This is a genomic window from Enterobacter sp. A103, assembly GCF_034427535.1.
GTDB classification, from domain to species: domain Bacteria; phylum Pseudomonadota; class Gammaproteobacteria; order Enterobacterales; family Enterobacteriaceae; genus Enterobacter; species Enterobacter asburiae_B.
The window spans coordinates 1-230686 of the sequence record NZ_JAXQPQ010000004.1 but is presented as its reverse complement, the minus strand read 5'-3'; the positions used below and the strand labels follow the sequence as shown (position 1 = coordinate 230686).

Here is a 230686-nt window from a genome sequence, read left to right as displayed (position 1 = left end):
GTTTGAATCCGGTGAAATTTTGCTCTACCTGGCGGAGAAAACCGGCAAACTGCTGAGCGGCGAACTGCGCGAGCGTCACCATACCCTGCAATGGCTCTTCTGGCAGGCGAGCGGACTGGGGCCCATGCTGGGGCAAAATCATCATTTTACCGCTTACGCCCCGCAGCCCATTCCTTATGCAATAGAACGCTATCAGGTTGAGACTCAACGGCTCTATGACGTTCTGAACCGTCGGCTGGAGAAAACGCCGTGGCTCGGGGGCGATCATTACAGTATTGCCGACATCGCCTGCTGGCCGTGGGTGAATACGCATGAAAAACACCGAATTGACCTGGCCGCTTACCCGGCGGTGAACAACTGGTTTGAGCGCATCCGAACCCGCCCGGCCACCGAGCGAGCGATGCAAAAAATCCAGCAGATTTAACCCGCTATGAGGCTGGGTGCCTGCGAGCCTCTCATGTATGATGAGCAGGAAATACTGACACGGAGAAGACCTGCAATGTCACAGCCAGACGCTATTATTCGCATAAAAAATTTACGCTTGCGCACCTTCATCGGCATCAAAGAGGAAGAGATCGCCAACCGTCAGGATATTGTCATTAACGTGGTAATTCACTATCCCGCAGACAAAGCGCGGGCCAGCGAAGACATCAACGACGCGCTGAACTACCGCACAATAACCAAAAACATCATTCAGTACGTGGAGAATAACCGCTTCTCTCTGCTGGAAAAATTAACTCAGGATGTGCTCGATATCGCACGCGAACATCACTGGGTCACTTATGCTGAAGTTGAGATCGATAAACTTCACGCCCTGCGCTACGCCGATTCCGTCTCCATGACGCTAAGCTGGCGACGCCAGGCGTAATCCTGGAGGTTGTATGAAGATTTTGCTGACCGGCGGCACGGGCCTTATTGGTCGTCACCTCATTGCGCGTCTGCAGGCCTTGCATCACGACATTACCGTGGTCACGCGCAGCCCGGAGAAAGCGCGCCAGGTGCTCGGGGCGGGTATCGATATCTGGAAAAATCTGGCCGAGCAGCAAAATCTGGACGGCTTCGACGCCGTCATTAACCTCGCGGGGGAACCCATCGCCGATAAGCGCTGGACGGAAGAGCAAAAACAGCTGTTATGCAGCAGCCGGTGGAACATCACCGAAAAGCTGGTCGAGCTGATCCGCAATAGCCACACGCCGCCTTCGGTGCTGATTTCAGGTTCAGCAGTGGGCTATTACGGCGATCTCGGCGAGGTGGTGGTGACCGAGGAAGAGCCGCCGCATAACGAGTTTACCCATAAGCTCTGCGCCCAGTGGGAGCGTATCGCCTGCGCGGCGCAGAGCGATCGTACCCGCGTCTGCCTGCTGCGGACCGGCGTCGTGCTTGCGCCGAAGGGCGGCATTCTGGCGAAGATGCTTCCCCCTTTCCGGCTTGGACTCGGTGGGCCGATCGGCAATGGTCGTCAGTATCTGGCCTGGATCCATATCGACGATATGGTCAACGGTATTCTCTGGCTGCTGGATAACGATCTGCGCGGGCCGTTTAACATGGTTGCGCCGTATCCGGTGCGTAACGAACAGTTTGCCCACGCGCTGGGGCATGCCCTGCACCGCCCGGCGATATTGCGCGTGCCTGCCACGGTGATTCGCCTGATAATGGGTGAAGCGTCTGTGCTTGTACTAGGCGGACAGCGGGCGTTGCCAAAACGGCTGGAAGCGGCCGGCTTTGCGTTCCGCTGGTATGAATTAGAAGAGGCGCTGGGGGATGTGGTGCGGTGAATATGTTACAGTGACAGGCCATGTTCCGAAGAAATGGCGTAACAATGGCAACCATCACCACACCCCGGCTTCACCTCACTCCTTTCGAACCCACTGACTGGGCCTTCTTCCGTTCGCTGCGTGAAGATCGCAGCATCATGCGCTACATGGCCGCCATCGCGCCGGAAAAAGAGACCCGCCGCGTGTTTGCCGCGCGCCTGATGGCGGAGCATGTCTTTGTGATCCGCTCTCTGGAGGACGATACGCCGCTGGGCGATATCGGCCTGCAAATCAGCCCTGAGAATCGTGAAGAGGCCGATATTGGCTATACGGTTGTGCCTGCCGCGCAGGGAAAAGGGATTGCCAGCGAGGCGCTGCGCGCGGTGTGTGATTACGCGTTTAACCAGACCAGCGTGAAAGCGATTAACGCGTACGTGCTGGCAGATAACGGCGGTTCGGTGCGGGTGCTGGAGAAAGCCGGGTTTGTGCGCACGCAGATGCTGGAAAAGGCGTATGAAATTGACGGCGTGCGCTATGACGACTGGGTGTATCGGCTGGAGTGCAGTGCGGTTTGATGCCCTCTCCCACAGGGAGAGGGGGAAAGGCAAAACCTACTTCAACGACCCTTTCAGGAACTGCTGCAGGCGCGGGCTTTGCGGGTTCGCCAGCACCTCGTCCGGGTGGCCCTGCTCTTCAATTTTCCCCTGATGCAGGAAGATAACGTGGTTCGAGACGTTACGGGCGAAGCCCATCTCGTGCGTCACCACCACCATCGTTTTGCCCTCTTCGGCCAGCTTCTGCATGATGCGCAGCACTTCGCCAACGAGTTCAGGGTCCAGCGCGGAAGTCGGTTCGTCGAACAGCAGCACTTCGGGCTCCATCGCCAGCGCGCGCGCGATAGAGACACGCTGCTGCTGACCGCCGGAGAGATGCACCGGGTATTTCATCTGCTGGCGCTCGTCGATACCCACTTTCGCCAGGTATTTCACCGCGCGCTCGCGGGCTTCCTGCTTGCTCAGGCCCAGCACCTGAATCGGTGCTTCCATCACGTTCTCCAGCACCGTCATGTGGCTCCAGAGGTTGAAGTGCTGGAACACCATCGTCAGGCGCGTACGCAGCAGGCGCAGCTGGTGTTTATCCGCGACCTTCAGCTGGCCGTCTTTATCACGGACCAGGTTAATATTCTGCCCGCTCACCACAATCGAGCCTTCGCTCGGTTTTTCGAGGAAGTTAATGCAGCGCAGGAAGGTACTTTTACCCGAGCCGGATGAGCCGATAATACTGATCACGTCGCCCGCATTCGCCTGCAGCGACACCCCTTTCAGCACTTCATGTTCGCCGTAGCGTTTGTGCAAATCAATAACGTTTAATTTGTTCTCAGCCATCATCTTTCTCAGTGCGTCGAAGAAGGTTTTATATGCTGCAACCAGCGTTTTTCAGCCTTACGGAACAGGCTAATCAGAACATAAGAGATAATTAAATAGAGCACCGCCGCAATGCCAAACGCGGTAAACGGCTGATAGGTCGCGGAGTTAATATCGCGCGCAATTTTGAGCAGATCCGGCACCGTCGCGGTAAAGGCGAGCGCGGTGGAGTGCAGCATCAAAATCACTTCGTTACTGTAAGCCGGTAACGCGATACGCAGCGCCGACGGCAGAATAATGCAGCGATAAAGTTTCACTGAGGAAAAGCCGTACGCGCGCGCCGCTTCAATCTCACCGTAAGGGACAGAGCGAATTGCCCCGGCGAAAATCTCGGTGGTGTAGGCGCAGGTGTTGAGCGTCAACGCCAGCACCGTACAGTTCAGGCCGCTGCGGAAGAACGCATTCAGCATCTCAGTGCCTTTTACGATCTCAAGCGTATACATCCCCGAATAGAACACCAGCAGCTGAACGTACAGCGGCGTACCGCGAAACACGTAGGTAAACAGCCAGATCGGGAACTGGATAAATTTATTATTCGACACGCGGCCAATGGCAAGAAACACCGCCAGAATGCCGCCCATCACCACGGAGGAGATCAGCAGCCAGAGCGTAATCGCCACGCCGGTAAAGCGGTAGCCATCCGTCCACAGCAGCGATTTCCAGTATTCCTGAATAATCTCAATCACAGGTCAGCCCTCTTCACACCCACGGAGTAGCGACGCTCGAGCAGAAGCAGCACACCATTGGAGGCGGTCGTAAAGACCAGATAAATCACGCCACAGACCACCGCAAAGTAGAACGGCTCCCAGGTGCTCTTGCCCGCCAGCTGAGTCGCTTTCACGACGTCTTCCAGACCGAGCAGCGAGACCAGCGCTGTCGCTTTGAGGATAACCTGCCAGTTGTTGCCGATACCCGGCAGCGCATAGCGCATCATGGCCGGGAACATAATCCGACGAAACGTTTGTGAAGAGGTAAAACCAAATGCGGTTGCCGCCTCAATGTGGCCTTTCGGCACGGCCATGTAAGCACCGCGGAAGGTTTCGGTGAAGTAGGCACCGTAGATAAAACCGAGGGTAATAATACCGGCCACCATCGGGTCGATATCAATTTGTCCCATACCCATCGCGTCCGTTACGCTGTTAAGCGCAATCTGCAGACCGTAAAAGATAAGCAGCATCAGCACCAGATCGGGAACGCCGCGAATAAGCGTGGTGTAGCCTTCAAATATGAGCGCCAGCGGTTTGTTAGCCGAAAGCTTCGCCCCTGCGCCTGCCAGACCTATCAGCACCGCCAGCACCACGGAGCTGATAGCCAGCTCAAGGGTGACAAGCGCGCCCTGTAAAATAACGTCAGAAAATCCGTACAGCATACCGCGAGCCCTGTCGTATCGTGAGTGGTGGAACCGTGTCTTTTCCCCTCCCGCATCGGGAGGGGCCGCACGTTATTTGACGGGGCGATTAGCCGCCGTAAACATTAAAATCAAAGTACTTTTTCGCCAGCTTGTCATAGGTGCCGTCAGCGCGCATTTCAGCAAACGCTTTGTTCAGCGCCTCACGCAGCTCGTTGTCTTCTTTGCGCAGGCCCATACCGGTACCCACACCAAACAACTTCACGTCCTTAATGGACGGGCCGCCAAACTTGTAATCTTTACCCACCGGCGTTTTCAGGAAGCCTTCGCTTGCCGCGACTTCATCCTGGAATGCCGCATCAATTCGGCCTGCCGTCAGGTCAGCGTAGATATTTTCCTGGCCCTGATAGGAGACGATTTCAATCCCCTTCGGCGCCCAGTGTTCGTTGCCGTAGGTTTCCTGCGTGGTGCCCTGCAGCACGCCGACGCGTTTGCCTTTCAGGGACTCCAGCGTTGGCTGAATGTCAGAAGCTTTAGCCACCACCAGACGAGAATCGGCCGCGTAGAGTTTGTCGGTGAAGGCAATCTCCTGCTGGCGTTTTTCGGTGATGGAGAGCGAGGACATAATCACGTCGATTTTTTTCGCTTTCAGGGACGGGATCAGCGCATCCAGCGGGTTCTCAACGTAGGTACACTGTGCTTTGATGCGTTTGCACAGCTCATTGGCCAGATCGATGTCAAAACCGACCAGTTCACCCTTTGAATTCTTCGATTCGAACGGCGCATAGGTTGGATCGGTACCAATCCGAATTTTCTGCGGAATGGCTGCGAATGCCGCGGTGGCGCTGGAAAAGGCCAGCACCAGAGATAGTGACAACACGAGTTTTTTCATATTTGTCCTCAACAAACTGTCTTCATACGGGATTTTTACGACGACGGGGTGGTGCTAATGTGCCATTAATCCCCTCTTTCAGGCAAAGACTAATGCCCTTCAGGCGGGAATTTTTGCATTATAAATGCGTAAGTATGCACAAAGCGATCCAATACGGTGCAACAAATGCACCGCATTGGGTCAACCGCTCCCGCAACGCACCTTTGCGGTGCGTTAGCGTCAGGCATTATTCACCGTATACGTTGAAGTCGAAGTATTTCTTCGCCAGTTTGTCGTAAGTACCGTCTTTACGCAGCTCTGCAAAGGCTTTGTCGAAGGCGGCTTTCAGCTCGGTATCATCCTTACGCAGGCCAATACCGGTGCCGTCACCAAAGTATTTTTTGTCTTTTACCGACGCGCCCGCAAACGCATAGTCTTTACCCGCAGGCTGTTTCAGGAAGCCTTCGCTCGCGGCGACTTCATCCTGGAATGCCGCATCCAGACGGCCTGCGGCCAGGTCAGAGTAAATCAGATCCTGGTTCTGGTAAGCCACCACGTCTACGCCCTTCTCACGCCAGGTCGCGTTGGCATAACCTTCCTGCGTCGACCCCTGAAGCACGCCAACATGCTTGCCTTTCAGCGAGTCGATGGTTGGCTTAATCGGGGAGCCTTTCGGCGCAATCAGGCGAGAATCCGCGGCGTAGAGCTTGTCAGAGAAGGCAATCTCCTGCTGGCGTTTTTCGGTGATGGAAAGAGAAGAGATAATGGCGTCGATTTTCTTGGCTTTCAGCGACGGGATTAACGCGTCAAAGTCGCTGCCCACCCATGTGCATTTCACCGCAATGCGTTTGCACATTTCATTTCCCAGATCGATATCAAACCCCACGAAATCGCCTTTCGCATCCTTGGAAGAGAATGGCGCGTAGGTTGCGTCTGTACCGATACGAACCGTCTGTGGAAGCGCTGCGTAGCTACCTGCTGCCGCACTTAACCCCACGAGCAAAGACAGAGCCAGAACCGTCTTCTTCATACATTTACCCTCAAGTACCGTGATTTTATTATGTATTGTGTTGTGTGTTGTGTTGCAGGCTTCATCTTGCAGGTCTTATGCCACATTGCCGTCTGGTCAAAACTTCGACGTTAAATATGTTAATAAAACGTTGCAATATTGCCTTAATGGTGAAAGATAGCAGGTCTGCCGAACGAACCGGAAAGAGAAAAAGGGAAAAAACGAATTAAATGTCGAGGATATGATCGCCGTTGCATAATTGCCCTGAAACAGGGCAACGTCTCTTTTCATGCACTCTGTTTGTGCACAGAATCAGGCCCCTTGCCAGCGGGTGAAGAGATCTTCGGGCAGGTCGATGTCAAACTGATCCAGCACGCGGTTAACGGTCTGATTAATCACGTCGTCCAGCGAGGTCGGGCGATGATAAAACGCCGGTACCGGCGGCATGATGATGGCCCCAAGCTCGGCGGCCTGGGTCATTAAACGCAGATGGCCGAGATGCAGCGGCGTTTCCCGCACGCAGAGCACCAGAGGACGACGCTCCTTCAGCACCACATCCGCCGCGCGCGTCACCAGGGTGTCGGTATAGCTGTTCACAATGCCGGAGAGCGTTTTAATTGAACAGGGCAGGATAACCATGCCGGCTGTTTTAAACGAGCCTGAGGAGATGCTGGCGGCGATATCACGGGCATCGTGAACCACGTCCGCCAGTGCCTGAACATCGCGCAGGGAGAGATCGGTTTCAAGAGAGAGGGTCTGCCGCGCCGCCTGGCTCATCACCAGATGGGTCTCGACTTCCGCCACGTTACGCAGAACCTGTAACAGACGTACGCCGTAAATCGCGCCGCTGGCACCGCTGAGCCCAACAATGAGTCGTTTCATGATTTTCGCCCTTACTGATTTCAGGGCAGACTGTGCAGGATTTTGCGGGGAGTTGCAAGTGAGGGCATTCGCCCTCACCTGCCGGAGCATCAACCTTCGTTGTGCATCTCTAAGCTTTCAAGATCGTTCTGCATCTGAACGGCTTTCGCATCGTCGTTGCGCAGCGAATCAAGATAGTCGAGATACTGCTGGTCAACGTCTTTGGTCACGTAAATACCGTTGAACACGGAACATTCAAACTGCTGGATTTCCGGGTTCTCGGCGCGCACCGCGTCGATGAGATCGTTTAGATCCTGGAAAATCAGGCCGTCGGCACCGATGATCTGGCGAATTTCATCCACTTCACGCCCGTGAGCGATCAGCTCGTTGGCGGTTGGCATATCGATGCCGTACACGTTCGGGAAGCGAATCTCCGGCGCAGCAGAGGCCAGGTAGACTTTCTTCGCACCCGCTTCGCGCGCCATCTCGATAATCTGCTCAGAGGTGGTGCCGCGAACGATGGAGTCATCCACCAGCAGAACGTTCTTGTCGCGGAATTCCGCGCGGTTGGCGTTCAGCTTGCGGCGCACGGACTTACGGCGCAGGTGCTGGCCCGGCATGATAAAGGTGCGGCCAACGTAGCGGTTCTTCACGAAGCCCTGACGGTATGGCTTGTCCAGAATGCGGGCAATCTCCAGCGCGATATCGCAGGAGGTTTCCGGAATAGGAATAACCACGTCGATGTCGAGATCGTCCCACTCGCGGGCAATCTTCTCGCCCAGCTTGGTGCCCATGTTGACGCGCGCGCTGTAGACGGAAATCTTGTCGATGAAGGAATCCGGGCGGGCGAAGTAAACGTATTCAAACAGGCACGGGTTGCTGACCGGGTTATCGGCACACTGGCGGGTAAACAGCTGGCCCTTCTCGGTGATATAGACCGCTTCGCCCGGCGCAACGTCACGCAGGAATTCAAAGCCCAGGGTATCCAGCGCCACGCTCTCAGAGGCAACCATATATTCGGTACGGCCATCGCCAAGGTCGCGCTTGCCGAGTACCAGGGGACGAATGCCGTTTGGATCGCGGAAGGCCACCATGCCGTGACCGATGATCATCGCTACGCAGGCGTACGCGCCGCGGATCTGGCGGTTGGTCGCGGCAATCGCAGCAAAGATGTTGTCTGCTTCCAGCGGGTAGTGACGGAAGTTATCCAGCTCGCTGGCGAACACATTGAGCAGGATTTCAGAATCAGAGGTGGTGTTAATGTGGCGACGTTTCTCTTCGAACAGCTTTTTACGCAGCTCATGCGCGTTGGTCAGGTTGCCGTTATGAGCAAGGGTGATGCCATACGGTGAGTTGACGTAGAAAGGCTGTGCCTCAGAGGCGCTGGAACTGCCAGCAGTAGGATAACGAACGTGACCGATCCCCATATTACCTTGCAGACGCTGCATATGGCGGGCTTCAAACACATCGTTTACCAGGCCATTCGCCTTGCGTAAACGGAAGCAGTTGTTTGCATCAATGGTGATGATACCCGCAGCATCCTGCCCACGGTGCTGAAGCACCGTTAACGCGTCATAAATCGACTGGTTTACCGGCATGAAACCGGCGATACCGACAATACCGCACATTCGTCTTTTCCTCGTTAAGCCACATCTCAGGGTTTATGCCCTGGGCAAAAAACTCGACGAGCTTTGCAGATAGTCAAAGAACCATCTGATGATGAAGCTGAACTCTGGAATGAGCTGCGATTTCTGCCAGTCTTCGCTTTTGGAGAACCCGGTGAAGGTATCCAGGAAGAACAGGATCGCGGCTACAATCAGCACGCCTCGTAACGCCCCGAAACAGATCCCGAGCACCCTGTCCGTTCCTGACAGACCGGTTTTCTCGACCAGCTGACCTATCACGTAATTCACGATAGCGCCGACAATCAGCGTTGCGATAAACAGCACCGCGATGGCAATTCCGTTTCGGACCAGTTCATCTTCAAAGCCCGTGAACCAGACAGACAGGTAAGTGTAGTAATGACTGGCAACAAAGAAAGCACAACCCCAGGTTACCAGCGATAACGCTTCACGAACAAAGCCACGGATCAGGCTAACCAGACAGGAAAAACCAATCACCGCAATGATGGCGTAATCAATCCAGACCATATGTGTCCCACGATTTAACGCCCTGTCATCCAGTTCGGGGCGAATTCTAACAGAAAAAGAAAACGTTTGCGTAGGGATTTCCTTCCCGCGCGTAAATAAAAAAGGCGCTGAAAAAATGTTCAACGCCACGGTCCATTTGACGTCTCTGTGGACGTCTGCTCCCCCTCACCCCGGCCCTCTCCCTCAAGGGAGAGGGAGCAAACCACTCCGAGGTTGGGTAAGATCTTATCAGTTCGCGCTGTAGCCCATCACCACGCCGCTCAGGCCGGAGATCTGCTTCAGCTCGCCGAGCGAACCTTTAAGCTTATCTTTGGACGCTTCTGGCCCCACGAGGATACGGGTAATTTTACCCTGCACCGGTGTGGAAGGTGAAGTGTAAACACGATATCCCGCACTGCGCAGTTTGCTCACGACCTCGTTAACTTTGTCGGCGTTTTTCAGCGCGCCGAGCTGCACAACATACGCTTTTCCGGTCGGTGCCGCGTCTTGTTTTGCCGGCGGTGGGGTTTCTGATGCGGCAGCCAGCTGCTCTGCGGCTTTATCCCGCTGCGGTTTCGGCTGCGGCTTCTCAACCGGCTTCGGTTTTTCAACGGGTTTAGGCTGCTCTACCGGCACCGGATCGATATCGCTGCTGCTCGCTGCCGCCAGACGAGACGGATCGAGCGACGGTGCGGCGGCATCGCCTGCACGCACCTCTTCCGCCGCGCCTTCCGGCGGCTGAGCAGGCAGCGCCTGCGTCGCCGCTGGCAGCATATCCGGCTCATCGCGGTCACCCGGTTTCGGCACCAGCGGAATAGCGGCAAACTCGTCCTGATAATGCTTTTTCTGCCCGTCGAGCAGACCCGGGAGAATAATCACCCCGAGCGCGACCAGCACAATGGTTCCTGTTAAACGGTTCTGAAACTTACTCGCCACCGGTTCTCCCCGCGTCCATCACTTCCATGACATGTGCCACCGTGTGGAATGAACCACACACCAGCACGGTATCTTCTGGTTTAGCATCCGCCATCGCGGCATGCCAGGCCTGCGCCACGCTACTATAGATTGCGCCTTTGCCGAGATGTTCCATCAACTGCTCAGCCGTCGCGCCGCGCGGCCCCTCCAAAGGAGCACAATACCAGCTATCGACCACAGTCTCCATGCAGGCCAGCGTCCCGCCGATATCTTTATCATGAAGCATACCGATAACCGCCAGCACGCGCCCGGTTTTTGGTAACGATTTGAGACGTCCCGCGAGATACGCCGCCGCATGCGGGTTATGCGCCACGTCCAGAATCAGGCGCGGTGACTCGCTGACAATCTGGAAGCGCCCGGGCAGAATTGCGCTCTGAATGCCGTCGCGAATTGCCTGCTCGCTGACCGCTAATCCGCTGGCGCGCAGTGCCGCCAGCGCGGTGGCCGCGTTCGGCTGCGGCACCTGCGGCAGCGGCAGGTTATCCAGCGCGCCCTGGGCATCGCTGAAGCGCCAGCCGTTATCCTGAACCTCATACTGCCAGTCAACGCCGCGGCGCAGCAGACGCGCGCCCTTCTCATTTGCCACGTCAGCAATGGTGTGCGGCATGTCCGGCTCGCCGACCACGGCGGGTTTATTCGCCCGGAAAATACCGGCCTTCTCGCGGCCAATGCTTTCACGATCAGGTCCCAGCCAGTCGATATGGTCCAGCGCGATGCTGGTGACCACCGCCACGTCCGCACTCACCATATTGGTGGCATCAAGACGTCCGCCGAGGCCGACCTCAAGGATCACGACATCCAGCTGCGCCTGTTTGAACAGCCACAGCGCCGACAGGGTACCGTATTCAAAATAGGTTAATGAGATCTCACCGCGTGCGGCTTCAATTTCCGCGAACGACGCCGTATGCGCCGATTCCGGCAGCTCGCTGTTCTGCACGCGAACGCGCTCGGTGTAGCGGACCAGGTGTGGAGAGCTGTACACGCCAACTTTGTAACCTGCGGCCATCAGGACAGATTCCAGCGTGCGGCAGGTAGTGCCTTTACCGTTGGTGCCCGCGACGGTGAACACGAAAGGTGCCGGTTTGAGCACATCAAGACGCGCGGCGACCTGGCTTACGCGCTCAAGCCCCATATCGATGGTTTTACTGTGCAGGTTTTCCAGATAAGAAAGCCACGCGGCCAGGGGCGACGTGGCTTGGGGAATGCTTTTATTTTCCATAATGCCCGGTTGTCATTAACAGATTAGAAAGCAAAAGGGCAGCGCCAACCGGCCCTGCCCTTTTCAGTTATCAGGCCTCGGGTTCCTGATCCGGTACCACCACGCCTTCGCGCGGCTCATCCGGGTTCGGCGCTGGCAGATTCATCAGCTTCGCCAGAATGCTCGCCAGCTTCAGGCGCATTTCCGGACGGCGGACGATCATATCGATAGCGCCTTTCTCAATGAGGAACTCACTGCGCTGGAAGCCCGGCGGCAGTTTTTCACGAACGGTTTGCTCGATAACGCGAGGACCCGCAAAGCCGATCAGCGCTTTTGGCTCAGCGATGTTCAGGTCGCCCAGCATCGCGAAGCTCGCAGAGACGCCGCCCATGGTTGGGTCGGTCAGCACGGAGATGTACGGAAGACCGCGCTCCTGCATTTTCGCCAGCGCAGCAGAGGTTTTCGCCATCTGCATCAGCGACATCAGCGCTTCCTGCATACGTGCACCGCCGGAGGCAGAGAAGCAGATCAGCGGACAGTTGTCTTCCAGCGCCTGCTCAACGGCACGCACGAAGCGCGCACCGACCACGGAGCCCATTGAGCCGCCCATAAAGGAGAACTCAAAGGCAGCGGCGACAACCGGCATCTCATGCAGGGTGCCTTTCATGACGATCAGCGCGTCTTTCTCGCCGGTCTCTTTCTGTGCAGAGGCCAGACGATCTTTGTATTTTTTGGAATCGCGGAACTTCAGCACGTCTTTTGGCTCGAGTTCGCTACCCAGCTCTACCAGAGAGCCTTCGTCCAGCAGGCTATGCAGGCGGTTGCGCGCCGACATACGCATATGGTGGTCACACTTCGGACACACCTCAAGGTTGCGCTCCAGCTCTGCGCGATACAGAACCTGACCGCAGCTATCACACTTCGTCCATACCCCTTCAGGAATGCTCGCTTTGCGCGTTGGGGTAATGTTGCTTTTAATTCGTTCAATCCAGCTCATTGATAACCTTTCTGCCTGAACCTGGTCGTATGCCAGTTTTGCTATAAGAGGCGAATAATGCCATTTTTGCCTCCAACAGACCATGAATGTTGCACATTAAAACATAACAGCCCGAAACTTTGGATAAAAAAGTGGTCGAACCGCCAGCGTGCCTTTATTTCGCTTGTTTTGCCGACGCACGTTTGTGGCGAATGATTTCGATAACGCCAGGCAGTACGGAAAGCACAATAATCGCTACAATCAGTAACTTAAGGTTTTCCTGCACCACCGGGAGATCGCCAAACAGATAGCCTGCGTAGGTAAACAGCAGTACCCACAGCAGCGCGCCAACCACGTTGTATGCCGCAAAATGACGATAGGACATATGCCCCATTCCCGCCACAAACGGTGCAAATGTGCGCACAATAGGCACAAAACGCGCAAGGATAATGGTTTTCCCGCCATGGCGTTCATAAAACGCATGGGTTTTATCTAAATAGCTGCGACGGAAAATTTTCGAATCAGGATTGCTGAAAAGCCGCTCACCGAACACCCGTCCAATCGTATAGTTGACCGCATCACCGACAATGGCGGCAATCACCATCAGCACAACCATAAGATGCACGTTCAGATCGTTAGTGGGTAACGCCGATAGCGCCCCGGCAACGAACAGCAGTGAATCCCCTGGCAGGAATGGGGTAACGACCAGACCGGTTTCACAAAACAGAATGAGGAACAGAATGGCGTAAACCCAGACGCCATACTGCGCGACCAGCTCTGCCAGGTGAACATCAATATGCAGAATGAAATCAATCAGAAAACGTATTACGTCCATATTGTCTAAGCCCTAATTGCACCTTTGTTTAGTCCGCTAAAAACAGCGGGCCCATTGGCGGTTTCGGCAGGTCAAATCGATCCGGATAGTCTACTGAGACCAGATACAATCCTTCCGCTTTCGCCGTGGCTGCCGCAAGCGTTCTGTCCTTCGCTGCCAGCAGGTCTGCAATCCAGCTCTCCGGCTGGTGTCCGGCACCCACTTCCATCAGGCTGCCCACAATATTCCTAACCATATGATGTACAAAGGCATTGGCTTTAATATCCACCACCACATACGCGCCAAAACGGCTGACGTTTATGTGCATGACGTTGCGCCACGGCGTGCGGGACTGACACTGCACCGCACGAAACGACGTAAAGTCATTTTCACCAATCAGACACTGCGCCGCGCGATGCATACGTTCCGCATCAAGCGGTTCATAAAAATGCGTCACGCCCTGGCTTAACACCGCCGGACGCAGGCGCTGGTTGTAGATGACATAACGGTAGCGACGCGCCGTGGCGCTGAAGCGCGCGTGAAAATCATCCGGCACAGCTTTTACCCAACGCACCGCAATGTCACCAGGCAAATTCGCATTTACACCCAGCGTCCAGGCGGCATCCTTACGCACGGCGGTGGTTTCAAAGTGCACCACCTGCCCCGTGCCGTGAACTCCCGCGTCCGTACGTCCCGCGCACAGGACGTTAATCGGCTCGTTTGCCACCTGAGAGAGCGCTTTCTCCAGCTTCTCCTGGACGCTGCGCACCTCGTTCTGACGCTGCCAGCCATAATATTTACTGCCGTCGTACTCAATTCCGAGCGCAATTCTATGGACCGGCTTTTGTTCCACGTCTGACATCAGTACAGGTACTCCTGCACCAGTTTTTCAGCGATTTTGACCGCCATCAGCGCGCCGCCGAAGCGAACGTTATCGGCAACGGACCAGAACTGAACCTGTTCCGGCATGCCGTAATCGTTACGCACGCAGCCAACGGAAAGATGCGCGCTGCCGGTGGCATCGCCAACCTGGGTCGGGAACTCGCTCTCTTCGGAGAGCACGATGTCTTCACCGCGGCCAAACGCGTCGCGCGCCTCTTCTGCCGCCAGCGGACGCAGGGCTTCAAAGCCAACCATCTGCGCGTGGCCGTAGAAGACCGGAGACTGCACGACGTTCGCGGAAATCATCAGGCCATCGTCCTGCAGAATTTTACGCACTTCATCGACGATACGGCGCTCTTCGCGCACGGAGCCCTCGCGGTCCGGCAGCAGCGGCAGCATGTTGAACGCCAGCTGGCGCCCAAAGAAATCGTCTTCGTCAATCGGGATACCGTTCAGCAGCTTCGCGCTCTGCCCGGCCAGCGCGTCAACGGCCTTTTTGCCGTTCGCGGACGCGGACAGCAGGCTGGTGACGGTAATGCGCGACAGGCCACCGTCGTCGATCAGCGGTTTCAGGGCGGTCAGCAGCTGGCTGGTGAGGCTGTTCGGGACCGCAATGACGTTACGGTTGCGGTAGTCAGCCAGCACAAACGGGTTCACGTCCGGCACCACCAGCGGCACATCCGGCTCCATTGAGAACAGACCGCTCAGGTCGATCACCAGGCAGCCTGCGTTAGTCGCCTCTTCAACGTACGCAGCCGTCGCTTCAGCGCCCGCGGCGAAAAACGCCAGCTGCGCCTGCGTCCAGTCGAACGCGGCCGCGTCCTGGACCATGACGGATTTACCGTTAAAACGCAGATGCTCACCTGCGCTGTCGGTACGGGCCAGCGCATAGATATCGCCCACCGGGAACTGACGCTCAGCAAGGGTTTCGAGCAGGGCTTCGCCCACGGCACCCGTGGCACCTAAAATGGCAATGTTCCAGCCTTCAGACATGGTGGTTTACTCCAGAAATAAAAAAGCGTCCCTGTCGGAGTATCCGACAGGGAGCATTAAGAAGACATTAATGCGCCGGGTGATGAACGGCGTTAAATCCCAGCTTATGCAGCAGCGTCGCCGACGGGGCGTCGTCGCATATTACATACAGGGAAGACCACTCGCGGCGCTCAACGTAGTTCTTGCGCAGCTTATCAAATTCACCCGGGATCCCCGCCACTTTACGCAGCAGCGCATCATCGCGGCGCACATCATACACCAAATGCACCAGCCTTTTCAGCGTTGCCTGATCGAGCGGACCGTGCAGGGTAATGCGGCCAAATTCAGGCGCGGGGAGTAAGGTATCCAGCGCCACCTGCTGCGGATGGCCGATAAAAGCGCTGTAGGCTTCGAAGACCTGCGTCGTGCCGCGCGCTTTCCCCTCGAGGGTATAACCGGCGATATGCGCCGTGCCCACGTCTACCTTGTTAAGCAGCTCAACGTTGAGATCCGGCTCCGGCTCCCAGACGTCCAGCACCACGCTGAGGTCTTGTCCTTCGTTCAGGCATGTCAGCAGCGCGGCGTTATCTACCACCGGACCACGGCAGGCATTTATCAGAATAGTGCCAGCCTTCAGACGACGGATCAGCGCCTCGTCAGCAAGATGCAGCGACTTATACGGCCCCTCTTTAAACAGCGGCGTGTGGAACGTCAGCACGTCACACTGTTCAACCAGCTCATCCAGCGAGCGGAAATCCTCGTCATCGCCGTTATCTTTACGCGGCGGATCGCACAGCAGCGTGCGGATCCCTAACGCTTCAAGGCGCTTTTGCAGGCGCCCGCCGACGTTACCCACGCCGACAATCCCCACGGTGCGGTCCTTCAGCGCAAACCCGTCGCGCTCGGCCAGCATCAGCAGGGAGGAGAAAACGTATTCCACAACGGCAATGGCGTTACAGCCCGGCGCGGCGGAAAAACCGATTCCGGCCTGCTTCAGCCATTTATCATCCACATGATCGGTCCCTGCCGTTGCGGTTCCGACAAACTTAATCGCTTTACCGGCGAGCAACGCCTCATTTACTTTAGTCACCGAGCGCACCATCAGCGCGTCTGCGTCATCCAGTTCGTTGACCGGGATCGGGCGACCAGGGACAGCCTTAACGTTACCCAGGCGGCTAAACAGCTCACGGGCGTAAGGCATATTTTCATCAACGAGGATTTTCACGTCTGAGTACCTGTTTGAGAGGAAGAAAACCTGCCAAGTGTGCCATAATCTCGCCGCCAGGCATATATGTATGCCTGGTTTACGCTGAGTTTTGACTTTAAGGATTTTTGACGATGCAGCCCATTTCAGGTACGCCGCCACGCCCTCCGGGTGAAGGCCCCGTCACGCCAAACGTTGCCGGTGAACAACCGCTATCCACGCAACAGCGCACCGTGCTGGAGCGACTGATCACGCGCCTGATTGCGCTGACTTCACAGCAAAACGCGGAAGTCTGGGCCGGGGTAAAGCATGATTTAGGCGTGAGGAACGACGCACCGCTGCAGTCGCGCCATTTCCCTGCTGCCGAGCAAAACCTGAACCAGCGTATCAATACCGCGCAGCAGAACCACACCACGCGCCAGATTGTTGCTCAGCTGACGGAGCTGCTGGGTCAGGGCAATAACCGGCAGGCGGTGAGCGATTTTATTCGCCAGCAGTATGGTCAGACCGCGCTGGGCCAGCTGACGCCCGACCAGCTCAAAACCGTGCTGACCCTGCTGCAGAACAACGAGCTGTCTATTCCGCAGCCTCAGGTGCGCCCGGCGACCGAGCGTCCGCTGCTGCCAGCCGAGCACAACACGCTCAAGCAGATGGTGACGAAGCTGGCTGCGGCCACCGGCGAACCGACGAAGCTTATCTGGCAATCCATGCTGGAGCTGTCCGGCGTGAAGGCGGGTGAGTTAATACCGGCCAAACAGTTTACGCATCTGGTGACCTGGCTCCAGGCGCGCCAGACGCTCAGCACCCAGAATGCCCCTACCCTGCATACCGTCCAGGCGGCACTGAAGCAGCCGCTTGAGCCGCACGAGTTTGAAGTCATCCGGGATTACGCCCAGCAAAACTGGCAGGCCACGCCGCAAACGGTTCTGACCACCGCGCAGGTGCAGGATCTGCTCAATCAAATCTTCGTTCGCCGCGCCGAGCGCGAAGGCGGCGTGCCGGAGGTGAGAAACATTCAGCCGATCTACAGCCCGCTGTTTGCGCCGGTCGTCGAGACGTTCAGAACGCTCTCTGCGCGTCCGGGGTTGATGTTTATTGCGCTACTGATTGCGCTGGCGATTTTCTGGCTGGTTGCTTAACACTGCCGGGTGGCGGCTTCACCTTACCCGGCCTACGGCTAGTGCGATTGTAGGCCCGGTAAGCGAAGCGCCACCGGGCAAAAACTACGATCTGCGAAACGCCACCAGCGTCACCACGATCCCCACCACTGCGGAAACCGCACCGGCCAGAAAGACGGACGGATAACCGAACGAGGTGGCTAACACCCCGGCCAGCGGCCCGGTTACCCCGTATGAGATATCCTGAAAGGCCGCATAGCCGCCCAGCGCCGTACCGCGCACCTGCGGGGCCACGCGCTTCACCACTTCAACGCCCAGCGCCGGGAAGATCAGTGAACAGCCGCAGCCGGTTAGCGCCGCGCCAAGCAGCGCAACGGAGGCCACGGGTGCATTCCACAGCAGCAGCAGACCGATGGTTTCAATCACCAGCGACGCCACCGCCACCTTCACGCCGCCAAAGCGATCCGGCATCCAGCCGAAGAAAACGCGCATCAACACAAACGCGCCGCCAAACGCGGTGAGCGTAAAACCGGCCATCGCCCAGCCGCGGCTCATAAAATAGAGCGAGACGAAGGTACCGATCACCGCAAAACCCACGCCCTGCAGCGCCAGGCCAAGACCCGGCTGCCAGATTTGGCCGACCACGCTCCACAGGGAAGGACGCTCGCCTTTGTGCGCGGGCACCTTACGCACCGAGCCGTTAAACGCCCACGCCAGCAGGGGTAAAACCATGGTGGTGGCAGCCAGCGCCGCAAATCCAAACTGGCTATTGATCAGCAGCCCAAGCGGTGCGCCTGCGGCCAGCGCGCCATAGATGGCCATACCGTTCCAGGACATCACCTTGCCGGAGCGTGCCGGCCCCACCAGACCCATTCCCCAGGTCAGGGTGCCGGTCAGCAGCTGGCTTTCACCAAAGCCCAGGATTAAGCGGCCCAGCACCAGCAGCGCAAATTTATACGCCGCTTCTACGGGCAAGAGAGCAGCCAGCAGCCATGCGCCGCCCGCCAGCCCACAGGCAAACATCCCCTGTAGCGCCGAGCGTTTTGCACCGTGCTGATCCGCCAGCCGTCCGGCGTAACCGCGGGTCAATACCGTGGCTAAAAACTGAATGCCCACGGCAATGCCGACCATGGTGTTGCCATAGCCCAGCTCCTGATGAACGAACAGCGGGATCACCGGCAGCGGCAGGCCGACGGTCATATAGGTCAGAAATACCGCAAAAGCGATACGGAACAGCGAGACGTTCGCTGAAGGGGTTGTTTCTGTTTGAGTTACTGCAGTCATGCTTTACTCCGAAATGAAGAGTAAGGCGGGGAAATGCCACGCCCCCTCTACCTGATTATCAGGATTAAGGTGCGTTGGTTGACGTTAAACGCTTACGCATTATCGTGAGGATAATGTTGAGGGGTGAAGTTTGCCTGTGAGATCAGCCGCTTGTCAATGCATAAAAAAAGGGAGCCTTATGGCTCCCTTCCGGAATCAAACGTAAAACTTATGCTTTCAGCTTACGCATAACCAGCGTGGCGTTGGTGCCACCGAAGCCGAAGCTGTTTGACATGACGGTGGTCAGCGTCGCTTCCGTTGGTTTGGTCACGATGTTCAGGCCAGCAGCCTGCTCGTCCATCTCATCGATGTTGATGCTTGGCGCGATAAAGCCGTTTTCCAGCATCAGCAGAGAGTAGATCGCTTCCTGCACGCCAGCCGCCCCCAGAGAGTGACCGGTCATGGCTTTGGTCGCGGAGATTGCCGGGCTGTTGTCGCCGAAGACTTCACGGATCGCACCCAGCTCTTTCACGTCGCCTACCGGAGTAGAGGTACCGTGGGAGTTCAGGTAGTCGATTGGGGTGTCAACGCCGTGCATCGCCATCTTCATGCAGCGCACAGCGCCTTCGCCGGATGGCGCAACCATGTCGGCGCCGTCAGACGTTGCACCGTAGCCCACGATTTCAGCGTAGATGTGCGCGCCACGTGCCAGGGCATGCTCCAGCTCTTCAACCACAACCATACCGCCGCCGCCAGCGATAACGAAACCGTCACGGTGCGCATCATAGGTACGGGAGGCTTTATCCGGGGTTTCATTGTATTTGGTGGACAGTGCGCCCATCGCGTCGAATTCACAGGCCATTTCCCAGCCCAGCTCTTCGCCGCCGCCAGCAAATACGATGTCCTGTTTACCCAGCTGGATCTGCTCAACAGCATTACCGATGCAGTGCGCAGAAGTCGCACACGCGGAGCTGATGGAGTAGTTCACACCGTGGATTTTGAATGGGGTCGCCAGGCACGCGGAAACCGCAGAACCCATAGCTTTGGTGACCACGTACGGACCTACAGCTTTCAGACCACGCGGGCTACGCATTGCGTCAGCGCCGAATACCTGCGCTTTTGATGAGCCGCCGGAACCGGCGATCAGACCCACGCGCGGGTTGTTCTGATAAACCTCTTCACTCAGGCCGGAATCTTTGATCGCTTCCTGCATGGAGAGATAAGCATAAATAGAGGCATCGTTCATGAAACGAACCACTTTGCGGTCAATCAAACCGGTGGTGTCCAGTTTGACGTTACCCCATACGTGGCTACGCATACCTGAATCTTTAAACTCTTCAGAGAAAGTGATCCCGGAGCGTCCTTCACGCAGAGATGCCAGGACTTCCTGCTGGTTATTACCGATGCTGGAAACAATGCCCAGGCCAGTAATCACTGCACGTTTCATTCAATACCTCTGTAAGTCGCACTATAGTAAGTTTCGAGTCGCACAATAGCGTACACTTGTACGCCGAACAAGTCCGATCAGACATTTTCTGCGGAAATTTGCACCGATGGACTCACATCGTTAAGATCGTGCCACTGCCTGTCAGACGAGTAACTTACGTGAAACAAAACGCTATACAACCCGCCAACCTCGAATTCAACGCTGAGGGTACACCTGTTTCCCGAGATTTTGATGACGTCTATTTTTCTAATGATAACGGACTCGAAGAAACTCGCTATGTTTTCCTCGACGGAAACCAGCTCAGCACCCGCTTCCCGGAGCATCCGCGGAGCCAGTTTGTTGTAGCGGAAAGCGGATTCGGTACCGGGCTCAATTTTCTGACCCTCTGGCAGGCGTTTGACCAGTTTCACGCTGCCCACCCTGAGGCTACGCTACAAAGATTACATTTCATCAGTTTCGAAAAATTCCCGCTCACCGCGCACGATCTGCGGCTCGCTCATCAGCGCTGGCCAGAGCTTGCAGCCTGGGCGGAGCAGCTTCAGGCGCAGTGGCCACCCCACATTGGCGGCTGTCACCGTCTGATTCTGGACGGCGGACGCGTGACGCTGGATTTATGGCTTGGCGACATCAATGACCTGACCGATACGCTCGATGACTCGATGAATCAGACGGTGGACGCGTGGTTCCTTGACGGCTTTGCCCCCGCCAAAAACCCGGACATGTGGAGCCAGCATCTGTTTAGCGCGATGGCGCGGCTGGCGCGCCCGGGCGCAACGCTTGCCACCTTCACCTCGGCAGGCTTTGTCCGCCGCGGGCTGCAGGAGGCGGGCTTTACCATGCAGAAAACCAAAGGTTTTGGCCGCAAGCGCGACATGCTGGTCGGCAGAATGGAGCAGACGCTGGACATCCCCGCAAGTGCCCCCTGGTTTGCACGCAGCGCCAGCGCATCCCGTGAGGTGGCGATAGTCGGCGGGGGGATCGCCAGCGCTCTGCTGTCTCTCGCGCTTCTCCACCGCGGCTGGCAGGTCACGCTCTACTGTGCCGACGACGCGCCAGCAAGCGGCGCATCCGGCAACCGTCAGGGTGCGCTCTATCCGCTTTTAAGCGCGCACGACCCGGCCCTGTTCCGGTTTTTCCCGGCGGCGTTTACCTTCGCTCGTCGCCTGTACGACGCCCTGCCGGTGGCGTTCGAGCATGACTGGTGCGGCGTGACGCAGCTCGGCTGGGATGAAAAGAGCCAGCAAAAAATCACGCAGATGCTGTCGCTGGGTCTGCCTGACGAGATTGCCCGTGCGGTAAGTGCGCAAGAGGTGGCAGACACCGCTGGCGTGGAAACCGGGTGTGGGGGCATTCAGTATCCGCTCGGCGGCTGGCTGTGCCCGGCTGAACTGACCTCGGCGGTCATTGCGCTGGCGCAGTCGCGCGGGCTGACGGCGCATTATGCTCACAAGGTTGAATCGTTGAGCCGGACAGAACGCTGGAATCTGCGTTTTGCTGATGGCAAAGAGGCAAGCCATGCCAGCGTTGTGCTGGCAAACGGACATAACATCAGCCAGTTTATCCAGACAGAGTCATTGCCGGTTTATCCGGTCGGCGGCCAGGTAAGCCATATTCCTTCCGCGCCCGAACTGAACAAACTGCGTCAGGTGCTGTGCTATGACGGCTATCTGACGCCACAAAATCCGTCTAACGGCCACCACTGCATCGGGGCCAGCTATCATCGTGGCGAAACGGATATGCGCTACAGCGACGCGGATCAGGCCCAGAACCGCCAGCGCCTGATTGACTGTTTCCCTGATGCAGCGTGGGCGAAAGAGGTTGACGTCAGCGAGGGTGACGCGCGCTGCGGCGTGCGCTGCGCCACCCGCGATCATCTGCCGATGGCGGGAAATGTGCCGGACTACGATGCGACGCTTGAGGCCTATCAGGATCTTGCTGATAACCGGGATAACGCGGTAAGCGCGCCGGTTTATCCGGAGCTGTTTATGCTGGGTGGATTAGGATCTCGCGGGCTCTGTTCCGCACCGCTACTGGCAGAAGTGTTAGCCGCACAAATGAGCGGCGAGCCGATGCCGCTGGACAGGGTTACGCTTGCAGGGCTGAATCCGAATCGATTGTGGGTACGGAAACTGCTGAAGGGGAAGAAGGTCAAGTAGGGTGCGGTCTGGTGCCCTCACCCTAACCCTCTCCCACAGGGAGAGGGGATATTCACAGGCCCGGTAAGCGCAGCGCCACCGGGTGAAATACGATGACTTAGCGTTTAGCCTGCTGGAACAAAGTGCCCCACATGCCTAACACCAGAGACTGGTCGCGCGGCGAGAGCTCCCCGGCCAGAATGGCTTTTTCCAGGCTGCGAGTGACTTCAGCGTGAACGGCGTCGGCAGAGTGATCGTCCCCCGCTTCCAGCTCGGCTACCGCGAGCGTCAGGTGACCACGCAGATAACCGCTGGCGAACAGCTCATCATCACTGGCGTGTTCCACCATGTCATCAATTAACGCCAGAATGCGTGATTCAAATTCTGCGATCATCTTCTTTCCTCTGTTAAAGATCTTCCGGCCAAGGGAAGCATTCCGCCGTGATAACCGGCGTGTGGTAATAATTCTGTAAGGCCTCGATCAGGCGTGCCGGACGTTCCGGGATGCCTTTCTCAAGATATTCCATCACCTGCGCGTGAACGCGGCGCTGGAAGACGATACGGTCTGGCTCGAAGTCGCCTTCGAGGTTGTCACAGCTGACGTTGAACGGGAAACCCGCCGCGACGCAGAATAGCCATTCCAGCGCCTGCGGCTTCACTTCCACATCTTCAAACTGGCCCTGAGTGGCGGCATCACGTCCGTCCGGGCAGTACCAGTAACCGAAGTCCACCAGCTCGCGCCGTGCTTTACCCGCAATGCACCAGTGCGAAATCTCGTGCAAGCCGCTGGCATAAAAGCCGTGGGCAAAGACGATGCGGTTATACGGAACCTCCGCATCAGCAGGAAGATAGATCGGTTCGTCGTCGCCTTTAATCAGACGGGTATTAAAATCGTCGGCAAAACAGCCGTCGAAAATCTCAATCAGCTGTTCGTATTTATGCGTACTGTTCATTAGTGCATCCCCAACCAGGTGAGGATCTCCTGTCCATGGCTGTCATAAAGAAGTTTGGCGCTCATTACGGCCGAGACGATGACGATCATCGGGCGAATAAGTTTTTGCCCTTTGCTTAATACCAGACGCGAGCCCGCGCGCGCGCCCAGGAACTGCCCTGCCATCATCACAAATCCGGTTGCCCAGATAACCTTACCGCCGATGATAAACAGCAGCAGGCCGCCGACGTTTGAGGTCGCGTTGAGCACTTTGGCATGGGCGGTGGATTTGGCGAGGTTAAACCCGGCCAGCGTCACGAACGCCAGCGCATAAAATGAACCCGCCCCCGGCCCGAAGAAACCGTCGTAAAAACCCACGCTGCCCCCGGCAATCAGGGCAAACGGCAGGCCGTACAGGCGACGCTGGCGATCTTCTTCACCGAGCTTTGGCATTAGCAGGAAGTAAAGCCCGATGCAGATGACCAGAATCGGCAGGATCTGGCGCAAAATATCGGACTGCACGTGCTGAACCAGCAGCGCGCCCGACGTGGAGCCGATAAAGGTCATCAGGATATTGAGCTTCTGATCGGCAAGGCTCACCACCTTGCGGCGGATAAAATAGAGCGACGCCGAGAGCGAACCGCCGCATGCCTGAAGCTTATTGGTGGCAAGCGCCTGCGCCGGGCTCATGCCCGCCGCCAGCAGCGCGGGCACGGTTAACAACCCGCCGCCGCCCGCGAGCGCGTCGATAAAACCGGCCAGCATGGCCACAAAGAACAACACCACCAGCAGCAGCGGCGACACCATAAACAGATCGACGAAATTATCCATTAAAGTACATGCTCATCCAGTAGCGCCTGGCAGGAAGGCGGCAACGGAGGCGGTGTCTTCTTCTCAGGCTTAGAGGTTCCAGGTTTTGCCGGCTCAAACCAGCTTTGCAGTTCCGCACCGCAGCCATCGCCTGGCGGTGGTAGCGGCTGATCTTCACATTCCAGGCTATTCGCCGGGCAGCGCAGACGAACGTGCATGTGCGCACGATGCTGGAACCACGGGCGCACTTTGCGCAGCCAGTCGCGATCGGTTCCTGCATCCAGGCAGAGCTGCTGCTTGATGGCCGGGTTGACGAAAATACGCGTGACGTCGTTATCTTCCGCGGCCAGCTTGATCATGCTGGATACGTCCCGCGTCCACAGGGACGGCACCACGCGCTTACCGTCGCTCGCCACCAGATCCAGCGCCTGCGGTTTCAGCAGTTGGGCGGAGGTCCAGCGCGTTTTCGGCAGCTGCAGGAAGATATCGACATCCAGTCCGGTCTGGTGGCTGGCGTGTCCGCCGTTAAAGCGACCGCCGGCAGGCATCCCCATATCGCCAATCAGCATCGTGCCCAGCCCAAGGTTATGCACCTGGTTTCCCAGACGCTGGATGAACAGCACCAGATCCGGGTGGCCGAAATAACGTCGCTGATCGGTGCGCATCACCTGATAGGTATCAGACTGGAGAGGAAGCTCCTGGGCACCGACGATACAGCCGTTGGAAAAGGCGCCAATGGACTGCGCGCTCCCCGCCACCGGGTGGGTGATTTTTTGCCATGGCGTCGCGGCCAGACTGGCTCCACTGGCAAGCAGCGCCAGCAGAGCAATTGCGGTTTTTTTCATGTTTACCAGCGTGGAATGGTGGTCGTCACATCCGCATTCTGCGCGCGCTGGCGCAGGAAGTGATCCATCAGCACGATCGCCAGCATCGCTTCTGCGATCGGCACCGCGCGGATCCCCACGCACGGATCGTGACGTCCTTTGGTGATCATCTCAACTTCTTCGCCATCGCGGTTAATCGTGTGGCCCGGCACGGTGATGCTGGAAGTTGGCTTCAGCGCGATGTTGGCAACAATCTGTTGCCCGCTGCTGATACCGCCCAGGATGCCGCCCGCATGGTTGCTCTGGAAGCCCGCTTTCGTAATCTCATCGCGGTTTTGGCTGCCGCGAAGCTGAACCACGTCAAAGCCGTCGCCAATCTCTACGCCCTTCACCGCGTTGATGCTCATCAGCGCGTGGGCAATGTCGGCGTCGAGACGGTCGAATACCGGCTCGCCCCAGCCAGCCGGGACGCCGTCGGCCACCACGGTCACTTTCGCGCCAATGGAGTCGCCCTCTTTTTTCAGGCCACGCATCAGTTCGTCCAGCGCCTCAAGCTTGTCGGCATCGGCGCAGAAGAACGGGTTTTGTTCAACCTGATCCCAGTCTTTGATCGCCAGCGGAATGTCGCCCATCTGGGTCAGACAGCCGCGGATAACGATGCCAAATTTCTGCTGCAGGTATTTCTTAGCAATCGCCCCTGCCGCCACGCGCATCGCGGTTTCACGCGCGGAAGAACGTCCGCCGCCGCGATAGTCGCGGAAGCCGTACTTTTGTTCGTAGGTGTAGTCGGCGTGGCCCGGACGGAAGACGTCTTTGATGGCGCCGTAGTCCTGGGAGCGCTGATCGGTGTTTTCAATCAGCAGGCCAATGCTGGTCCCGGTAGTGCGCCCTTCAAAGACGCCGGAGAGAATTTTGACCTGGTCCGGCTCGCGACGCTGCGTGGTGTAGCGAGAGGTGCCCGGGCGACGACGGTCGAGGTCGTGCTGTAAATCGGCTTCGGTCAGTTCGATGCCTGGCGGTACGCCATCAACGATACAGCCCAGCGCCAGCCCGTGCGACTCGCCAAAGGTGGTCACGCGGAATAACTGTCCAATACTGTTTCCTGCCATCACGGCTCCGATGTTGTAGTTTGTGTTTGAGCGTTGTGAAACGGGCCGAAGCCCGCTGGATTAATCTTTATAGATGCTGAAGTGTTCGCGCGCGTCGAGCAGCTGCGCTTTAGTCAGCATAAAGACGCCGTCACCGCCGTTGTCGAACTCAAGCCAGGTGAACGGCACATCCGGGTACTGCTCTATCAGATGTACCATGCTGTTGCCCACTTCACAAATCAGAACGCCGTCGTCGGTCAGGTAATCCGGCGCGCAGGCCAGAATGCGGCGTGTCAGCTTCAGGCCATCAGAGCCTGACGCCAGACCCAGCTCCGGCTCGTGACGGTATTCGTTCGGCAGATCGGACATGTCTTCCGCATCAACGTACGGCGGGTTGGTGACGATAAGATCGTACTGCAGCGTCGGCAGATCGCGGAACAGGTCGGAGCGAATTGGCGTAACGTGATGGATGAGCCCATGCTCTTCAATGTTGTGCTCGGTCACGGCCAGCGCGTCGGTAGAGATATCGACGGCGTCCACTTCCGCTTCCGGGAAGGCGTACGCGCAGGCGATGGCGATGCAGCCGCTGCCGGTACACATATCCAGAATGTGCTGCGGCTGATGGCCAATCAGACCGTCAAAGTGGTTGTTGATCAGCTCGCCAATCGGCGAGCGCGGCACCAGCACGCGTTCATCGACATAGAACTCGTGGCCGCAGAACCAGGCTTTGTTGGTCAGATAGGCGACCGGAATGCGCTCGTTCACGCGGCGGATCACGCGCTCAACGATGCGGTGTTTTTCGCTGGAAGTCAGGCGCGCGGTGCGCATGTCTTCCGGAATATCCAGCGGCAGGTAGAGAGACGGCAGCACCAGCTGCACGGCTTCATCCCACGGGTTATCGGTACCGTGACCGTACCAGATATTAGCGGCGCTGAAGCGGCTAACCGACCAGCGCAACATGTCCTGTATGGTATGCAGCTCGTTTACTGCTTCATCGACAAATATTTTATCCACTCTTTCCTCCAGGGCATGCTCGCATAATTTTCGGCGGCTAGTTTGCCATGAAGACGGCGATAAATCAGCAATGACGCGTCGCGCTTGAGGTTAAAAAATGCGTTTAGTCGGGTACACTGTCGGAAATACGAGATGAGAATGACGAATGAAAAAGAAAACATCGCTCAGCGAGGAGGATCAGGCGCTCTTCCGTCAGCTGATGACCGGGACGCGTAAAATCACGCAGGACACCATCGTCCATCGCCCGCTGCGTAAAAAAATCAGCGAAGTACCGGTCAAGCGTCTTCTGCAGGAGCAGGCCGATAACAGCCACTATTTTTCAGATGAATTTCAGCCGCTGCTCAACACGCAAGGGGCTGTGAAGTACGTACGCGAAGACGTCAGCCATTTTGAGCTGAAAAAATTACGCCGCGGGGATTATTCACCGGAGCTGTTTCTCGATCTGCACGGTTTAACGCAGATGCAGGCGAAACAGGAGCTGGGGGCGTTGATCGCAGCCTGTCGTCGCGAGCATGTTTTTTGCGCCTGCGTGATGCACGGCCACGGTAAACATATCCTCAAGCAACAAACGCCGCTGTGGCTGGCTCAGCACCCACACGTAATGGCTTTTCATCAGGCACCGAAAGAGTACGGCGGAGATGCCGCGTTACTGGTGTTGATTGAAGTGGAAGAGTGGCAGCCGCCAGAGTTGCCCTGACAGAATGGCGGGAAGCACATTGCACCCCGCCATATCGCACGTCACGTCAGATCGCTTTTGCCATCTTCAGGTTGCACGGACTCATTTGCCAGTTGAAGACACCTTTGCCCGTTTCGTCGAGAGAAACATTGGCAATGGCGGATGTCGTGAACATCGGCGGGGTCTCGCCCGGGCACAGCTCAGATACCAGATAGCCAACCAGTGGCAGGTGGGAAATGACCAGCGCGGAGGCGACACCTTCATTGCACAGCGCCTGAAGATAAGCGCTGACAAGGCCTACATCGCCACACGGGGTGAGTTCAGGCAGAACATCCACACTGGTCGGCAGGTTCATACACTCCCCTACCACATCCAGCGTCTGTTCTGCACGCAGGAACGGACTCACCAGAACGCGTTCGATGTCCACTTTTTGACCGTTAAGCCAGGTCGCCATCAGACGAGATTCGTCGCAGCCACAGACGGTCAAAGGACGTACTGAGTCACTGGCGGCATCGAGTGCCGCGTCGCCGTGACGCATGATAAAAACTTGCATATTGCACCGCTTTTGTTAACCAGAATCACCGGCGTTAACTACCCGCGATAAATGCTAAGAGGTAGAAAACCCGATGGCCGGGCATTGTGCCTGATCCATTCGGTGAATGAAACGCTGTTTTTTACCTCAATGGCGTAAGTATAGTCAATCTCTGTTTACAAAATCGCCAGAACAGGTCCATTCACTTCAGGATTTACCCTTCTTTGACCTCAGCTTACGAGGACAGTTTCCCTTGCAGGCCAAAATGTCTGGCCGCGTTCCGCCATCTGCAATAATTCGTCACACGGTGTAAACCGTGGACCATATTGCGAAGCCAGACGTTGCAGGATAGCAACCACTTCACCCGCGCCGAGCGTATCCATGTAACGGAACGGGCCGCCAAGGAACGGCGGGAAACCAATGCCAAATACCGCGCCGATGTCACCATCGCGTGCACTCTTAATCACCTGCTCATCAAAGCAGCGCGCCGCTTCATTGAGCATCATCATCACGCAGCGCTCAGCGCACTGAACGGCGGACAGTTTTCCCTGACCTGTGGTCGAAATGAGTCCATATACCGAAGGGTCGACCTGTTTCCTGCTTTTACGCCCTTTCGCGTCGTAAAGATAGAAACCGCGTTCATTTTTTCTGCCTTTGCGATCGTCCTTCAAAATCGCAGAAACAATGGTTGCAGGTGGGCTAAAACGATCGCCATATGCAGCTTCCAGCACTGGTATAATTTTAGTGCCGGTGTCTATTCCCACCTCATCCAAAAGTTGGATTGGGCCAACGGGGAAACCAAACTTTACCAGCGCCTCGTCGACGTGCTCAATCTTCTCCCCTTCCGTCAGCAACCGCATTGCTTCATTAATGTAGGGAGCCAGAATGCGGTTGACGTAGAAGCCAGCTTTGTCCGCTACCACAATCGGGGTTTTGCCCTGTTTTTTCGCCAGCTTCACCACGGTGGCAACAGTTTGCGGGCTGGTAGTCGCGTGCGGAATAACTTCCACCAGCGGCATTTTTTCAACCGGGCTAAAGAAGTGCAGACCAATCACCTGCTCCGGACGCGCGGCTTTCGCCGCGATATCGCCAATCGGCAATGACGACGTATTGGAGGCAAAAATGGTATGCGGGGCGCAATGTTGCTCAACGTCTGCCACCATCTGCTGCTTAAGCGCCAGATCTTCAAACACGGCTTCAATCACCAGATCGCGGTGCGCAAAACCGCTGTAATCCGTCGTACCGGATATCATCGCCAGGGTTTTATCGCGCTCGCTTGCCTTGATATGGCGGCGCTTGACCTTTTGATCAAGGTTCTGCCAGCTGTACTGCAGCGCGTGGTTGATCCCCTTAGGATTAATGTCTTTGATTCGTACAGGCAATTTGCCTTTGCTGGCGGTAACAAAAGAGATTCCGCCACCCATGAGCCCCCCACCCAGTACGCCAATCGCACGCAGCGGCGCAGGCTGCGCCTCGCTGCCCGGATCTTTTTTCACGTCCGTGCTGGCGAAGAAGATGCTGCGCAGCGCCTGCGACTGCGGCGTCATCGCCAGTTCGCCAAAGGCTTTGGCCTCCGCGGCATAGCCGCTGCTGCTTCCCTGCGACAGCCCGGTCTCGATCACTTCGAGGATCCGCTTTGCCGCCGGGTAATTGCCTTTGGTTTTTTGTTCGGTCTTTTTGCCCACCATGTTGAACAGGAGCGTTCTTCCCAGCGGGCCGGCCAGCACGCGCTCACGTACCGGCAGAGGACGTTTTGCCTGACGCCCTTTCAGCGCAAGCTCAACGGCGGCCTCCAGCAAAATGGACTGCGGCACGACGTCATCGACCAGACCGGCTTTCAGCGCCTGACGGGCGCGCAGCTGTTTACCGGTTAAAATCATCTCCAGCGCCGTGCTGACGCCGACCAGGCGCGGCAGCCGTTGCGTTCCGCCGGAGCCAGGCAGCAGGCCCAGCTGCACTTCCGGCAGACCCAGAATCGTTTTCGCATCGTCGGTGCAAATCCGGCTGTGACAGGCCAGCGCCAGCTCAAGCCCGCCGCCCAGACAGGCACCGTGGATCGCGGCAATAACCGGGATCGGCAGACCGTTGATCTCCGCCATCACCTGCTGGCCCTGACGCGCCAGCTCTTCGGCTTCCAGAGCGCTTTGCGCCCGGGCGATCATGTTGATATCCGCGCCGGCGATAAAGTTATCCGGCTTGGCAGAGATAAACACCAGACCACGAATGGCTTTGTTGTCGCGGATCTGCTTTAGCATCGCGCGCACCTGAACACCAAATTCGGCCTTCAGGGTATTCATCTTTTCATCAGGCACATCGATCGTGATAACGGCCACGTTATCGAGGCGAACCGTCAGATTAAATGCAGATGGCATATCCATTATTCAGCCTCCAGAACCATTGCTGCGCCAAGGCCACCCGCCGCACAGGCGGTAACGAGGCCAAACCCGCCGCCACGGCGACGGAGTTCATGTAAAGTTTGCGTGATCATCCTCGCCCCTGTGGCGGCAAATGGATGACCGTAGGCGATAGAGCCGCCCAGCACGTTGAATTTACTCTGATCCACTTCGCCCGTGGCATGGGCGCGGCCCAGCACATCGCGCGCGAAACGCTCGCTTGCCAGCAGCTGTACGTTTGCCAGGGTTTGCGCGGCAAACGCTTCGTGCATATCGATCAGGGTTAAATCAGCCAGCGTCAGCCCCGCGCGCTCCAGCGCCAGCGGCGTGGACCACGCCGGACCTAACAGCATGTCCTGCCAGACATCAATTGCGGTGAAGGCATAGCTGCGTAGATAGCCGAGGGGAGTGATGCCCAGCTCCTTCGCGCGGGATTCGGTCATCAGGATCACGGCGGCGGCACCATCCGTCAGCGGCGTACTGTTCGCCGCCGTCACCGTGCCGTGTTTGCGGTCAAACGCCGGGCGCAGTTTGGCGTAATCCGCCAGCGTTGAGGTGCCGCGAATATTGTTATCTTCCGCAAGCGGTTCACGGTAGGGGGGAATATAGGCGGTCATGACCTCGTCGGCCAGCTTGCCTTCCGACCAGGCTTTTGCCGCAAGCTGATGTGAACGATGCGCCAGGGCATCCTGCTGTTCACGCGTAATGCCGTACGTTTTTGCCATCTGCTCGGCGGTATCGCCCATGCGCAGGCCAGTGGAGTATTCCGCGACGGCAGGTGGTACAGGCATAAGGTCGCGCAGGCGTAAACGCGAGAAGAGTTTGAGTTTCTGCCCCGTCGTGCGGGCTTTATTGGCATCCACCAGGATGCGAGCCAGCTTTTTACTGACCCCAATTGGCAGCACCGAAGAGGAGTCCGCTCCACCCGCAATCCCGGCGCGAATAGTGCCCGCCATCAGGCTTTCAGCGACGTTAGCCACAGCCTGGAAGCTGGTTGCGCAGGCGCGGCTGACGCTGTAGGCATCGGTATGCACGTTCATCCCGGTACCGAGGACGATTTCACGCGCAATATTGGGGGCTTCAGGCATCTGCACGACCTGACCGAATACCAGCTGTTCGATGACCTCAGGCGGAATTTCGCTGCGAGCCAGCATCTCCCCCACTACCATTTTCCCCAGGTCGACGGCCGGTATGCCATGAAACGCCGTTGCCTGACGCGCAAATGGCGTGCGCAATCCACTGACTATGGCAATGCGATCGCCCTGACGGGTAATAAGCGGTAATGCCTGACTCATAACACTCCCCTGTAAAAAATTTTCGCAAACATAAAGTGGTCTGACCTGATAATAGTCTTAACCATTTTTTTACATTCAGCCAATCGGGGAAACGAAAAAGTGCGAGCTAAAACACAGAGAAGAAAAAGAAAATGCCCCCAAGGAAAAAGCAAAACGGTAACCCATAGGTTACCGTTTTTAGTGTTTGCACCCTCTCCCGTGGGAGAGGGCTGGGGGGAAGGGCATCAGGCCGCAGAGATTAACGCAGGCCCAGCTGGAAAATCAGCGTTTCTGCTTCGCAGGCGAAGACAAAGTCGATGTCCAGCTTCACGCCGCCTTCCACTTCGGTAAAGGTAGACTTGATTTCACACGGATCGGATTCAACGTCACGCGCACGCTTGCTCAGCGCAGTCAGGGTCTCTTCCGCTTCGGCACGGTTGGTGAATACACGGCTGTAAGAGGCGGTGCAATCGGTGTTGTCCATGATGGTCCCAACATCCATACAGCAGCAAACCGGGGTTTCATCAGCACTGCATTTACTCATAGCTCAATTTCCTCTGTATTCGCGCAGCGCGCGAGATAGACACGATGCTGATATTTTACGCCCCGGAGCGGGCGCTCTCCAGCCGTTAATGGCGCAAAATCGGATAAGTGACCAATATCACACTAAAAAATGATCTAAAACAAAAACCACCCTTTTGGGTGAGTCGTGATGGTCACAATTTTGCCAACCAGATCTCGTTTCACGAAACATGTTTGAAAATATTAATAAACAAACTTGCAACATTCCGGCTGGTCAGACCTATACTCTGGCCACTGGTCTGATTTGTCTGTCATACCTCAGACCCTACACTTCGCGCTCCTGTTACGGTATGTAACAATTATTGAATAAAAATAACTCAATGAGGTTATGGTCATGAGCCAGAAAACCCTGTTCAACAAGACTGCGCTGGCAGTCGCAGTGGCACTCGTCTCCACTTCCGCCTGGTCAGCGGGCTTTCAGTTAAACGAATTTTCTTCCTCTGGCCTTGGCCGTGCGTATTCCGGGGAAGGCGCTATCGCTGATGATGCGGGTAACGCGAGTCGTAACCCCGCGTTGATCATGATGTTCGATCGTCCGACTTTCTCTGCAGGTGCGGTTTATATCGATCCTGATGTCAACGTTTCTGGTAAGTCGCCTTACACGGGTGCGAGCCTTAAAGCGGACAATATTGCCCCAACAGCATGGATCCCAAACCTGCACTTCGTTGCGCCTATCAACGAACAGTTTGGCTGGGGTGCATCGGTAACGTCTAACTACGGTCTGGCTACCGAGTTCAATAACAACTACCCGGCTGGTGAATACGGCGGTAAAACAGACCTTACTACGCTGAACCTCAACCTGAGCGGTGCGTATCGCCTGAACGATAACTGGAGTTTTGGCCTGGGCTTTGATGCCGTCTACGCCGACGCCAAGATTGAACGTTATTCCGGGGAACAGACTGCTCGCCTGCCTAAAAACAGCAATAAAATTGCCAGTCTTGAAGGTGATGAGTGGGGCTATGGCTGGAACGCCGGTATCCTGTACGAGCTGGACAAAAACAACCGTTGGGGCCTGACCTATCGTTCCGAAGTGAAAATTGACTTCGACGGCGATTACAAGAGCGGCATCCTGAAGCCTGTGAACAATCTGGTTCCAGGTGCGGGCACTACCATTCCTTGGGGAACGTCCAACCAGACCGTTCCGGGTTCACTGTCGCTGCATTTGCCAGAAATGTGGGAAGTCTCCGGTTACAACCGCGTTGCACCACAATGGGCTATTCACTATAGCCTGGCCTATACCAGCTGGAGCCAGTTCCAGGAGCTGAAAGCGACCGGAACCAATGGTCAAACGCTGTTCTATAAGGACGAAAGCTTCCACGATGCCTATCGTATAGCGTTGGGTACCACCTACTACTACGATAAAAACTGGACTTTCCGCTCCGGTATCGCATTTGACGACAGCCCGGTTCCGGCAGACAAACGTTCCATTTCCATTCCGGATCAGGACCGCTTCTGGTTAAGTGCTGGTGCGACCTATGCGTTGAACGAGAATGCATCCATCGATGCGGGCGTATCTTATATGCACGGTCAGAAAGTAACGTTCAAGGAAGGTCCGTACGAGTTTACCTCTGAAGGTAAAGCCTGGCTGTTCGGTACGAACTTCAACTACGCGTTCTAATCGCGCTGGAATCAAAAAAGGTGAGCATTGCTCACCTTTTTTATTTACTCCGAATCGATATCTTTTAGTTCGTTTTCGATCGCCTTCGCGTTTGGATTCTCTTCCGGCTTCAGCTTGCCGCCGTTGGCAATAAAGTCATGATTCTGGAAGTACGCTTCACGCACCATAATGTACGGGTCAGAAGACTGGCGCAGCAGACCATCAGAGTCGAGCAGTTGCGCGCGTGTTTCAATCCCTTCCACCGTCCATTTACCCACCGACAGCGGCCAGGTCAGCCACGAAAGGACCGGATACAGCGTATCCACCATATCGCCGCCATCATCACGGAGGGTGAAGCTACCGTAGAACGGTAAATGCACGTACGGACCATACCCGACGCCATAGTGTCCCATCGTGCTGCCGAAACGGTGCGGCTGTTCACGCTGCAGTTTCTGGTTAGCCATACCTGCAACATCAATAAAGCCACCCATACCCAGAATGGAGTTCAGGAAGAAGCGGGTAAAGTGGACCATCCCCTGATACGGGTCGCCCTGCAGGAAGTAGTTCACCATTACCGCAGGCTCTTCGAGGTTGCTGGTAAAGTTACTTAACCCGTTACGCGCAGGTTGTGGAACATAATCGCGCCATGCTACTGCCACCGGACGAACCACATACGGGTCCAGTACGTTGTAGTTGAAGCTATACATTGAGCGGTTAAATCCTTCGAGAGGATCGGAGCGTCCCGTTTGCTCACCGGAGCTGGCGCAGCCCACAAGCATCGTCGCGCCAAGCGCAAGCGCCGACAGCCGAAGTTTCATAAATATCTCCCTGTTCAGTATGGCTATCGTTGATTGCCATCCGTAACGGAGCCGTTGACGCTCCGTCTGTAAACGTGCAAGCGATTGTAACAGCACGTTTACCGATGTCTATGAGCACAATTACGGGCAGTAACCACCGTGACTCTGATCTCAGCATAGCCTGGCTTTTGGAATTCGTTTCGCTGGCAATTTTATAATGACTTTGAAAGAGATGTATCACCTTTGTTGTCATTGCCGCCAATTTAAGAGCATCCCCACAGGCATCCCGATAAAAGCCGCTACGCTTAACAGAAAGATCAACCTCCGGGAGCAGATATGAAAGATGTAGGCGAAGAAAAAATTGGCGAGAGCACTGAGGAGCTTGAAATTGAAAGCGAGGAGAAAGCGCGCGGCGAGAAGATAGAAATTGATGAAGATCGCCTCCCCTCCCGCGCAATGGCCATCCACGAGCATATACGCCAGGATGGTGAAAAAGAGATGGAGCGCGACGCGATGGCCCTCTTCTGGTCAGCCATCGCTGCCGGGCTATCAATGGGCGCATCTCTGCTTGCAAAAGGGATATTTCATGTGCAGCTGGAAGGCGTACCCGGTGGATTTTTACTGGAAAACCTCGGCTATACCTTCGGCTTTATTATTGTCATCATGGCCCGCCAGCAGCTGTTTACCGAAAACACGGTGACCGCCGTTCTGCCGGTGATGCAAAACCCCACACTTGGTAATTTCGGTTTATTGATGCGGCTCTGGAGCGTGGTTCTGCTGGGTAATATCATCGGCACGGGCATCGCGGCATGGGCGTTTGAATATATGCCGATCTTTGATGAACCCACCCGGGATGCGTTTGTGAAAATCGGCATGGACGTAATGAAAAACACGCCGGTCGAGATGTTCTCAAACGCCATCATCTCAGGCTGGATTATCGCCACGATGGTCTGGATGTTTCCTTCAGCGGGAAGCGCCAAAATTGTGGTGATCATATTGATGACCTGGCTGATTGCGCTGGCGGACACCACGCATATTGTGGTCGGTACCGTTGAAATCCTCTATCTGGTCTTTAACGGTACGCTTCACTGGAGCGATTTCTTCTGGCCGTTTGCCCTTCCGACGCTGGCGGGAAACATTTGCGGCGGAACGTTTATCTTCGCGCTGTTAAGCCATGCCCAAATTCGTAACGACATGTCGAACAAACGCAAAGCTGAGCTCAAGGCACGGGAAAATGATGATAAATCGACAAAAAAATCGACCTGAATGGTGACTCTTTGAGCAGTCAGGCGGCGATGCGCTTAACGCAAAGTGTAAATAAGGCTATACTCGTGCCGCCTCGTCCCCTTAGTTAAATGGATATAACGAGCCCCTCCTAAGGGCTAGTTGCAGGTTCGATTCCTGCAGGGGACACCATATTTATCTCTCTTAAAGTCTGCCGAAATTGAATCGCCACGGGTTTAACAGATACCTCAAAGTCATTTAATATGGCTTAAAGAGAGGTGCTCATGGGCGGTCAGCGTTATCCTGAAGAGTTCAAAATTGATGCAGTCAAACAGGTTGTAGATCGTAGTCATTCTGTTTACAGCGTTTTAACACGTCTCGATATCGCCACCCATAGCCTTTACGCCTGGAGAAAGAAGTACGGTCCGGATTCTTCCACTAATAAAGAGAAGATAGATGCTCAGGCCAAGATCCGCCGTCTCCAGAAAGACCTGAAGTGGGCTACCGACGAACGGGACATATTAAAAAAGCCGCTTCGTACTTCGCAAAGCTGTCCGACTGAGATACGCCTTTATCCGTGATAACCCCCATTGCTGTTCTGTCCGTCTGCAACGGTGCACTTTTCTTTTTTCGACATCTGAGCTTGTCAGTTTTTAGCCTCAATGCACCAGGAGTCCGTCCTAATCGCAAAGCAATCTCCGCGACAAATGTCGAGGAATATTTTTTCCCTGAAAGGTTAAATCCCCGACTCTCCACAGGGCACGGTTATTATGGTAACAGACTGAATCACACATACTCTTAGCACCATTTTACTCTGATGCATTCTGTTTTATTTCAGCATATCGGGCAGTCAGTTGTTTCAGATGCATCTCCAGTTGAGATCTCGCAGCGGCAGGTAAAGGTACTCCAGCAGGATTTTCTGACAATACACGCAGTTGTTCTTCAGCCGGTATGGACTGGTTAAAAGACTGTCGGATGGAAAATACAACGGATTTCAGTTCGCTGACCGTTATGTATTTTCCCTTTTGCTCATCAAGCCCATTAAGGCGATCACTCAGTTTTTGTAACGTTGTCATCCCCTGATACCAGCCATTCAGGCGTTCTGCCGGCAATGCTGCAGCATTGAGTTGTTGCTGCCAGTGTAATGCCATGGGTTCAGCTTGCTCTGACCACAGTACCCTGGCCTGCTCAATCAACTGACGACTGTAAGCAATATTCCAGTCAGGAGGTAATTTATCCAGCCGGGCTAGCTGCTGCTGTGTCTGGCTGATAAGGTCCTTCGGTAGCCGCATCTGCCCCGCCCGCCTGATTACCGGCACCGATAATGGTGTGCGCTTCATCAATAAACAGCAGCACCGGCACCGGGGAGTGCTGGACGGCGTCGATGATATTTTTCAGACGCTGTTCGAACTCCCCCTTTACACCGGCACCCGCCTGAAGCAAACCCAGATCCAGTGTTCTGACGATGACGGGCTTAAGACTTTCGGGCACATTCCCCTCAGCAATACGTAGCGCCAGGCCTTCAACCAGGGCCGTTTTGCCAACGCCGGGTTCACCCACGAGGATCGGGTTGTTCTTCCTGCGTCTGGAGAGAATATCCACCATCTGACGGATTTCGTTATCGCGTCCAAAGACCGGGTCAATTTTTCCTTCCCGGGCACGGGCAGTCACATCAACTGTAAAACGATTGAGAACGGACTCTTCCTGTGAAACGGCAGGCTGCGCACTTCCGCCTTCAGCCTGATTTTGTGCTTCATGCTGTAACGGTGCAGCCCGGCCAATAATGCTGACATTGCCAGACTGCTCACTGAGCGCAACGTCATGCCGCTCATCCGACTGGGCTTCCAGCAGGGGACGTAACCTTTCCAGCTGGCTGGTGGTCAGCGTCATTAAAGGCCAGAGGCCATCACAGCGTGTCAACCCTGACGTTTCAACCATGGCCGTAAGCAAATGTATGCTGCGTATCTGCTCATCTCCCGCGAGCGTGGCGGCAAGCCAGGCCTGTTTCAGAAGGGTCTGGAGGGAAGCAGAAAGCTCCGGGCGTGTGCGAACTGAACGAGGCTGTGCATCCATCCAGCTCAGAAGTGACTGCCAGACGGCATCCATATCCCATTCATAGCGTCGGGCAAGAACGGTCAGGTCACCTTCCCCCTGCTCCAGCAGTTTCAGGAGCCAGTGCTCAGGCGTGATTTCTGCATGTGCACGGGTCTGACATAAAGAAGCCGCGCCCTCCAGTGCTCTGGCGCAATAAGGGTTAAGTCGTCGTAACAGGACTGCTGAATGATGTTCCATGTCGTTCCCTCTTGTTCAGGCACGCTACCGCCCCTGGCCGTCACCTGCTCTGGCGTGAAATCTTTCATGCTCTGGAAAGTCAGCTGAACATTTTCCTCACCACCATCATCAGAGAGCGTATTTTTAACGGTTAGATTAAGTTTTGGGGAGTATTCAGAAAGAACACTGTCGAAATTATTTTTCGTGATGTTAACTTTCTCACGCTCAGATATTTGAGCAGACTCTTGTCCATTACTGAAATCACCCGCAACCAGTAATTTAAGCGGTAATTCCATTTTCTTGCTTGCCCCGCCAGTATGCAGGTCAAGCTTCAGGTTAATACGTGCCTTAGGCACCTCATTCTGAAAACTGTCAGCCATCTCATCATCCCTCTTTGTTTTTGCTACGCCAACTTCACGGTATCGTTCTTGATGCGCAATATTAGAATAATGATCGATGCAAAATCAAATACACAGATCATTTATCCGCAATGAGAAATTTCTTAAGAATTTTCCACTAAGATATTATTACGGATTATCCATTCAGCTCAGGGAAAGACACTGCTTTTTTCACGCAAAGCGAATATTTGTACCGTAAGAAGGATCGCAGCCAGAGAGATGCTAATAAAACCATCTTGTTTTGATTTGCATCACAACATGATATTAAAAAAAGACGAAGGAACGCCAACAGGTTATTGCAAGCAGATAAATGACAGAGGTTAATGAATTAAGAAGAGTGATGAATTGATTGATGACATGAATAATAAATAAGAATTTTCACAAAGAAAATTCTTATTTATTATTCGAAGGAAAATAAAATCTAGATGCGGGTCCGAAAATAAACACTGCTGCTCTTTTGTCGGCCCAGTCCTCCTTGCGCAAAGACTTCAGTTCTCCTCTCAGGCATGAGAACTGCTCTCCCTTCTGGAGTTTATACAGTGTAAAATCAAACACCTCCCGGATCGCCGCTTTTTTAATCAAAAACGAGTAATAGCACATATCGTATAACGGTGCTACATTACGCCGCCCGCCCAAATCAGCAGTGGCCAGGCAACGCCGCCGTAAAGTTCGGTAAAGCCTGCAACCATCACCTTGAAGAACGGTCTTATCGGCACGTCGTATCGCAAACTCTGCGCTACCTTTACAGGCTTCACATAGGTTCTACTATTTTGTCTCAATCCAAATTTCAACGTGCGTTTTTACACCCGCGTTACTGGTTTACATGGTTTGGCCTTGGCGTACTCTGGTTGCTGGTTCAACTTCCGTACCCTGTCCTGCGCTTGCTGGGGTCAAAACTGGGCAGCGCTTCCCGCGTTTTCCTGAAACGTCGCGAATCCATCGCGCGTAAAAATATTGAGCTTTGTTTTCCGCAGTACAATGCAGAGGAGCGTGAGAAACTCATCGCTGAAAACTTCAAGTCTATCGGCATGGCGCTGCTTGAAACCGGCATGGCATGGTTTTGGCCAGATGAACGTGTCCGCAAATGGTTTGACGTGGAAGGCCTGGATAACCTTAAACGCGCGCAGATGCAAAAACGCGGCGTGATGGTCGTCGGCGTTCACTTTATGTCGCTGGAGCTGGGCGGCCGCGTGATGGGGCTTTGCCAGCCAATGATGGCAACCTACAGACCGCACAACAGTGCGCTTATGGAATGGGTGCAGACGCGAGGCCGTATGCGTTCCAATAAGGCGATGATCAGCCGTAATAACCTGCGCGGTATGGTCGGTGCTCTCAAGAAAGGAGAAGCCGTCTGGTTTGCACCCGATCAGGATTATGGACGTAAAGGCAGCAGCTTTGCGCCTTTCTTTGCGGTGAAAGACGTTGCTACGACTAACGGCACCTTTGTCATTTCGCGTCTGTCTGGTGCCTCTATGCTGACCGTGACGATGGTGAGAAAAGCAGATAAGTCAGGCTACCGCCTGCACATCTCCCCTGAAATGGCTAACTATCCGGAAAACGAGTGCGAAGCGGCAGCGTTTATCAATAAAGTCATCGAAACTGAAATCATGCGCGCGCCAGAGCAGTATCTGTGGATGCATCGTCGTTTCAAAACCCGCCCTCTTGGCGAAGCCTCGCTCTATATTTAGCCCTTCATGAAGGTTAGTTTCGCTAAGAAACTAACCTTTTCAATCACCTGTCTTCCCGCTGAGTAACTATCTTTTAATGCGTCGCCCAAAGTGAATTTATTGCGAAGTGAAATCAAACTGTCGCCGTTCCACGACACTCGTAAGTGACGGAAATTATTTAAAAAAATCCCTCTTGTCACCCCTCATTTTTAAGCGTACATTAGCGCCGTCTGGCAACAGGAAAGCACAGAATTCTGAGCTGGAGTTAACGGCATAACGGGAAAATTCTCATTTCCGTTTTGACCGGATTTCAGTTCTCTATAATCAGGTGGACTCTGTTTTTAAATGCGTACCACAAGATACGCGGAGCGATGAAACGTGAAATATTTCTTTATGGGCATTTCGGTGATTGTTTTAGTCTGGGCCGGAACCTTTGCCCTGATGATCTAGTGAAGAACATGCAGTCAAAAAAACAGGAGCCAACGGCTCCTGTTTTTTTATGTCATGACGACGCGGGATGTTCAGCGACGCTCTTTGAGGTCAGAAGACCGTCGGCCCGGAACATACTCTTGATGCCCCTAACCGCCTGACGAATACGGTCGCTGTTTTCAATCAGGGCAAATCGCACATGGGTGTCGCCATAATCACCGAATCCAATGCCAGGCGAGACACACACCTTTGCATCCTGAAGCAGCTTTTTAGCAAACTCCAGCGATCCCATCGCCGCATAGGGCTCCGGAATTTTTGCCCAGACGTACATAGACGCCTTCGGCATTTCCACCATCCAGCCCGCTTCATGCAACCCTTTTACCAGCACGTCGCGGCGGCGCTTATACTGGGCGGCAATCTCGTGGACGCACTGCTGGTCGCCTTCCAGGGCAGCGATAGCCGCGACCTGCAGCGGCGTGAAGGTACCGTAGTCGTGGTAACTCTTAATGCGCGCCAGGGCACTCACCAGCGTTTTGTTACCCACCATAAAGCCAATACGCCAGCCCGCCATGTTGTAGCTTTTCGACAGGGTGAAGAACTCTACCGCCACATCACGCGCGCCCGGGATCTGCATAATCGACGGGGCTTTCCAGCCGTCATAGACGATATCTGCATAGGCTAAATCGTGAACCACCAGCACGTCATAACGCTTGGCCAGCGCGACAACTTTCTCGAAGAAATCAAGCTCCACGCACTGCGCCGTTGGGTTCGACGGGAAACCGAGGATCATCATCTTAGGTTTCGGATAGCTTTCACGAATCGCACGTTCCAGTTCGTTAAAGAAATCGACACCTTCCACCAGGGGCACAGAACGGACCTGCGCACCGGCAATCACCGCGCCGTAGATATGGATCGGGTAGCTTGGATTAGGCACCAGCACCGTATCGCCATGATCCAGCGTGGCCAGCATCAGGTGTGCCAGCCCCTCTTTCGAGCCGATGGTGACAATCGCTTCACTTTCCGGATCGATATCAACCTGATAGCGATCCTGATACCAGCGCGAGATCGCGCGACGTAACCTGGGAATACCGCGAGAGGTCGAGTAGCCGTGCGTATCCGGGCGCTGGGCAACCGTGCAGAGCTTTTCAACGATATGCGGTGGCGTTGGGCCGTCAGGGTTACCCATGCTGAAATCGATAATATCTTCGCCGCGCCGACGCGCAGCCATTTTCAGTTCAGCAGTGATATTGAAAACATAAGGGGGGAGACGATCGATACGCGTAAAACGGCGTTCAGGACTGAATTCAGCCATAGATTCCTCAGATTAACGTTAGCGCCCGGACCGTCCGAGCGACGCTGCCACCGATGTGGCATGTTTAGAAAATAACCTGAAAAAAATCATGCTGTCGAGAGGGAAATGAAAAAAAAGCGCTCGACTAAAAACCGGAACCCGGCTGCGCCTAAAAGCGGAAGCCCCTGTTTCGGGATCGGCTGTCTGATAGCTGTTATTTAACAGGATGATATCAAACCAGTAACCTGACGATGCGCCGTTCGGAAAAAAACAGGACGCATCGGTCATCGCCAGATAATCCCCTTTGTAAATTATGGTTTTTCCTCATTTGATAAACCTGACGGATAGCTGGTCAATACGCGCCAGGTTTTTTATCATGGTTCTTTCCCGTTTTCCCAGGTCTACTCGTGCACGAAATATTCACTATGCTGCTGGCGGTTTTTGACCGTGCGGCATTAATGCTGATTTGCCTGTTCTTCCTCATTCGCATTCGCCTGTTTCGCGAGCTGTTGCACAAATCAGCCCACTCGCCAAAGGAGCTGCTGGCCGTTACCGCCATCTTTTCGCTGTTCGCCCTGTTCAGCACCTGGTCCGGCGTGCCGGTAGAGGGTTCGCTGGTTAACGTGCGCATTATCGCCGTCATGTCCGGCGGAATTTTGTTTGGTCCGTGGGTGGGCGTCATCACCGGCCTGATTGCCGGGACGCACCGCTACCTGATTGATATCGGTGGCGTAACGGCGGTGCCGTGCTTTATCACCAGCATTATCGCCGGGGTGCTTTCCGGCTGGATCAGCTGCAAAATCCCGAAAAAACAGCGCTGGCGCGCCGGGATCGTCGCAGGCATGGTGTGCGAAACGCTGACCATGATCCTGGTCGTCGTCTGGGCCCCCACCACCGCGCTGGGGCTGGATATCGTCTCGAAAATCGGTATTCCGATGATCCTGGGCAGCGTGTGCATCGGCTTTATCGTGCTGCTGGTGCAAAGCGTTGAAGGGGAAAAAGAGGCCAGCGCCGCCCGTCAGGCCAAGCTAGCGCTGGATATCGCCAACAAAACGCTGCCGCTTTTCCGCCACGTGAACGCGGAATCGTTGCGTCAGGTCTGCGAGATCATTCGCCACGACATCCACGCTGACGCCGTCGCCATCACCAATATTGATCACGTGCTGGCCTACGTTGGCGTCGGGGAGCACAACTATCGCGACAACGATGACACCATAAGCCCGACCACCAGACAGGCGATTAACTACGGTAAAATCATTATTAAAAACAATGATGAAGCCCACCGAACGCCGGAAATCCACTCGATGCTGGTGATCCCGCTGTGGGAGAAAGGCGTCGTGACGGGCACGCTGAAAATTTATTACTGCCACGCGCATCAGATCACCTCGACGCTGCAGGAGATGGCCATCGGCCTGTCGCAGATAATCTCCACCCAGCTTGAGGTTTCGCGGGCGGAACAGCTGCGCGAGATGGCAAATAAGGCGGAACTGCGCGCGCTGCAGAGTAAAATCAATCCCCATTTCCTGTTTAACGCGCTGAACGCTATCTCCTCGTCCATTCGCCTTAATCCGGACACCGCGCGCCAGCTGATTTTTAACCTGTCGCGCTATCTGCGCTACAACATCGAGCTGAAAGATGACGAGCAGATCGACATCAAAAAAGAGCTGTATCAGATCAAGGACTACATCGCGATTGAGCAGGCCCGCTTTGGCGACAAGCTCACGGTCATTTACGATATTGATGAAGAGGTCAACTGCGTGATCCCGAGCCTGCTTATCCAGCCGCTGGTCGAAAACGCAATTGTTCACGGTATTCAGCCCTGTAAAGGCAAAGGCGTCGTCACCATCAGCGTAACCGAAAGCGGCAACCGGGTGCGGATTGCCGTGCGCGATACCGGCCACGGGATTGATCCAAAAGTCATTGAGCGCGTGGAGTCTAACGAGATGCCGGGGAATAAAATCGGTCTGCTGAACGTGCACCACCGGGTCAAGCTGCTTTACGGCGACGGGCTGCATATTCAACGTCTTGAGCCGGGCACCGAAATTGCTTTTTACGTCCCGAATGAGCGCTCGCGCGCGCATACGACGACATCACTGTTGCCCCAGGTGGAGTAACCCATGAAAGTTATCATCGTAGAAGATGAATTCCTGGCTCAGCAGGAGCTCACCTGGCTTATCAAAACCCACAGCCAGATGGAGATTGTAGGCACGTTTGATGATGGTCTGGACGTACTGAAATTTTTGCAGCATAACCGGGTCGATGCGATTTTCCTGGATATCAATATCCCGTCGCTGGATGGCGTATTGCTGGCGCAAAACATCAATCAGTTTGCCCATAAGCCGTTTATTGTGTTCGTTACCGCCTGGAAAGAGCACGCCGTAGAGGCCTTCGAGCTGGAGGCCTTTGACTATATTCTTAAGCCTTATCAGGAGTCGCGGATTGTCAGCATGCTGCAAAAGCTGGAGGCCGCATGGCAGCAGCAGACCGCTCCCGCTAGCGCCACCCCAATGGTACGCGAAAACGACACCATTAATCTGGTCAAAGACGAGCGCATCATCGTGACGCCGGTCAACGATATCTATTACGCCGAAGCGCACGAAAAGATGACATTTGTCTATACGCGGCGGGAATCGTACGTGATGGCGATGAACATTACCGAATTCTGCAGCAAGCTGCCGACAGCACACTTTTTCCGCTGCCACCGGTCGTTTTGCGTGAATTTAAATAAGATCCGCGAGATCGAACCGTGGTTTAACAACACCTACATTTTGCGTCTGAAGGATCTGGATTTTCAAGTGCCGGTAAGCCGCAGCAAGGTGAAAGAGTTTCGTCAGCTGATGCACCTGTAAAGAAAAGGCCCTCTCCTGCGGGAGAGGGCTCTGCATCAGAGGATTTGACCGAGAACCTGACGCAGATGGGCCCCGGAACCCAGCAGTCCTGGATTGTCATGCACGATCAGATAAACCGGAATGTCCTGCACGTAGCTTCTGAAACGCCCTTTATCTTCAAACCCGCCGCGGAAGCCCGAGGCTTTAAAGAAGTCGAGGAAGCGCGGTACGATCCCGCCCGCAATATAGACCCCACCGAAGGTGCCCAGCGTCAGCGCCAGGTTGCCGCCGAAACGTCCCATGATCACGCAAAACAAGGACAGGGCACGACGGCAGTCAATGCAGCTGTCCGCCAGCGCGCGTTCGGTGACGTCTTTCGGCTGCAGGTTTTCCGGCAGACGGCCGTCTGATTTCACAATCGCCCGATACAGATTCACTAGCCCCGGACCTGAAAGGACGCGCTCGGCGGAGACATGGCCGATCTCAGCGCGTAACTCTTCGAGGATAATCCCCTCTTCTTCGCTGTTTGGCGCAAAGTCTACGTGGCCGCCTTCACCCGGCAGGCTCACCCAGCGCTGAGCAACATGCACCAGATGCGACACGCCGAGGCCGGTACCGGCCCCATACACCGCAATCGGCTTGCCTTCGACCGGTTCAGCGCCGCCAAACTGGATCAGATGCTCTGGCTTCAGCATTGGGATCGCCATGGACACCGCGGTGAAGTCATTGATGATTTCAAGATGTGAAAAACCGAGGTTTTTTTTCATCTCGGCGATAGAGAATGCCCAGGTATGGTTGGTCATTGCGACCCAGTCGCCGGTTATCGGGCAGGCTATCGCGATGCAGCCGTCTTCAACGCTCACCTGATGCTCTTCCAGATAGACGCGGACAACGGCTTCAAGGCTTGGATAATCCAGCCCGGAATAGGTTTTCGCCCGGGAAATCTCACCGCTACTAACATCGCACAATGCGAGGCGCGCGTTCGTGCCGCCCACATCACCTACCAAAGCATACTTTGTCATTCTTCTACTGCTCCGCTAAAGTCAGAATAAATCTTTGGGACACTGTAAATTCAAGGCGTGATAACAACAACGGCCATAAGGTGAATGCCCATGGATTATCGATCTTCGTCACAGAATAACTTTACCGTTTCAGCACCTTTTGCACTATTGCCATAAAGCTTAATGTGCAAAGTAACGTAATGCCGTTTTGTACAAGGAAATCATCATGCTCCACCCGCGAGCCAGAACCATGCTGTTGCTGGCAATTCCGGCGCTAATTATTGGCGTGGCCTCAAGTCTGGTGCTCATTGTCGTGATGAAAGTCGCGTCGGTGCTGCAAGCCATGTTATGGACAGCGCTTCCGACAAAACTGGGCGTCAATGCTGATTCTCCTGCCTGGATCGTTGTGATGCTGACGTTAACCGGTATTGCGGTAGGCCTGGTGATCCGTTTCAGTCCCGGCCATGCCGGCCCCGATCCGGCGCAGGAACCGCTGATTGGCGCCCCGGTTCCCCCTTCGGCACTGCCCGGACTGCTCATTGCGTTGATTATCGGTCTGGCCGGCGGCGTCAGCCTGGGGCCGGAGCATCCGATTATGGCAGTGAATATTGGCCTGGCGGTTTTCCTCGGTTCACGCATTTTGCCCCGCGTCGGCGCGCTGGACTGGACCATCCTCGCCTCCGCAGGCACCATAGGGGCGCTTTTCGGCACGCCCGTCGCTGCCGCACTGATCTTTTCTCAGACGCTCAGCAGCAATAACGACGTCCCGCTGTGGGATAAGCTGTTTGCCCCGCTGATGGCCGCAGCCGCTGGCGCGCTGACGACCAGCCTGTTTTTCCATCCCCACTTCTCACTCTCCCTCCCCCACTATGGGCAAATGCAGATAGCCGATATTTTCAGCGGCGCCATCGTCGTTGCGATCGCCATCGCGCTGGGAATGGTGGCGGTATGGTGTCTTCCTCGCCTGCACCGGCTGATGCATAAACTCAAACACCCGGTGTTAGTTCTGGGGGCTGGAGGTTTGATCCTCGGTATTTTAGGGGCAATCGGCGGGACGGTGACGTTGTTCAAAGGTCTGGACGAGATGCAGCAGCTGGCCTTCAGCCAGGTGTTTAGCGTCTCCGACTATTTGCTGTTTGCCGTGATTAAGCTGGCCGCGCTGGTGGTGGCTGCAGCCTGCGGTTTTCGCGGTGGACGCATCTTCCCGGTGGTCTTTGTCGGCGTAGCGCTGGGGCTGATGTTGCACGAACACGTCGATGCGGTGCCTGCGGCCATTACCGTCTCCTGCTCTATTCTGGGGCTGGTTCTGGTGGTCACGCGTGACGCCTGGCTCAGCCTGTTTATGGCGGCGGTGGTGGTACCCGATTCGACGCTTTTCCCCCTGCTCTGTATCGTGATGTTGCCCGCCTGGCTCCTGCTGGCGGGCAAACCGATGATGATGGCCTGGCGAAACGACAAGTAATCAGGCGCTATTGCGCGCTTCCAGCGCTTTAGTAATCGCCCCCAGCAGCGGCGGGATATCGGCCTTCGGCAGCATCACCTCAATCAGCGAGAGCCGCTCGTGGTGCGCCACTTTCTCAAGGATATCCGCCAGCTGCTCCGCTTCGCTGACCCGCCAGCACTGGGCCTGAGGATCAAGGCTCAGGGCCTGCGGGATTTGCGTCCAGTTCCATAGCGCAATGTCGTTATATCGCTGTTCCGGCCCGTGGATCGCTCTTTCCACCGTGTACCCTTCGTTGTTAAGGACCAGAATAATCGGGTGTTGTTTATCCCGCAGCATCGAGCCAAGCTCCTGGATGGTGAGCTGCGCTGCGCCATCCCCAGTCAGCACAATCACGCGCCGGTTTGGGCAGGCGGTTTGCGCGCCAAACGCTGCGGCCAGGGTGTAGCCGATCGATCCCCACAGAGGCTGGACGATAAAATTCACATCAGCCGGCAGACGAAGGTCGATCGCGCCGAAGGCCGAGGTGCCCTGATCCGCAAGGATGATGTCTCCAGGGCTGATAAACGTCTGCAACGTTTTCCAGAAATTCTCCTGCGTCAGCGAGCCATCCGGCTGCGGATATTCAATCGTGCTTTGAGACGACGGTGCCGGCGCATCGTGCACGTGCTGTTTACACAGCTCTACCAGCGTTTCGATTGCCTGAAGCATGGGGATGCCGGTAAACCAGACGTCACCGACGCGTGACGCATGAGGCTGAACTTCAATTGTTTGTGACGGGGTTAGCTGATGCGTGAAGCCGGCGGTCAGGGTATCGGTAAATCGCGTCCCGATGCACAGCACCGTGTCTGCCCCTTCAATCGCCTCTTTTACCGCACCGGCGCTCGCCGAACCGCTGTAGGTGCCGTAAAAACCGGCGTGACGCTCGTCAAATATGCCTTTACCCATCAGCATGGTGGCGTGTGCCATCGGCACGTCCTTGACCCATTTCTGTAGGGCATGCTTCAGGCCATGGCGCAGGACAAGGAAATCGGCCAGCAGCGCAGTACGCTTGCTCATGGCCAGCCTGTTCTCAGCGGCATCCCGGAGCGCCTTCAGGCAGGCGCTATCGGCATGCGCGTGTTTGAGAGTGAGAGCGTTTACAGGAGGCGTGGCGGCTTTTTTTGCCACATCCGCAGGCAGCATCAGATAGCCGGGGCGACGCTCCCGGAGCATGGTAGTCAATACCCGGTCAATCTCATAACAGGCGTTTTGTTCGGTCAGGATCGCCTGTGCAACGGTGATCGGTTCGCTCATATGGTAAAAATGACGAAACTCACCGTCGCCCAGCGTATGGTGCAGCAGCTCCCCTCTTTGCTGTGACGCCGTACCCGGCGCGCCCACAATATGCAGTACCGGAACGTGCTCAGCGTAGCTGCCCGCAATGCCGTTCATCGCACTTAACTCTCCTACGCCAAATGTCGTCAGCAGCGCGGCAAAGCCCTTACATCGGGCGTATCCGTCCGCGGCATAGGAGGCGTTTAACTCGTTGGCACAGCCCACCCAACAGATATCCGGGCTGTCTATCACATGGTCGAGAAACTGCAGGTTATAGTCGCCCGGCACGCCAAACAGATGATCGGCTCCACAATCCGTAAGACGGTCCAGCAGGTAATCGGCGACGCAGTATGGGGTACGCATGAACAGGTATCCTTCTAATGTTGACCTCACCTTGAGTATTAAATAAGCGTGATGACTGTCCAGAATTGGCGATAAGAAGAGCATGGAAAGAATGCTTTACAAAAAAGGCTGCGCTATGCTGCTTTTTTTCGCGTTAATGTAAACGCATACACTGATTTTTTCTTCAGCGCCAGAGGTCATTAGAATGGGTTATCAGCCGGACAAAAATCGTTATCGGACAATGGAGTATCGTCGCTGCGGGCAAAGCGGACTCAGGTTGCCCGCCATCTCGCTTGGGCTGTGGCATAACTTTGGCGACACCACGCTCATCGAAAACAGCCGTCAACTTTTACAGCGCGCGTTCGATCTGGGCATTACGCATTTCGACCTTGCCAACAACTATGGCCCGCCGCCGGGATCGGCCGAACGTAATTTCGGCCGTATTTTGCAGGAGGATTTCCTGCCCTGGCGCGACGAGCTGATCGTCTCTACCAAAGCAGGTTATACCATGTGGGATGGCCCTTACGGCGACTGGGGGTCACGCAAATATCTGCTGGCAAGCCTCGATCAAAGCCTGAAGCGCATGGGGCTGGAGTATGTGGATATCTTCTATCATCACCGTCCTGACCCACAAACGCCGCTGCTGGAAACCATGAAAGCGCTTGACCATGCGGTGCGCCAGGGAAAAGCCCTGTATGTCGGGTTATCCAACTACCCTGCAGAACTGGCCCGCAAGGCGATTGATATCCTTGACGATCTCGGTACGCCCTGCCTGATCCACCAGCCGAAATACTCTCTTTTTGAACGTGCGCCGGAAGAGGGACTGCTAAACGTGCTGCAGGAAAAAGGGGTCGGCTGCATTCCCTTCTCGCCGCTGGCCGGTGGACAATTGACAAACCGCTATCTCAACGGCATTCCGGCAGACTCACGCGCGGCAAGCGGCAGTCAGTTCCTGAACCCTGACCAGATCACCGAAGAGAAGCTGGAGAAGGTAAGAAAGCTGAACGCCATGGCGGAAGAGCGCGGTCAGAAGCTGTCCCAGATGGCGCTGGCCTGGGTATTACGCCATGAGAACGTGACGTCAGTGCTGATTGGGGCAAGTAAAACGGCCCAGATTGATGATGCCGTGGGGATGCTGGAAAACCGCCATTTCTCTGCGGAGGAACTTGTCCGTATTGACACGATTCTGAACAGCTCAAAATAGAATCACCTTTAGCAAAAAGTGCTCTCGCTCAGGAATTCGGAGTTGAGGCGATGAAACGAGGCTTTACCAACTCGTAATATTGCGTTAACAGGCCCCGCAAGGGCCCCGATCGTGAAGGAGAAAGAGTATGTTCAGGTCACTGATTCTTGCAGCGGTATTACTGGCTTCAGCCCCGCTGATCGCCAATGCGGGCGAAATCACCCTGTTGCCATCAGTAAAATTACAAATTGGCGATCGTGACGACTACGGCAGATACTGGGACGGTGGCTACTGGCGCGACCGTGACTACTGGAACCGTCACTATGAGTGGCGCGGAGACCGCTGGTGGAAACATGATAACGGCAGACACCGCGGCTGGTATAAAGACAACGCGTATGAGCGCGGCTACCGTGAAGGCTGGAACGATCGTGACGACCGTCGCGGCGGCTGGGATCGCGGCGGGAAAGGACGCGGCCACGGTCATGGCCACGGTCACCATTAATGCAAAAAGGAGCCTCCCGGCTCCTTTTTCTTTTAGAGCCCCAATGCGGTGCCAATAAGCAGCCACAGGTTCAGTGCCACTACCACCACCACGATTGCCCACCCGGTCCGTTTCACCAGCGTTGAGTTAACCAGTTCGCCCATCAGGGTTTTGTTGCTGGTAAAGATCAGCAGCGGCACCAGCGCCAGCGCGATACCAAAGCTCAGCAGCACCTGGCTCATGACCAGAATTCTCGTAGGATCAAGCCCCATCAGGATCACGATAAATGACGGGAGCATGGTGACGGAGCGACGAACCCATAGCGGAATATGGAAGCGGACAAACCCCTGCATCACCACCTGGCCTGCCAGCGTGCCCACTACCGTAGAAGAGAGACCGGCAGCCACCAGGCTGAGACCAAATATCGTGGCGGCAGCATGGCTCAGTAAGGGCTCAAGCGTGAGATAGGCCTGGTCGAGATCGGCAATACCGGTGTGGCCGTTAAAGTGGAAAGCGGCGGCTGCGGTAGCCATCATCGCCAGATTGACAAACCCCGCGATGGTCATGGCAATTGCCACGTCCCATTTGGTGGCGGAGTAACGCTCTTTGCGCGTCCCACCGTGGAGATGCTGAGTCAGCGAGGAGTGCAGGTAAATCACATGCGGCATGATAGTCGCCCCCAATACCCCGGCGGCCAGGAACACCGCTTCCGAGGTTGGCAGGCTTGGTATTGCCATACCTTTACCGAGCTGCACCAGATTCGGCTGTGAGAAAATCAGCTCGACGATATAGGCCGCCGCGACAAACAGCAGCAGACCGCCGATAACCTTCTCCAGCGGCTTTTGACCCCGACGCTGCAGCATCAGGATCAGGAAAGTGGCAATCCCGGTCAGTACCGCCCCCTGCAACAGCGACACGCCCAGAATCAGCTTAAAGCCGATCGCTGCACCGATAAATTCAGCGAGGTCAGTGGCCATGGCGATAATTTCCGCCTGGACCCAATAGAGCCAGACGGCCGGACGCGGATAATGGTCGCGAATTTGCTCCGCCAGGTTTTTACCTGTGGCAATCCCCAGCTTTGCGGAGAGCATCTGAATCAGCATCGCCATCAGGTTAGCCCAGACGACCACCCACAGCAGCTTATAGCCGAAGCTGGCCCCGGCCTGAATATTGGTCGCAAAGTTACCTGGATCGATATAGCCAATGGCAGCGATGAACGCAGGTCCCATTAATGCGAACCGCAACTTGCGCGCGGCTCTGCCACTGCTACCCTCTACGCGACTGTTTGTCATTTCTGCCTCTGAAATATAGCCTTTGCTATGTTTAATGCTATCAAAATGAGAATGATTATCAAGATCATTTGTGATGTTTACAGTGATTTCTCTGATAGCTTTGAACGATAGACGGGCGGGTAAGTGGGGCGATCTAACAGAAACTAAAATCGCGCGCGCTTTTGTGAAGACTAGCACACAAACTTAACTTTTCACTCATTTACCTAACATAACAAAAATGTATTGTGGATCACTATTTTTGAGACTCGTCACAGGATGTAACTATAGTGTGTCCTCGATCTCGTTTTCTTTTCGCTTGTTACATAGAATGTGCACGAAAATTAAACCTGCCTCATATTTGGAGCAAATATGGACCGCGTCCTTCATTTTGTCCTGGCACTTGTTGTCGTTACTGCACTTGCATTGCTGGTCAGCACAGACCGCAAAAAAATTCGTATCCGTTATGTTGTCCAGCTGCTGGTCATTGAAGTTTTACTTGCGTGGTTCTTCCTGAACTCCAACGTAGGCCTCGGCTTCGTGAAAGGCTTCTCCGAAATGTTCGAAAAACTGCTCGGATTCGCCAATGAAGGGACCAACTTTGTCTTCGGTAAAATGAACGACGAAGGTCTGGCGTTCTTCTTCCTGAAGGTTCTCTGCCCTATCGTCTTCATCTCCGCGCTGATCGGTATCCTGCAGCACATCCGCGTTCTGCCGTTCGTTATTCGTGGAATTGGTTTCCTGTTATCCAAAGTGAACGGCATGGGCAAGCTGGAATCCTTCAACGCCGTCAGTTCCCTGATCCTCGGTCAGTCTGAGAACTTCATCGCGTATAAAGATATTCTCGGCAAAATGTCCCGCAACCGCATGTACACCATGGCGGCAACCGCAATGTCTACCGTTTCCATGTCTATTGTGGGCGCGTATATGACCATGCTGGAGCCAAAGTATGTTGTTGCGGCGCTGGTTCTGAACATGTTCAGCACCTTTATCGTTCTGTCGCTGATCAACCCGTACCGCGTTGACGCAAGCGAAGAGAACATTCAGATGTCAAACCTGCACGAAGGCCAGAGCTTCTTCGAAATGCTGGGTGAGTACATTCTGGCGGGCTTCAAAGTAGCGATTATCGTTGCCGCCATGCTGATCGGCTTCATTGCGCTGATTTCTGCACTGAACGCCCTGTTCGCCGCGGTGCTGGGTATCTCCTTCCAGGGTATTCTGGGCTACATCTTCTACCCGGTTGCATGGGTGATGGGTGTGCCGGCTCACGAAGCGCTGCAGGTGGGCAGTATCATGGCAACCAAACTGGTTTCTAACGAATTCGTTGCGATGATGGATCTGCAGAAAATTGCCAGCACGCTTTCTCCGCGCGCGGAAGGCATTCTGTCCGTGTTCCTGGTCTCCTTCGCGAACTTCTCGTCCATCGGGATTATCGCGGGCGCGATTAAAGGTCTGAACGAAGAACAGGGCAACGTGGTTTCTCGCTTTGGCCTGAAGCTGGTTTACGGCTCTACGCTGGTGAGCGTCCTGTCTGCTTCTATCGCGGCACTGGTACTCTAACGTTTAGCGTTAAACAAAAACCGGGAGCCTGGCTCCCGGTTTTTTTATGCCCGCAATTCTTCCAGCGGTTTGGGTTTGCCTATCAGGTAGCCCTGCAGGTAATCCACGCCGAAGCGAAGCAGCATCTCGCGCTGCGCCGGTGTTTCGACGTATTCCGCTACGACGCACAGCGATTTCGTCTTCGCCAGATTACACATCGACTGCACGATCATCGCATCCATATCATCGGTACAAATGTCTTTAATAAAGCAGCCGTCAATTTTAATGATGTCTGCCTGCAGGCGTCTGAGGCGCTCGTAGTTGGCGTAGCCGGTACCAAAATCATCTATGGCAATCCGGAAACCGTAATCCCGCAGTTGCTGAATATTGTGGATGCTGCTGCCTGAATTTGAGAAGGCCTGCTCTTCGGTAATCTCAATCACGACGGACTGAGGCGCAACGCCGTAGCGTTCAAAGAGCGCACAAATCTCGGACGCCACCTCTTTTTGCATCAGCGTAAGCGGCATCAGATTAACGGAGAAACGAGCGCCAGCCTGCGTTGAAGGGTGATCGCGCAGCCACAGCAGTAATTTCTCCATGACGCACATATCAAACCGGTGGCTAAGGTTGAACTGGGCAATCAACGGAATAAAGCGGTCAGGAGTGAAGATCTCGCCCTCGCTCTCCATACGCGCCAGAATTTCGTAGTAGCCGCTCCCGTCCGCCTTCTGGATCGGTTGCGCGTATAAATGGAACTGGCCCGCCTCCAGGGCATGCTTAATCCGCGCCAGCATCAGGACTCGCTCTGTCGTTTGCCCTGATGCCGCCTCGAGGCTATTCGTGAGCGCAAGCACGTTGTTTGCTGCTCCGCAGGATTGCTCGGCCAGCCAGCTCAGCTGCCCCAGCGTGTGGTGCAGTTTTTCGCCGTTTTCGACCATTCCCCAGGACGCACCGAATTCAATATCCAGCCCGGTGTTGTTCCAAAAAATCTTACGGCTGTTCAGTCGATCAACCATATGCTGGAGGCGCTCAGCGGTTCCCGGGCCCAGTAATACCAGCACAAGCTCGCTTCCGGGAAGCTGGAAGAGCGTCTCATCTTTTTGCAGGAGAGGCTGCAGCGACGTGGCGATCGTACGTTTGCAATGGACCCGCATCAGGATCCCATAATGGCGGCTCAAAAATTCCAGGTTATCCATACGCAGAATGCTCACTTTTGCATCCGGGTGAATCTCAAGATAATCCTCCAGCGCACGAATATTGGGCAATCCGGTCAGCGGATCGGTGAGCGCCCTCCCCTGCCAGCCCCGCTTAAGCCACTCGCTGCGCTGGTAAATGCGCGACATGTAAAGCAGACAGATCGCGAATGAGATAAGCACGGACAGAATAAAAGAGAGCGAATGGCCCGATTCCACCCCGTTAAGGAAATTGTAGTTGTAGGTCAACAGCAGGAGCGCACATACAGCCCACAGCAGAGAAATCAACGCATAGGTCAGTCGGCTTATCGCTAAGGTAAAAAGAATAAAAATCAGCGGCATCAAATAGCCCGCAATGACGGGAGATTCAAAAGGACCACATAAAATGACGAGAATGAAACTTAATAGCACCAGCCAGGCAAAAATATATAATGAATTCTTGTGAAAAAACACGGGCTTCACGCTTCGTCGCCAGAAACTTATTGCATAACGAGGATTAATTATCATTCTTAACGGGTAATAGAACATCATGGTAAAAATCAATGCCGCACATATCAGGCTTTGTATATCCACAACGTTATAAATTACCGTCCCTTCGCCGAAAAAGGTCGAAATTGTCACCGGAAAATCAAACAAATAGCCCGCCAAATACATCGACAGCTTAATCCCTATTGGCACCATAAAACCGAGCCAGAATATCCGCAATCCGATGTGCTTGTTAGGGATGGAGTAGCGCCAACGCTTACCCAGCATGATGCGCAGAAGGCCGCACGCCGCGAACAACGCAAAGGTCTGACAGAACAGTAATACTGAATATTGTAGCGGTGCTAAATTTACATAGAATAAATTAGTGACAGTAAAACCTAACAAAATGGGAAGAATAGCCCTGCGCCCAAATAGCAGAATTACCGCCAGCATTACGCTTAAAGGTAACCATGCTAAATAAACGTCGTGACCATTAACAATTGCGCGGGGAGAGAGATAACGGGAGACAGGTACCGCAATCAGGCATAAAGCCAGAGCAATCATAAATATCTTTACATTATTGTAAGTTTTTCTATTCATTAACCTGGGCGTTATTTTCCGAGAGAATTATTGACCGGATGGATAATAGGTTTATTAATTGCGCGAATCAAGTTCAAGTCTATTTTTAGACTGGTTTATTGATGTCGATTGAGGTGAGGTACGGGAATACCTTCTTTTTGATAACAAAATACGGTGGCGGGTGTTACAAACACATAAAAAAAACCCTCGTCTTTTGACGAGGGTTTACAATTTTGGTGGAGCTAAGCGGGATCGAACCGCTGACCTCTTGCATGCCATGCAAGCGCTCTCCCAGCTGAGCTATAGCCCCACATGTGACTTTACTGACCGCACTCTGTTGGGTTCAGAGTTTGGTGGAGCTAAGCGGGATCGAACCGCTGACCTCTTGCATGCCATGCAAGCGCTCTCCCAGCTGAGCTATAGCCCCACATGTGACTTTACTGACCGCACTCTGTTGGGTTCAGAGTTTGGTGGAGCTAAGCGGGATCGAACCGCTGACCTCTTGCATGCCATGCAAGCGCTCTCCCAGCTGAGCTATAGCCCCATCGTAAAGCTGTCATGTTGACGGGCGGCATAATATGAATTCCACCGCGGAGTGTCAACGGCAAAATCAATCCCAGCCATTCAATCGCCGAAAATTCATGCAAATGAATCACTTTGCGAGCCTGCTCGCAGTCAGGAGTTAAGCCTGTCACGTTTTCACGTAAAACGGTGCTATAAAATGAGCCGTTAATTAACCCCACTGATATCCAGGAAATTGCATGATCAAGGAACGAATGACGCCAGAAGAGTTAGCCCTCCTCACTGGCTATAGCCGCCAGACCATCAATAAATGGGTACGCAAAGAGGGTTGGATTACATCACCAAAACCAGGCGTCCAGGGCGGGAAAGCTCGCCTGGTACATGTGAACGAAAAAGTCCGTGACTTTATCCGCAGCGCACGTCGGGCAACTGAAACGTCCGAACTGCCAGAAGGCGTCAGTCATGATAGTTCGCTTCACACGCTGCTCCTGACGCTGGCCAATGAAATGACGCCGGAAGAGCAGAAGCAGATGACATCGCTGTTAATGCGGGAAGGGATTACCGGATTGTTGCAACGTTTAGGAATTCGCGATCAGAACTGATATGAAAAAATTACGCAGCAAAATGACCACGGAAGAGCTGGCGGAGAGTTTGGGCGTTGCCAGACAAACGGTTAATCGCTGGATACGCCAGCAGGGATGGAAAACCGAAGGCCTCAACGGCGTGAAGGGTGGTCGCGCGCGGCTCATTCATATTGATGCGCGCGTGAAGGAACATATTATGAGCCTTCCGGCGATCCGTAACCGTCAGGCGGTTTACCATCTCGCTGAGGTCACCGCTTCATACAGTGAACCCTCTTCAAACCTGTCTCCGGGCATTATTGAGACGCTGGAGAGTATGACTCAGCCAGAGCAGAGGCGTCTGGACGCCTTATTGAAACGCGAAGGCATACACGGCTTTCTGACGCGGCTCGGTCTCACGGAATAAAAGGCATAAAAAAAACGGCAGGGTAACCTGCCGTTTTTTATCTGAGGCCTAATTACTGCTGATTTTCACGTTCAGCGATAAAGTCCAGCGCCTTGTTAATACGCGCTACGCTGCGTGACTTGCCGATGGCGTGAACCGTCACATCCAGTGCCGGAGACTGACCCGCCCCGGTCACCGCAACGCGCAATGGCATGCCGACTTTACCCATACCGACTTCCAGCTCGTCTGCCGTCGCCTGAATGGCGTGATGCACATTCTCAGCGGTCCACTCGGTAAGGGCCGCCAGCTTGTCGCGCACCACTTCCAGCGGCTGACGCGCAACCGGACGGAGGTGTTTCTTCGCGGCGTCCGCGTCGAACTCTTCAAACTCTTCATAGAAGTAGCGGCAGCTTTCGGCAATCTCTTTCAGCGTTTTGCAGCGCTCGCCGAGGAGTTTCACCAGGTCCGCCAGCTCAGGGCCAGTGCGGGTATCAATATTTGCCTGCTCAATATGCCACTGCAGATACGTCGCCACATATTCTGGCTGCATGGTGTTGATGTAGTGATGGTTCAGCCACAGGAGCTTGTCGGTATTAAAGGCGCTCGCTGATTTGCTTACAGAACTCAGAGAGAACAGCTCGATCATCTCTTCGCGACTGAAGATCTCCTGGTCACCGTGGGCCCAGCCCAGACGCACCAGATAGTTCAGCAGTGCTTCCGGCAGATAACCGTCGTCGCGATACTGCATAACGCTTACCGCACCGTGACGTTTAGACAGTTTTTTCCCGTCATCGCCGTTGATCATGGAGACGTGCGCATAAACTGGGACAGGGGCGTTCAGCGCCTTCAGGATGTTGATCTGACGTGGCGTATTGTTGATATGGTCTTCACCACGGACAACGTGAGTAATTTCCATATCCCAGTCGTCAACCACAACGCAGAAGTTGTAGGTTGGAGAACCGTCGGTACGACGGATGATCAGATCGTCCAGCTCCTGGTTGCTGAATTCAATTGGGCCACGGATCTGGTCGTCAAAGATCACCGAGCCCTCTTGCGGGTTAGCAAAACGCACCACGCAAGGCTCATCTGCAGCATGCTCGCTATGGTCGTGGCGGCAGCGGCCGTCATAACGCGGCTTTTCACCGTTCGCCATCTGCGCTTCACGCAGTTCATCCAGACGCTCTTTAGAGCAGTAGCACTTATACGCCGTGCCCGCGACCAGCATCTCATCAATGACGGCGTTATAGCGGTCAAAGCGTTTGGTCTGGAAGTAAGGACCTTCATCCCATTCCAGATTCAGCCAGTTCATCCCATCCATAATGGCTTCAATTGCTTCTGGCGTGGAGCGCTCAAGATCGGTGTCTTCAATACGCAGCACGAACTCACCTTTGTTGTGGCGTGCGAAAAGCCAGGAATAGAGAGCGGTACGTGCACCACCGACGTGCAGATAGCCTGTCGGGCTCGGCGCGAAGCGAGTTTTGATTTTCATGAAATGGCCTTACGTTATAAAGATGCCGGCAATCGGCAAATCCTGGGGAAAAAACGATGGGCAATATTCTATCACTGTGGGGGGATTCCTCAATGTTGATCCCTTTATCGTGACCGAGTTTGCGATTTTTGTTTAGAAATCATGCGTCATTGCCCGTTTCGCGATCGTTTTGTTTAATTTTACGACGAACGAATAAAAACTTTAGAAAATGCGTTGACTCATTTTCAACTCTCCCTATAATGCGACTCCACACAGCGGGGGTGATTAGCTCAGTTGGTAGAGCATCTCCTTTACACGGAGGGGGTCGGCGGTTCGAGCCCGTCATCGCCCACCATTCTCACCTTATCGCAGCAGTTCCGAAATGGGCGATTAGCTCAGTTGGTAGAGCATCTCCTTTACACGGAGGGGGTCGGCGGTTCGAGCCCGTCATCGCCCACCATTTCGGGTCGTTAGCTCAGTTGGTAGAGCAGTTGACTTTTAATCAATTGGTCGCAGGTTCGAATCCTGCACGACCCACCAATGTAGAAAGGCGCCCTAAAGGCGCCTTTTTGCTATCTGCAGTTTGTCTACTTCCGCCTTCCAGTACACTTTCACCGCATCATCAATACTGATTGTGTATCGATGTAACTCCCTGCCAGATATGGCAGTTTTGCTCAAGCTAATCCCGTTAGTGCCGATACCTCTGTTTTATAACGCGAGGAAAAAGTATGACGACCATTCAGGCTTCAACCCAACAGATTCAAACCAGCGGCGCGAGTGGAACTTCGAGCAGTAACGATATCGCTACGCAAATCACCCGCATTCTCGACAAGATCAAAAAGCTGACTCAGCAGTTAAAAGAGCTGGCGAACAGCCCCATCAGCACCGATGAGAAGAAAAAGCAGCAGGAACTTATTCAGACCCAGCTCAAAGTGCTGCAGGCACAGCTCGCCGCGCTGCAGCGCCAGCAGGCCGAAGAAGCCCAGAAGAAGCAGGATCAAAAGCTGGGCAAAGTGGAAGGTGTGAATACCCCTTCAGACAATAATCAGATTGATATCTACATCTAATCTTCTGATGCGTTAAACAGTGGGTCGCGTATGCGGGCTTCGGTTAATCGTTGTGCCTGGATACGCACCACTTCCCAGATAGCCTGCGCCGCGCCCGAGAGTGAACGATTTTTTCGCCGCACCAGCATCAGCTTTCGCTCAACAACGGGCGTTAATCGCTTGACGGCCAGCCGGCTTCCCTGCGGCAGGGGAAGCGCCAGGGCGGGCAACACGCTGATGCCAATGCCGGCTTCTACCATGGGAAACAGCGTCGCCGGGTGACCAATCTCCTGCACGATCGTTGCCTTTACGCCCTGATTCACCAGCGCGGAATCAATCAGCGGACGGCTGCCCGAGGCATAATCCTGTAAAACCAGGTTCGCGCCCGTCAGGGACTGCCAGCTGACTTCCGGCAACGTAGCCAGCGGGTCGTCGTCACGGCAGAGCAGCAAGAATGGCTCGGAAAGTACGCTTTCACACGCCAGATCGCTCGCCTGGCCGGGATCGATAACAATACCAAAATCCACATCTCCCTGGCGGATGCTCTCCAGCACCCACTGCTGCGGCCTGTCATGCAGGACAAAATCAATGTCCGGGTAGCGATGACTTCCCTCGGCAATACATTGCGGGATAAGGTGTGCAGAGATCGTCTGACTGGCCGCGACGCGCACGGTCCCCGAAAGCTGCTGCCCCAGCCTCCCCACGTCTCTGAGCGTGCTGTTCAGCTCATCCAGCAATCGTTCAAGACGCAGGGCGAGCTGCTGCCCCGCTTCGGTCAGCACCACTTCACGGGTTGTGCGGTCAAGCAACTTCACCCCGGTCTGATTCTCAAGCTCTTTCACGCTGTGGCTGACCGCCGACTGGCTCAGACCAATCATCTCCCCTGCCCGGCTAAAGCTGCGGGCGTGAGCGACGGTGACGAAAATACGAAGCTGGCGTAAGGAGTAATTCATCTGTTTCATTCATGAATGGATGTAATAAATCAATTTTATTTCTCAAATGGAAAAAAGCACAATAGCGACATCTGTTTTCAGGAGTCATTATGAAACTATTTCGTATTGTTGATCCGTTTACGCTCACTCTGGTTGTTACCGTTTTACTGGCCTCGTTTTTCCCCGCCCGCGGGGGCTTCGTCCCGTTTTTTGAGTGGCTGACGACGGCCGCCATCGCGCTGCTGTTCTTTATGCACGGCGCAAAGCTCTCGCGCGAAGCGATTATTGCCGGCGGTAGCCACTGGCGGCTGCATCTCTGGGTGATGTGCAGCACCTTCATTCTGTTCCCAATCCTCGGAGTGCTGTTTGCCTGGTGGGCGCCGGTTAACGTCGACCCGGCTCTCTACACCGGTTTCCTGTATCTCTGTATTCTGCCGGCTACCGTGCAGTCCGCCATTGCCTTTACCTCTCTCGCCGGAGGGAACGTTGCGGCCGCGGTCTGCTCGGCATCAGCATCCAGCCTGTTAGGGATTTTCGTTTCCCCGCTGCTGGTGGGCCTGCTGATGAACATGCACGGCGCGGAAGGCAATCTCGAGCAGGTTGGAAAAATCTGCCTGCAGCTGCTGCTGCCGTTTGTCCTGGGGCATCTATCCCGTCCATGGACCGGGGCGTTCGTGGCTAAGCACAAGAAATGGATCTCAAAAACCGACCAGTCGTCGATTCTGCTGGTGGTCTATTCCGCCTTCAGTGAAGCGGTTGTGAACGGGATCTGGCATAAGGTGGGCGCAGGTTCGCTGCTGTTTATCGTGGTGGTCAGCATCGTCCTGCTGGCGATTGTGATTGCGGTAAACGTCTTTGTGGCACGCAGGTGCGGCTTCAGCAAAGCGGATGAAATCACCATTGTGTTCTGCGGTTCGAAAAAGAGCCTGGCTAACGGTATCCCGATGGCCAATATTCTATTCCCGACCTCGGTGATTGGGATGATGGTGCTGCCGCTGATGATTTTCCACCAGATCCAGCTGATGGTCTGCGCGGTGCTGGCGCGTCGCTACAAGCGTCAGACCGAAAAGCTGGCGCAGGAAGAGACCCGCGCCGCGAAGGCTTAAGGACGTTTCAGGGGCTGAACCAGCTGGGTCAGCCCCTCGGTTTTGATCAGTAACGTGATAGCCATCAGCTCGCCCAGTCGCCCTGCCGGGAATTCATCCTTACGGGCAAACCACAGCAGATACTCCTCCGGCAAATCAATCAGCCTGCGGCCCTTGTATTTACCGAACGGCATCTCCGTATTGGCTATTTCAACGAGCTGTTCTTTCTCCACGTTACTCTCCTAACAGACGCATCATTTCCGCTTCGTCGATAACCTCAATGCCGAGCTCCTGGGCTTTCGCCAGCTTTGAACCCGCCGCTTCCCCGGCGATCACCAGGTCGGTTTTCTTCGACACGCTGCCCGCCACTTTGGCCCCCAGCGCCACCAGGCGCGCTTTCGCATCGTCGCGTGAAAGCTGGCTCAGGCTGCCGGTCAGGACTACCGTTTTACCGGCGAACGGGCTGTCGATCTCTTCGGCGTTAACCACCACCGGCGCGGGCCACCTGATCCCCTCTTCCAGCAGCTTGCCGATGACTTCACGGTTGCTCTCTTCGGCGAAGAAGTTAAAGACGTGCGTGGCGACCACAATGCCAACGTCAGGGACTTTCTGCAGCTCGTCGATGCTTGCCTTTTCCAGCGCCTCCAGCGTACCAAAGTACGCCGCCAGGCCCGCTGCCGTCGCCTCACCCACTTCACGAATGCCCAGCGCGTACAGGAAGCGGGCAAAGGTCGTCTCTTTGGCGGCTTCCAGCGCGTTAACCACATTCTGGGCTGACTTTGGCCCCATGCGATCCAGACCGGTCAGTTTACCTGCCGTCAGCCTGAAGAGATCCGCTGGCGTATGGACATACTCTTTCTCAACCAGCTGATCGATAATCTTGTCGCCCATGCCGTCGACATCCATCGCCCGACGGGAGACGAAGTGCTTCAGCGATTCTTTACGCTGCGCACCACAGATTAAGCCCCCAGTACAGCGCGCCACCGCTTCACCTTCCACACGCTCAACGTCGGAGCCGCACACCGGGCAGTGGGTCGGAAAGACGATCTCGCGCGTATCGGCAGGACGTTCCGACTCCACGACGTTAACCACCTGCGGGATAACGTCGCCCGCGCGGCGAATCACCACTTTGTCACCAATGCGCAGGCCGAGGCGTTCGATTTCATCGGCGTTATGCAGCGTGGCATTACTCACCAGCACGCCCGCAACCTGCACGGGCTCCAGACGGGCGACCGGGGTAATCGCCCCCGTACGGCCAACCTGGAACTCCACATCGCGAACGACGGTCATCTGCTCCTGAGCAGGGAACTTAAACGCCACCGCCCAGCGCGGCGCGCGCGCCACAAAGCCTAGCTGCTCCTGCAGCGCCAGAGAATTCACCTTGATGACGACGCCATCAATATCAAAACCGAGCGTCGGACGGTCCTCTTCCACCTTGTGGTAGAACGCCAGCACCGCTTCCGGCGAGTCGCAGAGCTGAACGCGGTTGCTCACCGGCAGGCCCCACGCTTTAAACTGCAGCAGGCGTCCGAGGTGCGTATCCGGCAGCTCGCCGCCCTCCAGAATACCGACGCCGTAGCAGAAGAAAGTAAGCGGTCGCTTCGCGGTAATACGCGGGTCAAGCTGGCGCAGAGAGCCTGCCGCCGCATTACGCGGGTTAGCAAACACCTTCCCGCCGGTGCGACGCGCCTCGTCGTTAATTTTCTCGAAGCCCGCCTGGGGCAGGAACACCTCGCCGCGCACTTCCAGACGCGCGGGAATGTTGTCACCCTGCAGCTTCAGCGGGATCGCGCGGATGGTACGCACGTTGGTGGTGATGTCTTCGCCCGTCGTACCGTCGCCACGCGTTGCGGCACGCACCAGCACACCGTTTTCATAGAGAAGACTGACCGCCAGGCCATCCAGCTTGAGCTCGCAGCACCAGGTGAGGGAGTCGCTGCTTTTCAGGCGATCCTGCACGCGCTTGTTAAACGCGAGGAAGCTCTCTTCATCGAAGACGTTATCCAGCGACAGCATCGGCACCTCATGGCGCACCTGGCTGAAAGCGCCCAGCGGCTCAGCGCCGACGCGCTGGGTAGGGGAATCCGGCGTGATAAGCTCCGGATGCTGCGCCTCTAATTCGCGCAGCTCGCGCATCAGGCGGTCATATTCGGCATCCGGGACTTCCGGCGCGTCCATAACATGATAGAGGTATTCATGATGGCGAAGCGTGGTTCGCAGTTCAGTGAGTTGTTGTTCGATTGAGTCCATATCGCACCATCAATGAGAAAAAACCCCCGACAGGCGGGGGTTGAGGAGGAGTTGAAGTAAACGCGACGATTACGCGTTAGCTTCCTTAACTTCGCGGATGCGGTCCTGATACTCGCGCAGCTTCTGCGGGGTCATCATTCGACGCTGATCGTCGAGCACCACGCCGCCGACTTCGTCAGCGATGTGCTGAGCGGACTGCAGCATCAGCTTAAAGTTTTGCAGTTCGTCGCCGTAAGAAGGCACCTGCATAAAGATAGTGACGCCCGGGGTCACGAAATCACCGGTCATTTCCGGATCAAAGGTGCCAGGGTTAACCATGTTGGCCAGGCTGAACAGCGCCGGACCGCTACCGTCAGGGCTCAGATGGCGATGGAAAATGTTCATATCGCCAAACTTGAATCCTGCCTGTTGAATACTGTTGAGCAGCACGTCACCGTTAAGATGGCTGCCGTGATGCGCGGCCACGTTCATGATGATCACCGCTTCTTTACGCTGCGGTTTTTCAACAACCGGCTCTGGTTCTACAACGGGCTCAGGCTCAACGTGTGGAGCCGGAGCAGGCTGAGGCGCAGGCTGTACGTGAACAGGCTGCTGCGGTTGTTGTACCGGCTGAGCAGGCTGTTGCTGCACGGGCTGCTGCACCGGCTGCTGCACCGGCTGCTGTTGAACCGGCTGTGGCGCAGCAGGCTGCTGATAGACAGGCTGTTGCGGCGGCTGGCGCACCGGTTCTTCCACAGGCTGCGGCGCTGGCTGGCGCGGCTGTGCAGAAGCATACGGCGGTTGATACTGGTGCTGCGAAGGACGAGGCGCTTCATGCTCCCCATGGCCTGCGCCGGGCGCAGTATTGACCCGATGAACACGAACTTCACCCACGCCGTCGTCATCGCTGCCGTCGATGTCATCTTCACTGTCATCGTCGTCACGACTGGACTTCATGCGCTTCAGTGGGCGATCGCGAAACATCGAGGAACGCTCTTTACGGCTGGTCCAGAAACCATGTACCAGTAAAGCGATTATGGCGATCGCGCCAACAATGATTAATATCAGACGCAAATCCTGCATCATTATATTCTCTGTTGTTCTAACACCTTGCCACCACGGCAAACATTTACTCACTAAGAGTATTTGCCGTTTACGTCAAGTGCAAGTGTGTGCAGAGCATTCACAGCATAAAGATGAAGGAAATCGTGCTTTTTGCTGGTTTTTCGAACATTTCCGAACTGGTCATTGCTCCGTAAGTGGATAATATAGGCGGGCAATTCCACTGGTTGTGTAAAAAGGAGTAGAGCCTGGCTATGGTTTCAACATCTTCTTCTCCCCCGCGCAGCGGCGTATGGTATTTTTCTCAGGGCTGGAAACTGGTCTCCCTGCCGGGGATTCGACGCTTCGTGATTCTGCCGCTGTTGATCAACATTATTCTGATGGGCGGCGCGTTCTGGTGGCTATTCACAAAGCTGGAGAGCTGGATCCCGTCGCTGATGAGTTACGTGCCGGACTGGCTGCAGTGGCTTAACTACCTGCTCTGGCCGGTGGCGGTGATCTCCGTGCTGCTGGTGTTTGGGTACTTCTTTTCGACGATTGCCAACTGGATAGCCGCACCGTTCAACGGTCTGCTGGCGGAACAGCTGGAAGCGCGGCTTACCGGTGTGACGCCACCGGACACGGGCGTGCTGGGGATCATGAAAGACCTGCCACGCATCATGAAGCGCGAGTGGCAGAAGTTTGCCTGGTACCTGCCCCGCGCGGTCGTGCTGCTTATCCTCTATTTTGTGCCAGGCATTGGCCAGACGGTGGCGCCGGTGCTGTGGTTCCTGTTCAGCGCCTGGATGCTGGCCATCCAGTACTGCGACTATCCGTTCGATAACCACAAGGTGCCGTTTAAAGAGATGCGCACCGCCCTGCGCAGCCAGAAGGTCGCCAATATGCAGTTTGGCGCGCTGACCAGCCTGTTCACCATGATTCCCTTCCTGAATCTGTTCATCATGCCCGTCGCCGTCTGCGGCGCGACGGCGATGTGGGTCGACTGCTACCGTGCTAAGCACGCGTTATGGAAATAATGCAAAAATGTGTAAAGCAGGGGTGGCTTATGCCGCCCCTTATTCCATACTGATCCCCATTATTTCCTTGCAGTATATAGATATGCGAATTCCTTACTTCCCCCTACCTGCTCAACAGGTATGCTGGGTCGGTATCCCAATTTCATACAGTTAAGGACAGGCCATGAGTAAGATTTATGAAGACAACTCGCTGACTATCGGTCATACGCCCCTGGTTCGACTGAACCGTATCGGTAATGGACGCATTCTGGCGAAGGTCGAATCACGTAACCCGAGCTTCAGCGTAAAATGCCGTATCGGTGCAAACATGATTTGGGATGCTGAAAAACGTGGCGTACTGAAGCCTGGCGTTGAGCTGGTGGAACCGACCAGCGGCAATACCGGTATCGCTCTGGCCTATGTTGCCGCCGCGCGTGGCTACAAGCTGACGCTGACCATGCCAGAAACCATGAGCATTGAGCGTCGTAAGCTGCTCAAAGCGCTGGGCGCGAACCTGGTGCTGACCGAAGGCGCGAAGGGCATGAAGGGCGCCATTCAGAAAGCTGAAGAGATTGTGGCCAGCGATCCGGCGAAATATCTGCTGCTGCAGCAGTTCAGCAACCCGGCTAACCCGGAAATTCACGAGAAAACCACCGGTCCGGAAATCTGGGAAGATACCGACGGCCAGGTTGACGTCTTTATCTCCGGCGTAGGTACCGGCGGTACGCTGACCGGCGTGTCACGCTATATTAAAGGCACAAAGGGTAAAAAAGACCTGATCACCGTTGCCGTTGAGCCAACTGACTCACCGGTTATCACCCAGGCACTGGCGGGTGAAGAGCTTAAGCCAGGCCCGCATAAAATTCAGGGTATTGGCGCAGGCTTCATTCCGGGCAACCTGGATCTGAAGCTGATCGATAAAGTGGTGACTATCACTAACGAAGAAGCCATTTCTACCGCGCGTCGCCTGATGGATGAAGAAGGCATTCTGGCGGGTATCTCTTCCGGTGCAGCCGTTGCGGCAGCGCTCAAGCTTCAGGAAGATGAAGCCTTTACCAACAAGAATATTGTGGTTATCCTTCCTTCTTCGGGCGAGCGTTACTTGAGCACCGCACTGTTTGCCGATCTGTTTACCGAAAAAGAGCTGCAACAGTAGTGCCAGCATGTTAATAACGCGTAAAAAAGCACCTTTTCAGGTGCTTTTTTGTGGCCTGCTTCAAACTTTTGCCCCTCCTGGCATTGCTTCACCCCGTTGGGTCTGGTATTTAAACCAGCAATTATTTTGATGCGTGAAATTAATCGGTGAATGAAATAGCCTTGCTGAATCGATTTTATGATTTGGTTCAAGTCTTGCTTTCGCTGCATAATGTTTAATGACGATCGAAACGTCAGCGCTAACAATACAGGCTAAAGTTCAGTCGCCAGGCTAGACTTTAGTTCCACAACACTAAACCTATAAGTTGGGGAAATACAATGTTCCAGCAAGAAGTTACCATTACCGCTCCGAACGGTCTGCACACCCGCCCTGCTGCTCAGTTTGTTAAAGAAGCAAAAGGCTTCACTTCTGAAATCACTGTGACTTCCAACGGCAAAAGCGCGAGCGCAAAAAGCCTGTTCAAACTGCAGACTCTGGGCCTGACTCAGGGCACCGTTGTCACCATCTCTGCAGAAGGTGAAGACGAGCAGAAAGCAGTTGAGCATCTGGTAAAACTGATGGCTGAGCTCGAGTAAGTTTCCGGGTTCTTTTAAATATCAGTCACAAGTAAGGTAGGGTTATGATTTCAGGCATTTTAGCATCCCCGGGTATCGCTTTCGGCAAAGCACTGCTGCTGAAAGAAGACGAGATCGTCATCGACCGGAAAAAAATTTCTGCCGACAAGGTTGATCAGGAAGTTGAACGTTTTCTGAGCGGTCGTGCCAAGGCATCTGCGCAACTGGAAGCAATCAAAACTAAAGCTGGCGAAACTTTCGGTGAAGAAAAAGAAGCCATCTTCGAAGGGCACATCATGCTGCTCGAAGATGAGGAGCTGGAGCAGGAAATCATAGCCCTGATTAAAGATAAAGGCATGACGGCCGACGCGGCTGCGCATGAAGTTATCGAAGGTCAGGCAACTGCCCTGGAAGAACTGGATGATGAATACCTGAAAGAGCGTGCGGCTGACGTACGTGACATCGGTAAGCGCCTGCTGCGCAACATTCTGGGTCTGGCCATTATCGACCTGAGCGCGATTCAGGATGAAGTTATCCTGGTTGCCGCTGACCTCACCCCGTCTGAAACCGCACAGCTGAACCTGAAAAAGGTCCTCGGTTTCATCACCGACGCGGGTGGCCGTACCTCGCACACCTCTATCATGGCGCGCTCTCTGGAACTGCCTGCCATCGTGGGTACCGGTAGCGTCACCTCTCAGGTGAAAAACGGCGACTATCTGATTCTGGATGCCGTAAACAATCTGGTTTACGTCAACCCAACCAATGAAGAGATCGATAAACTGCGCGCGGTTCAGGAGCAGGTTGCGACTGAAAAAGCCGAACTCGCTAAGCTGAAAGACCTGCCAGCCATCACCCTGGACGGCCATCAGGTAGAAGTGTGCGCAAACATCGGTACCGTCCGCGACGTTGATGGCGCTGAGCGCAACGGTGCGGAAGGCGTAGGTCTCTATCGTACAGAATTCCTGTTCATGGACCGCGACGCGCTGCCAACGGAAGAAGAGCAGTTTGCTGCCTATAAAGCCGTGGCTGAAGCGTGTGGTTCTCAGGCGGTTATCGTCCGTACCATGGACATCGGCGGCGACAAAGAGCTGCCGTACATGAACTTCCCGAAAGAAGAGAACCCGTTCCTGGGCTGGCGTGCAATCCGTATCGCGATGGATCGTAAAGAGATCCTGCGTGACCAGGTTCGCGCGATCCTGCGTGCCTCTGCTTTCGGTAAACTGCGCATCATGTTCCCGATGATCATCTCTGTTGAAGAAGTGCGTGCACTGAAGAAAGAGATCGAAATCTACAAACAGGAACTGCGCGACGAAGGTAAAGCGTTTGACGAGTCAATCGAGATCGGCGTAATGGTGGAAACACCTGCGGCGGCGACCATTGCGCGTCATTTAGCCAAAGAAGTTGATTTCTTTAGTATCGGCACCAATGATTTAACGCAGTACACCCTGGCAGTTGACCGTGGTAATGATATGATTTCACATCTCTACCAGCCAATGTCACCGTCCGTACTGAACTTGATCAAGCAAGTTATTGATGCTTCTCATGCAGAAGGTAAATGGACTGGCATGTGTGGTGAGCTTGCAGGCGACGAACGTGCTACACTTCTGTTGCTGGGTATGGGTCTGGACGAATTCTCTATGAGCGCCATTTCCATCCCGCGCATTAAGAAGATTATCCGTAACACGAACTTCGAAGATGCGAAGGTGTTAGCAGAGCAGGCTCTTGCTCAACCGACAACGGACGAGTTAATGACGCTGGTTAACAAGTTCATTGAAGAAAAAACAATCTGCTAATCCACGAGATGCGGCCCAAATTACTGCTTAGGAGAAGATCATGGGTTTGTTCGATAAACTGAAATCTCTGGTTTCTGATGATAAGAAAGACTCCGGAACTATTGAGATTGTTGCTCCGCTCTCCGGCGAGATCGTCAACATCGAAGACGTGCCGGATGTAGTGTTTGCTGAGAAAATCGTTGGTGATGGCATTGCTATCAAACCAACTGGCAACAAAATGGTTGCTCCAGTTGACGGCACCATCGGTAAAATTTTTGAAACCAACCATGCGTTCTCTATCGAATCTGATAGCGGTATCGAACTGTTCGTTCACTTCGGTATCGACACCGTTGAACTGAAAGGCGAAGGCTTCAAACGTATCGCGGAAGAAGGCCAGCGTGTTAAAGTTGGCGACCCGGTAATTGAATTCGATCTGCCACTGCTGGAAGAAAAAGCCAAGTCTACCCTGACGCCGGTTGTTATCTCCAACATGGACGAAATCAAAGAACTGATCAAACTGTCTGGCAGCGTCACCGTGGGTGAAACCCCGGTTATCCGCATCAAGAAGTAATTCTTGCCGCACAGAAAAATGGCGCCTTCGGGCGCCATTTTTGTTTATGCCGGTAGGATAAGCTCGTCGTAGCCCTTCGACTGGGTATAGAGCATCACGTCAGTCACCCGATCGCCGGCCATGCGAATGGCATCGGCAACGGTTTTCCCCTCAACAATTCCGCTCACCAGTTCTGAACAGAACAGGTCGCCCGTCCCTTTCAGATCGGTTTCTACGCGCGGATGCGCGCTGACGGTCACGCCTTCATTCGTCACCAGCACCACGTGGATGTTTTCCGGGTCATCGGCCACCGGCGCGCTGGTGATCGCCACCCATTTCAGGCTATCGGAGAGCAGTCCCTGCGCCGCCGCGATGGCGCTTTCCGGCGTACGGCACGGTTTGCCGCTTAACACTTCCAGCTCATAGACGTTTGGTGTGATCCCCTGCGCCAGCGGCAGCAGGTGTTCCCGATATGCCTGCGGGATCTCGGGCTTGACGTACATTCCGCTGTCGATATCGCCGATAACCGGGTCGACCAGCACCAGCAGGTCTGGATGCTGCGCTTTGACCGCCTTCAGCCATTGAGCCAGCAGGACGATCTGGCTGGCGCTGCCCATATAGCCGGTGGTGACCGCTTTAAGCTCGCGCAGGATCTCGCGCTCTTCCAGTGCCCTAAGATAGCCGCTGAACCACTCGTCGGGGATCACCCCACCATAAAACGTGTCGTAATGCGGCGTGTTGCTAAACAGTACCGTCGGCACGGCGGTGACGTTCAGCCTGTGGGTACGAATATTCGGTACCGCAATGCTGTTCCCCACGCTGCCGTAAACCACCTGCGACTGCACGGCGACAATGTCGGTTTGCTGCGCCCGGGTGTTATCCCGGAATAGAATCATCTCCATGACGCTTAAATCCCCGCCCCCTGCGAATAACTCTCTTCACCAAAGACGCCGGTAGACAGATAGCGATCGCCGCGATCGCAAATAATCGCCACCACTACCGCCCCCGGGTTTGCCTGCGCTACCCGAATCGCACCCGCTACCGCGCCGCCCGAGCTGACGCCGCAGAAGATACCTTCGCGCACGGCCAGCTCACGCATGGTATTTTCCGCCTCGCGCTGGTGAAGATCCAGCACCTGATCCACCAGCTGCGCATTAAAAATGCCGGGCATATACTCCGCCGGCCAGCGGCGAATCCCCGGAATGCTGCTCCCCTCTTCCGGCTGGAGGCCAACGATGGTGACGGTTTTTTCCTGCTCGCGCAGAAAACGCGATACCCCGGTAATGGTGCCTGTGGTGCCCATGCTGGAGACAAAATGGGTGATACGCCCGTCGGTTTGCTGCCAGATTTCCGGGCCGGTGGTGGTGTAGTGCGCGTACGGGTTGTCCGGATTGTTGAACTGATCCAGCAGTTTACCTTCACCGCGCCCGGCCATCTCCAGCGCTAAGTCGCGCGCGCCTTCCATTCCCTGCTCTTTGCTCACCAGAATCAGCTCGGCCCCGTAGGCACGCATCGCGGCGCGGCGTTCCTGGCTCATGTTGTCCGGCATCAGCAGCTTCATGCGGTAGCCTTTCAGCGCAGCAATCATCGCCAGGGCGATACCGGTGTTGCCGCTGGTGGCCTCAATCAGCACGTCGCCTGGCTTAATTTCTCCGCGTTTTTCGGCCTGGACAATCATCGACAGCGCCGCACGGTCTTTCACCGACCCCGCCGGGTTATTGCCTTCGAGTTTGACCCAGATTTCGCTGCCGTTGTCCGGCCCCGTGCGCTGAAGCTTGACCAAAGGAGTGTTGCCGATGGTGTTTTCTAATGTATTCATGATCGCTGTCCAATAAAAAGCCCGGTGGCGCTTAGCTTACCGGGCCTACAGACGTCATATTGTAGGCCGGGTAAGCGCAGCGCCACCCGGCAAAACTACGTAATCCTAACCTATCAGGCTGACTCCGCCAGAGCAATATCCTCGCGCGTCTCGATGCGCTCCTTCCCGTGATAAATACGGGCGTGCTGCAAACCAACAAACAGGCGCTCACCCCGGTGCGGCGGCACGTCGTCGCGCATGACCACGGTCAGCGGCTCGGTATACCAGCCCAGCGGCTGTACCACCAATTGGGTGTAGTGACCTTTAGGGCTAGCTTCCAGCACCTGCACCGGCAGCGGTGAATCCAGGCTGGTTCGGCGGCTCACGTCCACTTCCCACGGACGCAGGAACAGATCGACCGGCCCCTGATGCGCGGAGGTATAGCCCAGCGGCCAGCGATGCGCGCCAACGTGGAACTGTCCGCCGCGAATAGTGCCCTGCAGACGGTTTACCTCGCCCATAAACTCCAGCACGAAGCGGGTCGCCGGTTCACGCCAGAGCTGCTCCGGCTCGTCAACCTGCTCAATGTTGCCCTGGCTCATGACCACCACGCGATCCGCAACTTCCATCGCCTCTTCCTGATCGTGGGTCACGAAGACGCTGGTGAATTTCAGCTCTTCATGCAGCTGACGCAGCCAGCGGCGCAGCTCTTTACGCACCTGCGCATCCAGCGCGCCGAAGGGTTCATCCAGCAGCAGAATTTGCGGCTCAACGGCCAGCGCGCGCGCCAGCGCCACGCGCTGTTTCTGTCCGCCGGACAGCTGGGCCGGGAAACGATCCGCCAGGTGAGCCAGCTGCACCATCTCCAGCAGTTTGGTCACTTTCGCCTTAATGGTTGCCGCATCCGGACGTTCGCGACGCGGCAGCACGGTCAGGCCAAACGCGATGTTGTCGAACACGGTCATGTGGCGGAACAGCGCGTAGTGCTGGAACACAAAGCCTACTTTACGATCGCGGGCGTGCAGACGGCTCACGTCGGTGCCGTGGAAGCGGATGTGCCCGCTGGTCTGATGCTCAAGCCCGGCGATAATACGCAGCAGCGTGGTTTTACCCGAGCCGGACGGCCCCAGCAGCGCCACCATTTGTCCGGAAGGGATATCCAGCGAGATATCATTCAGCACCTGGGTGCGACCAAAAGACTTCTTAATATTGGCAATCTCAATGCTCATGATTTCCCTCCTGATGCTGACGTTTTTCCTGATTTTCTAAACGCCACTGCACCACACTCTTCAAAAACAGGGTCAAGATGGCCATCAGCGTCAGCAACGCTGCGGCAGTAAACGAGCCGATGGTGTTGTAGTCCTGCTGCAGCAGCTCAATCTGGAGCGGCAGCGACAGGGTTTCACCCCGGATGGAGCCGGAGACGACGGAAACGGCACCGAACTCGCCAATCGCGCGGGCGTTGGTCAGCACCACGCCGTAAAGCAGCGCCCAGCGGATATTCGGCAGCGTCACGCGACGGAACATCTGCCAGCCGGAAGCGCCCAGCAGCACCGCCGCTTCGTCTTCGTTGCTCCCCTGGCTTAACATCACCGGCACCAGCTCACGCACCACAAACGGACAGGTCACGAAGATGGTGACCAGCACCATGCCCGGCCAGGCGAACATGATCTGCAGGTTATGCTCGTCCAGCCAGCCGCCCAACGGGCCGTTGGAGCCGTAAAAGAGCAGGTACACCAGACCCGCCACCACCGGCGATACGGCGAAAGGAATGTCCAGCAGGGTCAGCAGCAGCTGACGTCCCGGGAAGTTAAAGCGGGTTACCAGCCAGGCCAGCAGGGTCCCGAACACGAGGTTCACCGGCACGGTGATCAGCGCAATCAGCACGGTCAGCCAGATGGCATGCAGCATATCCGGGTTCGCCAGGTTTTCCAGCGCGGGCATCAGGCCCTTGCTGAATGCCTGAACGAAGATATAAACCGTCGGCACGACGAGAATGAGGGCGGAAACCAGCACGCCCGCCCCAATCAGAAACCATTTACCCCAATTAATGCGGGGTGCATCGTATCGCTTCAATTGCGTAACTTCCGCCATCAGTGACCTACCACACGTCGACCAAAGCGACTTTGCAGAGTGTTAATCGAGTACAGCAGCAGCAGCGAGGCCGCCAGGATCACCGAGGCAATCGCGCTCGCCGCCGGATAATCAAACTCCTGCAAACGGATAAAAATCATCAGCGAGGTGACTTCTGTTTTCCAGGCGATGTTCCCGGCGATAAAAATCACCGCGCCGAACTCACCGAGGCTGCGGGTAAACGACAGCGCGACGCCCGCCATCAGCGCCGGAGAGAGCTCCGGCAAAACCACCTTGCGGAAGCTCTGCCAGCGCGTGGCGCCCAGCGTTTCCGCCGCTTCTTCGTATTCCGGACCCAACTCTTCCAGCACCGGCTGCACGGTACGGACCACAAACGGGATGCTTGTAAAGGCCATCGCCACCGCGATACCGAGCCAGGTGTAGGTCACTTTGATGTCGAATTTCGCCAGCCACTCGCCGTACAGCCCGTTCACGGAGAAGAGCGACGCGAGGGTTAAGCCCGCCACCGCCGTCGGCAGCGCAAACGGCAGATCCATCAGGGCGTCAAGCAGCGTGCGGCCCGGGAAGCGATAGCGGGTTAAGATCCACGCCATCAGCAGGCCAAACACGCCGTTAAAAATGGAGGCGACAAACGCCGACAGCAGCGTCACCTTATAGGCCGCCACCACCTGCGGGTTGGTGACCACGTCCCAGTACTGCGCCCAGCTCATCTGAGCAAGCTGCATCACCAGCGCGCTGAGCGGCAACAGCAGGATCAGGCAGACGAACAGCAGGCTGGTCCCGAGGCTTAAGGTAAAGCCCGGCAGCACGCGTTTTGTCGAAACTGCAAACATTACTTATGCCCCGCCGCCAGCAGTTTGTCTAACTCACCGCCGCTGGCAAAATGCGTTTTCATCACATCAGGCCAGGAGCCGAAATGATCTTCCACGCGGAACAAATCGGTCTGCGGGAACTTATCTTTCAGCTTGTTCATTACGTCCGGGTTATTCACGCGGTAGTAGTAATCGGTAATGATGGTCTGCGCCTGCGGGCTGTACAGGTAGTTGAGATAGGCTTTTGCCGCTTTCTCGGTACCGTTCGCCTGCACGTTTTTATCCACCCACGCCACCGGGAACTCGGCCAGGATGTTGGTTTTCGGGATAACGACCTCGAAGCCCTGCGCTTCGTACTGTTTGCGGATGTTATTCACTTCCGATTCAAAGCTGATCAGCACGTCGCCGAGACCGCGTTCCGCGAAGGTCGTGGTCGCCCCGCGGCCGCCGGTATCAAACACTTCGACGTTTTTCAGGAACTGGGTCATGAACTGCTCGGTTTTGGCTTTATCGTTACCGTCAGCCTTGTCCGCCGCGCCCCACGCGGCTAAATAGGTATAACGCGCGTTACCGGAAGTTTTTGGATTAGGGAAAATCAGCTTCACGTCGGAACGCACCAGGTCGCTCCAGTCGTGGATATTCTTCGGGTTGCCCTTACGCACCAGGAAGCCCATGGTGGAATAGAACGGGGAGCTGTTGTTCGGCAGTCGGCTCTGCCAGTCGGCCGGGATCAGCTTGCCTTTGTCGTGTAGGATCTGCACGTCAGTCACCTGGTTGTAGGTCACCACATCCGCTTTCAGGCCCTGCAAAATCGCCAGCGCCTGCTTGGACGACCCGGCGTGGGACTGCTTGATAGTCAGCTTGTCGCCGTTATTGTCTTTCGCCCACTGCTGTTCAAACGGTGGATTAAGGGCGGCAAACAGCTCGCGGGAGACGTCATACGAACTGTTTAACAGTTCAGTCGCCTGCGCCTGTGCCACCAGCAGTAAACCTGCCAGCGCCAGAGTTCCTTTTTTCAGTACAGTAACGGCCATTGCGCACCCTTATAAATGTGATGACTATCTTATAGTCATAATATTTATAACGGGGATGAAAGGAGTAACGGTTTTATATACCGTTTGGTGATTTAGAAGCAGAAAAGGGAATAAGGGGGAGGCCTGATGCCCTCACCCCGGCCCTCTCCCACAGGGAGAGGGAGAAAGGACATTACAGCGCCAGCAGACGCTCAACGGACGGCGCAAAGTAGTAGCCGCCGGTCACCGGTTTGGTGAAGCGCAGCATGGCGTCGCGCTTGCCGTCGGTATCGCCGAACATGCTCAGCAGCTGCTGCTCAATGTTATGCAGCCGCGCGCAGTACGCGCAGAAGTAGAGGCCGTGCGTGCCGCTTGCCGTGCCGTACGGCAGGCTCTGGCGGACAATCTTCAGCCCTTTGCCGTCTTCTTTCAGGTCAACGCGGGTCAGGTGAGAAGTTACAGGACGGTCGTCGCCGTCGATCTCTTCGTTGGCTTCTTTAGTGCGGCCAATCATCATCTCCTGGTCGTGCACGCTCATGCGGTTAAGCTGCTTGAGGTTGTGCTCCCAGCGCTGAACGAACACGTAGCTGCCGCCCGCGTCCACGCCGTCTTTGATTACCGCGACTTCACGACGCGTCTCTTCGCCCGCCGGGTTTTCGGTGCCGTCGACGAAGCCGCTCAGATCGCGCTCTTCCACCCAGCGGAAGCCGTGAACCTCTTCCTGCACCTCAACGCTGTCGCCAAAGGCCGCTACTGCCGCCTGGGCAACGGAGAAATTCACGTCGTGACGCAGGGAGAGAATATGGATCAGCACGTCGTACTGGGTTGCCGGAGCCAGACCTTTGCCGTAAGGGATGAAGTCTTTCAGCTCTTCCGCCCCTTCGCCACCGCTCAGCTGACGCCAGACGTTATTGCCAAAGGCAACAACGGCGCCGAGGTGGGCTTCCGGGAATTTGGCCTGGAAGGTGGCCAGCTTATCAACAAACGCTTTACCGGCCGCACGCAGGGCATCCACGTCCCCTTTAACATTGGCTTCAATCCAAATCGCCGCGCGGCAATGTTCTGGCAAAATGCCACTCTGAACCTGAGACATCGCTCCTCCTGAAATAAAGATGCCACGTCAGCGTGGCATTGATGGCGGCTATTATACCCGGATTTCAGCGAGGCGGTTTGTTCAGGCGCAAATTACTGCTTCCAGAGTATTTTGCTCACTTTCCAGCTCTTAAGCGTGTCGTCGGACGGCATCAGTCCTTCCGGGCCGCTCCAGGTTCCGGTGAAGACATAGCTGATGTGCTGGCTGCCTTCGGCCTTACATTCCACCGCGACCTTGTCGTCAGACGGCAGGCTGGTGCAGTTGCCAAAGGCCTGCTTATAAAGGTCGCTGAACGGCGTACCCACCTTCACGCCGCTCGCCGTCGGAATATCTTCATCCATCACAGCAATTCGGTTTACGGTGCCTTTGTCACCGTTAATCACCAGCGCCAGCTTGTCGCCCTTCAGCGCTTCGTAATAGCGAACAATATTGCCATTATCCGTTTTCATGCCGCTGCGCAGGCGGTAATCGCTGCTGAGCGCATCCTGAATAGCGTCCTGATCCAGCGCCGTCGCGGCGGTAATTTTCCCCACGCCCTGCTCGGTGACTTCCGTTGATGAGCCAAACCAGTTCCACGGATACGCGGCGGACCAGTTAATGGAGGAGAGCGTCGAACAGCCGGTCAACGCCAGCGGGAGAGCGCATAAAAGTAAACGCAGCGATTTCATTGAAACGTCCTTTCTTGTTAAATCAACGCTTGTTGGAGTGCGACATCGGCAAAAAGTGCCGGATTAATCATCCTGATGGGCAAAACAGGCGCGAAGACGCGGGTTGGTCAACAGCCACAGCAGCGCCACAATATCGGCAACCACCAGCGCAACGCCGGTACCCGTCAGCGGTTCACCGTACCACCAGAGTACCGGCTGCCAGAAGAGCAGCGCAACCTGGGCGAGGATCAGCAGCCAGCGAAGCGCGCGCCAGAAACGTGGGATCGCATGCCGTCGTCCGCTGCACAAAAAAGCGATCACCGCCGGTACGCCCGGCAGCAAGCCGAGCCAGAAGGCGTCATGATCGGGATAAAAGAGATTCAGCAGCGTGTCGCCCTGCCCGCGCGACGCGGCGGCCATCACAAACAGCACCCAGGTTCGGGCCTGGAGCAGCAGAACGCACCAGAATAAAAAGGGCAGCCTGACGCGGCCCTGCGCGTCATAGTCAGCCGGATGGATCTCAGTACTCTTCATCTTCAATCAAACGCTTGCCCAGAGTCAGCACGTCAGCGTGTTCATAACCCAGACGCTCATACATGCCCAGCACCACGTCGTTATCTTCCCGCACCATGATCTGGATTTTCGGGCAGCCGCGGGCGATCAGCTTCTTCTCGAGCCGGTTCAGCAGCGCATTGGCAATGCCGCGGCCACGGTATTCCGGGTGGACGCCCAGATAATAGGCCGAGCCGCGGTGGCCGTCGTAACCGCCCATGACCGTTCCCACAACCTCGCCATTGACTTCCGCGACCAGAAACAGACTGACGTCGTGATTCACCTTACGTTCGATATCCATTTCCGGATCGTTCCACGGACGCAGCAGATCGCAGCGCTCCCAAAGGGTGATCACCTCTTCGAAATCTTCCTGGCGAAAAACGCGTATCTCCATGGTATTAACCGCCTTTTCGGGTTTAAAAACAGTGATTATGGCGCGAAGCTCGCCTTTCGCCAATAACCGGGGAAAATCTCGCCAAAATTTGGCATAATGTCACTTTGTCACGTATTGAAATGAAAAGTAAAACAATTCTCAACATGGACTGTCGTAACGGGAAACACGATACGATATAACACCAGGACCCCATTTTTTAGTATTCAGGCCGAATGAGCACATTCAAACCATTAAAAGCACTCACATCGCGTCGTCAGGTTCTCAAAGCGGGGCTGGCGGCCTTAACGTTAACGGGCATCGCAAAGCAGGCTCAGGCGAAAGACGAGAGCACGCTCAAAACCAGTAACGGACACAGCAAACCGAAAACTAAAAAGCCGGGCGCGAAGCGTCTGGTGATGCTCGATCCGGGCCACGGCGGTATTGATACCGGCGCCATCGGTAAAAACGGGTCGAAAGAAAAACACGTCGTGCTGGCAATTGCAAAAAACGTGCGCGCAATTTTACGCAGCAACGGCATTGACGCCCGTCTGACGCGCTCTGGCGACACCTTTATTCCGCTGTATGACCGCGTTGAGATCGCCCACCAGCACGGTGCGGATCTGTTTATGTCGATTCACGCCGACGGCTTTACCAACCCTTCCGCGGCCGGCGCCTCGGTGTTTGCACTCTCTAACCGTGGCGCCAGTAGCGCCATGGCAAAATACCTCTCCGACCGCGAAAACCGCGCGGATGAAGTCGCTGGGAAGAAAGCCACCGACAAAGACCACCTGCTACAGCAGGTGCTGTTCGACCTCGTGCAGACGGATACGATCAAAAACAGCCTGACGCTCGGCTCGCATATTCTGAAGAAAATTAAGCCGGTGCATCGTCTGCACAGCAAAGGAACCGAGCAGGCGGCGTTCGTGGTCCTGAAATCACCGTCCATTCCGTCCGTGCTGGTGGAAACATCCTTCATTACCAACCCTGAAGAAGAGCGGCTCCTCGGCACCACGGCGTTTCGTCAGAAGATCGCCAACGCTATCGCCTCCGGCATTATCAGTTACTTCAACTGGTTCGATAACCAAAAAGCGCACTCCAGGAAACGTTGATGAAACCCGATGCTCAACTGGTCAAAACCTTCCTGCTGCAGCTGCAGGATGAGATCTGCCAGAAACTGGCTGCCGCAGACGGCGGTGAATTTCAGGAAGATAACTGGCAGCGCGAGGCCGGGGGCGGCGGGCGCAGCCGGGTGTTGCGTAACGGCGGCATCTTCGAACAGGCAGGCGTGAATTTTTCCCACGTTCACGGCGACGCCATGCCCGCATCTGCGACGGCGCATCGTCCTGAACTGGCGGGCCGTAGCTTCGAGGCGATGGGCGTTTCGCTGGTAGTGCACCCGCACAACCCGTTCGTGCCGACGAGCCACGCCAACGTGCGCTTTTTCATTGCGGAAAAACCGGGCGCCGACCCGGTCTGGTGGTTCGGCGGCGGTTTCGATTTAACGCCATACTACGGCTTCGAAGAAGATGCCGTGCACTGGCACACCACCGCGCGGGATCTTTGCCTACCGTTTGGCGAAGACGTCTACCCGAAATTTAAAAAGTGGTGCGATGACTACTTTTACCTGAAGCACCGCGACGAGCAGCGCGGCATCGGCGGGCTGTTCTTTGACGATCTCAACGCGCCTGATTTTGATACCGCGTTCAGCTTTATGCGCGCGGTAGGCGAAGGCTATACCGACGCTTATCTGCCGATTGTCGAGCGCCGTAAAAATACCGACTACGGCGTGCGCGAGCGCGAGTTCCAGCTTTACCGCCGCGGGCGCTACGTGGAGTTCAACCTGGTGTGGGATCGCGGGACGCTGTTCGGCCTGCAGACCGGCGGGCGCACGGAGTCGATTCTGATGTCGATGCCGCCGCTGGTGCGCTGGGAGTACTGCTACGAGCCAAAAGAAGGCAGCCCGGAGGCTGCCTTGCGTGAGTTTATTCAGGTTCGGGACTGGGTGTAGCTGCCGGATGGCGCTGCGCTTATCCGGCCTACTCAACCCGTAGGTCGGGTAAGCGAACGCGCCACCCGACACCACGCGCTTACAGAGGCTGCGTCTGCGCCTCAACCACCGCCAGCGCCACCATGTTCACGATACGACGCACAGAGGCAATCGGCGTTAACACGTGCACCGGTTTCGCCACGCCCATCAGTACCGGCCCTACGGTCACCCCTTCAGAGCTGGAGACGCGCAGCAGGTTGTAGCTGATACGCGCCGCTTCCACGTTCGGCATAATCAGTATGTTGGCCGATCCCTTCAGCGGGCTGTCCGGCATACGTTCGTTACGGATGCTCTCCACCAGCGCGGCATCGCCGTGCATTTCCCCGTCAATCATCAGCTCCGGCGCACGCTCGCGCACCAGCTCCAGCGTCTGACGCATTTTGCACGCCGCCGCGGATTTAGACGAACCAAAGTTAGAGTGCGACAGCAGCGCCACCTTCGGCTCGATGCCAAAGCGACGGACGGTCTCGGCGGCCATCACGGTGATCTCCGCCAGCTCGTCCGGGGTCGGATCGTCGTTAACGTAGGTATCGGCAATAAAGGTGTTGCCGCTCGGCAGCAGCAGCGCGTTCATCGCCCCGGCGGTATGGACGCCGTCGCGATAGCCGAAGATCTCCTGCACCACGCTAAAGTGCTCGTGGTAGTCGCCGATGGTGCCGCAGATCAGCGCGTCCGCCTCGCCGCGATGCACCATGATCGCGCCGATCACCGTCGTGTTGCTGATGACCGCTTTCTGAGCCTGCTCCTGGGTGATCCCCCGGCGCTTCATGATCGCGTAGTATTCGCTCCAGTACTCTTTGAAGCGCGGATCGGATTCGTTGTTAACGATCTCGAAGTCGACGCCCGGCTTAATCTGCAGGCCCAGCTTCTGGATACGCATTTCAATCACGCTCGGACGACCAATCAGGATCGGTTTCGCCAGGCCTAAGGTGATCAGCTCCTGGGTGGCGTGCAGCACGCGCGCCTCTTCCCCTTCCGCCAGCACCACGCGCTTCGCATCGGCGCGCGCCTGGGAGAAGATCGGCTTCATGAAGAGGTTCGTTTTATAGACGAACTCGGTGAGCTTATCGACGTACGCGTCGAAATCATGAATCGGACGCGTCGCCACGCCGGAGTCCATCGCCGCTTTGGCAACGGCTGGCGCAATTTTAACAATCAGACGCGGGTCGAACGGTTTGGGAATGATGTAGTCCGGGCCGAAGCTCAGATCCTGATCGCCATACGCGGACGCAACCACTTCGCTCTGCTCGGCGTGCGCCAGCTCCGCGATGGCGTGAACGGCGGCAAGCTTCATCTCTTCGTTGATCGCCGTTGCGCCGACGTCCAGCGCGCCGCGGAAGATGAACGGGAAGCAGAGCACGTTGTTGACCTGGTTCGGGTAGTCCGAACGGCCGGTACAGATGATGGCGTCTTCACGCACCGCTTTCGCCAGCGGCGGCAGGATTTCCGGTTCCGGGTTCGCCAGGGCCAGGATCATTGGCGCACGCGCCATCTTCTTCACCATCTCCTGGGTCAGCACTTTCGGACCCGAGCAGCCGAGGAAGATATCCGCGCCGTCAATCACGTCGTCCAGGGTGCGCTTACCGTCGTCGTCGACCGCGTACGCCGCTTTGGTTTCCGCCATGTTCGGCTCGCGGTCTTTATAGATAACGCCTTTGGAGTCGCAGACCACAATGTTGTGTTTCTGCATACCCAGCGCCACCAGCAGGTTCATACAGGCGATGGCCGCGGCGCCTGCGCCAGAGACCACCATGCGCACGTCGGAGAGATTTTTCTCTACCACGCGCAGGCCGTTGAGGATCGCGGCGGTGCTGATAATCGCGGTTCCGTGCTGGTCATCATGGAACACGGGAATGTTCATACGCTCGCGCAGCTTCTGCTCGATATAGAAACATTCCGGCGCTTTGATGTCTTCCAGGTTAATCCCGCCGAAGGTCGGCTCCAGCGCGGCCACCACGTTGATGAATTTGTCAGGATCGAGTTCGTCCACCTCGATATCGAACACGTCGATACCGGCGAATTTCTTGAACAGTACCCCCTTCCCTTCCATCACCGGCTTACCGGCCAGCGCGCCAATGTTGCCCAGCCCCAGCACCGCCGTGCCGTTAGAGATCACGGCGACAAGGTTGCCGCGCGCGGTGTATTTGTAGGCCGCCAGCGGGTCTTTTTCGATTTCCAGACACGGGGCTGCGACGCCCGGCGAATAGGCCAGCGCCAGATCGCGCTGGGTTGCCAGCGGCTTGGTTGGGGAGACCTGGATTTTGCCCGGGACAGGGAACTCGTGAAAATCGAGGGCACTCTGTTTCAACTGCTCATCCATCTTATTTTTCCTTTCACGTATCGGTCAAAAGGGTGACGTAAGCGATCCTGATGCACACCCTGGTGTGCCGCCTAGTATCGCCTCAGGCCGCCTCCTAAACTTTGAAGGCAGCCAAACTCTCACCATCACACATTAAAAATTGTTATCAATTTATAACAGCCATGTTACCCGTCTCAAAAGCAATGCCTCCCCCGTCTGCTATGCTTTTTTGTTAAGTCCATCATGATTTTTCCAGAAGTGTGAACTAACGCACTCATCTAACTCTTTTATTTCCAAGGAGTAATCATTTATGAACCAGCTAGACGGCATCAAAAAATTCACCACCGTTGTTGCAGACAGCGGCGATATCGAGTCGATTCGCCACTATCAGCCGGAAGACGCGACCACCAACCCTTCGCTGCTGCTCAAAGCGGCCGGGCTTGCCCATTTTAGCCATCTGATTGATGACGCCATTGCCTACGGTAAACAGCGCGGGAAAACGCAGGAGCAGCAGGTCGCCGAAGCCAGCGATAAGCTGGCGGTTAATTTTGGTGCGGAAATTCTTAAAAGCATCCCGGGCCGCGTCTCGACCGAAGTCGACGCCCGCCTCTCGTTCGATAAAGAAAAGAGCATTAATAAGGCGCGTCGCCTGGTGGAACTGTACGAGGAGCAGGGGATCGATAAATCACGCATTCTGATCAAGCTGGCCTCCACCTGGGAAGGCATCCGTGCGGCAGAGGTGCTGGAAAAAGAAGGCATCCACTGCAACCTGACCCTGCTGTTCTCGTTTGCCCAGGCGCGCGCCTGCGCTGAAGCGGGCGTGTTCCTCGTCTCGCCGTTTGTCGGGCGCATCTACGACTGGTATCAGGCGAAACAGCCGATGGATCCGTACGTGGTGGATGAGGATCCGGGCGTGAAATCGGTCCGTAATATCTACGACTACTACAAACAGCACCGCTATGAAACCATCGTGATGGGGGCCAGCTTCCGCCGTACCGAGCAGATCCTCGCCCTGGCAGGCTGCGACCGTCTGACCATCTCCCCTAACCTGCTCCAGGAGCTCCAGGACAAAGAAGAAACGGTGATCCGCAAGCTGGTGCCGACCTCCACCGTTCTGCCAAAACCGAAAGCCATGACCGAAGCGGAATTCCGCTGGGAGCACAATCAGGACGCCATGGCCGTGGAAAAACTGGCGGACGGCATCCGCCAGTTCGCCGTCGACCAGCGCAAACTTGAAGATCTTCTCGCCGCCAAACTTTAACCTTGCCACGGAGTGAACTATGTCCCGTAAAGAGCTAGCCAATGCCATTCGCGCCCTCAGCATGGATGCCGTGCAAAAAGCCAATTCCGGCCACCCCGGCGCGCCGATGGGCATGGCTGATATTGCCGAAGTGCTGTGGAACGACTTTCTGAAGCACAACCCCAATGACCCGACCTGGTACGATCGCGACCGCTTTATTCTCTCCAACGGTCACGCCTCAATGCTGCTCTACAGCCTGCTGCACCTTTCCGGCTACGATCTGCCGCTTGAGGAGTTGAAAAACTTCCGCCAGCTGCACTCCAAAACGCCGGGGCACCCGGAAATTGGCTATACCCCGGGGGTGGAAACGACGACCGGACCACTCGGTCAGGGGCTGGCCAATGCGGTCGGGCTGGCGATTGCTGAACGCACGCTGGCGGCACAGTTTAACCAGCCGGACCACGAGATTGTCGACCACTACACCTACGTGTTTATGGGCGACGGCTGTCTGATGGAGGGGATCTCCCATGAGGTCTGCTCCCTGGCGGGCACGCTGGGGCTCGGCAAGCTGATTGGCTTCTACGATCACAACGGCATCTCCATCGACGGGGAGACCGAAGGCTGGTTTACCGACGACACGGCAAAACGCTTTGAAGCCTACCACTGGCACGTGGTGCACGAGATCGACGGTCACGATCCTGAGGCGGTGAAAAAAGCGATTCAGGAAGCGCAGAGCGTGAAGGATAAACCGTCCCTGATTATCTGCCGCACGGTCATCGGCTTCGGCTCGCCGAATAAGGCGGGCAAAGAGGAGGCGCACGGCGCGGCGCTGGGCGAGGAGGAAGTCGCGCTGACCCGGCAAAAGCTGGGGTGGAAACATCCACCGTTTGAGATCCCGAAAGAGATCTACAGAGCCTGGGATGCCCGTGAGGCGGGTGAAAAGGCCCAGCAGTCCTGGAACGAGAAGTTTGCCGCCTACAAAAAAGCGCACCCGGATCTCGCCGCCGAGTTTTCCCGCCGCATGAGCGGTGGCCTGCCGGAGGACTGGGACGATAGAACCCAGGCGCTGATTGAAAACCTGCAGTCCAACCCGGCGAAAATCGCCACCCGCAAGGCGTCGCAAAATACCCTGAACGCAATCGGCCCTCTTCTGCCCGAACTGCTCGGCGGCTCGGCGGATCTGGCGCCCAGCAACCTGACCATCTGGTCGGGCTCGAAATCGCTGAAAGAGGACATTGCCGGGAACTACATCCACTACGGCGTGCGCGAGTTTGGGATGACCGCGATTGCCAACGGCATCGCCCATCACGGCGGGTTTGTGCCGTACACCGCCACCTTCCTGATGTTCGTCGAGTACGCCCGTAACGCGGCGCGCATGGCGGCCTTAATGAAGGCGCGGCAGATTATGGTCTACACCCACGACTCCATCGGGCTGGGGGAAGACGGGCCTACGCACCAGGCGGTTGAACAGCTGGCGAGCCTGCGCCTGACGCCCAACTTCAGCACCTGGCGTCCGTGCGATCAGGTCGAAGCGGCGGTGGGCTGGAAGCTGGCGGTAGAACGCCACAATGGCCCAACGGCACTGATCCTGTCACGCCAGAACCTGGCGCAGATTGAGCGAACCCCGGAGCAGGTGAAAAACATCGCCCGCGGCGGCTACATCCTGAAGGACAGCGGCGGCAAGCCGGACGTGATCCTGATTGCGACCGGGTCCGAGGTGGAAATCACGGTGAAAGCGGCGGAGAAACTGACTGCCGAAGGACACGCGGTGCGCGTGGTGTCCCTGCCCTCAACGGATATTTTTGACGCCCAGGACGAGGCGTACCGGGAATCGGTCCTGCCGTCCAGCGTCGCGGCTCGCGTAGCGGTGGAAGCCGGTATTGCCGACTACTGGTACAAATATGTCGGGCTCAAAGGGGCGATTGTCGGCATGCGGGGCTACGGCGAGTCCGCCCCTGCCGATAAGCTGTTCCCGTACTTCGGCTTTACCGTTGAGAACGTGGTGGAGAAGGCGCTGAGCGTACTGTAGTGTTTTACCGCGTGATCCACAGCGTGGGCCAGGCATCTGGCCCGTTCCAGTTGTCGCAGCTGGGCTCCTCGGCGTAGCGCACCAGGCGGAAGCGCTGGCCGTCAAAACGCCAGCGCGTCTGGATCCCGCAATCGCCCAAACCGCGCCCCAGCGCGAGCGTTGTCAGCTCGCGCGTCTTTTCATCGAAGCTGGCGTTCATCAACTCCATTTCGCTCCCGTCGCCTGACGGCGTAAACGGCAGACGCAGCCTGACGCTGCGCGCGGTGAACGGTTTTTTACGCGATACCAGCCACGCCAGATCGACCGTGTTATAGGCCCCCGCCTCGCAGCTGACGATCAGCAGCGCTTTGTCATCGGTTAACGCGGTGACGCGTACTTCCCGGCGGTTAGGATCCAGCGAGCACTGGCTGGTGTTCATCCGCCCGGTACCATAGTCCAGCAGGTCGTTCAGTTCGGCGTGGGAGAGCGGCGTCGGGGTCGGGTTGACGACCGCCACCTTTTTAAGGGCAGGAGCAGGCGGAACGCTTAACGGCGGATCGTCACCTTTCTTGATCCACGCGGTTTCACTGCCGACGCGCTTTTGCTGCGCATCAATGAACAGCAGCGCGGCCTTAAGCCCGGTCAGTGAAATAACCTGCTTACCGTCGCGCAGGGTCAGGGCCTTCCCTTCCTGGATGTTTTTCAGAAAGGCGGTGATGGTGGCCGCATCGTCCGTTTTAAGATGCCAGGGCGTGAGCTGCCAGCGCTGTTTGTCCAGCTTCAGGGGAACGTTATCCAGCAGCAGCCGGGGGGCAATCTCTGGCTCTTTTACCGAGGGCGTATCAAGGCCGCCGAGATCGATACGCAGCGTGGCGTCCGTTTTCGCCCCGGCGCTACGGGTGAGCGTCATGACCAGACCACGGTGTTCACCCGTGTTGCGTGCGAGGCAAAAATTCTGGTTATTGCAGGTTACCTGCCAGTCGGAGAAGGCTTGCTGGGCAGGTGCAGCCCGCACCTGCGGCGCGAGGAGCACACAAAACAGGTAAAACAAAAAGACGCTGTAGCGCATGAATGACACAATCCCGGAACGAAAACGCTTAACTGGGCAGTATCTTCGTGTTCCCGCCGGGGTTGCTCAATCGGATTTATCAGATATACCCGAAAAACAGGCTATATCCGTTCGAAAGTGGTGTTCATCAGCCCGGTTGTCTGTAAATACTGCAGTAATATCACCGCTTTACCATCCCTGATTTCGCCTGAACGCATCATCTCCAGCGCCCGGGTAAAGGGAAGCTCCAGCACTTCGATATCTTCATCCTCCACGCCACCGCCGCGGTGAGTGCGCTGCGCGTCGCTGTATTCCGCAATGAAGAAATGCACAATTTCCGTTACGCCGCCCGGCGACATAAACAGTTCGAAGACCTTTTTGACCTCGCCCACTTCGAAGCCGGTCTCTTCCACGGCCTCTTTGCGGATACAAACTTCCGGCTCATCATCATCGAGCAGGCCCGCGCAGGTTTCAATCAGACGTCCGTCAGGGTTGCCATTAACCCATGTCGCCACCCTGAACTGACGGATCAGCACCACGCTCTGCTTTTCACGGTTATAGAGCAGAATGGTTGCCCCATTGCCGCGGTCGTAGACCTCGCGTTTGTGGCGGATCACCTCACCGTTGTTACGCGTAAGGTCATAGGTGATGTTACGCAGGACAAAGTAGTTTTCAGAGAGAATTTTGTCTTTGATAACGTCAATTTTCAGGGTCATACGGGCTCCACAACACAATGAGTCGTCCTATACTACGCCGTGAATCCCGCTTTGTCGCCCGCCGGTTTAATGATGTTTTGGGGCGTTAACTCCAAGCCAGTCGAGTATCCCCTGCGCCGCATGACGTCCTTCCGCCATTGCGGTCACCACAAGATCCGCACCGCGGACCGCATCGCCTCCGGCGAAGATCTGTGGGTTAGTCGTCTGATAACGGTAGCGGCTCTCAACCGAAGCAACGATCCGCCCCCGGTCATCCGTTTCGACACCCTGCGCCTGCAGCCACGGCATCGCGTGCGGGTTAAAACCAAACGCCATGATGACCGCATCAGCGGCCATCACGAACTCGCTGCCCGCTACCGGAACGGGCCGACGCCGTCCCTGCGCGTCCGGTTCACCGAGCTCGGTACGCAGCATCCGGATACCGTTGACCTTTCCGTCAGGATCCAGCGTCAGCTCAACCGGCTGGACGTTAAATTCAAACGCCGCGCCCTCTTCTCGGGCGTTCTTCACCTCTTTCTTCGAGCCAGGCATATTGGCCTCATCCCGACGATAGGCGCAGGTCACCTTTGCCGCGCCGTGGCGTAACGCGGTGCGGACGCAGTCCATCGCGGTATCGCCCCCGCCAAGCACCACCACGTTTAAGCCCTGGGTATCGATAAACGGTTCGCTGGCCGTCGACTCCAGCCCCATAACATGGCGCGTGTTACCTACAAGGAAAGGCAGCGCGTCATAGACCCCAGGCGCGTCTTCATGCGGGATACCCGCCTTCATCGAGCGGTAGGTTCCCACGCCAATAAACAGGGCGTCGTACTCGTGCTTTAACTGCGACATCGACACGTCCTGGCCCACCTCGCAGTTCAGCTCGAAGCGGATCCCCATCGCGGTAAATATCTCTCTGCGCCGCGCGAGCAGCGATTTGTCCAGCTTGAATGCCGGGATGCCAAAGGTCAGCAATCCGCCAATTTCCGGATGCCGGTCATAGACCGTCACACTCGCGCCGCTGCGCGCCAGCACGTCGGCGCACGCCAGCCCGGCGGGCCCCGCGCCGACGATCGCGACACGTTTACCTGTCGGCGTGACGGCGGACATATCCGGCCGCCAGCCCATCGCCAGCGCCCGATCGGAGATATAGCGCTCAATGTTACCGATGGTCACGGATCCCGCCTCTTCACGTATTGTGCAGGCACCCTCGCATAATCGGTCCTGCGGACAGACGCGGCCGGTAATTTCAGGTAAACAGTTGGTCTGATGTGAAAGCTCGACCGCGCCGGCGATATCCCCCGCGTTGAGGCGCTCGATCCACTGCGGGATGTGGTTATGCAGCGGGCAGGTCCATTCGCAAATGCTGTGCTCTCCGCATTTCAGGCAGCGCGACGCCTCGCGGGCGGCCTGCTCGTCCCGGAACGGCAGGTAAATTTCGTTAAAATGGCTCACGCGTTCTGCGGCAGCCAGCTTGTCGGGCTCGCCGCGTGGCGGGGTTGTTTGCATCTGATGCAGTTTGGTGCGCGAAGCGTCTTCTCTGACGGCTTCCGCGTGCCAGGGCTGCGCCTCCAGGCAGGCCGTGCGCTGGCGGCGCGATTTCGCCAGAGTATCAAGGACAGCAGGCGTCGCCAGTGAGAGGACATCTGCCGGGCAATTTTCGATACAGGCCGGGCCGCGTGGCCGCGTCAGACAGAGATCGCATTTATTCGCCGAGGCCTTCACGCCGCCGCTGTCGAGCGGGGTGACGATAATCTCCATCGTGCCAAACGGGCAGGCCACCACGCAGGCCTTACAGCCGATGCATTTTTGTTGATTCACCTGTACGTTGTCATCGCATTTGCTGATGGCGCCGTTCGGACAGCTTTGCGCGCAGGGCGCATTTTCACAGTGATGGCAGGTGACGGGGCTACTCTTCTCGCCGGACCTCAGGACCGTAATGCGGGGATGAAAATGGCGCTCGCTCAGGACGTGCTGCTCATCGTTGTGCGCCATCACGCAGGCCACTTCGCAGGCACGACACCCGATGCACTGCTGGCTGTTAGCCATAATAAAACGATTCATAACCACACCTGTTTTTGGTTCAATAACCTTATTCTTTGTATGAATAAGGTATTTACGCATCACGGCGCGATCGGGCAATGTTCAAATGCCCGGAATGCCGAATTATTTACAGTGAACCTGTAGCAGATCAATTTTATTCAGAGAGCCGTTCTGTGACCGTTAAACGACCCGTTTCCGGAAGCCTTGCCTGGGCTTTCTTTTCGATAATTGCCTTATCGGTGCTGACCAGTACCGTCGCGCTGCTGACGCTAGCCAGCAGCCAGCGTGACGCCGAAGCCATTAATATCGCGGGTTCGCTGCGCATGCAGAGCTATCGTCTGGGCTACGAGATGCAGCGCAACAGCCATGCCCTTGCCGCGCATCGCGACAGCTGGCAACGGACGCTGAGCGCGCCTGCCCTGCAGAAGCTGAACCGCTGGTACGTCCCGGACAATGTTAAAGCGCGCTACCAGCAGCTGCACGTGGCCTGGCTGGAGATGGATGCGCGCATCGCCCGCGGCGACAGCGCGTGGTATCAAACCCACATTGAGGATTTTGTCGGCCGTATTGATGCCTTTGTGCTCGCCCTTCAGCACTACACCGAACATAAAATCCAGACGGTGACCCTGCTCTCGCTGGCGGGCGCTCTCGGGATCCTGCTGCTGACGCTGTTTACGCTGCGACGCATCCGTCGCCAGGTGGTGTTGCCGCTTAACAATCTGGTGGCGGCCAGCGAACGGGTTGAGCGAGGGGAATTTGCAACCCCGGCGCCCGATACCGCCCTGCCGAACGAGCTGGGCCAACTCTCCCGCGCCTTCAACCACATGTCCGCCGAGCTGGCTACGCTCTACCGTTCGCTCGAAGCCTCGGTCGCGGAAAAGACTCGGCATCTGCGTGAAGCCCACCAGCAGCTCGACATGCTGTTCAAGTGCTCTCAGGCGCTGAATACCGGTCAGATAGACAGCCACTGCTTCCGGCATATCCTGCAGATTGTCCATGACTATACGCAGATGAATTATCTCGAACTGCGCACCAGCGACGACTGGCGGCTGTCTGAAGGGACGGAGTCACATGGCATTCCTCTGCAGCACCTGCCGGTACTGATGCAGGACACCCTTTACGGCGAGCTGCGCTGGCAAAGCGAGACGGACAGCGTCCCCCTTCCGCTGATGAGAAGCGTGGCGACCATGCTCGGGCGCGGGCTGTACTTTAACCAGGCGCAAAAACATTACCAGCAGCTGCTGCTGATGGAAGAGCGCGCCACCATTGCACGCGAGCTGCACGATTCGCTGGCGCAGGTGCTGTCGTATCTGCGCATTCAGCTTGCGCTGCTCAAACGCGCCGTGCCCGAGGAAAATACCCCGGCGCAGACCATCATCACCGACTTCTCCCGCGAGCTGAACAATGCCTGGCAGCAGCTGCGCGAGCTGCTTACCACCTTCCGCCTGACGCTGAACCACGCGAACTTACCCGCGGCGCTGCAGGAGTCCCTCGACGTCCTGCAGAGCCAGACGCAGGCGAAGCTGCATCTCGACTGCCGCCTCTCCTCGCTGGCGCTGGACGCGCAAAAGCAGGTGCATTTGCTGCAGATCGTGCGTGAGGCCGTGCTGAACGCCATTAAGCACGCGCAGGCCAGCGAGATCACCGTCAGCTGCGTGACCGCCGTGGACGGTACGCACAGCGTCAGCATTCGCGATAACGGCATCGGGATTGGCGAAGCCAGCGAGCCGCCGGGACACTACGGCCTGAACATTATGCGCGAACGCGCGCAACGGCTCGGCGGAATGCTGCACTTCTCGCAGCCGCAAAACGGCGGCACGCTGGTCAGCGTGACGTTCCCGGCGCCCGCGCCGTTAACGGGTAAATAACGGTAAAGGAGGACGCGCGGGAAAAAGCGCATGATAATTTACATTATCTCCTTTATTTCTCCACGTTTGGCCTGGGCCTTACCGCTAAAGTTATGCGGGCAATAAACAATAATGACGTGCAGCAAAACGAGGTCACTCTTTCATGGCGAATTTTTTCATCGATCGCCCCATTTTTGCCTGGGTGCTTGCCATCCTGTTGTGTCTGACAGGTGTCCTGGCGATTACTTCACTTCCTGTTGAGCAATACCCCGATCTGGCACCGCCTAACGTGCGCGTAACGGCAAACTACCCCGGCGCTTCCGCACAAACGCTGGAAAACACCGTGACACAGGTTATCGAGCAGAACATGACGGGTCTGGATAACCTGATGTACATGTCCTCACAAAGTAGCGCCACGGGCCAGGCGACGGTGACCCTGAGCTTTAAGGCGGGCACGGACCCGGACGAAGCGGTGCAGCAGGTGCAAAACCAGCTGCAGTCGGCCATGCGCAAGCTGCCCCAGGCGGTGCAGAATCAGGGCGTGACCGTGCGTAAAACCGGTGACACCAACATTTTGACCATCGCGTTTGTCTCGACAGATGGCTCGATGGATAAACAGGACATTGCGGACTACGTCGCCAGTAATATTCAGGATCCCATCAGCCGTATCAACGGCGTCGGGGATATCGACGCCTATGGCTCACAATACTCTATGCGCATCTGGCTCGACCCCAACAAGCTGAACAGCGTCCAGATGACGGCAACCGACGTGACGAATGCCATCAAGGCCCAGAACGCCCAGATTGCGGTGGGGCAGCTGGGGGGAACGCCGTCCGTCGATAAGCAGGCCCTGAACGCCACCATCAATTCGCAATCCCTGCTGCAGACGCCGGACCAGTTCCGCAACATCACCCTGCGCGTGAATCAGGATGGGTCGGAAGTGCGTCTGGGCGATGTCGCCACGGTGGAAATGGGGGCGGAAAAATATGACTACCTGAGCCGCTTTAACGGCAATCAGGCCTCCGGTCTGGGGATAAAGCTTGCCTCGGGCGCAAACGAAATGGCCACGGCGAAACTGGTGCTGGACCGTCTGGACGAGCTTTCACAGTATTTCCCGCACGGGCTGGAGTACAAAGTCGCCTACGAAACCACCTCCTTCGTTAAAGCGTCGATCGAGGACGTGGTGAAGACCCTGCTGGAAGCCATCGCACTGGTGTTCCTGGTGATGTACCTGTTCCTGCAAAACTTCCGCGCGACGCTGATCCCTACCATTGCCGTTCCCGTGGTGCTGCTGGGGACCTTTGCGGTGCTTTACGCCTTCGGGTACAGCATTAATACCCTGACGATGTTTGCGATGGTGCTGGCGATTGGCCTTCTGGTGGATGATGCCATCGTGGTGGTTGAAAACGTCGAGCGCATCATGAGCGAAGAAGGACTCTCCCCGCGCCAGGCGACGCGAAAATCCATGGGGCAAATTCAGGGGGCGTTAGTCGGTATTGCGATGGTGCTGTCGGCCGTCTTTATCCCGATGGCCTTCTTTGGCGGCACAACCGGGGCGATTTACCGTCAGTTCTCAATAACCATCGTCTCGGCGATGGTGCTCTCCGTGCTGGTGGCGCTGATCCTCACCCCCGCGCTGTGCGCCACCATTCTAAAACCGCTGCACAAAGGGGAGCAGCACGGGCAAAAAGGGTTCTTCGGCTGGTTTAACCGGATGTTCAACCGCAATGCCGCGCGGTATGAATCTGCCGTCGGTGGCGTGCTCCATCGCAGCCTGCGCTGGATGATGATTTACGTTATGCTGCTGGGCGGCATGGTCTGGCTGTTTATGCATCTCCCCACCTCGTTCCTGCCGATGGAAGACCGGGGCATGTTCACCACCTCGGTGCAGCTCCCGAGCGGCGCAACGCAGCAGCAGACGCTGAAAGTGGTCCAGAAAGTGGAGCAGTACTTCTTCACCAAAGAGAAAGATAACGTTGTGTCGGTCTTCTCCACCGTGGGCTCTGGCCCGGGCGGAAACGGGCAGAACGTCGCCCGCATGTTCGTCCGCCTGAAGGACTGGGACGAGCGCGATACCAAAACCGGAACGTCATTTGCCATTATTGAACGCGCAACCAAAGCCTTTGCGCATATTAAAGAGGCGCGCGTCTTCGCCAGCAGCCCGCCGGCGATAAGCGGTCTGGGCAGTTCCGCCGGGTTTGATATGGAGCTGCAGGATCACGCCGGCGCGGGCCACACGGCGCTGATGGCGGCACGCGATAAGCTGTTAGCGCTGGCGGGCAACGATCCTGGCCTGACCCGCGTTCGCCATAACGGTCTTGACGACAGCCCGCAGCTCCAGGTGGATATCGATCAGCGTAAGGCGCAGGCGCTAGGCGTGTCGATCAACGATATCAACGACACCCTGCAGACGGCGTGGGGCTCAAGCTATGTGAATGACTTTATGGATCGCGGCCGCGTGAAAAAAGTGTATGTCCAGTCCGCCGCGCCGTTCCGCATGCTGCCGGATGATATAAACCGCTGGTTTGTCCGGAATAACGCTGGCGGCATGGTGCCGTTCTCCGCGTTTGCCACCTCGCGCTGGGAGAGCGGTTCGCCGCGTCTGGAGCGCTATAACGGCTACTCTGCGGTTGAAATCGTCGGGGAAGCTGCGCCGGGCGTCAGTACCGGTACCGCTATGGATACCATGGAAAAACTGGTCCAGCAGCTGCCCGCCGGTTTTGGTCTGGAGTGGACGGCCATGTCCTACCAGGAGCGTCTCTCCGGGGCACAGGCTCCCGCACTTTACGCGCTCTCTCTGCTGGTGGTCTTCCTCTGCCTAGCCGCACTGTATGAAAGCTGGTCGGTACCGTTCTCGGTCATGCTGGTCGTGCCCCTTGGGGTTATCGGTGCGCTGCTGGCGACCTGGATGCGCGGCCTCGAGAACGATGTTTACTTCCAGGTGGGTCTGCTCACCGTGATTGGGCTATCGGCGAAAAACGCCATTCTGATCGTTGAATTTGCCAACGAGATGAATGCCAAAGGCCACGAGCTGATGGCCGCCACGCTGCACGCCTGCCGTCAGCGCTTACGCCCGATCCTGATGACGTCGCTGGCGTTTGTCTTTGGCGTACTGCCGATGGCAACCAGTACGGGCGCAGGCTCCAGCAGCCAGCATGCCGTCGGGACGGGAGTGATGGGCGGCATGATTTCGGCAACCATCCTGGCCATTTACTTCGTGCCGTTGTTCTTTGTGCTGGTCCGTCGTCGCTTCCCGCTAAAGGAACGCGCTGAGTAAGTGATTGAAATAAAAAAAGGCGGCTTTATCGGCCGCCTTTTTATTGTGTGATTAATTCACACTATGGTTATTTTACTTATTTTAGTGCTCTTGCAATTCTTACTGAATGTCATTTACGAAGCATGCCTTCGATAAAATCTTTCCAGTTCCCCAGTTCACGTTCAATCATAACAACCTCTCTTATTATTATGCGCATTCTACAAAAACGGACCATCATTGTGAAGACTATTTAACCAATTGCTGTGATTGTACCCCACGTCCTGCGGGGATTTATGATAAATATGAACGGAGAGGCCTCAATTTTTTGTGACGGCTGGCAATATTTTGAAATAACCCTCCGAACGGGTGAGTTTTATTTTACCCGCTGAGTTTATTCGAAATTTAAACTTTATGGACATCTATGCTTAAAGGGTGAAAGAATATTCAGCGTACAGATGTGAGTTGAATTAAGAAGAAGCGTAAATCCAGACGATTCCTGAATGTGTTATATTCCACTTAAGGATATATCTTCGAATTTACTGAACATTTAATCATCATTAGGTCAAAAGGATTCACCATGGTTGTGATGTACGGCATTAAAAATTGCGACACCATCAAAAAAGCCCGCCGCTGGCTGGAAGCAAACGGCGTGGAGTACCGTTTCCACGATTACCGAGCCGATGGGCTTGATGCAGAATTTCTGCATAGCGCGATCGGCGAGCTGGGGTGGGAAGCCCTGCTGAACACCCGCGGCACCACCTGGCGTAAGCTGGACGAATCTCTGCGCGCCAGCATCAACAACGCCGACAGCGCGGCAAAACTGATGCTCGACATGCCGGCAATTATCAAACGCCCATTGCTCTGCGCGCCAGGGCAGCCTATGCTGCTGGGTTTCAGTGAAACCCTTTATTCCGACTTTTTTCGTTGAGGTGTAGTTTATGTCATGCCCGGTCATTGAGCTGACTCAGCAGCTTATTCGCCGTCCTTCCCTTAGCCCGGACGACGCAGGTTGTCAGGCACTTATGATTGAGCGCCTGCGTGCCATCGGTTTTACCGTTGAACGCATGGATTTTGGCGATACCCAGAACTTCTGGGCGTGGCGCGGACAGGGCGAAACGCTGGCCTTTGCCGGGCATACTGACGTCGTTCCCGCCGGTGACGCGGATCGCTGGATCAACCCGCCGTTTGAACCGACCATCCGCGACGGCATGCTGTTTGGTCGCGGCGCGGCAGACATGAAAGGCTCCCTGGCGGCGATGGTCGTGGCGGCAGAGCGCTTTGTGGCTCAGCATCCAAACCACAAAAACCGTCTGGCGTTTTTAATCACCTCCGACGAAGAAGCCAGCGCCCATAACGGCACCGTGAAGGTTGTTGAAGCGCTGATGGCGCGTAACGAGCGTCTCGACTACTGCCTGGTCGGTGAGCCGTCCAGTACCGAAGTGGTGGGTGATGTTGTCAAAAATGGGCGCCGCGGCTCGCTGACCTGTAACCTGACCATTCACGGCGTTCAGGGGCACGTGGCTTACCCGCATCTGGCCGATAACCCGGTCCATCGCGCTGCGCCGATGCTGAGCGAGCTGGTGGGCATCGAGTGGGATAAAGGCAACGAATTCTTCCCGCCAACCAGCATGCAGATCGCGAACGTCAAGGCCGGGACCGGCAGCAACAACGTGATCCCGGGTGATTACTTCGTCCAGTTTAACTTCCGCTTCAGCACCGAACTGACCGATGAGATGATCAAGGCGCGCGTCGTCGCCCTGCTGGAAAAATATCACCTGCGCTACACCGTGGAGTGGTGGCTTTCCGGCCAGCCGTTCCTGACGCAGCGCGGCAAACTGGTGGATGCGGTGGTGAACGCCATCGAGCACTATAATGAAATTAAGCCACAGCTGCTGACAACGGGTGGCACCTCAGACGGACGCTTTATCGCCCGTATGGGTGCCCAGGTTGTCGAACTGGGTCCAGTGAACGCAACCATTCATAAAATCAATGAGTGTGTCAATGCGGCAGATTTGCAACTGCTGGCCCGTATGTATCAACGTATTATGGAGCAACTCGTCGCCTGACGAACGCTCTGAGAGGAATAGCGAATGGATTGGCTTTCAAAGTACTGGTGGATTCTGGTGTTGGTTTTTCTGGTCGGCGTACTGCTGAACGTGATTAAAGATCTTAAGCGCGTTGACCATAAAAAATTTCTCGCCAACAAACCGGATCTTCCCCCGCACCGTGATTTTAACGACAAGTGGGACGATGACGACGACTGGCCGAAGAAGGACCAGAAGAAGTAATCGTTAAGTTTCCCCTCTCCCCGGGAGAGGGGGAAACCTCACATAAACTCTATAATATCATCGTTATCCGGCTTACCGCCGCTGAGCGCTTCATCAAAGTAGTGCTTTGGTACGGTATAGCGCAACCGATCGAGCGCGAACTGCATGCTACGGTCGTCAATCGCGTGGCCCAGCTCGTCCACGATATCCAGCGTCACGTCTCCACCTTCGCGAATCAGCGCTTCCTGGGCGGCAACCGCATGCGAGAGCTCAATCACCCGGTCTTCGCCACCGTGGATCAGGTGGATCGTGGTCTGCATGGTCGCGCTTGTCGGTAACGTCGCAAAACGGCCGTTAAACGCAATGACGCGTGACGCCAGACCCGGCTGCGCTTTAACGCTTTCCAGCGACATGATTGACCCCTGCGAGAAGCCAATCAGCGCGGTCGCGTCGGCTCCCACGCCGCTCTGCTGCTGCCAGTAGCGGACGATATCGATAAAGGTGGGCATGATGGCGTCGATGCGAGCCTGACGATTCTCTTCCGTCACGCCCTGAACAGAGAACCACTGGCGTCCGTTCGGACCACATGGCTCTACGCCACCGATGCTGACAATCAATGCCTCCGGAAAAACGGGCGCAAACCAGCTGCCAATCTGACCCATATTGACGGCATTATCGCCAACGCCATGAAACAGAAGCAATAACTGTTTAGCCGGTTTGTCAGGGCTTTGAACAACAAAATGGTCGTGTTTCATGGTGGTCTCCTTAATAGATGACCTGGATTCTACGCCTCCCGACGTGAATGACCATGCCACTTTACTGAAGAAGTCATTGAAAAAATTGCCATTGCAAAATGTCTTCTTTCAACTGCTGGCTACGGAGATAATCAAGACTTTCAATCGCTTGCGCGGTTTCATTTCGCAACGTTGCCAGCAACGCTTTTCGCCCGACGCCTTCCGTTTTTCCGTCCATTTTCCCGCGCAGGGCCGGAAGCGGCATATCCACGGTTAACAACAGCCGCGTCAGTGCGGCAACCGAGGTTGAAAACGCCCGATGAGCAAAAGCAAACCCCGCCAGCTCCAGCCAGTCGTCATTATTAAGGGTAGCTTCCCAGCCGTCTTCCACGGGGATCTTTTCACCGTTCCAGGCCGATAGCACCCACGCATCGCGCTTCAGACGACGCTGCGCCTGTTCACACAGCTGACGCCCGGCCTCGCTCTGGGGCAGCAAGGCCATCGCGGTGTAGCAGCCGCTGCTGGCTTCACGATGGCTGCCCATCCGCACCAGCACAAACCCACATTGCTGCCAGAAATGCCACAGCCCATCGGTATAGCCAAAGCTCACCGACAGATAATCTTCGCCGCCGGCGCCGCGAACAAGCGCCTGGCCAATCCCTTCCCGCTGACGGTGAGGATGTACGGCAATGCGGGTCACCCGTCGTCCTCTGAGCGTCGCCGCCAGCGGAGAGCCGCCGTGCGCCGCAAGAGACTGCGCCACCAGGTTACCGCGCGGACGCCGGTATCCTGCCCACACGGCGCGGCTAAGCTCGGGGGAGAGCCCGCCCTCCTCCACCAGCCAGAGCGCCCCGGCGATATCCGGGTCCGTTTCGGCAACGGCAAACTGCTGCCCGGGCGCGTCCATCATGCGGCGTAAATCGAGCGGCGAGGTACGATAATGCGCCGCGCAGAGAAGCTCGTATATGCTCGCTGCAAGCGCCGGGCGGCTTTCCCATGCCGTCGACGTCAGAGACGTTAAACGCACCTCCCCTTCCGGGCGTCGGTCAATCAGCGTATCGTCAAACAGCAGCGCGCTGGCAACAACCCGCTCAAGCGGGCAGCCCGCCGCCCAGCGTACCGGTGTAGATAAGCTGTAGCGCTGCAGCCCGGCAAACCGACCGCAGAATTTAAGCAAGAATCCCCGGCCCGTCCCCTCATATCCCTGCACCGTGGTGGTCAACAGCACGCGAGGGAAACGGGCAACTAGCTTTTCAAGCAGAGGTCCGGGGATCGCAGCGGCTTCATCGACAATGAGCCAGTCAGCCTGGCGTGAAGAGGCAAGCAGCGCGTCCGGGGCCATAAAATGAAAACGCTCTCCGGCAAAGCGGGCGATGATATCCGTCGCCCCCTTCGACGGCGCGGTAACCACGGCGCTGCCCGCAATGCGGTTCAGCAACATGCCCGCCAGGGCTGATTTTCCGCGCCCGCGCGCGGCGGTGACGGCCACGATGCCACCCGACATCCCCTGCAGCACATCCAGGATCTCAGCCTGCTCGCGCTGCGGGGCGCCGCTGGCAGGCTGCCAGTCTGGCACGTCGGGTAAAGGCGGAAGGGATAACCCGCAGCCCTGAAGCCAGACAATCACGTCGGGATCGGCGGCAATCGTCCGGCAGAAATGGTGGACAAAATGCGGCGTGGCTATCGCTTCGGCGCTGTCACTCCAGCGCAGTGAATCGCTGTCAGGCAACCCGGGCCACGCGTCGAGCGGCGGAACCCGCAGCACCAGAAGGCTTCCGGCACTCAGCGTTCCGCTCAGGGCGGCAAACGTGGCGACATCAAACCCGGCGCTGGCGTCAAAAACAGCGTGCCGGAACTCGCGTCCCAGCACGCCGCCGATGGCTTTTGAAGGGTGTTCGTCAAGCCTTACCCAGTCTCCGGGCAAGGCGTCACGCAGGGTCAGCGCCTGGGTTAACGTCCACTGCGCCTCACCGCTGAGCACCACCAGCCGACGATGGCCGGTGCGCTCAAGCTCGCTTATCAGCTGTTCAAACTCCAGCATTACATCGCTTTGCCGAAGGTATTACACTGCGCCGGATCGCCGCTGTCGAAGCCGCGTTTGAACCAGCTATAGCGCTGCTGTGAAGTACCGTGAGTGAAGCTGTCCGGCACGACGCGCCCCTGGCTCTGCTGCTGAAGGCGGTCATCACCAATAGCCTGAGCGGCATTTAACGCCTCCTCAAGATCGCCGGATTCCAGCACGCCCTGCTGCTGCATGCTGTGGCCCCAGACGCCCGCGAAGCAGTCCGCCTGCAGCTCCATTTTAACGGAAAGGCGGTTCACGTCAGCCTGAGACGCATTTTGCTGGAGCTGGCGCACTTTGGGCTCAATTCCCAGCAGTTTTTGCACGTGATGGCCGACTTCATGCGCAATCACGTAGCCCTGGGCAAAATCACCGTCAGCGCCAAGCTTGCGTTTCATGTCATCGTAAAAAGAGAGATCGATATAGACGGTGCCGTCTGCCGGGCAGTAGAACGGCCCCATCACAGATTGCCCGGTACCGCATCCGGTGCGGGTTGCCCCCCGGTACATCACCAGCTTCGGCTGCTGGTAGGTACGCCCCATCTTCTCAAACAGCTGACCCCAGGTGTCTTCTGTTGTGGCGAGAATAACGGAGGTAAATTTGGCCGCTTCATCTTCATTCGGGCTGATGGAGCGCTGAGAATGCTCCTGCTGCTGCAGCGGCTGACCGGTCATCAACCCGGTGAGGTCAACGCCGTAATACCCCGCAACCAGCACGACAATCAGCAGGATGATACCGCCCTTGCCGCTGGGTAACCGGAAGCCGGGCCCTCCCATTGACGGACCGCCGCCGCCATCACTGCGTCTGTCTTCTACATTGTCACTTTCACGACGCCCTTGCCAGCGCATAACCACCTCGAACTATTCCATTTATAATAGCTATGATCGTAGGCGGTTAACGGCAAGATTACCATAGGAAACAAGGGTAAGACGCCAAAGGATGGGAACATCCTTTGGCAAGTGAGGGAGTTAGTCGAGCTTAACGCCTAAACGGTGAGCAACCGCTTCGTACGCTTCAATCAGGCCACCCAGGCTCTGACGGAAACGGTCTTTGTCCATTTTATCCAGGGTTTCTTTATCCCACAGGCGGCTACCGTCCGGTGAGAACTCATCGCCCAGCACCACTTCGCCTTTGAACAGACCAAACTCCAGCTTGAAGTCGACGAGGATCAGGCCCGCGTCATCAAACAGTTTTTTCAGCACGTCGTTGGCTTTGTAGGTCAGCTCCTGCATACGCGCCAGGTTCTCTTTGCTCACCCAGCCGAAGGTTTCGCAGTAGGATTCGTTGACCATCGGGTCGTGCATCGCATCGTTTTTCAGGAACAGGTCGAACAGCGGTGGATTCAGTTCGATACCTTCTTCAATGCCCAGACGCTTCACCAGGGAGCCCGCCGCACGGTTACGAATAACGCACTCAACCGGAACCATATCCAGTTTTTTCACCAGACATTCCGTATCGGACAGCAACGCTTCCATCTGGGTCGGGATGCCCGCTTCGGCCAGTTTGGTCATAATGAAGTGGTTGAACTTGTTGTTCACCATGCCTTTACGATCGAACTGCTCAATGCGTGCGCCATCCCCTGCTGACGTATCATTGCGGAACTCGAGCACCAACAGATCCGGGTTTTCCGTGCTGTATACGGTCTTCGCTTTGCCACGATACAACTCAGCTTGCTTCTGCATCTTCATTACTCCTGGTGTGATGATTTGTGTTCAAAACTGGGGATATTATGCCACGCACACGTTTGCGTAGCACTAAAATAAAAAGGGCTGGATTCACCAGCCCTCGTATTTATTTGCTGAATGCTGCCTGGAAGACAGCGACCAGCGCATCGTTCTGCGACTGGGTCAGCGTATGACCTTTTGGATCGATAAACTGCAGACTGCTGCGGTTATCAAGGTCGCCTACCTGAATCTTGTAGTCACCGGAGGCAAGCTGAGGATCTTTCGCGCCCAGTTCCTGCCATGCGCTGTCGGAGAGCGGCTTATACGTTGCCGTCATGCTGCCGGTTGAACGCGTGCTGTCGGTCACTTTCATGCCCACTTTTTCAAGCGTCGCTGGCAGACGCTGCCAGGTCTGGTTAAACGGTGCACGCACCACCAGCATTGGCAGGCCGGTATCATCCGCACCGCTTTGCACATCGAAGGTCGCGCCGTTGCGGCTCTGCGCGGCGTTGGCGGCATCGGTAGCGGTCTTATCCAGACCTGCGGCAATCACGTTCAGCATTTCGGTGCTGTAACGCTGCAGGGACGCGGCATCCGCAACCGGTTTACCCGCCTGCTCCAGGTTCAACAACTTAACGTTAACCGCCTGCTGGTAACCCTGTGGTTTAACGGAGACTTGATAACGACCGCGGTACTGCTGGTCTTCATCCAGGCGGTTCCATTCGATCCAGTCGGTGGTTAACGTCTGGCTGGCGTCATCGCGTTTATCGATGGTGTAGTTCTTCGACTGAATGACGCTGACAACCTGCGGCCACAGCGTGCTACCGCGCGCGCTCTCAACCATCAGAGACGCCGTATCACCGGTGAACTGGGTACGCGCCCCGCTGACCAGCGCCAGAGGCTGTGCTGGCGGACGAATATCAAGCGCTTTACCGACCAGGCCGCTGCCGTTGGTCACGGGAATATTATAATCGCCGTTCTGAATCGGCAGGATCATACCAGCCGGTGCGTGAAGTTCAGCAAGCGGGGTCGCATCCAGATAGGATTCATCACCGCTCACCTGGCGCTTGTAGCGCGAATCTGAACTACAGGCAGCGAGCAGCATAACAAGCGAAACACTCGCAACCTTCGCCAGGCGCGACTTCTGTACTGAATAAGCCATCAAATCTCCCTAAACTCTACAGCAAACCGGCATGCTTCAGCGCCGCCCTGACGATGTCACGACCGTGGTCGGTAATCGGTGTCATTGGCAGACGCAGCGTATCGGTTGCTACAAGCCCCAACTCCTTACATGCCCATTTCACTGGGATCGGATTGGGTTCGACAAATAATTTATTGTGCAGCGGCATCAGACGCTGATTAATGACGCGCGCTTCATCAAAGTGACCGGCTGCGGCCAGTTTGCACATTTCAGCCATATCGCGCGCCGCAACGTTTGACGTTACGGAGATCACGCCATGACCACCGAGCTGCATAAAGTCCAGCGCGGTCGCATCATCACCACTCAACAGGATAAAGTCGTCTGAAACCAGCTCTTTGATCTGATGAACGCGGCTTAAGTTCCCTGTCGCCTCTTTAATACCGATAATATTTTTTACTTCCGAGAGACGACCAACGGTTTCCGGCAGCATATCGCAACCGGTACGGGACGGCACATTATACAGAATTTGTGGCAAGTCAGTATGTTCAGCGATGGCTTTGAAGTGCTGGAACAAACCTTCCTGAGTAGGACGGTTGTAATAAGGGGTCACCGTCAGACAGCCCACGATGCCGCTGTCGTTAAAACGTTTGGTCAGGCTGATAGCTTCTGCGGTTGCATTAGCCCCTGTCCCCGCGATGACCGGAATACGTCCGTCCGCCAGTTCCAGGGTTAGCATCACCACATCGCCGTGCTCGTCGTGGCTCAGCGTTGCGGATTCACCGGTAGTCCCTACCGAAACGATCGCCGAGGTTCCGTTGGCGACATGGTAATCAATGAGCTTCTTCATGCTTGACCGGCAGACATTACCTTTTTCATCCATCGGTGTAACAAGCGCGACAATACTTCCCGTGAACATGAGCCATCCTCTGTGCGAACAAGAGCCTCAATGTTACGTTTGGAACTGTAATAAAAGCAAGCGACCTGAGGCTCGCAGGCGGTTGTATGCATGTTTTTTTTATGCTTTCCTTAGGAAGACTTAACCATGCAAAGGAAGAACAGGTTTGACAACCTCATCACAACATTACCTGGTTATCACTGCGCTGGGTGCCGACAGGCCGGGTATCGTGAACACCATCACCCGTCACGTAAGCAGCTGCGGCTGTAATATCGAAGACAGCCGTCTGGCGATGCTTGGCGAAGAGTTCACATTTATTATGTTGCTTTCCGGGACATGGAACGCCATTACGTTGATTGAATCGACCCTGCCGCTGAAGGGGGCCGAACTGGATTTGCTGATTGTCATGAAGCGCACCACCGCGCGTCCGCGTCCGGCACTGCCTTCTACCGTCTGGGTGCAGGTTGAAGTGCCTGATTCACCGCATCTGATTGAGCGTTTCACCGCGCTTTTTGACAATCATCAGATGAATATTGCCGAACTGGTTTCCCGTACGCAGACAAGCGGTGACCAGGGTCTTCCGGTGCTGTTTATTCAAATCACCGCGCACAGCCCTGCCTCACAGGATGCGTCAAATATCGAGCAAGCGTTCAAAGCCCTCTGTACAGAATTAAACGCGCAGGGCAGTATAAGCGTCGTCAATTATTCGCAGCACGAACAGGATGGAGTTGAGTAATGAACCCACTGAAAGCCGGTGACATCGCACCGAAATTTAGCTTACCGGATCAAGACGGCGAGCAAGTAAATTTGACCGACTTCCAGGGACAGCGTGTTCTGGTCTATTTCTACCCGAAAGCCATGACCCCCGGCTGCACCGTACAGGCCTGCGGCTTACGCGACAACATGGACGAGTTGAAAAAAGTCGGTGTGGAAGTGCTGGGTATCAGCACGGATAAACCAGAAAAGCTGTCACGATTTGCTGAAAAAGAGCTGCTGAACTTCACGCTGCTTTCTGATGAAGATCATCAGGTGTGCGAGCAGTTCGGCGTCTGGGGCGAGAAGACGTTTATGGGTAAAACCTACGACGGCATTCACCGCATCAGCTTCCTGATTGACGCTGACGGTAAAGTTGAACATGTGTTTGACGACTTCAAAACCAGCAACCACCACGACGTGGTGTTGAACTGGCTGAAAGCAAGCGCCTGATAAACAGCAAAACGGCAACCCAGGTTGCCGTTTTTAATGTTTTCCCCCTCTCCCCGTGGGAGAGGGTCGGAGTGAGGGCATCAGGCCGCACAAAAACTACTTCTCTTCCACCGCCGGCACATCCGGCCACGCGTGGACCACGGCCTTAATCAGCGTCGCCAGCGGAATCGCAAAGAACACGCCCCAGAATCCCCACAGCCCGCCGAAAATCACCACGGATAAGATAATCACCAGCGGATGCAGGTTCACCGCTTCGGAGAACAGCACCGGTACCAGCAGGTTACCGTCCAGGCCCTGAATAATCAGGTACACCGCAAAGCAGCTCCAGAACTCTGTCCCCAGCCCAAACTGGAACAGCGCGACCCCAACAACCGGAATGGTCACCACAAACGCGCCGATATACGGAATCAGGACCGACAGCCCCACCAGCACCGCCAGCAGCAGCGAGTAGTTCAGGCCGAAAATCAGGAAGCCAATCCAGGTGGCCACCCCCACGACAATCATCTCCAGCACCTTGCCGCGAATGTAGTTGGTGATCTGCTGGTTCATCTCTTCCCAGACCTGCCCTGCCAGCCCGCGGTTGCGCGGCAGAATACGGCGCACGGCGTTGAGCATCTGATCTTTATCTTTCACCAGGAAGAAAACCATCAGCGGCACGAGCACAAGGTAAACCGCCAGCGTCAGCAGCCCGACCAGCGAGGCCAGAGAGTACTTCACCACCGAATCGCCCATCGTCATGATGCGGGCGCGCATATTTTCGGCCATCGCGTCGATAATTCCGGCATCCATCAGGGCCGGGTAACGGCGCGGCAGCGTGGCGGCAAAATCAGACAGCTTGTTCAACATGCCGGGCATGTCGCGGATCAGGTTAATTCCCTGCTGCCAGGCGACCGGCATCACCACAAAGGCCATTAGCAGCAGGATGCCGACAAACAGCACCAGCACGATGCTGGTCGCCCAGCGGCGGGAACAGCCGATGTGTTCCAGGCGCGCCGTCGGCCACTCCAGCAGATACGCCAGCACAATCGCCACCAGCAGTGGCGCGAGCAGGCCGCTGAAGAAGAACAGAATACCGAACCCGGCAACCAGAATAACCAACAAAGCAATGGCTTCCGGGTCGCTGAACCGACGCCGGTACCACTGCATTAACATTTCGAGCATACAACCCTTCCCTGAATCGAATGGCGGGAGTGAGACGGTGAATTGTATCTAACTGTCACAAAAAAGACTTTCGCTTTTTGTATCCCGATCGCAATCCGCAAAAGCCTGATGAATGGGATTTTCTTCATGCTGTAACACGGCTACACTCGCAGAGCAGCAGAGATGAACGTTATGCCGCTTCATCGGTCAAATTAGCACATCCAACATACAGGACAGTGGTTATGTTCAGGCAGTTGAGAAAAACACTGGTTGCAACACTGATTGCCGCGGTGACGGTCGGTCAGGTGTTGCCCGCTTTTGCTGACTCGTCCGATTCATTGCCGGACATGGGCACCACAGCAGGAAGCACGCTCTCTATTGGGCAAGAGATGCAAATGGGGGATTACTATGTTCGCCAGCTGCGCGGCAGCGCCCCGCTGATCAACGATCCTTTGCTGGTACAGTACATTAACGGGCTGGGGATGCGTCTGGTTTCGCACGCCGACTCGGTAAAAACCCCCTTCCATTTCTATTTAATTAATAATGACGAAATCAACGCCTTCGCCTTCTTTGGCGGAAACGTGGTGCTGCATTCGGCGTTATTCCGTTATTCCGACAACGAAAGCCAGCTGGCCTCGGTAATGGCGCACGAAATTTCGCACGTCACCCAGCGTCACCTGGCGCGCGCCATGGAAGACCAGAAACGTAACGCCCCCCTCACCTGGGTGGGCGCGCTGGGCTCCATTCTGCTGGCGATGGCCAGCCCGCAGGCCGGGATGGCAGCCCTGACCGGTACGCTGGCGGGAACGCGCCAGGGGATGATCAGCTTTACCCAGCAAAACGAACAGGAAGCGGACCGCATCGGGATTCAGGTGCTGCAGCGTTCGGGCTTTGACCCGCAGGCCATGCCGAGCTTCCTCGAAAAACTGCTCGATCAGGCGCGTTACTCTTCCCGTCCGCCGGAAATCCTGCTGACGCACCCATTACCCGAAAGCCGCCTGTCGGACGCGCGTAACCGTGCTAACCAGATGCGTCCGGTGGTGGTCCAGTCTTCGCAGGATTTCTACATGGCGAAGGTGAGAACCCTGGGGATGTACAATTCCGGGCGTAACCAGCTCACCAGCGACCTGCTGGATACCCTGGCGAAAGGCAACGTGCGTGAGAAAAACGCCGCACAGTATGGTCAGGCGCTCCAGGCGATGGAAGCCAGCAAATACGACGAGGCGCGCAAAGCGCTGCAACCGCTTCTGGCTGCAGACCCGAACAACCCGTGGTACCTCGATCTGTCGACGGATATCGATCTGGGCCAGAAGAAAACGGCCGATGCGATTAACCGTCTGAAGGGGGCGAAAGACGTCCGTACCAACCCGGTGCTGCAGCTTAACCTGGCGAACGCTTACTTACAGGGCGGTCAGCCTGGCGAAGCGGCGACCATTCTGAACCGCTATACCTTTAACAATAAAGACGATCAAAACGGCTGGGATCTGCTCGCTCAGGCGGAAGCCCAGCTCGGCAACCGCGATCAGGAGCTGGCGGCGCGTGCCGAAGGTTTTGCCCTGGTGGGCCGCCTCGATCAGGCGATTTCCACGCTCAGCAGCGCCAGCGCGCAGGTCAAGCTCGGCAGCCTCCAGCAGGCCCGTTACGACGCGCGTATCGATCAGCTGCGCGGCCTGCAGCAGCGCTTTAAGCCATACGAAAAGATGTAATAAAGGAGAATTCACGTCATGACAGACGCCGTAAAAATTTATCACAACCCTCGCTGCTCCAAGAGCCGCGATACCCTTAGCCTGCTGAAGTCTAACGGCGTTGAGCCGGAAGTGGTGCTGTACCTCGACACCCCACCTGACGCGCAAACCCTCCGCCAGCTGCTGCACATGCTGAGAATGGGCAGTGCAAGAGAGCTGATGCGTCAGAAAGAAGATTTGTATAAGTCGCTTAACCTGGATGACAGCCGTCTCACCGAGGCTGAGCTGATCCAGGCGATGGTTGAAAATCCAAAGCTGATTGAGCGCCCGATAGTGGTGGCGAACGGCCAGGCGCGGATTGGACGCCCGCCGGAAGACGTGCTCGAGATCCTCTAGTCCTTATGCCGCAGCGCTTCCAGAAAGGCCTGCGGCGTACTCTCTCCCAGCTTTTTCTGCGCTTTTCCCCGGTTGTAAAATTCGCACAGCTGGATCAACAGCTCGCCTGCCGGTTCACAGTTCAGACGTGGGATGATTTCACATAGCGGTAGATCAACCTGAACGGCGCGGTATTGCTGTGGATGCGCTGTCACGGTGGTATTACGCTCCTCAAGCTTCACCTCAAAACCAAAAGTCTCAACAGATTGAATATCAGCCGGACAGGCTGCCAGCGCGTCGTTCGCCCAGTGGGCCAGCAGCTGCGGAGAAATGCCCGCGTACAGCCGGGCGTAGCACCAGCCGCTCACGGGTTCACGCGCCCACAGCAGATGCAGTTCCCCGCCATCGTCCATATGCAGCGACAGAGGCTGATGATGTAACAGGAGTTTTTGCGGCACGATACCTGCCTTCAGCGCCTTTTTTCCCTGCAACGTCGCGCCCTTCTGCTTTATCGAAGCCGGTTTGAGGTAGCGGTTCAGGGTCGCGCGGGACACGGCGATCCCGAGTTCGCTATTGACCATCTGCAGCAGTTCGTCCAGCGGGGCGCCAGTGATATCCCGCAGGGCATTGACCAGCGCAACCTGCTCCTGTCTCAATGCTTTGTGTATCACTTTTGGCGTCGTGTGATTATCCGAAACCTGCTCGCGGTTGCGCCAGCGCCTGACGGTAGTGACCGAAATACCCAGCTCCGTGGCCAGCTCCCTGTCGCTTTTATCTGACTGCTGTAGATAGCGACGGATGCGCGGCGTCGTGGTGGCATTAGCATGCAGTTTAATTTCCATCGCAGGATCCTCGGAACCAATCTTATGAGATTTATACTACATCAGCGATTGCTTTGTGACCGATTTCACCTTTCGCTCGCCGCGCTTCACTGATAATCCTAAGACATAACACAAACAACACCCCTCAATCTTGTACGGAGTTCACAATGAACAATGTTCTGGGATTTCTTGAAGCAAAACTGATGCCGCTGGCGGCCAAAACGGCCCAGCAGCGTCATCTCGGGGCCATTCGTGGCGCCTACGTGTCATTCATGCCGTTTATCATCGTCGGCTCTATTCTGCTGGTGATCTCGTCGTTCCCGAATCAAGCCTATCAGCAGTTTATGTCTCAGGCCTTTGGTGAGAGCTGGAGCGCCATTATTGAAATCCCGTTCAACGCGGTCTTCTCCACCATGTCGCTGTTCATCAGCTTCCTGGTGGCCTTCCGCCTGGCGGAACACTACGGTGAAGACCGCATCTCCTGCGGTATCCTGGCGCTGGTCGCCTTTCTCATCCTGACGCCCTTTATCAAAGTGGCGGAAAACGGCGGTATTACCGTCATTCCGGTGGAGTGGATTGGCAGCAAAGGGCTGTTCGTGGCGATGATCGGTTCCCTGCTGTGGACGGAGCTGTTCTGCTGGCTCAAGCGCAAAAAACTGGTGATCAAAATGCCGGACGGCGTGCCTCCGGCGGTGCAGGAGTCGTTCGCCGCGCTGATCCCGGCCCTGCTGGTGATGATTCTGGTGCTGGGTATCCGCATCGTTTTTGAAAACACCCACTACAACACCATCCACCAGTTTATTTACGAAGTGGTTGCCACGCCGGTGCGCCACTACGGCACCTCTTACTTTGGCGCGCTGATGACGGTGTTCAGCATCACCATTCTGTGGTCAGTGGGCATTAACTCCGGCTCGATGATCAACGGCATCATTCGCCCGCTGTGGATGGAGAACCAGACCGACAACATCGCCGCGATTCAGGCAGGCACGACGCCGCCTCACATTATCACCGAACAGTTTTTTGACATGATCTGGATGGGCGGCGCGGGGGCCACGCTGTCGCTGGTGATTGCGATGCTGATTTTCGCCCGCAGCAAAAACATGCGTGAAGTGGCGCGCCTCGGCGCCGGGGCATCGGTGTTTAACATCAACGAACCGATCCTGTTTGGCCTGCCGGTGATCATGAACCCGATAATGCTTATCCCGTTCAACCTGGTGCCGCTGGTGCTGGTCACCGTGCAGTATACGGCGATGAAGATTGGCGCGGTTGCCGTCACCACCGGGGTGTTTATTCCCTGGACGCTGCCGCCGGTTATCAGCGGCTTTATCGTTACCGGACACCTGAGCGGCAGCGTCATGCAGCTTATCAACCTGCTGATTGGCGCCATGCTGTACCTGCCTTTTATGCGTATCGTGGATAAACAGTACCGCGCGGCGGAAATGGCCACCGTTACGCAAAACGACACCACCCTTGCAAAACAGGAGTAAAGCATGTGGGGAATTATCGCGACCTGGAGAATGGCGCTTGAAGGCGTTACGGAGTCTGCGTCTGCGCTGGCTGCGGGTAAACCGGTCTCTGCAGCGGTGGTGGATGCCGTCGCCGCCGTCGAAGACTTTCCGTTTTATAAATCCGTCGGCTACGGCGGGCTGCCCACCGAAAATGGCGAAGTGGAGCTGGACGCCGCCTACATGGACGGCGATACGCTGGCGTTTGGTGCCGTGGGCAACCTGGTGGATATCGCCAACCCGGTGCGCGTGGCGCATGCGTTAAGCCGCCAGCGCTACAACAGCCTGCTTGTCGGCCAGGGCGCGCGGGAATGGGCGCTGAGCCAGGGCTTTGCCGACAAAACTATGCTCACTGACCGCGCCATGCAGCACTACCGCAAACGCTGCCGCGAGACGCTGGATAAGGGCTTAAGCCCTTACGACGGGCATGACACCGTCGGCATTATCGGCCTCGATAAACAAGGGTCAATGAGCGTCGCCACCTCCACCAGCGGCCTGTTCATGAAAAAACGCGGTCGACTCGGGGATTCGCCCATTATTGGTTCCGGCTTTTACTGCGACAGCGAAACCGGCGCGGCCACCGCCACGGGCGTCGGTGAAGATCTGATGAAAGGCTGCACCAGCTACGAAATCGTCCGCCGCATGGCGCAGGGTATGACGCCCCAGCAGGCGGCGGATTCGGTGGTGTTCGAGCTGGAGGACAAGCTGATGTCGCGCTTTGGCCGCGCGGGCGATCTTTCCGTGGTGTGCATGAACAACAGGGGCGAATTCGGGGCCGCCACTAACATCAAAACCTTCTCGTTTGTGGTGGCGACGGCTCGCCAGCCCCTCACCGTTTTTCGTACCGAACGCCTGCGGGAGAAAACGCATTATTACGCCGTAGACGATGAATGGATGCAGGCCTATGCCGCGCGGATCCGCGCGCCGATTGAGGAGTCATGATGATTACGTATCAGTTTATCACCGCGCTTTCTGACGCGGCTCCGCAAAGCCATTTGATTGCGTCCGCCTCCTGTACGCATTTGCCCGAAACGGCGCTTGTCGCGGAAATGCGCGAGTCTGCCAGCATCGCTGACACCCGCTTTGGCTGCGCCCCGTTTGCCCGGATCACCCTGCTGCCGGATGCCCTCTGGCAGGATAGCCTGACCGAAGGATTGCTGACGGCGCTGCGCCCGCTGCTGGCCTCGCCCGTCAGCCCCGAGCTGATACTGGACGTTACTGCTATCGATGATGTGGTGCTGGCGCAGGTGCTGCGTTTTCTCTTTAATCAGGCGCACAGGCTGAGCGACCTGAAGCTGAAGAAAACGGATGAATCCACGGTGCGCCTTACGCGCATCACCGCCCTCTGCCTGCCGGAACAGCAGGCAAAACTGGAGGGTGTCTTCCGCCAGCAGCAGGCCATCGCCCGCGGCATGGTCGCGGCGCGACGTCTGGCGGATATCCCGTCCGACCGATGCACGCCGCAGTTTGTGGTGGAAGAGGCGCAAAGGCTCTGTGCCGCCTTCCCCGCCCTGCGCTGCGAGGTGCTGAACGAAAAGGCTATTGCTGAGCAGGATCTGGGGCTGCTGCACGCCGTTGGCAAAGGGGCGACCTGTCCGCCGCGCCTGCTGGCGATCCATTATGACGGCGTCAACGACGGCCCGGTGCGCTGCTATGTGGGAAAAGGCATTACCTTTGATACCGGTGGGCTGTGGCTGAAGGAAGGCGCGGGCATGTACACCATGAAATACGACATGTGCGGTGCGGCTAACGTGCTGGGCCTGATGCTGACCATCGCAGAGCTGGCGCTGCCCGTGCGCATCATGGGCGTGCTGGCGCTGGCGGAAAACGCCATCGGCCCGGACGCCATGCAGCCCGGAACGGTGGCGACGGCCTGCAACGGCACCACGGTTGAAATCAACAACACCGATGCCGAAGGCCGACTGGTGCTGGCGGATGCCATCGCCTGGGCTAGCCAGCGCCATCCGCAGGCGCGCTATATTATTGATATGGCGACCTTAACCGGTGCGGTCGTCAAAGCGCTTGGGTATGAATTGAGCGGATTAATGACGCAGGATGAACCGCTGCGCGCGGCGCTAACGCTGGCGGGTAAGCAGAGCGGCGATGAAGTATGGTCCCTGCCGCTGGATGCGCGGTTGAAAAAACAGACCGACAGCGCCATTGCCGATCTGTGCAACACGCCGACCAACAATGCGGCAATCAGTGCATCGGCGGCGTGGCTGCTGCACCACTTTTGCCCGCCGACCATTCCGTGGGCGCATCTGGATATCAGCGGTACGGCGCTGTGGCGAGAGAGCGGAAGGAGCGTGGCATCGGGAAGACCGATCCCGATGCTGGTGGAACACCTGATGGGAGATCTTTAGCCGGGTGGCGGCTACGCCTTACCCGGCCTACAAAGGGCGGCAGGTTTTCGTAGGCCCGGTAAGGCGCAGCCGCCACCGGGCGAACAAACTCAAAGCTTGAGAATATCTTTCACAAACGGAATGGTCAGCTTGCGCTGGGCGGTAATGGAGGCGCGATCGAGCTGATCGAGCGTGTCAAACAGCGTGCGCATTTCACGATCCAGCCGCTTGAGCAGGAAGCGCCCCACGTCCTCCGGCAGCTCAAACCCGCGCTGCTTTGCGCGCAGCTGTAACGCCTGAAGCTTATCTTCATCCGACAGCGGCTGGAGCTTGTAGATTTGCCCCCAGTCCAGACGAGACGCCAGATCCGGCAGCCCCAGATTGAGCTGTCTCGGCGGACGATCGCCGGTGATCAGCAGCCGGGTTTTACCCGATTCCAGAATGCGGTTGTAGAGGTTAAAGATCGCCATTTCCCACGGCTCGTCCCCCGCCACGCATTCGATATTATCGATGCAGACCAGCGAGAGATGTTCCATTCCCTCCAGCACCTCAGGCACGAACCAGGTGCGTTTATCCAGCGGCACGTAGCCTACCGCATCACCGCGCGCCGAAAGCTCCGCGCAGGCGGCATGCAGCAGGTGACTGCGCCCCGCGCCTTCGCGTGACCAGATATAGATGTATCCGCTGTGATCCTGGCGCAGCACGTTTTGCAGTGCAGCCAGTAAAGAGGGGTTATCACCCGGCCAGAAACTCGCGAAAGTTTCGTCGTCAGGGAGATAGAGTGGCAGAGAGAGCTGTGCCGGTCCGTTCAGAAATACCTCAACCAGAGATCCTACGTAAAATCGGAATGGAGTTTAACACGGAACCTGCAAGGAGAGAACCGGGCGATCCCTCGCCCGGTAATACGATCAATGTGACGCTTTTTCGCTTTCGTCCGCGTCCAGAATTTCTTCTTCCGGGCGGATGACCGAGATCAGCTTGAAGATCAGGCTCAAGCCCACGCCGACGATGGTCGCCAGCGCCATGCCCTTCAGCTCGGCCGCACCAATGTGCACCTTCGCGCCGCTCACGCCGATGATCAGGATAACGGAGGTCAGGATCAGGTTTTGCGCCTTGCTGTAATCCACTTTGGATTCAATCAGCACGCGAATACCGGAGGCGCCGATCACGCCGTACAGCAGCAGAGAAACGCCTCCCATCACCGGCACCGGAATGATCTGAATCGCTGCCGCCAGCTTGCCGACGCAGGAGAGCAGAATGGCGATAATCGCCGCGCCGCCGATAACCCAGGTACTGTAGACGCGGGTGATCGCCATCACGCCGATGTTCTCACCGTAGGTGGTGTTTGGCGTAGAGCCGAAGAAACCGGAGATGATGGTGGAAAAACCGTTCGCAAACATGGAGCGGTGCAGACCCGGGTCGCGGATTAAATCGCGCTTAACGATGTTCGCCGTCACCACCAGGTGGCCGACGTGCTCCGCAATCACCACCAGCGCCGCAGGCAGAATGGTGAAAATAGCAAACCATTCAAAGCGTGGCGTATAGAAGGTTGGCAGCGCAAACCAGTGGGCCTGAGCGATCGGGGTGGTGTCCACCACGCCCATCGCGAAGGAGAGCGCATAGCCCGCCAGCACGCCGATCAGGATAGGGATAATCGCCATGAAGCCGCGGAACAGCACGGAGCCAAACACCGTCACGCCCAGCGTTACCAGCGAGATGATAATGGTTTTGGAATCCGGTGACTGGCCGTCAGCAGGCAGCAGACCGGCCATATTCGCCGCGACGCCCGCCAGCTCAAGACCGATGACGGCAACGATGGCGCCCATCGCCGCAGGGGGGAACATCACGTCCAGCCAGCCGGTACCGGCTTTCTTCACAATGAAGGACACCACGCAGAACAGGACGCCACACATGATAAAGCCGCCCAGCGCGACTTCATAACCCAGCGGCAGCAGCAGCAACACCGGCGAGATAAAGGCGAAGCTCGACCCGAGATACGCCGGGATTTTGCCTTTACAGATAAAGAGGTACAGCAGCGTACCGATGCCGTTGAACAGCAGCACGGTGGCCGGGTTAATGTGGAACAGGATTGGCACCAGCACGGTTGCGCCAAACATGGCGAACAGGTGCTGCAAACTAAGCGGGATAGTCTGTAAAAGCGGCGGTCTTTCACTCACCCCGATAGCACGGCGCGTCATAGTGTTTTCCTCTGTGTAGTATTGTTGGTGTTTTATTCAAAAAAAAGCCGACTATCAAAGTCGGCTTATTTATCGTTATTCGATTATTTCGTACCAAAGATCTTATCGCCGGCATCGCCGAGCCCCGGGATGATGTACCCATGCTCGTTCAGGCCCTGGTCGATAGAGGCGGTATACAGCTCAACGTCCGGGTGCGCTTTTTCCAGCGCCGCGATCCCTTCCGGAGCGGCAACCAGTACCAGCACCTTAATGCTGTTACAGCCCGCGTTTTTCAGCAGGTCGATGGTGGCGATCATAGAGCCACCGGTCGCGAGCATTGGGTCAACCACCAGCGCCATGCGCTCGTCGATGTTAGAGACCAGCTTCTGGAAGTAAGGAACCGGCTCAAGGGTTTCTTCGTTACGGTAGATACCCACCACGCTGATACGCGCGCTTGGCACGTGCTCCAGCACGCCTTCCATCATGCCGAGACCGGCACGCAGGATTGGCACCACGGTAATTTTCTTACCTTTGATCTGCTCAACCTGCACCGGGCCGTTCCAGCCTTCGATGGTGACTTTTTCTGTTTCCAGATCAGAGGTCGCTTCGTAGGTCAGCAAGCTGCCGACTTCAGATGCCAGTTCGCGAAAACGCTTCGTGCTGATGTCATGCTCACGCATCAGGCCCAACTTGTGTTTAACGAGTGGGTGTTTCACTTCCACAATCTTCATTCTCTTTCTCCTCTGAGGTGGCGTCCGCAAAAAAATCGCGGGATTATACCGCTTTTTTCGGATTAGGCCATACCCATGTTGCTTGACGTATATCAAGCAAAGTGATTTAGAGACAAAAAAACCGGAGGCGAGACTCCGGCTTGGGTGCGGGGTTCTGCCCGGTGGCGCTGCGCTTACGCGGGCCTACGTGTAGTGTAGGTCGGGTAAGCGTTAGCGCCACCCGACAATTACAGGTTCTCGCCGTTGCTCGCAATCACCTGCTTATACCAGTCGAACGATTTTTTCTTACTGCGGTTCAGCGTGCCGTTTCCATCATTGTCTTTATCCACAAAGATAAAGCCGTAGCGTTTTTTCATTTCGCCCGTGCCGGCAGACACCAGGTCGATGCAGCCCCACGGGGTGTAGCCCATCAGATCCACGCCATCTTCCACCACCGCTTTTTTCATCTCGCGGATATGGGCGGCCAGATAATCAATACGGTACTGGTCGTTCACCGTGCCGTCGCTCTCCTGCACGTCGATCGCGCCAAAGCCGTTCTCAACGATAAACAGCGGCAGCTGGTAGTGATCCCAGAACCAGTTCAGGGAGTAGCGCAGCCCGACCGGGTCAATCTGCCAGCCCCAGTCGGATTTCTGCACGTACGGGTTAGAGACCAGGCTCTTGCTTTCGTCGTAATCCAGCTGCGGGTTGTCCGCCGTCGCCTTGGTGGCGAAGGACATGTAGTAGCTGAAGCCGATGTAATCGACGCAGCCCTGCTTCAGCGCGGCTTTATCCTCTTCGGTTATATCCAGCGCGAAGCCGCGACGTTCGAAGTAGTTGAGCAGGTGCTGCGGGTACTTGCCGCGCACGTGCACGTCGGTGAACCAGTAGCGGCGGTGCATGGCGTTCATCGCCATCATCATATCGTCCGGCGCACAGGTCAGCGGGTAGATAGGACACATGGCAATCATGCAGCCAATCTGCAGCGACGGGTTAATCTCGCGCCCCGCCTTCACCGCCAGGGCGCTGGCCACGAGCTCGTAGTGCGCCGCCTGGAACATTACCGGCTCACGGTCTTCACCCGGCGCGTACTTCAGCCCGGAGTTCGTGAACGGCGCAAAGTCTTCGTGGAAGTTAGCCTGGTTGTTGATCTCGTTGAAGGTCATCCAGTACTTCACCTTATGCTGGTAGCGCTGGAACACCACTTTTGCAAAACGAACGAAGAAGTCGATCAGCTTACGGTTGCGCCAGCCGCCGTATTCCGTAACCAGATGGAAAGGCATCTCGAAGTGAGACAGGGTGATAACCGGCTCGATGCCGTACTTCAGGCATTCGTCGAACAGATCGTCATAGAATTTCAGGCCAGCCTCGTTAGGCTCAAGCTCGTCACCTTTCGGGAAGATCCGCGTCCAGGCAATAGAGGTGCGGAAGCATTTGAACCCCATCTCGGCAAAGAGTCTGATGTCTTCTTTATAGCGGTGGTAGAAATCGATGGCTTCATGGTTAGGATAATTTTTCCCCTCCAGCACGCCGTTGGTGATTTCACGCGGCACGCCGTGCGCCCCCGCGGTCATCACATCGGCGACGCTCACGCCCTTGCAGCCCTCTTTCCAGCCGCCTTCCAGCTGGTGCGCCGCAACGGCCCCGCCCCACAGAAAATCTGCTTTAAATCCCGACATTCGCTTTCCCTCATTCTGCGTTATTTTCTGCAAAAACAATTACAGAAACCGGTTTCAGTTCGATGATGTGCAAAGGGAATAATCGTTGCAAGCAGTTCTCAGAAACCGGTTTCATTTTCGTGAACAGAGTCAAGTTTGGCTGCATTCACGAGGTACACAGAAAAAAAGATCCCCACGTCCAGAATAGGCTCGCAAACGTTTGCCTGGACTGTTAGAATTGCGCCGATTTTTCTTACTAGCTATGCAATCGCGTGGGGATTTAAGCCGTGACCAACAAAACTTCTCTCAGCTACAAAGATGCCGGTGTTGATATTGACGCAGGTAATGCGCTGGTTGACCGAATCAAAGGTGTGGTGAAAAAAACCCGCCGCCCGGAAGTGATGGGTGGTCTGGGTGGCTTCGGCGCACTGTGCGCGCTGCCGCAAAAATATCGTGAACCTGTTCTGGTCTCGGGTACTGACGGTGTAGGCACTAAACTGCGCCTGGCGATGGATTTAAAACGTCACGACACGATCGGTATCGATCTGGTCGCGATGTGCGTGAATGACCTGGTGGTACAGGGCGCAGAGCCGCTGTTCTTCCTCGATTACTACGCAACCGGCAAACTGGACGTGGATACCGCTGCCAGCGTGATTAACGGTATCGCCGAAGGCTGCCTGCAGTCCGGCTGTGCGCTGGTCGGTGGTGAAACCGCAGAAATGCCGGGCATGTATCACGGCGAAGATTATGACGTCGCGGGCTTCTGCGTCGGCGTAGTAGAAAAATCAGAAATTATCGACGGCAGCAAAGTGGCCGATGGCGATGTGCTGATTGCGCTCGCCTCCAGCGGCCCGCACTCCAACGGCTACTCCCTGGTGCGTAAAATCCTCGAAGTGAGCGGCTGTGATCCGCTGACCACCGAGCTGGACGGTAAACCGCTGGCTGACCATCTGCTGGCGCCGACCCGCATCTACGTGAAAAACGTGCTTGAGCTTATCGAGAACGTCGACGTTCACGCTATCGCTCACCTGACCGGCGGCGGCTTCTGGGAAAACATCCCGCGCGTCCTGCCGGACAACACCCAGGCGGTGATCGACGAATCCTCATGGCAGTGGCCAGCCGTGTTTAACTGGCTGCAGACCGCGGGCAACGTGAGCTCTCACGAAATGTACCGCACCTTTAACTGCGGCGTAGGTATGGTTATCGCCCTGCCGGCAAGCGAAGCGGATAAAGCGGTTAAGCTGCTGACTGAAAAAGGTGAAAACGCGTGGAAAATCGGTACGATTAAAGCTTCCGATTCCGAACAGCGTGTGGTCATTGAATGAAAAACATCGTGGTGCTCATTTCCGGCAACGGAAGCAATTTGCAGGCCATCATAGACGCCTGCAAGCAGAAGAAAATCAATGGCACCATTCGGGCAGTTTTCAGCAACAAGGCCGACGCGTTCGGCCTTGAGCGCGCGCGGGAAGCGAACATTCCCGCGCACGCGCTGGAAGCCAGCCAGTTCGCCGGGCGTGAAGCCTTTGACCGCGAGCTGGTGCATGAGATTGATGCCTACGCGCCGGACGTGGTCGTGCTGGCGGGCTATATGCGTATTCTGAGCCCGGCCTTCGTCGAACACTTCGCTGGTCGTCTGCTGAATATCCACCCTTCCCTGCTGCCGAAATATCCCGGCCTGCACACCCATCGCCAGGTTCTGGAAAACGGCGATGAGGAGCACGGCACCTCCGTGCATTTCGTTACCGACGAGCTGGACGGCGGTCCGGTGATCCTGCAGGCCAAAGTTCCGGTCTTTGACGGCGATAGCGAAGAAGACGTGACCGAACGCGTGCAGACCCAGGAACACGCCATTTACCCGCTGGTGGTCAGCTGGTTTGTCGACGGGCGTCTCGAGATGCGCGACGGCGCAGCCTGGCTGGACGGCGTGAAGTTACCCCCGCAGGGTTATGCGGCCGAAGAGTAGTTTGTTACGTCGGGTGGCGCTGCTGCGCTTACCCGACCTGTACATTGCATTACCCGATATTCCCTTCTCCAACCTTCTAAAATCCCCAACAAAAAAATAACTGTCATACTTTTCTGGCACTGTTGGACATATCGTGGAAATGCTCGCCATAATAAGGACGAGACGGATTTACCACGTCCTGTGATTGAACTGGAGTGTGAGCTGTAATGGGTCAGGAAAAGTTATATATCGAGAAAGAGCTAAGCTGGTTAGCATTTAACGAACGTGTACTCCAGGAAGCGGCAGACAAAAGTAACCCGCTTATCGAGCGCATGCGTTTTTTGGGCATTTATTCCAACAACCTGGATGAGTTCTACAAGGTTCGCTTTGCCGAGCTGAAAAGACGCATCATCATCAGCGAAGAACAGGGCTTAAACTCGCACTCGCGGCATCTGCTGGGCAAAATCCAGTCCCGCGTACTGAAAGCCGATCAGGAATTTGACGGCCTGTATAACGAACTGCTGCTGGAGATGGCGCGCAATCAAATCTTCCTGATTAACGAACGCCAGCTTTCCGTTAACCAACAAAACTGGCTGCGCCACTACTTCAAACACTATCTGCGCCAGCACATTACCCCGATTCTGATCAACCGCGAAACCGATCTGGTTCAGTTCCTGAAGGATGATTACACCTACCTGGCGGTGGAAATTATTCGCGGTGAGTCTATCCGTTACGCGCTGCTGGAGATCCCGTCCGACAAGGTGCCCCGCTTTGTGAACCTGCCGCCGGAAACCCCGCGCAGACGCAAGCCGATGATCCTGCTGGATAACATCCTGCGCTACTGTCTGGACGACATCTTCAAAGGCTTCTTCGATTACGATGCGTTAAACGCCTATTCGATGAAGATGACCCGTGACGCCGAATATGACCTGGTGCACGAGATGGAAGCCAGCCTGATGGAGCTGATGTCTTCCAGCCTGAAACAGCGCCTGACGGCCGAGCCGGTCCGTTTTGTCTATCAGCGCGATATGCCGGACGCCATGGTGGAGATGCTGCGCGAGAAACTGACCATTTCGCGCTATGACTCCATCGTGCCGGGCGGTCGTTACCACAACTTTAAAGACTTTATTGGCTTCCCGAACGTCGGCAAAGCCAATCTGGTGAACAAGCCGCTGCCGCGCCTGCGCCATCTGTGGTTCGATAAATTCCGCAACGGATTCGACGCCATTCGCGAACGCGATGTGCTGCTTTACTATCCGTATCACACGTTTGAGCACGTGCTCGAACTGCTGCGTCAGGCCTCGTTCGATCCGAGCGTGCTGGCGATCAAAATCAACATCTACCGCGTGGCAAAAGATTCCCGCATCATCGACGCGATGATCCACGCGGCGCACAACGCCAAAAAGGTCACCGTGGTGGTTGAGCTGCAGGCGCGCTTCGACGAAGAGGCCAATATTCACTGGGCGCGCCGTCTGACGGAAGCCGGTGTGCACGTCATCTTCTCCGCGCCGGGGCTGAAAATTCACGCCAAGCTGTTCCTGATTTCCCGTAAAGAGGGCGACGATGTAGTGCGTTATGCCCACATCGGTACCGGGAACTTTAACGAGAAAACGGCGCGAATTTATACCGACTACTCGCTCTTAACCGCCGACGCCCGCATCACTAACGAAGTGCGCCGGGTCTTTAACTTTATCGAAAACCCGTACCGTCCGGTGAGCTTTGACTATCTGCTGGTCTCGCCACAGAACTCGCGCCGCCTGCTGTACGATATGATCGATAAAGAGATCGCCAATGCCCAGAAAGGGCTGTCGTCCGGCATCACGCTGAAGCTTAACAACCTGGTCGACAAAGGGCTGGTGGACAGGCTGTATGCAGCGTCCAGCTCCGGCGTGCCGGTTAACCTGCTAATCCGCGGCATGTGCTCGCTGATCCCGGAACTGGAAGGCATCAGCGACAATATTCGCGTGATCAGCATTGTTGACCGTTACCTGGAACACGATCGGATCTATATTTTTGATAATGCGGGTGATAAACAGGTCTATCTCTCTTCGGCAGACTGGATGACGCGCAATATTGACTACCGTATTGAAGTCGCGGCACCGCTGCTGGATCCGCGTCTGAAGCAGCAGATCCTCGACATCATCGAGATTCTGTTCAGCGATACCGTGAAAGCACGCTATATCGACAAAGAACTCAGTAACCGCTATGTACCGCGCGGCAACCGCCGCAAAGTGCGGTCGCAACTGGCGATTTACGATTATATCAAATCACTCGAGCAACCCGATTAACCTATGCCGATAAATGATAAGACTCCACGCCCGCAGGAATTCGCCGCGGTCGACCTTGGCTCTAACAGTTTCCACATGGTCATCGCCCGTGAGGTGGATGGCGCGCTGCAGATCATCGGTCGTCTGAAGCAGCGCGTACACCTGGCGGATGGTCTTGATGAACGCAGCATGCTCAGCGAAGAGGCGATGGAGCGCGGGTTAAACTGCCTGTCGCTGTTTGCTGAACGCCTGCAGGGCTTCTCGCCCTCCAGCGTGTGCATCGTGGGCACCCACACCCTGCGCCAGGCTCTGAACGCCCCGGAGTTCCTCAAGCGGGCCGAAAAAGTGATCCCCTACCCGATTGAGATCATCTCCGGCAACGAGGAAGCGCGTCTGATTTTCATGGGCGTTGAGCACACCCAGCCGGAAAAAGGGCGCAAGCTGGTTATCGATATCGGCGGTGGCTCAACGGAGCTGGTGATCGGCGAAGACTTTGAGCCGCGCCTGGTGGAAAGCCGCCGTATGGGCTGCGTCAGCTTCGCGCAGATGTATTTCCCGGGCGGCACCATCACCCGCGAGAACTTCCAGCGCGCGCGTATGGCGGCTGTCCAGAAGCTGGAAAATCTGGCCTGGCAGTACCGTATCCAGGGCTGGAACGTGGCGCTGGGCGCGTCGGGCACCATCAAGGCGGCGCATGAAGTGCTGCTGGGGATGGGTGAAAAAGACGGGTTTATTACGCCCGAACGCCTGACGTTGCTGACCGAAGAAGTGCTGAAGCATAAAAGTTTTGACGCCTTAAGCCTGCCGGGTCTTTCCGACGAGCGTAAAGCGGTATTCGTGCCGGGGCTGGCTATTCTCTGCGGCGTGTTTGATGCCCTCGCCATAAAAGAGCTGCGTCTGTCGGACGGCGCGCTGCGTGAAGGCGTGCTGTATGAGATGGAAGGCCGTTTCCGCCATCAGGATATTCGCAGCCGCACCGCGCAAAGCCTGGCCAACCAGTACAACATCGACCGTGAACAGGCGAAGCGCGTGCTGGACACCACGGTGCAGATGTACGAACAGTGGCAGGAGCAGAATCCGAAGCTCGCGCACCCGCAGCTTGCCGCGCTGTTGAAATGGGCCGCGATGCTGCACGAGGTGGGGCTGAACATCAACCACAGCGGGATGCACCGCCATTCGGCCTACATTCTGCAAAACAGCGATCTGCCTGGCTTCAACCAGGAGCAGCAAACCATGATGGCGACCCTGGTGCGTTATCACCGCAAGGCCATCAAGCTCGACGACCTGCCGCGCTTTACGCTGTTCAAGAAAAAACAGTTCCTGCCGCTTATTCAGCTGCTGCGTCTGGGCGTGCTGCTCAATAACCAGCGTCAGGCCACCACCACGCCGCCTACGCTGAAGCTTAAAACCGACGACCACCACTGGACGCTGAGCTTCCCGCACGACTGGTTCAGCCAGAACGCGCTGGTCCTGCTGGACCTGGAAAAAGAGCAGCAGTACTGGGAAGCGGTCACCGGCTGGCTGCTCAAAATTGAAGAAGAGAGCGCCGACGTCGCCGCGTAACGGCTCAGGCGTCCGCGGTGGACGCCTCTGCTTCCAGCAGTGACTCAAGCGGTGCCGGTCTGCCAATCAGATAACCCTGCACATAATCGATGCCTAGCGCGTGAACCGCGCTACGTATCTCTTCGCTTTCGACATACTCCGCTACCACCAGCATTTTCTTCATGCGCGCCAGATGGCAGATAGACGCCACAATCTGATAATCCAGGCTGTTGTTGACGATATTGCGAATAAAGCTGCCGTCAATCTTGAGAATATCCGCGTCCACGCTTTTCAGCCGCGCATAGCTCGCATAGCCGGTGCCAAAATCATCAATTGCAATACGTACCCCCATTTTCTGCAGCTGCCGGAGGATGTGTAGCGCCTGTTCCGCATTGCAAAAGGTGCTGCACTCCGTCACTTCAAAGATCAGCTGCCACGGCTCAATGGCGTATTTCGCCAGCAGGCGACTCACCTCAAGCGGAAACTGCACCCGACACACGGTCGACGGGGCAAGATTAATGGCAAAGCGCTGGCCGGGCAGTCTTTCGCGATGCGCGGCCAGGAAACGCAGGGTGTGCTCGAGCACCCACAAATCTACCCGCGAGGAGAGACCAAACTCCTGCGCGACGGGCAGGAACTGGTCGGGGGAGATCAATAGCCCGTTTATATCCGGCATCCGGAGCAGGACTTCGTGATAGCAATCGCCACGCATGCCGCGAACGGGTTGAACCAGCAGGGTGAATTCGTCGTTATCAAGCGCCTTTTGCAGGCGGCTCATCATCGCGACTTTATCCCTCAGGTTGCGCTGCAAATGGACGGCCCCACGCTGCTGAAGGTTTTCCGGATGGTTGGATGAGAGCGACAGGTCGGCAACCACGCCCAGCTCGCCCAGCACCAGATAAAGATGGTTAACCGGGGACCGGACATAGCAATAGCTCACGCCCACCTGCGGCTGCAGCGGCATGCCGTCCCAGACAAAGCGGAACTGCTTGATGTGCTCGTCCAGGGCTTCAATCCGCTGCTGATGCGATTCCGCGTTAAGCCGTACCGCCAGGTCATACCCGGTCAGGTGATACACCAGCTCATTGGGCTGGAGAATGCCATTCACCCACTGCGCCAGCTGCTGCTTGTACTGAATCCGCAGCAACACGCCGTAATTTCGGCCCAGAATTTCCAGCTCCGGAATGCGCAGCAGGCAGAGCGCCGACCACGGGTTTTTCGCCAGATCGCGCGACAGCGCCCGCAGGTTAGGCATATGGACGACCGGGTCGAGCAGCGCCAGCCTGCGGGAGCGTTTGTTCGCCGCGCGCTGCCGGGTCGCCAGCATCGACATATAAATCACCACGAAGGAGAAGACCAGGTAACTGGAAGAGGTGATCGCCAGCTGAATGTCATACCCCGGGTTCACCGGGATATAGCGGTAAAAATAGTGAATAGACACCAGCAGTATCGGCGTCCAGATAAGCGAAATTAGCTTATAGCCAAAACGCATCGCGCCCCAGAGCATCACCGGCATCAGCAGGGAAAGGGTGTAGTTGGTGGTGAAAATGGAGCTGTTCTCATTCATCGGAAGCAGCAGCAGCGAAAGCAGCCCGCCAAGCGCGATAGCCCACACCAACAACTCAACGACCGTCACCTTTTTGTCTATCTCGGAACGGATCTGCGAGAGAAGGCTTTTGATATAGCGCGGATGACGAAGCAGGCGGATCAGCAGATAGCTCAGCGGCACGCCCGTCAGGCCGCTGACCAGCAGCGTCTGATAGTTGATGAGCGTGCGAATATTGAGGGGGTTTAATCCCGCAAGGCTCTGGCGGCTCTCATACACGCCTAAATACACCGCAAACTGAAACAGCACCAGAAACAGCGTCGCGGGGCAGAACGCCTGCCAGAAGATGCGCTGCGCCATCAGCCGAACGTCGCCGTACGCGGTCATATTCCGTCTGGGCGCAAACACCCGGTAGCCACCCCAGCTGAGCACTAAAGGGACGACAAAATGGAGGATCCCCGCGACGGTTTCAAACATACCGACCGACGGGTAATAGCGGATAAACAGCGACAATACGATCCCGGGCAGCGCTTCCAGGCCAAAGAACATCATCAGCGAAAGCAAAAATGAGAGGGGTAAATAATAGAGTGCCGCAATGCCGTCGCCCAGCTGCGTGAACGTATTCGCAATGCTCAGCACGGGAAGTAAAACCACCGGTAAAATAAGCGGTAATGCCCACCAGCGGTTTTCATTTTTTTTCAGGAAAGCCAGAATGTTCATAGATGCCCGGTTAAACCCCTTTCGCTCCAGAGGGAAAATAAAGACAGGCATCCAACCTGACGTACGCGCCGCCCGGCAAGGTGAGGGGCGAACTGTATGGAGGAAGGATTTTAAATATCAGGGCCGGGAAGCCGTTGACTTAAATCAAACTACTTTACGCAAATAACTTTTTGCGGCGTTTTTTTGAAATTATTTTCTTCATATTATCAATATGGTAAATGCATTAATTAATTTCAATAACATTAATCAATGTAAACATTGACGGTTATTTACACACAGCAGAATTGACCCCGCCTTCCCGCTGTGCCTTAATATCCTTGTCGCCCAAAAGGGCTTATCCAGGAAAAACAGAGTGAGTCAGGTCACGCGTATGCGCAAACGACATCAATTTAATACCCGAATGACCCGCATCATACTGCTCATCAGCTTCCTGTTTTTCTTTGGCCGCTTCGTTTACTCTTCAATTGGCGCCTGGTACCACCATCAGGACAAAACCCAGTCGCAGCAATCCAGCCTGACCGTCGACACCGCCGATCGCTAAACAGCCGTAGGATCTTGCACGAGCCGAATAATGGCCGCGATCCCTTTGCTGAGGATTTTATCCTGCCGCATTACCACCGCCAGCTGCCGCTGCAGCATAGGCGTAAGCGACATCACGCATAGCCCTTCGCGATCGGCATCCTGTTCGACCGCCATTCGCGGCACAATACTGTAGCCCAGACCCGCGCGAACCATGCGTTTGATCGCCTCGATGCTGCCAAGCTGCATCACCGGTGCGATCGCTAATCCATTCGCCGCAAACCAGCCATCGATCAGCGCCCGGGTACCGCTGCCTGATTCAAAGGCAATCAGCGGCTGAGCGTGCAGCGCCTCCGGGGTAAAGTCACTGAAAGCGTCCTGCTGCTCCCGCGACGCGATACAAACAAACTCTTCGTCCATTACCGGCATGACGTCCAGCGCTCTGCCGCTCACCGGCAGCGTCACCAGCCCCATATCGAGCCGGTTCTCTTCGATGGCCCTGACGATGTCGAGGGTGTTGCCCGTCGTCACCCCCACGCTCAGGAGCGGATAGTCTCGACGCAGCTTCTCCAGCAGCGGCGGCAGAAGATGGATGCAGGCCGTTGCCCCCGTGCCAAGCGTAATGGTGCCGCTCACATCTTGGCTGAATGCGCTCACGGACCGGATGGCGTCATCTACCGCCAGCTGAATACGCTCCCCATGCGCCAGCAACGCCTGCCCGGCAGCCGTAGCCTTAATCCCCCGCCCGGTACGCTCCACCAGCCGCGTTTGCAGAAACTGCTCCAGCTGACGTATTTGCAGGCTGACGGCGGGCTGGGAAATACCCAGCGCATCCGCTGCCGCTGAAAAGCTGCCGCGCTGGATCACCAGACGGAAGGTGGCGAGATAGCCCAGATTAAGCGTTGTCATTCAAAGTTTCTCTTATACCGCGCATAAGGTTGCTGCCCTGCCAGCACAATAGCGCGCGAGTTATGCTCAGGACAACTGCATAACGGAATGAAAAACAATGGAAACACCCGCCCTGCCACGCCGCCTCGCCCTCGCGGCGGGATGTAATCAGCTCATCAACTGGGGGATCTCGTTTTATATGCCCGGCACCTTTGCGCTGGCGATTTCAGCCGACCGGGGATGGTCATCACCGCAGATTTACCTCGGCCTGACGCTGGCAATGCTGGTGATGGCGGCGGTTTCTCCGTTTGTCGCCCGCCTGCTGGCACGCTTTGGCGGTCAGAAAGTGGTGATGAGCGGCACGTTGCTGATCGCCGCAAGCTGCGCAGGGATGGCATATACCCAGACGCTTTTTGGCTGGTACTGCGCCTGGCTGATCGGCGGCGTAGGGATGCGCCTGTCGCTGTACGACGCGCTGTTCGCCGCGCTGGTAAACCTCTACGGGCAGCAGGCGCGAAGAACAATCTCACGCGTCACGCTGGCGGGCGGGCTGGCCTCCGCCGTTTTCTGGCCGCTGGGCGATGCTCTGCTTCAGGTCATGAGCTGGCAGGAGGCGCTGCGCGTCTACGCGCTCTTCGGCCTGCTGAGCGCGATGCTGATTCGAACGCTTCCCCGGCAGCGGCTGACGGTGACGACAAAGGTCACCGCGCCGCCTCTTAACAACGAGCGGCGTAACGGCTGGCTTTATGCTGCCTTCATTGCCATCATCACCTTTGTCTCTAACGGCACCTCCACCCATCTGCCGGAGTTTATTGCCCACTTCGGCCTGCCGGTCGCCATCGGCATGCTGTGGGGAGTCGGCCAGACGGGCGCCCGCTCGCTGGAAGTGCTGGCGGGTGCCCGCTTAACCCCCTTCAAACTGACGCTTTTTACCGCGCTCGCCATGCCGCTCTGCTTTCTTCTGGGGATGAGCAGCGCCCTGTTTGCGTGGTGTGCGGCCGGGTTTGTACTGGGCTACGGCGCCATCAACGGGCTGGTCACCATCGTAAAAGCCACCCTGCCGCTGGAGCTGTTTAGCACCGAAAGCTATGCCCGCCGCACGGGGATGCTGCTGATCCCCGGCCAGCTGATGGCGGCAGCCTCACCGTTTGCCTATGCGTGGCTGAATAAAACGCTGGGGATCGCAGGTGCAATGTGGGTATCAACGGGCCTGACGCTGGTGATTGCCGGGCTGGCGATAGCGATTGTGCGTCGTCCAGGCAGGCAAACTGTATCGCACTGTATCCAGAGCGCCACGCTGACAAACGGGTACAAAACGCCGCCTCCGGCAAATATCTCCGATACATAAAAATGGTTTTCTTTCCCTGTCGCCATTCAGAACCGATGAGGAGAGAGACCGATGATTCGACATTATTTGCTGTTCCCCCTGCTTGCCCTGGCCTCGGCCAGCGCCTTTGCGGAAAGTAAAACCAGCGTCGTGCTGGTGCACGGCGCGTTTGCCGACGGCAGCAGCTGGAGTAAGGTGATTACTCTTTTGCAGAAGCAGCACGCCGAGGTCATTGCCGTCCAGCTCCCGCTCACGTCGCTTAAGGATGACGTTGCGGCCACGCGGCGGGCCATCGCCCGCGCCCAGGGTAACGTGGTGCTGGTGGGCCACTCCTGGGGAGGTACCGTGATTAGCGAGGCGGGCAACGATGCGCGGGTAAAATCGCTGGTGTATGTGGCGGCGTTCGCGCCGGATTCCGGCCAGTCGACGGCGGATCTGGCAGGAAGCTATCCTGCCCCGCCGGGCAGCGCGGGCATTGCTAAAACGGCGGACGGCTATTTATACCTGCCGACAGGAGCCGTCAGAAAGGACTTCGCGCCTGACGTGAAGCCAGACATTCAAGATACGATTGCAGCCACGCAGGGGCCGATTAAGGCCGAGGCGTTTGGTGAAAAGGTCGCCCACGCGGCGTGGCATGATAAACCGAGCTGGTATGTGGTCAGCAAGAATGACCGAATGATCAACCCCGATCTGGAACGGGCGATGGCGAAGACGATCCATGCGAAAACCGCCGAGGTGGCGGCAAGCCACGTGTCGATGGTGAGCCAGCCGCAGATCGTTGCCCGGACGATTGAGCAGGCGATAAGCGGTAATTAACCGGAGTGACTCATTCGATCTTCTGCACTTCCGTATCCACCGGCAGCAGCGCAGTGCCGTCATGCGCTGCTGGCGCCATAAAGGGAACCGGCCTGCCCGTCCGCCTGTCGACCAGCAGCGAGTGACGCTCGCCCTGTGAAAACAGATTTTGCTCTCCCCACTGACGCAGCGCCACGATCACCGGGAAAAGACGTTCGCCTTTGTCGGTCAGAACATATTCCTGATAAGCCGTGCCGTCCGATGCTCCCTGTAACGTCAGGATTTCTGCCTCAACCAGCTTGCGAAGCCGGTCAGAAAGGATGTTGCGCGCCACCCCAAGGCTGCGCTGAAAATCCCCGAAGCGCGTCATGCCGTCAAACGCATTACGCACAATAAGAAGCGACCAGCGATCCCCGAGCAGGTCAACGCTGCGGGCAACGGGACAATATTCCTCTTTTACCGTATTTCGGGACATCACCTGTTTTCCTCGCAAAGGCCACCCTATAACTGGTTGCATTTTAAAACTGCATAGCCTAGCATTCAACCAGTTTCATTTTAAAACCAGGTTATCACAGGCGAGGATTTTGAATATGTCACTGACGTCAGCCCTTCCTTCAGCCGACATGCCGCGCAGCATGGTCTGGCTGTTCGCCACCGCCAGCGGCCTAAGCGTGGCAAACGTCTATTACGCCCAGCCTTTGCTTGACGCGCTGGCGAACGATTTCGGCATCAGCCATGCGGCCGTGGGGGGCGTGGTGACCGCGACACAAATTGGCTGCGCGCTGGCTCTTTTGCTCGTCGTTCCTCTGGGTGACAAAGTGGATCGTCGACGACTCATGGCAGTACAGCTGATTGCTCTGGTGGTGGCGCTGGTTTCCGTCAGCATGGCACAGTCCTCTTCAGCGCTGCTTATCGGTATGCTTGCGACAGGTATGTTGGGCACGGCCATGACGCAGGGGCTGATCGCCTACGCCGCCAGCGCCGCGTCGCCCCATGAACAGGGACGCGTTGTCGGCGCGGCACAGGGCGGCGTGTTCACAGGTTTGCTGCTCGCTCGCGTCTTTGCCGGTGGCATCAGCGATATCGCGGGCTGGCGCGGGGTCTATCTTTGTGCTGCCGCGCTGATGCTCATGATTGCGTTACCTCTGTGGTGGCGACTCCCCGCCCTGCCAGCCGTCACTGCCACGATGAGCTATCCGCGGTTGATTGGCTCAATGCTCACGCTGCTGCGGCAGGAAAAAGTGCTGCAGATACGCGGCGTGCTGGCGCTGCTGATGTTTGCATCGTTCAACATTTTCTGGAGCGCGCTGGTGCTGCCGCTGAGCGCACCGCCGTTTAACTTTTCGCATACAGCGATTGGCGCGTTTGGACTGGCTGGCGCGGTGGGCGCGCTGGCTGCTGGCCGGGCAGGACGCTGGGCCGATCGGGGATATGCCCAACGCACCAGCGCGGCGGCGCTGAGTATCTTACTGTTAGCCTGGTGGCCCTTGTCGCTGATGGACCGTTCACTCGGGATCTTGCTTATCGGCATCATACTGCTCGACTTGGGCGGTCAGGCGCTGCACGTCACTAATCAGAGCATGATTTTCCGCACCCGTCCCGAGGCGCACAGCCGGCTGGTCGGGCTTTACATGCTGTTTTATGCCGTCGGCAGCGGGCTCGGCGCGCTCGGCACAACGATGACGTATGCCTGTGCCGGCTGGCCGGGCGTCTGCCTGCTTGGCGCCTCGGTCAGCCTGCTGGCGCTGGTGTTCTGGTGGCTAACCCGCGCTAGCCACCGCTGTCCGCAGGATAATCCCGATTAATCCACGCGTGGTCCTCTTCCCAGGTGAACATCCATTTGCGCACCGGGCCGGCCATCACGTTGAGGTAGTAGCTGTCATACCCGGCCATCGTCGCCACCGGGTGGTAGCCCTTCGGCACCATCACCACGTCTCGGTTATAGACCGCCATACACTCATCCAGCGCTCTGTCGTCGGTGTAGACGCGCTGCATGCAGAACCCCTGCTCCGGGTTGAGGCGATGGTAGTAGGTCTCCTCCAGATAGGTCTCCTGCGGCGGGTTATCCGTGTCGTGCTTGTGGCTCGGGTACGAGCTGGTGCAGCCCTCACTGGTCCACACCTCCACCACCAGCAGGCTGTCGGCGGGCCTGTCTTCCGGCAAAATGTTATGCACGTAGCGCTGGTTGTGACCTTTGCCGCGCGCTTCACCGTCGATATCCTGCGGGGCAATCAGCCGCGTCGGATACGTGCCTTTGCCCGGCGCGGCGCAGACCGCCAGCTCCAGCGTCGTCAGCGCCTTCACCTGCACCGTCTCCTGCGGGGTGACGTACACCGCCCACGGCTTAATGCGCTCGAAGGGGCTCATCCGCTCGCCGATATCGTTAAACTGCGCGGAAGGCGTGCTGATAGAGGCCCGCCCGGCGACCAGCACCAGGCAGCGCTCTTCGCTAACGGCGGGCAGCGTCAGCGTCTGCCCCTCCTGTAGCTCATACGCCTCAAAGCCGACGTAGCCCCACCCCGCGCTTTCCGGTGTAACACACTGGGTGCGCCCCTCCGCGTTCGGCTGTTGCCAGCGTGATAACAGACGTGACATGTTCCCTCCTCAAATCAGTCCGGCGTCGCGCGCCAGGCGGCTCAGGTTGTTATACCCCAGACGGGCGTAGGTCAGCGGATGGGCAATCGCCGGATCCTGCTCGGCCTCGACCACCAGCCAGCCGTGATAATCCTGCGCCTTCAGCAGCCGCATAATCAGCGGGTAATCGACGCAGCCGTCGCCCGGCACGGTAAACACGCCGCTCAGCACCGCATCGAGGAAGCTGGTTTTGCGGTTTTTGACGTCCGCCAGCACGTCGGCGCGCACGTCTTTGCAGTGAACGTGATTGATGCGCGACGCCCAGCGCTGCGCCACCGCCAGCGGATCGGCCCCGGCAAAGGTCAGATGGCCGGTATCCAGCAGCAGTCCGACCGCCTCCCCGGTGTGAGTCATCAGGTTGTCCACGTCCTCGGCAGACTCAATCACCGTGCCCATATGGTGATGGTAGGCAATCTGCACGCCCTGCTGCTGCGTATAGCGGGCAAATTCGGTGAGCTTCTCGCCGTACTCCTTCCAGCGTTCCTGCGGGAAGCGCGGGCGCAGATGCACCGGGGTCTGCTGCTTGCCGTGAATGCAGCCGCTCACTTCCGCAAACACCAGCACCTTCGCCCCCAGCTCGCGCAGCAGCGTCAGGTGCGGCTGCACGGCGGCGATCTCCTCCTCCACGCTGCGCTCCAGCAGGCGGCCGGAGTACCAGCCTGAGACCAGCTGCAGGTCGTGACGCTGCAGGATGGGGCCAAGCAGGCGCGCTTCGCGCGGGAATTTATTGCCCAGTTCGAAGCCGGCAAAACCGGCCACTTTCCCTTCGCTCAGACAGGTTTCCAGCGAGGTTTCCGCGCCGAGAGAAGGCAGATCGTCGTTCGTCCACGTCAGCGGGTTAATGCCTAATTGCACACTCATTGTCGTCTCCATTATGCGTGTCCGCGCTCGCGCCACCAGGCGATAAGCTGCAGGTAGTTGTCCCGGATGCGCGCCACCAGCTGCGCATCGTCAATATCGTGCTTCAGCCACGCGCGGGAGGCATCGCCAAACAGCGTGCGCCCCACGGCGAAGCCTTTCACTACCGTCTGCCCCGCTGCGGCTTTGAAGTCGGCGCGCAGCTGTTCCGCCGGAGCGTCCAGGCCGAGGATCACCACCCCGCGGCAGTGCGGGTCCCGGCGTTCGATAATCTCGCTCAGCGCCGTCCAGCCGTCGGCGGAGAGCGGCGGCAGCTTCCACCAGTCCGGGTAAATGCCGAGGTTGTAGAAGCGGGAGATGGCGCGCAGGTAGAGCTCGTCGCTGCGCGGCATGGTCGCAGGCAGGATCACCTCAAGCAGCAGCTCGTGCCCGGACCGGCAGCAGGCGTGGTACACCTCGGCGATTTTCTGCTCCTGCTCCAGGCGCAGGCCGTGGGCATCTTCCGGGTGGAAAAAGACCAGGCACTTCACCACGTGCTCCTGCGGCCAGCTGATAAGCTGGGTGCCGATGTTGCCGTGCTCCATCTCCAGCGGCCGGGAGCCCGGCAGCTCGATGGGACGACCAATCCACCATCCTTCCCCGGTGATGGCGTTCAGCGCGTCCTGACCAAAGGTGCCGTCGCACAGAAGACCGGCTTTGCCCTCCAGCCCGGCGCGGCTCGCCGCCTCGCGGCTGGCCTGCAGGATCAGCTGCTTCAGCGCCGGAATGCGCTTAAGCGACGCGCCGCACTGCATCGCCATATCCTCAAGCTGGCTGCGGTGGTCGAAAGCCATCACGCACAGCTCCGGCCATTCGCGGCGGCGGGTGGTCACCCGATGGAGATGGTTAAGACGCGGGTCGAGATCCGGGCGCGGCACGTTCGCGGCGCGGGAAAGATAGTCATCCAGCTCGATTTTGCTCGGCATCGCCGGGGCGCAGCCGTGGCGCGAAACCACCAGCGCGCCGCAGGCGTTGGCGTACCGGCACGCCTGCTCCCAGCCTTCGTCGTTCAGGTAGCCGCGCAGCAGGCCGGACATAAACGCATCCCCCGCCCCGAGGACGTTCAGCACCTCCACGCGCACGCCGGTCACCGTCAGGCCTTCGTCCAGCCGGGGCGGAATGGCGTCGGTATAGACCGAGCAGCCGAGCGCGCCGCGCTTGCAGACCAGCGCTGCGTCACTGACGGCACGCACCTGTCCCAGCGCCTGTAGGGTATCCGTGCTGCCGCCCGCAATGTGAAACTCCTCTTCGGTGCCGACAATGACGTCGAAGAGGTGCAGCACCTCCTGCAGCTCGCGGGTGACCTTCTCGGCGGCGATAAAACGCGTTTCGCCGTCGCCTAAGGCGGTGAGCCCCCACAGCACCGGACGATAGTCGATGTCCAGCACCGTGCGCACGCCGTGACGGCGGGCATAGCCCAGCGCCGTCAGCACCGCCTCGCGGGTCTGCGGATGAGAAAGGTGAGTCCCGGTGATGGCAAGACAACGTGCGGAGGCAATGTAGCTTTCGTCCACATCGCTGGCGGTAATCGCCATATCCGCGCAGTTATCGCGATAAAAAATCAGTGGAAAGGTGTCCCGGTCTTTAATGCCGAGGAGCACCAGCGCCGTAAGGCGTTGTTTATCGGTAATCAGATGGCTGGTATCGCAGCCCACCTGGTTGAGCTCTTCCCGCAGGAAGCGGCCCATATGTTCATCGCCGACGCGCGCCAGCATCGACGAGCGTAAACCCTGACGCGCGGTGCCGTATGCCACGTTGCCCGACGACCCGCCGAGATATTTGGCGAAGCTCGACGCGTCCTCCAGACGGGCACCAATCTGCTGACTGTAGAGGTCTACCGCCACGCGGCCCATGCATATCACATCAAACTGCTTTTCCACGTTGATACCTCATCAGACAATGTCGTTCACGTTCAGCCAGCGGCCTTCCCGGTGCGAGAGCGCAATCGCGTCCAGCACGCGCGACACCTTCCAGCCCTCTTCGAAGTCCGGCCACATCGGCGCGTCGGCGGCAATCCCGTCCACCAGGTCGCGCACCTCCACCGTTTTTTGATCGTTAAAGCCAATCCCGTGTCCCGCGCCCATGCAGAACGCGGCGTAGTCCGGGTGCGCCGGGCCGACGAGCAGCGTGCGGAACCCCTGGCGGTTCACCGGATCGTCATGCAGATAGAGCTTCAGCTCCGCCATGCGCTCCTGGGTGAAGCTGATGGCGCCTTTCGTTCCGGTGATGACGTACGACAGCCCCATCTTGCGTCCGCAGGCAACGCGGGAGGTTTCAATCACGCCCTGCGCCCCGCCCGCGAAACGCACCATCGCGTGGGCCTGATCCTCGTTTTCAACGGCAATCATCTCAGACGATCCGGCCTTCGCCGGTCGCGCCGGGACCACGATCTTCAGATCGCCGCAGACCTGCTCGATATCCCCGACCAGGTACTGGGCCATGTTGACGATATGCGCCGCGAGGTCGCCCAGCGCCCCCAGCCCGGCGGTCTCTTTGAAGCAGTGCCAGTGAATGGGCGAGAGCGGGTCGGCCATATAGTCTTCGTTGTGGGTGCCGTAGAAGTGGATCACCTCGCCAATCTCGCCTCGCGCGATAATCTCCTTCGCCAGCTGCGCCGTCGGGTTCTTCATGTAGTTGAACCCCACCAGCGTTTTCACTCCTGCCCGCTGTGCAGCCTCAACCATTTCACGCGCGTCGTGGGCGTTCAGCGCCAGCGGCTTTTCCGAGTACACATGCTTGCCGTGGCGGATCGCCTCCAGCGCCATCTCCTTATGCAGATGGTTGGGGGAACAAATATCCACCACGTCAATGGCCGGGTCGGCCACCAGCGCCCGCCAGTCCCCGGTGGAGCGGTTGAAGCCAAACGCCTGCGCGCGCGCTGCCGCCAGCTCCGGCGTGACTTCCGCCACCATCTCGCGCACCAGCCTGCCGCGCAGGTTGAAGACCGTCGGGGCCTGGGCATAGGCGATAGCGTGCGCCTTGCCGATATACCCGGTGCCAATTAATCCAATACGAACCTCTTTCATCGTGATCCTCACAGTGCGCCGCGACGGCTTTTGGCATAGGTATCGAATGCCACCGCCAGAACGATAATTAATCCGGTGATAATCTGCTGGTAGTAGGCCGAGACGTTCATCAGCACCAGGCCGTTAATCAGAATGCCCATGATGATGGAGCCGATAATGGTGCCGCCGATGCGCCCGTAGCCGCCCATCAGCGAGGTGCCGCCGATCACCACCGAGGCGATGACGCGCAGCTCAAAGGAGATCCCGGCCACCGCCTCGGCGCTTCCCAGACGTGCGCTCAGGATGAAGCCCGCCAGCCCCGCGAGACAGCCGATCAGCACGTAGACGCTGACCAGCACGCGCTTCACGTTGACCCCCGCCAGCCGCGCCGCCTCCGGGTTGCCGCCGATGGCGTAGACAAAGCGGCCCCAGCGGGTTTTATGCAGCGCCAGATAGCCGCCGACGGCGACGATGGCGAAGATCCAGATAGGAATAGAGATGCCGAGCAGCTCCCCGCGTCCCCACCAGCGGTAGCCAAGGTCGAAACCGGCAATCGGCGCACCGTCGTTAATCACCAGCGTCAGGCCGCGCCAGATGGTCATCCCGCCGAGGGTGACGATGAACGGCGGCAGGCGCAGGCGGGTGACGCCCAGGCCGTGCAGGAAGCCAATCGCCGTGCCCATGGCCAGACAAATCCCCAGCCCAATCAGCCAGCTCATGCCGCCCCAGGCGTTCGGGTCGACGGTGGTGAAGTTGTCGCCCTTAATGACGTACGCCGCGGTCATGGCGCACACCGCCAGAATGGAGCCCACGGAGAGGTCGATCCCGGCGGTCAGAATGACGAAGGTCATCCCCACGGCCATGATCCCGTAGATGGACACTTCGGTCAGGATGTTGAAAATATTGCGTTCAGAGAAAAAGTTGCTGTTCTGCGACTGGAAGAAGATCAGCAGCAGGATCATGAAAATCAGCACCCCGAAGCGCTCGAAGAAGGCGATGGGATCGATGCGTCCGGCGCGTTTTACCGGGGCCTGCGTTTTAGAAATCATCTGCGTCATGAGAAACTCCGTTATGCCGCGTTCAGGGCGTTGTGGTTGATGGCCATCATCGTCATCAGCCGTTCTTCGTTAGCGTCGTCGCCGTGGATCTCGCCGGTTACCCGGCCTTCGCTGAGGGTGATGATCCGGTCGGACACCGCCATCACTTCAGGCAGATCGGAGGAGATCACGATCACCGCCACGCCCTTTTTCGCCATGTCAAACAGCACCTGGTGCACTTCCGATTTGGTCCCCACGTCGATGCCGCGCGTCGGCTCATCGACGATCAGCACCCGCGGGTTGAGCGCCATGCAGCGCGCGAGGATCACCTTTTGCTGGTTGCCGCCGGAGAGCTTGCGCACCTCCTGCGCGCTGTTGACCATTTTGATCTGCAGCGCCTTGCGGTAGGACTCAATCAGATCGTCCTCTTTGCGGGTGTTCACGAACCAGCGCCACTGCAGCAGCGAGGAGAGACAGGAGAGCGACAGGTTGTCGCGAATCGACAGCCCCAGCACCGCCCCCTCTTTTTTGCGGTCTTCCGGCACCAGCGCCACGCCCTGGTCGAGGGCATACAGCGGGTCGCGCGGCTGGTACGGCACGCCGTCCAGCTCAAAGCTCCCGGAGGTAAAGGCGTCTGCGCCAAACAGGCAGCGGGCCACTTCGGTACGTCCCGCGCCCACCAGCCCGGCAATGCCTAAGACTTCCCCGGCGTGGACGTGGAAGCTGATGTCGTGCAGGGCGATGCCGTGCGGATCCAGCGGCGGCTTTTCGCGGCTCAGCCCCTTCACCGCCAGGCGGACGGGTTTGTCTTCATGATGGGTTTCGCTGGCGGGGCGACGGTTAAAGGCTACGTCGCGCCCGACCATCAGGCGGATCAGCTGTTCGACGTTGGTCTCCGCCACCGCGCCGGTGCCGGTAAAGCGGCCGTCCTGGAAAACGGTGAAGCGATCGCAGAGCTGGAAAACTTCGTGCAGACGGTGGGTAACGTAAATAATGCTCACGCCGCGGTTTTTAAGCTCCCGAACCACGCGGTGCAGGCTTTCCACCTCGCTGTCGCTCAGCGCGGCGGAAGGTTCGTCCATAATGATTAACCGGGCGTTGAGGGTCAGCGCCCGGGCGATCTCCACCATCTGCTGCTGGGCGACGCTCAGGCGGGCGACAGGCGTGGTCGGCGCAACGTTCAGCTGGAGGTAATCGAGAATGACCTGCGCCTCCTGGTTAACCGCCCTTTCGTCGACGATCAGGTTACGCCTGCGCGGCTCGCGCCCGAGAAACATGTTTTCCGCGACGGTCATGTTGGGCAGCAGGTTGAATTCCTGATAGATGGTGATAATGCCCTTGTTCTGGCGTTCCACCGGGGAGTCGTCCACCGGCAGCGTTGCGCCGTTGAACCAGATATCCCCGCGCGTTTGCGGCTGCGCGCCCGCGAGCGCCTTCAGCAGCGTGGATTTTCCCGCCCCGTTTTCCCCCAGCAGGGCGTGAATTTCGCCGCTGCCAACGGTCAGCTGAGCGCTGCTCAGCGCCCAGACGCCGGAAAAGCTTTTTGCCAGGTCGGTCACTTTCAGTAAGGGTTGCGACATCAGTCTGCTCCTCCTCATGATGAGCCGCCAGAGGCGGCTCGGGACATATTAGTTACCGGCCTCACCGATACGCTCAGCCTGCTGCAGGTTCTCTTTGGTGATCAGCGTCGGCGGGTAGTCGGCCCCGGTGATGGCTTTCTTCTCGCGCACGTTGGCCACCAGTTGGCTCATCGCCGTCTGTACCGCAAAGCCCGGACGCTGATCCGCCGTTACCGCCAGCCAGCCGTCGCGCACGCGGGCCAGCGCTTCCGGCACCGCATCAAACCCGGTCACGAGGATTTCGCCCGGCTTCACGCCCTGGCTCTGCAGCGCTTCAATCGCGCCCAGCGCCATATCGTCGTTGGCGGAGAGGATCACCTGCGGACGTTTCGGCAGCGAAGGCAGAACGCTTTCAACGATGCGCATTCCTTCAGAACGCATCCAGTTGCCGGTCTGATCGGCGACGATCTTGTACTTATCCCCGCCCGCCTTCAGGCTGTCGCGGATCCCTTTGGTGCGCTCAATATTGGAAGAGGAGCCCGGCTGGCCGGTGAGGAGAATGATGTCAGCGCCGTCGGGGAATTTGGTTTTAACGAAGTCGCCAACCGCCTGGCCGCCCTTGTAGTTGTTGGCGCCGAAGTGCGGCACTTTCTTCTGGCTGTCGACGGAGCGGTCAAGGGTGACGATCGGCAGCTTCGCATCCTGAATCTCATCCACCGCGCTGGAGACCGCGTTCACGTCGTTCGGGGAGACGATAAATCCCTGCGCCCCACGGGTGATGGCGTTTTCCAGGTCAGCTACCTGCTTCGGCGAGCTACCCTGCCCGTCCAGCACCTGAAGCTTCACGCCCATCTCTTTTGCGGCTTTCACCGCCGTGCGCTGCATGTGAACTTCAAACGGCATGGCCAGGTTTGGCGTACTGAAAACGATTTGCTCGTTTTCGGCGAGGGCGGCCCCGGACGTCATGGCGATGAGGGCGGCTACGATCAGTTTTTTCATTATTATGTCTCTCTGTGTAGGGTTGTTGTGTTTAGAGGACGATCTCGCGCTGGCTGCGCAGTGATTCCAGCGCTTTATCCGCAAGGTACAGCGCACGTTCACCATCATCGCCGCTGCAGTCAGGCACCGCTTCGCCGCGCAGGACCGCAACAAAGTGTTCCCATTCCGCGGCGTAAGCGGATTTGTAGCGCTGCAGGAAGAAGTGTTCCGGCAGTGCGCTGGTGCAGCCCTGTTTGCCGTAGTGCTGCACCTGGTTTTCAAGAATGTTGCCCGCGCACAGCAGCCCTTCGGAGCCGTGCAGCTCCAGGCGCTGGTCGTAGCCGTAAGATGAACGGCGGCTGTTGACGATGGTCACCATCGCGCCGGAGGCATATTTCAGAACGATAAACGCGGTATCGATATCCCCCGCCTCGCCAATCGCCGGATCCACCAGGTTGCTGCCCTGGGCATACACCGACACCGGCTCTTCGCCCATGATGAAGCGGGCCATGTCAAAGTCATGAATGGTCATATCGCGGAACATGCCGCCGGAGACGCGCACATACTCCGCAGGCGGCGGAGACGGATCGCGGGAGATGATGAGCAGCGATTCTGGTTTGCCGATGCGCCCGGCCTGCGCGTCGGTTTTCACGCGGCGAAACTGCGGGTCAAAGCGGCGGTTAAAGCCGATGAACAGCGGCACGTCGTACTCTTTGACCACCTTCAGGCAGTCGCGCACGCGGGCGAGGTCAAGGTGTACCGGCTTTTCGCAGAAGATGGCCTTGCCGTGGCGGGCGGCCATTTCAATCAGATCCGCGTGAGTATCGGTGGCGGAGGCGATCAGCACGGCGTGAACGTTAGGGTCGGTCATCGCCTCGTTCAGGCTCTGCTGACGGGCCTGATACTGCGCGGCGAGACGGGTGGCAAATTCCTGATTCGGGTCAACCACGGACCAGAGCGTGGTCGCGCCGTGGCTGGCGATGTTAGCTGCATGTACCTGGCCGATTCGGCCAGCGCCCAGTAAAGCAATGTTAAACATAACGGCTCCCGGTGTTGGTGAATGCTGTGAACTAACGACTCTATAAATAAAACATTTATTTCATTTTTATAAATAGTGAAAATTATGTTTTTGAGTGCGGGTTAACACTTTTGAGATGAATGAGATAAATTTTGTTATCAATCTCACAACATTCCGGAAGGTATGCCCCTCACCCTAACCCTCTCCGCAAAGGGGAGAGGGGACGGTACGGTGCGGTCTTTTCTCCCTCTCCCCTTTGGGGAGAGGGCTGGGGTGAGGGGAAAAACAAAAATGAAATGAAAATTTCGTTACGGCAGGAAAACTCAATACTGGCGGGCTTTTTTCACCTGCGCCTGCGTTTGCTCAGCGGCTTCGCGCACGGCAGACGACGCCGCCACCTGCGCATCACCGGTTCGCCACCAGGAGGCGTAGTCGTGAGTCATGGTCTTCGGCAATACCTTGATGTCCAGCAGCGTCGGGCCCGGATGCGCCCGCGACGCCTCCAGCGCCGCCAGCAGGCTTTGCTCATCGTTCACCCGCCACGCGCGGCAGCCGTAGCTTTCCGCGTTTTGCGCAAAGTCGACCTTCACCAGCGGCCCGTCGAGACGCCCGGTTTCCGGGTTGCGGTGGCGGTTTTCGGTGCCAAAGCTGCCCATGCCGTGCCCCATCTGCAGGTTATTAATGCAGCCGAAGCTGGCGTTATCAAACAGCAGAACGGTGACCTTAATGCCCTCCTGAACGGCGGTTTGCAGCTCGGAGTGCAGCATCATGTAGGAGCCATCCCCCACCATGGCGTACACCGGCTGCTCGGGTCTGGCGAGCTTCGCGCCGATGGCCGCCGCAATCTCGTAGCCCATGCAGGAGTAGCCGTACTCCAGGTGATAGCTGTCCGGCATTTTGACCTGCCAGAGGCGCTGTAAATCCCCCGGCAGCGAACCGGCCGCGCCCACCACGATGGCGTTATCTTCAACATGCTGGTTGATCAGCCCCAGCACCCGCGTCTGGGTCAGCCGGGTGTTGAGCGCCTCGCCGTATTCCGCCAGCTGCGCATCCAGGTGCCCCGCCACTTCGGGCGCGTCGTCAGGACGCCACTGGCGGTCCCACAGGCGGCGGCACTCGTCGCGCCACGCGGACTTCGCCTGAGCGATCGCCTCTCCCCAGCCGCTGCGGTAATCCCCGAGCGCGTGGGTCAAGGCCTGGAGCCCGGTTTGGGCATCGGCAATCAGCGCGGTGGCGTCCAGCTTCAGGGCGTCAAACTCGGCCACGTTCAGCAGCAGAAACTCAACGTCCGGGTGGGAAAAGAGCGCCTTCGAGCCGGTGGTAAAATCAGTGAGGCGCGTGCCGATACCAATCACTAAATCGGCCTGCGGCGCGAGCTGGTTGGCGGCCATTCCCCCCGTCACTCCTACGCCGCCCAGGTTAAGTGGGTGGTCACTTACCAGCGCCCCCTTTCCGGCCTGGGTTTCAGCAAACGGCAGCCGCAGCGTCTCGACAAATTCGCGAAACGCCTCATGCGCGCCGGAATAGCGCACGCCGCCGCCGCACACCACCAGCGGACGACGCTTTCGGGCGATCAGCGCCCGCGCCTGCGCCAGACGCTGCGGATCGGGCGGACGGCGTTCGATGTGGTGCACGCGACGCGCGAAGAAGCTCAGCGGGTAGTCCCAGGCCTCTCCCTGCACGTCCTGCGGCAGGCAGATGGTCACCGCGCCGGTATTGGCGGGGTCAGTGAGCGTTCGCATCGCGCTTAGCATCGCGCTCATCAGTTGCTCGGGGCGGTTGATGCGGTCCCAGTAGCGGGAGACCGGACGGAAGCAGTCGTTGGTGCTGATGCTGAGATCGTGATACTGCTCGATCTGCTGCAGCACCGGGTCCGGCTGGCGGCTGGCGTAGATATCGCCCGGCAACAGCAGCAGCGGGATGCGGTTCGCCGTAGCGGTGGCCGCCGCCGTGACCATATTGGCGGCGCCCGGCCCGACGGAGGAGGTGACGGCAAAAATGCGCTGACGGCGGTGCTGTTTGGCGAATCCCGTCGCCATATGGGCGATACCCTGCTCGTTGCAGCCCTGCATCACCTGCAGATGGCCCGGGTCCTGCTCCAGCGCCTGGCCGATACCGAGCACGTTGCCGTGCCCAAAGATGGTCGCCACGCCCTCCACGAAGGGCGTTTCGTCACCGTCCACGCTGACGTACTGTTGATTAAGGAACCGGACCAGCGCCTGGGCCATGGTCATACGTTCGGTTTGCATAAAACCTCCTGTCAGCCCAGCGTTGGCATAGAGAACGCAGCGCCTGTCTCCTGCTGCATTTCCGGCCAGCGCGCGGTGATAGTTTTCATTCGGGTGTAGAAGCGCACGCCGTCGCTGCCGTGAACGTTGAGCGCACCAAAGATGGAACGCTTCCAGCCGCCGAAGCTGTGGAACGCCATCGGCACCGGGATCGGCACGTTGACCCCCACCATGCCCGCCTGCACCTCTTCGCAGAAGCGGCGCGCGCAACCGCCGTCGCGGGTGAAGATCGCCGAACCATTACCATATTCATGGCGGTTAATCAGATCCACCGCGCTGGCGTAATCTGCTACGCGCACCACAGAAAGCACCGGGCCAAAAATCTCTTCTTTATAGATGGTCATCTCCGGGGTGACGTTATCGAACAGCGTCGGCCCGACGAAGTAGCCCTGCTCGTGGCCCTTCACGCTGAAGCTGCGACCGTCCACGCGAAGTTTCGCTCCCTGCGCTTCCCCGCTATCGATGTAGCCCAGCACCTTGCTGCGGTGCACGGAGGAGATGAGCGGCCCCATTTCGTTTTCTGGCGACTGGTCCAGGCCGGGCCCGACGCGCAGCGCTGCAATCTGTTTCTCCAGCCGGGCGCAGAGGTCATCGGCGGTTTTATCCCCCACCGCCAGCACCACCGAGAGCGCCATGCAGCGTTCGCCCGCCGCGCCGTAGGCCGCGCCCATGATGGCGTTGGTCGCCATCTCCATGTCGGCGTCCGGCATCAGGATGCAGTGATTTTTCGCGCCGCCCAGCGCCTGGCAGCGCTTTCCGTGGGCGGACGCGGTCTGGTAAATGTATTCCGCAATCGGCGTGGAGCCGACAAAGCTCACCGCCTGCACGCGCGGGTCGGTCAGGAGCACGTCAACGGACTCCTTATCGCCCTGCACCACGTTGAACACGCCGTCCGGCAGGCCGGCCTCTTTAAGCAGCTGCGCCAGCGCCAGCGCCAGGGAAGGATCTTTTTCCGACGGCTTCAGCACGAAGGTGTTGCCAGTCGCCAGCGCAATCGGGAACATCCACATCGGCACCATCGCCGGGAAGTTAAACGGGGTGATCCCGGCGCAGACGCCGAGCGGCTGCATCAGCGAGTGGCTGTCGACGCCGGTACCGACGTTCGCAGAATGTTCACCCTTTTGCAGATGTGGGATGCCACAGGCAAACTCCACCACTTCCAGGCCGCGGGTCAGTTCGCCCACCGCATCGGAGAAGACCTTGCCGTGCTCTTCGCTGATGATGCGGGCCAGTCGCTCCATATTCTCTTCCAGCAGCGCCTTGAAGCGGAACATCACGCGCGCGCGCTTCAGCGGAGCATGACGCGCCCACGCCGGAAACGCCTGCTGCGCGGCGGCAATCGCCTGCTCCGTTTCCTGCGCCGTACTCATCACCACCTGGCGGATCTGCTCGCCGGTGGCCGGGTTGAAGATCGCCTGAACGCGCTGGCCTGAACCGGTGACACATTCGCCGTGAATAAAATTCGCTACCGTCTCCATCCTTAACCTCTCGCTGTTGATACGTGACTGTTACCTGAACACTGTGTACTGAACACTATATATGAAACAAATATTCCATTTTAAGTTGAAATAAAATAAATGATGATTATTGTGATCAAGGATGGATTTTTATGTTAACAGCCAACAACACTGACGCAGCGTGCGCTATTAAGGGATTTCGGGCGAGGAAATGACTGAAGTTTCTGTTTCATTTTTGCTGCCAGATGGATGGCCGACATTTAAAAGACGCGGTTTTGCGTTTAGAATCATAAGACTGTATTTGGGGGATAAGATGACGACAGCAACCAGCCTGAACGAACTGCAGCAGCAAATCCGCGATCGCTACGATAGCCTAAGCAAGAGGCTGCAGCAGGTCTCCCGCTACGTGCTGGATAACACCAACAGCGTGGCCTTTGATACGGTTGCCGTCATTGCCGAGCGCGCCGACGTGCCGCCCTCGACGCTGATCCGCTTTGCCAACGCCTTTGACTTCACCGGCTTCAACGAAATGAAACAGCTGTTTCGCATGAACCTGGTGGAGGAGACCGCCAGCTACAGCGACCGCGCCCGGCTGTTCCGCGAGATGGAGAGCGAGGCCGTGCCGGAAACGCCGCTCGATATCCTGCAGGAGTTTGCCCGTTCGAACGCGCAGGCGCTCCAGCAGTTGGCCGCCCGCGCCGAACCGGAAATGCTGGAGCGCGCGGTACAGCTGCTGGCCGACGCCGACACCATCTACATCGCCGGACTGCGCCGCTCCTTTAGCGTCGCGGCCTACCTCACCTACGCCCTGAGCCATCTGGAGTGCCGCCCTATCCTGCTCGACGGCATGGGCGGGATGCTGCGCGAGCAGATTAGCCGCATTAAGGCGCGCGACATCGTGGTGTCGATCAGCTTCTCGCCGTACGCGGAAGAGACGGTGATGGTCAGCGAAACCGCCGCCAGCGTCGGCGCGCGGCAGATCGTGATTACGGACAGCCAGATAAGCCCGCTGGCGACGTTCAGCGATCTCTGCTTTGTGGTGAAAGAGGCTCAGGTGGATGCGTTTCGCTCCCAGTCGGCGACGCTGTGCCTGGTGCAGTCGCTGGTGGTGGCGCTGGCGTATCGGTTGGGAGAGGGGAAGTAAGGCAATAAAAAAACCCCCTGCACAGGCAGAGGGTTTAGTTGTTAATTCAGCGGGAAATTATTCCCACTCAATCGTAGCCGGTGGCTTACCGCTGATGTCATACACCACGCGGGAAATACCGTTCACTTCGTTGATGATGCGGTTAGACACGCGGCCTAAGAAGTCATACGGCAGGTGCGCCCAGTGCGCGGTCATGAAGTCGATGGTTTCCACCGCACGCAGGGAAACAACCCAGTCGTACTTACGACCATCGCCCATCACACCGACGGAGCGAACCGGCAGGAACACGGTGAACGCCTGGCTTACCTTGTTGTACAGGTCAGCTTTGTGCAGCTCTTCGATGAAGATCGCGTCCGCGCGACGCAGCAGGTCGCAGTACTCTTTCTTCACTTCGCCCAGCACGCGCACGCCCAGACCCGGACCCGGGAACGGGTGACGGTAGAGCATGTCGTACGGCAGACCCAGTTCCAGACCGATCTTACGCACTTCGTCTTTGAACAGCTCGCGCAGCGGTTCAACCAGACCCATCTTCATCTCTTTCGGCAGGCCGCCCACGTTGTGGTGAGATTTGATGACGTGTGCTTTACCGGTTGCGGAAGCCGCAGACTCGATCACGTCAGGGTAGATGGTGCCCTGTGCCAGCCACTTCACGTCTTCCAGCTTGAGCGCTTCTTCGTCGAACACTTCCACGAACACGCGGCCGATGATTTTACGTTTGACTTCCGGATCGTTCTCGCCTTTCAGCGCGTCCAGGAAGCGCTGCTCGCCTTCCACGTGAACGATGTTCAGACCGAAGTGGTCGCCGAACATGTCCATGACCTGCTGGGCTTCGTTCAGACGCAGCAGACCGTTGTCCACGAAGACGCAGGTCAGGTTTTTGCCGATGGCGCGGTGCAGCAGCATCGCGGTCACGGAGGAGTCCACGCCGCCGGAGAGGCCGAGGATCACTTTGTCATCGCCAACCTGCTGGCGGATACGCTCAACGGCGTCGTCGATGATTTTTGCCGGGGTCCACAGGGCTTCACACTGGCAGATGTCACGCACGAAGCGCTCCAGCATGCGCATACCCTGACGGGTGTGGGTCACTTCCGGGTGGAACTGCACGCCGTAGAAGCGTTTTTCTTCGTTCGCCATGATGGCGAACGGGCAGCTTTCGGTGCTGGCAACGGTCACGAAGTCAGACGGGATGGCGGTGACTTTGTCGCCGTGGCTCATCCACACGTCCAGCAGCGGTTTGCCGTCTGCGGTCAGGGAGTCTTCGATACCGCGCACCAGCGCGCTGTCGGTGACGACTTCTACCTGTGCGTAGCCAAACTCGCGCTCGTTAGAGCCTTCTACGTGGCCACCCAGCTGCATTGCCATGGTCTGCATACCGTAGCAAACGCCGAATACCGGCACGCCAGCTTCGAACACGTACTGCGGCGCGCGCGGGCTGTTCTCTTCGGTGGTACTTTCCGGGCCGCCGGACAGGATGATGCCGCTTGGATTGAATTCGCGAATCTGTGCTTCCGTGACATCCCACGCCCACAGCTCACAGTAAACGCCCAGTTCACGTACGCGACGCGCCACCAGCTGAGTGTACTGAGAACCGAAGTCCAGGATGAGAATGCGATGTTTATGAATGTTTTCCGTCATTGACGCTAATTCCGAGGCAAGTGAAACAAAAACAGAGCGCCCGGCAGAAGCCGGGCGCGGAAACTTATCAGGAGCCCAGACGGTAGTTCGGGGACTCTTTGGTGATCGTCACGTCGTGAACGTGGCTCTCCTGGATACCCGCACCGCTGATGCGTACGAATTCCGCTTTAGTACGCAGCAGGTCAATGGTACCACAGCCGGTCAGCCCCATACAGGAGCGCAGGCCGCCCATCTGCTGGTGAATGATCTCCTTCAGACGGCCTTTATACGCTACGCGACCTTCGATACCTTCCGGCACCAGTTTGTCAGCGGCGTTATCGGTCTGGAAGTAACGGTCAGAGGAGCCTTTGGACATCGCGCCCAGGGAGCCCATACCGCGGTAAGATTTGTAAGAACGGCCCTGGTAGAGTTCGATTTCACCCGGGGATTCTTCGGTACCGGCCAGCATGGAGCCTACCATTACGGCAGCTGCGCCCGCGGCGATCGCTTTGGCGATGTCGCCTGAGAAGCGGATACCGCCGTCAGCGATAACCGGAATACCGGTGCCTTCCAGCGCTTCAACCGCGTCAGACACGGCGGTGATCTGCGGAACGCCCACGCCGGTGACGATACGGGTAGTACAGATGGAGCCAGGGCCGATACCCACTTTCACCGCGCTGCAGCCAGCGTCAGCCAGCGCGCGAGCGCCTGCGCCAGTGGCCACGTTACCGCCGATGATCTGCAGATCAGGGTATTTGGCACGGGTGTCGCGAATACGTTGCAGAACGCCTTCGGAGTGGCCGTGAGAGGAGTCAATCAGCAGGACGTCAACGCCCGCAGCAACCAGAGCGTCAACGCGCTCTTCGTTACCGGCGCCAGCGCCAACCGCAGCGCCAACGCGCAGACGGCCATGCTCGTCTTTACAGGCGTTAGGCTTACGTTCTGCTTTCTGGAAATCTTTAACGGTGATCATGCCGCGCAGGTGGAAGCTGCTGTCAACAACCAGCGCTTTTTCAACGCGTTTTTCGTGCATTTTTGCCAGCACCACGTCGCGGGTTTCACCTTCGCGAACGGTGACCAGACGCTCTTTTGGCGTCATGTACACGCTGACAGGCTGGTTCAGGTCAGTCACGAAACGCACGTCACGACCGGTGATGATGCCAACCAGTTCGTTCTCTTCGGTCACCACCGGGTAACCGGCAAAGCCGTTACGTTCGGTCAGGGCTTTCACTTCGTGCAGCGTGGTGGTTGGCAGAACGGTCTGTGGGTCAGACACGATGCCGGATTCATGTTTCTTCACGCGGCGAACTTCTTCCGCCTGACGTTCGATAGACATGTTTTTGTGAATAAAGCCAATGCCACCTTCCTGTGCCAGGGCGATAGCCAGGCGCGCTTCAGTCACGGTGTCCATTGCCGCAGAGAGCATAGGAATGTTCAGGCGAATGGTTTTCGTCAACTGCGTGCTGAGATCGGCAGTATTCGGCAGAACAGTGGAGTGAGCGGGAACGAGGAGGACGTCGTCAAACGTCAGTGCTTCTTTAGCGATACGTAGCATGGGCAATATCTCTGACCTGGGTGGTTAAATATTGCCGTGGCATTATACAGAGCGTAACCGATTGCATCTACACTTTTTTATAAAAAAGCTTGCGATTGCCTCTCAGCAGGTTACTATCGACTGAATAACTTGCTGATTTAGAATTTGATCCCGCTCACATGTTATCCTCTCAATCCCCCTCAATTTATACCGTCAGCCGCCTGAATCAGACGGTGCGTTTGCTGCTTGAGCAGGAAATGGGGCAGGTCTGGATCAGCGGTGAGATCTCTAACTTCACGCAGCCGTCCTCCGGTCACTGGTACTTTACCTTAAAAGACGACACCGCCCAGGTGCGCTGCGCGATGTTCCGCAACAGCAACCGTCGCGTGACGTTTCGTCCTCAGCACGGCCAGCAGGTTCTGGTTCGCGCCAATATCACTCTGTATGAACCGCGCGGCGATTATCAGATCATCGTCGAGAGCATGCAGCCTGCGGGCGAAGGCCTGCTACAGCAGAAGTATGAACAGCTAAAAGCCAGGCTCTCTGCCGAAGGGCTGTTCGACCAGCAGTACAAAAAACCGCTGCCCTCCCCCGCCCACTGCGTTGGGGTCATCACCTCGAAAACCGGTGCGGCACTGCACGATATTTTGCACGTGCTGAAGCGTCGCGATCCTTCCCTGCCCGTCATCATCTACCCGACCGCCGTTCAGGGTGACGATGCTCCGGGCCAGATAGTTCGCGCCATTGAGCTGGCGAACGCCCGTCAGGAGTGCGACGTATTAATCGTCGGGCGCGGCGGCGGCTCGCTGGAAGACTTGTGGAGCTTTAACGACGAGCGCGTGGCGCGGGCAATCTTTGCAAGCCTGATCCCCGTGGTAAGCGCCGTCGGCCACGAAACGGACGTAACGATAGCCGATTTTGTCGCGGATCTGCGCGCGCCTACGCCGTCCGCGGCGGCGGAAGTGGTCAGCCGGAACCAGCTGGAGCTGCTGCGTCAGATTCAGAACGGCCAGCAGCGTCTTGAGATGGCGATGGACTACTTCCTTGCCAACCGTACCCGCCGCTTTACCCAGCTTCATCATCGTCTTCAGCAGCAGCACCCGCAGCTGCGTCTGGCGCGTCAGCAGACCGTGCTGGAGCGCCTGCGTCAGCGCATGAGCTTTGCGGTGGACGCGCAGCTCAAGCGCGCGGTATCGCGCCAGCAGCGCGTAACCCAGCGCCTGAATCAGCAGAACCCGCAGCCGAAAATTTATCGCGCGCAAACGCGGATCCAGCAGCTGGAGTATCGTCTGGCGGAAACTGTCCGGGCGCGTCTGAGCACCACCCGCGAGCGTTTTGGCAATGCGGTGACCCATCTTGAAGCGGTCAGCCCCCTCTCCACGCTGGCGCGCGGCTATAGCGTGACGACGGCGACGGACGGCAAAGTGCTGAAGCAGACCAAACAGGTGAATACCGGCGATGTGCTGACGACGCGTCTTTCAGACGGCTGGGTAGAAAGCGAAGTGAAATCAATTAAACCGGTGAAAAAGACGCGTCAGCGTAAAACCGGATAATTCCTCGCCGGTTACTTACTATACTGCTGCTATTCCCTTTTTTAATAAGGAGAGCAGCATGCCCCATCTTCATAGCGTTATTCCCCCTTATATTCTTCGTCGTATTATCGAAAGCGGTTCCGAGCCGCAGCAGCGCTGTGCCCGTCAGACCTTAACCCACGTCCAGACGCTGATGGCCCACATGCCCGGCAAACCCGCCGCGCCGCACGTGAATAAAGCCGGGCAGCTGGAGCGCGATATTTACGACGCGAAGCATACCCAGGAGCTGCCGGGTACCCAGGTGCGTTACGAAGGCCAACCATCGAACGGCGATGTGGCGGTGGATGAAGCCTACGATTATTTAGGTATTACCCATGATTTCTTCTGGAAAGAATATCAGCGCGATTCGCTCGATAATAAAGGGCTTATTTTGACCGGCACCGTTCACTATGGCCGGGAATATCAGAACGCCTTCTGGAACGGTCAGCAGATGGTATTTGGCGACGGCGACGGGGAAATATTTAACCGCTTTACCATCGCCATCGACGTGGTAGCGCACGAGTTGAGCCACGGCGTGACCGAGACCGAAGCCGGGCTTATCTATTTTGAACAGTCGGGCGCGCTGAACGAGTCTCTGTCGGACGTGTTTGGCTCGCTGGTCAAACAGTACCATCTGAAGCAAACCGCCGATAAAGCAGACTGGCTCATTGGTGAAGGGTTGCTGGCGAAAGGGATCAACGGCAAAGGGCTGCGCTCAATGTCTGAACCCGGCACCGCCTATGACGATCCCCTGCTCGGCAAAGACCCGCAGCCTGCGCACATGAAAGATTTCATTAAAACGCGCGAGGATAACGGCGGCGTGCACCTGAACTCCGGCATCCCCAACCGGGCATTTTATCTGGCCGCGACGGCGATCGGCGGCTACGCCTGGGAAAAAGCGGGTTATGCCTGGTACGACACGGTTTGCGATCGCAAACTGGCGCAGGATGCGGATTTTGAGGCCTTCGCAAAGCTGACGATCGCGCACGGAGAGAAACGCTCCGGCAGCGACGCTGGTGCGGCCATTAAACAAGCCTGGGAACAGGTGGGAGTGTTGTAAATGCAGGTTCCGGAACTGACGGATGACGCCGTGGTTGAGCTGGCCCGGGAAGGCGGCGTCGCTTTTATTCCCAAGCTGAGTGGACAGCGCACCATCGCGCTCTCCTCGCTCAATGAGGCCCAGCGCCAGCGCCTGGTGAGCATCCTGGAGCAGGCTTTTCCACGCGGTCAGCCGCCCGGGCAAGCTTCTTCACCCGGCAGCGGCGACCAGCGCTATTTCCGCATCCAGATTGTCTGGACCGGGCAAAATCAGGCGCACTACGCCGATATCATCGTGCTGGTGCCCGAGCAGGAAGCGCCCGAGTCGCTGGTCGAGTTGTGGAAGAAAGGCGAAGGCTGCGTCTGCGATTAACCTTCGGCCCGAACAAACTCCACGCGTTTTTTAGAGATAAGACCGTGGCCGTTCTGGCAGAAATAGTCCACCGCACCGCAGGCTTTTAATACCTGGAGTGGCTGATGGCACTCCGGGCAGCGGGCTTCAAGCGCAATATCTTTATTACAGCTGTCGCAGTGCGCTACGCCGTTCTGGGGCTCCAGCGGTGCCTGGCATTCCGGGCAGGTAATCGACATATTCTCTCCTGTTGGGTTTTACCGGGACAGGATAACTGCCCCGGTAGGCTGAACATTATCAGGCTTCAGCTGCCGGTTTAGTCTGCGCATTTTCCAGCATGCGGCGCACCGGAACAATAAGGACGATCAGTACCGCGGCACAAATCAGCAGCGCGATGGAGCAGCGAGCGAAGAGATCCGGCAGCATATCCAGCTGGTCGGCCTTCACGTGGCCGCCAATCAGGCCCGCAGCCAGGTTACCCAGCGCGCTGGCGCAGAACCACAGCCCCATCATCTGGCCGCGCATTCTTTCCGGCGCAAGCAGCGTCATGGTCGCCAGGCCAATCGGACTCAGGCACAGTTCGCCGAGCGTCAGCATCAGGATGCTGCCCACCAGCCAGAACGGCGACACGCCCGCTCCACCGCTGCTCAGCACGTTCTGTGCCGCCAGCATCATCAGGCCAAAGCCTGCCGCCGCGCACAAAATACCAATAACGAACTTGGTGATGCTGCTCGGGCGAATGTTTTTGCTCGCGAGCTTCGGCCATGCCCAGCTAAACACCGGTGCCAGCAGGATGATGAACAGGGCGTTGATTGACTGGAACCACACCGCCGGGATTTCAAAATCGCCAATCATGCGGTTAGTGTAGTCGTTGGCAAACAGGTTAAACGAGGTTGGCTTCTGCTCAAACGCGGACCAGAAGAACGCCGCTGAAATCAGCAGAATAAAGCAGACCAACAGCCTGGCGCGCTCTTTACGGTTCAGCCCCGCAAAGACAAACAGATAAATAAAGTAGAGGGCAACGGACGCCGCAATCACGTAGACCAGCACGCTGGCTACCGCGACCGGGTTAATCACAATCACGCCCTGCGCAATCAGCGTCACGATCGTTGCCACGCCTGCCGCCAGTGCCAGCAGCCAAACGCCCACGCCGTTACGCTTCACCACCGGGCTGTTCCAGGTAGAGTCGAGGCCGACTTCGCCGTCATAGCGTTTCATTGCCGGAACGGCAAACACGCGGAAGATAATCAGCGCCACCAGCATCCCGATACCGCCTATACCAAAGCCCCAGTGCCAGCCGTGGGTTTTGATCAGCCAGCCGGAAATCAGCGGCGCGATAAACGAGCCCATGTTGATGCCCATATAGAACAGCGAGAAACCGCCGTCACGACGCGCGTCGCCTTTTTTATACAGGGTGCCGACCATCACCGAGATACAGGTTTTGAACAGCCCTGAGCCAAGCACGATGAACATCAGGCCGATAAAGAACAGGTTGTTCCCCATCACCGCAGAGAGCGCGATCGACAGGTGGCCGAGCGCAATCAGGATCGAACCGTACCAGACGGCTCTCTGCTGACCGAGCCAGTTATCGGCCAGCCAGCCGCCCGGCAGCGCGGCCAGGTACATGGTACCGGCAAAGATACCGACAATCGCCGAGGCGTTTTCACGCGCCAGGCCCATCCCGCCGTCATAGACGGTGGCGGCCATAAACAGGATCAGTAACGGACGAATACCGTAAAACGAGAAGCGCTCCCACATCTCGGTGAAGAACAGGGAACCGAGCGGATACGGATGGCCGAAGAACGTTCGGCTCTCTTTTTGATTAACAGTGGATTGCATAATTCTCCCGAAAGGTATGTCGTCGTGCTTGTAAACACCAGCAGGTACGCCGGCCAGTTACGTATCTGGCCGATTTTTTACATGCGGCGAAAAGTTAGTTAACCATTTGATAACCAGGCGCTAGTTTTGTCTAGTACCAGACCCTGGACTTTAAGATGAAAATTCGACGATTGTCTACTTTCTTAGATTTAAACTTGGTTAAAAGTGAATAGTGATTGACTTCACACAGAGAAAACTGGCGGTATGATTGGACAAAAAAAAGCCCGCGATAAACGCGGGCTTTCGTGAAGCAGGTAAAGCTTATTTGCTTTTCTTAATGTGCTTAATCAAGCGCTTACGCTTACGCATCTGGTTTGGCGTCAGGGTGTTGCGCTTGTTGGCAAACGGGTTTTCCCCTTCCTTGAACTGGATACGGATAGGCGTGCCCATTACGTCCAGCGATTTACGGAAGTAGTTCATCAGATAGCGCTTGTAGGAATCCGGCAGGTCTTTCACCTGGTTGCCGTGAATTACTACGATTGGCGGGTTATAACCACCGGCGTGGGCATATTTCAGCTTCACGCGACGGCCGCGCACCAGCGGCGGCTGATGGTCTTCTGCAGCCATATTCATGATGCGCGTCAGCATCGCGGTGCTCTGACGACGGGTGGAGCTGTCGTACGCTTCACGCACGGATTCGAACAGGTTACCCACACCGCTGCCGTGCAGCGCCGAGATAAAGTGCACGCGGGCGAAGTCGATAAAGCCCAGACGGAAGTCGAGAGTCTCTTTCACCTGCTCGCGCACTTCATTGCTCAGGCCATCCCACTTGTTGACCACGATAACCAGTGAGCGCCCACTATTGAGGATAAAGCCGAGCAGAGAGAGGTCCTGATCGGAGATACCTTCGCGTGCGTCGATGACCAGCAGCACAACGTTGGCATCTTCGATCGCCTGCAGGGTTTTGATAACGGAGAATTTTTCCACCACATCGGTGATTTTCCCGCGCTTACGCACCCCGGCGGTGTCGATGAGGACATACTCGCGCTCGTCGCGCTGCATAGGGATGTAGATACTGTCACGGGTGGTGCCCGGCATGTCGTAAACGACCACGCGCTCTTCACCCAGAATACGGTTAGTAAGCGTAGACTTACCTACGTTTGGACGACCCACGATGGCCAGCTTGATCGGCAGGTCCTGCGGGTTGAAGTCATCTTCAGGCTCTTCTTCGCCCTCTTCTCCGTCTTCGAACTGCGCCCAGTATTCAGCGTCTTCGTCTACTTCTTCCGGCGGGTTTACTTCGTCCACCCACGGCAGCAGAACGGTTTCCAAAAGGCTGGTCACGCCACGGCCATGCGATGCCGCAATCGGGTAGATTTCACCCAGACCCAGAGACCAGAAATCCGCGACGGCCTGATCGGCATCGATGCCGTCAGTTTTGTTCGCCACCAGGAAGGTCGGCTTTTCGCGTGAACGTAGGTGTTTGGCAATAGCGGAGTCCGCCGGCATCAGGCCAGCGCGCGCATCCACCATAAACAGCACCACATCCGCCTCTTCAATCGCCAGCAGCGACTGTTCCGCCATGCGGGTTTCAACGCCGTCTTCTGTGCCGTCAATACCACCGGTATCAATACAGATGAACTCGCGTCCTTCCACCTCTGCACGACCGTACTTACGGTCACGCGTCAGCCCCGGGAAATCCGCAACCAGCGCATCACGGGTGCGTGTTAAACGGTTAAAAAGAGTGGATTTTCCAACGTTAGGGCGCCCGACAAGCGCGACCACAGGTACCATGTTTGAAGCCTCATAAAATTCAAAATAACGTCGCTTTCGCGGCGTTTTTAAAAATGTCAAAACGGCTCCTGAGTGAACAGGAGCCGTTTAGTATACTACAACCGCCGGGTAATTAACGCGTGATCGCGTACAGCGTGCCGTCTTTTGCCTGAATCAGCAGTTTGCCGTCGGCCACAACCGGATCGGTCAGGAAACCAGAGCTGTCGACTTTTTGCTGTGCAACAAAGCGGCCGTTATCCGGATCGATCCAGTGCATATACCCTTCGCTGTCGCCAACCACCAGGCTACCGTTGTACAGCGCAGGCGCGGTCAGCAGGCGGTGCAGCAGATCGCTTTGCGTCCACAGCGTCACGCCGCCTTCGGTGCTCAGCGCCAGCAGACGGTCGTTCTGATCGACCATATAGATGCGGTTACCCTCAACGATGAAATCGTTCACAGAGCCCAGCTCACGTTTCCACATGATCTGGCCGCTGCGCAGATCCAGCGCGGTCAGGTTGCCGTTATAGGCCAGCGCGTAAACCACACCGTTCACGATGACCGGCGTTGTGTCTACGTCGCTCAGGCGGTCGATTTCCGTTGAGCCAGTAGCCTGAGAGATACGCTGCTGCCAGATCATCTGACCCTGCTGCATCAGCACGGCGCTCACGCGACCGTTGTCACCGCCCACAATGGCAGCACCAAATGCGGTAGCCGGTGCTGATTCGCCGCGCAGAGAGAGCGCAGGCATATCCAGGTTAACGGTCCATTTCACCAGACCGTCAGCTTCGTTCAGCGCCTGCAGCTGGCCGTTGCTGGTATGAATCAGCACCAGGCCGTCGCTCACCACCGGGCGAGACAGGGATTCACCCGCTACGGTTGTTTGCCAGGCAATGGAGCCGTCGCTGCTGTTCAGCGCATAAACCTGCGCTTTTTCGCTGCCCACGTAAACATGGCCACCGGCAACGGTCAGACCGCCAGACAGCAGTGCAGGTTTACGGGAGAACCAGCCGTCTTTTTCCGCTAGGTTAACGGACCATACTTCTTTCCCGTCATCGGCGTTCACCGCTTTCACGGTACCTTTGCGGTCAGCGGCATAGACAATGCTGTCTGCATACGCAGGATGAAGGTTGGAATAGAAATCACCAATCCCATTGCCCACGGAGACATCCCACGCAGTGGATGGGGTAAACTGGTTTTCAACCGTCGGCAGTGGGGACATTTTCACAACGTCTTCTTCGCCACTGAAGAGTGAACAACCACTCAATAACGTAACAGAAAGCAGTCCTGGCAGAAGTAATTTACGCAATTGCATCGGGTCCCTCTCAGACGGACAAATTATTTATTTTCATCTGCATCATTTCGCTCAGCGCAGGTGAAGCATTGCTCTCTACGCCAGCTTGCCACGCTTTACGCGCGCCCGCTTTGTCACCTTTGCTCAGCAGTGCTTCACCGCGCAGATCGGCAACGATGGCAGCAAAACCTTCGCCTTTGATGGTATCGAGCGTTTTCAGCGCATCGTCAGCTTTTTTCTGCTGAACCTGAATACGTGCCAGGCGCAGATTGATCACCGCTTTCAGGTTCTCATCGCTGGCCGCAGCAAGGCTCTGCGAGAGCTGTGCAGCGGCTTTATCCAGTTCGTTCTTATCAACGTACTGCTGAGCCACTTCCAGCGCAGCCAGTGCACCGTAGGTGTTTTTGTTGTCAGCCGCAAATTTTTCTGCCGCAGTCAGCGTTTGCGGCTGATCGGCACGAATTGCGCTCACGGTATTTTCATAGGACAGAGACGCGCCGCGCGCGGAATCCGCCTGATGATTGTTCCAGTAACGCCAGCCCACCAGCGCACCGATACCTAAAACAACCCCAACAACCAGCGCTTTGCCGTTTTCAACAAAGAAGCGCTTAATCGCGTCGACCTGATCGTGTTCGTTCTCGTAAATTTCCACGCAGTCCTTCTCCTTAGCCCAATAGAGTGCGCAAGTGCGCCGCAACGCCGTCCTGCGTTACCGTTGTCTGCTCACCAGAGCGCAGGTCCTTCACCACCACTTCGCCGTTAGCCACTTCGGACTCGCCCAGCACCAGTGCAATACTTGCGCCCCACTTATCGGCACGAGCAAACTGTTTTTTAAAGTTGCCGCCGCCATGGTTGGTCATCAGCTTAACGCCCGGCAGCGCATCGCGCACGCGTTCGGCAAGCTGCATCGCCGCAGACTGCGTTTCCGCGCCTGAAGCCACCAGGTATATATCGACAACGGAATCTGCTTTAAATTCCGGATTAACTGCCTGAACCAGCAAAACAAGTCGCTCAAGGCCCATCGCGAAGCCAACAGCAGGGGCTGCGCGACCGCCAAGCTGCTCAACCAGACCGTCATAACGGCCGCCCGCGCACACGGTGCCCTGAGAACCGAGGCTGGTGGTCACCCACTCAAACACGGTGCGGTTGTAGTAGTCCAGACCGCGCACCAGGCGCTGATTCACGGTATAGGCGATGCCTGCCGCTTCAAGCAGCTTGCACAGGCCCGCGAAGTGTTCGCGAGATTCTTCATCCAGGTAGTCACCCAGCGCAGGCGCATCGTTCAGCAGTGCCTGAACATCCGCGTTTTTGGAATCCAGAACGCGCAGCGGGTTGCTGTACATGCGACGTTTGCAGTCTTCGTCCAGCTTCTCTTTATGCTGTTCCAGGAACGCCACCAGCGCATCGCGGTAGTTAGCGCGTGCTTCCAGAGAACCGATAGAGTTCAGCTCAAGAGAAACGTGATCGGCGATACCGAGGGCGCGCCACCAGCGGGCGGTCAGCATAATCAGTTCAGCGTCGATGTCCGGGCCCTGCAGGCCAAAGACTTCCACACCCAGCTGATTGAACTGACGATAACGACCTTTCTGAGGACGTTCGTGGCGGAACATCGGGCCGATATACCACAGGCGCTGCTCCTGATTGTACAGAAGACCATGTTCGATGCCGGCGCGTACGCAGCCCGCCGTACCTTCCGGACGCAGGGTCAGGCTGTCGCCGTTGCGGTCCTCAAAGGTGTACATCTCTTTTTCAACCACGTCGGTGACTTCACCGATCGCGCGCTTGAATAACGGGGTCTGCTCTACAATCGGCAAACGGATTTCGCTGTAACCGTAGCTGCCGAGCACCTGCTTCAGTGTGCCTTCAATGCGCTGCCAGATGGCGGTTTCGCCAGGCAGATAATCGTTCATGCCGCGGATGGCTTGAATGTTTTTTGCCACGTTTATTCTCTTTCTATATACAAAAAAAACCCAAAGAATGGGTTCAATCATACATGGGAAGCGGCACGCTTCCCATCACGTTATTTTTCAACCTGCTGAACGCTGATACGCTGTGTTTCGTCCATCATGGCGGCTTTGGCGCGGATGCGGGCTTCGAGCTGGTCGATCATGTCGCTATTATCCAGACGATCTTTACGAACGCCATCTTCATAGAGACCACTTTTCTTGTTACCGCCGGTCACGCCCAGGGTTGACACCAGCGCTTCACCCGGACCATTTACCACGCAGCCGATGATGGAGACGTCCATCGGGGTGATAATATCTTCCAGACGCTGCTCAAGGGCATTCACCGTCCCGATCACATCAAACTCCTGACGCGAGCAGGTTGGGCAGGCAATGAAGTTGATCCCACGCGCGCGAATGCGCAGTGACTTCAGGATATCGAAACCGACTTTGATCTCTTCGACCGGATCGGCCGCCAGCGAGACGCGCAGGGTGTCACCGATGCCTTCAGAGAGCAGTAGCCCCAGACCGATCGCGGATTTTACAGAGCCGCTGCGCAGGCCGCCCGCTTCGGTGATCCCGAGGTGTAGAGGCTGGTCGATCTGTTTTGCCAGCAGACGATAAGACTCTACCGCCAGGAACACGTCGGACGCTTTTACGCTGACTTTGAACTGATCGAAGTTAAGACGATCGAGATGATCGACATGACGCATGGCGGATTCGAGCAGCGCCTGTGGCGTCGGCTCGCCGTATTTTTCCTGCAGGTCTTTTTCCAGGGAACCGGCGTTAACGCCGATACGGATAGGAATATTTTTATCGCGGGCGCAGTCCACGACCATGCGGATACGCTCTTCGTTACCGATGTTGCCCGGGTTAATGCGCAGGCAATCGACGCCGTATTCGGCCACTTTCAGTGCGATGCGGTAGTCGAAGTGGATATCAGCCACCAGCGGAACGCTGACCTGCTGTTTGATCAGTTTGAACGCCTCAGCGGCATCCATGGTCGGGACGGAGACGCGAACAATGTCCGCGCCTACACGTTCTAATGCTTTGATTTGATTGACCGTCGCTTCCACATCAGTAGTGCGCGTATTGGTCATCGACTGAACGGCGATAGGTGCCCCATCGCCGATTGGCACATTCCCAACGTAAATCCGTTTCGATTTTCTACGTTGAATCGGAGCCTGGTTATGCATGAAAAATCTCCCGCGTTGCCCGTCGTCTGTTACTGTGCTGCTGATTGTTCGGCATTAACGGTAAGACGTGCAACCTGGTTAGTTCTGATAAAGCGGCTCAGGTCGACAGGTTTTCCTTGATACTGGATCTGTACCGCTGCCGGAGCGCCGATTTTAAGTTTATAGGGAGCCTGGCCGGTTAGGTTTAACGTGCCATCTTTACGCTGCAGGCCGCTGAACAGTTTTTTACCTGTCGCGTCAGTCACTTCCAGCCAGCAGTCGGCGCTGAAGTTCATCACCAGCGCGTTGGGATCGGCTGCTGTTGCCGTCCCCGCCGGGCTGGTTGGCAGAGACGCTGCGCTATTGTCTGCAGGCTGAGTAGCCGCAGGCGCGTTCGCCGCAGTATCAACATTCGCCTGAGAAGGGGCAACAACCGCGTTTTGATCCTGAGACTGCGGCGCTGCGGTGTTAGCCGTTGCTGCCGGAGCCTGTGCTGCATCGGTCGCCGACGCGTCTGGCGCTGCGGTCTGTGGCTCGCTTGAGGACGCTGCACCGTCGGTATTCAGCGGCACGTTCTGGGCATTCTCACTTCCGGCCTGGTTGAGTTCGGCAGAGGATTGATCGGCCATGGTGGTAATCTCTTCCTGCTGGGCCTTGTGGTTTTGCCACCACCATGCGCCGGTCAGACCGATCACCACAAACAGTACCAGCCAGGTAAAGCTCATCAGCCAGCCATCGCGTTTTTTACGACGTTTCCCCAGGGAGAAGGTCTGCATCGGCGCAACTTTTGCTGCACGGACCGGCGCCTGCTTCTCCATCATTGGCAGTAATTCGTTTTCGGGGATATGGACCAGTTTTGCGTAAGAGCGGATATAACCGCGCAAGAACGTTGAAGCCAGATCGGCAGGTGCCTTATCTTCTTCAATATCGCGAACCGTGGAAACCTTCAGGCACAAGCGTTCCGCAACGGCTTGCTGGCTGAGTCCGAGTTGTTCACGGGCGTTGCGAAGACGAACGCCAGTGGAGAGTGCTTCATGTTGGTCGTGAGTGGCTTCAGTATTCATTCGCTACAACTACTGGTACGTGAAAAATAAGGGTTCAGGTGCCGGTGAGTCACAATGCCACCCGCACCGCGAAACTTCTGGTCAGTTAACCTTGAACAGAGAGTATAAGACTGTCAGCCCGGAGATGACAGTACAGCCCTGCCCGTACGGCTAAACTGTTGTTACGTCGTTACATACTGCCCGAAAGTCGGATGAAACGCACCGTAATTATTGTTCAGTCATCACGAATCTGACTGATTATTCAGTAAGACCAGGCTTCACGGCGCAGATAATGCGCCGTGAGTGCATAATAATCAAACAGCTTTAACCGCGATCGTCTCGCCCTGCATGCGTTTACGCAGGGTACGTTTGGTACGGTCAATAACATCACCAGCCAGCTGTCCGCATGCTGCATCAATGTCATCACCACGGGTTTTACGCACGATAGTGGTGAAACCATACTCCATCAGCACCTTGGAGAAACGGTCGATACGGCTGTTCGAGCTACGGCCATACGGCGCGCCCGGGAACGGGTTCCATGGGATCAGGTTGATTTTGCATGGCGTATCTTTCAGCAGTTCAGCCAGCTGATGCGCATGTTCGGTACCGTCGTTGACGTGGTCAAGCATCACGTACTCGATGGTGACGCGGCCCTGGTTGGCGTTGGATTTCTCCAGATAGCGACGCACCGCAGCGAGGAAGGTTTCGATATTGTACTTTTTGTTGATCGGCACAATTTCGTCACGAATTTCGTCGTTTGGTGCATGCAGGGAGATCGCCAGCGCAACGTCAATCATATCGCCCAGCTTGTCCAGCGCAGGCACAACGCCTGAGGTAGACAGCGTTACGCGACGCTTGGACAGACCAAAACCGAAGTCATCCAGCATGATTTCCATCGCCGGAACGACGTTGGTCAGGTTCAGCAGCGGCTCACCCATCCCCATCATCACCACGTTGGTGATAGGACGCGTACCGGTTACTTTTGCCGCACCGACGATTTTCGCGGCACGCCAGACCTGGCCGATAATTTCTGACACGCGCAGGTTACGGTTAAAGCCTTGCTGCGCGGTTGAGCAGAATTTGCACTCCAGCGCACAGCCTACCTGAGAGGAGACACACAGCGTGGCGCGGTCTTCTTCCGGGATGTAGACGGTCTCAACGCGCTGATCGCCTACCGCAATCGCCCATTTGATGGTGCCATCTGCGGAGCGCTGTTCTTCCACCACTTCCGGTGCGCGGATTTCAGCCACTTCCTTGAGCTTGTTGCGCAGGACCTTGTTGATGTCAGTCATGTCATCAAAATTGTCGCTGCAGTAATGGTACATCCACTTCATGACCTGATCGGCACGAAACGGCTTTTCGCCCATCTCTTTAAAGAACTCGCGCATCTGCTGACGGTTCAGATCCAGCAGGTTGATTTTTCCATTTTTATTGGGAACCGCAGGAATGGCGACTTCGGAGGTATTCACTAATTCAGACATAATATTTTCCGGCCTCGTTGTTACACGTTATGGCCCATGGAGGGTTGAATAGAAACGCCCCGGAAAGCAGTCTGCTCGTCCGGGGCGTTGCATTGTACAAAGTCTGGCGCAGGGATGCCACGTCTGGACGCGGCATTTACGAAAATAATGTGTAAACGAAACCGTTAAATTAACGGGTGCGTGGACACACTTCACCTTCTGCGAAGAAGAAAGCGATTTCGCGTGCAGCAGATTCAACAGAGTCAGAACCGTGGGTACCGTTCTCGGTGAAGCTGTCTGCGTAGTCAGCGCGCAGAGTACCTGCCAGCGCGTTGTCCGGGTTGGTTGCGCCCAGCAGGTCACGGTGACGCTGTACTGCGTTTTCGCCTTCCAGCACGGATACCACGATTGGACCGGAGGTCATGAACTCAACCAGGCCGTCAAAGAATGGGCGACCTTCGTGCTCAGCGTAGAAACCGCGAGCCTGCTCAACGGTCAGGTGCAGCATTTTGGTGCCAACAATTTTGAACCCTGCAGATTCAAAGCGAGCGAAGATGCTGCCAATAACGTTTTTTGCCACCGCGTTTGGTTTGATGATGGAAAAAGTACGTTCAATAGCCATGATAACCTCTGTCAATGTTCTGTTGTTTTGCATACCTGAGTATGGTGTGGCGCGGATTATAATGAGCAATAGCGCCATTGCCTATGGATTCAGGTAACATTTTTTTAAAATAAGACGAGTTTTAGCAACAGCTCACATCAGAAAGCTATTTTCAGGTCACTGCAGCGTAAAATTCACCGTCGCGACCTGACCGGTCTCATCCATAACGAGTAATTGATAATCGCCCGATTTATCAAGCTGTAATGTGTAAACTCTTCCCTTCACATTCAGCGGTTCACCGTTCAAAAACCACCAGCGCTCACCGCTATTGCCGGTCGCCTGAAGCGGCAGCGAAACGCGGGATTCCCCCGGCAGACGTTTGATGACGGCCCCTTCACGCACGCCTGTCAGGATCAGTGGCGCAGGTGCGTCCTGCGACAGCGGAGGACAGGTGGTTGAGGAAGGAGGGACCCGTACCGCGCGACGCTCGGTCGCCGGCAGCCACGGCTCCAGCGGCAGCGGCCAGACATCCAGGACTTTTTCAGTTGCATCAGGGCAATCTGCCGCCACGCGTTTACCCGTTTTATCCAGCCAGACCGGGAAGCGAATGCCGCGTATGCCTTCCTGTTCGGGCAATAGCAGCGTGGGCGGTTCACTCCCTTCCAGCAGCCAGGTCGACAGGCGACGCCGACAGTTTTCACTCCCTTCCGGCAGCGACTGGCCGCCCGGCCAGCAGATCACGCCCCGCCCGACGCTCTCCGGACGCGGGTCGCGCGGCAGGCGGGCTTCGTCTACCGTTGAGCGTGACTGAAGCAGATTATTTACCTGATTTAAGAGTGGAACTGCGCTGGCGAAACCAAACTGCCCCGCTACGGGCGTGCCGTCCGGTCGTCCTGTCCAGATGCCTATTACGTAACGGGCATTCAGACCAATCGCCCATGCATCACGGTAGCCGTAGCTGGTGCCGGTTTTCCACGCCAGCGGCGCGATCTGCGGTAACGCATTATCCGGCAGCGGCTGCGCCTCGTTCGCCAGAATACGGCGAATAATCCACGCCGAGCCTTGCGACAGCAGCGGACGTTCAATGAGCGGATCGCCCGGCTGTAACCGCAGCCTTCCCGCCTTACCGTGTCGGGCAAACGCGCTGTAGGCCGCGGCGATATCGGCCAGCCGGGCGCCTGCCCCTCCGAGGATCAGGGACAGATTTGGCTGCGCCCCCGCAGGCAGGATCAGCGGCAAGCCTGCGTTGCTCAACATCCCGGCAAAACGTTTTGGCCCGTAGGCTTCCAGTACCTGTACCGCGGGCAGGTTGAGGGAGCGCACCAGCGCTTCACTCATGCTGACCGGTCCGTGGAACCCACTGTCAAAATTCCCGGGGCGATAATCACCGGTTTTTCTGGGAACGTCCTGGAGAAGAGAGGCGGGATGGATCAGGCCATCGTCCAGCGCCATACCGTAAATAAAGGGCTTTAAGACCGACCCCGGGGATCGGATCGCATTGACCATATCCACGTGGCTAAAACGCGTGTCATCGTTAATATCCACCGAGCCGACCCAGCCGCGCACTTTCATATCGGTGTGATCCACGACGATCATCGCCAGCGAGCTGCGTGCCGGCAGGCGAGATTTCCAGTTCATCGCCAGTTCTTCCAGCTGCCGCTGCAGTCCGGCATCCAGCGTGGTGATAATTTTTGCGTCGCGACTTTTGCCGAGCATCATGCGCGCAAAGAGCGGCGCCAGCTGCGGCATCTGTCGGGGCGCCAGCCATACCGATTCTTCCCGTGATTCTTTAACCTGCTTCGCGGACCAGACGCCCTGCGTTACCATGCGGACGAGCACTTTGTTGCGCGCCGCCTCGGCCCGTTCAGGCCAGCGGTCCGGACGCAAGCGGCTGGGTGCCTGCGGCAGTACCGCCAGCAGCGCCGCTTCGGAATAGCTGAGCTGCGACGGCGGTTTGCCGAGATAGGTCCAGCTTGCCGCCCCGACGCCCTGCAGCGTGCCGCCAAACGGAGCGCGGTTGAGGTAAAGGGTGAGAATGTCGCGTTTGGAAAGATGCCACTCCAGCTGCATCGCCCGCCAGAGCTGACGAACTTTGCCGCCAAAGGTGCGCGGATGCGGGTCCAGCAGGCGTGCCACCTGCATGGTGAGCGTGCTTCCACCAGAGACGACTTTGCCAGAACTGAGATCCTGCCAGGCAGCGCGCAGGACAGAGAGCGGGTTTACGCCTGGGTGATCCCAGAACCAGCGATCTTCATACTGGATCAGCGCCTCAAGGTAGCGGGGAGAGACCTCTTCAATGGTAACCGGGTAGCGCCAGATCCCGTCGCTATCGGCAAAACGCCAGAGCGGCGTGCCCTTCTCATCTACCACCACCCGGGCGGGATTAACCTCTTTCAGAGGCAACGGCCACAGGCGGTCGGCGGCGACAATCAGCCCCCATAAAACGAGAAGCGCTCCCGCCAGCCATAGCCAGCGGGAGCGTGTCAGACGTGCCATTTGCATATTACGGAACAACAATCAGCGGGCCGCTGGCCGCCCCCGTTGCCCGCCACTGCGGAACGTACATAGACTCCACCATCGGGACCGGCACCTGATAGGTTCCCGGCGTCACGGCACGGGCCAGATAGACCAGCGTGACCGGCTGACCTTCGTTTACCGGCACGGCAGCCACAAAGCGGTCGTCGCGGAACTCCATATGCTGAATATCCGCCTGCTGCATCTGGCTGAGCAGGTTCTGTACCTCACTGCCGCTGTCCTGCAGGCTGGCGCTGCTGCTCGCCAGGTTCTGGTTTTCGAGCTCCAGACCCGCAGGGAGCAGATCCACCACCAGCGCATCCGGCACGTTCTGGCTGGCTTTAACGTCCAGCCACACCAGCACCAGCTCACCGCTCTTCAGCGATGAGAGCGATTTACTGCTGCCGTCGGTTGCCAGGATATGACGTTCAACCTGCAGCACGTTCGAGCTCGGCTGAGGGGCATATTCCGGATAACCGGTGCTGTCCAGGCGTACCCACAGCGGTGTTGTCCCGGTATTGGTCACCTGCAGCGCGCCAAGCTGGTCGCCGTTCACGTTTTGCACCAGTGACTTATCGCCGCCTGATGCGGTCTCAGACAGCGAAGTTTTCGCCTGCCACGCACCAGACAAGGTTTGCAGCGAGCGTCCAGCCAGGAACAGCGCATTGCTCTCCTGCGTTGACAGCCAGCGCTGGCTGAAGGCCTGTTCAGACAGGGCATTCAGCAGCGTATTTTGCGCATCAGGCAGCAGCTTGTACTCCTCCAGAAGAGAGAGCATCAGCGCGTTATCGCGAAGCTGGCTGCCGTAATCGGCCATCCAGTTTTTGCTGTCGTTGCGCGGGGTTTTGAGCGCCAGATCCAGCGCCTGCTGGCTGCGCGGCGCATCGCCCATCAGTTTGAGCGCCATGCCCAGCTGCATCAGCGGCAGCCCGGAAGCCGCCTGGGCGTGACGATCCCAGATTTCACGCAGCGCGCCCAGCGGCGCTTTCTGCTGACGTGCCAGCACCAGCGCGGCATAGGCCTGCACGGCAAACTTGCTGGCCTGAGTATCATCGCTGTAGCGAATGGACATCATGCCCGGATCCTGCAGGTAGCGCAGCAGGCGGTTATTGGCGTTATTCACTGCATCGGCAGGTACGCTGTAACCCTGCTCGCCCGCGCGCACCAGGAAGTCGGTCACGTTGGCCGTCAGCCAGTACTCTTCCGGACCGTTTTTATCCCACAGCGCAAAACCACCGTCTTCACGCTGCATCTGCAGCAGACGGGAGATGCCAATATCAATCGCTGCACGGCGCTTGTCATCGGTGTCGCCCTTGATGCCAAGTGCAGTCAGCTGCGCCGCGTTGGTGTAGAGCGACGGGAACAGGCCACTGGTGGTCTGTTCCAGGCAGCCATACGGGTACGCCTGCAGTTCGCGAATATAGCGCGCCAGGTTAAGCGGTGGTTTGCCGCTCAGCAGCAGTTGCCCCTGCAGGGTAGCAGGAGAGAAACCGTTACTATGTTGCGCCGGTGCGGTCCAGGACTCGCCGGGGTTCAGCATGGTACCGGTATTCACCGTCTGCGCCGGGAATGCCGGACGCACGCCGATTTTCCAGCTCTTCTGCTGCGGTGCGAAAGTCTCGCCCGGAAGCTGCAGGCCCGTAACCTGTGCTGTCACCTCACCGTCACCATAACCCTCCAGCGCACGCACCGGAATAAACAGGGTACTGCGCGCGCCAGGAGACAACTGAACCGGCTGCGGCTGGCCGCCTTCCAGCGACAGTTTTCCTGTCGCGGTCAGGGCGACGTTAAGCGTTTGCGGCTTGTCCGTCAGGTTGGTGAGATCCAGCGTCAGCCGTGAGGTGTCCCCGCTTGCCAGGAAGCGCGGCGTGTTAAGCTCGGTAATGACCGGCGCAGCCACCACAACCTTGCTTTCGCTGCTGCCAAAATCGTCTTCCGTCCAGGCCTGCGCCATCAGACGCAGCTCGCCGTTGAAGTCACCAATCGGCAGCGTAATCGTGCCTTCTCCGTTGGCATCCAGCGTAACCGGCTGTGCCTGCTGGGCAATAATGGTGACGTGGTTCACCGGCGGCTTACCGCCGCGCTTCAGCTCATCACCGTCACCACCAAAGCGCAGCGCGGCCAGGCGGCCCTGCCCTTCGATGACCTGGCCGTAGATATCGTAGATATCCGCGCCGTAGCGTTTCTGACCGAAGAAAGCCTGCCACGGATCGGGCGTAACGTAATCGGTGATGTTCAGCACGCCGCTGTCAACCGCCGAGACCAGGACGTTCACTTTCTGCGGAACCGCACCCTCTTTCACGCTGGCTTTCACCTTCACAGAAAGCGTCTGGTTTGGACGCATTTTCTGCGGGTTATCGAGCGCAATGTTCAGACGACGATTTTCATCGCCCATCGGCAGATGCAGCAGGCCGACCGCGCGTTTCGGCGTGGCGGATTTCGATTTATCCCCAGGACGAACCACCAGCGTACTCAGGTAGAGATCGTGACGTTTCCAGGCTTTGTCGACCGGGATAGCGAGATCAAGCCCGTTTGCCGGGACGTCGATCTCTTTCCACCACAGCGGCCCTTCGCTGGACTCGATCATCGCATAGCCCTTACCTGCTGCCGGCGCTGCAATGTGCAGGTTAATGGTATCGCCTGGCTGATAGGCTGGCTTATCCAGTTTCAGCGTCACGCGGTCAGGACGTGCAGCCCCGGTGCCGTCGCTGTTATCCTGCCAGCTGTAGCCTGCCCAGAAGCGCACGCTGCTGACCATCTCATCAGGCGCTTTAACTTCCAGACGGTATGAGCCCCACTCCACCGGGAAGGTGACTTTACCCGTCTCGTCGGCCTTGAGAGTCAGCTCCTGCTCGCCTTCAACCAGATCTTTCTGATCGAACTGAGACTGCCAGCCTTCGCTCTCAGACCAGTTCCAGAAGTAGTCGCGGCGCTCACGGATCAGGCGTACCTGTAAACCGGAAACCGCCTTTTTCGCTCCGCTGGCATCGGCATAAACGATGTCGAAGCTGGCGTTGCCGTTCTCGTCAACAATCGGTTGGTTGACGGTGGTATCGGTGCGGTAGTCGTAAACGGCTTTACTGGCGAACTGAGGGCGGATACCCGGCAGCTCAGCCGCTGGCCAGATGGCCTGCTCAGCGCGACGCGTCACCGGACGGCCGCCGGACTCCAGCAGGCTGGCCTGCAGGATCAGCTGCAGCGGAGAGTGGACCTCTTTCCACTGGCTTTCGGTGGTTACCTGCCCACGCCCCTGCTCATCCAGCGTAAGCTGAACTTCATCCAGACTGCGGCTCAGGTTCTCCTCAGCGATATCACCAAACTGGAAGCCCGGCAGCGCAGCCACCGCGTCACGCAGCGGACGCAGGAAAAGCTGGCCCTGCAGAGAATTACCGTTGGCCGGTGCGCCATACAGGTAATAGCCCACCACGTTAAAGTCCACGTTATCCTGCGGTGAAACCGGCGTTTTTTGTCCGCTCAGGTTGAGCGCCATACGCTCGGGCATGAAGTCTTCGACGTGGAAGTCCCACAGGCGCTGCAGGTTATCGCCCGTGTTGGCGCGGATATGCCACATACCGGTCTGCGCCCCGCTGTCCAGCGGATAGTTAAAGCGATAGAGCCCGTTCTCTGGCTTGACGACAATCGTACGCGCGACCTGTCCATCCGGGCGCAGCACGTCAAGTTTTACGGGCTGATCGGGAAGCGGCTTACCGTCACTGTCGCGCAGTAAGCCGTTGAGGATCACCGTTTCACCCGGACGATAAAGATCGCGCGGGCCAAACATAAAGAATTGCTTGCTGTAGCCGGGGCGACCGGCAATATCGAACTCCGCCAGATCCAGCGCCGGAAGCTTGAGGTCAAGCAGCGTGGTCTGGCCGTCTTTGCTCGCCAGAATCAGCGCGGCTTCTTTGTCCGTTTCAAGCTTCGCATGACCGTCGGCATCGCTCTTCGCCTCGGCGAGAGTCTGGCCTTTATCGTTCAGCAGCGTGACGGCCACGCCGGACTGCGCCGCACCGTTTTCCAGACTCTGAGTGAAAATATCCAGGCGGTTATGGTAACGGTGAGCGGACAGGCCAATATCGCTTAGGGTAAAGAGCGTTGCGGCGTTGCTGTAGTTATAGTGCCCAGCCTGGTTCATGACCGCGATATAAACGCCAGACTGCTGGAGCGGTTTAATATCCTTCAGGGGCAACAGCAATTTTTCGCGCGTATTGCGCGCCGGATTAAGATCGAATCGACCGGTGTAAACCAGCTCCGCCATCTTCAGCAGGTTATCGGATTCCCAGTTGGTCAGCGAGTTACGGTATTCCCACTGGCTGACAAGGGAGGCCAGCGATTCCGGCTTCACGCGGTAAAAGTTGACATCAACATTGTTGACGTTGAGCGCCATCACCGGCAGACCTTCCACCACCTTGCCCGGCAGGAGCGAGCCGCGGCTGGCAAAACCAACGGTGGGTTCAATGTCCCGGGTAGTCAGGGCTTTTTCATAATCAATGCCGAACGTCGCCTTGTTCAGCGCCTGCAGGTCACGTTCAACGGTGACGACCAGGTTGCGGTTAGGCTCCAGATGGCGCAGGCGAAGCTCTTTCAGGTTAGGCGCAAGTTCCCACGCCCCGTCAACCTTGCCGCTTTTCTTCTCCACGACATGCACCGTTTTGGCGAAATCCTGATCGGGATTCAGCGGAACAGAAAAGGTCAGCACCAGCGTGGCGGCACCGTCGAGCTGAACTTCTGAGGTATCCAGCAACGTCAGCGCTTTTCCCTGACTCCGGGCAGCCAGTTTAGCCAGCGTTTCAGCATTGGGCTTTTCTGCAGCTTTCGGTGTGGATGCGGTGGATACCGCGGGAGCCGCAGCCTGAGTTTTATCGTCGCTGTTATCACAGCCGACAAGCGTAAACGTGGTGAGCAGCGCAAGAGAGAGCGCGGCTAAGCGAAACGGTTTCATCCTTTGTCCCTGGCCCAAGGAGCCTGTTGGTCGTCGTCCGGATAAGTATTATCCGCAAGTTTCATTAATTCAAAAAGGCCAATTTTAAAATCTCGAAAGCGTCTCGCAGAACGGCATCACGCCGCTACGCCGTGATGGAACCGCGATCACAGCACATAACGTCACATGTTACCTTTCAAGTCATTTGTTTTTAAAACAAGAGGATAGCTGGCTAAGCTCGCCCGAAGGCTGCTAGTTTTATGACCATGACGCACCCCGAGTGCGCGGTTCAAAAAGAGAGAAAGCCATGAAACGAGCCGTGAACGCCCTACAAAATTTCGGAAAATCATTGTACGGACCGGTACTTATCTTACCGATCGTCGGTCTGTTTATCGCCTTTGGTAACGTGCTGGGTAACGGTAACCTCGCTGAATACCTGCCGTTTCTGGGCCATCCGCTGATTCAGCACCTTGGTCAGCTTATCGCGAAATCTGCCGTGTCGGTGCTGGTCAACCTGGCGCTGGTGTTTGCCGTCGGGATCCCGATTGGTCTGGCGACGCGGGATAAAGGCTATGCCGCGCTGATTGGTCTGGTAACCTTTGTCGTGTTCATCAACGCCATGAACGTCACGCTACAGCTGCAGGGCGCGCTGGCGCCAGCGGCCCAGATGAAAGCGGCCGGGCAGACCATGGTGCTGGGCGTGCAGGTGCTGGAGGTGGGCGTTTTTGCCGGGATCCTAACCGGGGCGCTCTCCGGATATCTGTACAACAAATACTCCGGCGTACAGTTTAACGGCGCGATGGCAATTTACTCCGGCCACTGTTTTGTCGCCATCGTCATGCTCCCCGTCTCCATGCTGCTCGGCGTGGTGATGAGTGAACTGTGGCCGTATGCCCAACACGGCATTAGCGCCCTGGCGCTGGCCATCAAAGGCTCCGGGCCGTTGGGCGTGGCAATCTACGGTTTCCTGGAACGTATTCTGGTCCCCACCGGCCTGCACCATCTGGTTTATACCCCGTTCCTCTATACCGAGCTGGGCGGCACGCAGGAGGTATGCGGCGCAACCTATCAGGGCGCACGCAATATCTATTTCGCCGAGATGGCCTGCCCGGACGTGAAGCAGCTCAGCAGCACCGTGGTGTGGGACGCGCGCGGCATCAGCAAGATGTTCGGCCTGCCTGCCGCAGCCCTGGCGATGTATATGACCGCAAAGCCGGAGCGTAAAGCCATTGCGAAAGCCATTCTGATCCCGGCGGCGCTGACCTCGCTGCTGGTCGGCGTGACCGAGCCGATTGAGTTCTCCTTCCTGTTCGTCGCTCCGCTGCTCTTCGTGGTGCACGCGGTGCTGACCGGCATCGGCATGATGCTGTTCTCGCTGCTGGGCGTTCACGCCATCGGCGCCAACGGGATTATCGACTTCATCCTCTACAACCTGCCGCTCGGCACGGAGAAGTCCAACTGGCCGATGTACATCGTGGTCGGGCTGATCATGTTCGCCCTCTACTTCGTGGTGTTCCGCTTCCTGATCCTGCGCTTCAACATGAAAACGCCGGGCCGTGAGGATGACGATCGGGAGACGCGCCTCTACAGCAAGCAGGAGTACCAGGCGAAGGGCAATAACGACGGGCTGGGCGAATCCATCGTGACGGGTCTGGGCGGCCGGGAAAACATTGAGGTTGTGGACAACTGCTACACCCGCTTACGCGTCACGGTGAAGGACGTCGCCATTATCGACGAGCCGCGGCTCAAGGCGACCGGCGCGAAAGGGATTATCAAACAAGGTAACAACGTTCAGGTGGTCTACGGGCTGCACGTCAAAAAAATGCGAGAAGCCGTTGAGACGTTTCTCTGAAAGGAGCTAAAGATGTTTACACCCCCATTTATTTTGTCGATTGCCGGCGGCGGTAGCACCTACACGCCGGGCATTGTGAAAAGCCTGATGGTGCGCCTGCAGGATTTCCCGCTGGCCGAAATCCGCCTTTATGACATCGACGAGGCGCGCCAGAACACCATTGCGCCCGTCGTCGAGAAGGTCATTCGCGACCACAGTCAGAGCATCAAATTTACCGTCACCAGTGATCCGGAAGTGGCGTTCAGCGGCGCGCATTTCGTCTTCGCCCAGATGCGCGTCGGCCAGTACAAGATGCGCGAGCAGGATGAGAAGATCCCGCTGCGCCACGGCGTGGTCGGTCAGGAAACGTGCGGGCCCGGTGGCCTGGCATACGGGCTGCGCACGATCCTGCCGATGGTGGAACTTATCGATCTGGTGGATCGCTACGCGCACGAGAAGGCCTGGATCGTGAACTACTCCAACCCGGCGGCGATCGTCGCGGAGGGCGTGCGGCGGCTGCGGCCAAATGCGCGGGTGCTGAACATCTGCGATATGCCTGTCGCCGCGATGCGCAATATGGGGGCGATTCTGGGTGTCGATCGCTGCAGGCTGGAGGTGGACTACTTCGGCCTGAACCACTTCGGCTGGTTTACCCGCGTGCTGGTGGACGGTGAGGACAAGCTTCCCGAGCTGCGTAAACATATCGCGAAGTTTGGCCTGCTGACGGAAGATGCGGCTAAAACCGACCCGCAGCATTCCGATCCATCATGGGTCAAAACCTGGCGCAACATTAAGCCGATCATGGACAACTTCCCGGAGTATCTGCCGAACCCGTATCTGCAGTACTACCTGATGCCGAACCAGATCGTCGAGCATCAGAACCCGGACTATACCCGCGCCAATGAAGTGATGGACGGGCGCGAGAAAAAGCTGTTCGCCGCAGCTGAAGAATACAAGCGCACCGGGATCCTGCCGGATGCCTTCCACGTGGGCGTTCACGGCGAGTTTATCGTCGATGTTGCCTGCTCGCTGGCCTTTAACCTGCGGAGCCGCCATCTGGTGATGGTGGAAAACCGCGGGGCGATTACCAACCTGCCTTACGATGCCGTGGTGGAAGTGCCCGCTTATATCACCTCCGAAGGCCCGGAACCGATTCGCGTCGGTCAGGTGCCGCTGTTCCATCAGACCCTTTTGCAACAGCAGCTCGCCTCTGAACAGCTGCTGGTGGAGGCGACCATCGAGGGCAGCTATGAGAAAGCCCTGCAGGCGTTCACCCTCAACCGCACCGTGCCAACCATGGAGCATGCAAAAGCGATTCTGGATGAGATGATCGAGGCCAACCGCGACTACTGGCCTGCGCTGCAAAAAGCCTGGCAGGACGGCGAAACGGTGAAAAAATAGGGGCTTGCTCGCGAGTTGAACGTGGTTTGCTTGTCGGTGTCAGAAAAAACACCGACAATCCTTTTTTACGGAAAAGAATGGAGGCAACCCATGTCCACCTCATATTTTGTCGCCGCCGACTGGCTGATTGAGCACGGTGACGATCCGGAAGTTCAGATTATTGACGCGCGTATGGCCCCGGCCGGGCAGGAACACCTTCGCGATATGGTCGCGGAATACCGTGCCGGACATCTTCCTGGCGCGGTATTTTTTGATATCGAAGCCCTCTCCGATCGCAACTCTCCCCTGCCGCACATGCTGCCGCGCCCGGAAGCGTTTTCCGTGGCGATGCGCGAGCTGGGCGTCAGCAAAGACAAACACCTCGTTGTTTATGATGAAGGTAACCTCTTCTCCGCACCGCGCGCGTGGTGGATGCTGAAGAACTTCGGCGTGGAAAAAGTCTCTATTCTGGCGGGCGGGCTGGCGGGCTGGAAGCGCGACGAGCTGCCGCTCCAGCAGGGTGACGTGACGCTGCCGGAAGGCGAGTTCGACGCCACGTTCGACGCGCACGTGGTGAAACGCCTGACCGACGTGCTGGTCGTGAGTCATGAAAAAACGGCGCAAATCGTCGATGCCCGTCCTGCTCCGCGCTTCAATGCCGAAGCGGATGAACCGCGTCCAGGGCTGAAGCGCGGACATATTCCGGGCGCGCTGAACGTGCCGTGGGGCGATCTGGTGTTTGAGGGCGAGCTGAAAACCACCGACGAGCTGCGCGCCATTTTTGACCGTGCTGGCGTTGATTTACATCGTCCGATTATTGCCAGCTGCGGCTCCGGCGTCACGGCCTGCGTGGCGATCCTGGCGCTCGCCACGCTCGGCGCGAACGACGTCACGCTCTACGACGGCGCCTGGAGCGAATGGGGTGCGCGGGACGATCTGCCGGTTGAACCCGCGAAATAATGGATAACCGCCTGGCCACGCTGTTAACGCGCGGGACATCGCTGACCCGCGCGGAGTATCGCGTCCTCGCCCACCTCACGGAGCACCCGCTGCTGGTGGGCAACATCACGGTACGCGAGCTGGCGCAGGCGACGTTTGTTTCTACAGCCACCATCATGCGGCTGTGTCAGAAGCTGGGGTTCAGCGGCTTTAGCGAGTTTATCTGGCACTGCAAGCAGCTGCTCTCCGACACGCCGCATATTGCCGCCCAGGGGCCGTCGCTTCCTGAACTCCCGGCGCTGTTTAATCAGTTTATCGCCAACTATCAGCACACCTTCCAGTGGGTCACGCAGGAAAAGCGCCAGCAGTTTGCCGACCTGCTGCGCCAGAAAGAGAGCTTCTTTCTCTACGGGGCCGGGTTTTCCTATCTGTTTGCTGAGTACCTGACCAAGAAGCTGCAGGTGCTGGGCAAAACGGCGTTTATCTCCGGGCCGGGGGACAGCCGGAATATTTTCCTCAGCAACGCCGCCCGCTATCAGGTGTTTATTGCCGTCTCGCGCAGCGGCGAAACGGAGCAGGTGCTGGATAAAGCGCGGATTGCCAAAAACGTCGGCATGACGATCGTCGCGTTTACCCGCGCCTCGGCCAACACGCTGGCGGGGATGGCGGACGTGCATTTTGCCCTCTATGACGAAGCGGTACACTTCGCCGCCGAAGCCGCGGGGGTGACGTCGTTTGAGTCGAATCTGGTGCTGCTGATGGATTTACTGCTGCTGGAAGCAACGGGGTGATATTCACCCCGCCGTAATCAGATGATGCGGTTGGTTTTGAGATCGCGCAGGAAGCCGCCCCAGCGACGCTCGTAGAACGGCGTGATGTGCTCGGTAATAAAGTGGCTGATGCCCTTCTCACCGTTCTTCACCTGGCAGATATCAATCGGCTCGTCGCCCGGCAGCGTGTCGGTCGCCACGCTTCCCGCGGCCTGAATGATATCGTCGATATCGCCGTCCGCCTCAATACCAATCAGCAGAACCGGATGCTCGTCCGCGCGCTCTTTAATGGAGCAGAGAAACGCGCGTCTAACCGGTTTCAGGGTTTTGAACAGCGTCGTCAGGGAATCAATCATCTGCGCGGGCGGCTCGGCCACTTCAGACAGCAGCAGCGTTTCGCCCCCTTCCAGCACTTCCTGGGTGCTGAGCGGGTTGCCCTCTTCACCTATCAGATGGCTGATTTCACGCGGGGTAAACTCTTTCCCGGTCGGCAGCTTCGCGTTAAGGAACAGCGTCTGGCCAAGCGTCATTTCGAACAGGGTACGCACCGGCATCACTACGAACGCCTGTTCGTCTTCTACCGCTTCCTGCAGGGCTTCCAGCGAGGTAAAGAACGGGATCACCGACGTGCCGTCGTCTTTCTCCCAGTGCAGCAGATCCAGCGCGCTGTCTTCGACAACCTGCTCACCTTCCGCCGCGGTGCCCGGCACCCAGACGGTGGATTCCAGCAGCGTGCGGAAAAATGCCGGACGGTGGGCGGGCTCGGTCGCCGCCTGCTCCAGCAGGGTTTCTAATTCGTTTTTGGTTTCGGACATAACAATTCCAGATGATGCATTTCCCCTCACCCCAGCCCTCTCCCTCAAGGGAGAGGGAGCAAACCATCCCCTCTCCCCTTGGGAGAGGGTTAGGGTGAGGGCAATAAAGATTACTCAGCCGTCAGCAGGTTCGCCACGGTACGCACGCCCAGACCGGTCGCGCCAGCGGACCACTGCTCAACCGCCGCTTTACGGTAGGTTGCGGAGCAGTCGATGTGCAGCCAGCCTTCGTGGTAGTTCTCAACGAAGTGGGACAGGAAGCCTGCCGCCGTGCTTGCACCCGCCGGGTACGCCGCGCTCGCGGTGTTGTTCAGCTCGGCAAAGTTGGACGGCAGCTGGCTGCGGTGGAACTCGGCCAGCGGCAGACGCCAGAACGGCTCGTTTTCCGCAGCGGCGCTTGCCAGCAGGCGAGCGGCCAGCTTGTCGTCAAAGCTGAACAGCGCGTGGTAGTCGTTGCCCAGGGCGGTTTTTGCCGCGCCGGTCAGGGTCGCCATGTCGATAATCAGCTCTGGCTTCTGGGCAGACGCGTCGATCAGGCCATCGGCCAGCACCAGACGGCCTTCGGCGTCGGTGTTCATCACTTCGACGTTTTTGCCGTTGCGATAGCGAATGATGTCGCCCAGCTTGAAGGCGTTACCGCTCACCATGTTGTCCGCGCAGCACAGATACAGCTTCACGCGCTTGTTCAGACCGCGGGTAATGGCGAACGCCAGCGCGCCGGTGATGGTTGCCGCGCCGCCCATGTCGGACTTCATGGAGTCCATGAACGCGCTCTGCTTCAGGCTGTAGCCGCCGGTATCGAAGGTGATGCCTTTACCCACCAGGCAGGCAAAGACCGGCGCCGCTTTATCGCCGGTTGGGTTGTAATCCAGCACCAGCAGGACCGGAGGACGCTCAGAACCACGGCCCACGGTGTGGATGCCCATGTAATTCTGCTCGCGCAGGTCTTCACCTTTGGTGATGCGGTAGGACATTTTCTCGCCCGCCACGCCGCACAGCAGGTCAACCGCGCGCTGCGCCAGCTGCTCCGGACCAAGCTCTTCCGCCGGGGCGTTGATGGTGTCGCGCACCCAGTCGATGATTTGCAGGCGGCTTTCCAGCTCTTTCTGACCGGCTTCGTCGAGGTTAGCCCACTCGATTTTGCGGGTGCCTTTCGGCCCTTTGTAGCCTGCCCAGAATGCCCAGCTGCGGTCGGTGTCCCAGCCTTCGCCTTCCAGGGAGACATGCTTAATGCCCAGGACGTCAATTTTGCGGGCGGCGCGCTGGATCAGGCCCAAATCATCGTTGCCCGTCAGGTGCAGGGTAACGCCGTCGTTGTTGATGCTGTAGGTGGCTTTCTCGCCCCAGCGTGCGTCAGCAGGCTGATTCGAGAGCGTAATCTTCATCGCTTCGGTCATTTTATTTATCCTTATTAGCAAACGGGCCGCCTGAAGGCAGCCCATAGAGTCTCTTTCCACTAAATGATTCGCGTTGCAGGAAGGCGGCAAGCGAGTGAATCCCCGGGAGCAGAGATAACTCTGTGACCGGGGTGAACAAGCGCAGCCAACGCATCGGCAACGTGAAGCATGACGTGGAAATTATTCTGCTTCATCTAACCAGACTAACAGAATCGCCTCCAGAATTTTTTCATTGGATGCGTTTGGATCGTCGTCGAAATCCTCTAAATCGCAGATCCACTGGTGCATGTCGGTGAATCGTACGGTCTTCGGATCGAGATCCGGGTTCGCGTCGTAGAGCGCTTCGCCGATTTCACGGCTGTCTGTCCACTTCAGTCCCATATCAATGCTCGCGTGCGTGGTTGATGGTGTAGCGTGGGAACTCCACGACCAGATCTTCATCGGTCACCGCGGCCTGGCAGCTCAGGCGGCTGTCTGGCTCCAGACCCCATGCTTTATCCAGCATGTCGTCTTCGTCTTCGGTGCTCTCGGCGAGAGAGTCGAAACCTTCACGCACGATGCAGTGGCAGGTGGTGCAGGCACAGGATTTTTCACAGGCGTGTTCCACTTCGATACCTGCACGCAGGGCAACATCGAGAATGGTTTCACCGGTCTTCGCTTCCAGAACAGCGCCATCCGGACAGAGGTCCGCATGAGGCAAAATAACAATCTTTGGCATATTAAACCTCGTCCACGGACTGGCCTTTCAGCGCGACGCGGACAGATTTGTCCATGCGGCGAGCAGCAAAGTCCTGGGTTTGTTTATCAACGTTTTTAATGGCTTCTTCTATTGCGTCAGCGTCATTGCCTTCTGCTACTGCGCTTAAATGCGCGGCAGCGTCGTCAATCACCTGGCGCTCAGCGGCGCTTAACAGCGCGGCATCGGTAGCGAGCGCGCCGTTCAGGCTCTCCAGCACGCGGGCGGCTTCAACTTTTTGTTCAGCCAGCATACGCGCCTTCACATCCTGCTCGGCGTAGCTCATTGAGTCCTGAATCATGGAGGCGATTTCGCCATCGGTCAGGCCGTAGGACGGCTTCACCTGAATGGACGATTCCACGCCGGTCGATTTTTCCATCGCCGTGACGCTCAGCAGACCGTCCGCATCCACCTGGAAGGTGACGCGAATATGCGCCCCGCCCGCAGGCAGCGCCGGGATGCCGCGCAGCGCAAAGCGCGCCAGAGAGCGGCAGTCCTGCACCAGCTCGCGCTCGCCCTGCATTACGTGGATGGACATCGCGGTCTGACCGTCTTTGAAGGTCGTGAACTCCTGCGCGCGCGCCACCGGAATAGTGGTGTTACGCGGGATCACTTTCTCCACCAGGCCGCCCATGGTTTCTAATCCCAGCGACAGCGGGATGACGTCCAGCAGCAGCATTTCGCTGTCCGGCTTGTTGCCGACCAGGATATCGGCCTGGATTGCGGCGCCCACGGCAACCACTTTGTCCGGGTCGATGGAGGTCAGCGGCGTGCGGCCAAAGAATTCGCCCACGCGCTCGCGCACCAGCGGCACGCGGGTCGAACCGCCCACCATGACCACTTCCAGCACCTCGTTCGCCTCAACGCCCGCATCTTTCAATGCGCGGCGGCAGGCCAGCAGGGTGCGTTTCACCAGCGGGGCAATCAGATCGCTGAACTGGTCGCGGGCGATCTCACCCTGCCAGCCCGCAACGTTTACGCTAACAGTCTGCGCATCGCTCAGGGCGATTTTGGCGTCGATAGCCGCATCCAGCAGTTCACGCTGCACGCGCGCATCGCTGCGATCGCTGATGCCCGCCTGCTCGCGAATGTAATCCGCCAGCAGATGGTCGAAGTCATCGCCGCCCAGCGCGGAATCCCCGCCGGTCGCCAGCACTTCAAATACCCCGCGGCTTAAGCGCAGGATCGAGATATCAAAGGTACCGCCGCCGAGATCGTAAACCGCAATCACCCCTTCCTGACCGGAGTCGAGGCCGTAGGCAATCGCCGCCGCCGTCGGTTCGTTCAGCAGACGCAGCACGTGCAGGCCTGCCAGACGCGCGGCGTCTTTGGTGCCCTGACGCTGTGCATCGTCAAAATAGGCCGGAACGGTGATGACTACGCCGTCCAGATCGCCGCCGAGCGTCGCCGTAGCGCGAGCGGCCAGCGCTTTAAGGATGTCGGAGGAAACGCGAATCGGGTTCAGCAGACCGGCCGCGGTCGCAATCATCGGCAGGCCGTTTTCACTGGCCTGCAGCTGATACGGCAGATGCGGATAGCGGGTCTGAATATCGGCCAGCGAGCGGCCCATCATGCGCTTTACGGAGCTGATGGTGTTGGCCGGATCGCGCGCGGCGTTGGCGCGGGCGTCATAGCCGACCGCGTGACCCTGCTGCTGGTAGTGGACCACGGAAGGCAGCAGATGGCGGCCCTGCTCGTCAGCCAGCGTTTCCGCCTGGCCGCTGCGCACGGTCGCCACGAGGGAATTGGTGGTGCCCAGATCGATACCCACCGCCAGACGACGCTGGTGCGGTGCGGCACTTAAGCCAGGCTCACTAATTTGTAATAAGGCCATAATTGCTTCCGAAATTAAAAATCGAGCAGCTTTTCTTCGAGTTGTTCAGCACTGCTTCGCAGTTTATCGAGAAAACGGAGTTTGCGCACAGTGTCTGCCGCCGCGTCCCAGGTCTCGTTGTTTAGTTGCTCCACCATCTGCTGATGGCGGGTATCGAACATGCCCTTCACGCGCGTGATGAAGCTTTCCAGACGCGCTTCGTCTTTGGCCTGTTCAATCTCATCCAGTTCTTCGCGAAGTTCCAGCTGTTCCATCAGAAACGCGGTGTCGCGCACGGTATGCTGTTCGCTCGCCAGATCGAAACCGTGGAGCGAGAGCAGATATTCTGCACGCGCCAGCGGATGGCGCAGCGTCTGCCAGGCCTGGTTGATGGTCGCAGATTGGGAAACCGCAGCCAATTGCTCAGACTGAGTACCACTGGCGAATTTATCCGGGTGATACTGACGCTGAAGATCCTGAAAACGGATCGTCAGCGCCTGGAGATCAATCGGGTATTGAGCGGGTAGTCCGAAGAGAGTGAAGTAATCCATAACATTCTCAGGGGTAGCCTGTTAGAAGAAACCCCACGCGCAGCAGAGCCACGGTGGGGTTATACCTTCTTACTTCGCGCTGCAGATGCGTTGTCTGCGCTCGTTCACCCCAGTCACTTACTTAAGTAAGCTCTTGGGGATTCACTCGCTTGCCGCCTTTCTGCAACGCGAATTAATCGGTATAACAGCGGAACGCGGTTAAACGTGGAAGCTTTCGCCGCAACCACACTCGTCTTTGACGTTCGGGTTCGTGAATTTGAACCCTTCGTTCAGGCCTTCTTTGACGAAGTCCAGCTGAGTGCCGTTGAGGAATTGCAGGCTTTTGCCATCGACCACCACCTTCACGCCCTTGTCTTCAAACACGGTGTCGTCAGACGCCGGCTCGTCAACAAACTCCAGTACGTAAGCCATACCAGAACAGCCGGAGGTACGTACGCCCAGTCGCAGGCCAAAGCCTTTACCACGGTTCGCCAGAAAAGAGCTTACTCGCGCGGCAGCGCTGTCGCTAAGGGTAATCGACATACTCAAACCTCAATTATTTTGCTTCACGTTTGCTTTTGTAATCCGCAATGGCGGCTTTGATCGCGTCTTCTGCCAGAATTGAACAGTGAATTTTCACCGGTGGCAGTTCGAGTTCTTCAGCAATATCCGTGTTCTTGATTGCCTGTGCTTCGTCCAGAGACTTGCCCTTCACCCATTCGGTGACCAGGGAGCTGGACGCGATAGCAGAACCGCAGCCGTAGGTCTTGAAGCGCGCGTCTTCAATGATACCTTCATTGTTGACTTTAATCTGCAACTTCATCACGTCGCCACACGCCGGTGCGCCAACCATACCGCTGCCGACAGATTCGTCGCTGTTGTCAAAAGAGCCAACGTTGCGCGGGTTCTCGTAATGATCGATGACTTTTTCGCTGTATGCCATGATTGAATTCTCCTTATGTACCGATTAGTGATGTGACCATTCAATGCTGTTCAGATCCACGCCCTGCTTGAACATTTCCCACAGTGGAGAAAGGTCGCGCAGACGGCCGATGGAATTGCGAACCAGCTTGATGGTGTAGTCAATCTCTTCTTCGGTAGTGAAACGACCTAAAGAGAAACGGATAGAGCTGTGCGCCAGCTCGTCGGTCATGCCCAGCGCGCGCAGCACGTAGGATGGCTCCAGGCTTGCAGACGTACAGGCAGAACCGGAAGAAACGGCCAGATCTTTCAGCGCCATGATCAGCGATTCACCTTCAACATAGTTGAAGCTGACGTTGAGGATGTTCGGTGCACCCTGCTCGAGATCGCCGTTCAGATACACTTCTTCCATATCTTTCACGCCGTCCCACAGACGGTTACGCAGCGTGCGCAGGCGCGCCATCTCGGTTTCCATCTCTTCTTTCGCAATGCGGTACGCTTCGCCCATGCCCACGATCTGGTGAACAGGCAGCGTGCCGGAACGCATGCCGCGCTCGTGACCACCGCCGTGCATCTGTGCTTCGATGCGGATACGCGGTTTACGACGAACGTACAGCGCGCCGATCCCTTTCGGGCCATAGATTTTGTGGCCGGAGAAGGACATCAGGTCCACTTTCAGCTGGCTCAGATCGATAGGCAGTTTGCCCACGCTCTGGGTCGCGTCAACGTGATAGATGATACCGCGCGCGCGGCACATTTCGCCGATGGTAGCGATGTCCTGAACGACGCCGATTTCGTTGTTAACGTGCATGATGGAAACCAGAATGGTGTCATCACGCATGGCCGCTTCGAGCTCTTTCAGGTCGATGATCCCGTTGCTCTGTGGGGCGAGATAGGTTACTTCGTACCCTTCACGCTCCAGCTGACGGCAGGTATCCAGCACGGCTTTGTGTTCGGTTTTGCTGGTGATGATGTGCTTGCCTTTTTTCTGATAAAAGTTGGCAGCACCTTTGATCGCCAGGTTGTCGGATTCGGTCGCACCGGAGGTGAAAACAATCTCACGCGGGTCGGCACCCACCAGGTCGGCAATCTGATTACGGGCGATATCAACCGCCTCTTCAGCATGCCAGCCAAAACGGTGTGAACGGGAAGCTGGGTTACCAAAGTTTCCGTCCAGGGTCAGACACTGCATCATTTTCTCGGCAACACGCGGGTCCACCGGCGTGGTTGCGGAGTAATCGAGATAAATCGGTAATTTCATTGCTCTTTAAACTCCGTACATCGCTTCAATGCAAGGAATCAGGCAACCGGCTGGATGTACGACCGAGTACGCGGGGCGTGACCGCCCCGGCCTGATTCTGAAATCTTTATCGTTTTATTAGGCGCGCAGTTTGACGTCGATAGCGTCCTGCGCGCGGGTGCTGCGTTGGGAATCCTGACCGTGCTGACGACCAGAGACATCCAGAACTTCCTGGTTGTTGACCAGTTCACCCAGGGTGATGTTGTTCAGGAAGCCGGTAAGACGGTCGCTCAGATCGCGCCACAGCGCGTGGGTCAGGCATTTATCGCCGCCCTGGCAGCCGCCTTTACCCTGGCAACGGGTCGCGTCAACGGATTCGTCAACTGCGCTAATCACTTCACCAACTGCAATACTGCCCGCGTCTTTACCCAGCAGATAACCGCCGCCTGGGCCACGAACGCTGGAAACCAGTCCATTTTTACGCAGTCTCGAGAACAGCTGTTCCAGGTAAGAGAGGGAGATCCCTTGTCGTTCAGAAATATCAGCCAACGGAACCGGGCCCGCTTCGGAGTTGAGCGCAACGTCCAGCATCGCGGTCACGGCATAACGCCCTTTAGATGTCAGTCTCATGTCTTACTTAACCTCAAACTCGCCCCTGCCCGGGGTTTTTTATTGTAAAATGGGGGTATTGCATAGCAGGGCCAAGTCTGACATTCCTGACTAAAATGGTCAACTATTTACTTGACTGTTTTAGTCAGGTATTTAACCTTCTGTGCCTTCATAACCCAGGTGCGGCCTGATGCCCTCACCCCAGCCCTCTCCCGCGGGGAGAGGGGGAAATCGACACTACTCTTTATTCTTCTGCTCAATCGACGCCAGAATCCCGCGCAGGATGTTCAGCTCCTGGCTTTCCGGGCGCGCGCGGGTAAACATGCGGCGCAGCTTGTTCATCACCTGGCCCGGGTGGCCTTCACGAATAAAGCCGGTTGAGAGCAGCGTCTGCTCCAGGTGACCATAGAAGCGCTCAAGATCGTCCACCAGCGGGTAGGCCGTCTCTTCTTTCTGTTCGACCGGTTTCTCCTGCGTCGCCAGCCACGCCATACGCACCTCATAGGCGATAACCTGCACCGCCATCGCCAGGTTCAGCGAGCTATATTCCGGGTTCGCCGCGATGGCGACGTGATAGTGGCACTTCTGCAGCTCGTCGTTGGTCAGGCCAACGCGCTCGCGGCCAAACACCAGCGCAACCGGTGCCTGCTCCGCTTCTGAGACGCTTTTCAGGCCGCATTCGCGCGGGTCCAGCATCGGCCACGGCAGCGTGCGTGAACGCGCGCTGGTGCCAACAACAAGGCTGCAGCCGGCCAGCGCTTCGTCAAGGGTATCGACGATCTGGGCGTTGCCGATCACGTCGCTGGCACCGGCCGCCAGGGCGATAGCCTGCGAGTCAGGTTTCACCAGCGGATTAACCAGCCACAGGTTCGTTAAGCCCATGGTTTTCATAGCGCGGGCAACGGAGCCCATGTTGCCGGTGTGCGATGTTTCGACCAGCACGATTCGAATGTTTTGCAGCATAATTTTTAATGTCTGAATTCAGCGTCTGAAGAATATTCCGGCATATTATCATAAACGGGAGACATAATCCGATCCCACTGCTATACTCTGCGCCGATTTTCCTGTTCTTTAACATCCAGTGAGAGAGACCGATGCATCCGATGCTGACCATCGCCGTGCGCGCAGCGCGCAAGGCGGGTAATGTAATTGCCAAACACTACGAAACGCCAGACTCCGTAGAAACCAGCCAGAAAGGCAGCAATGATTTCGTGACTAACGTCGATAAAGCCGCAGAAGCGATTATTATCGAAACGATCCGCAAATCTTACCCGCAGCACACCATCATCACCGAAGAAAGCGGTGAACATGAAGGTACCGATCAGGATGTTCAATGGGTTATCGATCCACTGGATGGCACCACCAACTTTGTTAAACGCCTGCCACACTTCTCTGTGTCTATCGCAGTACGCATTAAAGGCCGTACTGAAGTCGCCGTTGTTTACGATCCAATGCGTAACGAACTGTTCACCGCTACCCGCGGTCAGGGCGCACAGCTGAACGGCTACCGTCTGCGCTGCAGCAACGCACGCGATCTGGACGGCACCATCCTGGCGACCGGTTTTCCGTTCAAGGCGAAACAGCACGCGACCACCTATATGAATATTCTGGGCAAACTGTTTACCGAATGCGCGGACTTCCGCCGCACCGGTTCTGCCGCGCTGGATCTGGCCTATGTAGCAACAGGCCGCGTTGACGGTTACTTCGAGCTGTCACTGAAGCCGTGGGACTTTGCTGCGGGCGAGCTGATTGCACGTGAAGCAGGCGCCATCGTGTGTGATTTCACCGGCGGCCATAACTATATGTCTACCGGCAACGTCGTTGCGGGTAACCCACGCGTTGTTAAAGCCATGCTGGCAAACATGCGTGATGAACTGAGCGATGCGCTGAAGCGTTAATCCAGTTAGTTAAGCCCGGTGGCGCCACGCTTACCGGGCCTACAAAATCCCTCAGTACGCTAGAAAGGCCGCAATCCCCTTCCCACCGGCACCGCGCTCATCCACATCGTCACCGCTGCCACCAGCAGAATCACCCCGCCCGCCAGCGCAAGCGTTGTCCACCCTACCTGTCGCCACAGCACCGGCGTTTTATTGCCGCTCAGTTTGACCGCCAGCTGACGGAAGCTGTGAACCAGCAGCGCTAAAGACGAAATGGTGAGAGACGTCCCTGCCGCCATCGCCAGCGCGGAGAGCATTCCCCAGCCAAACACGCCTATCACCTTGCTGAACAGCAGCACCATGATTGCCCCCGAACACGGGCGCATGCCCATCGAAAGAACAATCATCAGCCGCGCGCGCCAGTCGTCGCCGTTCTGCAACTGTTCCTGCGTAGGCAAATGCTGATGCCCGCAGCCGCAGCTTTCATCATGAACGTGGTGCGGCGTGAAGGTTTTGAATTTCGGTTTTTGCAGCAGCACGCGCAGCTTTTTCAGCGCCCGCCAGCAGAGGATCAGCCCCAGCACGCCAACCAGCGCGTAGCTCCCCTTCTCCAGCCAGAAACTGCTCATGTGCAGCTGGCGCGCGGGAAGCTGCAACAGCGAAAGCACAACCACGACGAGCGCAATCGCCACGCTGCCCTGAAGCAGCGAGGAGGCCAGCGTCAGCCCGATACTCGATTTCAGCTTCGACGGATGGGTGGCGAGCCAGGTCGTTATCACGATTTTGCCGTGCCCCGGCCCCAGCGCGTGCAGTACGCCATAGATAAAGCTGAACGCCAGCAGGGAACCACCCGCTTTGGTCGGGTTCTCGGCCACCGCCTTCAGCAGACCGCTCATCTGCTGGTTGACCTCACGCTGCCAGACGATGCTTTTCATCATGACCTGCGGCCAGGCCTGCCATAGCCAGAGTGAACCGCAAACGGCCAGCAGGAGAAAAAGCGCCAGCGGCCAGAGGTGCAGCCAGCGACGCGGTTTCCGAACCGGAGAGGAGATCACTGACATTGTAACGTTACCTCCTGCGCGAACTGTTTACCCAACTCCATGTCCTCAGGCGGTGCATCTTCCTTATCAAGCGAGACCGCAAAGTTCAGCGTCTCCTCGCTGGGTTTCGGGGTGTGAACGCCAATTTTGCAGTTTTTTTGCAGAGCGTCCGGCAATCGTACGTCGCCGTCTTTGTCATAGCGCATATCGACATAGTAGGTAGGATCAAAAGTGGAAAACGTGTAAGTTTGCCCGGCCAGCGGCTGCGGATGCGCCAGCGGGAGCACAAACGTCAGCACCGCCTGATGCCCGTCACGCGTCATCCCGTATTCCGTTGGCCGGTTCAGAAATTTAACCTTTTGCCCGTTGTGCCAGAATTCCGTGAAGTAGTGCTGGCCGAGCACGTTGGCCATCACTTCCGCCGCCAGCTTTTTCCAGATTTCATCGCCGGGCTTCGCGTTTCCCGCATCATAGAGCAGATCGGCCGAGGTGATTTCATCCATCGTCCAGCGCATCTTCAGGCCGCTCAGCTGCGTGCCGTCGGTAACCAGCTCGGTCTGGAGGTCAATAAAACTGTGAGGGTGTGCGCTGGCGGTGAAGCTGATAACCGCCAAAAATAACGCCATCGCACTTTGTTTAACTGTTTGCATCAATTCCTCACGTCAAAAATTCTGTGATGTCCCCCAGCAATCCTGAGTGAAAGGCCTGCCGGCGCGCTTTTCAGCGCTCATCCTTTAGCTATTCTTATCAAACATTCACACTGGATACCCGACAGATGATGACGACGCTTGAAATTCCATCTGTGCTTTCCAGTTCGCAGCGCCGCTGCCAGGTGCTTTTGATGCTTTACCTGCCCGATGCTGCCGTCACCGCACAGAGCATAATTGCTGCCAACGGGGTGGACGACGCGATGGCACGGCAAGATATAGCCGAGACGCGCGATGAAATCCAGCGCTATCACCGGCTGGACATCGTCACGCACCACGACGGCAGCTACCGGATTGAAGGCACAGCCCTGAATCAGCGTTTATGCCTGCTGCACTGGCTGCGCCGGGCGCTGCGGCTTTGCCCGCAGTTTGTCTCACACCAGTTTACCCCCGCATTAAAAACCGCGCTTAAACAACACGGCATTGCGCGACCGCTGTACGACGATGCGAACCTGCGGGCGCTGATCGGCTTCTGCTCCCGCAAGCTGCAGCGCCAGTTTGAATGCCGCGACGTCCAGTTTTTACAGCTCTATCTGCAATACTGTCTTATTCAGCACCAGCTCGGGAATACGCCGCAGTTTTCTCACGTTCAGCGCAGCTGGACCCAGTCGAGAGGGGAGTATTTTACGGCCCAGGAGATCGTGCGTCACTGGAGACGTCGCGTGCCGCAGGGAGCGCACGGGGATGAACAGCTGTTTCTGGCGCTGCTGTTTATGATGCTGCGCACGCCCGATCCGGTGCTCGATAAACACCAGCAGGATCAGCGCTTGCGCCGGGCCATCGTGCGCATGGTCGCCCGTTTTCGCTCGCAGACCGGGATGAACTTCAGCGATGAGCAAGGGCTGACCGATCAGCTGTATATCCATCTGGCTCAGGCGCTGGACCGCTCGCTGTTTGAAATTGGCATCGACAATAGCCTGCCGGAGGAGATCCACCGTCTCTATCCCCGGCTGTTACGCACCACAAAGGAAGCGCTGTTTGAGCTGGAAGCGGAGTTTGGGCTGCGTTTTTCTGATGAAGAGATGAGTCTTGTCGCGGTGATTTTCGGCGCCTGGCTGATGCAGGAGACCGATCTGCACGAAAAACAGGTGATCCTGCTGACGGGAGACGATAAAGCCAGCGAGGATCTGATTGAACAGCAGCTTCGCGAGCTGACGCTGCTGCCGCTTAATATTCGCTATCTGACGCTGCAGGCTTTCCAGAAAGAGGGGGCACCGCGCGAGGCTGCGCTGGTTATCACCCCCTACCCTACCGTCCTGCCGCTGTTCTCGCCGCCGCTGATACATGCCGTTGAAACATTGAACGCGCAGCAGCAAGAACATATTCGCGCCATGCTGGAATCATAGCGAGGCGCGAGCGGCCACTTTAGGGCGAACAACGATGGCGGGTAAGGCGACCAGCGCCATCACCCAGAAAACCCCATGCCCCAGATGCTGGTAGAGGAACCCCGCAAAGACCGTCATGATTGCGATACTGCCCCCCATCGCGACCGCCGAGTACACGGCCTGCAGGCGAATAACGTCTCCGCCCTCGCGCGCAGCGATATAGCGCATCGCCGCCAGATGGCACACGGTAAAGGTGCCGCAGTGAAGAATTTGCGCCACTATCAGCCACGGCAGATCGGTCGTCCAGCCCATAATGCCCCAGCGCGCCACGCCGCACACGGCGGAAAGCAGCAGAAGGTCTCGCGCGCCAAAGCGACGGAACAGCTTCTTGCTCAGGGCAAAGATAATGACTTCGGCCACTACCCCCAGCGACCACAGATAGCCCACTGCGGAAGCAGAATATCCCGCCCCCTGCCAGTAGATGGCGCTGAAGCCATAGTACGCCGCATGCGCCCCCTGAAGCAGACAGACACACGCCAGAAAACGCCAGCTTTGTGCCACCAGGCTCCGCCAGGCGGGCCAGCCTGCGCTCTCCTGATGGCGGCTTTCCCCTTGCGGCATCACCGACGGACGCAGCAGCATACCCAGCAGCATAGAGGCAATACCGATACTCAGCAGGGCGAGAATGGCGCGGTAATCGTAAAGGCTGACCAGTTTGCCCACCAGCGCGGAACCAATCACAAAGGCAATTGAGCCCCACAGGCGCACGCGGCCGTAATCCATGGTGATCTGCTTTTGCCAGGTGTTCGCCAGGGCATCCGTCAGCGGTACCAGCGGTGAGAAGAACAGGTTAAAGCCGACCATCACCACCATCAGCCAGGCAAACTGGTGGCTGACCCAGAAGCAGGCAACAAAGACCAGCGTCAGCAGAGCAAGAATGCGCACGGCCTTGATTAGTAAGGAGGGATCGCTGACGCGCGGGGCAATCAGCAGGCTGCCGAGGAAACGCGCCACCAGCCCGGCCCCCAGCAGGACACCGATAGTCTCAGGAGTCAGGCCGATACCCTTGAGCCAGACGCTCCAGAAGGGCAGAAAAATACCGTAGCTAAAGAAATAGGTGAAATAACTGAGCGCCAGCCAGCGCGTGGAATGCAAGACCATGAATCCCTCCCGAAATCGAGGCCATAGTCTGGCGAGAATATAAAAATTAAGCAAGTAGATAGCCTGCTATAAATTAACGAAAAATTAACATCTTGTGCAGTCGTCTGGCTTATGGCAGGGAATGAAAATATGTATTACGTTTAAATTACTCCACTTGCAGAGGTTTTTCTGCCATGAACTCACTACGTTATTTCGATTTCGGTCATTCACGTCACCTGCTGCTGCTGATTGGCCGCATCGCACTTGTCGTGCTGTTTATCATCTTTGGTTATCCAAAACTGACGGGGTTTAGCGGCACCGTACAATATATGACCTCGCTGGGTACGCCGATGCCCATGCTGGCGGCCATTATTGCGGTGGTGATGGAAGTCCCTGCTGCCATTCTGATCGTGCTGGGCTTTTTCACCCGCCCGCTCGCGGTACTGTTTGTATTCTATACGCTGGGCACGGCGATTATCGGTCACCATTACTGGGATATGACCGGTGATGCGGTCGTACCGAATATGATTAATTTCTATAAGAACATCAGTATTGCTGGCGCCTTTATTTTACTGGCCATTGTTGGTCCGGGGGCTATTTCCCTCGACCGGCGTTAAGCCAAAAAAAAAGGCCGCAAGCGCGGCCTTTTTTATTTCTGCAAGGCAGAGGAATTACGCGTATACCGGGAAGCGTGCGCAGATATCCAGAACTTTACCTTTGACGCGCTCGATAACCGCTTCGTCATTGATGTTGTCCAGAACGTCACACATCCAGCCAGCCAGCTCTTTCACTTCCGCTTCTTTGAAGCCGCGGCGAGTCACGGCCGGAGAACCGATACGGATACCGGAGGTCACGAACGGGCTCTTCGGATCGTTTGGCACGCTGTTTTTGTTCACGGTGATGTTGGCGCGGCCCAGGGCTGCGTCAGCTTCTTTACCGGTCAGGTTCTTATCAACCAGATCCAGCAGGAACAGGTGGTTTTCAGTACCGCCGGAGACCACTTTGTAGCCACGGTTCAGGAACACTTCCACCATCGCTTTGGCGTTCTTAGCAACCTGCTGCTGATAAACCTTGAATTCTGGCTCCATCGCTTCTTTCAGCGCAACGGCTTTAGCCGCGATAACGTGCATCAGCGGGCCGCCCTGCGCGCTTGGGAATACAGCGGAGTTCAGTTTTTTGTACAGCTCTTCGTCACCGCCTTTCGCCAGGATCAGGCCACCGCGTGGACCCGCCAGGGTTTTGTGGGTGGTGGTGGTCACAACGTGAGCGTGTGGAACCGGGTTCGGGTAAACGCCAGCGGCAATCAGACCCGCAACGTGCGCCATGTCGACGAACAGGTAAGCACCAATGCTGTCTGCGATTTCACGCATTTTTGCCCAGTCAACGATACCGGAGTAAGCAGAGAAGCCACCGATGATCATCTTCGGTTTGTGCTCTTTAGCCTGCTTCGCCATGTCTTCGTAGTCAATTTTACCGGACTCATCAATACCGTAAGGGATGATGTTGTACAGTTTGCCGGAGAAGTTAACCGGGGAGCCGTGAGTCAGGTGGCCGCCCTGCGCCAGGTTCATACCCAGAACGGTATCGCCCGGCTGCAGCAGCGCGGTATAGACCGCGAAGTTAGCCTGAGAGCCAGAGTGTGGCTGCACGTTCGCGTAGTCAGCGCCAAAGAGTTCTTTCGCACGGTCGATAGCCAGCTGCTCAACGATATCCACGTACTCGCAACCGCCGTAGTAGCGTTTGCCCGGGTAACCTTCAGCATATTTGTTAGTCAGCTGAGAACCCTGCGCCTGCATGACGCGCGGGCTGGTGTAGTTTTCGGAGGCGATCAGTTCGATGTGCTCTTCCTGACGTACTTTTTCCTGCTCCATAGCCTGCCACAGTTCGGCATCATAATCGGCAATGTTCATTTCACGCTTTAACATCCGCATCTCCTGACTCAGCTAACAAGTAAATTTTGGCCTGAAAAGGCAGTCCTGTTGGACGACGGGCAACAGTATAACTGATTAGTTCTGTGATAACAGGTCTTGACAAACGATTTTACGCAAACGTTTTCCTACGCGCCACGCAAGGGTTTGAGGAATAAAGCTCTCGCCTTTTCCAGCGGATTTCTTTTCAGGTTTGTGATGCATATTTTTCATCTTGCAAAGAACCATTTACAACGCAGGGGTATTTTTTATAAGATGCATTTAAAATACATCATTAAAGTCACATCAGAAGGATGCGCTCATGCTCGACGCTCAAACCATCGCTACCGTTAAAGCCACCATCCCCCTGCTGGTGGAAACCGGCCCTAAACTCACCGCCCATTTCTACGATCGCATGTTCACGCACAACCCGGAGCTCAAAGAAATTTTCAACATGAGCAACCAGCGTAACGGCGATCAGCGCGAAGCGCTTTTCAACGCAATCGCGGCCTACGCCAGCAATATTGAAAACCTGGCGGCACTGCTGCCCGCGGTGGAAAAAATCGCGCAGAAGCACACCAGCTTCCAGATCCAACCCGAGCAGTACAACATTGTGGGTGGCCACCTGCTGGCAACGCTGGACGAGATGTTCAGCCCGGGCCAGGAGGTGCTGGACGCGTGGGGGAAAGCCTACGGCGTGCTGGCAAACGTGTTTATCAACCGCGAAGCGCAGATCTACAGCGAAAACGCCAGCAAGAACGGCGGCTGGGAAGGCACGCGCGCCTTCCGCATCGTTGAGAAAACGCCGCGCAGCGCGCTGATTACCAGCTTTGAATTTGAGCCGGTGGACGGACAGCCGGTTGCCGATTACCAGCCGGGCCAGTATCTGGGCGTGTGGCTGAAGCCTGAAGGTTTCCCGCATCAGGAGATCCGCCAGTATTCTCTTACCCGCAAGCCAAACGGCAAAGGCTACCGCATTGCGGTGAAGCGTGAGGACGGCGGTCAGGTATCCAACTGGCTACACAACGAAGCTAACGTGGGCGACGTGGTCCATCTGGCCGCGCCGGCGGGCGATTTCTTCATGGCCGTAGAAGCGAATACCCCGGTTACGCTGATCTCTGCGGGCGTCGGCCAAACGCCAATGCTGGCGATGCTAGATACGCTGGCGAAAGCCAACCACGGCGCGCAGGTCAACTGGTTCCACGCTGCGGAAAACGGCGACGTGCACGCCTTTGCGGATGAAGTGAAAACGCTCGGGGCGTCCCTGCCGCGCTTCACCGCGCACACCTGGTATCGCCTGCCGACGGATAAAGACCGCGCGGCCGCTCGGTTTGACAGCGAAGGTCTGATGAATTTAAGCCAGATGGAAGGGGCATTTAGCGCGCCGGACATGCAGTTCTACGTCTGCGGGCCGGTAGCGTTTATGCAGTATGCCGCCCAGCAGCTGGTGGAGCTGGGTGTGAACAAAGACAACATTCATTACGAATGTTTCGGGCCGCATAAGGTGCTGTAATGAAAAAGCCCCTCGTTCGAGGGGATTTTTTTCGCCGGGTGGCGGCTGCGCCTTACCCGGCCTACAAAACCGTTGGCAATGTTAAATCGCGGCGTCGTCTTCTTCGCCGGTACGGATACGGATCACGCGCGCCACGTCAAAGACGAAGATTTTACCGTCGCCGATTTTGCCCGTCTGCGCGGTGCGGATAATGGTATCCACGCAGGTATCGACGATATCGTCGCTGACCACGATTTCAATTTTTACTTTCGGCAGAAAGTCGACCATGTACTCTGCGCCACGGTAAAGCTCGGTGTGGCCCTTCTGACGACCAAAACCTTTCACTTCCGTCACGGTCATCCCGGTGATGCCGACTTCCGCCAGCGCTTCACGCACATCATCCAGTTTGAAAGGTTTAATAATCGCATCAATCTTTTTCATGGTGGGTCCTTAAACTCTTGCCTGTAAGCAGCCTCGTAATCGATTGCCCACAGTACCATACGGCATTACTCTTTAAAATCGTTTGCTTCCAGCTCGTGGCGCGACAGCAGCTTGTAGAACTCGGTGCGGTTGCGTCCGGCCATGCGCGCCGCGTGGGTCACGTTGCCTTTGGTTATCTGCAATAGCTTGCGCAGATAGTTCAGCTCGAACTGATTCCGCGCTTCCGCAAACGTCGGCAGGGCCGTGTTTTCCCCTTCCAGCGCCTGCTCCACCAGCGCATCGCTGATCACCGGTGAGGAGGTCAGCGCCACGCACTGCTCAATCACGTTCACCAGCTGGCGCACGTTACCCGGCCAGCCTGCGGCCATCAGCCGCTTCATCGCGTCGGTGGAAAACGCGCGCACGAACGGTTTATGGCGATCGGCCGCCTGGCGCAAAAGATGGTTCGCCAGCAGCGGAATGTCTTCCGCGCGCTCCGCCAGCGCCGGGATCTTCAGATTCACCACGTTCAGACGGTAGTAGAGATCTTCGCGAAACTCGTTGCGCGCCATCACTTTTGGCAAGTCGCGGTGGGTGGCGGAAATAATGCGCACATTAATATCGATATCGCGGTTGCTGCCCAGCGGGCGAACTTTTCGCTCCTGCAACACGCGCAGCAGTTTGACCTGCAGCGGTGCGGGCATGTCGCCAATCTCGTCCAGGAACAGCGTGCCGCCTTCCGCGGCCTGGAACAGCCCTTCCCGGCTGCTCACCGCGCCGGTGAATGCGCCGCGGGCGTGACCAAACAGTTCAGATTCGAGCAGCTGTTCCGGAAGCGCGCCGCAGTTAATGGCGATAAAGGCATTTTTACTGCGCGGGCTGGCGTTATGGATCGCCTGGGCCAGGATCTCTTTTCCGGTTCCGCTCTGGCCGTTGATGAGCACGCTGACGTCGGACTGCGCCACCATCCGGGCCTGTTCAAGCAGACGCAGCATAATGGGGCTGCGGGTGACGATGGACTCCCGCCACGCTTCATCCCCCGCCGGGGCGGCATGTTCCAGCGCGCTGTCGATAGCCTTATACAGCGCGTCTTTGTCCACCGGCTTGGTCAGGAAGCTGAAGACCCCCTGCTGCGTCGCGGCAACCGCATCCGGGATCGACCCGTGCGCCGTCAGGATAATCACGGGCATACCCGGCTGCTGCTTCTGGATCTCCGCGAACAGCTGCAGGCCATCCATTTCGTCCATCCGCAGGTCGCTTATCACCAGATCGATTTTCTCGCGACTGAGGATCTTGAGCCCTTCCAGCCCGCTTTCAGCGGTCACGACGCTGTAGCCTTCGCTCGCCAGACGCATCCCCAGCAGCTTTAACAGCCCGGGATCGTCATCCACCAGTAAAAGATGGGCAGGTTTACGGCTCGTCATGCTTCACATCCTCTTGTTTCGGCGTATCGCTGTCCGGTGCAGCGGATGAGCTCCCCGGCTGATATTTGCGCGACGAGAGCTGCCTTTCGATATCCGTCAGGTTCTCCAGCTTACGCGTCGTGGTATCCAGCTGCGTACGTAAATGTTGCTGCTGTTGACGCAGCGTATCAAGCTCGCTGTCGGTTGACTGCTGTAGCTTGCTGTAGCGGGAGCGCTCTTCAGACAGCTGAAGCTGTAATGTCTGCCCATCGCGCCAGAGCTGGTATACCGGGCGTACCTGCACGGGAAGATTGACTACAAACGTGTCCAGTCGGGTCACATTGACGCGACGTTCAACGGGGGTAATTTTCGCATCTGCGAGTAAAATCCCACGCTTGAAAGCGTCCTGCCAGGTGTCGTCATCCAGCATCGCCGCCTTCGAGCGGGCGTCTACCGGCGCCAGACGCTGGGCGCAATCTATCCCACGCAGCCAGAACAGCGGGTTGCTTTCAACGTCATGTCCTGACAGGTTCCAGATGTCGTCACAGCGGGTTGAGAGGAAGTCTGCCAGCTGGTTATCGGGCCATTTATCTTCCTGTTTACCGCTAATGGCACTTTGTGGCGCATGGGAAACACACCCAGCCAGAAATAAACAGGGCAGGCTCAGGCGAAGCGTTTTGCTGGAAAACACCGCACTTACGGCGCGGAAAAAGACGTGTGACATACTCACCAGACATAGATTCATTTTATTGATTTTTCCGGCTCAGGGGCAGTTCGATACGGAAGCAAACATCTGAACGTTCGTCCGCGGCAATGTTTAGCTCACCCTGCATGCGTCGTATGCAGTCCCGGGCGATGCTCAAGCCCAGCCCGCTTCCTTTAACCGCGCCTTTCCGCTGATGACTCCCCTGGAAAAAGGGTTCGAAGATCATGATTTTTTCGTCATCGGGGATCGGGGTGCCGGTGTTTGCGACGTCAATAAACACCCGTGAACCATTCGTATTACTTCGGATATAAATGTTACCGGATTCAGTACCATAGTGCACCGCATTGGAGTAAAGATTATCCAGAACGCTCATCAGCAGCATGGGTTCAGCCAGGCATGCAGGCGCATTCAGCTCAACGCCGGTATGCATCATTTTAGCTCTTGCTGGCAAGCTGTGGGCGGAGATCACCATATCCACCAGCGGCTCAATTTCAACGTTTTCCAGTACGACCGCCCCGTCAGCCAGCTTGCGGTTGTAATCCAGCAGTTGCTCAATCAGCTTTTGCAGATTGCGGCTGCTGTTATCCAGGATCTCAACAATTTCTTTCTGCTCTGGCGTAAGGGGCCCGGCCACTTCGTCCGCCAGCAGCTCCGTCCCTTCGCGCATGCTGGCCAGCGGCGTTTTAAGCTCATGAGAGATATGGCGCAGGAACTGATGGCGCTGTGATTCGAGCCACGCCAGGCGCTCGGACAGCCAGATAATGCGCTGGCCTACGGATCGCAGCTCGCGGGGACCTTTAAAGGCGACCGTATCCCCGAGCGATTTCCCCTCCCCCAGGCGGTTGATCATACGCTGGATACCCTTTACCGGGCCGATGATCATGCGGGTAAAGAGCAGTACCAGCCCGAGGCTCACCAGGAACAGCACCAGCGCCTGCCAGCCGAAGAACTGGCCGCGCTCGGCAATCTCCTGCTGGAGCTGCTGGCCGCGAGAGAAAATCACCGCGCGCGTAGACTGCACCATCTCGGTGTTGGCGCTGGCAAAAGCTTCGAGGCGCGCGGCGGCAACGGCATCCGGGCCGCTGTTGCTGCACTGCAGCTGCGCGAGATCGTTCAAATCCTGACGTAACGCCTGATAGAGCTTGTCGTCAGGCAAGACCCCCGCGTGAGCGTCCAGCATTTCGCTGTAGCGTTTACGCTGGCTCTGATAAACCTTTTCCAGCGTCCGATCGTCAAGCACGCAATACTGACGATAGCTGCGCTCCATCTCCAAAGCGGCGTTGGTCATCGCTTCACTGCGTCTGGCGTCGATAAGCGTCGTGCGGTTGGTCAAAGCCGCCTGCGCGCTCAGCGCGTTCAGGCTTTGCCACGCCTGCCAGGCAAGGATCAGCAGCGGCAGCAGGATCAGCAGGAAGGCCATCATGACGAGCTGCCGCAGGGAACGGGGGAAAACGGGCCAGCGTTTCAACGCATTACTCTCTTAATGGGGATTTACGCAGAGCGTAACTGAGTCTGCCCTTCAGATACAACAAAGCCGGGTAAAAACCCGGCTTTGTCATGGAATGAGGCGGTGCCTAACTCGACGTTTCGCCCTGGCCTGATAAAGCATCGCTATGATCAGTAGTTGGACGGCAGGCACCTTTTTGTGCGTCATTCGAAGTTTATGTAGCGCGTCCCGAAGGGGCTGACATAAGAAGGTGAATGAGCCACTGGTTAATATTATGCAACACCCGTGCCAGAATGCAAAACAAAATATTAACAGTTTGAAATATATGACTTTTACTCGTTTAGCCTGTTAATTATCGATTGAATGATTTCCAGGCTAAGTGTCGCTATTAAGCAACACCTTAACGGGAACCTTTACTGCCACATATAAATCAATGAGTTAAATGTCTCCTTTTGGAGACAGTCATATTGCGGGTCTGTCGCGTAATTGCGACACAAATAAAAAAGCCCGGTGGAGCTTTCGCTTACCGGGCCTGGAAGGGTGTGGGGCTAAAACTTAACCCAGCTGCTTACGCGCGTTGCGGAAGATACGCATCCACGGGCTGTCCTCGCCCCAGTTTTCCGGGTGCCAGGAGTTGCTCACGGTACGGAACACGCGTTCCGGGTGCGGCATCATGATGGTCGCGCGGCCGCTTTCGCTGGTCACTGCCGTAATACCGTTGGCGGAGCCGTTCGGGTTAGCCGGATAGGTTTCCGTCACCTTGCCGAAGTTATCGACAAAGCGCAGCGCCACCAGGCCTTTGCTCTCCAGCTGAGCCAGATGCGCAGCGTCGCGCACTTCTACCTGACCTTCGCCGTGGGAAACGGCGATTGGCATCTGTGAACCGACCATCCCCTGCAGCAGCAGAGACGGGCTTTGGGTCACTTCCACCAGGCTGAAGCGCGCCTCGAAGCGGTCAGACTGGTTGCGCACAAAGCGCGGCCAGGCTTCGCTGCCCGGGATCAGCTCGCGCAGGTTAGACATCATCTGGCAGCCGTTACACACGCCCAGCGCCAGGGTCTGCGGACGGTGGAAGAAGGTTTCGAACTCGTCGCGCACGCGGCTGTTGAACAGGATGGACTTCGCCCAGCCTTCGCCCGCGCCCAGCACGTCGCCGTAGGAGAAGCCGCCGCACGCCACCAGCGCCTGGAAATCTTCCAGACCGGTACGCCCGGCCAGCAGGTCGCTCATGTGGACGTCGATAGCGTCAAAGCCCGCGCGGTGGAAGGCGGCCGCCATCTCAACGTGGGAGTTGACGCCCTGCTCGCGCAGCACGGCCACTTTTGGACGCGCACCCGTCGCTATGTACGGCGCGGCGATGTCTTCGTTGATGTCGAAGGAGAGCTTCACGTTCAGGCCTGGATCCTGGTCATTCGCTTTCGCGTTATGCTCCTGATCGGCACATTCCGGGTTGTCACGCAGGCGCTGCATCTGCCAGGTGGTTTCTGCCCACCACATGCGCAGCGTGGTGCGGCTTTCGCTGAACACGGCGTGACCGTCTGCTTCAATGACGAAGCGGTCGCCCTGAACGGCTTTGCCCAGATAGTGCACGCAGTCTGCCAGACCATGCTTCGCCAGAATCGCTTCAACCGCGTCGCGATCTGCCGCACGCACCTGAATCACGGCGCCCAGCTCTTCGTTGAACAGCGCCGCCAGACGGTCTTCGCCCAGCGTCGCAATGTTCGCTTCCACGCCGCAGTGGCCGGTGAAGGCCATCTCTGCCAGGGTCACCAGCAGGCCACCGTCGGAACGGTCGTGGTAGGCCAGCAGCTTACGCTGCGCCACCAGCGCCTGAATCGCGTCGTAGAAGCCTTTCAGCTGCGCCACGTCACGCACGTCGGCTGGCTTATCGCCGAGCTGGCGGTAAACCTGCGCCAGCGCGGTAGCACCCAGCGCGTTGTGGCCTTTGCCCAGGTCAATCAGCAGCAGGGCGTTGTCTTCGGTCGCAAGCTGCGGCGTAACGGTGTGACGCACGTCTTCCACGCGGGCAAACGCGGTGATCACCAGCGACAGCGGAGAGGTCATCTCGCGCTGTTCGTTGCCTTCCTGCCAGCGGGTTTTCATCGACATGGAGTCTTTGCCCACCGGAATGGTCAGGCCGAGGGCAGGACAAAGCTCCTCACCCACCGCTTTCACGGCTTCATACAGGCCAGCATCTTCACCAGGGTGGCCGGCAGCGGCCATCCAGTTTGCGGAGAGCTTGATACGTTTGATGTCGCCAATCTGCGTCGCGGCGATGTTGGTCAGCGCTTCACCGACCGCCAGACGGGCAGAGGCCGCGAAGTCCAGCAGCGCCACCGGGGTGCGTTCGCCGAGAGCCATCGCTTCGCCGTAGTAGCTGTCTAGGCTCGCGGTGGTCACGGCGCAGTTCGCGACCGGGATCTGCCACGGGCCGACCATCTGATCGCGCGATACCATACCGGTCACGGTGCGGTCGCCGATGGTCACCAGGAAGGTTTTCTCTGCCACAGCAGGCAGGTGCAGCACGCGGTTTACCGCTTCTGCCACGGTGATGCCCTGGCGATCGAGCGCTTTGCCCGCCGCTTTGCGGGTGGCTACGTCGCGGGTCATCTTCGGCGTTTTACCGAGCAGCACGTCCAGCGGCAGATCGATCGGCTGATTGTCAAAGTGGGTGTCGCTTAAGGAAAGGTGCTGCTCTTCGGTCGCTTCACCGATGACGGCATACGGCGCGCGCTCGCGGCGGCACAGCTCGTCAAACAGCGGCAGCTGATCCGCAGCAACCGCCAGCACGTAGCGCTCCTGGGATTCGTTACACCAGATTTCCAGCGGGCTCATGCCCGGCTCATCGCTCAGGATGTCGCGCAGGTTGAAGCGCCCGCCGCGGCCACCGTCGCTCACCAGCTCCGGCATGGCGTTGGACAGGCCGCCCGCGCCCACATCGTGGATGAAGAGGATCGGGTTGGCGTCGCCCAGCTGCCAGCAGCGGTCGATCACTTCCTGGCAGCGGCGCTCCATCTCAGGGTTGTCGCGCTGCACGGAGGCGAAATCGAGATCCGCATCAGACTGGCCGGAGGCCATCGAAGAGGCCGCGCCGCCGCCCAGGCCGATGTTCATCGCCGGACCGCCCAACACGATCAGCTTCGCGCCGACGACGATCTCACCTTTCTGCACGTGATCGGCACGGATGTTGCCGATCCCGCCCGCCAGCATGATCGGCTTGTGGTAGCCGCGCAGCTCTTCGCCGTTGTGGCTGTCCACTTTCTCTTCATAGGTACGGAAGTAACCGTTCAGCGCCGGACGACCAAATTCGTTGTTAAACGCCGCGCCGCCCAACGGGCCTTCGGTCATGATATCCAGGGCGGTCACGATGCGCTCTGGCTTGCCGAAATCCTCTTCCCACGGCTGTTCAAAGCCCGGGATACGCAGGTTAGAGACAGAGAAACCGACCAGACCCGCTTTTGGTTTAGCGCCACGACCGGTCGCACCTTCATCACGGATTTCGCCGCCGGAGCCGGTCGCCGCGCCCGGCCACGGGGAGATCGCCGTCGGGTGGTTGTGGGTTTCCACTTTCATCAGGATATGCGCGGGCTCCTGATGGAAGTCATAGCGCCCTGCTTCGCGATCGGCGAAGAAGCGGCCCACCTCGGAACCTTCCATTACCGCGGCGTTGTCTTTATAGGCAGACAGCACGTGGTCAGGGGTTTGCTCCATGGTGTTTTTGATCATTTTGAACAGCGACTTCGGCTGCTGTTCGCCGTCAATAATCCAGTCGGCGTTGAAAATCTTGTGGCGGCAGTGCTCAGAGTTAGCCTGCGCGAACATGTAAAGTTCGATGTCGTTCGGGTTACGGTTGAGCTTAACAAACGCATCCTGCAGGTAGTCGATTTCGTCTTCTGCCAGCGCCAGGCCGAGACGCAGGTTGGCGTCAATCAGCGCCTGACGGCCCTGCCCCAGCAGGTCTACGCTCTGTACCGGCGCAGGCTGATGGTGAGAGAAAAGCTTCTGCGCGTCATCGAGAGAGGCAAATACGCTCTCCATCATGCGATCGTGCAGTTCAGCCGCAACCGCCTGCCACTGCGCGTCGCTCAGGGTAGAGGCTTCCACGTAGTACGCCACGCCGCGTTCCAGACGGTTAATCTGGCTCAGGCCACAGTTGTGGGCGATATCGGTGGCTTTGGAAGACCAGGGGGAGATGGTGCCCGGACGAGGCGTAGCAAGGATCAGTTTGCCGGTTGGCGTATGGCTGTTCAGGCTTGGACCATACTTGAGCAGGCGTTCCAGCTGTACGCGCTCCTCTGCATTCAGGGGGGCATTCAGGTCAGCAAAATGGACATACTCAGCGTAAATATTGCTTACCGGAAGGTCGGCCGCCTGAAAACGTGCCAGCAGTTTAGTGATACGGAAGGCAGACAGTGCAGGCGAACCACGCAGAATTTCCATCATAAGTCTCTCGTCTTCGAAGCGCCGGGGCGCTTACAGTGTGCGCAAGGGGGGAAAACGGGCGTCATTATAGAGAATCCTGAGCGCCGACGAAACCGTTTGCGTCGAAATAAAATTTGCACAGAGATTTAACAATAGATGTGACCTGTCTCTCTAATTGGTTGCCAAGTGGCGCAAGTTTACGCAAAATGCCGCTCATTCAATGGCAAACCTTATGATTAACATGGCTACAGCAGACTGAGGCAACCGGCGTCGCAGAGAATTAACTAATTGAAAAAATTAAAGATTAATTATCTGCTCATCGGCATTGTAACGTTGCTGCTGGCAGTGGCCCTCTGGCCTTCCATCCCCTGGTTCGGCAAAGCCGAAAACCGTATCGCCGCCATTCAGGAGCGGGGGGAATTGCGCGTCAGTACTCTCAACTCGCCGCTGATTTACAGCGACGTCAACGGCAAAATCATTGGCCTGGATTATGAACTGGCACAACAGTTCGCCGATTATCTTGGCGTGAAGCTTAAAATCACCGTCCGCCAGAATATCAACCAGCTTTTTGACGACCTCGATAACGACGATGCCGATATGCTCGCCGCCGGGCTGGTGTATAACAGCGAGCGCAGCAAGAACTACCAGCCAGGCCCGACCTACTACTCCGTTTCTCAGCAGCTGGTTTACCGCGTCGGGAGCCTGCGCCCGCGCTCGCTGTCCTCGATTAACGATCGGCAGCTGACAATTGCGCCCGGCCACGTGGTGATTGACGATCTGCGGGAGCTTAAGGAGAAGAAATATCCCGACCTGAGCTGGACGGTGGATCCGAAACTCGGCACGACGGAGCTGCTGGAGCAGGTAAAAGATCAGAAGGTGCCCTACACCATCGCCGATTCGGTCGCGATCAGCCTGTTCCAGCGGGTGCATCCTGAAATCGCCGTGGCGCTGGACGTCACCGACGAGCAGCCCGTGACCTGGTTTAGCCAGCTTGATGACGACCAGACCTTCTCTGCCGCGATGCTTGATTTCTTCAACACCATCAATGAAGACGGTACCCTGGCGCGTCTGGAGGAAAAGTACCTCGGGCACGGCGATGACTTTGACTACGTTGATACCCGCAGCTTCCTGCGCGCGGTAGACAGCGTCCTGCCGGACCTGCAGCCGCTGTTCGAAAAATACGCCCAGGAGATTGACTGGAAGCTGCTGGCGGCTATTTCGTATCAGGAATCCCACTGGGACACCCAGGCCACGTCGCCCACGGGCGTACGCGGTTTGATGATGTTAACAAAAAATACCGCGCTGAGCCTGGGCGTGAACGATCGTACCGACGCCGAACAGAGCATCAGCGGCGGCGCGCGATACCTGCAGGACATGATGGCTAAAGTACCGGAAACGGTGCCGGAAGAAGAGCGGATCTGGTTTGCGCTGGCGGCCTACAATATGGGCTACGCGCATATGCTTGATGCACGAGCGTTGACGGCAAAAACGAAAGGTAACCCGGACAGCTGGTCAGACGTTAAGCAGCGCCTGCCGCTGCTGAGCCAAAAGCCATGGTATAACAAGCTGACATACGGCTACGCGCGCGGACATGAAGCCTACGCCTACGTGGAAAATATCCGTAAATATCAGATTAGCCTGGTCGGGTATCTGCTGGAGAAAGAGAAAGAGGCGACGGAGGCCAAACAGCTGGCTCAAAGCTACCCGGTCGTGGCGCCGGACGAGCTTAATCGCCCAACAGCTTCAGTTCTGCCTTTTGCTGCTTTTTCTGCTGACGGCGCATTCGAAAGAAATCGCTTAATAGCCCCGAACACTCTGGTGCAAGCACCCCACCGATAGTCTTCACCTGGTGGTTCATACCCGGGTGACCCAGCACGTCCATCAGCGAACCGGCCGCACCGGTTTTTTCATCCCGCGCGCCGAAAACCAGAGTCCCGATCCGGCTGTGCACCATCGCGCCGGAGCACATCACGCACGGCTCCAGCGTCACATACAGCGTGGTATCAAGCAGGCGATAGTTTTGCAGCACCAGACCGCCCTGGCGAAGCGCCATAATTTCGGCATGCGCAGTAGGATCGTGGCGGCCAATAGGACGGTTCCACCCTTCGCCAATCACCTGGTTGTTATGAACCAGTACCGCGCCCACGGGCACTTCGCCCTCGTCCCAGGCGCGTTGAGCCAGCGTCAGCGCGTGGCGCATCCAGTATTCATGATTGTGTTCAGGGTTGGACAAAGGCTGATACTCCAGTCGAAAAGCGGGCGGCATTATACACGCCAGTTTTAGAGAAGACTATTCGAGTTGCTGAAGTTCGCCTGATGGCGTGACGCGCCAGCGGTGCTGGCAAAAATAGAGCAGCGGGTTGTCCTGCTTGCTGTCGCTGTAGCCGCTGTACAGGCGCAGCGGCGTACCGATGCGTTTCTCAAGCTGGACCACTTTTTCATGCCCCAGACAGCGCAGGGTCAGCACCCAGCCGCCGTAGCCGCGGCTAATTTGCGTGGCGATAAGATTCACGCGCGGAAGCCAGGGGGTATCAAAGTAGACCTGCTCCACCAGCGTCTGCGGGGAGCCGGTAATGAGCCAGATGTCGGCATCATTCGCGTCGAGATAGCTGGTCAGGCGCGCCTGCACCACCGGAAAGGCGGCGACGTGGCCGCGAAACCAGTGCGCAAAATCCTTTTCGAGCTGCTTAAGCCGCGCTTCGCTGTGCCCAAAGGTACATCCCCATAACAGCAGACTCATCGGCCATCGCGCCGCCCGGCCTTTCACCAGCAGCGCGATCCCGATAACCGGTAAGAGCGGCAGCACGAGCAGCGCATTCAAAGGCTGACGCCGCAGCAGGTAACGCATAAACGTACCAAACATATCCTGCTGATGCAGCGTTCCATCCAGGTCGAAAAAGACAACGCGACGCGCGTGATTTGCCAAACCTTACTCCTCTGGGTCGTTGAAACCTAACAGCCAGGTAAACAGGAACCCGGCGATCACCGCTACTAAATAGCCTAACAGATAGAGCATCACTTTTCCGGTCACGATGGTTAATGCCAGCGGTAAACCGGAGAGCCCAAAGGTGATAACGGTAGCGACTTTCCAGTAGCTGATCAGCGCCCCGCCTACCGCGCCGCCCAGACAGGCGGCGAGGAACGGTTTACCCAGCGGCAGCGTAACGCCGAAAATCAGCGGCTCGCCGATGCCGAGCAGTCCGACCGGGAGCGCGCCTTTAATCATTTTTTTCAGACGCGCGTTGCGGGTTTTCATCAGTACGGCAATCGCCGCGCCGACCTGCCCCACCCCCGCCATCGACAGGATAGGCAGCAGCGCGTTATAGCCGTGCGCCTGCACCAGCTCGACGTGGATCGGCACCAGCCCCTGATGTAGCCCCGTCAGCACCAGCGGCAGGAAGGTACCTGACAGCACCGCTCCCACCAGCAGGCCGCCGCGGTCAATAGCCAGAGACGCGCCGTGAGCGATGGCTTCAGAGATCCATCCGCCTAGCGGCTGGAGGGCCACAATCGCTACGCTACCGGTAATCAGCGTGGTCAACAGCGGGTTGAGGATCAGCTCGATCGAGCCAGGCAGAACCGCGCGCAGCCTTTTCTCGATCCAGCACATCAGGATGACCACCAGCAGCACGGCAATCACCCCGCCGCGCCCGGGCTGGAGCGCCTCGCCAAACAGCGTGATCTGCGCCAGCTGCGGGCTGGACAAGATGCCCGCCATGACCCCGCCCATGGCCAACGATCCGCCAAACACCTTCGCGGTATTCACCCCGACCAGAATGTTCATGATGGCGAAAACAGCGCTGCCGAAGATCCCAAGGATCCCCAGCAGATTCGGATACTGCGTGGCGAAATCCCCCACGATATCCGGTCGCTTGAGGATATTGATGATCCCGGTGATCAGGCCGGAGGCAATAAACGCCGGGATCAGCGGAATAAAGACGTTTGCCAGCTGACGCAGCGCATCGCTCATGGGGGCTTTGTATTTGGCCTTTGCCTGCGCTTTGGTGCGCTCCGCATCGTCAATCGACGCGCTCGCGCTTACGCCCATCAGCGCACGCATGGCATCAACAACCTGCGCCGCTTTCCCCGGCCCGACGATCAGCTGATGCTGCTGCCCCTGTTTCACGTAGCCGCTGACGCCGGAGAGTTGCTTCAGGCGCGGCACGTCGAGCTGGTCGTCGTTATGCACCTCGACGCGCACGCGCGTCATGCAGTTTTCGAGACGCTGAATATTTTTTTCCCCACCGATCCCCTGCAGGATATCGCTGGCGAGCGCTGCTGTTTTGTCCATAGACGCCTCTGTTAGTTTTCTAATGCCGCCCGTAAGAAGCCGCTATGCGCATCGAGTTTGGCTCTCGCGGCCGCCGCATCCAGCCCGCTCAGGATCATCAAAATGGCCGGTTTAACATCGTGATCGGTCTGCTTGAGTACCGCTTCTGCCTCTTCACGGCCTGCGCCAGTCGCCTCCATCACCATGCGGCAGGCTCTGTCCACCAGCTTGACGTTGGTGGCCTGCATATCCACCATCAGGTTCTGATAAACCTTGCCGAACTTCACCATCGCGCCGGTGGAGATCATATTGAGCACCAGCTTTTGCGCGGTCCCGGATTTCAGGCGCGTGGAGCCGGTGAGCGCTTCCGGCCCGACAACCGGAGAGATAGCAATAGCGGCCACCTGCGCAATCGGGGAGCCCGGATTACAGGAGATGGCCACCGTCGTGCAGCCCGTCCGGTTGGCGTATTCCAGCCCGCCAATGACGTACGGGGTGCGCCCGGATGCCGCCAGCCCGACCACCAGATCCTTCTCGGTCAGATTCAGCTCCTTCAGGTCATCCTCGCCCAGCTGTGCATTGTCTTCCGCTCCTTCAACGGCTTTCAGCAGCGCGCCGGGTCCACCGGCAATCAGCCCAACGACCAGACCGTGCGGCACCCCGAAGGTGGGCGGACATTCTGACGCATCCAGGACCCCAAGACGCCCGCTGGTGCCCGCCCCCATGTAGATAATGCGACCGCCGGCCTTGAGGGCTTCCGCCGCCGCATCGACCGCTTTCGCCACCTCGGGTAATGTCTCTTTCACTGCCTGCGCGACCAGCGTATCCTGTTGATTAAAGCGGTTAACCAGCTCCAGGGTGGAGAGCGCATCCAGATCCATGGTTTGCGGGTTACGCGTTTCAGAAACAAGTGAGCCAAGATTCATTTTTGTACCTCAAGAATTTTTAATTCATAATAATCACACTATAATGGAATATAAAATTCATTCAGGCGAGCAAAATTCGTATTTGCGCAGATAATCACATTTTCGCCAGGAGACCCTATGAACTGTTTAATTCGCATTCGCCAGCGCTATGCAGGCTTTGCCCAAAGCGACAAGAAGCTGGCGGATTTTCTGCTTTCTCAACCCGACCATGCACGCCATCTCAGCTCGCAGCAGCTGGCGAGTGAAGCCGGCGTGAGCCAGTCCAGCGTGGTGAAGTTTGCCCAGAAGATTGGCTTTAAGGGGTTCCCCGCCCTCAAGCTGGCGATCAGCGAAGCGCTGGTGAGCAACCCCAACCCGCAGTCCATGCCGGTGCATAATCAGATCCGCGGCGATGACCCGATGCGGCTGGTTGGCGAAAAGCTGATCAAAGAGAACGTGGCGGCCATGCACGCGACGCTCGATGTGAACACCGAAGAGAAGCTGCTGGAGAGCGTGGCGATGCTGCGCGGCGCGCGGAGGATCATCCTGACCGGTATCGGCGCGTCCGGACTTGTGGCGCGTAACTTTGGCTGGAAGCTGACGAAAATTGGGCTTAACGCCATCGTCGAGCAGGATATGCACGCCCTGCTGGCAACCGTACAGGCAATGGATCCTGACGATCTGCTGCTGGCCATCTCCTACTCCGGCGAGCGCCGTGAAATCAACATGGCAACTGATGAAGCGCTGCGCGTCGGCGGTAAAATTCTGGCGATCACCGGTTTTACACCGAATGCCCTCCAGCAGCGGGCAACGCGCTGTTTATATACCATTGCCGAGGAACAGGCCACGCGCAGCGCGGCTATCTCGTCCACCAGCGCGCAAATGATGCTGACGGACCTGCTGTTTATGGCACTGGTGCAGCAGGATCTGGAGCGCGCGCCCGAGCGCATTCGTCACAGCGAAGAACTGGTAAAGAAACTGGTTTGACGCGTATAATGCCCGCCCGGTTTGTGTTGTTTCTGAGAATTTCCTGATGGCGCTGTTAATTACCAAAAAATGCATTAATTGCGATATGTGCGAGCCCGAATGCCCGAACCAGGCGATTTCGATGGGCGACAGCATCTATGAGATTAACAGCGACCGCTGCACGGAATGCATCGGCCACTATGAAACGCCGACCTGCCAGAAAGTGTGCCCGATCCCGAATACCATCCTGAAGGATCCGGCCCACGTCGAGAGCGAAGAGCAGCTATGGGATAAGTTTGTCCTGATGCACCACGCGGACAAACTTTAACTTTCGATGATCACCGTCGCGCTGGCATAGTGACGTTCATCCGCGATCGTCACGTGCATATGATTCACCCCCAGCTTTTCCGCCAGCTTTTGCGCTTCTCCCCACAGACGCAGGCTCGGTTTGCCCAGCTCATCGTTAAACACTTCGAACTGATTAAACGCCAGGCCGTTACGAATGCCGGTCCCGAAGGCTTTGGCCGCCGCCTCTTTTACCGCAAAGCGTTTTGCCAGAAAACGCACCGGCTGCTGATGCGCTTCCCAGATGGCCCACTCGTTATCGCTCAGCACGCGTCTTGCGAGGCGATCGCCGCTACGGGCGATCACCGCTTCAATGCGGGCTATTTCAACGATATCGGTGCCTAAGCCCAGAATAGCCATTACTGACGCGCTTCCTGCATCAGGCGTTTCATCTCAGAGACCGCCTCTTTCAGACCGCTCATCACCGCACGGCCAATGATGGCGTGGCCGATGTTCAGCTCGTGCATTTCCGGCAGGGCGGCAATGGCCTTCACGTTGTGGTAGGTCAGGCCGTGACCGGCGTTAACCTTCAGGCCCAGGCTTGAGGCGTACGTGGCCGCTTTAGCGATACGCTCCAGCTCTTTGGCCTGTTCGGCATCGTTTTTGGCATCGGCATAGCAGCCGGTGTGAATTTCGATATACGGTGCGCCCACGTCGGCCGCCGCTTTAATCTGGGCGAAATCGGCGTCGATAAACAGAGAAACCAGGATACCGGCATCCGCCAGGCGCTTGCAGGCATCGCGCATTTTGTCGAGCTGACCGGCCACGTCCAGACCGCCTTCGGTGGTCACTTCCTGGCGTTTTTCCGGCACCAGGCAGCAGAAATGCGGCTGGGTCTCGCAGGCAATCGCCAGCATCTCTTCGGTGACTGCCATCTCCAGATTCATACGGGTGTCCAGCGTCTGGCGCAGAATGCGCACGTCGCGATCGGTGATATGGCGACGGTCTTCACGCAGGTGAACGGTAATGCCGTCAGCGCCAGCCTGTTCAGCGATAAATGCCGCCTGAACCGGATCGGGATACGCCGTGCCGCGCGCGTTACGCAGCGTGGCGATGTGGTCGATGTTGACGCCTAACAGTAATTCAGCCATGACAATCCTCGGTATTTTGGTTCATTTCTCTTCCCCCTCTCCCTCCGGGAGAGGGCTGGGGTGAGGGGTAAAACGTTAACGTTTCGGCACAAATTGCCTGAATAATTCGCGGCTCTTTAAGGGCTTGCCGCCAAGATACGGCTTGAGGGCAATCCGGGTAAAGCGTTTTGCTGCGCGCAGGGTGTCCAGATCGGGAAACTCGCGCTCATACAGCGCCCGGAGCTGGCGCCCGGTAAAGGTGCTGTTGTCTATCACGATACTGGCAATGAAGCCTTTTTCTTCGCGGTAGCGGTAGGTCATGGTGTCTTCTATCTCATCACCGCTGCCCGCGCAGTGCAGAAAATCTACGCCGTATCCGAGGTGGCCCAGCAGCGCCAGTTCAAAACGACGCAATGCGGGTTCGGGCGTGCCGGTTGCGCCAGCCAGCGACTGGATACAGTGCAGATAATCGAAGAAAAGTTCAGAGAAGCGGGTCTCATGTTCAAGAACGCGTGAGATGAGTTCGTTGACATACAGACCGCTGTAGAGCGTGATGCCGGAAAGAGGAAGCGCCAGGGAGACGGCTTCGGCACTGCGCAGGGTTTTCACTTCCCCTCGCCCACCGAAGCGTACCAGCAACGGTGTGAAAGGCTGTAGGGCGCCTTTCAGATTAGAACGTTTGGAACGTGCGCCTTTCGCAACAAGGCGCACGCGGCCCGACTCTTCCGTGAAGACGTCCAGCATGAGGCTGGTTTCGCTCCAGGGACGACTATGCAGGACAAAGGCGCGCTGCCATCCATCCATATGCTCGTCGTCTTAAGTTACTGGTCTTCGCCGTAACCGAGGCTGCGCAGAGCACGCTCATCATCGGCCCAGCCAGATTTCACTTTCACCCACAGTTCGAGGTGAACCGGCGCTTCGAACATCTCCATCATGTCCTTACGGGCTTCGATACCGATGGTTTTGATCTTGGCCCCTTTGTTGCCGATCACCATCTTCTTCTGCCCTTCGCGCTCTACGAGGATCAGGCCGTTGATATCGTAGCCACCGCGCTCGTTGGTCTGGAAACGCTCGATCTCTACCGTTACGGAGTAAGGCAGTTCAGCACCCAGGAAACGCATCAGCTTTTCACGGATGATTTCAGACGCCATAAAGCGCTGAGAGCGATCGGTGATGTAGTCTTCCGGGAAGTGATGAATCGCTTCCGGCAGATGCTTCCGCACGATGCCCGCGATGGTATCCACGTTCAGGCCGGTCTCAGCAGACAGCGGAACGATATCAAGGAAGTTCATCTGGCTACCGAGCCACTGCAGATGCGGCAGCAGGTCGGCCTTTTCCTGCACGTTATCAACTTTGTTGACCGCGAGGATGACCGGCGTTTTGCCGTCACGCAGCTTGTTCAGCACCATCTCGTCGTCCGGCGTCCAGCGGGTGCCTTCCACAACGAAAATCACCAGCTCTACGTCGCCGATCGAGCTGCTCGCCGCCTTGTTCATCAGTCGGTTGATGGCACGCTTCTCTTCCATGTGCAGGCCAGGGGTATCGACGTAGATCGCCTGATACGCGCCTTCAGTATGGATGCCGACGATGCGGTGACGCGTGGTCTGCGCCTTACGCGAGGTGATTGAAATCTTCTGCCCAAGCAGATTATTCAGCAGGGTGGATTTGCCAACGTTCGGACGTCCGACGATGGCAATAAATCCGCAATAGGTTTTCTCTTCGCTCATTCCAGCTCCAGCATTTTTAACGCCTGTTCGGCGGCAGCCTGTTCAGCCTTACGACGGCTTGAACCTGTGCCCACCACCGGTTCACTCAGGCCACTGACCTGGCAATGGATGGTAAATTCCTGATCGTGCGCTTCGCCACGCACCTGCACCACCAGATAAGACGGCAGCGGCAGATGACGACCCTGCAAATATTCCTGCAGACGCGTTTTCGGATCTTTTTGTTTATCGCCCGGACTGATTTCGTCCAGACGGGTCTGATACCAGTTCAGGATCAGCTTTTCTACGGTCTGGATATCGCTGTCCAGGAACACACCACCAATTAATGCTTCGACCGTATCGGCAAGAATAGATTCACGACGGAAGCCGCCGCTTTTCAGTTCACCCGGTCCAAGACGCAGACATTCGCCCAGTTCAAACTCGCGCGCGATTTCCGCAAGGGTATTACCCCGAACCAGCGTGGCACGCATGCGGCTCATATCACCCTCGTCCACACGCGGGAAACGATGATAAAGCGCATTCGCAATCACGAAACTTAAAATAGAGTCGCCTAAAAACTCGAGACGCTCATTATGTTTGCTGCTGGCACTGCGGTGGGTTAATGCCTGTTGCAACAACTCCTGATGATGAAAAGTGTAGCCCAGCTTCCGTTGAAGCCGATTAATTACGATGGGGTTCATGCGATACCAATAAATGAATGCGTCAAAAATGCAGCACACGAAACCGACCTGAGAAAACCAACGCGGTTTCGTGTGCCGTGGCACCCTTGCAGGGCCAACCTTAAACTTCGGGGGAATATTCTATACACAACGACAGGGGATGTCGTTAGTTCGAAGAGATTTATCGTGGAAATAATTCACGTAGCCGCTAATTAAAGCGGCTACGCGTTCATTTATTGAGAATTAATGGATTCCGCCGATACGATTCAGGCGTACACCGGTCGGCCATTCGCCTTCCTGCTTCTCAAAACTCATCCAGATGGCGGTGGCTTTACCGACCAGATTCGCTTCCGGCACAAAGCCCCAGTAACGGCTGTCCGCAGAGTTATCGCGGTTGTCACCCATCATGAAGTAATGTCCTGGCGGTACAATCCAGCTCGCCAGCTGCTGGCCAGGCTGGCGATAGTACATACCCAGCTGATCCTGCGCGATTGGCACGGTGAGGATTCGGTGCGTCACATCGCCCAGCGTCTCTTTGCGCTCAACCAGACGGATGCCGTCCTCTTTGGTTTCACCTTTCGGTACCTGGAAGAATCCGCTGGTCGCTTCGCCGCCGTTACGACGGGCAAAGGTCTGCACAAAGTCACTTGGCTCAACGTTTGAGTAAGTAATTGGCAGCGCGTTTTCACAGGCGGTACCGGAGCTGCAGCCAGGCTGAACGGTGACTTCTTTCGCAACCGGATCGTAAGTGACTTTATCACCCGGCAGACCTACCGCGCGCTTGATGTAGTCCAGGCGCGGATCTTCCGGATATTTAAACACCACGATGTCGCCACGTTTCGGATGACCGGTTTCGATCAGCGTTTTCTGGTAGATAGGATCTTTAATGCCGTAGGCAAACTTCTCTACCAGAATAAAATCACCAATCAGCAGCGTTGGCATCATTGAACCTGATGGGATTTGGAACGGCTCGTAAATAAACGAACGTACCACCAGCACAATCGCCAGCACCGGAAATACCGAGGCGCCCGTTTCCAGCCAGCCCGGTTTCGGGCCGACTTTCTTCAGGGTTTTCGCGTCAATCTCATCACCAGTGGCTGCCTGAGCGGCAGCCTGACGTTCACGACGTTTTGGGGCGAAGATAAACTTATCCAGACACCACAGCAGACCTGTCACCAGGGTAGCAATGACCAGAATCAGGGCAAACATGTTCGCCATGCCAACTCCTTAGGGTTATTTGCCGTCTTTACCAACATGAAGGATGGCAAGGAATGCTTCCTGCGGCAGCTCGACGTTACCGACCTGCTTCATACGCTTCTTACCTTCTTTCTGCTTCTGCAGCAGCTTTTTCTTACGGCTGACGTCACCGCCATAGCACTTCGCCAGAACGTTTTTACGCAGCTGTTTCACGGTTGAACGCGCGATAATGTGGTTGCCAATCGCCGCCTGAATCGCGATATCGAACTGCTGACGCGGGATCAGATCTTTCATCTTCTCAACCAGCTCGCGACCGCGGTACGGCGCATTGTCGTTGTGGGTGATCAGCGCCAGCGCATCCACGCGCTCGCCGTTGATCAGCACGTCCACACGCACCATGTTGGAGGCCTGGAAGCGTTTGAAGTTGTAATCCAGTGACGCATAGCCACGGGAGGTCGACTTCAGACGGTCGAAGAAGTCGAGTACCACTTCCGCCATCGGGATTTCATAGGTCAGCGCCACCTGGTTACCGTGGTAAACCATGTTGGTCTGCACGCCACGCTTCTCAATACACAGCGTAATGACGTTCCCCAGGAATTCCTGCGGCAGCAGCATGTGACACTCTGCGATAGGCTCACGCAGCTCCTGAATGTTGTTCAGCGGCGGCAGCTTGGACGGGCTGTCGACGTAGATCACTTCTTTCGAGGTGGTTTCAACTTCATAGACTACCGTCGGCGCCGTGGTGATCAGATCCAGATCGTATTCGCGCTCCAGACGTTCCTGAATGATCTCCATGTGCAGCAGACCGAGGAAGCCACAGCGGAAGCCGAAGCCCAGCGCCGTTGAGCTTTCTGGCTCGTAGAACAGGGAAGCATCGTTCAGGCTCAGTTTACCGAGCGCGTCACGGAAGTTTTCGTAGTCGTCAGAGCTGACCGGGAACAGACCCGCGTAAACCTGCGGTTTCACCTTTTTAAAGCCTGGCAGCGCTTTATCTGCCGGGTTACGTGCACCGGTCAGGGTATCGCCCACCGGCGCGCCGAGGATGTCTTTAATGGCGCAGACCAGCCAGCCTACCTCGCCGCATCTCAGCTCGGTACGGTCAACCTGTTTTGGCGTGAAGATGCCCAGACGGTCTGCGTTGTAGACCTGTCCGGTACTCATTACCTTGATTTTGTCGCCTTTACGCATGGTGCCGTTTTTAATACGCACCAGAGAGACAACGCCCAGATAGTTATCGAACCAGGAGTCGATAATCAGCGCCTGCAGCGGGCCATCCGGATCGCCTTCCGGGGCCGGAATGTCACGTACCAGGCGTTCCAGCACGTCGGTCACGCCCACACCGGTTTTCGCGGAGCAGCGCACGGCATCGGTCGCGTCAATGCCGACAATATCTTCAATCTCTTCCGCTACGCGCTCAGGATCGGCGGCTGGCAGGTCGATCTTGTTCAGAACCGGCACAACTTCGAGATCCATTTCCATCGCGGTGTAGCAGTTTGCCAGGGTCTGGGCTTCAACGCCCTGCCCGGCATCCACCACCAGCAGCGCGCCTTCACAGGCCGCGAGCGAGCGTGAAACCTCATAGGAGAAGTCAACGTGGCCTGGGGTGTCGATAAAGTTCAGTTGATAGGTTTCACCATCAGCCGCTTTGTAATCAAGCGTAACGCTCTGCGCTTTAATGGTGATACCACGTTCGCGTTCCAGGTCCATGGAGTCCAGAACCTGGGCTTCCATTTCACGATCAGACAGGCCACCGCAAATCTGGATAATACGGTCAGACAGCGTCGACTTACCGTGGTCAATGTGAGCAATGATCGAAAAGTTACGTATGTTCTTCATATAGTTAAATAATTATGCCTTACGAATTCCTGGAGGCCGCTGTTCTTAGCCTGACGTTTTTCAGTGCGAAAACGCAGCATTCTACACTACATCCTCGCTACCTGGAAATGCACTTAGAAGCAGGTATAGCGTGAAGAAAGGCCGTTTTCTGTTTTAGGGTGTAAAAAATGATAAAGCCCGATGGATCACCGGGCCTCAGAAGAGAGCGTTTCAACACGAAGCTGGTCTGGCGCCAGCCCAACACTGAGAATGACAGGCTGCCACTCCTCGCGCGCGGCGAGCGTCGGAGAGAGCCCTTTGGCAAGCCAGAATCCCCCTACGCCACCCAATGCAGCACCGCACATAGCGGCCACATCGGTACCAAACAGCATCTGAAACAGGCCGCCCATGATAAACAGGCCGACCAGCGGAGAGAGATACACCAGCATAGCGGAGCTGAGCAGGCTGCCTTCCGCGATGCCCAGTTCCACCTTCTGCCCCGCCATCAGCGGCTGCTCACTTGGCACAGAAATCGTGTGCGATGTTTGTGGCCCAAGCTTATTCAACACGCGGCTGCCGCAGCCGGCGCGGGATGCGCAGCTATTACATGAGGCTTTAACATCGCAGCTCACCAGCGCAATGCCGTTTTGCCAGGAGACAACCGTCGCCCACTCTTTGATCATTGTGCAGCCCTGAATTTAATGCTGTCGGAGATGCGCTTCGCCGTCTGCGGAGGGAGTTCTCCCACAATGGTGATTTCTGCGTTATCGCGTACCGTTGTACTCACCGTACGGCGCCCGGTACGCAGCATTTGTTCGGCGCTGTTTGCCGTTGCGCGATTGATATTCACCGAGAAGCTGAACAAACCATCCGAATAGAGGCGCGATTCTACCGGCGTTTCAATCGTTGGCAGCTGACGACGGCTGCTGGACACTTCGCTAAACCCTTGCGGGATCCAGGCAGGTACCCAGTTGAAATTAACGGAATCCCCGGCAGGAACAGAAAGCAGCGGTGGCAGGCTGGCCTTAGCCAGATTCTGCATGCTGTTGCCAACCTGATTGTTCACGCTGAAGGAGATAACCCGGAACTGTTCCAGCGTTTCACCGTCACGGTCGAGCAGGTCAACACGCATGGGGAGTTTGGTTTCGGCATCAATCCAGACGATATAGCTGTAGCGCGTTCCGTCCCGGGCGACAACGCGAATTACCTCGCACAGTCTGTCCGCGATGCGGGTACGCCCTACCGAAATAAAATCGTAGTAAGGGGCAAGCCGTTTGAAGTCGGTGTAAATGAGTGACGGCAGGGAATCAACGATATAGTCGCCATTCAGCGTGAAAGGCTCCAGGCCTGGCTCGAAATAGCTGATTTCATTACCACGTTGGACCACTTCCCGACGCGGGCCATCCATCTGTAAAAGCTGGGCGAGCGGCTGCTTATCAAGACGGGCATGACGATAGCGTAACGACTCGACGCCCTGCTTATTGATGCTGATAAATGCCAACTCATAATTGAGTGACTGGCTGGCCAGATTCATTTGCTGCAACAACGCCCCGGATGAAACATCAGCCGAGGCGTTGGCAGAGAAGAACAGGCTACCCGCCATCAGAGACATGGCGAACCAAAGTTGCTTCATTACTGCGATTGCGTTCCTAAAGTTTGGTTTCCGGGCACCTGCACAGCAGCTTGCTGTGTCTGCGCCTGCTCAAACTGAAGCTGTTCAGAGTGCAGACGACGCTGCAACTCGTAATCCTGCAACATCGCATTAATGCGACGGCGCTGCTCCTGAACCTGCTGTTGCTGACCGCCGCTGGCGGATGCATCAGCCGGTACGCCCAGGCTTACCGGGCTGGCTTTGCCCATCATCGGCAGTGTGTTAAACACTGGCGCTTCTGGCTGCTGATTAGTTTCAGACTGAGTATTATAGTGCTGGACGCCAACAATAACTGCAAGCGATACGCATGCAGCCACACCCATTTGGGTAAGCTGGCTGGCCCACGGACGCACCTTTTGCCAGAACTGCATTTTCTGCCATTGGTGAGGCGCGGGTTGAGCTTCAGGAATCAGCGGAGTGGTCTGATGAACAGGCTCATTCTCAATCGCCGCCATGACGCGGGCTGAGATATCGAAATGGAGAACCTCGCCGGTGTCACCGCGAAGGGTGTCACGGATGAGATGGTAACTCTCCCAGGTCTCTTGCATTTCGGGTGAATGAGACAGCTCGTTGAGCAGCTCACTATCCACCGTTTCACCATCCATTAAAGCGGAAAGTTTTTCTTTCTGCATGCCTAATACCTTTTCCAGTATCCCGCTATCGTCAACGCCTGATAAGCGGTTGAACTTTATTATCAATAGCTTCTCGCGCACGGAAAATTCGTGAACGTACCGTGCCGACCGGACAATCCATGATAGCGGCTATCTCTTCATAGCTCAGACCATCCAGCTCCCGTAACGTAATTGCCATACGTAAATCTTCCGGGAGCGACTCGATCGTGCGAAAAACGATTTGTCTCAGTTCTTCTGACAACATTAAGTTCTCAGGGTTCGAAATTTCTTTCAATGCGCCGCCGCTTTCAAAGTTTTCGGCGTCGATTGCGTCCACATCACTTGAAGGCGGACGACGGCCCTGAGCGACCAGATAATTCTTTGCCGTATTGACCGCAATACGGTACAGCCAGGTATAAAAAGCACTATCTCCCCGGAAAGAATCCAGCGCGCGATAGGCCTTAATAAAAGACTCTTGCACCACATCAGGCACATCGCCTGACGGTACATAGCGGGAAACCAGGCTCGCCACCTTATGCTGGTAGCGGACCACCAGTAGGTTAAAGGCTTTCTGATCTCCCTTCTGGACCCGTTCAACCAGGACCTGGTCCGTTAACTGCTCGCTCATCCGAGGTAATGTCTCCCCAAACCTAAATTCCACGCGTTATCGAAACGCCACTCTAAAAATACCGCACTTTGAGCAAGCACCATTTAGAGTGTCTGATCTTCAATAAGTTCCGTAACGCCTTTGTTTTTGTTCATCGCGCCACAGACCGTTTATTTTCTCTCATTATAAGTCTGTTCACGATACGCACCACTTTATGACAAGAAACATCTTTTTCCCGCCAGAAGAGTAACGCAACACAGGCTTTATTTCACCACAAAATCTGACGCTAACGATCTGCTTCGCAAAATAATTTCACTCATTTACCCTCCGTTTACCTCCGCTTACGCGTTTAGCCATTGCGACAGCCTCTAAAAAAATACGTGCGATATATCGCATTCAGGTGCTATTCTGACCCAACACTGTTTAGTAAATTAAACAACAATCATGAACACAACACCTGAACTCCATTGTGATGTACTGATCATCGGCAGCGGCGCTGCCGGTCTCTCTCTGGCGCTGCGCCTGGCCGAGCATCAAAACGTTATCGTTCTGAGTAAAGGACCGATAAGTGAAGGTTCCACGTTTTATGCCCAGGGCGGCATTGCCGCCGTGTTTGATGAGACAGACAGCATTGCATCCCATGTCGAGGATACGCTCATTGCCGGAGCAGGGATCGTGGATGCACACGCCGCAGAGTTTGTCGCCAGCAATGCCCGTCACTGCGTTCAGTGGCTCATCGACCAGGGCGTCTTATTCGATACTCAAGTTCAACCCAACGGTGAAGAGAGCTACCACCTGACTCGCGAAGGCGGCCATAGTCACCGCCGCATCCTGCACGCAGCGGATGCCACCGGAAAAGAAGTGGAAACCACGCTGGTCAGTAAAGCGCTGAACCATCCTAATATTCGGGTTCTCGAGCGAAGCAATGCCGTTGACCTGATTATCTCTGACAAGATTGGCCTGCCCGGCACGCGTCGCGTGGTGGGCGCCTGGGTCTGGAACCGAAATAAAGAGAAGGTGGAGACCTGCCGGGCGAAGGCAGTGGTGCTGGCTACGGGCGGTGCCTCCAAGGTGTATCAGTACACCACGAACCCTGACATTGCCTCCGGAGACGGAATCGCTATGGCCTGGCGCGCTGGCTGCCGGGTGGCGAACCTCGAGTTTAATCAGTTTCACCCAACAGCCCTGTTCCATCCCCAGGCGCGCAACTTCCTGCTGACGGAAGCCCTGCGCGGTGAAGGCGCGTATCTGAAACGCCCTGATGGCTCCCGCTTTATGCCCGACTTTGACGCCCGGGGTGAACTGGCCCCACGTGACATCGTTGCCCGCGCCATCGATCATGAAATGAAGCGCCTTGGCGTAGACTGCATGTATCTCGATATCAGCCATAAGCCAGCAGAGTTCATTCGCCAGCATTTCCCGATGATTTATGAAAAGCTGCTCAATCTTGGCATTGATTTAACACGCGACCCGGTGCCCATCGTGCCAGCGGCCCACTATACCTGCGGTGGCGTAATGGTTGACGATCATGGACGTACTGACGTAGACGGTCTGTATGCTATCGGTGAGGTCAGCTATACCGGACTTCACGGCGCGAACCGTATGGCCTCTAACTCGCTGCTTGAGTGTCTGGTGTACGGCTGGTCGGCGGCGGAAGACATCACGAAGCGCATGCCTTACGCCCGCGAGACAGAGCACCTGCCAGCCTGGGATGAAAGCCGCGTGGATAATCCGGACGAGCTGGTTGTGATCCAGCACAACTGGCATGAGCTACGGCTGTTTATGTGGGACTACGTAGGGATTGTGCGCACCACGAAACGCCTGGAACGCGCCTTGCGCCGCATCACCATGCTGCAGCAGGAAATTGATGAGTATTATGCTAATTTCCGCGTATCCAATAATCTGCTGGAGCTGCGCAATCTGGTGCAGGTTGCCGAGCTGATTGTTCGCTGCGCGATGATGCGTAAAGAGAGCCGCGGGCTGCACTATACCCTGGACTACCCGGATCAGCTTGCTGAATCCGGCCCGTCGATACTCGCCCCGCAGGTTTACATAAACAGATAAAATGCCTGGGTCAGGGCAGTGTAATCTTCGGAATAGCGCTGGTCTGGCCCACGGATCACCATTCGGTCATTAAAGCATTCACCCTCTTTTGGCGACAGAGCCAGCAGCACGCGGTGCGGCAGTCGACCTTCCGTATCCGAAATATCGGTACGCAGACGTAACGTCCAGCCGATCTCCTGCGCGATACCGATAAACGTGTTGCCGGTACTCTCTGGCAGGACCACACAGAAAAAACCCTCTTCGGAGATGAGTTCTGCCGCGCTGGTGAGCAGCGCTTTATGATCGAGGGAGCCGGTATAACGCGCCTGTTCACGCTCGGGTGTCCCGCACTCAACGCCGGGCTCGTAGTAAGGAGGGTTGCTGACAATCAGATCGTAACGCGCGGTTTGTTCAGGCGCCCAGGCGAGCACATCTGCACATTCCACTTTCATTCGGGCTGCCCAGGGGGATTCGGCCATATTGTCACTCGCCTGCTCTGCGGCCTGCGCGTCCAGTTCGACGGCATCAATGATGACATGTTCTTCCGTACGCTGCGCCAGCATCAGCGCCACCAGCCCGCTGCCGGTACCGATATCAAGAATACGCTTAACACCTGCGACAGGCGCCCACGCTCCCAGTAAAATACCGTCTGTACCGACCTTCATGGCACAGCGATCGTGCGCGACAAAAAATTGTTTAAACGTAAAACCATCGCGGCGCAGCTGCGCTTTGAGTTGAGACATGTCAGGGCAACCTTCTAAGTGAAACTGGAGTAGCATAGGGGAAAGCGAAGTGGCCGAAAAGCGATATCCATACAAACAGATGAAGATTACAGCCGTAACGTCTATAATCAGCGCCCCACACAGAGGTAGAACATGACTGTAACGACTTTTTCCGAACTTGAACTCGATGAAAGCCTGCTCAATGCACTTGAGAGCAAAGGCTTTACACGCCCGACCGCCATTCAGGCAGCGGCCATTCCGCCTGCGCTTGAGGGCCGCGATGTGCTCGGTTCTGCGCCAACCGGCACGGGGAAGACAGCAGCCTATTTGCTGCCTGTGTTGCAGCATCTGCTCGACTTCCCGCGTAAAAAATCTGGCCCGCCGCGTATTTTGATCCTGACGCCTACGCGCGAACTGGCAATGCAGGTTGCCGATCACGCGCGTGAACTCGCAGCAAATACTCATCTGGATATCGCCACCATCACCGGCGGCGTTGCGTACATGAACCACGCCGAAGTGTTCAGCGAAAACCAGGACATCGTCGTTGCGACGACGGGCCGCCTGCTGCAGTACATTAAAGAAGAGAACTTCGACTGCCGCGCGGTTGAAACGCTGATCCTCGACGAAGCCGACCGCATGCTGGACATGGGCTTCGCACAGGATATCGAGCACATTGCAGGGGAAACGCGCTGGCGTAACCAGACGATGCTGTTCTCTGCCACCCTCGAAGGGGAAGCGATCAAAGACTTCGCAGAGCGTCTGCTGGAAGATCCGGTGGAAGTCTCGGCGACGCCGTCCACCCGTGAGCGTAAGAAGATCCACCAGTGGTACTACCGCGCGGATAACCTTGAGCACAAGGTCGAATTGCTGAAACACCTGCTGAAGCAGGAAGATGCTCTGCGCACCATCGTGTTTGTGCGTAAGCGTGAGCGCGTGCACGAGCTGGCTGAGATGCTGCGTAACGCCGGGATCAACAACTGCTATCTTGAAGGCGAGATGGCGCAGATCAAGCGTACCGAAGGCATTAAGCGCCTGACCGATGGCCGCGTCAACGTGCTGGTTGCAACTGACGTTGCCGCTCGCGGGATCGACATCCCGGACGTCAGCCACGTCATTAACTTCGATATGCCGCGCAGCGGAGATACCTACCTGCACCGCATTGGCCGTACCGGCCGCGCGGGCCGCAAAGGGATTGCGATTTCACTGGTCGAAGCGCATGACTACCTGCTGCTGCAGAAAATTGGCCGCTATGTTGATGAGCCGCTGAAAGCGCGCGTTATTGACGAACTCCGCCCGACCACGCGTGCGCCGAGTGAAAAGATGACGGGTAAACCGTCCAAGAAAGCGCTCGCAAAACGTGCTGAGAGAAAAGAGAAAGAAAAAGAGAAACCGCGCGTGAAGCAGCGCCACCGCGATACCAAAAATATTGGTAAGCGCCGTAAGCCAAGCTCTGCCGCACCAGAGACGAAAACTGAAGAGTAAAAAAAGCCGGGGAAATCCCCGGCTTTTTTATTCCCCCCCTGCTGAAGCCGTTACAGGCTTTCAGTAAAGGTACGGGCGATAACGTCGCGCTGCTGTTCTGGAGTCAGTGAGTTAAAGCGAACCGCATAGCCGGACACGCGGATAGTCAGCTGTGGGTATTTTTCTGGATGCTCAACGGCATCCATCAGCGTTTCGCGGCGCAGCACGTTTACGTTCAGGTGCTGACCCCCTTCCACGCGCACTTCCGGCTGCACTTCCATAGGAACTTCACGGTATTCGATTTCGCCCAGTTTGTTTACCGGTACGATTTCATCTTCAGCAAAACCCGCTTTCGCAACGACGCAGCGCGCTTCGTTCTTCTCGCTGTCCAGCAGCCAGAAAGAATTGAGCAGATCGTCATTTGCAGCTTTAGTAATCTGGATACCTTTGATCATGTGTTGCCTCCCTTAGGCTACATTAATTCGTGTCGGCCTCTCGCGGCCAATTGGTAAAACCATTGTTTCTTGTGTGTATATATAACATTCACACCTCAGCGATTTATTGATTTAAATCAACAAAAACACCAACCACATAAAGAGTGTGGTTTGAATTTATTGTTTTAGATCAATTTAACAACCTTGCCAATTCAACTTATCCTGTATCTTTTCAAAATAAATTTAGCCACTTAGCACGTATTTCAGCGCGTAATTTTGCTCACCGGGGTGAAACAGGTAAGCTAGTCAGAGATTGAGATTCGCAGGAGAGCGAGATGACGACACCTTTAACCTGGCATGACGTGCTGGCAGAAGAAAAGCAGCAGCCTTATTTTATCAATACGCTCAGCACCGTTGCCGCTGAGCGTCAGTCCGGACAGACGATTTACCCGCCGCAGAAAGACGTGTTTAACGCCTTTCGCTACACCGAACTGAGCGATGTGAAAGTGGTCATTCTGGGCCAGGATCCCTATCACGGCCCCGGGCAGGCGCATGGGCTGGCGTTTTCCGTTCGTCCGGGCGTGGCTATCCCCCCTTCTCTGCTCAACATGTATAAAGAGCTTGAAGCAACCGTGCCCGGTTTTACCCGGCCAAACCACGGTTACCTGGAAAGCTGGGCGCGCCAGGGCGTGCTGTTGCTGAATACGGTGCTTACCGTACGGGCGGGTCAGGCGCACTCGCACGCCAGTCTGGGCTGGGAGACGTTTACCGATAAAGTCATCAGCCTGATCAACGAGCATCGTGAAGGGGTGGTGTTTTTACTCTGGGGTTCTCACGCGCAGAAGAAAGGGGCGATTATCGATCGTCAGCGTCATCACGTGCTCAAGGCACCGCACCCGTCACCGCTGTCTGCACATCGCGGTTTCTTTGGCAGTAATCATTTTGTTCTGGCGAATGAATGGCTGGAAAAACGTGGCGAAAAGCCGATTGACTGGATGCCTGTATTACCGGCAGAGAGCGAGTAGTTTGAGTTTGTATGCCCGGCTCACCGGGCATACAAAAAGCATAATGGCTTATGCCTTGTTCTGACGCCACCATTCGGCCAGCAGTACGCCGGTCGCAACGGATACGTTCAGACTTTCCACATTGCCTGTTCCGTCGATAGAGACGCTCAGATCCGCACTGGAGAGCGCCGCGTCAGACAGACCATCACGTTCCTGACCTAATACCAGCACCATTTTGCGCGGCAACGTCGCTTTAAACAGCGGCGTACCGGCATGGCTTGAGGTGGTCACGATGGAATAACCCGCTTTACGGAACTGCTCGAGTGCGTCCAGAACGCTGTCGCCGGTGATCGGCTGTACGTGCTCGGCTCCGCCTTCCGCAGTACGGATCGCGGCACCGGATTCCAGCAGCGCGGCATCCTGCAACAGCACGCCTTTCACGCCAAAGTGCGCGCAGCTACGCATCATTGCGCCCAGGTTGTGCGGGTTGCCCACATCTTCCAGGGCCAGCACGCAGTCATCGGCATCCGCCTGGCTGACCCACTGCTGCACGGTCGTGCCGTTACGCTTTTTGATCAGGAAGCAGACGCCGCCGTGGTGTTCAGTGCCGGACGCTTTGGTCAGCTCGGCATCATCAACCACGTGGTAGGCTTTACGGTTCGCGGCCATCCAGCGCAGCGCTTCTTTGAAGCGCGGGGTCACGCTCTGGATAAACCAGGCGCGGACGATACACTCAGGACGGCTCAGGAACAGCGCCTGGCAGGCGTTCTCGCCATACACGCGGGTCTCTTCCGCACGCTGACGGCGCAGCACTTCCGGGTCGATAAAGCTTTTACCGCTGATACCGCCGTGATCGGCTTTTTCCGGCGTCTCATCGCCAGGGGCGCGAGAAACGGTGCGCCACGGTGAGGCGTTATCACGTGAGAAGTCATCACGCGGACGATCGTCGCGTGGACGGTCACTGCGTGGGCGGTCGGAACGCGGACGGTCATCGCGTTTGCGATCGTCACGTTTGCGGTCATCACCGCGGTTATTTCTGTCATCGCGGGCGGGGCGACGGCCACCGTCTGCACGAGAAGACGCCGGACGCCCGCCACCTTTTCCGGTACGCGGATTTTGGGTGCGTTTATCAGAGTCATCATCACTGCGGACATACATCACTTTGACCTTGCCGCTTTTGTTTTTCATTTCGTCGTTCATGCTTTTCTCCACCAGCGCTGCGCGAAGCGCGCAGATTACCCGATGTGCCAGCGCATAGCCATAATTTCGTACAAAAGCCTGTGACTATTGTTCTCATTGAATAAAACGCATTGTTGTTTCAAACAGGCTCATTGATAATATGTAACATATTAGAAACATTATCGGCGTTGTGCCGCTGTCCCACGGCTCTATCAGAGGTTAGTTATGAATACCGTATGTGCCAACTGTCAGGCTCTTAATCGCATTCCGGACGATCGGATGGAAGATGGTGCGAAATGCGGACGTTGTGGCCATGAATTATTTGATGGCGATGTCATTAACGCGACGGGTGCTACGCTGGACAAACTCCTCAAGGACGATCTTCCTGTCGTGATCGATTTCTGGGCGCCATGGTGCGGCCCTTGCCGTAGCTTCGCGCCGATTTTCGAAGATGTGGCCGAAGAGCGCAGCGGAAAAATGCGGTTCGTTAAGGTCAATACCGAAGCCGAACCCGAACTGAGCGCACGTTTTCGTATTCGCAGCATCCCGACCATTATGATTTTCAAAAATGGCGAAGTGATCGATATGCTCAACGGTGCGGTTCCAAAAGCACCTTTTGAAAGCTGGTTAAACGAGTCGCTGTAACATTCACGGGGCACGTCTTGTGCCCCGCTCCCGCCTCTGCGAAAATAGCGTTTTTCCTGCATTTCGCCCATGACTGATAACGCCGTTCTTAAATTACGCGCCGAACGCCTTGCGCGCGCCACCCGACCGTTCCTCGCACGAGGCAACCGTATTCGCCGCTGTCAGCGCTGCCTTCTGCCGCTGAAGGTTTGTCTGTGCGAGACGCTGGCACCGAGTACGGCACAGAGCCGTTTTTGTCTGGTCATGTTCGATACCGAGCCGATGAAACCCAGCAATACGGGGCGTCTTATCGCCGATATTCTGCCGGATACCGCCGCGTTTCAGTGGTCCCGTACAGAGCCGCCTCAGGCCCTGCTCGATTTAGTGGCCAGCCCCGACTACCAGCCGATGGTCGTCTTCCCCGCGTCATATGCAGGTGTGGATCGCCAGGTGCTTTCAGCGCCGCCATCCGGTAAACCACCGCTGTTTATCATGCTGGACGGTACATGGACCGAAGCGCGAAAAATGTTTCGCAAAAGCCCGTATCTCGACGCGCTGCCGGTGATTTCTGTCGATCTTTCCCGCGTCTCCGCCTACCGCCTGCGTGAAGCGCATGCTGACGGGCAATACTGCACCGCCGAAGTGGCGATTGCACTTCTGGATTTAGCGGGAGATACCGCTGCGGCTGGTGCCCTGGGCAACCATTTCTCATGCTTCCGGGAGCGCTATCTGGCGGGAAAAACCGTTCATAAGGGCAGCGTCACAGCGCCCGAGCCAGAAAGCGTTTAAAATCATCAGGTCGCTTGCATTCACAGGAGGCCTGCATGAGCCAGCGAGGGTTAGAAGCGCTACTTCGTCCTAAATCCATTGCCGTTATCGGCGCATCAATGAAGCCGGATCGTGCTGGCTATCTGATGATGCGTAATCTGCTGGCCGGGGGATTTAATGGCCCCGTCATGCCCGTCACGCCGTCTTATAAGGCCGTTCAGGGGGTACTTGCATGGCCTGATGTACAAAGCTTGCCTTTCGTGCCGGATCTTGCCGTACTCTGTACAAACGCGAAGCGCAACCCGGAACTGCTGGAATCACTCGGCAAGAAAGGGTGTAAAACCTGCATTATTCTTTCGTCTCCGCCTGAACAGAAAGCCGAGCTTCTGGCCTGCGCCAGCCGCTATCAAATGCGCATTCTTGGGCCAAACAGTCTGGGCCTGCTCGCCCCCTGGCAGGGGCTGAATGCCAGTTTCTCCCCGGTTCCGATCCGCAAAGGCAAACTGGCGTTTATCTCGCAGTCGGCTGCGGTATCGAACACCATCCTCGACTGGGCGCAGCAGCGTGAAATGGGATTCTCCTACTTCATTGCCCTGGGCGACAGCCTGGATATCGACGTTGATGAGCTACTGGATTTTCTGGCACGTGACGGCAAAACCAGCGCGATCCTGCTTTATCTTGAGCACCTCAGCGACGCGCGTCGTTTTGTCTCGGCTGCGCGAAGCGCTTCGCGCAATAAGCCGATCCTGGTGATCAAAAGCGGACGCAGCCCTGCGGCACAGCGTCTGCTGCATTCTCATTCCGGCATGGATCCCGCCTGGGACGCCGCCATTCAGCGCGCGGGGTTGCTGCGGGTACAGGATACGCACGAGCTTTTTTCCGCCGTTGAGACGTTAAGCCATATGCGCCCGTTGCGCGGTGAGAAGCTAATGATTGTCAGTAACGGTGCGGCCCCTGCCGCGCTCGCGCTGGACGAGCTGTGGCGGCGCTTCGGCAAGCTGGCAACGCTGAGTGAAGAGACGCTGCAGCGCCTGAAAGAAGCGCTTCCGACCAGCGTGACGCCCGGCAATCCGCTTGATTTGCGCGATGACGCCAGCAGCGACCGCTACATCAGGGCGATCTCCATTTTGCTGGATAGCCAGGATTTCGACGCGCTGATGATTATCCACTCCCCCAGCGCGGTCGCGCCGGGCAGTGAAAGCGCGCGCGCGCTCATTGACGCCGTGCGCAACCATCCGCGAGGTAAATACGTTACCCTGCTCACCAACTGGTGCGGTGAGTTTTCCTCTCAGGAGGCGCGGCGCTTGTTCAGCGAGGCCGGGCTGCCAACCTACCGCACGCCGGAAGGCACCATCACCGCGTTTATGCATATGGTGGAGTATCGCCGCAACCAGAAACAGCTGCGTGAAACGCCGGCTTTGCCGGGTAATCTGACGGCGAACACCGTCGACGTTCACCGGCTGTTGCAGCAGGCCATTGAAGAAGGCGCGACCTCGCTTGATACGCATGAGGTCCAGCCCATTCTGGGCAGCTACGGGATGCAAACCCTGCCGACCTGGATCGCCAGCGACAGCGCTGAGGCCGTGCATATTGCCGAACAGATTGGCTATCCGGTGGCCCTGAAGCTGCGTTCCCCGGATATCCCGCATAAGTCTGATGTTCAAGGGGTTATGTTATACCTGCGTACGGCGACTGAGGTGCAGCAGGCAGCTGATGCCATTTTTGATCGGGTCAAAATGGCCTGGCCGCAGGCAAGGATCCACGGATTGCTGGTGCAAAGCATGGCAAACCGCGCAGGGGCTCAGGAATTACGGGTGGTGGTCGAACACGATCCCGTCTTCGGTCCGCTCATCATGCTGGGAGAGGGTGGCGTTGAGTGGCGTCCGGAGGAGCAGGCCGTGGTGGCGTTACCGCCACTGAACATGAACCTGGCGCGTTATCTGATCATCCAGGCGATCAAAAGTAAAAAGATCCGTGGCCGGAGTGCGCTGCGCCCGCTTGATATTGCCGGGTTAAGTCAGTTCCTGGTGCAGGTGTCTAACCTGATTGTGGATTGTGCCGAAATCCAGCGGCTGGACATTCATCCGCTGCTCGCCTCGGGCAATGAGTTTACGGCGCTGGACGTGACCCTTGATATCGCGCCATTCGAAGGAGACAGAGAGAGCCGTCTGGCGATCCGCCCGTATCCCCTGCAGCTGGAAGAGTGGGTTGAGATGAAGAATGGGGAACGCGCCTTGTTCCGCCCTATTCTGCCGGAAGATGAGCCCCAGCTGCGGGCCTTTATCTCTCAGGTCACGAAAGAGGATCTTTATTATCGCTATTTTAGCGAAATCAACGAATTTACCCACGATGATTTAGCCAATATGACCCAGATCGACTACGATCGAGAAATGGCGTTTGTTGCCGTTCGTCGCTCCGATAAGGGGGATGAGATCCTCGGCGTCACGCGTGCTATTTCTGACCCGGATAACGTCGATGCGGAGTTTGCGGTGCTGGTGCGCTCCGATCTTAAAGGCCTGGGTCTGGGCAGACGGCTGCTGGAAAAACTTATCAGTTATACGCGAGATCACGGATTGTTACGCCTCAATGGCATTACTATGCCTAACAATCGCGGTATGGTGACCCTTGCGCGAAAACTTGGGTTTGACGTTGATATTCAGCTGGACGAAGGTATTGTGGCCTTGTCCCTCAGTCTGACATCAGCAGACAAACGCGAGTAAGCTACTGGAAATGTTACCCACTTTGGACGGGACTGGTGGTATCATTGTCCGCTTATGTTGTTTGCATGGTACAGACAACCCTTCAATGAACAGAGAAGAAACGCACTGTGATGTTGTCAAAATTTAAGCGTAATAAACATCAACAACACCTTGCTCAACTACCGAAGATTTCTCAGTCAGTTGATGATGTAGAGTTCTTTTACGCTCCCGCTCATTTTCGGGAGACGCTTCTGGAAAAGATTGCCAGCGCCACGCGACGCATTTGCATTGTAGCGCTCTATCTTGAACAGGATGAAGGTGGGCGCGCGATCCTGAACGCGCTCTATGAAGCCAAACGTCAGCGTCCGGAACTTGATGTTCGCGTGCTGGTAGACTGGCATCGCGCTCAGCGTGGCCGTATTGGCGCTGCCGCCTCAAACACCAATGCTGACTGGTATTGCCGCACGGCGCAGGAAAATCCTGGCGTTGATGTGCCTGTTTATGGCGTCCCGGTTAATACCCGTGAAGCGCTCGGCGTCCTTCATTTCAAGGGATTCATCATTGATGACAGCGTGCTTTACAGCGGCGCAAGTCTGAATGATGTTTACCTTCATCAGCTCGATAAATATCGCTACGACCGCTACCATCTGATCCGTAATCCGCAGATGGCCGATATCATGTTTAACTGGGTTGATAAAAATCTGGTCCATGGCCGCGGTGTTAATCGCCTTGACGATCCTGAGCGTCCTAAAAGCCCGGAAATCAAAAACGATGTTCGCGCCTTCCGCCAGGAGCTGCGTGATGCGGTCTATCATTTCCAGGGTGATGCGAACAACGAAGAGTTATCCGTTACCCCACTGGTAGGGCTCGGCAAATCAAGCCTGCTTAACAAAACGATCTTCCATCTGATGCCGTGTGCAGAGCAGAAACTCACCATCTGTACGCCGTACTTCAACCTTCCTGCCGTGCTGGTGCGTAATATCATTCAGCTGCTGCGCGACGGTAAAAAAGTGGAAATCATCGTTGGCGATAAAACTGCAAACGACTTCTTCATTCCTGAAGATCAGCCGTTCAAAATCATCGGTGCGCTGCCTTATCTCTATGAGATTAACCTGCGCCGTTTCCTGAGCCGTTTACAGTATTACGTAAACACTGACCAGCTGGTTGTGCGTCTCTGGAAAGATGAAGACAACACTTACCATCTGAAAGGAATGTGGGTTGACGATGAGTGGATGCTGCTGACCGGTAACAACCTGAACCCACGCGCGTGGCGACTGGATCTGGAAAACGCTATTCTGATCCATGATCCACAGCATGAGTTAGCCGCAAAACGTGAGCGTGAGCTGGAGCTGATTCGCACACATACCACTGTGGTGAATCATTACCGCGAACTGCAGAGCATTGCCGATTATCCGGTAAAAGTCCGCAAGCTTATCCGCCGCTTACGTCGTATCCGTATCGACCGACTTATCAGCCGTATTCTGTAATGTCCAGGCCCTGCCACCCGCAGGGCTTTTTTATGGAGCCGTTGATGCGTATTCCTCTGTTACTTAGCGTCCTCTTTCTGACTGGCTGTAGCCATATGGCCAACGATAACTGGTCCGGACAGGATAAAGCCCAGCATTTCCTCGCTTCCGCGATGTTGTCCGCAGCCGGCAATGAATATGCGCAGCATCAGGGATACAGCCGGGATCGTAGCGCGGCGATAGGGTTGATGTTCTCAGTCAGTCTTGGAGCATCAAAAGAACTGTGGGATAGCCGCCCCGCAGGGAGCGGCTGGAGCTGGAAAGATTTCGCCTGGGATGTCGCCGGCGCAACGACCGGCTATGCCGTGTGGCAGATGGCGCGCTATTAAAGCCGAATGCCTTTCCCTTTGCGATGCAACATCAGGGAAACAATAAAGGCCAGTGCGCCCATTATCGTTACGTACCAGAAGAATGTCGTTTCACTTCCCCATGATTTAAGCGACAACGCAACGTACTCCGCCGATCCGCCAAACAACGCATTAGCTACCGCATAAGAGAGCCCTACCCCTAAAGCACGTACCTGCGCCGGGAACATTTCAGCTTTCAGTATTCCGCTGATAGAGGTATAGAAACTGACAATCACCATCGCCAGCATCACCAGCGCAAACGCCGCATAAGGCGAAGTCACATGCTGAAGGGCCGACAGAATAGGTACGGTACATAACGCCGACAGGCCGCCGAAAATCAGCATCGACGTACGTCGACCGATTTTATCCGAGAGCGCACCGATAATGGGTTGTATGAGCATAAAGACAAACAGCGCCACGGTCATGACTACGCTGGCGACGTTTGCGTGCATGCCGGTGGTGTTCACCAGGTACTTCTGCATATAGGTGGTGAACGTGTAAAAACTGAGAGAGCCGCCCGCAGTAAAGCCCAGCACCATAAGGAAAGCTTTGCGGTTACGCCATAACCCTTTGAATGTTCCCGCCTCCTTCAGCGTTCTGACTTCCTTCTGAGAGGTTTCATCTAACTGACGGCGCAGCCAAAGTGCGACAACCGCCAGTACTGCGCCCATCGCGAAAGGAATTCGCCATCCCCAGGCGTGAAGTTGTTCGTCCGTCAGAATCTGCTGTAGGATCACCACCACAAGAATGGCCAGCAGTTGACCACCAATCAGCGTGACATACTGGAATGAGGCGTAAAAACCTTTACGGCCTTCCAGGGCAATCTCACTCATGTAGGTCGCACTGGTACCGTATTCACCCCCTACCGATAATCCCTGGAATAAGCGGGCCAGTAATAGTAGCGCCGGTGCCCAGGTACCAATCGATTCATATCCCGGTAAGCAGGCGATCACCAGAGAACCAAAGCACATCATGCACACCGAGATCAGCATAGAAGCCTTACGGCCGCGACGATCCGCAATGCGGCCAAACAGCCAGCCCCCGATGGGCCGCATTAAAAACCCTGCGGCAAATACCCCCGCCGTTTGTAGCAGCTGCGTTGTGGTGTTTCCGGATGGGAAGAAAATATGTGCGAAGTAGAGTGAACAGAATGAGTAGACGTAAAAGTCGAACCATTCAACCAGATTCCCTGAAGAGGCGCTGACGATTGCCCATACCCTTCTTCGGGTATCACTGTTAGCCAGCGTCCCGTTTGATGTAATGCTTTCTGTCATTGTAATTATGCTCCTGCCATAAACAGCGGCGTATTGAGCCAGGAGACTCAATTACCTCGTAAATGAAATGTTATAATTTTGTTATAAATGACATTGCGACAGGGATCACACATTCCATTAGCAGGATAAGGGATTAAGAGAAATGCCAAAGAGGGTAAGCACAAAGCAAAAAACCCCGCACCTTTCGGTACGGGGTTTTTCTAATTGATGCCTGGCAGTTCCCTACTCTCACATGGGGAGACCCCACACTACCATCGGCGCTACGGCGTTTCACTTCTGAGTTCGGCATGGGGTCAGGTGGGACCACC

Annotated in this window: 208 protein-coding genes, 7 tRNA genes, 1 rRNA gene and 3 pseudogenes (1 of these 219 cut by a window edge); 78 read left to right on the top strand and 141 right to left on the bottom strand. The window is 56.9% G+C overall.

The annotated features are described in order from the left end of the window. The 4 genes from yfcG to SPH27_RS13730 form a co-directional block, all read left to right on the top strand. A protein-coding gene (gene yfcG / locus SPH27_RS13745) for a GSH-dependent disulfide bond oxidoreductase (RefSeq protein ID WP_182071326.1) crosses the window boundary here: on the top strand, positions 1-424 show its 3' portion. Its footprint begins 206 nt before the window's first position; only the last 424 of its 630 coding nucleotides appear in the window; the start codon falls outside the window, past its left edge; it ends in the stop codon at positions 422-424. Between the two features lie 75 nt (positions 425-499). Further along, on the top strand, positions 500-868 hold the full coding sequence (gene folX / locus SPH27_RS13740; RefSeq protein ID WP_023312555.1) for a dihydroneopterin triphosphate 2'-epimerase: 369 nt from the start codon (positions 500-502) through the stop codon (positions 866-868). 13 nt (positions 869-881) lie between these two features. Beyond that, a complete protein-coding gene (locus tag SPH27_RS13735; RefSeq protein WP_182071327.1) occupies positions 882-1775 on the top strand; it encodes a TIGR01777 family oxidoreductase in 894 nt (297 codons plus the stop codon). Between the two features lie 44 nt (positions 1776-1819). Then, positions 1820-2329, top strand: coding sequence for a GNAT family N-acetyltransferase (locus tag SPH27_RS13730; RefSeq protein WP_182071328.1), 510 nt, complete (start codon positions 1820-1822; stop codon positions 2327-2329). 36 nt (positions 2330-2365) lie between these two features. On the opposite strand, the gene hisP is transcribed toward SPH27_RS13730, so the two are convergent. The 15 genes from hisP to pdxB form a co-directional block, all read right to left on the bottom strand. Next, complete coding sequence (gene hisP / locus SPH27_RS13725) at positions 2366-3139, bottom strand: histidine ABC transporter ATP-binding protein HisP (protein ID WP_023312558.1); 774 nt, start codon at positions 3137-3139, stop codon at positions 2366-2368. Between the two features lie 8 nt (positions 3140-3147). Continuing rightward, positions 3148-3864 carry an ABC transporter permease gene (locus tag SPH27_RS13720; RefSeq protein WP_008502590.1) on the bottom strand — a complete coding sequence of 239 codons (717 nt, stop codon included), beginning with the start codon at positions 3862-3864 and terminating at the stop codon, positions 3148-3150. After that, positions 3861-4547 carry a histidine ABC transporter permease HisQ gene (locus SPH27_RS13715; RefSeq protein WP_182071329.1) on the bottom strand — a complete coding sequence of 229 codons (687 nt, stop codon included), beginning with the start codon at positions 4545-4547 and terminating at the stop codon, positions 3861-3863. The genes SPH27_RS13720 and SPH27_RS13715 overlap by 4 nt, the downstream gene beginning before the upstream one ends. A gap of 88 nt (positions 4548-4635) precedes the next feature. Next, on the bottom strand, positions 4636-5418 hold the full coding sequence (gene hisJ / locus SPH27_RS13710; protein WP_023336423.1) for a histidine ABC transporter substrate-binding protein HisJ: 783 nt from the start codon (positions 5416-5418) through the stop codon (positions 4636-4638). A 226-nt stretch (positions 5419-5644) separates the two neighbouring features. Further along, positions 5645-6427, bottom strand: a complete 783-nt coding sequence (argT, locus tag SPH27_RS13705) for a lysine/arginine/ornithine ABC transporter substrate-binding protein ArgT (protein ID WP_182071330.1) — start codon at positions 6425-6427, stop codon at positions 5645-5647. Positions 6428-6718: 291 nt separating this feature from the next. Continuing rightward, on the bottom strand, positions 6719-7288 hold the full coding sequence (locus tag SPH27_RS13700) for a UbiX family flavin prenyltransferase (protein ID WP_029740194.1): 570 nt from the start codon (positions 7286-7288) through the stop codon (positions 6719-6721). 89 nt (positions 7289-7377) lie between these two features. Further along, positions 7378-8895 carry an amidophosphoribosyltransferase gene (gene purF / locus SPH27_RS13695; protein ID WP_024908947.1) on the bottom strand — a complete coding sequence of 506 codons (1518 nt, stop codon included), beginning with the start codon at positions 8893-8895 and terminating at the stop codon, positions 7378-7380. A gap of 33 nt (positions 8896-8928) precedes the next feature. Further along, on the bottom strand, positions 8929-9417 hold the full coding sequence (gene cvpA, locus SPH27_RS13690) for a colicin V production protein (protein ID WP_000262116.1): 489 nt from the start codon (positions 9415-9417) through the stop codon (positions 8929-8931). 228 nt (positions 9418-9645) lie between these two features. Further along, positions 9646-10332 carry a cell division protein DedD gene (gene dedD, locus SPH27_RS13685; protein ID WP_039263233.1) on the bottom strand — a complete coding sequence of 229 codons (687 nt, stop codon included), beginning with the start codon at positions 10330-10332 and terminating at the stop codon, positions 9646-9648. Next, complete coding sequence (folC, locus tag SPH27_RS13680; protein WP_039263234.1) at positions 10322-11590, bottom strand: bifunctional tetrahydrofolate synthase/dihydrofolate synthase; 1269 nt, start codon at positions 11588-11590, stop codon at positions 10322-10324. Before folC ends, dedD begins: the two co-directional genes overlap by 11 nt. Before the next feature lie 70 nt (positions 11591-11660). Next, positions 11661-12566, bottom strand: coding sequence for an acetyl-CoA carboxylase, carboxyltransferase subunit beta (gene accD, locus SPH27_RS13675; protein ID WP_003861408.1), 906 nt, complete (start codon positions 12564-12566; stop codon positions 11661-11663). Between the two features lie 154 nt (positions 12567-12720). Next, a complete protein-coding gene (locus SPH27_RS13670; protein WP_182071331.1) occupies positions 12721-13380 on the bottom strand; it encodes a DedA family protein in 660 nt (219 codons plus the stop codon). Between the two features lie 28 nt (positions 13381-13408). Further along, entirely contained in the window at positions 13409-14221 is an 813-nt protein-coding gene (gene truA, locus SPH27_RS13665) for a tRNA pseudouridine(38-40) synthase TruA (protein ID WP_023312566.1), read from the bottom strand. Continuing rightward, a complete protein-coding gene (locus tag SPH27_RS13660; RefSeq protein ID WP_039263237.1) occupies positions 14221-15234 on the bottom strand; it encodes an aspartate-semialdehyde dehydrogenase in 1014 nt (337 codons plus the stop codon). The genes truA and SPH27_RS13660 overlap by 1 nt, the downstream gene beginning before the upstream one ends. 67 nt (positions 15235-15301) lie before the next feature. Beyond that, positions 15302-16438 (bottom strand): 4-phosphoerythronate dehydrogenase PdxB, encoded by a 1137-nt coding sequence (gene pdxB / locus SPH27_RS13655; RefSeq protein ID WP_039263238.1) that lies wholly within the window; start codon positions 16436-16438, stop codon positions 15302-15304. 113 nt (positions 16439-16551) lie between these two features. Between pdxB and flk the strand changes: the two genes are divergently transcribed. Continuing rightward, on the top strand, positions 16552-17556 hold the full coding sequence (gene flk / locus SPH27_RS13650; protein ID WP_029740201.1) for a flagella biosynthesis regulator Flk: 1005 nt from the start codon (positions 16552-16554) through the stop codon (positions 17554-17556). 84 nt (positions 17557-17640) lie between these two features. Here the strand turns inward: flk and SPH27_RS13645 are convergent, their stop codons facing one another. Continuing rightward, positions 17641-18819: an MFS transporter gene (locus SPH27_RS13645; RefSeq protein ID WP_207167686.1), complete on the bottom strand. Its 1179-nt coding sequence runs from the start codon at positions 18817-18819 to the stop codon at positions 17641-17643. A 208-nt stretch (positions 18820-19027) separates the two neighbouring features. Continuing rightward, the gene (gene fabB, locus SPH27_RS13640; protein WP_023336433.1) at positions 19028-20245 is read right to left on the bottom strand and encodes a beta-ketoacyl-ACP synthase I; all 1218 of its coding nucleotides are present in this window, start codon (positions 20243-20245) and stop codon (positions 19028-19030) included. Between the two features lie 158 nt (positions 20246-20403). Between fabB and mnmC the strand changes: the two genes are divergently transcribed. Next, positions 20404-22401 (top strand): bifunctional tRNA (5-methylaminomethyl-2-thiouridine)(34)-methyltransferase MnmD/FAD-dependent 5-carboxymethylaminomethyl-2-thiouridine(34) oxidoreductase MnmC, encoded by a 1998-nt coding sequence (gene mnmC / locus SPH27_RS13635; RefSeq protein WP_182071333.1) that lies wholly within the window; start codon positions 20404-20406, stop codon positions 22399-22401. Positions 22402-22498: 97 nt separating this feature from the next. Here the strand turns inward: mnmC and SPH27_RS13630 are convergent, their stop codons facing one another. The 6 genes from SPH27_RS13630 to prmB are packed head-to-tail and all read right to left on the bottom strand — an operon-like array spanning position 22499 to position 27047. Beyond that, positions 22499-22774 (bottom strand): YfcL family protein, encoded by a 276-nt coding sequence (locus tag SPH27_RS13630; protein WP_182071334.1) that lies wholly within the window; start codon positions 22772-22774, stop codon positions 22499-22501. 13 nt (positions 22775-22787) lie between these two features. Next, a complete protein-coding gene (locus tag SPH27_RS13625; RefSeq protein ID WP_033146101.1) occupies positions 22788-23333 on the bottom strand; it encodes an elongation factor P hydroxylase in 546 nt (181 codons plus the stop codon). Further along, a complete protein-coding gene (locus SPH27_RS13620) occupies positions 23333-24142 on the bottom strand; it encodes a sulfite exporter TauE/SafE family protein (RefSeq protein ID WP_038417370.1) in 810 nt (269 codons plus the stop codon). The genes SPH27_RS13625 and SPH27_RS13620 overlap by 1 nt, the downstream gene beginning before the upstream one ends. After that, positions 24142-24966, bottom strand: a complete 825-nt coding sequence (mepA, locus tag SPH27_RS13615; RefSeq protein WP_024908935.1) for a penicillin-insensitive murein endopeptidase — start codon at positions 24964-24966, stop codon at positions 24142-24144. The genes SPH27_RS13620 and mepA overlap by 1 nt, the downstream gene beginning before the upstream one ends. A 2-nt stretch (positions 24967-24968) precedes the next feature. Then, entirely contained in the window at positions 24969-26054 is a 1086-nt protein-coding gene (aroC, locus tag SPH27_RS13610; RefSeq protein WP_029742149.1) for a chorismate synthase, read from the bottom strand. A 60-nt stretch (positions 26055-26114) separates the two neighbouring features. Then, the gene (gene prmB, locus SPH27_RS13605; protein ID WP_039023972.1) at positions 26115-27047 is read right to left on the bottom strand and encodes a 50S ribosomal protein L3 N(5)-glutamine methyltransferase; all 933 of its coding nucleotides are present in this window, start codon (positions 27045-27047) and stop codon (positions 26115-26117) included. A gap of 145 nt (positions 27048-27192) precedes the next feature. On the opposite strand from prmB, the gene smrB reads away from it, so the two are divergent. Further along, entirely contained in the window at positions 27193-27744 is a 552-nt protein-coding gene (gene smrB / locus SPH27_RS13600; protein WP_033146105.1) for an endonuclease SmrB, read from the top strand. 46 nt (positions 27745-27790) lie between these two features. Here smrB and sixA read toward each other — a convergent pair whose 3' ends face one another. The 4 genes from sixA to SPH27_RS13580 form a co-directional block, all read right to left on the bottom strand. Continuing rightward, positions 27791-28276, bottom strand: a complete 486-nt coding sequence (gene sixA, locus SPH27_RS13595; protein ID WP_032659231.1) for a phosphohistidine phosphatase SixA — start codon at positions 28274-28276, stop codon at positions 27791-27793. Between the two features lie 209 nt (positions 28277-28485). Then, entirely contained in the window at positions 28486-30633 is a 2148-nt protein-coding gene (gene fadJ, locus SPH27_RS13590; protein ID WP_182071336.1) for a fatty acid oxidation complex subunit alpha FadJ, read from the bottom strand. Next, the gene (gene fadI, locus SPH27_RS13585) at positions 30633-31943 is read right to left on the bottom strand and encodes an acetyl-CoA C-acyltransferase FadI (RefSeq protein WP_087823068.1); all 1311 of its coding nucleotides are present in this window, start codon (positions 31941-31943) and stop codon (positions 30633-30635) included. Before fadI ends, fadJ begins: the two co-directional genes overlap by 1 nt. Before the next feature lie 238 nt (positions 31944-32181). Further along, positions 32182-32466, bottom strand: coding sequence for a YfcZ/YiiS family protein (locus SPH27_RS13580; protein ID WP_024907659.1), 285 nt, complete (start codon positions 32464-32466; stop codon positions 32182-32184). A gap of 372 nt (positions 32467-32838) precedes the next feature. On the opposite strand from SPH27_RS13580, the gene fadL reads away from it, so the two are divergent. After that, positions 32839-34122: a long-chain fatty acid transporter FadL gene (gene fadL, locus SPH27_RS13575; protein WP_033146109.1), complete on the top strand. Its 1284-nt coding sequence runs from the start codon at positions 32839-32841 to the stop codon at positions 34120-34122. A gap of 44 nt (positions 34123-34166) precedes the next feature. Here the strand turns inward: fadL and mlaA are convergent, their stop codons facing one another. Next, positions 34167-34919: a phospholipid-binding lipoprotein MlaA gene (gene mlaA / locus SPH27_RS13570; RefSeq protein ID WP_023312585.1), complete on the bottom strand. Its 753-nt coding sequence runs from the start codon at positions 34917-34919 to the stop codon at positions 34167-34169. Between the two features lie 315 nt (positions 34920-35234). On the opposite strand from mlaA, the gene SPH27_RS13565 reads away from it, so the two are divergent. The 3 genes and pseudogenes from SPH27_RS13565 to SPH27_RS13555 form a co-directional block, all read left to right on the top strand. After that, positions 35235-36164, top strand: a complete 930-nt coding sequence (locus tag SPH27_RS13565; protein WP_029740160.1) for a formate/nitrite transporter family protein — start codon at positions 35235-35237, stop codon at positions 36162-36164. 75 nt (positions 36165-36239) lie between these two features. Further along, positions 36240-36314: transfer RNA gene (locus SPH27_RS13560), tRNA-Arg, on the top strand. Positions 36315-36406: 92 nt separating this feature from the next. Beyond that, positions 36407-36700 (top strand): annotated as a pseudogene (locus SPH27_RS13555) (transposase); the annotation flags it as partial. A gap of 231 nt (positions 36701-36931) precedes the next feature. Here the strand turns inward: SPH27_RS13555 and SPH27_RS13550 are convergent. From SPH27_RS13550 to SPH27_RS13535, 4 genes and pseudogenes are all read right to left on the bottom strand, one after another. Then, positions 36932-37417, bottom strand: a pseudogene (locus tag SPH27_RS13550) (VasL domain-containing protein); the annotation flags it as partial. After that, positions 37407-38357, bottom strand: a pseudogene (locus SPH27_RS13545) (AAA family ATPase); the annotation flags it as partial. The pseudogenes SPH27_RS13550 and SPH27_RS13545, both read right to left, overlap by 11 nt. Next, positions 38288-38773, bottom strand: coding sequence for a type VI secretion system contractile sheath small subunit (tssB, locus tag SPH27_RS13540; RefSeq protein ID WP_259346747.1), 486 nt, complete (start codon positions 38771-38773; stop codon positions 38288-38290). The gene tssB and the pseudogene SPH27_RS13545, both read right to left, overlap by 70 nt. A gap of 632 nt (positions 38774-39405) precedes the next feature. Beyond that, on the bottom strand, positions 39406-39546 hold the full coding sequence (locus SPH27_RS13535) for a hypothetical protein (RefSeq protein WP_162531704.1): 141 nt from the start codon (positions 39544-39546) through the stop codon (positions 39406-39408). Between the two features lie 12 nt (positions 39547-39558). On the opposite strand from SPH27_RS13535, the gene lpxP reads away from it, so the two are divergent. Further along, a complete protein-coding gene (gene lpxP, locus SPH27_RS13530; RefSeq protein ID WP_024907634.1) occupies positions 39559-40479 on the top strand; it encodes a kdo(2)-lipid IV(A) palmitoleoyltransferase in 921 nt (306 codons plus the stop codon). A gap of 357 nt (positions 40480-40836) precedes the next feature. Further along, on the top strand, positions 40837-40908 hold the full coding sequence (gene ypdK, locus SPH27_RS13525; protein WP_099458937.1) for a membrane protein YpdK: 72 nt from the start codon (positions 40837-40839) through the stop codon (positions 40906-40908). 52 nt (positions 40909-40960) lie between these two features. Here ypdK and alaC read toward each other — a convergent pair whose 3' ends face one another. Beyond that, positions 40961-42199, bottom strand: coding sequence for an alanine transaminase (alaC, locus tag SPH27_RS13520; protein ID WP_182071338.1), 1239 nt, complete (start codon positions 42197-42199; stop codon positions 40961-40963). A gap of 18 nt (positions 42200-42217) precedes the next feature. Then, a complete protein-coding gene (locus tag SPH27_RS13515) occupies positions 42218-42466 on the bottom strand; it encodes a hypothetical protein (RefSeq protein ID WP_139153144.1) in 249 nt (82 codons plus the stop codon). Between the two features lie 119 nt (positions 42467-42585). Here SPH27_RS13515 and SPH27_RS13510 point away from each other — a divergent pair, with 119 nt between their 5' ends. Together SPH27_RS13510 and SPH27_RS13505 are read left to right on the top strand one after the other, a co-directional pair. Continuing rightward, entirely contained in the window at positions 42586-44292 is a 1707-nt protein-coding gene (locus SPH27_RS13510) for a sensor histidine kinase (protein ID WP_047060684.1), read from the top strand. Between the two features lie 3 nt (positions 44293-44295). Further along, positions 44296-45027 carry a LytR/AlgR family response regulator transcription factor gene (locus SPH27_RS13505; protein ID WP_045889204.1) on the top strand — a complete coding sequence of 244 codons (732 nt, stop codon included), beginning with the start codon at positions 44296-44298 and terminating at the stop codon, positions 45025-45027. Between the two features lie 35 nt (positions 45028-45062). Here SPH27_RS13505 and glk read toward each other — a convergent pair whose 3' ends face one another. Beyond that, positions 45063-46028: a glucokinase gene (glk, locus tag SPH27_RS13500; protein WP_023308713.1), complete on the bottom strand. Its 966-nt coding sequence runs from the start codon at positions 46026-46028 to the stop codon at positions 45063-45065. A 205-nt stretch (positions 46029-46233) separates the two neighbouring features. Between glk and SPH27_RS13495 the strand changes: the two genes are divergently transcribed. Further along, positions 46234-47469, top strand: coding sequence for an ion channel protein (locus SPH27_RS13495; RefSeq protein WP_047060687.1), 1236 nt, complete (start codon positions 46234-46236; stop codon positions 47467-47469). Here the strand turns inward: SPH27_RS13495 and ipdC are convergent, their stop codons facing one another. Then, positions 47470-49128, bottom strand: coding sequence for an indolepyruvate decarboxylase (gene ipdC / locus SPH27_RS13490; RefSeq protein WP_182071339.1), 1659 nt, complete (start codon positions 49126-49128; stop codon positions 47470-47472). A 184-nt stretch (positions 49129-49312) separates the two neighbouring features. Between ipdC and mgrA the strand changes: the two genes are divergently transcribed. Next, on the top strand, positions 49313-50311 hold the full coding sequence (mgrA, locus tag SPH27_RS13485; protein WP_039263691.1) for an L-glyceraldehyde 3-phosphate reductase: 999 nt from the start codon (positions 49313-49315) through the stop codon (positions 50309-50311). 127 nt (positions 50312-50438) lie between these two features. After that, positions 50439-50792 (top strand): DUF2502 domain-containing protein, encoded by a 354-nt coding sequence (locus SPH27_RS13480; RefSeq protein ID WP_023308717.1) that lies wholly within the window; start codon positions 50439-50441, stop codon positions 50790-50792. Between the two features lie 32 nt (positions 50793-50824). Here the strand turns inward: SPH27_RS13480 and SPH27_RS13475 are convergent, their stop codons facing one another. Continuing rightward, positions 50825-52063, bottom strand: a complete 1239-nt coding sequence (locus tag SPH27_RS13475; RefSeq protein ID WP_033146141.1) for an Nramp family divalent metal transporter — start codon at positions 52061-52063, stop codon at positions 50825-50827. A gap of 348 nt (positions 52064-52411) precedes the next feature. On the opposite strand from SPH27_RS13475, the gene SPH27_RS13470 reads away from it, so the two are divergent. Then, complete coding sequence (locus SPH27_RS13470; protein WP_008501591.1) at positions 52412-53599, top strand: NupC/NupG family nucleoside CNT transporter; 1188 nt, start codon at positions 52412-52414, stop codon at positions 53597-53599. 44 nt (positions 53600-53643) lie between these two features. On the opposite strand, the gene SPH27_RS13465 is transcribed toward SPH27_RS13470, so the two are convergent. The 4 genes from SPH27_RS13465 to SPH27_RS13450 form a co-directional block, all read right to left on the bottom strand. Further along, a complete protein-coding gene (locus SPH27_RS13465) occupies positions 53644-55836 on the bottom strand; it encodes an EAL domain-containing protein (RefSeq protein ID WP_182071340.1) in 2193 nt (730 codons plus the stop codon). Between the two features lie 213 nt (positions 55837-56049). After that, positions 56050-56125: transfer RNA gene (locus SPH27_RS13460), tRNA-Ala, on the bottom strand. 41 nt (positions 56126-56166) lie between these two features. Next, positions 56167-56242 (bottom strand) — tRNA-Ala (locus SPH27_RS13455). A gap of 41 nt (positions 56243-56283) precedes the next feature. Beyond that, a tRNA-Ala gene (locus SPH27_RS13450) sits at positions 56284-56359 on the bottom strand. A 217-nt stretch (positions 56360-56576) separates the two neighbouring features. Here SPH27_RS13450 and SPH27_RS13445 point away from each other — a divergent pair. After that, the gene (locus tag SPH27_RS13445; RefSeq protein WP_033146143.1) at positions 56577-56939 is read left to right on the top strand and encodes a YfeC-like transcriptional regulator; all 363 of its coding nucleotides are present in this window, start codon (positions 56577-56579) and stop codon (positions 56937-56939) included. Between the two features lies 1 nt (position 56940). Next, positions 56941-57324 (top strand): YfeC-like transcriptional regulator, encoded by a 384-nt coding sequence (locus SPH27_RS13440; RefSeq protein ID WP_033146144.1) that lies wholly within the window; start codon positions 56941-56943, stop codon positions 57322-57324. A 52-nt stretch (positions 57325-57376) separates the two neighbouring features. Here SPH27_RS13440 and gltX read toward each other — a convergent pair whose 3' ends face one another. Next, positions 57377-58792 carry a glutamate--tRNA ligase gene (gene gltX / locus SPH27_RS13435; protein ID WP_033146145.1) on the bottom strand — a complete coding sequence of 472 codons (1416 nt, stop codon included), beginning with the start codon at positions 58790-58792 and terminating at the stop codon, positions 57377-57379. Between the two features lie 258 nt (positions 58793-59050). Here gltX and SPH27_RS13430 point away from each other — a divergent pair. From SPH27_RS13430 to SPH27_RS13415, 4 genes are all read left to right on the top strand, one after another. After that, positions 59051-59126 (top strand) — tRNA-Val (locus tag SPH27_RS13430). Positions 59127-59155: 29 nt separating this feature from the next. Beyond that, a tRNA-Val gene (locus SPH27_RS13425) sits at positions 59156-59231 on the top strand. A 4-nt stretch (positions 59232-59235) separates the two neighbouring features. Further along, positions 59236-59311: transfer RNA gene (locus SPH27_RS13420), tRNA-Lys, on the top strand. Between the two features lie 188 nt (positions 59312-59499). Next, on the top strand, positions 59500-59838 hold the full coding sequence (locus SPH27_RS13415) for a FlxA-like family protein (RefSeq protein ID WP_096150400.1): 339 nt from the start codon (positions 59500-59502) through the stop codon (positions 59836-59838). On the opposite strand, the gene SPH27_RS13410 is transcribed toward SPH27_RS13415, so the two are convergent. Next, complete coding sequence (locus SPH27_RS13410; protein ID WP_033146568.1) at positions 59835-60770, bottom strand: LysR family transcriptional regulator; 936 nt, start codon at positions 60768-60770, stop codon at positions 59835-59837. The two genes, SPH27_RS13415 and SPH27_RS13410, sit on opposite strands and share 4 nt — an antisense overlap. Positions 60771-60859: 89 nt before the next feature. Here SPH27_RS13410 and SPH27_RS13405 point away from each other — a divergent pair, with 89 nt between their 5' ends. Beyond that, on the top strand, positions 60860-61855 hold the full coding sequence (locus tag SPH27_RS13405) for a bile acid:sodium symporter family protein (protein ID WP_182071341.1): 996 nt from the start codon (positions 60860-60862) through the stop codon (positions 61853-61855). Here SPH27_RS13405 and SPH27_RS13400 read toward each other — a convergent pair. The 3 genes from SPH27_RS13400 to zipA all read right to left on the bottom strand — a co-directional run bounded on the left by SPH27_RS13400 (position 61852) and on the right by zipA (position 65149). Next, positions 61852-62067 (bottom strand): DUF3820 family protein, encoded by a 216-nt coding sequence (locus SPH27_RS13400; protein WP_003861328.1) that lies wholly within the window; start codon positions 62065-62067, stop codon positions 61852-61854. The genes SPH27_RS13405 and SPH27_RS13400 overlap by 4 nt on opposite strands. Before the next feature lies 1 nt (position 62068). Then, positions 62069-64084, bottom strand: a complete 2016-nt coding sequence (gene ligA / locus SPH27_RS13395; protein WP_039263696.1) for an NAD-dependent DNA ligase LigA — start codon at positions 64082-64084, stop codon at positions 62069-62071. 69 nt (positions 64085-64153) lie between these two features. Next, positions 64154-65149 carry a cell division protein ZipA gene (zipA, locus tag SPH27_RS13390; RefSeq protein ID WP_182071342.1) on the bottom strand — a complete coding sequence of 332 codons (996 nt, stop codon included), beginning with the start codon at positions 65147-65149 and terminating at the stop codon, positions 64154-64156. Positions 65150-65379: 230 nt separating this feature from the next. Here zipA and cysZ point away from each other — a divergent pair, with 230 nt between their 5' ends. The 5 genes from cysZ (at position 65380) to crr (ending at position 70173) form a co-directional block, all read left to right on the top strand. Then, on the top strand, positions 65380-66141 hold the full coding sequence (gene cysZ / locus SPH27_RS13385; protein WP_048978876.1) for a sulfate transporter CysZ: 762 nt from the start codon (positions 65380-65382) through the stop codon (positions 66139-66141). A gap of 163 nt (positions 66142-66304) precedes the next feature. Next, on the top strand, positions 66305-67276 hold the full coding sequence (gene cysK / locus SPH27_RS13380) for a cysteine synthase A (RefSeq protein ID WP_014884739.1): 972 nt from the start codon (positions 66305-66307) through the stop codon (positions 67274-67276). A 317-nt stretch (positions 67277-67593) separates the two neighbouring features. Next, complete coding sequence (gene ptsH, locus SPH27_RS13375; protein ID WP_000487600.1) at positions 67594-67851, top strand: phosphocarrier protein Hpr; 258 nt, start codon at positions 67594-67596, stop codon at positions 67849-67851. 44 nt (positions 67852-67895) lie between these two features. Continuing rightward, entirely contained in the window at positions 67896-69623 is a 1728-nt protein-coding gene (gene ptsI / locus SPH27_RS13370) for a phosphoenolpyruvate-protein phosphotransferase PtsI (RefSeq protein WP_023332954.1), read from the top strand. 40 nt (positions 69624-69663) lie between these two features. Next, the gene (crr, locus tag SPH27_RS13365) at positions 69664-70173 is read left to right on the top strand and encodes a PTS glucose transporter subunit IIA (protein ID WP_003861316.1); all 510 of its coding nucleotides are present in this window, start codon (positions 69664-69666) and stop codon (positions 70171-70173) included. A 44-nt stretch (positions 70174-70217) separates the two neighbouring features. On the opposite strand, the gene pdxK is transcribed toward crr, so the two are convergent. From pdxK to SPH27_RS13315, 10 genes are all read right to left on the bottom strand, one after another. Beyond that, positions 70218-71054 carry a pyridoxine/pyridoxal/pyridoxamine kinase gene (gene pdxK, locus SPH27_RS13360; RefSeq protein ID WP_182071343.1) on the bottom strand — a complete coding sequence of 279 codons (837 nt, stop codon included), beginning with the start codon at positions 71052-71054 and terminating at the stop codon, positions 70218-70220. A gap of 5 nt (positions 71055-71059) precedes the next feature. Further along, entirely contained in the window at positions 71060-71971 is a 912-nt protein-coding gene (gene cysM / locus SPH27_RS13355) for a cysteine synthase CysM (RefSeq protein WP_048974890.1), read from the bottom strand. A 113-nt stretch (positions 71972-72084) separates the two neighbouring features. Then, positions 72085-73179: a sulfate/thiosulfate ABC transporter ATP-binding protein CysA gene (cysA, locus tag SPH27_RS13350; RefSeq protein WP_008501607.1), complete on the bottom strand. Its 1095-nt coding sequence runs from the start codon at positions 73177-73179 to the stop codon at positions 72085-72087. After that, positions 73169-74044 carry a sulfate/thiosulfate ABC transporter permease CysW gene (gene cysW, locus SPH27_RS13345; protein WP_023308733.1) on the bottom strand — a complete coding sequence of 292 codons (876 nt, stop codon included), beginning with the start codon at positions 74042-74044 and terminating at the stop codon, positions 73169-73171. Before cysW ends, cysA begins: the two co-directional genes overlap by 11 nt. Further along, complete coding sequence (gene cysT / locus SPH27_RS13340; protein ID WP_004123378.1) at positions 74044-74877, bottom strand: sulfate/thiosulfate ABC transporter permease CysT; 834 nt, start codon at positions 74875-74877, stop codon at positions 74044-74046. Before cysT ends, cysW begins: the two co-directional genes overlap by 1 nt. Beyond that, positions 74877-75890, bottom strand: coding sequence for a sulfate ABC transporter substrate-binding protein (locus SPH27_RS13335; RefSeq protein WP_023308734.1), 1014 nt, complete (start codon positions 75888-75890; stop codon positions 74877-74879). The genes cysT and SPH27_RS13335 overlap by 1 nt, the downstream gene beginning before the upstream one ends. A 172-nt stretch (positions 75891-76062) precedes the next feature. Beyond that, positions 76063-76962 carry a Dyp-type peroxidase gene (locus tag SPH27_RS13330; protein WP_182071344.1) on the bottom strand — a complete coding sequence of 300 codons (900 nt, stop codon included), beginning with the start codon at positions 76960-76962 and terminating at the stop codon, positions 76063-76065. A 92-nt stretch (positions 76963-77054) separates the two neighbouring features. After that, on the bottom strand, positions 77055-77630 hold the full coding sequence (locus SPH27_RS13325; protein WP_182071345.1) for an RpoE-regulated lipoprotein: 576 nt from the start codon (positions 77628-77630) through the stop codon (positions 77055-77057). A gap of 63 nt (positions 77631-77693) precedes the next feature. After that, positions 77694-78143 carry a DUF2919 domain-containing protein gene (locus SPH27_RS13320; RefSeq protein WP_058841577.1) on the bottom strand — a complete coding sequence of 150 codons (450 nt, stop codon included), beginning with the start codon at positions 78141-78143 and terminating at the stop codon, positions 77694-77696. After that, complete coding sequence (locus SPH27_RS13315; RefSeq protein ID WP_024907604.1) at positions 78130-78555, bottom strand: GNAT family acetyltransferase; 426 nt, start codon at positions 78553-78555, stop codon at positions 78130-78132. Before SPH27_RS13315 ends, SPH27_RS13320 begins: the two co-directional genes overlap by 14 nt. 212 nt (positions 78556-78767) lie before the next feature. On the opposite strand from SPH27_RS13315, the gene amiA reads away from it, so the two are divergent. Further along, entirely contained in the window at positions 78768-79643 is an 876-nt protein-coding gene (amiA, locus tag SPH27_RS13310; RefSeq protein WP_023308739.1) for an N-acetylmuramoyl-L-alanine amidase AmiA, read from the top strand. Further along, positions 79643-80542 (top strand): oxygen-dependent coproporphyrinogen oxidase, encoded by a 900-nt coding sequence (hemF, locus tag SPH27_RS13305; RefSeq protein WP_039263704.1) that lies wholly within the window; start codon positions 79643-79645, stop codon positions 80540-80542. The genes amiA and hemF overlap by 1 nt, the downstream gene beginning before the upstream one ends. Positions 80543-80621: 79 nt before the next feature. Here hemF and maeB read toward each other — a convergent pair whose 3' ends face one another. Further along, a complete protein-coding gene (maeB, locus tag SPH27_RS13300) occupies positions 80622-82901 on the bottom strand; it encodes an NADP-dependent oxaloacetate-decarboxylating malate dehydrogenase (protein ID WP_023308741.1) in 2280 nt (759 codons plus the stop codon). Between the two features lie 289 nt (positions 82902-83190). Here maeB and tal point away from each other — a divergent pair, with 289 nt between their 5' ends. Both tal and tkt read left to right on the top strand, forming a co-directional pair. After that, the gene (gene tal, locus SPH27_RS13295; RefSeq protein WP_033146157.1) at positions 83191-84141 is read left to right on the top strand and encodes a transaldolase; all 951 of its coding nucleotides are present in this window, start codon (positions 83191-83193) and stop codon (positions 84139-84141) included. Positions 84142-84160: 19 nt separating this feature from the next. Further along, positions 84161-86149 carry a transketolase gene (gene tkt / locus SPH27_RS13290; RefSeq protein ID WP_048978873.1) on the top strand — a complete coding sequence of 663 codons (1989 nt, stop codon included), beginning with the start codon at positions 84161-84163 and terminating at the stop codon, positions 86147-86149. 4 nt (positions 86150-86153) lie between these two features. Here tkt and SPH27_RS13285 read toward each other — a convergent pair whose 3' ends face one another. The 3 genes from SPH27_RS13285 to aegA form a co-directional block, all read right to left on the bottom strand. Beyond that, entirely contained in the window at positions 86154-87197 is a 1044-nt protein-coding gene (locus SPH27_RS13285) for a DUF1176 domain-containing protein (RefSeq protein WP_096150412.1), read from the bottom strand. 101 nt (positions 87198-87298) lie between these two features. Then, a complete protein-coding gene (nudK, locus tag SPH27_RS13280) occupies positions 87299-87892 on the bottom strand; it encodes a GDP-mannose pyrophosphatase NudK (RefSeq protein ID WP_182071346.1) in 594 nt (197 codons plus the stop codon). Positions 87893-87958: 66 nt separating this feature from the next. Beyond that, entirely contained in the window at positions 87959-89935 is a 1977-nt protein-coding gene (aegA, locus tag SPH27_RS13275) for a formate-dependent uric acid utilization protein AegA (RefSeq protein WP_182071347.1), read from the bottom strand. Between the two features lie 152 nt (positions 89936-90087). Between aegA and narQ the strand changes: the two genes are divergently transcribed. Then, a complete protein-coding gene (narQ, locus tag SPH27_RS13270; RefSeq protein WP_182071348.1) occupies positions 90088-91782 on the top strand; it encodes a nitrate/nitrite two-component system sensor histidine kinase NarQ in 1695 nt (564 codons plus the stop codon). Between the two features lie 142 nt (positions 91783-91924). Further along, on the top strand, positions 91925-95038 hold the full coding sequence (gene acrD / locus SPH27_RS13265; RefSeq protein WP_058841583.1) for a multidrug efflux RND transporter permease AcrD: 3114 nt from the start codon (positions 91925-91927) through the stop codon (positions 95036-95038). A 109-nt stretch (positions 95039-95147) separates the two neighbouring features. Here acrD and ypfM read toward each other — a convergent pair whose 3' ends face one another. Beyond that, positions 95148-95207 (bottom strand): protein YpfM, encoded by a 60-nt coding sequence (ypfM, locus tag SPH27_RS13260; RefSeq protein ID WP_015572204.1) that lies wholly within the window; start codon positions 95205-95207, stop codon positions 95148-95150. Between the two features lie 387 nt (positions 95208-95594). Between ypfM and SPH27_RS13255 the strand changes: the two genes are divergently transcribed. From SPH27_RS13255 to SPH27_RS13245, 3 genes are read left to right on the top strand one after another with little or no spacing between them, the layout of a single operon-like run. Continuing rightward, positions 95595-95945 carry an ArsC family reductase gene (locus tag SPH27_RS13255; protein WP_033146164.1) on the top strand — a complete coding sequence of 117 codons (351 nt, stop codon included), beginning with the start codon at positions 95595-95597 and terminating at the stop codon, positions 95943-95945. Positions 95946-95955: 10 nt separating this feature from the next. Beyond that, complete coding sequence (gene dapE, locus SPH27_RS13250; protein WP_047060712.1) at positions 95956-97083, top strand: succinyl-diaminopimelate desuccinylase; 1128 nt, start codon at positions 95956-95958, stop codon at positions 97081-97083. 24 nt (positions 97084-97107) lie between these two features. Next, positions 97108-97305, top strand: a complete 198-nt coding sequence (locus SPH27_RS13245; protein WP_014171111.1) for a YpfN family protein — start codon at positions 97108-97110, stop codon at positions 97303-97305. A 38-nt stretch (positions 97306-97343) separates the two neighbouring features. Here the strand turns inward: SPH27_RS13245 and ypfH are convergent, their stop codons facing one another. From ypfH to dapA, 6 genes are all read right to left on the bottom strand, one after another. After that, complete coding sequence (ypfH, locus tag SPH27_RS13240; protein ID WP_182071349.1) at positions 97344-98039, bottom strand: esterase; 696 nt, start codon at positions 98037-98039, stop codon at positions 97344-97346. Between the two features lie 73 nt (positions 98040-98112). Next, on the bottom strand, positions 98113-100059 hold the full coding sequence (locus SPH27_RS13235; protein WP_182071350.1) for a tRNA(Met) cytidine acetyltransferase TmcA: 1947 nt from the start codon (positions 100057-100059) through the stop codon (positions 98113-98115). Further along, entirely contained in the window at positions 100059-100928 is an 870-nt protein-coding gene (locus tag SPH27_RS13230) for a neutral zinc metallopeptidase (RefSeq protein ID WP_033146168.1), read from the bottom strand. The genes SPH27_RS13235 and SPH27_RS13230 overlap by 1 nt, the downstream gene beginning before the upstream one ends. Before the next feature lie 120 nt (positions 100929-101048). Further along, positions 101049-101762 (bottom strand): phosphoribosylaminoimidazolesuccinocarboxamide synthase, encoded by a 714-nt coding sequence (purC, locus tag SPH27_RS13225; RefSeq protein ID WP_023332985.1) that lies wholly within the window; start codon positions 101760-101762, stop codon positions 101049-101051. A 109-nt stretch (positions 101763-101871) separates the two neighbouring features. Next, entirely contained in the window at positions 101872-102906 is a 1035-nt protein-coding gene (gene bamC, locus SPH27_RS13220) for an outer membrane protein assembly factor BamC (protein ID WP_033146169.1), read from the bottom strand. Between the two features lie 16 nt (positions 102907-102922). Beyond that, positions 102923-103801, bottom strand: coding sequence for a 4-hydroxy-tetrahydrodipicolinate synthase (gene dapA / locus SPH27_RS13215; protein ID WP_033146170.1), 879 nt, complete (start codon positions 103799-103801; stop codon positions 102923-102925). Between the two features lie 145 nt (positions 103802-103946). On the opposite strand from dapA, the gene SPH27_RS13210 reads away from it, so the two are divergent. Both SPH27_RS13210 and bcp read left to right on the top strand, forming a co-directional pair. Continuing rightward, a complete protein-coding gene (locus tag SPH27_RS13210) occupies positions 103947-104516 on the top strand; it encodes a glycine cleavage system transcriptional repressor (protein WP_182071351.1) in 570 nt (189 codons plus the stop codon). Continuing rightward, positions 104516-104986 carry a thioredoxin-dependent thiol peroxidase gene (bcp, locus tag SPH27_RS13205; protein WP_032659360.1) on the top strand — a complete coding sequence of 157 codons (471 nt, stop codon included), beginning with the start codon at positions 104516-104518 and terminating at the stop codon, positions 104984-104986. Before SPH27_RS13210 ends, bcp begins: the two co-directional genes overlap by 1 nt. A 96-nt stretch (positions 104987-105082) precedes the next feature. On the opposite strand, the gene SPH27_RS13200 is transcribed toward bcp, so the two are convergent. Continuing rightward, the gene (locus tag SPH27_RS13200) at positions 105083-106147 is read right to left on the bottom strand and encodes an AI-2E family transporter (protein ID WP_033146172.1); all 1065 of its coding nucleotides are present in this window, start codon (positions 106145-106147) and stop codon (positions 105083-105085) included. Between the two features lie 221 nt (positions 106148-106368). Here SPH27_RS13200 and bepA point away from each other — a divergent pair, with 221 nt between their 5' ends. Both bepA and arsC read left to right on the top strand, forming a co-directional pair. After that, the gene (bepA, locus tag SPH27_RS13195) at positions 106369-107832 is read left to right on the top strand and encodes a beta-barrel assembly-enhancing protease (protein WP_033146173.1); all 1464 of its coding nucleotides are present in this window, start codon (positions 106369-106371) and stop codon (positions 107830-107832) included. A gap of 18 nt (positions 107833-107850) precedes the next feature. Beyond that, positions 107851-108207: an arsenate reductase (glutaredoxin) gene (gene arsC / locus SPH27_RS13190; RefSeq protein WP_182071352.1), complete on the top strand. Its 357-nt coding sequence runs from the start codon at positions 107851-107853 to the stop codon at positions 108205-108207. Here arsC and SPH27_RS13185 read toward each other — a convergent pair. After that, positions 108204-109028, bottom strand: a complete 825-nt coding sequence (locus SPH27_RS13185; RefSeq protein ID WP_182071353.1) for a helix-turn-helix domain-containing protein — start codon at positions 109026-109028, stop codon at positions 108204-108206. The genes arsC and SPH27_RS13185 overlap by 4 nt on opposite strands. A gap of 146 nt (positions 109029-109174) precedes the next feature. Between SPH27_RS13185 and celB the strand changes: the two genes are divergently transcribed. The 3 genes from celB to SPH27_RS13170 are packed head-to-tail and all read left to right on the top strand — an operon-like array spanning position 109175 to position 112875. Then, positions 109175-110494, top strand: a complete 1320-nt coding sequence (gene celB / locus SPH27_RS13180; RefSeq protein ID WP_182071354.1) for a PTS cellobiose transporter subunit IIC — start codon at positions 109175-109177, stop codon at positions 110492-110494. A gap of 3 nt (positions 110495-110497) precedes the next feature. After that, positions 110498-111454: a N(4)-(beta-N-acetylglucosaminyl)-L-asparaginase gene (locus tag SPH27_RS13175; RefSeq protein ID WP_039263716.1), complete on the top strand. Its 957-nt coding sequence runs from the start codon at positions 110498-110500 to the stop codon at positions 111452-111454. Then, the gene (locus tag SPH27_RS13170; RefSeq protein ID WP_182071383.1) at positions 111454-112875 is read left to right on the top strand and encodes a leucyl aminopeptidase family protein; all 1422 of its coding nucleotides are present in this window, start codon (positions 111454-111456) and stop codon (positions 112873-112875) included. Before SPH27_RS13175 ends, SPH27_RS13170 begins: the two co-directional genes overlap by 1 nt. 89 nt (positions 112876-112964) lie before the next feature. On the opposite strand, the gene SPH27_RS13165 is transcribed toward SPH27_RS13170, so the two are convergent. The 4 genes from SPH27_RS13165 to SPH27_RS13150 form a co-directional block, all read right to left on the bottom strand. Further along, a complete protein-coding gene (locus tag SPH27_RS13165) occupies positions 112965-113666 on the bottom strand; it encodes a DnaA inactivator Hda (RefSeq protein WP_211438414.1) in 702 nt (233 codons plus the stop codon). A gap of 96 nt (positions 113667-113762) precedes the next feature. Further along, a complete protein-coding gene (gene uraA / locus SPH27_RS13160) occupies positions 113763-115052 on the bottom strand; it encodes a uracil permease (RefSeq protein ID WP_047060720.1) in 1290 nt (429 codons plus the stop codon). A gap of 83 nt (positions 115053-115135) precedes the next feature. Then, positions 115136-115762, bottom strand: a complete 627-nt coding sequence (gene upp, locus SPH27_RS13155; RefSeq protein WP_023308769.1) for a uracil phosphoribosyltransferase — start codon at positions 115760-115762, stop codon at positions 115136-115138. Positions 115763-115989: 227 nt separating this feature from the next. Continuing rightward, positions 115990-117420, bottom strand: coding sequence for a 6-phospho-beta-glucosidase (locus SPH27_RS13150; protein ID WP_182071355.1), 1431 nt, complete (start codon positions 117418-117420; stop codon positions 115990-115992). Between the two features lie 266 nt (positions 117421-117686). Here SPH27_RS13150 and purM point away from each other — a divergent pair, with 266 nt between their 5' ends. From purM to ppx, 4 genes are all read left to right on the top strand, one after another. Then, positions 117687-118724, top strand: coding sequence for a phosphoribosylformylglycinamidine cyclo-ligase (gene purM / locus SPH27_RS13145; RefSeq protein WP_008501643.1), 1038 nt, complete (start codon positions 117687-117689; stop codon positions 118722-118724). Next, positions 118721-119362, top strand: a complete 642-nt coding sequence (purN, locus tag SPH27_RS13140; RefSeq protein WP_023308771.1) for a phosphoribosylglycinamide formyltransferase — start codon at positions 118721-118723, stop codon at positions 119360-119362. Before purM ends, purN begins: the two co-directional genes overlap by 4 nt. A 206-nt stretch (positions 119363-119568) precedes the next feature. Further along, positions 119569-121629 carry a polyphosphate kinase 1 gene (gene ppk1, locus SPH27_RS13135; protein WP_033146179.1) on the top strand — a complete coding sequence of 687 codons (2061 nt, stop codon included), beginning with the start codon at positions 119569-119571 and terminating at the stop codon, positions 121627-121629. Between the two features lie 3 nt (positions 121630-121632). After that, the gene (ppx, locus tag SPH27_RS13130; protein WP_182071356.1) at positions 121633-123171 is read left to right on the top strand and encodes an exopolyphosphatase; all 1539 of its coding nucleotides are present in this window, start codon (positions 121633-121635) and stop codon (positions 123169-123171) included. Positions 123172-123175: 4 nt separating this feature from the next. On the opposite strand, the gene SPH27_RS13125 is transcribed toward ppx, so the two are convergent. After that, positions 123176-125416 (bottom strand): EAL domain-containing protein, encoded by a 2241-nt coding sequence (locus tag SPH27_RS13125; RefSeq protein ID WP_096150423.1) that lies wholly within the window; start codon positions 125414-125416, stop codon positions 123176-123178. A gap of 352 nt (positions 125417-125768) precedes the next feature. On the opposite strand from SPH27_RS13125, the gene SPH27_RS13120 reads away from it, so the two are divergent. Further along, positions 125769-125957 carry a YfgG family protein gene (locus tag SPH27_RS13120; protein WP_029739958.1) on the top strand — a complete coding sequence of 63 codons (189 nt, stop codon included), beginning with the start codon at positions 125769-125771 and terminating at the stop codon, positions 125955-125957. Here SPH27_RS13120 and SPH27_RS13115 read toward each other — a convergent pair. Continuing rightward, positions 125954-126844 (bottom strand): LysR family transcriptional regulator, encoded by an 891-nt coding sequence (locus SPH27_RS13115; protein WP_182071357.1) that lies wholly within the window; start codon positions 126842-126844, stop codon positions 125954-125956. The two genes, SPH27_RS13120 and SPH27_RS13115, sit on opposite strands and share 4 nt — an antisense overlap. Positions 126845-126941: 97 nt before the next feature. On the opposite strand from SPH27_RS13115, the gene SPH27_RS13110 reads away from it, so the two are divergent. Both SPH27_RS13110 and SPH27_RS13105 read left to right on the top strand, forming a co-directional pair. Continuing rightward, a complete protein-coding gene (locus SPH27_RS13110) occupies positions 126942-128171 on the top strand; it encodes an MFS transporter (protein ID WP_182071358.1) in 1230 nt (409 codons plus the stop codon). Between the two features lie 51 nt (positions 128172-128222). Beyond that, on the top strand, positions 128223-128966 hold the full coding sequence (locus tag SPH27_RS13105; RefSeq protein ID WP_182071359.1) for an alpha/beta hydrolase: 744 nt from the start codon (positions 128223-128225) through the stop codon (positions 128964-128966). Positions 128967-128976: 10 nt separating this feature from the next. Here SPH27_RS13105 and SPH27_RS13100 read toward each other — a convergent pair whose 3' ends face one another. After that, complete coding sequence (locus SPH27_RS13100; RefSeq protein ID WP_182071360.1) at positions 128977-129420, bottom strand: winged helix-turn-helix transcriptional regulator; 444 nt, start codon at positions 129418-129420, stop codon at positions 128977-128979. A gap of 115 nt (positions 129421-129535) precedes the next feature. Between SPH27_RS13100 and SPH27_RS13095 the strand changes: the two genes are divergently transcribed. Next, on the top strand, positions 129536-130750 hold the full coding sequence (locus SPH27_RS13095; protein ID WP_233476960.1) for an MFS transporter: 1215 nt from the start codon (positions 129536-129538) through the stop codon (positions 130748-130750). On the opposite strand, the gene iolB is transcribed toward SPH27_RS13095, so the two are convergent. The 10 genes from iolB to SPH27_RS13045 form a co-directional block, all read right to left on the bottom strand. Then, a complete protein-coding gene (iolB, locus tag SPH27_RS13090) occupies positions 130716-131540 on the bottom strand; it encodes a 5-deoxy-glucuronate isomerase (protein WP_182071361.1) in 825 nt (274 codons plus the stop codon). The genes SPH27_RS13095 and iolB overlap by 35 nt on opposite strands. A 9-nt stretch (positions 131541-131549) precedes the next feature. Beyond that, positions 131550-132440 carry a myo-inosose-2 dehydratase gene (gene iolE, locus SPH27_RS13085; protein WP_182071362.1) on the bottom strand — a complete coding sequence of 297 codons (891 nt, stop codon included), beginning with the start codon at positions 132438-132440 and terminating at the stop codon, positions 131550-131552. An 11-nt stretch (positions 132441-132451) separates the two neighbouring features. Next, entirely contained in the window at positions 132452-134356 is a 1905-nt protein-coding gene (locus SPH27_RS13080) for a bifunctional 5-dehydro-2-deoxygluconokinase/5-dehydro-2-deoxyphosphogluconate aldolase (protein ID WP_182071363.1), read from the bottom strand. Positions 134357-134368: 12 nt separating this feature from the next. After that, positions 134369-135502, bottom strand: a complete 1134-nt coding sequence (locus SPH27_RS13075) for a Gfo/Idh/MocA family protein (RefSeq protein WP_047060731.1) — start codon at positions 135500-135502, stop codon at positions 134369-134371. 8 nt (positions 135503-135510) lie between these two features. Further along, a complete protein-coding gene (locus SPH27_RS13070) occupies positions 135511-136539 on the bottom strand; it encodes an ABC transporter permease (protein WP_182071364.1) in 1029 nt (342 codons plus the stop codon). Between the two features lie 11 nt (positions 136540-136550). Further along, positions 136551-138098, bottom strand: a complete 1548-nt coding sequence (locus SPH27_RS13065; protein ID WP_207167716.1) for a sugar ABC transporter ATP-binding protein — start codon at positions 138096-138098, stop codon at positions 136551-136553. Between the two features lie 48 nt (positions 138099-138146). Continuing rightward, positions 138147-139076 (bottom strand): substrate-binding domain-containing protein, encoded by a 930-nt coding sequence (locus tag SPH27_RS13060; protein WP_033146190.1) that lies wholly within the window; start codon positions 139074-139076, stop codon positions 138147-138149. Between the two features lie 31 nt (positions 139077-139107). After that, positions 139108-140094: an inositol 2-dehydrogenase gene (gene iolG, locus SPH27_RS13055; RefSeq protein WP_182071366.1), complete on the bottom strand. Its 987-nt coding sequence runs from the start codon at positions 140092-140094 to the stop codon at positions 139108-139110. Positions 140095-140396: 302 nt separating this feature from the next. Beyond that, positions 140397-142322, bottom strand: coding sequence for a 3D-(3,5/4)-trihydroxycyclohexane-1,2-dione acylhydrolase (decyclizing) (gene iolD, locus SPH27_RS13050; RefSeq protein ID WP_182071367.1), 1926 nt, complete (start codon positions 142320-142322; stop codon positions 140397-140399). An 11-nt stretch (positions 142323-142333) separates the two neighbouring features. Next, entirely contained in the window at positions 142334-143839 is a 1506-nt protein-coding gene (locus SPH27_RS13045; protein ID WP_182071368.1) for a CoA-acylating methylmalonate-semialdehyde dehydrogenase, read from the bottom strand. A 292-nt stretch (positions 143840-144131) separates the two neighbouring features. Between SPH27_RS13045 and SPH27_RS13040 the strand changes: the two genes are divergently transcribed. Continuing rightward, entirely contained in the window at positions 144132-144962 is an 831-nt protein-coding gene (locus SPH27_RS13040; protein ID WP_008502123.1) for a MurR/RpiR family transcriptional regulator, read from the top strand. A gap of 57 nt (positions 144963-145019) precedes the next feature. Here the strand turns inward: SPH27_RS13040 and guaA are convergent, their stop codons facing one another. Then, positions 145020-146597: a glutamine-hydrolyzing GMP synthase gene (guaA, locus tag SPH27_RS13035; RefSeq protein ID WP_182071369.1), complete on the bottom strand. Its 1578-nt coding sequence runs from the start codon at positions 146595-146597 to the stop codon at positions 145020-145022. A gap of 67 nt (positions 146598-146664) precedes the next feature. Beyond that, the gene (gene guaB / locus SPH27_RS13030; protein WP_023333022.1) at positions 146665-148131 is read right to left on the bottom strand and encodes an IMP dehydrogenase; all 1467 of its coding nucleotides are present in this window, start codon (positions 148129-148131) and stop codon (positions 146665-146667) included. A gap of 158 nt (positions 148132-148289) precedes the next feature. Between guaB and xseA the strand changes: the two genes are divergently transcribed. Genes xseA through SPH27_RS13015 form a run of 3 tightly spaced genes read left to right on the top strand, consistent with a single transcriptional unit; the run spans position 148290 to position 151092 of the window. After that, entirely contained in the window at positions 148290-149663 is a 1374-nt protein-coding gene (xseA, locus tag SPH27_RS13025; RefSeq protein WP_039263732.1) for an exodeoxyribonuclease VII large subunit, read from the top strand. A 58-nt stretch (positions 149664-149721) separates the two neighbouring features. Beyond that, the gene (locus tag SPH27_RS13020; protein ID WP_039263733.1) at positions 149722-150741 is read left to right on the top strand and encodes a M4 family metallopeptidase; all 1020 of its coding nucleotides are present in this window, start codon (positions 149722-149724) and stop codon (positions 150739-150741) included. Then, positions 150742-151092 (top strand): protealysin inhibitor emfourin, encoded by a 351-nt coding sequence (locus tag SPH27_RS13015; protein WP_033146198.1) that lies wholly within the window; start codon positions 150742-150744, stop codon positions 151090-151092. Here the strand turns inward: SPH27_RS13015 and SPH27_RS13010 are convergent. The 12 genes from SPH27_RS13010 to SPH27_RS12955 all read right to left on the bottom strand — a co-directional run bounded on the left by SPH27_RS13010 (position 151089) and on the right by SPH27_RS12955 (position 169631). Next, entirely contained in the window at positions 151089-151310 is a 222-nt protein-coding gene (locus SPH27_RS13010) for a zinc ribbon domain-containing protein (RefSeq protein ID WP_023308796.1), read from the bottom strand. The two genes, SPH27_RS13015 and SPH27_RS13010, sit on opposite strands and share 4 nt — an antisense overlap. Before the next feature lie 58 nt (positions 151311-151368). Beyond that, complete coding sequence (locus SPH27_RS13005; protein WP_023308797.1) at positions 151369-152910, bottom strand: peptide MFS transporter; 1542 nt, start codon at positions 152908-152910, stop codon at positions 151369-151371. A 300-nt stretch (positions 152911-153210) separates the two neighbouring features. After that, positions 153211-154683, bottom strand: coding sequence for a ribosome biogenesis GTPase Der (der, locus tag SPH27_RS13000; RefSeq protein ID WP_023308811.1), 1473 nt, complete (start codon positions 154681-154683; stop codon positions 153211-153213). A 112-nt stretch (positions 154684-154795) separates the two neighbouring features. Further along, entirely contained in the window at positions 154796-155974 is a 1179-nt protein-coding gene (gene bamB, locus SPH27_RS12995; protein WP_182071370.1) for an outer membrane protein assembly factor BamB, read from the bottom strand. A gap of 10 nt (positions 155975-155984) precedes the next feature. Then, positions 155985-156605 carry a YfgM family protein gene (locus SPH27_RS12990; RefSeq protein ID WP_039263736.1) on the bottom strand — a complete coding sequence of 207 codons (621 nt, stop codon included), beginning with the start codon at positions 156603-156605 and terminating at the stop codon, positions 155985-155987. Positions 156606-156618: 13 nt separating this feature from the next. After that, the gene (gene hisS, locus SPH27_RS12985) at positions 156619-157893 is read right to left on the bottom strand and encodes a histidine--tRNA ligase (RefSeq protein ID WP_032622984.1); all 1275 of its coding nucleotides are present in this window, start codon (positions 157891-157893) and stop codon (positions 156619-156621) included. Between the two features lie 80 nt (positions 157894-157973). Then, positions 157974-159092, bottom strand: a complete 1119-nt coding sequence (gene ispG / locus SPH27_RS12980) for a flavodoxin-dependent (E)-4-hydroxy-3-methylbut-2-enyl-diphosphate synthase (protein WP_023308814.1) — start codon at positions 159090-159092, stop codon at positions 157974-157976. A gap of 29 nt (positions 159093-159121) precedes the next feature. After that, positions 159122-160135 (bottom strand): cytoskeleton protein RodZ, encoded by a 1014-nt coding sequence (gene rodZ, locus SPH27_RS12975; protein WP_045888289.1) that lies wholly within the window; start codon positions 160133-160135, stop codon positions 159122-159124. A 293-nt stretch (positions 160136-160428) separates the two neighbouring features. Next, a complete protein-coding gene (locus SPH27_RS12970) occupies positions 160429-161595 on the bottom strand; it encodes a bifunctional tRNA (adenosine(37)-C2)-methyltransferase TrmG/ribosomal RNA large subunit methyltransferase RlmN (RefSeq protein WP_014171168.1) in 1167 nt (388 codons plus the stop codon). A gap of 169 nt (positions 161596-161764) precedes the next feature. Further along, the gene (ndk, locus tag SPH27_RS12965) at positions 161765-162196 is read right to left on the bottom strand and encodes a nucleoside-diphosphate kinase (RefSeq protein ID WP_003860625.1); all 432 of its coding nucleotides are present in this window, start codon (positions 162194-162196) and stop codon (positions 161765-161767) included. 156 nt (positions 162197-162352) lie between these two features. Continuing rightward, positions 162353-164677: a peptidoglycan glycosyltransferase PbpC gene (gene pbpC / locus SPH27_RS12960; protein WP_182071371.1), complete on the bottom strand. Its 2325-nt coding sequence runs from the start codon at positions 164675-164677 to the stop codon at positions 162353-162355. Position 164678: 1 nt separating this feature from the next. Next, positions 164679-169631 carry an alpha-2-macroglobulin family protein gene (locus SPH27_RS12955; RefSeq protein ID WP_182071372.1) on the bottom strand — a complete coding sequence of 1651 codons (4953 nt, stop codon included), beginning with the start codon at positions 169629-169631 and terminating at the stop codon, positions 164679-164681. A gap of 286 nt (positions 169632-169917) precedes the next feature. Between SPH27_RS12955 and SPH27_RS12950 the strand changes: the two genes are divergently transcribed. From SPH27_RS12950 to SPH27_RS12935, 4 genes are all read left to right on the top strand, one after another. Next, the gene (locus tag SPH27_RS12950; protein WP_322435695.1) at positions 169918-171462 is read left to right on the top strand and encodes a PTS transporter subunit EIIC; all 1545 of its coding nucleotides are present in this window, start codon (positions 169918-169920) and stop codon (positions 171460-171462) included. A gap of 12 nt (positions 171463-171474) precedes the next feature. Then, positions 171475-172842, top strand: coding sequence for a 6-phospho-alpha-glucosidase (locus SPH27_RS12945; RefSeq protein ID WP_207167720.1), 1368 nt, complete (start codon positions 171475-171477; stop codon positions 172840-172842). Between the two features lie 90 nt (positions 172843-172932). Continuing rightward, the gene (gene sseA / locus SPH27_RS12940; RefSeq protein ID WP_039263741.1) at positions 172933-173781 is read left to right on the top strand and encodes a 3-mercaptopyruvate sulfurtransferase; all 849 of its coding nucleotides are present in this window, start codon (positions 172933-172935) and stop codon (positions 173779-173781) included. Further along, positions 173781-174551 (top strand): MurR/RpiR family transcriptional regulator, encoded by a 771-nt coding sequence (locus SPH27_RS12935; protein ID WP_048978844.1) that lies wholly within the window; start codon positions 173781-173783, stop codon positions 174549-174551. Before sseA ends, SPH27_RS12935 begins: the two co-directional genes overlap by 1 nt. A gap of 17 nt (positions 174552-174568) precedes the next feature. Here the strand turns inward: SPH27_RS12935 and sseB are convergent, their stop codons facing one another. From sseB to trmJ, 11 genes are all read right to left on the bottom strand, one after another. Next, positions 174569-175345: an enhanced serine sensitivity protein SseB gene (gene sseB / locus SPH27_RS12930; RefSeq protein ID WP_023333036.1), complete on the bottom strand. Its 777-nt coding sequence runs from the start codon at positions 175343-175345 to the stop codon at positions 174569-174571. Between the two features lie 110 nt (positions 175346-175455). Beyond that, positions 175456-176742, bottom strand: coding sequence for an aminopeptidase PepB (gene pepB / locus SPH27_RS12925; RefSeq protein WP_182071374.1), 1287 nt, complete (start codon positions 176740-176742; stop codon positions 175456-175458). A 180-nt stretch (positions 176743-176922) separates the two neighbouring features. Continuing rightward, a complete protein-coding gene (gene iscX / locus SPH27_RS12920; RefSeq protein WP_003860650.1) occupies positions 176923-177123 on the bottom strand; it encodes a Fe-S cluster assembly protein IscX in 201 nt (66 codons plus the stop codon). 1 nt (position 177124) lies between these two features. Further along, positions 177125-177460, bottom strand: coding sequence for an ISC system 2Fe-2S type ferredoxin (gene fdx, locus SPH27_RS12915; RefSeq protein WP_003860652.1), 336 nt, complete (start codon positions 177458-177460; stop codon positions 177125-177127). Between the two features lies 1 nt (position 177461). Further along, the gene (gene hscA / locus SPH27_RS12910; protein ID WP_182071375.1) at positions 177462-179312 is read right to left on the bottom strand and encodes a Fe-S protein assembly chaperone HscA; all 1851 of its coding nucleotides are present in this window, start codon (positions 179310-179312) and stop codon (positions 177462-177464) included. A 14-nt stretch (positions 179313-179326) separates the two neighbouring features. Continuing rightward, positions 179327-179842: a co-chaperone HscB gene (hscB, locus tag SPH27_RS12905; protein WP_182071376.1), complete on the bottom strand. Its 516-nt coding sequence runs from the start codon at positions 179840-179842 to the stop codon at positions 179327-179329. Positions 179843-180040: 198 nt separating this feature from the next. Then, positions 180041-180364, bottom strand: coding sequence for an iron-sulfur cluster assembly protein IscA (gene iscA, locus SPH27_RS12900; protein WP_003860659.1), 324 nt, complete (start codon positions 180362-180364; stop codon positions 180041-180043). Between the two features lie 13 nt (positions 180365-180377). Then, complete coding sequence (iscU, locus tag SPH27_RS12895; protein ID WP_003860661.1) at positions 180378-180764, bottom strand: Fe-S cluster assembly scaffold IscU; 387 nt, start codon at positions 180762-180764, stop codon at positions 180378-180380. A 24-nt stretch (positions 180765-180788) separates the two neighbouring features. After that, positions 180789-182003, bottom strand: coding sequence for a cysteine desulfurase (iscS, locus tag SPH27_RS12890; RefSeq protein WP_008502157.1), 1215 nt, complete (start codon positions 182001-182003; stop codon positions 180789-180791). Positions 182004-182120: 117 nt separating this feature from the next. Then, complete coding sequence (gene iscR / locus SPH27_RS12885; protein WP_023308826.1) at positions 182121-182612, bottom strand: Fe-S cluster assembly transcriptional regulator IscR; 492 nt, start codon at positions 182610-182612, stop codon at positions 182121-182123. Between the two features lie 216 nt (positions 182613-182828). Further along, positions 182829-183554 (bottom strand): tRNA (cytosine(32)/uridine(32)-2'-O)-methyltransferase TrmJ, encoded by a 726-nt coding sequence (gene trmJ / locus SPH27_RS12880; RefSeq protein ID WP_029741152.1) that lies wholly within the window; start codon positions 183552-183554, stop codon positions 182829-182831. Between the two features lie 131 nt (positions 183555-183685). Between trmJ and suhB the strand changes: the two genes are divergently transcribed. Continuing rightward, positions 183686-184489: an inositol-1-monophosphatase gene (suhB, locus tag SPH27_RS12875; protein ID WP_023308828.1), complete on the top strand. Its 804-nt coding sequence runs from the start codon at positions 183686-183688 to the stop codon at positions 184487-184489. Positions 184490-184548: 59 nt separating this feature from the next. On the opposite strand, the gene SPH27_RS12870 is transcribed toward suhB, so the two are convergent. After that, entirely contained in the window at positions 184549-185529 is a 981-nt protein-coding gene (locus SPH27_RS12870) for a nickel/cobalt transporter (protein WP_182071377.1), read from the bottom strand. After that, entirely contained in the window at positions 185520-186158 is a 639-nt protein-coding gene (locus SPH27_RS12865) for a DUF1007 family protein (protein WP_033146226.1), read from the bottom strand. Before SPH27_RS12865 ends, SPH27_RS12870 begins: the two co-directional genes overlap by 10 nt. A 125-nt stretch (positions 186159-186283) precedes the next feature. Here SPH27_RS12865 and csiE point away from each other — a divergent pair, with 125 nt between their 5' ends. Further along, the gene (csiE, locus tag SPH27_RS12860; protein ID WP_047173875.1) at positions 186284-187561 is read left to right on the top strand and encodes a stationary phase inducible protein CsiE; all 1278 of its coding nucleotides are present in this window, start codon (positions 186284-186286) and stop codon (positions 187559-187561) included. On the opposite strand, the gene SPH27_RS12855 is transcribed toward csiE, so the two are convergent. After that, the gene (locus SPH27_RS12855; protein ID WP_008502163.1) at positions 187556-188701 is read right to left on the bottom strand and encodes a 3-phenylpropionate MFS transporter; all 1146 of its coding nucleotides are present in this window, start codon (positions 188699-188701) and stop codon (positions 187556-187558) included. The two genes, csiE and SPH27_RS12855, sit on opposite strands and share 6 nt — an antisense overlap. Before the next feature lie 173 nt (positions 188702-188874). On the opposite strand from SPH27_RS12855, the gene SPH27_RS12850 reads away from it, so the two are divergent. Continuing rightward, positions 188875-189297 carry a DoxX family protein gene (locus SPH27_RS12850; protein WP_182071378.1) on the top strand — a complete coding sequence of 141 codons (423 nt, stop codon included), beginning with the start codon at positions 188875-188877 and terminating at the stop codon, positions 189295-189297. Between the two features lie 54 nt (positions 189298-189351). On the opposite strand, the gene glyA is transcribed toward SPH27_RS12850, so the two are convergent. Then, positions 189352-190605 (bottom strand): serine hydroxymethyltransferase, encoded by a 1254-nt coding sequence (glyA, locus tag SPH27_RS12845; protein WP_008502165.1) that lies wholly within the window; start codon positions 190603-190605, stop codon positions 189352-189354. Between the two features lie 304 nt (positions 190606-190909). On the opposite strand from glyA, the gene hmpA reads away from it, so the two are divergent. Beyond that, entirely contained in the window at positions 190910-192100 is a 1191-nt protein-coding gene (hmpA, locus tag SPH27_RS12840) for an NO-inducible flavohemoprotein (protein ID WP_048978838.1), read from the top strand. 81 nt (positions 192101-192181) lie between these two features. Here hmpA and glnB read toward each other — a convergent pair whose 3' ends face one another. From glnB to purL, 5 genes are all read right to left on the bottom strand, one after another. Next, entirely contained in the window at positions 192182-192520 is a 339-nt protein-coding gene (gene glnB / locus SPH27_RS12835; RefSeq protein WP_003860685.1) for a nitrogen regulatory protein P-II, read from the bottom strand. 65 nt (positions 192521-192585) lie between these two features. Continuing rightward, on the bottom strand, positions 192586-193923 hold the full coding sequence (gene glrR, locus SPH27_RS12830) for a two-component system response regulator GlrR (protein WP_182071379.1): 1338 nt from the start codon (positions 193921-193923) through the stop codon (positions 192586-192588). After that, entirely contained in the window at positions 193910-194647 is a 738-nt protein-coding gene (qseG, locus tag SPH27_RS12825; RefSeq protein ID WP_039263753.1) for a two-component system QseEF-associated lipoprotein QseG, read from the bottom strand. Before qseG ends, glrR begins: the two co-directional genes overlap by 14 nt. Before the next feature lies 1 nt (position 194648). Continuing rightward, complete coding sequence (qseE, locus tag SPH27_RS12820) at positions 194649-196076, bottom strand: two component system sensor histidine kinase QseE/GlrK (protein ID WP_045888300.1); 1428 nt, start codon at positions 196074-196076, stop codon at positions 194649-194651. A 534-nt stretch (positions 196077-196610) separates the two neighbouring features. Beyond that, a complete protein-coding gene (purL, locus tag SPH27_RS12815; RefSeq protein ID WP_182071380.1) occupies positions 196611-200498 on the bottom strand; it encodes a phosphoribosylformylglycinamidine synthase in 3888 nt (1295 codons plus the stop codon). A 267-nt stretch (positions 200499-200765) separates the two neighbouring features. Here purL and mltF point away from each other — a divergent pair, with 267 nt between their 5' ends. Beyond that, positions 200766-202316 carry a membrane-bound lytic murein transglycosylase MltF gene (gene mltF / locus SPH27_RS12810; protein ID WP_048976596.1) on the top strand — a complete coding sequence of 517 codons (1551 nt, stop codon included), beginning with the start codon at positions 200766-200768 and terminating at the stop codon, positions 202314-202316. Here the strand turns inward: mltF and tadA are convergent. Genes tadA through murQ form a run of 4 tightly spaced genes read right to left on the bottom strand, consistent with a single transcriptional unit; the run spans position 202204 to position 205673 of the window. Continuing rightward, positions 202204-202743, bottom strand: coding sequence for a tRNA adenosine(34) deaminase TadA (gene tadA, locus SPH27_RS12805; protein ID WP_039263756.1), 540 nt, complete (start codon positions 202741-202743; stop codon positions 202204-202206). The genes mltF and tadA overlap by 113 nt on opposite strands. A gap of 24 nt (positions 202744-202767) precedes the next feature. Next, a complete protein-coding gene (yfhb, locus tag SPH27_RS12800) occupies positions 202768-203403 on the bottom strand; it encodes a phosphatidylglycerophosphatase C (protein WP_023308841.1) in 636 nt (211 codons plus the stop codon). Positions 203404-203406: 3 nt separating this feature from the next. Beyond that, positions 203407-204768: a PTS transporter subunit EIIC gene (locus tag SPH27_RS12795; protein WP_073001690.1), complete on the bottom strand. Its 1362-nt coding sequence runs from the start codon at positions 204766-204768 to the stop codon at positions 203407-203409. A gap of 11 nt (positions 204769-204779) precedes the next feature. Then, a complete protein-coding gene (gene murQ / locus SPH27_RS12790) occupies positions 204780-205673 on the bottom strand; it encodes an N-acetylmuramic acid 6-phosphate etherase (RefSeq protein WP_045888305.1) in 894 nt (297 codons plus the stop codon). A gap of 117 nt (positions 205674-205790) precedes the next feature. On the opposite strand from murQ, the gene SPH27_RS12785 reads away from it, so the two are divergent. Together SPH27_RS12785 and SPH27_RS12780 are read left to right on the top strand one after the other, a co-directional pair. After that, entirely contained in the window at positions 205791-206639 is an 849-nt protein-coding gene (locus SPH27_RS12785) for a MurR/RpiR family transcriptional regulator (RefSeq protein WP_023308844.1), read from the top strand. Positions 206640-206685: 46 nt separating this feature from the next. Next, entirely contained in the window at positions 206686-206946 is a 261-nt protein-coding gene (locus SPH27_RS12780) for a YfhL family 4Fe-4S dicluster ferredoxin (protein ID WP_008502177.1), read from the top strand. On the opposite strand, the gene acpS is transcribed toward SPH27_RS12780, so the two are convergent. The 12 genes from acpS to rseD all read right to left on the bottom strand — a co-directional run bounded on the left by acpS (position 206943) and on the right by rseD (position 216401). Continuing rightward, a complete protein-coding gene (gene acpS, locus SPH27_RS12775) occupies positions 206943-207323 on the bottom strand; it encodes a holo-ACP synthase (protein ID WP_023294331.1) in 381 nt (126 codons plus the stop codon). The two genes, SPH27_RS12780 and acpS, sit on opposite strands and share 4 nt — an antisense overlap. Beyond that, the gene (gene pdxJ, locus SPH27_RS12770) at positions 207323-208054 is read right to left on the bottom strand and encodes a pyridoxine 5'-phosphate synthase (RefSeq protein WP_032659491.1); all 732 of its coding nucleotides are present in this window, start codon (positions 208052-208054) and stop codon (positions 207323-207325) included. Before pdxJ ends, acpS begins: the two co-directional genes overlap by 1 nt. 75 nt (positions 208055-208129) lie before the next feature. Continuing rightward, positions 208130-208837: a DNA repair protein RecO gene (gene recO, locus SPH27_RS12765; RefSeq protein ID WP_039263761.1), complete on the bottom strand. Its 708-nt coding sequence runs from the start codon at positions 208835-208837 to the stop codon at positions 208130-208132. A 17-nt stretch (positions 208838-208854) separates the two neighbouring features. Further along, the gene (gene era, locus SPH27_RS12760) at positions 208855-209760 is read right to left on the bottom strand and encodes a GTPase Era (protein WP_006176722.1); all 906 of its coding nucleotides are present in this window, start codon (positions 209758-209760) and stop codon (positions 208855-208857) included. Further along, a complete protein-coding gene (rnc, locus tag SPH27_RS12755) occupies positions 209757-210437 on the bottom strand; it encodes a ribonuclease III (protein ID WP_003860711.1) in 681 nt (226 codons plus the stop codon). The genes era and rnc overlap by 4 nt, the downstream gene beginning before the upstream one ends. A 222-nt stretch (positions 210438-210659) precedes the next feature. Beyond that, a complete protein-coding gene (gene lepB, locus SPH27_RS12750; RefSeq protein ID WP_048978831.1) occupies positions 210660-211634 on the bottom strand; it encodes a signal peptidase I in 975 nt (324 codons plus the stop codon). 15 nt (positions 211635-211649) lie between these two features. Further along, entirely contained in the window at positions 211650-213449 is a 1800-nt protein-coding gene (lepA, locus tag SPH27_RS12745; RefSeq protein WP_032659499.1) for a translation elongation factor 4, read from the bottom strand. A 185-nt stretch (positions 213450-213634) separates the two neighbouring features. After that, the gene (gene rseC / locus SPH27_RS12740; RefSeq protein WP_023308850.1) at positions 213635-214111 is read right to left on the bottom strand and encodes a SoxR-reducing system protein RseC; all 477 of its coding nucleotides are present in this window, start codon (positions 214109-214111) and stop codon (positions 213635-213637) included. Beyond that, on the bottom strand, positions 214108-215061 hold the full coding sequence (gene rseB / locus SPH27_RS12735) for a sigma-E factor regulatory protein RseB (RefSeq protein ID WP_033146239.1): 954 nt from the start codon (positions 215059-215061) through the stop codon (positions 214108-214110). The genes rseC and rseB overlap by 4 nt, the downstream gene beginning before the upstream one ends. Next, entirely contained in the window at positions 215061-215711 is a 651-nt protein-coding gene (gene rseA / locus SPH27_RS12730; RefSeq protein WP_182071381.1) for an anti-sigma-E factor RseA, read from the bottom strand. Before rseA ends, rseB begins: the two co-directional genes overlap by 1 nt. A gap of 31 nt (positions 215712-215742) precedes the next feature. Continuing rightward, a complete protein-coding gene (gene rpoE, locus SPH27_RS12725; protein WP_006176728.1) occupies positions 215743-216318 on the bottom strand; it encodes an RNA polymerase sigma factor RpoE in 576 nt (191 codons plus the stop codon). Next, positions 216315-216401 carry a rpoE leader peptide RseD gene (gene rseD / locus SPH27_RS12720; RefSeq protein ID WP_223862639.1) on the bottom strand — a complete coding sequence of 29 codons (87 nt, stop codon included), beginning with the start codon at positions 216399-216401 and terminating at the stop codon, positions 216315-216317. The genes rpoE and rseD overlap by 4 nt, the downstream gene beginning before the upstream one ends. A 340-nt stretch (positions 216402-216741) precedes the next feature. Here rseD and nadB point away from each other — a divergent pair, with 340 nt between their 5' ends. Further along, entirely contained in the window at positions 216742-218361 is a 1620-nt protein-coding gene (gene nadB / locus SPH27_RS12715) for an L-aspartate oxidase (RefSeq protein ID WP_048976589.1), read from the top strand. Here nadB and trmN read toward each other — a convergent pair. Next, complete coding sequence (gene trmN / locus SPH27_RS12710) at positions 218346-219083, bottom strand: tRNA(1)(Val) (adenine(37)-N(6))-methyltransferase TrmN (RefSeq protein WP_023308853.1); 738 nt, start codon at positions 219081-219083, stop codon at positions 218346-218348. The two genes, nadB and trmN, sit on opposite strands and share 16 nt — an antisense overlap. 132 nt (positions 219084-219215) lie before the next feature. On the opposite strand from trmN, the gene srmB reads away from it, so the two are divergent. Next, positions 219216-220544: an ATP-dependent RNA helicase SrmB gene (gene srmB / locus SPH27_RS12705; protein WP_023308854.1), complete on the top strand. Its 1329-nt coding sequence runs from the start codon at positions 219216-219218 to the stop codon at positions 220542-220544. Positions 220545-220594: 50 nt separating this feature from the next. Here srmB and grcA read toward each other — a convergent pair whose 3' ends face one another. Then, on the bottom strand, positions 220595-220978 hold the full coding sequence (gene grcA / locus SPH27_RS12700) for an autonomous glycyl radical cofactor GrcA (RefSeq protein WP_058841740.1): 384 nt from the start codon (positions 220976-220978) through the stop codon (positions 220595-220597). Positions 220979-221292: 314 nt separating this feature from the next. Between grcA and ung the strand changes: the two genes are divergently transcribed. Continuing rightward, entirely contained in the window at positions 221293-221982 is a 690-nt protein-coding gene (gene ung / locus SPH27_RS12695) for a uracil-DNA glycosylase (protein ID WP_023308856.1), read from the top strand. A gap of 48 nt (positions 221983-222030) precedes the next feature. Here the strand turns inward: ung and SPH27_RS12690 are convergent, their stop codons facing one another. Next, positions 222031-223161, bottom strand: a complete 1131-nt coding sequence (locus SPH27_RS12690) for a tRNA/rRNA methyltransferase (RefSeq protein ID WP_029741125.1) — start codon at positions 223159-223161, stop codon at positions 222031-222033. Positions 223162-223365: 204 nt separating this feature from the next. On the opposite strand from SPH27_RS12690, the gene trxC reads away from it, so the two are divergent. From trxC to SPH27_RS12660, 5 genes are all read left to right on the top strand, one after another. Further along, on the top strand, positions 223366-223785 hold the full coding sequence (trxC, locus tag SPH27_RS12685; RefSeq protein WP_023308858.1) for a thioredoxin TrxC: 420 nt from the start codon (positions 223366-223368) through the stop codon (positions 223783-223785). Between the two features lie 69 nt (positions 223786-223854). Then, on the top strand, positions 223855-224553 hold the full coding sequence (locus tag SPH27_RS12680) for a tRNA-uridine aminocarboxypropyltransferase (protein ID WP_039263763.1): 699 nt from the start codon (positions 223855-223857) through the stop codon (positions 224551-224553). A gap of 35 nt (positions 224554-224588) precedes the next feature. Further along, positions 224589-227252, top strand: coding sequence for a bifunctional acetate--CoA ligase family protein/GNAT family N-acetyltransferase (locus SPH27_RS12675; protein WP_048978828.1), 2664 nt, complete (start codon positions 224589-224591; stop codon positions 227250-227252). Between the two features lie 110 nt (positions 227253-227362). Beyond that, positions 227363-228718 (top strand): CDP-diacylglycerol--serine O-phosphatidyltransferase, encoded by a 1356-nt coding sequence (gene pssA, locus SPH27_RS12665; RefSeq protein ID WP_023333068.1) that lies wholly within the window; start codon positions 227363-227365, stop codon positions 228716-228718. 44 nt (positions 228719-228762) lie between these two features. Continuing rightward, a complete protein-coding gene (locus SPH27_RS12660; protein ID WP_033146245.1) occupies positions 228763-229086 on the top strand; it encodes a YfiM family lipoprotein in 324 nt (107 codons plus the stop codon). On the opposite strand, the gene SPH27_RS12655 is transcribed toward SPH27_RS12660, so the two are convergent. Both SPH27_RS12655 and rrf read right to left on the bottom strand, forming a co-directional pair. After that, the gene (locus SPH27_RS12655) at positions 229083-230378 is read right to left on the bottom strand and encodes an MFS transporter (RefSeq protein ID WP_029741120.1); all 1296 of its coding nucleotides are present in this window, start codon (positions 230376-230378) and stop codon (positions 229083-229085) included. The genes SPH27_RS12660 and SPH27_RS12655 overlap by 4 nt on opposite strands. 209 nt (positions 230379-230587) lie before the next feature. Continuing rightward, positions 230588-230686: ribosomal RNA gene (rrf, locus tag SPH27_RS12650) — 5S ribosomal RNA — on the bottom strand; the annotation flags it as partial.

Excerpts from the sequence above, each read along its gene's own strand:
- rodZ (WP_045888289.1), bottom strand. The coding sequence starts at position 160,135 with ATGAATACTGAAGCCACTCACGACCAACATGAAGCACTCTCCACTGGC.
- SPH27_RS12855 (WP_008502163.1), bottom strand. The coding sequence starts at position 188,701 with ATGGTCTTGCATTCCACGCGCTGGCTGGCGCTCAGTTATTTCACCTAT.
- zipA (WP_182071342.1), bottom strand. The coding sequence starts at position 65,149 with ATGATGCAGGATTTGCGTCTGATATTAATCATTGTTGGCGCGATCGCC.
- iscS (WP_008502157.1), bottom strand. The coding sequence starts at position 182,003 with ATGAAATTACCGATTTATCTCGATTACTCCGCAACCACGCCGGTGGAC.
- rseC (WP_023308850.1), bottom strand. The coding sequence starts at position 214,111 with ATGATCAAAGAGTGGGCGACGGTTGTCTCCTGGCAAAACGGCATTGCG.
- csiE (WP_047173875.1), top strand. The coding sequence starts at position 186,284 with ATGATGACGACGCTTGAAATTCCATCTGTGCTTTCCAGTTCGCAGCGC.
- maeB (WP_023308741.1), bottom strand. The coding sequence starts at position 82,901 with ATGGATGAGCAGTTGAAACAGAGTGCCCTCGATTTTCACGAGTTCCCT.
- flk (WP_029740201.1), top strand. The coding sequence starts at position 16,552 with ATGCAGCCCATTTCAGGTACGCCGCCACGCCCTCCGGGTGAAGGCCCC.
- folC (WP_039263234.1), bottom strand. The coding sequence starts at position 11,590 with ATGGAAAATAAAAGCATTCCCCAAGCCACGTCGCCCCTGGCCGCGTGG.
- xseA (WP_039263732.1), top strand. The coding sequence starts at position 148,290 with ATGTTATCCTCTCAATCCCCCTCAATTTATACCGTCAGCCGCCTGAAT.
- SPH27_RS12955 (WP_182071372.1), bottom strand. The coding sequence starts at position 169,631 with ATGAAACCGTTTCGCTTAGCCGCGCTCTCTCTTGCGCTGCTCACCACG.
- cysW (WP_023308733.1), bottom strand. The coding sequence starts at position 74,044 with ATGGCGGAAGTTACGCAATTGAAGCGATACGATGCACCCCGCATTAAT.
- SPH27_RS12660 (WP_033146245.1), top strand. The coding sequence starts at position 228,763 with ATGCGTATTCCTCTGTTACTTAGCGTCCTCTTTCTGACTGGCTGTAGC.
- SPH27_RS13670 (WP_182071331.1), bottom strand. The coding sequence starts at position 13,380 with ATGGACGTAATACGTTTTCTGATTGATTTCATTCTGCATATTGATGTT.
- pbpC (WP_182071371.1), bottom strand. The coding sequence starts at position 164,677 with ATGCAAATGGCACGTCTGACACGCTCCCGCTGGCTATGGCTGGCGGGA.
- SPH27_RS13645 (WP_207167686.1), bottom strand. The coding sequence starts at position 18,819 with ATGACTGCAGTAACTCAAACAGAAACAACCCCTTCAGCGAACGTCTCG.
- SPH27_RS12680 (WP_039263763.1), top strand. The coding sequence starts at position 223,855 with ATGACTGATAACGCCGTTCTTAAATTACGCGCCGAACGCCTTGCGCGC.
- iolG (WP_182071366.1), bottom strand. The coding sequence starts at position 140,094 with ATGTTTAACATTGCTTTACTGGGCGCTGGCCGAATCGGCCAGGTACAT.
- hscB (WP_182071376.1), bottom strand. The coding sequence starts at position 179,842 with ATGGATTACTTCACTCTCTTCGGACTACCCGCTCAATACCCGATTGAT.
- pepB (WP_182071374.1), bottom strand. The coding sequence starts at position 176,742 with ATGACCGAAGCGATGAAGATTACGCTCTCGAATCAGCCTGCTGACGCA.
- cysT (WP_004123378.1), bottom strand. The coding sequence starts at position 74,877 with ATGTTTGCAGTTTCGACAAAACGCGTGCTGCCGGGCTTTACCTTAAGC.
- rseA (WP_182071381.1), bottom strand. The coding sequence starts at position 215,711 with ATGCAGAAAGAAAAACTTTCCGCTTTAATGGATGGTGAAACGGTGGAT.
- hisP (WP_023312558.1), bottom strand. The coding sequence starts at position 3,139 with ATGGCTGAGAACAAATTAAACGTTATTGATTTGCACAAACGCTACGGC.
- SPH27_RS13255 (WP_033146164.1), top strand. The coding sequence starts at position 95,595 with ATGGTTGTGATGTACGGCATTAAAAATTGCGACACCATCAAAAAAGCC.
- SPH27_RS13325 (WP_182071345.1), bottom strand. The coding sequence starts at position 77,630 with ATGAAATCGCTGCGTTTACTTTTATGCGCTCTCCCGCTGGCGTTGACC.
- purN (WP_023308771.1), top strand. The coding sequence starts at position 118,721 with ATGAAAAACATCGTGGTGCTCATTTCCGGCAACGGAAGCAATTTGCAG.
- suhB (WP_023308828.1), top strand. The coding sequence starts at position 183,686 with ATGCATCCGATGCTGACCATCGCCGTGCGCGCAGCGCGCAAGGCGGGT.
- SPH27_RS13005 (WP_023308797.1), bottom strand. The coding sequence starts at position 152,910 with ATGCAATCCACTGTTAATCAAAAAGAGAGCCGAACGTTCTTCGGCCAT.
- SPH27_RS13285 (WP_096150412.1), bottom strand. The coding sequence starts at position 87,197 with ATGCGCTACAGCGTCTTTTTGTTTTACCTGTTTTGTGTGCTCCTCGCG.
- glrR (WP_182071379.1), bottom strand. The coding sequence starts at position 193,923 with ATGACGAGCCGTAAACCTGCCCATCTTTTACTGGTGGATGACGATCCC.
- SPH27_RS13010 (WP_023308796.1), bottom strand. The coding sequence starts at position 151,310 with ATGTCGATTACCTGCCCGGAATGCCAGGCACCGCTGGAGCCCCAGAAC.
- SPH27_RS13110 (WP_182071358.1), top strand. The coding sequence starts at position 126,942 with ATGGAAACACCCGCCCTGCCACGCCGCCTCGCCCTCGCGGCGGGATGT.
- SPH27_RS13015 (WP_033146198.1), top strand. The coding sequence starts at position 150,742 with ATGCAGGTTCCGGAACTGACGGATGACGCCGTGGTTGAGCTGGCCCGG.
- nudK (WP_182071346.1), bottom strand. The coding sequence starts at position 87,892 with ATGACCCTGAAAATTGACGTTATCAAAGACAAAATTCTCTCTGAAAAC.
- celB (WP_182071354.1), top strand. The coding sequence starts at position 109,175 with ATGAACAATGTTCTGGGATTTCTTGAAGCAAAACTGATGCCGCTGGCG.
- SPH27_RS13100 (WP_182071360.1), bottom strand. The coding sequence starts at position 129,420 with ATGTCCCGAAATACGGTAAAAGAGGAATATTGTCCCGTTGCCCGCAGC.
- SPH27_RS13185 (WP_182071353.1), bottom strand. The coding sequence starts at position 109,028 with ATGGAAATTAAACTGCATGCTAATGCCACCACGACGCCGCGCATCCGT.
- SPH27_RS13515 (WP_139153144.1), bottom strand. The coding sequence starts at position 42,466 with ATGACCGATGCGTCCTGTTTTTTTCCGAACGGCGCATCGTCAGGTTAC.
- glnB (WP_003860685.1), bottom strand. The coding sequence starts at position 192,520 with ATGAAAAAGATTGATGCGATTATTAAACCTTTCAAACTGGATGATGTG.
- ipdC (WP_182071339.1), bottom strand. The coding sequence starts at position 49,128 with ATGCGTACCCCATACTGCGTCGCCGATTACCTGCTGGACCGTCTTACG.
- SPH27_RS13060 (WP_033146190.1), bottom strand. The coding sequence starts at position 139,076 with ATGAAAAAACTGATCGTAGCCGCCCTCATCGCCATGACGTCCGGGGCC.
- aegA (WP_182071347.1), bottom strand. The coding sequence starts at position 89,935 with ATGAATCGTTTTATTATGGCTAACAGCCAGCAGTGCATCGGGTGTCGT.
- SPH27_RS13095 (WP_233476960.1), top strand. The coding sequence starts at position 129,536 with ATGTCACTGACGTCAGCCCTTCCTTCAGCCGACATGCCGCGCAGCATG.
- SPH27_RS13200 (WP_033146172.1), bottom strand. The coding sequence starts at position 106,147 with ATGCTCGAAATGTTAATGCAGTGGTACCGGCGTCGGTTCAGCGACCCG.
- iscA (WP_003860659.1), bottom strand. The coding sequence starts at position 180,364 with ATGTCGATTACCCTTAGCGACAGCGCTGCCGCGCGAGTAAGCTCTTTT.
- SPH27_RS13700 (WP_029740194.1), bottom strand. The coding sequence starts at position 7,288 with ATGAAACGACTCATTGTTGGGCTCAGCGGTGCCAGCGGCGCGATTTAC.
- guaB (WP_023333022.1), bottom strand. The coding sequence starts at position 148,131 with ATGCTACGTATCGCTAAAGAAGCACTGACGTTTGACGACGTCCTCCTC.
- SPH27_RS13465 (WP_182071340.1), bottom strand. The coding sequence starts at position 55,836 with ATGAATAGAAAAACTTACAATAATGTAAAGATATTTATGATTGCTCTG.
- guaA (WP_182071369.1), bottom strand. The coding sequence starts at position 146,597 with ATGACGGAAAACATTCATAAACATCGCATTCTCATCCTGGACTTCGGT.
- tadA (WP_039263756.1), bottom strand. The coding sequence starts at position 202,743 with ATGCCGCCCGCTTTTCGACTGGAGTATCAGCCTTTGTCCAACCCTGAA.
- bepA (WP_033146173.1), top strand. The coding sequence starts at position 106,369 with ATGTTCAGGCAGTTGAGAAAAACACTGGTTGCAACACTGATTGCCGCG.
- SPH27_RS12785 (WP_023308844.1), top strand. The coding sequence starts at position 205,791 with ATGAACTGTTTAATTCGCATTCGCCAGCGCTATGCAGGCTTTGCCCAA.
- SPH27_RS12795 (WP_073001690.1), bottom strand. The coding sequence starts at position 204,768 with ATGGACAAAACAGCAGCGCTCGCCAGCGATATCCTGCAGGGGATCGGT.
- ypfH (WP_182071349.1), bottom strand. The coding sequence starts at position 98,039 with ATGAAACACGACCATTTTGTTGTTCAAAGCCCTGACAAACCGGCTAAA.
- aroC (WP_029742149.1), bottom strand. The coding sequence starts at position 26,054 with ATGGCAGGAAACAGTATTGGACAGTTATTCCGCGTGACCACCTTTGGC.
- era (WP_006176722.1), bottom strand. The coding sequence starts at position 209,760 with ATGAGCGAAGAGAAAACCTATTGCGGATTTATTGCCATCGTCGGACGT.
- SPH27_RS13565 (WP_029740160.1), top strand. The coding sequence starts at position 35,235 with ATGAAAGATGTAGGCGAAGAAAAAATTGGCGAGAGCACTGAGGAGCTT.
- sseB (WP_023333036.1), bottom strand. The coding sequence starts at position 175,345 with ATGTCCGAAACCAAAAACGAATTAGAAACCCTGCTGGAGCAGGCGGCG.
- SPH27_RS13625 (WP_033146101.1), bottom strand. The coding sequence starts at position 23,333 with ATGAACAGTACGCATAAATACGAACAGCTGATTGAGATTTTCGACGGC.
- SPH27_RS13230 (WP_033146168.1), bottom strand. The coding sequence starts at position 100,928 with ATGCGCTGGCAAGGGCGTCGTGAAAGTGACAATGTAGAAGACAGACGC.
- upp (WP_023308769.1), bottom strand. The coding sequence starts at position 115,762 with ATGAAGATTGTGGAAGTGAAACACCCACTCGTTAAACACAAGTTGGGC.
- SPH27_RS13235 (WP_182071350.1), bottom strand. The coding sequence starts at position 100,059 with ATGCTGGAGTTTGAACAGCTGATAAGCGAGCTTGAGCGCACCGGCCAT.
- gltX (WP_033146145.1), bottom strand. The coding sequence starts at position 58,792 with ATGAAAATCAAAACTCGCTTCGCGCCGAGCCCGACAGGCTATCTGCAC.
- pssA (WP_023333068.1), top strand. The coding sequence starts at position 227,363 with ATGTTGTCAAAATTTAAGCGTAATAAACATCAACAACACCTTGCTCAA.
- cysZ (WP_048978876.1), top strand. The coding sequence starts at position 65,380 with ATGGTTTCAACATCTTCTTCTCCCCCGCGCAGCGGCGTATGGTATTTT.
- dapA (WP_033146170.1), bottom strand. The coding sequence starts at position 103,801 with ATGTTCACGGGAAGTATTGTCGCGCTTGTTACACCGATGGATGAAAAA.
- SPH27_RS13440 (WP_033146144.1), top strand. The coding sequence starts at position 56,941 with ATGAAAAAATTACGCAGCAAAATGACCACGGAAGAGCTGGCGGAGAGT.
- hmpA (WP_048978838.1), top strand. The coding sequence starts at position 190,910 with ATGCTCGACGCTCAAACCATCGCTACCGTTAAAGCCACCATCCCCCTG.
- SPH27_RS13125 (WP_096150423.1), bottom strand. The coding sequence starts at position 125,416 with ATGAACATTCTGGCTTTCCTGAAAAAAAATGAAAACCGCTGGTGGGCA.
- pdxJ (WP_032659491.1), bottom strand. The coding sequence starts at position 208,054 with ATGGCTGAATTACTGTTAGGCGTCAACATCGACCACATCGCCACGCTG.
- rnc (WP_003860711.1), bottom strand. The coding sequence starts at position 210,437 with ATGAACCCCATCGTAATTAATCGGCTTCAACGGAAGCTGGGCTACACT.
- SPH27_RS13445 (WP_033146143.1), top strand. The coding sequence starts at position 56,577 with ATGATCAAGGAACGAATGACGCCAGAAGAGTTAGCCCTCCTCACTGGC.
- accD (WP_003861408.1), bottom strand. The coding sequence starts at position 12,566 with ATGAGCTGGATTGAACGAATTAAAAGCAACATTACCCCAACGCGCAAA.
- SPH27_RS13415 (WP_096150400.1), top strand. The coding sequence starts at position 59,500 with ATGACGACCATTCAGGCTTCAACCCAACAGATTCAAACCAGCGGCGCG.
- murQ (WP_045888305.1), bottom strand. The coding sequence starts at position 205,673 with ATGAATCTTGGCTCACTTGTTTCTGAAACGCGTAACCCGCAAACCATG.
- tssB (WP_259346747.1), bottom strand. The coding sequence starts at position 38,773 with ATGGCTGACAGTTTTCAGAATGAGGTGCCTAAGGCACGTATTAACCTG.
- ppx (WP_182071356.1), top strand. The coding sequence starts at position 121,633 with ATGCCGATAAATGATAAGACTCCACGCCCGCAGGAATTCGCCGCGGTC.
- alaC (WP_182071338.1), bottom strand. The coding sequence starts at position 42,199 with ATGGCTGAATTCAGTCCTGAACGCCGTTTTACGCGTATCGATCGTCTC.
- lepB (WP_048978831.1), bottom strand. The coding sequence starts at position 211,634 with ATGGCGAACATGTTTGCCCTGATTCTGGTCATTGCTACCCTGGTGACA.
- folX (WP_023312555.1), top strand. The coding sequence starts at position 500 with ATGTCACAGCCAGACGCTATTATTCGCATAAAAAATTTACGCTTGCGC.
- smrB (WP_033146105.1), top strand. The coding sequence starts at position 27,193 with ATGAAAAAGAAAACATCGCTCAGCGAGGAGGATCAGGCGCTCTTCCGT.
- SPH27_RS13115 (WP_182071357.1), bottom strand. The coding sequence starts at position 126,844 with ATGACAACGCTTAATCTGGGCTATCTCGCCACCTTCCGTCTGGTGATC.
- truA (WP_023312566.1), bottom strand. The coding sequence starts at position 14,221 with ATGTCAGACGTGGAACAAAAGCCGGTCCATAGAATTGCGCTCGGAATT.
- SPH27_RS13660 (WP_039263237.1), bottom strand. The coding sequence starts at position 15,234 with ATGTCTGAAGGCTGGAACATTGCCATTTTAGGTGCCACGGGTGCCGTG.
- sixA (WP_032659231.1), bottom strand. The coding sequence starts at position 28,276 with ATGCAAGTTTTTATCATGCGTCACGGCGACGCGGCACTCGATGCCGCC.
- SPH27_RS13505 (WP_045889204.1), top strand. The coding sequence starts at position 44,296 with ATGAAAGTTATCATCGTAGAAGATGAATTCCTGGCTCAGCAGGAGCTC.
- uraA (WP_047060720.1), bottom strand. The coding sequence starts at position 115,052 with ATGACGCGCCGTGCTATCGGGGTGAGTGAAAGACCGCCGCTTTTACAG.
- glk (WP_023308713.1), bottom strand. The coding sequence starts at position 46,028 with ATGACAAAGTATGCTTTGGTAGGTGATGTGGGCGGCACGAACGCGCGC.
- SPH27_RS12970 (WP_014171168.1), bottom strand. The coding sequence starts at position 161,595 with ATGTCTGAATTAGTGAATACCTCCGAAGTCGCCATTCCTGCGGTTCCC.
- SPH27_RS13495 (WP_047060687.1), top strand. The coding sequence starts at position 46,234 with ATGCTCCACCCGCGAGCCAGAACCATGCTGTTGCTGGCAATTCCGGCG.
- arsC (WP_182071352.1), top strand. The coding sequence starts at position 107,851 with ATGACAGACGCCGTAAAAATTTATCACAACCCTCGCTGCTCCAAGAGC.
- ndk (WP_003860625.1), bottom strand. The coding sequence starts at position 162,196 with ATGGCTATTGAACGTACTTTTTCCATCATCAAACCAAACGCGGTGGCA.
- srmB (WP_023308854.1), top strand. The coding sequence starts at position 219,216 with ATGACTGTAACGACTTTTTCCGAACTTGAACTCGATGAAAGCCTGCTC.
- SPH27_RS13315 (WP_024907604.1), bottom strand. The coding sequence starts at position 78,555 with ATGGAGATACGCGTTTTTCGCCAGGAAGATTTCGAAGAGGTGATCACC.
- ppk1 (WP_033146179.1), top strand. The coding sequence starts at position 119,569 with ATGGGTCAGGAAAAGTTATATATCGAGAAAGAGCTAAGCTGGTTAGCA.
- SPH27_RS13715 (WP_182071329.1), bottom strand. The coding sequence starts at position 4,547 with ATGCTGTACGGATTTTCTGACGTTATTTTACAGGGCGCGCTTGTCACC.
- mgrA (WP_039263691.1), top strand. The coding sequence starts at position 49,313 with ATGGGTTATCAGCCGGACAAAAATCGTTATCGGACAATGGAGTATCGT.
- SPH27_RS13070 (WP_182071364.1), bottom strand. The coding sequence starts at position 136,539 with ATGACGCAGATGATTTCTAAAACGCAGGCCCCGGTAAAACGCGCCGGA.
- rseB (WP_033146239.1), bottom strand. The coding sequence starts at position 215,061 with ATGAAGCAACTTTGGTTCGCCATGTCTCTGATGGCGGGTAGCCTGTTC.
- SPH27_RS13175 (WP_039263716.1), top strand. The coding sequence starts at position 110,498 with ATGTGGGGAATTATCGCGACCTGGAGAATGGCGCTTGAAGGCGTTACG.
- fdx (WP_003860652.1), bottom strand. The coding sequence starts at position 177,460 with ATGCCAAAGATTGTTATTTTGCCTCATGCGGACCTCTGTCCGGATGGC.
- recO (WP_039263761.1), bottom strand. The coding sequence starts at position 208,837 with ATGGATGGATGGCAGCGCGCCTTTGTCCTGCATAGTCGTCCCTGGAGC.
- hemF (WP_039263704.1), top strand. The coding sequence starts at position 79,643 with ATGAAACCCGATGCTCAACTGGTCAAAACCTTCCTGCTGCAGCTGCAG.
- bamB (WP_182071370.1), bottom strand. The coding sequence starts at position 155,974 with ATGCAATTGCGTAAATTACTTCTGCCAGGACTGCTTTCTGTTACGTTA.
- SPH27_RS12690 (WP_029741125.1), bottom strand. The coding sequence starts at position 223,161 with ATGAACGACGAAATGAAAAACAAAAGCGGCAAGGTCAAAGTGATGTAT.
- fabB (WP_023336433.1), bottom strand. The coding sequence starts at position 20,245 with ATGAAACGTGCAGTGATTACTGGCCTGGGCATTGTTTCCAGCATCGGT.
- tal (WP_033146157.1), top strand. The coding sequence starts at position 83,191 with ATGAACCAGCTAGACGGCATCAAAAAATTCACCACCGTTGTTGCAGAC.
- fadL (WP_033146109.1), top strand. The coding sequence starts at position 32,839 with ATGAGCCAGAAAACCCTGTTCAACAAGACTGCGCTGGCAGTCGCAGTG.
- pdxK (WP_182071343.1), bottom strand. The coding sequence starts at position 71,054 with ATGGAGATGATTCTATTCCGGGATAACACCCGGGCGCAGCAAACCGAC.
- SPH27_RS13630 (WP_182071334.1), bottom strand. The coding sequence starts at position 22,774 with ATGATCGCAGAATTTGAATCACGCATTCTGGCGTTAATTGATGACATG.
- trmN (WP_023308853.1), bottom strand. The coding sequence starts at position 219,083 with ATGTCTCAACTCAAAGCGCAGCTGCGCCGCGATGGTTTTACGTTTAAA.
- SPH27_RS13620 (WP_038417370.1), bottom strand. The coding sequence starts at position 24,142 with ATGGATAATTTCGTCGATCTGTTTATGGTGTCGCCGCTGCTGCTGGTG.
- iscR (WP_023308826.1), bottom strand. The coding sequence starts at position 182,612 with ATGAGACTGACATCTAAAGGGCGTTATGCCGTGACCGCGATGCTGGAC.
- SPH27_RS13330 (WP_182071344.1), bottom strand. The coding sequence starts at position 76,962 with ATGTCTCAGGTTCAGAGTGGCATTTTGCCAGAACATTGCCGCGCGGCG.
- trmJ (WP_029741152.1), bottom strand. The coding sequence starts at position 183,554 with ATGCTGCAAAACATTCGAATCGTGCTGGTCGAAACATCGCACACCGGC.
- sseA (WP_039263741.1), top strand. The coding sequence starts at position 172,933 with ATGTCCACCTCATATTTTGTCGCCGCCGACTGGCTGATTGAGCACGGT.
- lepA (WP_032659499.1), bottom strand. The coding sequence starts at position 213,449 with ATGAAGAACATACGTAACTTTTCGATCATTGCTCACATTGACCACGGT.
- acpS (WP_023294331.1), bottom strand. The coding sequence starts at position 207,323 with ATGGCTATTCTGGGCTTAGGCACCGATATCGTTGAAATAGCCCGCATT.
- cysM (WP_048974890.1), bottom strand. The coding sequence starts at position 71,971 with ATGAATACATTAGAAAACACCATCGGCAACACTCCTTTGGTCAAGCTT.
- mlaA (WP_023312585.1), bottom strand. The coding sequence starts at position 34,919 with ATGAAACTTCGGCTGTCGGCGCTTGCGCTTGGCGCGACGATGCTTGTG.
- tkt (WP_048978873.1), top strand. The coding sequence starts at position 84,161 with ATGTCCCGTAAAGAGCTAGCCAATGCCATTCGCGCCCTCAGCATGGAT.
- acrD (WP_058841583.1), top strand. The coding sequence starts at position 91,925 with ATGGCGAATTTTTTCATCGATCGCCCCATTTTTGCCTGGGTGCTTGCC.
- SPH27_RS13065 (WP_207167716.1), bottom strand. The coding sequence starts at position 138,098 with ATGTCGCAACCCTTACTGAAAGTGACCGACCTGGCAAAAAGCTTTTCC.
- bcp (WP_032659360.1), top strand. The coding sequence starts at position 104,516 with ATGAACCCACTGAAAGCCGGTGACATCGCACCGAAATTTAGCTTACCG.
- ptsI (WP_023332954.1), top strand. The coding sequence starts at position 67,896 with ATGATTTCAGGCATTTTAGCATCCCCGGGTATCGCTTTCGGCAAAGCA.
- SPH27_RS12780 (WP_008502177.1), top strand. The coding sequence starts at position 206,686 with ATGGCGCTGTTAATTACCAAAAAATGCATTAATTGCGATATGTGCGAG.
- SPH27_RS13580 (WP_024907659.1), bottom strand. The coding sequence starts at position 32,466 with ATGAGTAAATGCAGTGCTGATGAAACCCCGGTTTGCTGCTGTATGGAT.
- glyA (WP_008502165.1), bottom strand. The coding sequence starts at position 190,605 with ATGTTAAAGCGTGAAATGAACATTGCCGATTATGATGCCGAACTGTGG.
- hisJ (WP_023336423.1), bottom strand. The coding sequence starts at position 5,418 with ATGAAAAAACTCGTGTTGTCACTATCTCTGGTGCTGGCCTTTTCCAGC.
- iolE (WP_182071362.1), bottom strand. The coding sequence starts at position 132,440 with ATGAGTGTGCAATTAGGCATTAACCCGCTGACGTGGACGAACGACGAT.
- ligA (WP_039263696.1), bottom strand. The coding sequence starts at position 64,084 with ATGGACTCAATCGAACAACAACTCACTGAACTGCGAACCACGCTTCGC.
- rseD (WP_223862639.1), bottom strand. The coding sequence starts at position 216,401 with ATGGTGCTTGCTCAAAGTGCGGTATTTTTAGAGTGGCGTTTCGATAAC.
- SPH27_RS13735 (WP_182071327.1), top strand. The coding sequence starts at position 882 with ATGAAGATTTTGCTGACCGGCGGCACGGGCCTTATTGGTCGTCACCTC.
- cysK (WP_014884739.1), top strand. The coding sequence starts at position 66,305 with ATGAGTAAGATTTATGAAGACAACTCGCTGACTATCGGTCATACGCCC.
- SPH27_RS13405 (WP_182071341.1), top strand. The coding sequence starts at position 60,860 with ATGAAACTATTTCGTATTGTTGATCCGTTTACGCTCACTCTGGTTGTT.
- crr (WP_003861316.1), top strand. The coding sequence starts at position 69,664 with ATGGGTTTGTTCGATAAACTGAAATCTCTGGTTTCTGATGATAAGAAA.
- purC (WP_023332985.1), bottom strand. The coding sequence starts at position 101,762 with ATGCAGAAGCAAGCTGAGTTGTATCGTGGCAAAGCGAAGACCGTATAC.
- SPH27_RS12865 (WP_033146226.1), bottom strand. The coding sequence starts at position 186,158 with ATGCAAACAGTTAAACAAAGTGCGATGGCGTTATTTTTGGCGGTTATC.
- trxC (WP_023308858.1), top strand. The coding sequence starts at position 223,366 with ATGAATACCGTATGTGCCAACTGTCAGGCTCTTAATCGCATTCCGGAC.
- SPH27_RS12675 (WP_048978828.1), top strand. The coding sequence starts at position 224,589 with ATGAGCCAGCGAGGGTTAGAAGCGCTACTTCGTCCTAAATCCATTGCC.
- ung (WP_023308856.1), top strand. The coding sequence starts at position 221,293 with ATGACGACACCTTTAACCTGGCATGACGTGCTGGCAGAAGAAAAGCAG.
- SPH27_RS12935 (WP_048978844.1), top strand. The coding sequence starts at position 173,781 with ATGGATAACCGCCTGGCCACGCTGTTAACGCGCGGGACATCGCTGACC.
- ptsH (WP_000487600.1), top strand. The coding sequence starts at position 67,594 with ATGTTCCAGCAAGAAGTTACCATTACCGCTCCGAACGGTCTGCACACC.
- der (WP_023308811.1), bottom strand. The coding sequence starts at position 154,683 with ATGGTACCTGTGGTCGCGCTTGTCGGGCGCCCTAACGTTGGAAAATCC.
- SPH27_RS13150 (WP_182071355.1), bottom strand. The coding sequence starts at position 117,420 with ATGTCGGGATTTAAAGCAGATTTTCTGTGGGGCGGGGCCGTTGCGGCG.
- SPH27_RS12850 (WP_182071378.1), top strand. The coding sequence starts at position 188,875 with ATGAACTCACTACGTTATTTCGATTTCGGTCATTCACGTCACCTGCTG.
- SPH27_RS12870 (WP_182071377.1), bottom strand. The coding sequence starts at position 185,529 with ATGTCAGTGATCTCCTCTCCGGTTCGGAAACCGCGTCGCTGGCTGCAC.
- dapE (WP_047060712.1), top strand. The coding sequence starts at position 95,956 with ATGTCATGCCCGGTCATTGAGCTGACTCAGCAGCTTATTCGCCGTCCT.
- SPH27_RS13045 (WP_182071368.1), bottom strand. The coding sequence starts at position 143,839 with ATGGAGACGGTAGCGAATTTTATTCACGGCGAATGTGTCACCGGTTCA.
- SPH27_RS13475 (WP_033146141.1), bottom strand. The coding sequence starts at position 52,063 with ATGACAAACAGTCGCGTAGAGGGTAGCAGTGGCAGAGCCGCGCGCAAG.
- bamC (WP_033146169.1), bottom strand. The coding sequence starts at position 102,906 with ATGGCTTATTCAGTACAGAAGTCGCGCCTGGCGAAGGTTGCGAGTGTT.
- SPH27_RS13075 (WP_047060731.1), bottom strand. The coding sequence starts at position 135,502 with ATGAAAGAGGTTCGTATTGGATTAATTGGCACCGGGTATATCGGCAAG.
- argT (WP_182071330.1), bottom strand. The coding sequence starts at position 6,427 with ATGAAGAAGACGGTTCTGGCTCTGTCTTTGCTCGTGGGGTTAAGTGCG.
- mepA (WP_024908935.1), bottom strand. The coding sequence starts at position 24,966 with ATGAAAAAAACCGCAATTGCTCTGCTGGCGCTGCTTGCCAGTGGAGCC.
- ispG (WP_023308814.1), bottom strand. The coding sequence starts at position 159,092 with ATGCATAACCAGGCTCCGATTCAACGTAGAAAATCGAAACGGATTTAC.
- SPH27_RS13730 (WP_182071328.1), top strand. The coding sequence starts at position 1,820 with ATGGCAACCATCACCACACCCCGGCTTCACCTCACTCCTTTCGAACCC.
- cvpA (WP_000262116.1), bottom strand. The coding sequence starts at position 9,417 with ATGGTCTGGATTGATTACGCCATCATTGCGGTGATTGGTTTTTCCTGT.
- SPH27_RS13470 (WP_008501591.1), top strand. The coding sequence starts at position 52,412 with ATGGACCGCGTCCTTCATTTTGTCCTGGCACTTGTTGTCGTTACTGCA.
- qseG (WP_039263753.1), bottom strand. The coding sequence starts at position 194,647 with ATGAATCTATGTCTGGTGAGTATGTCACACGTCTTTTTCCGCGCCGTA.
- iolD (WP_182071367.1), bottom strand. The coding sequence starts at position 142,322 with ATGCAAACCGAACGTATGACCATGGCCCAGGCGCTGGTCCGGTTCCTT.
- amiA (WP_023308739.1), top strand. The coding sequence starts at position 78,768 with ATGAGCACATTCAAACCATTAAAAGCACTCACATCGCGTCGTCAGGTT.
- SPH27_RS12655 (WP_029741120.1), bottom strand. The coding sequence starts at position 230,378 with ATGACAGAAAGCATTACATCAAACGGGACGCTGGCTAACAGTGATACC.
- nadB (WP_048976589.1), top strand. The coding sequence starts at position 216,742 with ATGAACACAACACCTGAACTCCATTGTGATGTACTGATCATCGGCAGC.
- SPH27_RS13105 (WP_182071359.1), top strand. The coding sequence starts at position 128,223 with ATGATTCGACATTATTTGCTGTTCCCCCTGCTTGCCCTGGCCTCGGCC.
- iscU (WP_003860661.1), bottom strand. The coding sequence starts at position 180,764 with ATGGCATACAGCGAAAAAGTCATCGATCATTACGAGAACCCGCGCAAC.
- grcA (WP_058841740.1), bottom strand. The coding sequence starts at position 220,978 with ATGATCAAAGGTATCCAGATTACTAAAGCTGCAAATGACGATCTGCTC.
- purF (WP_024908947.1), bottom strand. The coding sequence starts at position 8,895 with ATGTGCGGTATTGTCGGTATCGCCGGTTTCATGCCGGTAAACCAGTCG.
- SPH27_RS13480 (WP_023308717.1), top strand. The coding sequence starts at position 50,439 with ATGTTCAGGTCACTGATTCTTGCAGCGGTATTACTGGCTTCAGCCCCG.
- SPH27_RS13020 (WP_039263733.1), top strand. The coding sequence starts at position 149,722 with ATGCCCCATCTTCATAGCGTTATTCCCCCTTATATTCTTCGTCGTATT.
- iolB (WP_182071361.1), bottom strand. The coding sequence starts at position 131,540 with ATGTCACGTCTGTTATCACGCTGGCAACAGCCGAACGCGGAGGGGCGC.
- SPH27_RS12950 (WP_322435695.1), top strand. The coding sequence starts at position 169,918 with ATGAAACGAGCCGTGAACGCCCTACAAAATTTCGGAAAATCATTGTAC.
- SPH27_RS13040 (WP_008502123.1), top strand. The coding sequence starts at position 144,132 with ATGACGACAGCAACCAGCCTGAACGAACTGCAGCAGCAAATCCGCGAT.
- SPH27_RS12945 (WP_207167720.1), top strand. The coding sequence starts at position 171,475 with ATGTTTACACCCCCATTTATTTTGTCGATTGCCGGCGGCGGTAGCACC.
- iscX (WP_003860650.1), bottom strand. The coding sequence starts at position 177,123 with ATGGGACTGAAGTGGACAGACAGCCGTGAAATCGGCGAAGCGCTCTAC.
- SPH27_RS13320 (WP_058841577.1), bottom strand. The coding sequence starts at position 78,143 with ATGAAGAGTACTGAGATCCATCCGGCTGACTATGACGCGCAGGGCCGC.
- rpoE (WP_006176728.1), bottom strand. The coding sequence starts at position 216,318 with ATGAGCGAGCAGTTAACGGACCAGGTCCTGGTTGAACGGGTCCAGAAG.
- SPH27_RS13335 (WP_023308734.1), bottom strand. The coding sequence starts at position 75,890 with ATGGCCGTTACTGTACTGAAAAAAGGAACTCTGGCGCTGGCAGGTTTA.
- SPH27_RS13410 (WP_033146568.1), bottom strand. The coding sequence starts at position 60,770 with ATGAATTACTCCTTACGCCAGCTTCGTATTTTCGTCACCGTCGCTCAC.
- SPH27_RS13245 (WP_014171111.1), top strand. The coding sequence starts at position 97,108 with ATGGATTGGCTTTCAAAGTACTGGTGGATTCTGGTGTTGGTTTTTCTG.
- hscA (WP_182071375.1), bottom strand. The coding sequence starts at position 179,312 with ATGGCCTTATTACAAATTAGTGAGCCTGGCTTAAGTGCCGCACCGCAC.
- cysA (WP_008501607.1), bottom strand. The coding sequence starts at position 73,179 with ATGAGCATTGAGATTGCCAATATTAAGAAGTCTTTTGGTCGCACCCAG.
- purL (WP_182071380.1), bottom strand. The coding sequence starts at position 200,498 with ATGATGGAAATTCTGCGTGGTTCGCCTGCACTGTCTGCCTTCCGTATC.
- fadI (WP_087823068.1), bottom strand. The coding sequence starts at position 31,943 with ATGAGTCAGGCATTACCGCTTATTACCCGTCAGGGCGATCGCATTGCC.
- SPH27_RS13170 (WP_182071383.1), top strand. The coding sequence starts at position 111,454 with ATGATTACGTATCAGTTTATCACCGCGCTTTCTGACGCGGCTCCGCAA.
- fadJ (WP_182071336.1), bottom strand. The coding sequence starts at position 30,633 with ATGGATATGCCATCTGCATTTAATCTGACGGTTCGCCTCGATAACGTG.